The organism is Leucobacter chromiireducens subsp. solipictus (assembly GCF_016758195.1).
GTDB lineage: Bacteria > Actinomycetota > Actinomycetes > Actinomycetales > Microbacteriaceae > Leucobacter > Leucobacter solipictus.
Map to the genome: position 1 here is coordinate 161,423 of NZ_QYAC01000001.1, position 228,343 is coordinate 389,765.

The 228,343-nt window shown below is 69.9% G+C and carries 207 protein-coding genes and 5 tRNA genes (1 of these 212 only partly in view); 80 read left to right on the plus strand and 132 right to left on the minus strand.

Annotated elements, in window-relative coordinates; genetic code table 11:
• Positions 1-783: 783 nt before the first annotated feature.
• The 3 genes from D3230_RS00735 to D3230_RS00745 form a co-directional block, all read right to left on the minus strand.
• On the minus strand, positions 784-4,575 hold the full coding sequence (locus tag D3230_RS00735; protein ID WP_202343102.1) for an AAA family ATPase: 3,792 nt from the start codon (positions 4,573-4,575) through the stop codon (positions 784-786).
• A 140-nt stretch (positions 4,576-4,715) separates the two neighbouring features.
• Positions 4,716-5,276 carry an OsmC family protein gene (locus tag D3230_RS00740; RefSeq protein ID WP_202343103.1) on the minus strand — a complete coding sequence of 187 codons (561 nt, stop codon included), beginning with the start codon at positions 5,274-5,276 and terminating at the stop codon, positions 4,716-4,718.
• Positions 5,277-5,416: 140 nt separating this feature from the next.
• Positions 5,417-5,803 (minus strand): DUF4260 family protein, encoded by a 387-nt coding sequence (locus D3230_RS00745; protein WP_202343104.1) that lies wholly within the window; start codon positions 5,801-5,803, stop codon positions 5,417-5,419.
• 120 nt (positions 5,804-5,923) lie between these two features.
• On the opposite strand from D3230_RS00745, the gene D3230_RS00750 reads away from it, so the two are divergent.
• On the plus strand, positions 5,924-6,685 hold the full coding sequence (locus D3230_RS00750) for an HAD family hydrolase (RefSeq protein ID WP_237466733.1): 762 nt from the start codon (positions 5,924-5,926) through the stop codon (positions 6,683-6,685).
• On the opposite strand, the gene D3230_RS00755 is transcribed toward D3230_RS00750, so the two are convergent.
• Positions 6,639-7,025, minus strand: a complete 387-nt coding sequence (locus D3230_RS00755) for a hypothetical protein (protein WP_202343106.1) — start codon at positions 7,023-7,025, stop codon at positions 6,639-6,641. The two genes, D3230_RS00750 and D3230_RS00755, sit on opposite strands and share 47 nt — an antisense overlap.
• A gap of 14 nt (positions 7,026-7,039) precedes the next feature.
• The gene (locus D3230_RS00760) at positions 7,040-7,498 is read right to left on the minus strand and encodes a MepB family protein (protein WP_202343107.1); all 459 of its coding nucleotides are present in this window, start codon (positions 7,496-7,498) and stop codon (positions 7,040-7,042) included.
• 91 nt (positions 7,499-7,589) lie between these two features.
• On the opposite strand from D3230_RS00760, the gene D3230_RS00765 reads away from it, so the two are divergent.
• Both D3230_RS00765 and D3230_RS00770 read left to right on the plus strand, forming a co-directional pair.
• On the plus strand, positions 7,590-8,318 hold the full coding sequence (locus D3230_RS00765; protein ID WP_337249025.1) for a DNA methyltransferase: 729 nt from the start codon (positions 7,590-7,592) through the stop codon (positions 8,316-8,318).
• Between the two features lie 133 nt (positions 8,319-8,451).
• Entirely contained in the window at positions 8,452-9,648 is a 1,197-nt protein-coding gene (locus tag D3230_RS00770; protein ID WP_337249026.1) for a calcium:cation antiporter, read from the plus strand.
• Here the strand turns inward: D3230_RS00770 and D3230_RS00775 are convergent.
• A complete protein-coding gene (locus D3230_RS00775; protein WP_202343108.1) occupies positions 9,645-10,289 on the minus strand; it encodes a TetR/AcrR family transcriptional regulator in 645 nt (214 codons plus the stop codon). The two genes, D3230_RS00770 and D3230_RS00775, sit on opposite strands and share 4 nt — an antisense overlap.
• A gap of 53 nt (positions 10,290-10,342) precedes the next feature.
• Between D3230_RS00775 and D3230_RS00780 the strand changes: the two genes are divergently transcribed.
• The gene (locus D3230_RS00780) at positions 10,343-11,086 is read left to right on the plus strand and encodes an MBL fold metallo-hydrolase (protein WP_202343109.1); all 744 of its coding nucleotides are present in this window, start codon (positions 10,343-10,345) and stop codon (positions 11,084-11,086) included.
• A gap of 9 nt (positions 11,087-11,095) precedes the next feature.
• Here D3230_RS00780 and D3230_RS00785 read toward each other — a convergent pair whose 3' ends face one another.
• The gene (locus D3230_RS00785) at positions 11,096-12,070 is read right to left on the minus strand and encodes a diaminopimelate dehydrogenase (protein WP_202343110.1); all 975 of its coding nucleotides are present in this window, start codon (positions 12,068-12,070) and stop codon (positions 11,096-11,098) included.
• A gap of 190 nt (positions 12,071-12,260) precedes the next feature.
• Positions 12,261-13,853, minus strand: coding sequence for an isocitrate lyase (locus D3230_RS00790; RefSeq protein ID WP_202343111.1), 1,593 nt, complete (start codon positions 13,851-13,853; stop codon positions 12,261-12,263).
• Positions 13,854-14,076: 223 nt separating this feature from the next.
• Between D3230_RS00790 and D3230_RS00795 the strand changes: the two genes are divergently transcribed.
• Genes D3230_RS00795 through D3230_RS00805 form a run of 3 tightly spaced genes read left to right on the plus strand, consistent with a single transcriptional unit; the run spans position 14,077 to position 15,763 of the window.
• Positions 14,077-14,610, plus strand: coding sequence for a hypothetical protein (locus tag D3230_RS00795; RefSeq protein ID WP_202343112.1), 534 nt, complete (start codon positions 14,077-14,079; stop codon positions 14,608-14,610).
• A 9-nt stretch (positions 14,611-14,619) separates the two neighbouring features.
• Positions 14,620-14,979 (plus strand): iron chaperone, encoded by a 360-nt coding sequence (locus D3230_RS00800; protein ID WP_202343113.1) that lies wholly within the window; start codon positions 14,620-14,622, stop codon positions 14,977-14,979.
• A 40-nt stretch (positions 14,980-15,019) separates the two neighbouring features.
• The gene (locus tag D3230_RS00805; protein WP_202343114.1) at positions 15,020-15,763 is read left to right on the plus strand and encodes an alpha/beta fold hydrolase; all 744 of its coding nucleotides are present in this window, start codon (positions 15,020-15,022) and stop codon (positions 15,761-15,763) included.
• 70 nt (positions 15,764-15,833) lie between these two features.
• Here D3230_RS00805 and D3230_RS00810 read toward each other — a convergent pair whose 3' ends face one another.
• On the minus strand, positions 15,834-16,217 hold the full coding sequence (locus D3230_RS00810) for an MmcQ/YjbR family DNA-binding protein (protein ID WP_202343620.1): 384 nt from the start codon (positions 16,215-16,217) through the stop codon (positions 15,834-15,836).
• 83 nt (positions 16,218-16,300) lie between these two features.
• Positions 16,301-16,624, minus strand: a complete 324-nt coding sequence (locus D3230_RS00815) for a putative quinol monooxygenase (protein ID WP_202343115.1) — start codon at positions 16,622-16,624, stop codon at positions 16,301-16,303.
• 82 nt (positions 16,625-16,706) lie between these two features.
• On the opposite strand from D3230_RS00815, the gene D3230_RS00820 reads away from it, so the two are divergent.
• From D3230_RS00820 to D3230_RS00830, 3 genes are all read left to right on the plus strand, one after another.
• Positions 16,707-16,952, plus strand: coding sequence for a hypothetical protein (locus D3230_RS00820; RefSeq protein WP_202343116.1), 246 nt, complete (start codon positions 16,707-16,709; stop codon positions 16,950-16,952).
• Positions 16,949-17,941, plus strand: a complete 993-nt coding sequence (locus D3230_RS00825; protein ID WP_202343117.1) for an SRPBCC family protein — start codon at positions 16,949-16,951, stop codon at positions 17,939-17,941. Before D3230_RS00820 ends, D3230_RS00825 begins: the two co-directional genes overlap by 4 nt.
• Before the next feature lie 93 nt (positions 17,942-18,034).
• Positions 18,035-18,358, plus strand: a complete 324-nt coding sequence (locus D3230_RS00830; protein ID WP_202343118.1) for a hypothetical protein — start codon at positions 18,035-18,037, stop codon at positions 18,356-18,358.
• Between the two features lie 255 nt (positions 18,359-18,613).
• On the opposite strand, the gene mutM is transcribed toward D3230_RS00830, so the two are convergent.
• The 10 genes from mutM to D3230_RS00880 all read right to left on the minus strand — a co-directional run bounded on the left by mutM (position 18,614) and on the right by D3230_RS00880 (position 28,110).
• Entirely contained in the window at positions 18,614-19,591 is a 978-nt protein-coding gene (gene mutM, locus D3230_RS00835; protein WP_202343119.1) for a bifunctional DNA-formamidopyrimidine glycosylase/DNA-(apurinic or apyrimidinic site) lyase, read from the minus strand.
• A 1-nt stretch (position 19,592) separates the two neighbouring features.
• On the minus strand, positions 19,593-20,336 hold the full coding sequence (rnc, locus tag D3230_RS00840; protein ID WP_202343120.1) for a ribonuclease III: 744 nt from the start codon (positions 20,334-20,336) through the stop codon (positions 19,593-19,595).
• 10 nt (positions 20,337-20,346) lie between these two features.
• Positions 20,347-20,550, minus strand: coding sequence for a 50S ribosomal protein L32 (gene rpmF, locus D3230_RS00845; protein WP_087016013.1), 204 nt, complete (start codon positions 20,548-20,550; stop codon positions 20,347-20,349).
• 13 nt (positions 20,551-20,563) lie between these two features.
• Complete coding sequence (locus D3230_RS00850; RefSeq protein WP_202343121.1) at positions 20,564-21,178, minus strand: YceD family protein; 615 nt, start codon at positions 21,176-21,178, stop codon at positions 20,564-20,566.
• On the minus strand, positions 21,178-21,672 hold the full coding sequence (gene coaD, locus D3230_RS00855) for a pantetheine-phosphate adenylyltransferase (protein ID WP_202343122.1): 495 nt from the start codon (positions 21,670-21,672) through the stop codon (positions 21,178-21,180). The genes D3230_RS00850 and coaD overlap by 1 nt, the downstream gene beginning before the upstream one ends.
• A gap of 24 nt (positions 21,673-21,696) precedes the next feature.
• Entirely contained in the window at positions 21,697-22,398 is a 702-nt protein-coding gene (locus D3230_RS00860; RefSeq protein ID WP_202343123.1) for a response regulator, read from the minus strand.
• Positions 22,391-23,791 (minus strand): histidine kinase, encoded by a 1,401-nt coding sequence (locus D3230_RS00865; protein WP_202343124.1) that lies wholly within the window; start codon positions 23,789-23,791, stop codon positions 22,391-22,393. Before D3230_RS00865 ends, D3230_RS00860 begins: the two co-directional genes overlap by 8 nt.
• Positions 23,792-23,899: 108 nt before the next feature.
• Positions 23,900-24,799: an ABC transporter permease gene (locus tag D3230_RS00870; RefSeq protein WP_202343125.1), complete on the minus strand. Its 900-nt coding sequence runs from the start codon at positions 24,797-24,799 to the stop codon at positions 23,900-23,902.
• 39 nt (positions 24,800-24,838) lie between these two features.
• Positions 24,839-25,750: an ABC transporter ATP-binding protein gene (locus tag D3230_RS00875; RefSeq protein WP_202343126.1), complete on the minus strand. Its 912-nt coding sequence runs from the start codon at positions 25,748-25,750 to the stop codon at positions 24,839-24,841.
• A 134-nt stretch (positions 25,751-25,884) separates the two neighbouring features.
• Complete coding sequence (locus D3230_RS00880) at positions 25,885-28,110, minus strand: ATP-dependent DNA helicase RecG (protein WP_202343127.1); 2,226 nt, start codon at positions 28,108-28,110, stop codon at positions 25,885-25,887.
• Between the two features lie 68 nt (positions 28,111-28,178).
• Between D3230_RS00880 and D3230_RS00885 the strand changes: the two genes are divergently transcribed.
• Genes D3230_RS00885 through D3230_RS00895 form a run of 3 tightly spaced genes read left to right on the plus strand, consistent with a single transcriptional unit; the run spans position 28,179 to position 30,478 of the window.
• Complete coding sequence (locus D3230_RS00885) at positions 28,179-28,811, plus strand: RsmD family RNA methyltransferase (protein WP_202343128.1); 633 nt, start codon at positions 28,179-28,181, stop codon at positions 28,809-28,811.
• A gap of 32 nt (positions 28,812-28,843) precedes the next feature.
• Positions 28,844-29,170, plus strand: a complete 327-nt coding sequence (locus D3230_RS00890) for a helix-turn-helix transcriptional regulator (protein ID WP_202343129.1) — start codon at positions 28,844-28,846, stop codon at positions 29,168-29,170.
• 3 nt (positions 29,171-29,173) lie between these two features.
• Positions 29,174-30,478, plus strand: coding sequence for a type II toxin-antitoxin system HipA family toxin (locus tag D3230_RS00895; RefSeq protein ID WP_202343130.1), 1,305 nt, complete (start codon positions 29,174-29,176; stop codon positions 30,476-30,478).
• Here D3230_RS00895 and D3230_RS00900 read toward each other — a convergent pair.
• The 10 genes from D3230_RS00900 to gabT form a co-directional block, all read right to left on the minus strand.
• A complete protein-coding gene (locus D3230_RS00900; protein WP_420029008.1) occupies positions 30,475-31,284 on the minus strand; it encodes a TSUP family transporter in 810 nt (269 codons plus the stop codon). The genes D3230_RS00895 and D3230_RS00900 overlap by 4 nt on opposite strands.
• A 33-nt stretch (positions 31,285-31,317) precedes the next feature.
• Positions 31,318-32,259, minus strand: coding sequence for an amino acid ABC transporter permease (locus D3230_RS00905; RefSeq protein ID WP_237466631.1), 942 nt, complete (start codon positions 32,257-32,259; stop codon positions 31,318-31,320).
• A complete protein-coding gene (locus D3230_RS00910) occupies positions 32,256-32,915 on the minus strand; it encodes an amino acid ABC transporter permease (protein ID WP_202343132.1) in 660 nt (219 codons plus the stop codon). The genes D3230_RS00905 and D3230_RS00910 overlap by 4 nt, the downstream gene beginning before the upstream one ends.
• A 72-nt stretch (positions 32,916-32,987) precedes the next feature.
• On the minus strand, positions 32,988-33,908 hold the full coding sequence (locus D3230_RS00915) for a glutamate ABC transporter substrate-binding protein (RefSeq protein WP_202343133.1): 921 nt from the start codon (positions 33,906-33,908) through the stop codon (positions 32,988-32,990).
• A gap of 94 nt (positions 33,909-34,002) precedes the next feature.
• The gene (locus D3230_RS00920) at positions 34,003-34,743 is read right to left on the minus strand and encodes an amino acid ABC transporter ATP-binding protein (protein WP_202343134.1); all 741 of its coding nucleotides are present in this window, start codon (positions 34,741-34,743) and stop codon (positions 34,003-34,005) included.
• A 295-nt stretch (positions 34,744-35,038) separates the two neighbouring features.
• Entirely contained in the window at positions 35,039-36,019 is a 981-nt protein-coding gene (locus D3230_RS00925; protein ID WP_237466634.1) for a TAXI family TRAP transporter solute-binding subunit, read from the minus strand.
• Positions 36,016-37,386 (minus strand): sensor histidine kinase, encoded by a 1,371-nt coding sequence (locus tag D3230_RS00930; protein WP_202343135.1) that lies wholly within the window; start codon positions 37,384-37,386, stop codon positions 36,016-36,018. Before D3230_RS00930 ends, D3230_RS00925 begins: the two co-directional genes overlap by 4 nt.
• A 1-nt stretch (position 37,387) precedes the next feature.
• Entirely contained in the window at positions 37,388-38,062 is a 675-nt protein-coding gene (locus tag D3230_RS00935) for a response regulator transcription factor (protein WP_202343136.1), read from the minus strand.
• A 180-nt stretch (positions 38,063-38,242) separates the two neighbouring features.
• Positions 38,243-39,712, minus strand: a complete 1,470-nt coding sequence (locus D3230_RS00940) for an NAD-dependent succinate-semialdehyde dehydrogenase (protein ID WP_202343137.1) — start codon at positions 39,710-39,712, stop codon at positions 38,243-38,245.
• Positions 39,713-39,739: 27 nt separating this feature from the next.
• Positions 39,740-41,080 carry a 4-aminobutyrate--2-oxoglutarate transaminase gene (gene gabT / locus D3230_RS00945; protein WP_202343138.1) on the minus strand — a complete coding sequence of 447 codons (1,341 nt, stop codon included), beginning with the start codon at positions 41,078-41,080 and terminating at the stop codon, positions 39,740-39,742.
• Between the two features lie 174 nt (positions 41,081-41,254).
• On the opposite strand from gabT, the gene D3230_RS00950 reads away from it, so the two are divergent.
• Positions 41,255-42,886 (plus strand): PucR family transcriptional regulator, encoded by a 1,632-nt coding sequence (locus D3230_RS00950; RefSeq protein ID WP_337249027.1) that lies wholly within the window; start codon positions 41,255-41,257, stop codon positions 42,884-42,886.
• A 40-nt stretch (positions 42,887-42,926) separates the two neighbouring features.
• Here the strand turns inward: D3230_RS00950 and D3230_RS00955 are convergent, their stop codons facing one another.
• Positions 42,927-43,559, minus strand: coding sequence for an SIMPL domain-containing protein (locus D3230_RS00955; RefSeq protein ID WP_202343140.1), 633 nt, complete (start codon positions 43,557-43,559; stop codon positions 42,927-42,929).
• 120 nt (positions 43,560-43,679) lie between these two features.
• Positions 43,680-44,684, minus strand: a complete 1,005-nt coding sequence (gene thiL / locus D3230_RS00960; protein ID WP_202343141.1) for a thiamine-phosphate kinase — start codon at positions 44,682-44,684, stop codon at positions 43,680-43,682.
• A gap of 31 nt (positions 44,685-44,715) precedes the next feature.
• Here thiL and D3230_RS00965 point away from each other — a divergent pair, with 31 nt between their 5' ends.
• Positions 44,716-45,225 carry a DUF3515 family protein gene (locus tag D3230_RS00965; protein WP_337249028.1) on the plus strand — a complete coding sequence of 170 codons (510 nt, stop codon included), beginning with the start codon at positions 44,716-44,718 and terminating at the stop codon, positions 45,223-45,225.
• Positions 45,226-45,302: 77 nt separating this feature from the next.
• Here the strand turns inward: D3230_RS00965 and D3230_RS00970 are convergent, their stop codons facing one another.
• The 4 genes from D3230_RS00970 to D3230_RS00985 all read right to left on the minus strand — a co-directional run bounded on the left by D3230_RS00970 (position 45,303) and on the right by D3230_RS00985 (position 48,867).
• Positions 45,303-46,046 (minus strand): amino acid ABC transporter ATP-binding protein, encoded by a 744-nt coding sequence (locus D3230_RS00970; RefSeq protein WP_202343142.1) that lies wholly within the window; start codon positions 46,044-46,046, stop codon positions 45,303-45,305.
• The gene (locus D3230_RS00975; RefSeq protein ID WP_202343143.1) at positions 46,043-47,137 is read right to left on the minus strand and encodes an ABC transporter permease subunit; all 1,095 of its coding nucleotides are present in this window, start codon (positions 47,135-47,137) and stop codon (positions 46,043-46,045) included. Before D3230_RS00975 ends, D3230_RS00970 begins: the two co-directional genes overlap by 4 nt.
• Positions 47,138-47,140: 3 nt before the next feature.
• Positions 47,141-48,016: an ABC transporter substrate-binding protein gene (locus tag D3230_RS00980; protein ID WP_202343144.1), complete on the minus strand. Its 876-nt coding sequence runs from the start codon at positions 48,014-48,016 to the stop codon at positions 47,141-47,143.
• 95 nt (positions 48,017-48,111) lie between these two features.
• Entirely contained in the window at positions 48,112-48,867 is a 756-nt protein-coding gene (locus D3230_RS00985) for a gamma-glutamyl-gamma-aminobutyrate hydrolase family protein (RefSeq protein ID WP_202343145.1), read from the minus strand.
• A gap of 59 nt (positions 48,868-48,926) precedes the next feature.
• Between D3230_RS00985 and D3230_RS00990 the strand changes: the two genes are divergently transcribed.
• Entirely contained in the window at positions 48,927-49,691 is a 765-nt protein-coding gene (locus tag D3230_RS00990; protein ID WP_202343146.1) for a FadR/GntR family transcriptional regulator, read from the plus strand.
• 33 nt (positions 49,692-49,724) lie between these two features.
• On the opposite strand, the gene D3230_RS00995 is transcribed toward D3230_RS00990, so the two are convergent.
• The 7 genes from D3230_RS00995 to D3230_RS01025 form a co-directional block, all read right to left on the minus strand.
• Positions 49,725-50,843, minus strand: a complete 1,119-nt coding sequence (locus tag D3230_RS00995; protein WP_202343624.1) for a D-alanine--D-alanine ligase — start codon at positions 50,841-50,843, stop codon at positions 49,725-49,727.
• A gap of 56 nt (positions 50,844-50,899) precedes the next feature.
• A complete protein-coding gene (locus D3230_RS01000; RefSeq protein WP_202343147.1) occupies positions 50,900-52,021 on the minus strand; it encodes an NAD(P)H-dependent glycerol-3-phosphate dehydrogenase in 1,122 nt (373 codons plus the stop codon).
• A complete protein-coding gene (locus D3230_RS01005; protein WP_202343148.1) occupies positions 52,018-52,794 on the minus strand; it encodes a lysophospholipid acyltransferase family protein in 777 nt (258 codons plus the stop codon). Before D3230_RS01005 ends, D3230_RS01000 begins: the two co-directional genes overlap by 4 nt.
• A gap of 83 nt (positions 52,795-52,877) precedes the next feature.
• Positions 52,878-54,185, minus strand: a complete 1,308-nt coding sequence (gene murA, locus D3230_RS01010; RefSeq protein ID WP_337249069.1) for a UDP-N-acetylglucosamine 1-carboxyvinyltransferase — start codon at positions 54,183-54,185, stop codon at positions 52,878-52,880.
• 157 nt (positions 54,186-54,342) lie between these two features.
• The gene (gene leuD / locus D3230_RS01015) at positions 54,343-54,948 is read right to left on the minus strand and encodes a 3-isopropylmalate dehydratase small subunit (RefSeq protein ID WP_202343149.1); all 606 of its coding nucleotides are present in this window, start codon (positions 54,946-54,948) and stop codon (positions 54,343-54,345) included.
• Positions 54,949-54,953: 5 nt separating this feature from the next.
• Positions 54,954-56,453, minus strand: a complete 1,500-nt coding sequence (gene leuC / locus D3230_RS01020) for a 3-isopropylmalate dehydratase large subunit (RefSeq protein WP_202343150.1) — start codon at positions 56,451-56,453, stop codon at positions 54,954-54,956.
• A gap of 264 nt (positions 56,454-56,717) precedes the next feature.
• Positions 56,718-57,752 (minus strand): TerC/Alx family metal homeostasis membrane protein, encoded by a 1,035-nt coding sequence (locus tag D3230_RS01025; RefSeq protein WP_202343151.1) that lies wholly within the window; start codon positions 57,750-57,752, stop codon positions 56,718-56,720.
• 247 nt (positions 57,753-57,999) lie between these two features.
• On the opposite strand from D3230_RS01025, the gene D3230_RS01030 reads away from it, so the two are divergent.
• Positions 58,000-58,833, plus strand: a complete 834-nt coding sequence (locus tag D3230_RS01030; RefSeq protein ID WP_337249029.1) for a TIGR00645 family protein — start codon at positions 58,000-58,002, stop codon at positions 58,831-58,833.
• 44 nt (positions 58,834-58,877) lie between these two features.
• A tRNA-Leu gene (locus D3230_RS01035) sits at positions 58,878-58,959 on the plus strand.
• A gap of 154 nt (positions 58,960-59,113) precedes the next feature.
• On the opposite strand, the gene D3230_RS01040 is transcribed toward D3230_RS01035, so the two are convergent.
• Positions 59,114-59,791: a DUF998 domain-containing protein gene (locus D3230_RS01040; RefSeq protein ID WP_202343152.1), complete on the minus strand. Its 678-nt coding sequence runs from the start codon at positions 59,789-59,791 to the stop codon at positions 59,114-59,116.
• Between the two features lie 103 nt (positions 59,792-59,894).
• On the opposite strand from D3230_RS01040, the gene D3230_RS01045 reads away from it, so the two are divergent.
• Positions 59,895-60,233, plus strand: coding sequence for a hypothetical protein (locus D3230_RS01045; protein ID WP_202343153.1), 339 nt, complete (start codon positions 59,895-59,897; stop codon positions 60,231-60,233).
• Between the two features lie 26 nt (positions 60,234-60,259).
• Entirely contained in the window at positions 60,260-60,631 is a 372-nt protein-coding gene (locus D3230_RS01050) for a hypothetical protein (protein WP_202343154.1), read from the plus strand.
• Between the two features lie 31 nt (positions 60,632-60,662).
• Here the strand turns inward: D3230_RS01050 and D3230_RS01055 are convergent, their stop codons facing one another.
• The gene (locus D3230_RS01055) at positions 60,663-61,310 is read right to left on the minus strand and encodes a mismatch-specific DNA-glycosylase (protein WP_202343627.1); all 648 of its coding nucleotides are present in this window, start codon (positions 61,308-61,310) and stop codon (positions 60,663-60,665) included.
• A 107-nt stretch (positions 61,311-61,417) separates the two neighbouring features.
• Between D3230_RS01055 and D3230_RS01060 the strand changes: the two genes are divergently transcribed.
• Positions 61,418-62,182 carry an alpha/beta fold hydrolase gene (locus tag D3230_RS01060; RefSeq protein WP_202343155.1) on the plus strand — a complete coding sequence of 255 codons (765 nt, stop codon included), beginning with the start codon at positions 61,418-61,420 and terminating at the stop codon, positions 62,180-62,182.
• Here the strand turns inward: D3230_RS01060 and D3230_RS01065 are convergent.
• Both D3230_RS01065 and D3230_RS15765 read right to left on the minus strand, forming a co-directional pair.
• Positions 62,152-62,877: a response regulator transcription factor gene (locus tag D3230_RS01065; protein ID WP_202343156.1), complete on the minus strand. Its 726-nt coding sequence runs from the start codon at positions 62,875-62,877 to the stop codon at positions 62,152-62,154. The two genes, D3230_RS01060 and D3230_RS01065, sit on opposite strands and share 31 nt — an antisense overlap.
• Positions 62,874-64,202 (minus strand): histidine kinase, encoded by a 1,329-nt coding sequence (locus D3230_RS15765; protein ID WP_202343157.1) that lies wholly within the window; start codon positions 64,200-64,202, stop codon positions 62,874-62,876. Before D3230_RS15765 ends, D3230_RS01065 begins: the two co-directional genes overlap by 4 nt.
• A gap of 200 nt (positions 64,203-64,402) precedes the next feature.
• On the opposite strand from D3230_RS15765, the gene D3230_RS01075 reads away from it, so the two are divergent.
• The 5 genes from D3230_RS01075 (at position 64,403) to D3230_RS01095 (ending at position 68,546) form a co-directional block, all read left to right on the plus strand.
• Positions 64,403-65,131: an ABC transporter ATP-binding protein gene (locus tag D3230_RS01075; RefSeq protein WP_337249030.1), complete on the plus strand. Its 729-nt coding sequence runs from the start codon at positions 64,403-64,405 to the stop codon at positions 65,129-65,131.
• Complete coding sequence (locus D3230_RS01080) at positions 65,128-66,465, plus strand: FtsX-like permease family protein (RefSeq protein WP_202343159.1); 1,338 nt, start codon at positions 65,128-65,130, stop codon at positions 66,463-66,465. Before D3230_RS01075 ends, D3230_RS01080 begins: the two co-directional genes overlap by 4 nt.
• Positions 66,466-66,573: 108 nt before the next feature.
• Positions 66,574-67,044: a nuclear transport factor 2 family protein gene (locus tag D3230_RS01085; RefSeq protein ID WP_202343160.1), complete on the plus strand. Its 471-nt coding sequence runs from the start codon at positions 66,574-66,576 to the stop codon at positions 67,042-67,044.
• A 57-nt stretch (positions 67,045-67,101) separates the two neighbouring features.
• The gene (locus tag D3230_RS01090) at positions 67,102-67,653 is read left to right on the plus strand and encodes an ArsR/SmtB family transcription factor (RefSeq protein ID WP_202343161.1); all 552 of its coding nucleotides are present in this window, start codon (positions 67,102-67,104) and stop codon (positions 67,651-67,653) included.
• Positions 67,650-68,546 (plus strand): M23 family metallopeptidase, encoded by an 897-nt coding sequence (locus D3230_RS01095; RefSeq protein WP_337249031.1) that lies wholly within the window; start codon positions 67,650-67,652, stop codon positions 68,544-68,546. The genes D3230_RS01090 and D3230_RS01095 overlap by 4 nt, the downstream gene beginning before the upstream one ends.
• 233 nt (positions 68,547-68,779) lie before the next feature.
• Here D3230_RS01095 and D3230_RS16280 read toward each other — a convergent pair whose 3' ends face one another.
• The 7 genes from D3230_RS16280 to D3230_RS01130 form a co-directional block, all read right to left on the minus strand.
• Positions 68,780-69,499 (minus strand): FCD domain-containing protein, encoded by a 720-nt coding sequence (locus D3230_RS16280; protein ID WP_202343162.1) that lies wholly within the window; start codon positions 69,497-69,499, stop codon positions 68,780-68,782.
• A 22-nt stretch (positions 69,500-69,521) separates the two neighbouring features.
• Positions 69,522-70,985: an aldehyde dehydrogenase family protein gene (locus D3230_RS01105; RefSeq protein ID WP_202343163.1), complete on the minus strand. Its 1,464-nt coding sequence runs from the start codon at positions 70,983-70,985 to the stop codon at positions 69,522-69,524.
• Between the two features lies 1 nt (position 70,986).
• The gene (locus D3230_RS01110; protein WP_202343164.1) at positions 70,987-72,354 is read right to left on the minus strand and encodes a glutamine synthetase family protein; all 1,368 of its coding nucleotides are present in this window, start codon (positions 72,352-72,354) and stop codon (positions 70,987-70,989) included.
• Complete coding sequence (locus D3230_RS01115; protein ID WP_337249032.1) at positions 72,351-73,136, minus strand: SDR family NAD(P)-dependent oxidoreductase; 786 nt, start codon at positions 73,134-73,136, stop codon at positions 72,351-72,353. Before D3230_RS01115 ends, D3230_RS01110 begins: the two co-directional genes overlap by 4 nt.
• An 8-nt stretch (positions 73,137-73,144) precedes the next feature.
• On the minus strand, positions 73,145-73,963 hold the full coding sequence (locus D3230_RS01120) for a gamma-glutamyl-gamma-aminobutyrate hydrolase family protein (RefSeq protein WP_337249033.1): 819 nt from the start codon (positions 73,961-73,963) through the stop codon (positions 73,145-73,147).
• Entirely contained in the window at positions 73,960-75,414 is a 1,455-nt protein-coding gene (locus D3230_RS01125; protein ID WP_202343165.1) for an APC family permease, read from the minus strand. Before D3230_RS01125 ends, D3230_RS01120 begins: the two co-directional genes overlap by 4 nt.
• 85 nt (positions 75,415-75,499) lie before the next feature.
• Positions 75,500-76,390: an EamA family transporter gene (locus D3230_RS01130; protein WP_337249034.1), complete on the minus strand. Its 891-nt coding sequence runs from the start codon at positions 76,388-76,390 to the stop codon at positions 75,500-75,502.
• Positions 76,391-76,470: 80 nt separating this feature from the next.
• On the opposite strand from D3230_RS01130, the gene D3230_RS01135 reads away from it, so the two are divergent.
• On the plus strand, positions 76,471-77,385 hold the full coding sequence (locus tag D3230_RS01135; protein ID WP_202343166.1) for a LysR family transcriptional regulator: 915 nt from the start codon (positions 76,471-76,473) through the stop codon (positions 77,383-77,385).
• Positions 77,386-77,504: 119 nt separating this feature from the next.
• The gene (locus tag D3230_RS01140) at positions 77,505-78,152 is read left to right on the plus strand and encodes a hypothetical protein (protein WP_202343167.1); all 648 of its coding nucleotides are present in this window, start codon (positions 77,505-77,507) and stop codon (positions 78,150-78,152) included.
• 31 nt (positions 78,153-78,183) lie between these two features.
• On the opposite strand, the gene D3230_RS01145 is transcribed toward D3230_RS01140, so the two are convergent.
• The 3 genes from D3230_RS01145 to D3230_RS01155 form a co-directional block, all read right to left on the minus strand.
• Positions 78,184-79,086 carry an endonuclease/exonuclease/phosphatase family protein gene (locus D3230_RS01145; protein WP_202343168.1) on the minus strand — a complete coding sequence of 301 codons (903 nt, stop codon included), beginning with the start codon at positions 79,084-79,086 and terminating at the stop codon, positions 78,184-78,186.
• Positions 79,087-79,223: 137 nt separating this feature from the next.
• Positions 79,224-80,180: a MerR family DNA-binding transcriptional regulator gene (locus D3230_RS01150; RefSeq protein ID WP_202343169.1), complete on the minus strand. Its 957-nt coding sequence runs from the start codon at positions 80,178-80,180 to the stop codon at positions 79,224-79,226.
• A gap of 46 nt (positions 80,181-80,226) precedes the next feature.
• Positions 80,227-81,456, minus strand: a complete 1,230-nt coding sequence (locus tag D3230_RS01155; protein WP_202343170.1) for an MFS transporter — start codon at positions 81,454-81,456, stop codon at positions 80,227-80,229.
• A 390-nt stretch (positions 81,457-81,846) separates the two neighbouring features.
• On the opposite strand from D3230_RS01155, the gene mgtE reads away from it, so the two are divergent.
• Positions 81,847-83,205 (plus strand): magnesium transporter, encoded by a 1,359-nt coding sequence (mgtE, locus tag D3230_RS01160; RefSeq protein ID WP_202343171.1) that lies wholly within the window; start codon positions 81,847-81,849, stop codon positions 83,203-83,205.
• Positions 83,206-83,788: 583 nt separating this feature from the next.
• Here the strand turns inward: mgtE and murD are convergent.
• From murD to rplS, 8 genes are all read right to left on the minus strand, one after another.
• Positions 83,789-85,123 carry a UDP-N-acetylmuramoyl-L-alanine--D-glutamate ligase gene (murD, locus tag D3230_RS01165; protein ID WP_202343172.1) on the minus strand — a complete coding sequence of 445 codons (1,335 nt, stop codon included), beginning with the start codon at positions 85,121-85,123 and terminating at the stop codon, positions 83,789-83,791.
• The gene (locus D3230_RS01170) at positions 85,113-86,477 is read right to left on the minus strand and encodes a MurL-like N-terminal domain-containing (protein WP_237466639.1); all 1,365 of its coding nucleotides are present in this window, start codon (positions 86,475-86,477) and stop codon (positions 85,113-85,115) included. Before D3230_RS01170 ends, murD begins: the two co-directional genes overlap by 11 nt.
• Before the next feature lie 59 nt (positions 86,478-86,536).
• Complete coding sequence (locus tag D3230_RS01175; RefSeq protein ID WP_202343174.1) at positions 86,537-89,530, minus strand: aminotransferase; 2,994 nt, start codon at positions 89,528-89,530, stop codon at positions 86,537-86,539.
• Positions 89,531-89,647: 117 nt separating this feature from the next.
• Positions 89,648-90,268, minus strand: coding sequence for a non-canonical purine NTP pyrophosphatase (locus D3230_RS01180; protein WP_202343175.1), 621 nt, complete (start codon positions 90,266-90,268; stop codon positions 89,648-89,650).
• Positions 90,265-91,011: a ribonuclease PH gene (rph, locus tag D3230_RS01185; RefSeq protein ID WP_202343176.1), complete on the minus strand. Its 747-nt coding sequence runs from the start codon at positions 91,009-91,011 to the stop codon at positions 90,265-90,267. Before rph ends, D3230_RS01180 begins: the two co-directional genes overlap by 4 nt.
• A gap of 193 nt (positions 91,012-91,204) precedes the next feature.
• A complete protein-coding gene (locus D3230_RS01190; RefSeq protein WP_202343177.1) occupies positions 91,205-91,861 on the minus strand; it encodes a ribonuclease HII in 657 nt (218 codons plus the stop codon).
• Positions 91,854-92,585: a signal peptidase I gene (lepB, locus tag D3230_RS01195; protein WP_202343178.1), complete on the minus strand. Its 732-nt coding sequence runs from the start codon at positions 92,583-92,585 to the stop codon at positions 91,854-91,856. Before lepB ends, D3230_RS01190 begins: the two co-directional genes overlap by 8 nt.
• Before the next feature lie 160 nt (positions 92,586-92,745).
• On the minus strand, positions 92,746-93,093 hold the full coding sequence (gene rplS / locus D3230_RS01200) for a 50S ribosomal protein L19 (RefSeq protein WP_087015500.1): 348 nt from the start codon (positions 93,091-93,093) through the stop codon (positions 92,746-92,748).
• A 221-nt stretch (positions 93,094-93,314) separates the two neighbouring features.
• On the opposite strand from rplS, the gene D3230_RS01205 reads away from it, so the two are divergent.
• Positions 93,315-93,587, plus strand: coding sequence for a hypothetical protein (locus D3230_RS01205; RefSeq protein ID WP_202343179.1), 273 nt, complete (start codon positions 93,315-93,317; stop codon positions 93,585-93,587).
• A gap of 297 nt (positions 93,588-93,884) precedes the next feature.
• Positions 93,885-95,999, plus strand: a complete 2,115-nt coding sequence (locus D3230_RS01210) for a RecQ family ATP-dependent DNA helicase (protein WP_202343180.1) — start codon at positions 93,885-93,887, stop codon at positions 95,997-95,999.
• Positions 96,000-96,094: 95 nt separating this feature from the next.
• On the opposite strand, the gene D3230_RS01215 is transcribed toward D3230_RS01210, so the two are convergent.
• From D3230_RS01215 to D3230_RS01225, 3 genes are all read right to left on the minus strand, one after another.
• The gene (locus D3230_RS01215) at positions 96,095-97,093 is read right to left on the minus strand and encodes a DNA-formamidopyrimidine glycosylase family protein (RefSeq protein ID WP_202343181.1); all 999 of its coding nucleotides are present in this window, start codon (positions 97,091-97,093) and stop codon (positions 96,095-96,097) included.
• Between the two features lie 2 nt (positions 97,094-97,095).
• Positions 97,096-97,590, minus strand: coding sequence for a ribose-5-phosphate isomerase (locus D3230_RS01220; RefSeq protein ID WP_202343182.1), 495 nt, complete (start codon positions 97,588-97,590; stop codon positions 97,096-97,098).
• A gap of 83 nt (positions 97,591-97,673) precedes the next feature.
• Complete coding sequence (locus D3230_RS01225; protein ID WP_202343183.1) at positions 97,674-98,294, minus strand: mycothiol-dependent nitroreductase Rv2466c family protein; 621 nt, start codon at positions 98,292-98,294, stop codon at positions 97,674-97,676.
• Between the two features lie 71 nt (positions 98,295-98,365).
• Between D3230_RS01225 and pepN the strand changes: the two genes are divergently transcribed.
• The 3 genes from pepN to D3230_RS01240 are packed head-to-tail and all read left to right on the plus strand — an operon-like array spanning position 98,366 to position 102,297.
• Positions 98,366-100,954, plus strand: a complete 2,589-nt coding sequence (pepN, locus tag D3230_RS01230) for an aminopeptidase N (protein ID WP_202343184.1) — start codon at positions 98,366-98,368, stop codon at positions 100,952-100,954.
• On the plus strand, positions 100,955-101,848 hold the full coding sequence (locus tag D3230_RS01235; protein WP_202343185.1) for a mechanosensitive ion channel family protein: 894 nt from the start codon (positions 100,955-100,957) through the stop codon (positions 101,846-101,848). It abuts the gene before it with no gap.
• A complete protein-coding gene (locus tag D3230_RS01240; RefSeq protein ID WP_202343186.1) occupies positions 101,845-102,297 on the plus strand; it encodes a globin in 453 nt (150 codons plus the stop codon). The genes D3230_RS01235 and D3230_RS01240 overlap by 4 nt, the downstream gene beginning before the upstream one ends.
• Here the strand turns inward: D3230_RS01240 and D3230_RS01245 are convergent.
• From D3230_RS01245 to D3230_RS01255, 3 genes are all read right to left on the minus strand, one after another.
• Positions 102,294-102,923, minus strand: a complete 630-nt coding sequence (locus tag D3230_RS01245) for a hypothetical protein (protein WP_202343187.1) — start codon at positions 102,921-102,923, stop codon at positions 102,294-102,296. The genes D3230_RS01240 and D3230_RS01245 overlap by 4 nt on opposite strands.
• A gap of 110 nt (positions 102,924-103,033) precedes the next feature.
• Positions 103,034-103,861 (minus strand): DUF2690 domain-containing protein, encoded by an 828-nt coding sequence (locus D3230_RS01250; protein WP_202343188.1) that lies wholly within the window; start codon positions 103,859-103,861, stop codon positions 103,034-103,036.
• Positions 103,862-104,187: 326 nt separating this feature from the next.
• Positions 104,188-104,511, minus strand: a complete 324-nt coding sequence (locus tag D3230_RS01255; protein ID WP_202343189.1) for an Imm1 family immunity protein — start codon at positions 104,509-104,511, stop codon at positions 104,188-104,190.
• A 41-nt stretch (positions 104,512-104,552) separates the two neighbouring features.
• Between D3230_RS01255 and D3230_RS01260 the strand changes: the two genes are divergently transcribed.
• The 3 genes from D3230_RS01260 (at position 104,553) to D3230_RS01270 (ending at position 106,271) form a co-directional block, all read left to right on the plus strand.
• A complete protein-coding gene (locus tag D3230_RS01260) occupies positions 104,553-105,134 on the plus strand; it encodes an HhH-GPD-type base excision DNA repair protein (protein WP_202343190.1) in 582 nt (193 codons plus the stop codon).
• Positions 105,135-105,223: 89 nt separating this feature from the next.
• A tRNA-Arg gene (locus D3230_RS01265) sits at positions 105,224-105,296 on the plus strand.
• Between the two features lie 18 nt (positions 105,297-105,314).
• On the plus strand, positions 105,315-106,271 hold the full coding sequence (locus tag D3230_RS01270; RefSeq protein ID WP_202343191.1) for a LysR family transcriptional regulator: 957 nt from the start codon (positions 105,315-105,317) through the stop codon (positions 106,269-106,271).
• Here the strand turns inward: D3230_RS01270 and D3230_RS01275 are convergent.
• From D3230_RS01275 to D3230_RS01285, 3 genes are all read right to left on the minus strand, one after another.
• Positions 106,225-107,487, minus strand: coding sequence for an MFS transporter (locus D3230_RS01275; RefSeq protein ID WP_202343192.1), 1,263 nt, complete (start codon positions 107,485-107,487; stop codon positions 106,225-106,227). The genes D3230_RS01270 and D3230_RS01275 overlap by 47 nt on opposite strands.
• 186 nt (positions 107,488-107,673) lie before the next feature.
• On the minus strand, positions 107,674-108,294 hold the full coding sequence (locus D3230_RS01280) for a DUF305 domain-containing protein (protein ID WP_202343193.1): 621 nt from the start codon (positions 108,292-108,294) through the stop codon (positions 107,674-107,676).
• A 101-nt stretch (positions 108,295-108,395) separates the two neighbouring features.
• Complete coding sequence (locus D3230_RS01285; protein WP_202343194.1) at positions 108,396-108,905, minus strand: hypothetical protein; 510 nt, start codon at positions 108,903-108,905, stop codon at positions 108,396-108,398.
• A 150-nt stretch (positions 108,906-109,055) separates the two neighbouring features.
• Between D3230_RS01285 and D3230_RS01290 the strand changes: the two genes are divergently transcribed.
• The gene (locus D3230_RS01290) at positions 109,056-109,760 is read left to right on the plus strand and encodes a TetR/AcrR family transcriptional regulator (protein ID WP_202343195.1); all 705 of its coding nucleotides are present in this window, start codon (positions 109,056-109,058) and stop codon (positions 109,758-109,760) included.
• Positions 109,761-109,842: 82 nt separating this feature from the next.
• On the plus strand, positions 109,843-111,498 hold the full coding sequence (locus tag D3230_RS01295; RefSeq protein ID WP_202343196.1) for a DHA2 family efflux MFS transporter permease subunit: 1,656 nt from the start codon (positions 109,843-109,845) through the stop codon (positions 111,496-111,498).
• Positions 111,499-111,519: 21 nt separating this feature from the next.
• Here the strand turns inward: D3230_RS01295 and pcaC are convergent, their stop codons facing one another.
• The 6 genes from pcaC to D3230_RS01325 form a co-directional block, all read right to left on the minus strand.
• Positions 111,520-111,933: a 4-carboxymuconolactone decarboxylase gene (pcaC, locus tag D3230_RS01300; RefSeq protein ID WP_202343197.1), complete on the minus strand. Its 414-nt coding sequence runs from the start codon at positions 111,931-111,933 to the stop codon at positions 111,520-111,522.
• Positions 111,930-112,709 carry an alpha/beta fold hydrolase gene (locus D3230_RS01305; RefSeq protein ID WP_202343198.1) on the minus strand — a complete coding sequence of 260 codons (780 nt, stop codon included), beginning with the start codon at positions 112,707-112,709 and terminating at the stop codon, positions 111,930-111,932. The genes pcaC and D3230_RS01305 overlap by 4 nt, the downstream gene beginning before the upstream one ends.
• On the minus strand, positions 112,706-114,130 hold the full coding sequence (locus D3230_RS01310; RefSeq protein WP_237466641.1) for a lyase family protein: 1,425 nt from the start codon (positions 114,128-114,130) through the stop codon (positions 112,706-112,708). The genes D3230_RS01305 and D3230_RS01310 overlap by 4 nt, the downstream gene beginning before the upstream one ends.
• Positions 114,120-114,704 (minus strand): protocatechuate 3,4-dioxygenase subunit alpha, encoded by a 585-nt coding sequence (pcaG, locus tag D3230_RS01315; protein WP_202343200.1) that lies wholly within the window; start codon positions 114,702-114,704, stop codon positions 114,120-114,122. Before pcaG ends, D3230_RS01310 begins: the two co-directional genes overlap by 11 nt.
• Positions 114,704-115,525, minus strand: coding sequence for a protocatechuate 3,4-dioxygenase subunit beta (pcaH, locus tag D3230_RS01320; protein WP_202343201.1), 822 nt, complete (start codon positions 115,523-115,525; stop codon positions 114,704-114,706). The genes pcaG and pcaH overlap by 1 nt, the downstream gene beginning before the upstream one ends.
• Before the next feature lie 101 nt (positions 115,526-115,626).
• A complete protein-coding gene (locus D3230_RS01325) occupies positions 115,627-116,397 on the minus strand; it encodes an IclR family transcriptional regulator (protein ID WP_202343202.1) in 771 nt (256 codons plus the stop codon).
• 54 nt (positions 116,398-116,451) lie between these two features.
• Between D3230_RS01325 and D3230_RS01330 the strand changes: the two genes are divergently transcribed.
• The 4 genes from D3230_RS01330 (at position 116,452) to D3230_RS01345 (ending at position 120,381) form a co-directional block, all read left to right on the plus strand.
• Complete coding sequence (locus D3230_RS01330) at positions 116,452-117,204, plus strand: IclR family transcriptional regulator (RefSeq protein ID WP_202343203.1); 753 nt, start codon at positions 116,452-116,454, stop codon at positions 117,202-117,204.
• A gap of 112 nt (positions 117,205-117,316) precedes the next feature.
• Positions 117,317-118,513, plus strand: a complete 1,197-nt coding sequence (locus D3230_RS01335; RefSeq protein WP_202343204.1) for a 4-hydroxybenzoate 3-monooxygenase — start codon at positions 117,317-117,319, stop codon at positions 118,511-118,513.
• A 9-nt stretch (positions 118,514-118,522) separates the two neighbouring features.
• The gene (locus tag D3230_RS01340) at positions 118,523-119,176 is read left to right on the plus strand and encodes a Pr6Pr family membrane protein (RefSeq protein WP_237466644.1); all 654 of its coding nucleotides are present in this window, start codon (positions 118,523-118,525) and stop codon (positions 119,174-119,176) included.
• Positions 119,173-120,381, plus strand: coding sequence for an MFS transporter (locus D3230_RS01345; RefSeq protein ID WP_202343205.1), 1,209 nt, complete (start codon positions 119,173-119,175; stop codon positions 120,379-120,381). Before D3230_RS01340 ends, D3230_RS01345 begins: the two co-directional genes overlap by 4 nt.
• Positions 120,382-120,387: 6 nt before the next feature.
• Here the strand turns inward: D3230_RS01345 and def are convergent, their stop codons facing one another.
• Positions 120,388-120,951, minus strand: a complete 564-nt coding sequence (gene def, locus D3230_RS01350) for a peptide deformylase (RefSeq protein ID WP_202343206.1) — start codon at positions 120,949-120,951, stop codon at positions 120,388-120,390.
• A gap of 108 nt (positions 120,952-121,059) precedes the next feature.
• Between def and orn the strand changes: the two genes are divergently transcribed.
• Positions 121,060-121,755, plus strand: a complete 696-nt coding sequence (orn, locus tag D3230_RS01355) for an oligoribonuclease (RefSeq protein ID WP_202343207.1) — start codon at positions 121,060-121,062, stop codon at positions 121,753-121,755.
• Between the two features lie 8 nt (positions 121,756-121,763).
• On the opposite strand, the gene D3230_RS01360 is transcribed toward orn, so the two are convergent.
• Positions 121,764-122,189: a DUF1801 domain-containing protein gene (locus D3230_RS01360; protein ID WP_202343208.1), complete on the minus strand. Its 426-nt coding sequence runs from the start codon at positions 122,187-122,189 to the stop codon at positions 121,764-121,766.
• A gap of 86 nt (positions 122,190-122,275) precedes the next feature.
• Positions 122,276-122,348: transfer RNA gene (locus tag D3230_RS01365), tRNA-His, on the minus strand.
• A gap of 186 nt (positions 122,349-122,534) precedes the next feature.
• Here D3230_RS01365 and D3230_RS01370 point away from each other — a divergent pair.
• The 3 genes from D3230_RS01370 to D3230_RS01380 are packed head-to-tail and all read left to right on the plus strand — an operon-like array spanning position 122,535 to position 123,765.
• Positions 122,535-122,882 carry a metallopeptidase family protein gene (locus D3230_RS01370; RefSeq protein WP_202343209.1) on the plus strand — a complete coding sequence of 116 codons (348 nt, stop codon included), beginning with the start codon at positions 122,535-122,537 and terminating at the stop codon, positions 122,880-122,882.
• Positions 122,883-122,887: 5 nt separating this feature from the next.
• Positions 122,888-123,175: an ATP-dependent Clp protease adapter ClpS gene (clpS, locus tag D3230_RS01375; protein WP_202343210.1), complete on the plus strand. Its 288-nt coding sequence runs from the start codon at positions 122,888-122,890 to the stop codon at positions 123,173-123,175.
• Positions 123,172-123,765 carry a DUF2017 family protein gene (locus tag D3230_RS01380; protein ID WP_202343211.1) on the plus strand — a complete coding sequence of 198 codons (594 nt, stop codon included), beginning with the start codon at positions 123,172-123,174 and terminating at the stop codon, positions 123,763-123,765. The genes clpS and D3230_RS01380 overlap by 4 nt, the downstream gene beginning before the upstream one ends.
• Here D3230_RS01380 and dinB read toward each other — a convergent pair.
• The gene (dinB, locus tag D3230_RS01385; protein ID WP_202343212.1) at positions 123,762-124,976 is read right to left on the minus strand and encodes a DNA polymerase IV; all 1,215 of its coding nucleotides are present in this window, start codon (positions 124,974-124,976) and stop codon (positions 123,762-123,764) included. The genes D3230_RS01380 and dinB overlap by 4 nt on opposite strands.
• A gap of 217 nt (positions 124,977-125,193) precedes the next feature.
• Between dinB and D3230_RS01390 the strand changes: the two genes are divergently transcribed.
• Positions 125,194-125,682: a hypothetical protein gene (locus D3230_RS01390; RefSeq protein WP_202343213.1), complete on the plus strand. Its 489-nt coding sequence runs from the start codon at positions 125,194-125,196 to the stop codon at positions 125,680-125,682.
• 82 nt (positions 125,683-125,764) lie between these two features.
• Here the strand turns inward: D3230_RS01390 and gatB are convergent, their stop codons facing one another.
• From gatB to D3230_RS01440, 10 genes are all read right to left on the minus strand, one after another.
• Positions 125,765-127,282, minus strand: coding sequence for an Asp-tRNA(Asn)/Glu-tRNA(Gln) amidotransferase subunit GatB (gatB, locus tag D3230_RS01395; protein WP_202343214.1), 1,518 nt, complete (start codon positions 127,280-127,282; stop codon positions 125,765-125,767).
• A complete protein-coding gene (gene gatA, locus D3230_RS01400; protein WP_202343215.1) occupies positions 127,282-128,817 on the minus strand; it encodes an Asp-tRNA(Asn)/Glu-tRNA(Gln) amidotransferase subunit GatA in 1,536 nt (511 codons plus the stop codon). The genes gatB and gatA overlap by 1 nt, the downstream gene beginning before the upstream one ends.
• Positions 128,817-129,152 (minus strand): Asp-tRNA(Asn)/Glu-tRNA(Gln) amidotransferase subunit GatC, encoded by a 336-nt coding sequence (gene gatC / locus D3230_RS01405; protein ID WP_202343216.1) that lies wholly within the window; start codon positions 129,150-129,152, stop codon positions 128,817-128,819. The genes gatA and gatC overlap by 1 nt, the downstream gene beginning before the upstream one ends.
• Before the next feature lie 74 nt (positions 129,153-129,226).
• Positions 129,227-130,183 carry a linear amide C-N hydrolase gene (locus D3230_RS01410; protein WP_202343217.1) on the minus strand — a complete coding sequence of 319 codons (957 nt, stop codon included), beginning with the start codon at positions 130,181-130,183 and terminating at the stop codon, positions 129,227-129,229.
• 18 nt (positions 130,184-130,201) lie between these two features.
• Positions 130,202-130,843: a DNA-3-methyladenine glycosylase I gene (locus D3230_RS01415; RefSeq protein WP_202343218.1), complete on the minus strand. Its 642-nt coding sequence runs from the start codon at positions 130,841-130,843 to the stop codon at positions 130,202-130,204.
• A gap of 137 nt (positions 130,844-130,980) precedes the next feature.
• Positions 130,981-133,344, minus strand: a complete 2,364-nt coding sequence (gene ligA, locus D3230_RS01420) for an NAD-dependent DNA ligase LigA (RefSeq protein ID WP_337249035.1) — start codon at positions 133,342-133,344, stop codon at positions 130,981-130,983.
• Between the two features lie 69 nt (positions 133,345-133,413).
• Positions 133,414-134,574, minus strand: a complete 1,161-nt coding sequence (gene mnmA / locus D3230_RS01425; RefSeq protein ID WP_337249036.1) for a tRNA 2-thiouridine(34) synthase MnmA — start codon at positions 134,572-134,574, stop codon at positions 133,414-133,416.
• Positions 134,575-134,583: 9 nt separating this feature from the next.
• Positions 134,584-135,729 (minus strand): cysteine desulfurase family protein, encoded by a 1,146-nt coding sequence (locus D3230_RS01430; protein WP_237466763.1) that lies wholly within the window; start codon positions 135,727-135,729, stop codon positions 134,584-134,586.
• Positions 135,730-135,784: 55 nt separating this feature from the next.
• Positions 135,785-136,750, minus strand: coding sequence for a tetratricopeptide repeat protein (locus D3230_RS01435; RefSeq protein WP_202343220.1), 966 nt, complete (start codon positions 136,748-136,750; stop codon positions 135,785-135,787).
• A gap of 2 nt (positions 136,751-136,752) precedes the next feature.
• Positions 136,753-138,684: a DUF8094 domain-containing protein gene (locus tag D3230_RS01440; RefSeq protein WP_202343221.1), complete on the minus strand. Its 1,932-nt coding sequence runs from the start codon at positions 138,682-138,684 to the stop codon at positions 136,753-136,755.
• A gap of 263 nt (positions 138,685-138,947) precedes the next feature.
• On the opposite strand from D3230_RS01440, the gene D3230_RS01445 reads away from it, so the two are divergent.
• Entirely contained in the window at positions 138,948-141,809 is a 2,862-nt protein-coding gene (locus D3230_RS01445; protein ID WP_202343222.1) for a hypothetical protein, read from the plus strand.
• A gap of 69 nt (positions 141,810-141,878) precedes the next feature.
• A complete protein-coding gene (locus D3230_RS01450) occupies positions 141,879-142,412 on the plus strand; it encodes a ribonuclease H family protein (RefSeq protein WP_202343223.1) in 534 nt (177 codons plus the stop codon).
• A 311-nt stretch (positions 142,413-142,723) separates the two neighbouring features.
• On the opposite strand, the gene D3230_RS01455 is transcribed toward D3230_RS01450, so the two are convergent.
• From D3230_RS01455 to rpsB, 7 genes are all read right to left on the minus strand, one after another.
• Positions 142,724-143,380 carry an aggregation-promoting factor C-terminal-like domain-containing protein gene (locus tag D3230_RS01455; RefSeq protein WP_337249038.1) on the minus strand — a complete coding sequence of 219 codons (657 nt, stop codon included), beginning with the start codon at positions 143,378-143,380 and terminating at the stop codon, positions 142,724-142,726.
• Positions 143,381-143,456: 76 nt separating this feature from the next.
• Positions 143,457-144,002, minus strand: coding sequence for a DivIVA domain-containing protein (locus D3230_RS01460; protein ID WP_337249039.1), 546 nt, complete (start codon positions 144,000-144,002; stop codon positions 143,457-143,459).
• Between the two features lie 50 nt (positions 144,003-144,052).
• Positions 144,053-144,970 carry a phosphatidate cytidylyltransferase gene (locus tag D3230_RS01465; protein WP_202343225.1) on the minus strand — a complete coding sequence of 306 codons (918 nt, stop codon included), beginning with the start codon at positions 144,968-144,970 and terminating at the stop codon, positions 144,053-144,055.
• Between the two features lie 5 nt (positions 144,971-144,975).
• Entirely contained in the window at positions 144,976-145,530 is a 555-nt protein-coding gene (gene frr / locus D3230_RS01470) for a ribosome recycling factor (protein ID WP_202343226.1), read from the minus strand.
• 36 nt (positions 145,531-145,566) lie between these two features.
• Complete coding sequence (gene pyrH, locus D3230_RS01475; protein WP_202343227.1) at positions 145,567-146,286, minus strand: UMP kinase; 720 nt, start codon at positions 146,284-146,286, stop codon at positions 145,567-145,569.
• Positions 146,287-146,409: 123 nt separating this feature from the next.
• Positions 146,410-147,240, minus strand: coding sequence for a translation elongation factor Ts (gene tsf, locus D3230_RS01480; RefSeq protein WP_202343228.1), 831 nt, complete (start codon positions 147,238-147,240; stop codon positions 146,410-146,412).
• 45 nt (positions 147,241-147,285) lie between these two features.
• Positions 147,286-148,140 (minus strand): 30S ribosomal protein S2, encoded by an 855-nt coding sequence (rpsB, locus tag D3230_RS01485; RefSeq protein WP_202343229.1) that lies wholly within the window; start codon positions 148,138-148,140, stop codon positions 147,286-147,288.
• A gap of 201 nt (positions 148,141-148,341) precedes the next feature.
• Here rpsB and D3230_RS01490 point away from each other — a divergent pair, with 201 nt between their 5' ends.
• Together D3230_RS01490 and D3230_RS01495 are read left to right on the plus strand one after the other, a co-directional pair.
• On the plus strand, positions 148,342-148,518 hold the full coding sequence (locus tag D3230_RS01490) for a hypothetical protein (protein WP_202343230.1): 177 nt from the start codon (positions 148,342-148,344) through the stop codon (positions 148,516-148,518).
• 41 nt (positions 148,519-148,559) lie between these two features.
• Positions 148,560-149,150 carry a M23 family metallopeptidase gene (locus tag D3230_RS01495; protein ID WP_202343231.1) on the plus strand — a complete coding sequence of 197 codons (591 nt, stop codon included), beginning with the start codon at positions 148,560-148,562 and terminating at the stop codon, positions 149,148-149,150.
• 13 nt (positions 149,151-149,163) lie between these two features.
• On the opposite strand, the gene D3230_RS01500 is transcribed toward D3230_RS01495, so the two are convergent.
• From D3230_RS01500 to D3230_RS01525, 6 genes are all read right to left on the minus strand, one after another.
• A complete protein-coding gene (locus tag D3230_RS01500; protein WP_202343232.1) occupies positions 149,164-150,225 on the minus strand; it encodes a tyrosine recombinase XerC in 1,062 nt (353 codons plus the stop codon).
• A 4-nt stretch (positions 150,226-150,229) separates the two neighbouring features.
• Positions 150,230-151,507, minus strand: a complete 1,278-nt coding sequence (gene dprA, locus D3230_RS01505) for a DNA-processing protein DprA (RefSeq protein ID WP_337249040.1) — start codon at positions 151,505-151,507, stop codon at positions 150,230-150,232.
• Positions 151,504-153,063: a YifB family Mg chelatase-like AAA ATPase gene (locus D3230_RS01510; RefSeq protein WP_202343233.1), complete on the minus strand. Its 1,560-nt coding sequence runs from the start codon at positions 153,061-153,063 to the stop codon at positions 151,504-151,506. Before D3230_RS01510 ends, dprA begins: the two co-directional genes overlap by 4 nt.
• On the minus strand, positions 153,060-153,476 hold the full coding sequence (locus D3230_RS01515; protein WP_202343234.1) for a YraN family protein: 417 nt from the start codon (positions 153,474-153,476) through the stop codon (positions 153,060-153,062). The genes D3230_RS01510 and D3230_RS01515 overlap by 4 nt, the downstream gene beginning before the upstream one ends.
• Positions 153,477-153,821: 345 nt before the next feature.
• Complete coding sequence (locus D3230_RS01520; protein WP_202343235.1) at positions 153,822-154,286, minus strand: DIP1984 family protein; 465 nt, start codon at positions 154,284-154,286, stop codon at positions 153,822-153,824.
• 26 nt (positions 154,287-154,312) lie between these two features.
• Positions 154,313-154,636: a DUF2469 domain-containing protein gene (locus D3230_RS01525; RefSeq protein WP_087011559.1), complete on the minus strand. Its 324-nt coding sequence runs from the start codon at positions 154,634-154,636 to the stop codon at positions 154,313-154,315.
• A 146-nt stretch (positions 154,637-154,782) separates the two neighbouring features.
• On the opposite strand from D3230_RS01525, the gene D3230_RS01530 reads away from it, so the two are divergent.
• The 4 genes from D3230_RS01530 to D3230_RS01545 are packed head-to-tail and all read left to right on the plus strand — an operon-like array spanning position 154,783 to position 161,993.
• Positions 154,783-155,502 carry a hypothetical protein gene (locus D3230_RS01530; protein WP_202343236.1) on the plus strand — a complete coding sequence of 240 codons (720 nt, stop codon included), beginning with the start codon at positions 154,783-154,785 and terminating at the stop codon, positions 155,500-155,502.
• Complete coding sequence (locus tag D3230_RS01535; protein WP_202343237.1) at positions 155,499-157,148, plus strand: DNA polymerase Y family protein; 1,650 nt, start codon at positions 155,499-155,501, stop codon at positions 157,146-157,148. The genes D3230_RS01530 and D3230_RS01535 overlap by 4 nt, the downstream gene beginning before the upstream one ends.
• A complete protein-coding gene (locus tag D3230_RS01540) occupies positions 157,148-160,636 on the plus strand; it encodes an error-prone DNA polymerase (RefSeq protein ID WP_202343238.1) in 3,489 nt (1,162 codons plus the stop codon). The genes D3230_RS01535 and D3230_RS01540 overlap by 1 nt, the downstream gene beginning before the upstream one ends.
• Positions 160,637-160,676: 40 nt before the next feature.
• Entirely contained in the window at positions 160,677-161,993 is a 1,317-nt protein-coding gene (locus tag D3230_RS01545) for a nicotinate phosphoribosyltransferase (RefSeq protein ID WP_202343239.1), read from the plus strand.
• A gap of 64 nt (positions 161,994-162,057) precedes the next feature.
• On the opposite strand, the gene D3230_RS01550 is transcribed toward D3230_RS01545, so the two are convergent.
• Genes D3230_RS01550 through D3230_RS01560 form a run of 3 tightly spaced genes read right to left on the minus strand, consistent with a single transcriptional unit; the run spans position 162,058 to position 165,025 of the window.
• On the minus strand, positions 162,058-162,342 hold the full coding sequence (locus D3230_RS01550; protein WP_202343240.1) for a DUF3039 domain-containing protein: 285 nt from the start codon (positions 162,340-162,342) through the stop codon (positions 162,058-162,060).
• Positions 162,343-162,377: 35 nt separating this feature from the next.
• A complete protein-coding gene (locus tag D3230_RS01555; protein ID WP_202343241.1) occupies positions 162,378-163,955 on the minus strand; it encodes a hypothetical protein in 1,578 nt (525 codons plus the stop codon).
• Entirely contained in the window at positions 163,925-165,025 is a 1,101-nt protein-coding gene (locus tag D3230_RS01560; protein WP_337249041.1) for an ABC transporter ATP-binding protein, read from the minus strand. Before D3230_RS01560 ends, D3230_RS01555 begins: the two co-directional genes overlap by 31 nt.
• A 213-nt stretch (positions 165,026-165,238) precedes the next feature.
• Between D3230_RS01560 and D3230_RS01565 the strand changes: the two genes are divergently transcribed.
• Both D3230_RS01565 and D3230_RS01570 read left to right on the plus strand, forming a co-directional pair.
• Positions 165,239-166,060, plus strand: coding sequence for an ABC transporter permease (locus tag D3230_RS01565; RefSeq protein WP_202343242.1), 822 nt, complete (start codon positions 165,239-165,241; stop codon positions 166,058-166,060).
• Between the two features lie 55 nt (positions 166,061-166,115).
• Positions 166,116-166,841, plus strand: a complete 726-nt coding sequence (locus D3230_RS01570; protein ID WP_337249070.1) for an ABC transporter ATP-binding protein — start codon at positions 166,116-166,118, stop codon at positions 166,839-166,841.
• Between the two features lie 36 nt (positions 166,842-166,877).
• Here the strand turns inward: D3230_RS01570 and D3230_RS01575 are convergent, their stop codons facing one another.
• Complete coding sequence (locus D3230_RS01575; RefSeq protein ID WP_202343244.1) at positions 166,878-168,101, minus strand: hypothetical protein; 1,224 nt, start codon at positions 168,099-168,101, stop codon at positions 166,878-166,880.
• Positions 168,102-168,161: 60 nt separating this feature from the next.
• Between D3230_RS01575 and D3230_RS01580 the strand changes: the two genes are divergently transcribed.
• Positions 168,162-169,205, plus strand: coding sequence for a glycosyltransferase (locus D3230_RS01580; RefSeq protein WP_202343245.1), 1,044 nt, complete (start codon positions 168,162-168,164; stop codon positions 169,203-169,205).
• 154 nt (positions 169,206-169,359) lie between these two features.
• Here D3230_RS01580 and D3230_RS01585 read toward each other — a convergent pair whose 3' ends face one another.
• Positions 169,360-169,839, minus strand: coding sequence for an Lrp/AsnC family transcriptional regulator (locus D3230_RS01585; protein WP_202343246.1), 480 nt, complete (start codon positions 169,837-169,839; stop codon positions 169,360-169,362).
• Between the two features lie 213 nt (positions 169,840-170,052).
• Here D3230_RS01585 and D3230_RS01590 point away from each other — a divergent pair, with 213 nt between their 5' ends.
• Complete coding sequence (locus tag D3230_RS01590) at positions 170,053-171,306, plus strand: MFS transporter (RefSeq protein ID WP_202343247.1); 1,254 nt, start codon at positions 170,053-170,055, stop codon at positions 171,304-171,306.
• A 10-nt stretch (positions 171,307-171,316) separates the two neighbouring features.
• Here the strand turns inward: D3230_RS01590 and D3230_RS01595 are convergent, their stop codons facing one another.
• Complete coding sequence (locus tag D3230_RS01595; protein ID WP_202343248.1) at positions 171,317-172,072, minus strand: FadR/GntR family transcriptional regulator; 756 nt, start codon at positions 172,070-172,072, stop codon at positions 171,317-171,319.
• A gap of 277 nt (positions 172,073-172,349) precedes the next feature.
• On the opposite strand from D3230_RS01595, the gene D3230_RS01600 reads away from it, so the two are divergent.
• The 6 genes from D3230_RS01600 to D3230_RS16285 all read left to right on the plus strand — a co-directional run bounded on the left by D3230_RS01600 (position 172,350) and on the right by D3230_RS16285 (position 181,352).
• A complete protein-coding gene (locus D3230_RS01600) occupies positions 172,350-173,873 on the plus strand; it encodes an ABC transporter substrate-binding protein (RefSeq protein ID WP_202343249.1) in 1,524 nt (507 codons plus the stop codon).
• An 83-nt stretch (positions 173,874-173,956) separates the two neighbouring features.
• Complete coding sequence (locus tag D3230_RS01605; protein WP_202343250.1) at positions 173,957-174,904, plus strand: ABC transporter permease; 948 nt, start codon at positions 173,957-173,959, stop codon at positions 174,902-174,904.
• Between the two features lie 2 nt (positions 174,905-174,906).
• Positions 174,907-175,812, plus strand: a complete 906-nt coding sequence (locus D3230_RS01610; RefSeq protein ID WP_202343251.1) for an ABC transporter permease — start codon at positions 174,907-174,909, stop codon at positions 175,810-175,812.
• Positions 175,809-177,611 carry an ABC transporter ATP-binding protein gene (locus D3230_RS01615; protein ID WP_202343252.1) on the plus strand — a complete coding sequence of 601 codons (1,803 nt, stop codon included), beginning with the start codon at positions 175,809-175,811 and terminating at the stop codon, positions 177,609-177,611. Before D3230_RS01610 ends, D3230_RS01615 begins: the two co-directional genes overlap by 4 nt.
• 63 nt (positions 177,612-177,674) lie before the next feature.
• On the plus strand, positions 177,675-179,111 hold the full coding sequence (locus D3230_RS01620; protein WP_202343253.1) for an amidase: 1,437 nt from the start codon (positions 177,675-177,677) through the stop codon (positions 179,109-179,111).
• A 150-nt stretch (positions 179,112-179,261) separates the two neighbouring features.
• Positions 179,262-181,352 carry a choice-of-anchor Q domain-containing protein gene (locus D3230_RS16285; RefSeq protein WP_202343254.1) on the plus strand — a complete coding sequence of 697 codons (2,091 nt, stop codon included), beginning with the start codon at positions 179,262-179,264 and terminating at the stop codon, positions 181,350-181,352.
• A gap of 66 nt (positions 181,353-181,418) precedes the next feature.
• Here D3230_RS16285 and D3230_RS01630 read toward each other — a convergent pair whose 3' ends face one another.
• Both D3230_RS01630 and D3230_RS01635 read right to left on the minus strand, forming a co-directional pair.
• Positions 181,419-182,222 (minus strand): SDR family NAD(P)-dependent oxidoreductase, encoded by an 804-nt coding sequence (locus tag D3230_RS01630; protein ID WP_202343255.1) that lies wholly within the window; start codon positions 182,220-182,222, stop codon positions 181,419-181,421.
• A gap of 42 nt (positions 182,223-182,264) precedes the next feature.
• Positions 182,265-183,818, minus strand: a complete 1,554-nt coding sequence (locus D3230_RS01635) for an aldehyde dehydrogenase family protein (RefSeq protein ID WP_202343256.1) — start codon at positions 183,816-183,818, stop codon at positions 182,265-182,267.
• Between the two features lie 184 nt (positions 183,819-184,002).
• Between D3230_RS01635 and D3230_RS01640 the strand changes: the two genes are divergently transcribed.
• Entirely contained in the window at positions 184,003-185,133 is a 1,131-nt protein-coding gene (locus D3230_RS01640; RefSeq protein WP_202343257.1) for a 3-isopropylmalate dehydrogenase, read from the plus strand.
• 85 nt (positions 185,134-185,218) lie between these two features.
• Here D3230_RS01640 and D3230_RS01645 read toward each other — a convergent pair whose 3' ends face one another.
• From D3230_RS01645 to D3230_RS01655, 3 genes are all read right to left on the minus strand, one after another.
• Positions 185,219-187,597, minus strand: a complete 2,379-nt coding sequence (locus D3230_RS01645; RefSeq protein ID WP_202343258.1) for a CDP-glycerol glycerophosphotransferase family protein — start codon at positions 187,595-187,597, stop codon at positions 185,219-185,221.
• A gap of 111 nt (positions 187,598-187,708) precedes the next feature.
• Positions 187,709-189,370, minus strand: coding sequence for a S1C family serine protease (locus tag D3230_RS01650; protein ID WP_202343259.1), 1,662 nt, complete (start codon positions 189,368-189,370; stop codon positions 187,709-187,711).
• A gap of 108 nt (positions 189,371-189,478) precedes the next feature.
• Positions 189,479-192,508 carry a hypothetical protein gene (locus D3230_RS01655; RefSeq protein WP_202343260.1) on the minus strand — a complete coding sequence of 1,010 codons (3,030 nt, stop codon included), beginning with the start codon at positions 192,506-192,508 and terminating at the stop codon, positions 189,479-189,481.
• Positions 192,509-192,882: 374 nt separating this feature from the next.
• On the opposite strand from D3230_RS01655, the gene D3230_RS01660 reads away from it, so the two are divergent.
• Positions 192,883-192,956 (plus strand) — tRNA-Met (locus D3230_RS01660).
• A 239-nt stretch (positions 192,957-193,195) separates the two neighbouring features.
• Positions 193,196-193,272: transfer RNA gene (locus D3230_RS01665), tRNA-Met, on the plus strand.
• Between the two features lie 79 nt (positions 193,273-193,351).
• Here D3230_RS01665 and D3230_RS01670 read toward each other — a convergent pair.
• The 5 genes from D3230_RS01670 to D3230_RS01690 form a co-directional block, all read right to left on the minus strand.
• Complete coding sequence (locus D3230_RS01670) at positions 193,352-194,410, minus strand: iron chelate uptake ABC transporter family permease subunit (RefSeq protein WP_202343261.1); 1,059 nt, start codon at positions 194,408-194,410, stop codon at positions 193,352-193,354.
• Positions 194,407-195,456 carry an iron chelate uptake ABC transporter family permease subunit gene (locus tag D3230_RS01675; RefSeq protein WP_202343262.1) on the minus strand — a complete coding sequence of 350 codons (1,050 nt, stop codon included), beginning with the start codon at positions 195,454-195,456 and terminating at the stop codon, positions 194,407-194,409. The genes D3230_RS01670 and D3230_RS01675 overlap by 4 nt, the downstream gene beginning before the upstream one ends.
• Positions 195,456-196,253 (minus strand): siderophore-interacting protein, encoded by a 798-nt coding sequence (locus D3230_RS01680; protein ID WP_202343263.1) that lies wholly within the window; start codon positions 196,251-196,253, stop codon positions 195,456-195,458. Before D3230_RS01680 ends, D3230_RS01675 begins: the two co-directional genes overlap by 1 nt.
• Before the next feature lie 4 nt (positions 196,254-196,257).
• Positions 196,258-197,241 carry an ABC transporter substrate-binding protein gene (locus tag D3230_RS01685; RefSeq protein WP_202343264.1) on the minus strand — a complete coding sequence of 328 codons (984 nt, stop codon included), beginning with the start codon at positions 197,239-197,241 and terminating at the stop codon, positions 196,258-196,260.
• Between the two features lie 76 nt (positions 197,242-197,317).
• Positions 197,318-198,142, minus strand: a complete 825-nt coding sequence (locus D3230_RS01690; RefSeq protein ID WP_202343265.1) for a helix-turn-helix domain-containing protein — start codon at positions 198,140-198,142, stop codon at positions 197,318-197,320.
• A 95-nt stretch (positions 198,143-198,237) separates the two neighbouring features.
• On the opposite strand from D3230_RS01690, the gene D3230_RS01695 reads away from it, so the two are divergent.
• On the plus strand, positions 198,238-199,365 hold the full coding sequence (locus D3230_RS01695; protein ID WP_202343266.1) for an AAA family ATPase: 1,128 nt from the start codon (positions 198,238-198,240) through the stop codon (positions 199,363-199,365).
• 164 nt (positions 199,366-199,529) lie between these two features.
• Here the strand turns inward: D3230_RS01695 and D3230_RS01700 are convergent, their stop codons facing one another.
• Positions 199,530-202,556 carry a UPF0182 family protein gene (locus tag D3230_RS01700; protein ID WP_202343267.1) on the minus strand — a complete coding sequence of 1,009 codons (3,027 nt, stop codon included), beginning with the start codon at positions 202,554-202,556 and terminating at the stop codon, positions 199,530-199,532.
• A gap of 93 nt (positions 202,557-202,649) precedes the next feature.
• Entirely contained in the window at positions 202,650-203,807 is a 1,158-nt protein-coding gene (locus tag D3230_RS16290; protein WP_337249043.1) for a YlbL family protein, read from the minus strand.
• A gap of 137 nt (positions 203,808-203,944) precedes the next feature.
• On the opposite strand from D3230_RS16290, the gene D3230_RS01710 reads away from it, so the two are divergent.
• Entirely contained in the window at positions 203,945-205,345 is a 1,401-nt protein-coding gene (locus tag D3230_RS01710) for a zinc-dependent metalloprotease (RefSeq protein WP_202343268.1), read from the plus strand.
• 115 nt (positions 205,346-205,460) lie between these two features.
• Complete coding sequence (locus tag D3230_RS01715; protein WP_202343269.1) at positions 205,461-206,291, plus strand: hypothetical protein; 831 nt, start codon at positions 205,461-205,463, stop codon at positions 206,289-206,291.
• Positions 206,292-206,333: 42 nt separating this feature from the next.
• Here the strand turns inward: D3230_RS01715 and D3230_RS01720 are convergent, their stop codons facing one another.
• Both D3230_RS01720 and nudC read right to left on the minus strand, forming a co-directional pair.
• A complete protein-coding gene (locus D3230_RS01720) occupies positions 206,334-208,013 on the minus strand; it encodes a UvrD-helicase domain-containing protein (protein WP_202343270.1) in 1,680 nt (559 codons plus the stop codon).
• Positions 208,003-208,968 (minus strand): NAD(+) diphosphatase, encoded by a 966-nt coding sequence (gene nudC, locus D3230_RS01725; RefSeq protein ID WP_202343271.1) that lies wholly within the window; start codon positions 208,966-208,968, stop codon positions 208,003-208,005. Before nudC ends, D3230_RS01720 begins: the two co-directional genes overlap by 11 nt.
• A 132-nt stretch (positions 208,969-209,100) precedes the next feature.
• On the opposite strand from nudC, the gene D3230_RS01730 reads away from it, so the two are divergent.
• Positions 209,101-210,504, plus strand: coding sequence for a phosphotransferase (locus D3230_RS01730; protein ID WP_202343272.1), 1,404 nt, complete (start codon positions 209,101-209,103; stop codon positions 210,502-210,504).
• A 192-nt stretch (positions 210,505-210,696) separates the two neighbouring features.
• Entirely contained in the window at positions 210,697-211,722 is a 1,026-nt protein-coding gene (locus tag D3230_RS01735) for an AraC-like ligand-binding domain-containing protein (RefSeq protein WP_202343273.1), read from the plus strand.
• On the opposite strand, the gene D3230_RS01740 is transcribed toward D3230_RS01735, so the two are convergent.
• Together D3230_RS01740 and D3230_RS01745 are read right to left on the minus strand one after the other, a co-directional pair.
• Positions 211,696-215,232 carry an ATP-dependent DNA helicase gene (locus D3230_RS01740; RefSeq protein ID WP_202343274.1) on the minus strand — a complete coding sequence of 1,179 codons (3,537 nt, stop codon included), beginning with the start codon at positions 215,230-215,232 and terminating at the stop codon, positions 211,696-211,698. The genes D3230_RS01735 and D3230_RS01740 overlap by 27 nt on opposite strands.
• Complete coding sequence (locus tag D3230_RS01745) at positions 215,229-218,540, minus strand: PD-(D/E)XK nuclease family protein (protein WP_202343275.1); 3,312 nt, start codon at positions 218,538-218,540, stop codon at positions 215,229-215,231. Before D3230_RS01745 ends, D3230_RS01740 begins: the two co-directional genes overlap by 4 nt.
• A 150-nt stretch (positions 218,541-218,690) precedes the next feature.
• Between D3230_RS01745 and D3230_RS01750 the strand changes: the two genes are divergently transcribed.
• Both D3230_RS01750 and D3230_RS01755 read left to right on the plus strand, forming a co-directional pair.
• Positions 218,691-221,327, plus strand: a complete 2,637-nt coding sequence (locus D3230_RS01750) for a penicillin acylase family protein (RefSeq protein WP_202343276.1) — start codon at positions 218,691-218,693, stop codon at positions 221,325-221,327.
• Positions 221,328-221,463: 136 nt separating this feature from the next.
• On the plus strand, positions 221,464-221,688 hold the full coding sequence (locus tag D3230_RS01755) for a DUF3107 family protein (protein ID WP_202343277.1): 225 nt from the start codon (positions 221,464-221,466) through the stop codon (positions 221,686-221,688).
• A 111-nt stretch (positions 221,689-221,799) separates the two neighbouring features.
• On the opposite strand, the gene D3230_RS01760 is transcribed toward D3230_RS01755, so the two are convergent.
• Positions 221,800-223,194, minus strand: a complete 1,395-nt coding sequence (locus D3230_RS01760) for a phosphopantothenoylcysteine decarboxylase domain-containing protein (protein ID WP_202343278.1) — start codon at positions 223,192-223,194, stop codon at positions 221,800-221,802.
• Positions 223,195-223,259: 65 nt separating this feature from the next.
• On the opposite strand from D3230_RS01760, the gene D3230_RS01765 reads away from it, so the two are divergent.
• The 3 genes from D3230_RS01765 to D3230_RS01775 all read left to right on the plus strand — a co-directional run bounded on the left by D3230_RS01765 (position 223,260) and on the right by D3230_RS01775 (position 225,078).
• The gene (locus tag D3230_RS01765) at positions 223,260-224,036 is read left to right on the plus strand and encodes an NRDE family protein (RefSeq protein WP_202343279.1); all 777 of its coding nucleotides are present in this window, start codon (positions 223,260-223,262) and stop codon (positions 224,034-224,036) included.
• Positions 224,037-224,117: 81 nt separating this feature from the next.
• The gene (locus D3230_RS01770) at positions 224,118-224,714 is read left to right on the plus strand and encodes a TetR/AcrR family transcriptional regulator (RefSeq protein WP_202343280.1); all 597 of its coding nucleotides are present in this window, start codon (positions 224,118-224,120) and stop codon (positions 224,712-224,714) included.
• 4 nt (positions 224,715-224,718) lie between these two features.
• Complete coding sequence (locus tag D3230_RS01775; RefSeq protein WP_202343281.1) at positions 224,719-225,078, plus strand: DoxX family protein; 360 nt, start codon at positions 224,719-224,721, stop codon at positions 225,076-225,078.
• A gap of 20 nt (positions 225,079-225,098) precedes the next feature.
• Here D3230_RS01775 and D3230_RS01780 read toward each other — a convergent pair whose 3' ends face one another.
• Together D3230_RS01780 and D3230_RS01785 are read right to left on the minus strand one after the other, a co-directional pair.
• The gene (locus tag D3230_RS01780) at positions 225,099-226,316 is read right to left on the minus strand and encodes a methyltransferase domain-containing protein (RefSeq protein WP_237466646.1); all 1,218 of its coding nucleotides are present in this window, start codon (positions 226,314-226,316) and stop codon (positions 225,099-225,101) included.
• A gap of 11 nt (positions 226,317-226,327) precedes the next feature.
• The gene (locus D3230_RS01785) at positions 226,328-227,047 is read right to left on the minus strand and encodes a ferritin-like fold-containing protein (RefSeq protein ID WP_202343283.1); all 720 of its coding nucleotides are present in this window, start codon (positions 227,045-227,047) and stop codon (positions 226,328-226,330) included.
• A gap of 233 nt (positions 227,048-227,280) precedes the next feature.
• On the opposite strand from D3230_RS01785, the gene D3230_RS01790 reads away from it, so the two are divergent.
• Positions 227,281-228,343 carry the 5' portion of a DEAD/DEAH box helicase gene (locus tag D3230_RS01790; protein WP_202343639.1) on the plus strand. It continues 500 nt past the right edge of the window, so only the first 1,063 of its 1,563 coding nucleotides appear in the window; the start codon lies at positions 227,281-227,283; the stop codon falls past the right edge of the window.

Sequence of the window (228,343 nt, forward strand, 5' to 3'; positions counted from 1 at the left end):
ATATCCACGAACACGTACAGTCCCACACAGGCACAACGCCGGTACCTTGCTGCACGGGATCAGCACTGCCGCACCCCTGGGTGCCGCGTCCCAGCACACCGCTGCGATATCGATCACACCATCGACGCCGCACACGGCGGCCCCACCCGGATCGATAACCTCGCACACCTCTGCCGCAACCATCACGTCATGAAACACCACACCGGGTGGACCCTCACCCAACACGACGCCGGGGATATGTCCTGGAAAGACCCGACCGGACGCACATACCAGGACCGGCCACCAAGCCGGGTCAGGTTCGTACCCGTCATCGAACCACCCAACGACGACACACGAAATCGAGCCGGGGGAACATCACCGGGTACCCCGCCACCCGACGGTCACGGGAACTCTGAAACGGTTGAGGACCGGGACGACCACCCGTTCTAACACGCAGCCGAGCTGATCCGCACCCGCGCTGGTAGGCACCCTCCGGCGGCCACCCGCACCGCAGGCACCCGATCCACACGTGTAGCTTTGCGACCGCCAGGTACACCACACCGGCTCGGACACCGACATCACACCGACATCACGCCGACACCGACGCCACACCGACACCGACACCTGCGCCGACGCCGACACCGACACCAACACCGACACCGACACCAACACCGACGCGCCTGCCTGCCTGCCTGCCTGCCCTACCTAACCGACAAGCCCGCCTGACGCCATCAATCAACGAGACCGGCCACTCGGAGCCGGTGCCTGTACCGCGCGCGCCCACAACGAGGATTTCGTGACCCCTTATGCGGAGGCCGCAACCGGGTCCTCGCGCTCGAGGCGCTGGCCAACCACGGCCGAGATCCCGTCTTGGCGCATGGACACCCCATACAGCGCGTCCGCGATCTCCATCGTGCGTTTCTGGTGGGTAATGATGATGAGCTGAGAGTTTTCGCGCAGTCGCTCAAACACCTGCAACAATCGCCCCAAGTTCGCGTCGTCGAGCGCCGCCTCGACCTCGTCCACAATGTAGAACGGGCTCGGGCGTGCCTGGAAAATCGCCATCAGCCAGGCGACCGCGGCGAGGGATCGCTCACCGCCCGAGAGGAGCGACATCCGCTCGACTTGCTTCCCCGCGGGCTTCACGACCATTTCGATGCCGGTGTTCAGCAGGTCGTCGGGGTTACTCAGCGCGATCTCCCCCGAGCCTCCGGGGAACAGGATGGGAAACACCTCGGCGAACGCGATCCGCGTGTCTTCGAACGCGGCCCCAAAGATGCCCTGCATCTTCTGGTCGAGTTCTTCAATGATCGAGAGCAGATCCGCACGGGTCTTGGTGAGATCCTGAAGTTGTTCCGAGAGGAACGCGTGCCGTTGCTCGAGCGCCGCAAACTCTTCGAGCGCAAGCGGGTTGATCCGCCCCAGCTCCGAGAGCCTCCGCTCGGCCCGAGCCAGCCGTTTCTCTTGCTCGGCGCGGACATACGGCACGGTGGGCAGATCCTGTGCGGCGGGCGTCGCCCGCTCCGCGCCCGAGTCGTCTCCTTCGGCAGTCTGATGCCCAGCGTCATCCTGCGCCGGAATCTCCTGTGTGTCCCCGCCCGTGGTGGCGTCGGGACCCACGAGCCCCAGCTCCGCAGCGAGCTCGGCCTCAAGCCGATTCGCGAACGGCGACGCTTCGGTCTCCGCCCCGACAGCCGCAGCGCCCTCGGACGCCCCGCTGCTGGCAGCCGCAGCGGCGCTCAGATCCGGAACCGGCTGATCCGGCCCATACTCCGCGATCAGCACGTCCTCGACCAGGCCGAGCTCATTCCCGGATCGCTCGAGTAGGGTCGACAGCTGCAGTTTCCGCTCATAACTCTTGAGTTCGGCCCCGTGCACGCGCTCGGTGAGCGCCTGCAGCTGCTGCCGCAGGGCTGACTCCTCCGAGCGAATCAGCGTCAGCTCTTGGCTGTGCCTCGCACGCTCCTGCTCGGCCTGCTGCTGCACGAGCCGCGCCTCCGCGAGGGATCGATCGCAGGCGTCCAGGATGGCGGGCAGCACCTCAGCCACCCGCTCCGCCTGCGCGACCTGCCGGGCCCGCAGCACCGCGCGTCGCGCGGCCTCATCCGCGGCCCGCTGCTCGGCGGCGAGTTGTTCTTCGAGCGCGTCTCGCTGGGCGGCCCCGGCGCGCGCACGCTCACGGGCGGTCTCCAGCGCGAGGCGAACCTCAAGCTCGGCCGCACGCGCGGCCTCGACCTCCGCGAAGGCCCGTTCTCGCTGGCTCGCATCCAGGATGGGACGGGGCTCGGATTCGGCCGCCGCAAGCGCGGAGGCCGCACGCTCCGCCTGCGCGGCGGTCTCGCGCGCCGACTCGGCGGCGACCGCGAGCCCCTGCGCGGCGCGTTCTGCTTCCGCGTCCGCCGCCTCGGCTCGGGTGACCAGGCGGTTGCGCTCTTTCGCGTGCTCCGCGAGGCGCGCATCGGCGGAGCGCAACTCCGCGAAGCTCTCCTGCGCGGCGTGCTTCGCGCTCGTGGCAGCTGCCCGCAGATCCGCGAGCTCCACCTCCACGTCCGCGATCGCCGCCACCACCTCAGCACGCCGGGTCGCGGCTTGATCCAGTTCCGCGGTGAGCTCGATGCGGCTCGGGGCCTGTTGCGATCCGCCGCTCAGGGTGTGCGCGGTCAGCACATCGCCGTCCGCAGTCACCACGGTGAAGCCTCCGCCGGGATAGTGCGTCGTGAGCGCCGCCGCGGCCGCGACCGCGGCAGCAATGTCCGGGGCGATAAAACTCCGCGCCAAGATCCCACGTACCCCGTCCGGGGCCGCGAGCAGAGCGTCTCCCGCGTGGGTGAGCCCGGCGATCTCCGGTGCCGGATCAGCCGCCGGAAGGGCCGGTTCACCAGATTCTGCCATGCACGTGCCGCCGAGCACGGTGCGGAGCCGCCCCAGGTCCCCGTCGCGTGCGGTGCGCACCGCCTCCGCTGCCTCAGCCGCCGACTCCACGATCAGCGCGTCCGCGTAGCTCCCGAGCGCAGCGCCGATCGCGGCTTCGAAGCCCTCGGCCACGCGGACGTGCTCGGCGACGCGACCCGCAACCCCTGCGACGCCCGCCTCCAGCACCGCGCCGGAGGCGTCGCGCTGGTCCAATGACCGGGTGAGTGCGCTGACCCGGGCATCCAGGCCGGCGCGTTCCTGCTCGAGTGCGTGCAGCCGCTCCCGCGCCGCGTCCCGCCGCTGTTCGGCCTCAGCTTGCGCGTCTTGCGCCGCCTGGTATGCATCATCGAGTCCGGCCTCGGGGACCTCGCTGCGATCGTCCTGGGCCTCAAAGGCGTCGAGCGCGTGCTCCGCCTCGGTCCGACGCGTCTCGGCCTGCTCAACAGCCAATTCCCGTCGCGCAATTTCCTGCCCGACGGCGGCGTGCTTCTGCGCGGCCGCCTCGCTGTGTCCGCGCAACTGTGACAGCCGGAGATCGTGCTGGGAGACGAGCGCGCTCTGCGCGGAGATCTCTTCGTCGATCGCGTCAAGCGCCTGCTGGGCGGCCCGCGTGGCGACGACGCTCCGTTCCCACGCCCCCTCAGCCGCGGGCACCGCCTCGGCAAGCCGCACGGCCTCCGCGGCTGCCTCATCGACCGCGGCTCGGCTCAGACGCGTGACGTGCTCGGGCGATTCGGCCTGGGTGGCGAGGAAGGTCAACCGCTGCTGGCTCTGCGCGTACAGGCCGCGGAACTTGGACTGCACGGATTCGAGACCCATGGTGACGCGACGGGCCGCGTCGAGCGCGTCGCTCTGCTGATCTTCCTCGAGCCGCTGGATCCGGAGCTGCTTCTGCTCCACCTGTTCCTGCAGCACGATGCGCTCCGAGTGTTGCTCGGCCTCGGTGCGGGAGAGCGCGTCAAGCTCGCTGCGCAGCCGGAACACGTCGTCGGCGAGGAGCCGGGCTTTCGCGTCCCGCACCTCGGCCGCGATCGTCTGGGCGGCCCGGGCGACCTCGGCCTGCCGCCCGAGCGGCTTCAGCTGACGCCGGATCTCCCCCGCCAGGTCGTTCAGCCGCGTGAGGTTCGTCTCCATCGCGTCGAGCTTGCGCAGCGTTCGTTCCTTGCGGCGACGATGCTTCAGGATCCCTGCGGCCTCCTCGATGAAGCCGCGCCGGTCCTCCGGGGTGGCGCGCAGCACGGCGTCGAGCTGCCCCTGCCCCACGATCACGTGCATCTCGCGGCCCAAGCCAGAGTCGCTGAGCAGTTCTTGCACGTCGAGCAGGCGGCACGAGTCGCCGTTGATCGCGTACTCGCTCGAACCGTTCCGGAACAGCGTGCGACTGATCGTCACCTCGGAGTACTCGATCGGCAACGCGCCGTCCGAGTTGTCGATGGTGAGCCGCACCTCGGCCCGGCCGAGTGGTCCCCGGGTGGCCGTGCCCGCGAAGATCACGTCCTCCATCTTCCCGCCACGCAGCGTTTTCGCGCCCTGCTCCCCCATGACCCACGCGAGCGCGTCCACCACGTTGGACTTGCCAGAGCCGTTCGGCCCCACAATGGCGGTCACGCTCGGCTCGAACTGGAAGGTCGTCGGCTGTGCGAACGACTTGAACCCCTTCAGGGTGAGGCTCTTCAGATGCACGCGGCCTCCTCCCGGGGTCTCGGTCGCTGGATCTTCCACCGACTTTACCGGGTGAGGGTCCCAGAACGCGGCAGCACTCCGGGATCGCGCGGTGGCCCAGAGCGCCGCAGCGCCCCGGGCCACCGCCTCCGGTCCCCGGCCTACGCCTTTGCGACCGTCACGCTCACCGGCGTCGGGTTGGCGAAGAGATCGAACACCGGGCAGTTGACATCCACGGCGTCGCGGAGGTGTTCGTACCGCTCCTGCGTTTCGGGTCCGGTGATCTCCACCTGCACGCGGATCGCGCTGAACCCCGGGCGTACCGCAGGATCCTTCCCCAGGAGGCGTGCGGCGTCGAGGTCGCCCTCGACGCTCACGTCGATGTCGTCAACCTGGATCCCCAACGCCTGCGCGTACAACCGGTACACCACGACCTGGCAGCCCGCCAGCGCCCCGAGCGCGTACTCCACCGGGCTCGGAGCGACGTCATCACCCGCGAGCGGCGCTGGCTCGTCGATCACGAACTCGTGCTTCCCCGAGCGCACCCGGGTTGCGACGGCTCCCTCTCCGGCCCCGGTCACGCGGTACGTGAGCTTCGAGGAGTTCCGATTCGCGTCGATGCGGTCGCTCCACGCGGAGCCCGCGGCGGCGAGGCGATCGGCGCGATCCTGCGCGGAAATCTCGGGAATGGACGTGGTACTGGGTGCGGTGAGTGTGCTCATGCAGGCCACAGTAGGCTCCGCCGTTCCACGGCGCATCCGGCGGCGTTATCTGACGTTATACGCCGTCACACGGCGACACACGGGGTCACCCGGCGTCATACGGTGCCGCACGGCCGGGCCCCGGTTTGGGGCGGGACGGCCTAGCGCACGGGAACGATATTGCCGTCAGCGTCGCGCAGGCCGAAGCCCAGGGCGCGGTCGGCTGCGATGTGCACAAACCAGGCGAGTCCCGCGAGCGCGATCCCCCAGAACCCCTCCGTGATCCCGCCGGTCACCAAGAGTACGATGAAGCCGACGAGGATGATCGCGGCCGGCACGGCCACGGCGTGCATGAGGTTGTAGAAGCCAACACGTTCGGGCTTCAGCCGCCCGCGCTCGGCAAAGGCACCGAGCAGGGCAATGTCGGGAAGCACCCCGAACACCACCACGACGAAGATGGCGGGCCACCCCCACCAGATGCACCACATCACCGCGACAGCGAGCCAGACCAGACCGCTCATGGCCCACATTGCACGAGAAAACACCATGTGCTCCATCGTATCGGCGCCGAGATGCGCTGCCTGCGGCGAGCGCAGCGGCTGGCCCGACGGCGAGCGCAGCGGCGAGCGCCCCGTGGCAGCGCGCACCCCGGGTAGCGTGGACGCGTGATGACCCACGTCTACTTCGATTTCTTCGGCACGCTCGTCGATTACGATCCGGACATTCACCCGGCCGACGCGAACGCCCCGCACGGAGCGACCACACGGCTCGGGTTGGAGCTGTCGCCGGATCAGGCGAGCGCGGCCTGGGAGACCGCGTGGTCGGAACTCGATGGACGCGCACAAGAATCGGGTCGCGAGTGCTCCATGTGGGAGATCGCTCGCCGCTTCTTCGAGCTGAGCGGGGTGCCGCAGGCCCCGCACGCCGCAGTCGATCGCCTCGTCGACGAGTATCTGGCCGCGTGGACCGCCAACATACAGCTCGCGTCAGATGTGCCGGCGTGCCTGCGCGAGCTCTCCGCGGCCGGGCTTCAGCTCAGCGTGGTGAGCAACACCCACCACCCGCGCCTGGTCCAGGAGCAGCTTGCCCGTTTCGGGATCGCCGGATCGTTCCGGAGGGTGCACACCTCGGTCGAAATCGGGTGGCGCAAGCCCCGACCCGAGCTGTTCGACACCGTGCTCGAGCGTGACGGAATCGTGGCGTCCCAGGCGGCGTTCGTTGGCGACACCTGGACGGCGGACGTTGCCGGGCCGCGTGCGGCGGGCATGCGCGCCTACTATGTGGGCGTCCCGGCCGCGGGTCGAGTGCCCGTCCCCATGCGGGAGCTTGCTGCCCGTATTCGCGCCGCGAACATGGAGCTCCCGGGAGACGGGCCCGCGCGGATCAGCTCACGGCGTCCGCACCCGTCCCGTCCTGATCCCGCGAGGTGATGCGCCGTCGGATCGCCCGAGCACCCAGCATGAACACCACGGTGACCCCGAGCCCCACGATGAGGGTGTCCACGAGGAACCACTGCCAGTGGAAGGTCGTCCGGATGGGTGCGTCCCAGGCGCGGGTGAAATTGAACGGCACCGTCTGGGGGTATTCCACATACGCGTAGCGCGAGAGATCCTGCGTCACCCAGGTGATCGGCCAGCCGTAGCTCGCCCGCGCCAGATCCGCGGGGGTGTGCGCCGTAAATCGATCCCCGAACAGGACGAAGCAGGTGACCAGTGCGGAGAGCGGGAGCAGGACGAACGCCAGGCGGGCGACGTCTCTGAGGTGCCTCACGCCGGGTGCCGGGGTCACCGCACGTCACTCAGGTCGAGGAACGCTGCCGCCTGGGCCGCGCGGGCGCGCTCGGCGGCCCGGTTCAGGCCGACGCTCCATCCCGGGTAGACCCGGAACCCGCGCTTGCCGGCGTGCGTCGCCGAGCGGGTGACGCCGAGCTCCACCAGGTGTGCGGTGGTGAACCGGAACACGCCGAAGTGGCGGCCGTCCACCATATACACGAGGAGCCCGGCGGTCGGATCCTCTGCGTCGAACGGCTCGGTCGTGCCGGCTGCGTTGCGTCGCCAGACGGCCACAAACGCGCCCGGCTTGGTGGGCGTGATCCGCGCGGTCCGGATCCGCCATCGCGCATCCCCGAGGCGCACCACGCCGGATTCGTAGTCGCTGTTCTGCTCCTCGGCTTCCGGAACGCCCGGCGGCCCGAGGGGGTCGCCGGGGAGCGCGGCGAATCGCTCGAACGCAGAGAAGTTCATTCGTGGTCCACTCGGTGCTGTCGGGGTGTGCGGGCGGGGCGGAAGTCCAGCGTACGGTCTCGCGGGCCAGCGCGCGAGATACACTGCGAGAGTGAGCAGTACGCTGGATCCGCACCCGCGCGTGGCCCCGGGTCACGTTTCTCCGCTCGATCCCCGGCTCGAGGCGACACACGCGCAGTTCCTCGCGGAGCGTCCAGTCGGGGCCGACGAGGACGTCCACATGCTCGCGAATCTTGTGGATCACGTCATTGAGCGCTGCACCGCACCCGGCGCGCTCGTGTGCGACCCGTTCGCTGGCTTCGGCACCACGCTCGCCCGCGCCGATGCGCTCGGGCGTCGCGGCATCGGCATCGAGTTATTGCCTGAGCGTGTCGCTTCCCTGCAGCAGCGCACGCTCCGCGCGCGGATCATCGAGGGGGACGCCCGCGAAATGCTTCGCCTCCTCGCCCCCGCGCTCGCGCAGGATCCGGCATCGCCCGCCGCGGATCTGATCCTCACCTCTCCGCCCTATATGACCGCGCAGGATCACGCGGCGGATCCGCTGACGGCGTACGAACTCGATACGGGTGACTACGCGCGCTACCTCTCCGAACTGGGGCTCGTCGCCGCGCAGTGCGCCCGCGTGGTGCGCCCGGGCGGCACCGTCGTGTGGAACGTCGCCGATATCCTGCATCGCGGCGAGCGCACGCCGCTCATCGCCGATTGTGCCCGGGTGCTGCGCGCGCACCTCACCGAGCTCGGGGTCACCGAGATCGTCTGGGACCGGTATCCCCACGACCTCGTTGCGGACGCCCTGCTCGTCTTCCGCCGGGCGGCGTGAATGCTCGGCGTGCGCAGGATGCGCTCGGGAACGATCGATAGGCTGGACAACGTGCAGCACGCAAGTGCGCCCGGACGGGACGGCCCGGACGTGTGAACGGCGCGGGGACGACCTCGCGGATGAGGATTTCCCCGTGACCACCGATACTTCCGTAAGATCCGTGAGTGTGCGCTCTATTTTCACCCCTGCGGCAATCGTCCGCCTGATCCTGGGCTGGGGCGCGTTCGCCGCGCTGATGCTCTCGGGATCACTGCTCGATCCACCGGTGCCGACCCCGCTCCTCGTGGCGGCGCTCGTGATCATCATCGCCGTCATCCTCGTGTGCGCCTTCGGCGTGGTGCACGAGGCCGAGCATCTCGCCCACCGGCTGGGAGACCCCTACGGCTCGCTGGTGCTCACCCTGTCGATCGTGTTGATCGAGGTGGTGCTCATCTCCGCGGTCATGCTCGGCCCCGGCAAACAAGAGACGATCGCCCGAGACTCGGTGATGGCCGTCTCCATGATCATCCTGAACGCCGTCGTGGGTCTCTCGCTCCTGCTGGGCGGCCTGAAACGCGGCGGGATGCGGCACAACAGCACCGGGACGTCCAGCTACCTGGCGTTGATTGTCGTCCTTTCCTCCCTCGCGTTCGCGCTTCCCGCGATGATCGGGGTGGGCGGCTCCTACACGCCCGCGCAGGTGATCCCCATCGTGGTGCTCACGCTCGCGCTCTACGCCTTTTTCCTGATCCGACAAATGGGGCCACAGGCGGCGGACTTCCGCGAGGTGGACCCGACGCTGCTCGGCGCGGAGGAGCCCCCGGCAGGTGACACCCCGTCGCTCGACGGCACCGCACCCGCTGCTCGTCCGGCGATCGGGCAGGTGCTCGCCGAGCACCGCAGCGAAATCCTGTGGCGTGTGCTGTTGCTTGTGGTCACCGTCCTCCCGATTGTGCTGCTCTCGCACGACATGGCCACGCTCCTCGATGACGGTCTGGGTCGCATGGGTGCCCCGGTTGCGCTCGCGGGGATCCTGATCGCGATGATCGTGTTCCTCCCCGAGTCCATCACCTCGGTCCGGGCGGCGCTGCGGGGCGAGGTGCAACGCGTCAGCAACCTCTGCCACGGCGCGCTCGTCTCCACGGTGGGCCTCACGATTCCGGCCGTGCTCATCATCGGCAGCCTCACCGGGCAGACCGTGGTGCTCGCGGAGACCCCCACGAATCTGCTCATGCTCGGGGTCACGCTGCTGCTCACGGTGACGACCTTCTCAGCAAAAAAGGTTACGGCGATGCACGGTGCCGCGCACCTGGTGGTCTTCGCGGTGTACGGGCTGACCGTGTTCGCCTAGGGACGCGACGCGGGGGTCCGGGCAGAGTCCGCTTGGCCGCGACCCCCGATCAGCGCCGTCATGCGGTCAACCCCATAGTTCCAGGCACGCTCAATATCTCCCTCGAGCTGGAAGCCACCACCGAGTTCCATCGTGACGAACCCGGTAGCCCATGCGGTGAGCGTCCGTGCGGCGTCGATCACCTCCACCTCCGGAAGCGTGCGCGCCACGAGGCGGAGCACGGCTGCGCTCGCCGCAACGGGGGCAGCGTGATCCGCCGCGGCGCTGGCGTCGGCCGCTGTTGCGGTGCCGGGGTCCGGCACTGTCACGGTGCCGGCGTCCGGCGCAGCGACTCCGCGTCCCGGGCTCATGATGAGCTGGAAAGCCTCGGGCCGCTCGTGCGCAAATGCCCGGAAGCGGTTCGCCAGGTCGGGGAGGTTCCGCGCGGTTTCGAGCCGCGCGCCGAGCTCGCGCAACTGCGCGTCCGACACGAGCTGAAGCAGCGCTTCACGCCCCGCGACGCGCTTATAGAGCGAGGGAGCGCGCACGCCGACCCCGGCCGCGACCGCTTGCATAGTGAGCCCCGCCGCCCCCGTGCGTTCGAGGAGTTCGCTCGCCACGCGCACGATCTCGGGGAGGGTGGTCTTATCCGGTGCAGCCATCCCCCCACTATAGCTATTGACGTTAGCCATGATGGCTAACTAGAGTAGCCATCATGGAACTCGCACCCGGCCTCCACCGCATCGGCTCCGATATCGTCGCCGCCTACCTGATCGTGACCCCCGAGGGCATCACCGTGATCGACGCGGGGTTGCCGGGGCACTCGCGTGACCTGCAGCGGGAACTCGCCACCCTACACCGCCCCATTGGCGACATCCGAGCCGTGCTCCTCACCCACGGCGACTCCGATCACCTGGGTTTCGCCGAGCGGCTGCGCCGCGATCACGGCGTCCCGACATTCATTCATCCGGGCGACGCTGAACGGGCGCGCGGCGGCCCGAAGCCGAAGAACGCGGCACAGGCCTCGCGCCTCGGGGCACTCCTCGGCTTCTTCGCCTACGCCCTCGGAAAAGGTGGGCTGCGCACCGCCTGGCTGCGTGAGACCCACCCCATCCACGACGGCGAAACCCTCGACCTTCCCGGCGCTCCACGGGTGATCACCATTCCCGGGCACTCACCCGGAAGCGTCGCGTTCCACTCGCCGCTTGTCGACGCGGTGTTCGTGGGCGATGGCCTGACCACACGCCACGTTCTCACGGGCCACGCTGGCCCGCAGCCGGCCCCCTTCACCGACGACCCCGCAGAGGCACTGCGCTCGCTGGAACGACTCGCCGCAACGCAGGCCCGGTGGGTGCTCCCGGGCCACGGGGCACCGTGGAACACGGGAGTCGCGCAGGCGCTCGCGGAGGTCGCCCGGTATGCCACCGCCGACGCCGCGACACCCGCTGCGCGAGAGTAGTCCGGGCTCTTAGAGCAGCTCGGCGCGCAGTTCGGCCGCCGATTTCGGGGAGAGCAGGCCCGGGGCGATATCGAAGGGCGTCTTCGCCCCGTGATCTCCGGCGGCGGCCAGGCGGGCAGCGGCGCGGGCGTATGCGACGAGGACGCTCGCGGTGAACTCCGGGTTCGAATCGAGCTGCAGGCGATATTCGATGGTCTGCGTCGTCCCCGGGGAGGACGCACCGCTTCGAATCACGAAGCCGCCGTGCGGCATGCCGGTGTGGTCCCGGGCCAGCTCCTCAGCAGTGATGAACGTCACCGTCGTGTCGTAGGGCGCGAAGTAGTCGGGCATGGTGACGATCGCCTCGCGGACCTGCTCGGCGTCAGCCCCATCCTCGAGCACCACGAAGCACTGGCGATCGTGCTTCTCGCGCGTCGTGAGTTCGGGCTGCTCCCCCGCGCGCACCCGCTCGATCGCGTGTTCCGCGGGGATCGTGTATTGCACGGCACCGGCAACTCCCGGGACGCGGCGCAGCGCATCCGAGTGCCCCTGACTCAGGCCCCGGCCCCAGAACGTGTACGTTTCGCCCTGCGCGAGGATCGCTTCGCCGTATAGGCGGTTGATCGAGAACAGCCCCGGGTCCCACCCAGTCGAGATCACCGCGGTCGTCCCCGCGGCCCGCGCCGCCGCGTCAACGGCGGCAAAGTGCTGCGGGATCTGACCGTGATTGTCGTAGCTGTCCACCACGGTGAACCGAGCGGCAAGCTCGGGCGTCTGCTCGGGCAGGTCGCTCTTCGATCCGCCACACAGCACCAGCACGTCAATATCGTCGCGACGGTCCGCGAGCGAATCCAGCGCGAACACCGCGGCACCACCCGTGGCGACCTGCGCCGGATCCCGGCGCGTGAACACCCCGACGAGCTCCATGTCAGGCTGCAGCCGGATCGCGGTCTCCACGCCCCGTCCGAGGTTGCCGTAGCCAACAATGCCAATACGGATGCTCATCACGTGCCTTTCTGCCCGGTGCGACGCGGCACTGGTCTGGTCGGAGCGCGATGTGGCCCCGCGCATTCATGATGGCGTGCACGCGGGTACAGGGTCAACTTGGCAGGCGATGCGCCGACGCGGCGGACACCCCAGGCACACCACAGGCGGGGCACGACCTCCGCCGTGCCCCGCCTGTGAGCGGGAACCCTTAGAACTGGTTCATCGTGTTGTCCTTGCCGCCGGCCTTGAGGGCCGCGTCCCCGGCGAAGTACTCCTTGTGGTTGTCGCCGATGTCGCTGCCGGCCATGTTCTGGTGCTTGACCGTCGCGATGCCCTGGCGGATCTCCTCGCGCTGCACGTCGCGGACGTAGGTGAGCATGCCCTCGTCACCGAAGTAGCCCTTGGCCAGGTTGTCCGTGGACAGCGCGGCCGTGTGGTAGGTCGGCAGGGTGATCAGGTGGTGGAAGATGCCCGCGCGAGCCGAGCCGTCCTTCTGGAAGGTGCGGATCTTCTCGTCGGCGAGCTGTGCGAGCTCGCTGCCGTCGTAATCGACGCTCATGAGCTTGTCGCGATCGTAGGCCGACAGATCCTTGCCCTCTTCGGCCATCTGATCGAAGGCCTGCTGGCGGAAGTTGAGGGTCCAGTTGAACGAGGGGCTGTTGTTGTAGACGAGCTTCGCGTTCGGGATGACCTCGCGGATCCGATCCACCATGCCGGCGATCTGCTCGACGTGCGGCTTCTCGGTCTCGATCCAGAGCAGGTCGGCGCCGCTCTGCAGCGACGTGATGCAGTCGAGCACGCAGCGATCCTCACCCGTGCCCTTGCGGAACTGGAACAGGTTCGAGGCGAGACGCTTCGGGCGGAGGAGCTTGCCGTCGCGCTTGATCACGACGTCGCCGTTGCCGAGCTCGGACTCCGAGATCTCTTCGACGTCGAGGAACGAGTTGTACTGGTCGCCGAGGTCGCCCGGGGTGTTCGTGACGGCGAGCTTCTGCGTCAGGCCGGCACCCAGCGAATCAGTGCGGGCAACGATCACGCCGTTGTCGATGCCGAGCTCGAGGAACGCGTAGCGCACGGCGTTGATCTTCGCGGTGAAGTCCTCGTGCGGGACGGTCACCTTGCCGTCCTGGTGGCCGCACTGCTTCTCGTCCGACACCTGGTTCTCGATCTGGATCGCGCAGGCGCCCGCCTCGATCATCTTCTTCGCGAGCAGGTACGTCGCCTCCGGGTTGCCGAAGCCGGCGTCGATGTCCGCGATGATCGGCACCACGTGGGTCTCGTAGTTGTCGATCTGCGACTGCAGGAACTCCACCGCCGTCTCGTCTCCGGCAACGCGGGCGTCATCGAGCTGCGTGAAGAGCAGGTCGAGCTCGCGGGCGTCGGCCTGACGGAGGAAGGTGTAGAGCTCCTCGATCAGCGCCGGCACCGAGGTCTTCTCGTGCATCGACTGATCCGGCAACGGGCCGAACTCGGAGCGGAGGGCGGCGACCATCCAGCCCGAGAGGTACAGGTAGCGCTTGTTCGTGGTCTTCAGGTGCTTCTTGATCGAGATCAGCTTCTGCTGGCCGATGAAGCCGTGCCAGACACCGAGCGACTGCGTGTAAACGGAGGAATCGGCGTCGTACTCGGCCATGTCGCGGCGCATGATGTCGGCGGTGTACTGCGCGATCTCGAGACCGGTCTTGAACCGATTCTGGGCGCGCATCCGAGCGACGTACTCCGGGTTGACCTGATCCCATGCGGAACCGTGCTCCGCCTTGAGTGCCTCCACGGCTTCGATGTCGTTCTGGAATGCGGTCATGGTGACTCCTTTGTGGTGATGGCCGGATCACGTTTCGGTGATCGATTCGGGCTACTTCTCACTCTGCACCCACCGCAACCGCCACACCCGCCAAATCACAGGGGAAAAACATGCGTATTTCTGCTCGTCGGAAAATCTGCAGGGCCGACGCGCCTTTCGGCGCCACTCGTGACCCCGCACGACACCCCGTAGCCTGGAGTTCCGCCCTCACGAGAGGAGAGCTATGACTCCCCCGGTTCCGGCCCCGCACCCACCCCGTGGGGCGAGCACCGATCCCGGCCGCTCCCGCGGCGAGTTCTCGGACATCGAGCGCGCGCACGGCGTCGCTCGCGTCGGCCCGCTCGTGGCCCTGGGGGTTGCGGCGGCGTTTGCGGGCGTCATCGTGTTCGCCACCGGAATCGTGGCGACCTGGCTGATCCCCCTCGCGCTGCTTGCGTTCGGCGCCTGGTGGGCCTGGGGTGCCACGATCTCGGTCACCGTGACCCCGGAACGGGCCCGATTCCGCGCTCCGCTCGTCTCCCGAACACTGCCACGCTCCGACGTGACCCGGGTCACGGTGGCCGCAGACGACGGCATGAACCCGAGCATCATCAACTGGCCCGCGGCACCCGTCACCGTGGCTGGGGACCGCATGCTCCGCTTCAGCATGGGCGGCACCGCCGTCGTGACAGTCTCGACGGCCACCGGATCCGGCGTCCAGTTCGTGGCCCGCGACCGGGACGCGGCGCAGCGCATCGCGGACGCGCTCCAGCAGTAGGCTCGGAGCATGACCGAGAAGCCGCAGACTATCGACGAGTACCTGTCGCGCCTCGATCCCGCACCCCGCGCAGCACTCGAGCGGATCCGGCAGCTCGTGACCGCGCTCGTGCCCGAGGCCACCGAGACCATCAGCTACGGCATGCCCACCCTGCTGGTCCAGGACCGCGCGCTGGTCTATTTCACCGCGTCGAAGAAGCATCTGAGTTTCTACCCGTCATCCTGGGCAATCGACGAACTGCGCGATCAGCTGACCGGCTACGCCACGACGGCACACGCCATCAAGTTCACCCTTGATACCCCGTTGCCGAGCGAGCTGATCGAGGCCCTGGTTCGGGTGCATGTGCGCGAAATCGAACGCGGGCGGTAAGAGCCCCACGCGCCCGCTCGCTCGTTGCTAGGCTGCGGGCATGAGTGCCCCCTCGCGCCCCGAGCCTCCCGCCCCCATGCTATTCCTCCACGGGGGCGGTGTCTCCGCGTGGATGTGGCAGCCCGTCCTCGATCTGCTCGACCCGTCCTGGGCGCCCGAGGTCCCGGATCTGCCGGGGCACGGTTCCCGCTGGCAGGAGGCGTATCGCAGCCACCGCGCGACGACCGTTGAGCTGGCGGAGTGGATCCAGCGCGCGCATCCCGAGGGCGTGCACGTCACCGGATTCTCCCTCGGCGCGCAGCTCGCGATCCTGCTCGCGAGCGAACACCCGGAGCTGGTGCGGAGCGCCACCGTGGTGAGCGCCGAGACCATCCCCGCGCCGGCTCCACGGCCGACCCTGGCCCTGCTCGCGGCATCTGCACCGCTCGCGCGCCGTCCCGGCTTCGCGCGCACTCAGGCCCGACAACTGGGGGTGCCGGCTGCCCTGACCGAGGCGTACGTCGCCGACAGCGCGCGGCTCTCGAAGGCGTCTCTGCTCAACAGCGTGGGCGAGAACATTCGATTCACGTTGCCCGCCGAATGGTCCGCGTATCCGGGCCCGGTCGCCGTGGTCGTCGGTTCCCGCGAGCGACGGCTGATGCGCAACTCTGCGGAGCTCACGCACCGCGCCCTCCCCGGGAGCGCGCTGCATACGATTCCCGGGGCTGGCCACGACGTCCCCCTCACGCAGCCCGAGGCGCTCGTGTCGATCCTGCACCAGACCCGCGCTCGCGCCACCAGCTGACCGGCCCGACCGTCAACCCTCGTGCACGGATCCTGGAGCATCATCTGGTCCCAGCGCCGAGCCGCTGCAGTCAGGCGGTTTGCCCAAAGGTGTCCGGGTTCACCGGGCGGAGCCGTTTCGGAAGCTGCTCGACAACGAGCAAATAGGACTCGGTGACCAGGTCGTCAACCATCTGAGCGTCAAGCTTTCCGCCCGGTCGCAGCGTGATCCAGTGCCGCTTATTCATGTGGTAGCCCGGCGTGATGTCGTCGTGCGCGTCTCGCAGCACCTGGCTATCCGCGGGCGCGGATTTCAGCGTGACGATCGGCACCCCGGCAACCTCGGACTGCAGCATGAAGACCTTGCCCTGCACCTTCCACACGTCCCAGGCTTCGCCAAACGGGTGGGTCAGTGCCGATCCGGGAAGCTCCTCGGTGCGCTCAGCTGCCCGACGCTGTAGCTCGTCTCCGTGCATCGATTCCACACTCTCGCTTTCGGCCCTTCCCCGGGGAAACTCCGTCGCCGCGGGAAGGCCCACGCCGACTGAGCAATCATGCCCTAGTTGATCGTCAATTCACCCATCTCGCCCCACGAATCGCCGTCGACCTTGCGAGAAACGATCTTCGGCGTGGCCACGAGGGCGGGACGCATCGATTCGAGCCCGGCCGTGAAGTGATCGCTATTGACGTGAGCGGCAGCGGCTTCGTCGTCACGGAACGCCTCGACCAGGACGAACTCACTGGGATCCTCGATGCTGCGTGACCAGTCGAACCACAGGTTGCCCGGCTCCTCACGAGTGCGCGAGGTGAATGGCCCCACAAGATTCATGAACTGCTCGGTGTATTCCGCTTTGGTCTTGAATTTCACGACGATGAAGTACATGCGTCAATTCTAGGCGCCGCCACTCCACCCCACTAAGCAACCCAGGTTGACATCAGTGTGATGTCAACGTAGCTTGCTCAGTATGGAATCTCCTCAGGTCGCGAGCATCGCCGCCGACACCAGCGACCCGCGCTCCGGCCTCAGAGCAGTCGCGTCCTTGCGCACCCTCACCGACCGCCTTGAACTCGCACAGGTGGAGGCCGCGCTTCGAGCTGGCATGCGGTGGCAGGAGATCGCGGACGCACTCGGCGTCTCTCGCCAAGCCGCACACAAGAAGTACGCGAAGAAGATCGATCCGACCATCCCCGTCCCCCGGAGAAACACGTGAGCACACTCTCCGAAGCCGCCCGCACCTCGCACGCACTCTCGCTCACCGCGATGGAAGAGGCCTCCCGCGTCGGACAGCGCCCCGCCGACATCGATCACCTGCTGATCGCCCTCGTACTCACCGAACAGATCCCCGGACAGGTACTGCGCAGCTTCAGCATGACGCTGGATTCCGTCCGGCAGGCGGTCGCGGAACAGCACCTCGACCAACTCGCGGCGCTGGGCATCCAGACGGCGGCACCCGAGACAGGCACGATCGTGTTTCACGAGACGGACGGCTACGAGTGGAGCGACCGCGCACTCGGAGTCCTCACACGCGCAAGCAAGCACGGGAAACGCGGCAATGCGGCAGCGGTGCTCCGCGAACTCGTCGGAGAACCAAGTGGCATGATCGAGGCCATCCTCGCACGGTGTGACACCACGCCTGCGGCCGTCACCGCAAGGCTGGATGAGGCCGAGCGCACTCCCACCCACACGCCACGGCGCACCGTCCGCGGTGATGCGCTTTCGGGCTCGTCCGAAGCGTTCGTCCCGGCTTCCCCCGAACAGGTCTGGGAACTGCTCGCCGATCCGTCGCGGATGCCAGAGTGGGAACCGAGCCTCGAACACGTGGGCGGTGCACCAGCGACCATGAACGTCGGCGAGATACGGACGGCGACCGCCCGCACCGCGCGAGCCGACGGGAAAGCGATTCGCGTGAAGCCCGACTTCATCACCCAGCACGTTGAACTGCTCGCCCGTGAAGAACCGCGACTCATCGAGTGGCGATTCACTTTCCCGGAGGCACCGCTCTCGAACGCACGCTGCATCAGGGTCGAGCTCGAACCCGCCGCCGGTGGCACGCACCTCCGCCTCGCGCTCGCGTGGGAACGGAACCCGAGTCGTGCCCGCCGGCCGATCCCTGGCGGCCTCATGCGCCCGCTCTATCGATTCGCGCTCTGGCTGCAGCTCTCACAGCTCGGAGGCGGCATCGCTCGCGCGTTCCGCTAACGCGGCCCCCGGCCGAACGCGCGTGCACACGACATTCGCCAGGAGGGGCCCGCTAGCATGAGGCCGTGAGCTCACCGCCCACAGCCTCACCGAGTGGAGCACACGGCGCACCTCGTCACCACGGACACGCCACGCCGCTTCGTGCAGATCTGGTCCAGCGAGGCCACCGGCGAGTGGATGGTCCGAGAGGGCACGCTCGGCCAGGCCGGACGCGTCCGAGAGACCGGCCTCGATCCCGCGACCGCGCCCTCATCGCGCACGCGATCGAGTGGATCGCGGCAACGCTCGATGAGCGTAGTCTCGACTACCTCGACGGCCACGACGGCCACGACCGCGGCAAGCGCGGCGGAGACGGCACGGTCGTCGTCAATATCTTCGCGCGAGTCTTGGACGGGGACCTCGGGGCGGAAACCGTGATGGCTGCGCTCGGGGCGGACCGCGCGGGCCCCACCCGCGCCTCAACCGGGTACCGCGAGGCGGACGCCGAGGCGTGGACGGTGCGATACGAACGTCGCGCCAGCACACTCCCCAGGCCCGTGGTACACCGGCGGTTGAGCCGCCGCATTTCCCCGCTTGGGCACGGGTCGCAGCGATCCTGCACGATCACACGCTCAGTACGGCACGCCCAGCTGGCAATTGAGCGCGCCGACACCCTCGGCGCGCCTCGCGATGTCACCGCCGCCGTTGGCACCGCGGGCAGTAGTGGCTCGACCGTCCACCGAACGGCACCCGTTTGATCGCGGTGGCGCAGCGCGGGCACGCCTCTCCCCCGCGGCCGTAGGCGTTGAGCGAGTGCGCGAAGTACCCGGCCTGCCCGTTCACGTTCACATACTGCTCGTCGAAGCTGGTGCCGCCCTCGGCGAGGGCCTGCGCAAACACGTCGCGCAGCGCGCCGAGGAGCTCACTGACCTTGCGCGCGCTGATCGCGCGCCCCGCAGTGTCGGGGTGGAGCCGCGCCCGCCACAGCGCCTCGTCCGCGTAGATGTTGCCCACGCCGCTCACGAGCGCCTGGTCGAGAATCAGCTTCTTGATCCCCGAGGCACGGGAGCGCACCCCCGCCAGGAACGCGGCATCGTCGAAGCGGGGGTCGAGCGGATCGCGCGCGATGCGGGCGGCCTGCAGCGGCAGGAGCGAGCCGTCGTCGCTCGTGGGGGCGAGCCGGTCGAGCGCGAGCGACCCGAACAGGCGCTGGTCCGCGAAGTCGACGCGCAGCTCGCCGTGCGTGGGGTGTTCCACCCAGAGCCGGATCCGCACGTGCCGATCGTCCTCCGCGGCGGTGTCGCGCAGCAGGAGCTGGCCGCTCATGCCGAGGTGCGCGAGCAGCGCCCACTCGGCCGCGACTCCCGGCGCTGGGGAATCCGCCGCCGTGGCAGAGGCGGCGCCCGCGACCGGGAGCCACATGAACTTGCCGCGCCGCTGGGGCGCGTCGAACACGAGCCCGGTGACACGCCGTTCGAAGTCGGCGGCGCGTTCAGCTGCGGCCTCGGCCGGCATCGTGACGCCGTGCCCGCCGAGTCCGTCATCGCCAGACAGCGGCAGGTGCCGCTTCAGCGCACGCGCGTCGCGCACCTCCGCGGCGAGCACGCGCGCGCCCGTGAGGGCGGGGGCCAGCCCCGCCCGTACCACCTCGACCTCGGGAAGCTCGGGCACGTCAGCGCGCGCGAGCCCGGAGCCGCGCGACCGCGTCGCGCGCCGCGGCGAGCTCCGCCGCCTTCTTGCTCGTTCCCTGGCCGCGCCCGGTGACGCCGTCGAGCCGCACGCGCGCGAGGTAGCGGCGATCGTGATCCGGCCCCTTCCCCTCGGTCTCGTAGGGCGGGTGCGGCTGACCCAGCTTCGCGGCCATCTGTTGCAGCGTGGTCTTCGGGTCGAGCTCGTCCGTGAGGCGGGTCGGGTCCACGAGCAGCCGGTCAACCAGGCCCAGCACGAACTGCTCCGCTTCGGCGGGCCCCGAGGAGAGATACACGGCACCGATGAGCGCCTCGACCGAGTCCGCGAGGATCGAGTCCTTCTCGCGCCCCCCGGTCAGCTCCTCGCCCTTGCCGAGCCGGAGCACCTCGCCGATCCGGAGCTCGCGCGCGACCTCCGCGAGCGCCACCGTCGACACGAGCGCCGCGCGCCGCTTCGCGAGATCACCCTCGCTCAGCTCCGGATAATCGCGGTACAGCTTGACGGTGACCGCCTGCCCGAGGATCGAGTCCCCGAGGAACTCGAGCCGCTCGTTGTGAGCGGCCCCGCCGTGCTCATACGCCCAGGAGCGATGCGTCAGGGCGAGCTCCACAAGCTCTGGCTCAACCGCGACACCGAGGGAAACGAGAAAGCCGTCGTGGCCGCCCTGAGGCGACCCCGACGGCTGGTCCCGGTCGGTGCGCGGGAGCGATGATTCGTTCCCGTTCACGCGAGCAGTCTTAGATGTCAGCGACCTTGCGGCCCTTGTACTCGAGGAACAGGGGCGTGCCCTGCGAGTCCTCGACCACGCGTGCGCGGTGGGGCAGGCTGTACACCGTCTTACCGTTTTCCTCGGTCTTGACGAGCGTAGGGACCGCAGCCTTCCACGCCGAACGACGGTGACGGGTGTTCGAGCGCGACATCTTCCGCTTGGGAACAGCCATGATGTTCTCTTTCCTACTTGCTTTCAGACCCGGGGGTGTCCCCCTGGCCAGGTTTTCCTTCAATCGGATCGGAATCCGTTGAAACGTTGGTGGTGTCAAAGCCAGCCAGCGCCGCCCAGCGCGGATCGAAATCCGCTTCGGGCACCGCTGCAGCCTCGGCCTCGCGCAGCTCACCGGACTCGGGATCGAGTCCCGGGCAGTCCGGGCGACACACAGGCTGGAACGGCAGTGCAAGCACTACCGCGTCTCGGAGCGGGGGTTCAAGATCCACGTGATCACCGTGAACCCCATACTCGTCGGCCTCCGTAGGAGTATACGCGAAAAGCTCCTGGAATTCGACTTCAAACGGCGTGGTGAAATCTTTCAGGCACCGGCCGCACTCGGCGTGCATCGTGGTGCGCGCCTCGGCGGACACCAGAATCCCCTCGTGGACGGACTCGAGCCGCACGTCGAGCTCCAGCTCCGTGCCCGCTGGGATCTCCGCGAGCGCCTCACCGAACTTCTCCGGCAGCACGATGGTGCGCGACCGCTCACGCATCTCGCCGGGCCTGTTGAAAATGTCCCGGATGTTCTCCTCGAACACACGCGAAGCTCCGCCACCGCGCGCGGTGGTCTGCTCCCCCGACATCAGGCGGGCCGCGTCTTGTCGAGGAACCGCGCGACGGCCGGCGGAACGTACGGGCTCACATCGCCCCCGAGGGAGGCGACCTGCCGCACGAGCGTGCTCGACACGTGCGCGTGCGCCGGATCCGGCAGCATAAACACCGTTTCGACGTTCGCGAGGCTGCGGTTCATCAGCACCATCGGGGTCTCGTAGGCCACGTCCAGCTGCGAACGGATCCCCTTCACCAGCACCGAGGCACCCACCTCTGTGCAGTAGTCCACGAGGAGCCCCACGGACCACGACGCCACGAGAATGTTGTCCGGGATCTCGGGATCCTCGGCGAGGGACTTCTGGATCAACCCGACGCGCTCGCTGAGCGGCAGCATCGCGTTCTTACCGGGGTTGTGCACCACAAGCACGTGGACCTCGTCGAACACGCTCGCCGCGCGCCGAATCACGTCCAGGTGCCCCAGGGTGACGGGATCGAAGGATCCCGGGACGACTGCGATCTTGCTCATACCTTCTACCCTAGCCGTATCGGCTTAGAGTCCGTGCTGTTTCGCGAAGATCACCGCGTGCACGCGATCGCGCAGCTGGAGTTTCGCGAGCACCCGCCCCACGTGGGTTTTCACGGTGGATTCGGAGAGGAACAATTCCCCGCTGATCTCCCCGTTGTTCTTCCCCTCGGCGATTAGGCGGAGCACGTCGAGCTCACGCTCGGTGAGTACCTCAAGCTCGGGTGCGGGGCCACTCGGCGGCACCTCCGCCGGAGCCGGGGCGCCGGCACCCGCGGCAGCCCCAATACGGAGCTGCTCCATGAGCCGCTTGGTGACGCTCGGGGCCATTGCCGCGTCGCCGGAGACGACTCGGCGAATGGCGTCGACGAGCTCGGTGGGCCGGGCATCCTTCAAGAGGAACCCACTCGCGCCCGCCTGGATCGCGCCCGTCGCATACTCGTCGAGGTCGAACGTCGTGAGCACGAGCACGCGGACCTCCGGGAAGCGCTCCACGACCGCCCGCGTCGCCTCGATCCCGTTCATGCCGGGCATCCGCACGTCCATGAGCACGATGTCGCACCCCGTCCCCGCGGTGGTGAGCCGTTCGAGCTGCGCGAGCGCCGCGGCGCCGTCGCTCGCCTCGGCCACCACCTCGATCCCGGGCTCTCCGAGGAGCACGAGCCGGAAGCCGGTGCGGATCAGTTCTTGGTCATCAACGAGCATCACTCGAATCGGGGTCTCAGGCATCTGCGTCACTTTCTTCCGCGGTGGTCGTGTCGGGCCGCTCGAGGGCGGGGGTGCGCGCGGCGGCGCTCACGGGCAGGATCGCCCAGAGTCGCCAGCCGCCGCCGGCGTGTTCGGGTACGGGGCCGGACTCGATCCGCCCGCCGAACACGCGAGCGCGCTCGCTGAGTCCAGCGAGACCACGCCCGGATCCCACGCCCGTCACCGGCTGCGGGGCCCCGGGGACGCGGCCGAAGTCGCGCACCTCAACGCTGGTGCGATCGGTGAGCCGCTGCACGATCACCTCGGCGCGCGCGCCGGTCCCCGCGTAGCGCAGCACGTTCGTCAGGGCCTCCTGCACCACCCGGTACACGGCGAGGTCCTGGCCACGGTCGCCGCTGGCGTCGCCGGACACCGCGAGGCTCACACGCAATCCCGCGTTCGTGAAGCTCTGGACCAACTCGGGCAGATCCTCGACGCCCGGCTGCGGCACGAATTCGGCCCCCTCGGTTTCGGAGTGCAGCGCCCCGAGCAGCCGCCGCATCTCGCCGAGCGCGGTGCGGCCGGTCTCCGCGCTCCGGTGCATCGCGTCTACCGCCGCGTCGGGCGCGGTCGCGGCGGCGCGCGCGGCTCCCTCCGACAGCGCGATCATCACGGAGACCGAGTGGGCGACGATGTCGTGCATCTCGCGCGCGATCCGGGACCGCTCCTCCACCACGGCGAGCTGCGCGAGCTGATGCCGCTCACGGGCCAGCTGGTGGGCGCGGTCGATCACCGCTTCGAGGTACCGACGCCGGTTCCCGAGGTTGATCCCGAGCATGAGGATCGCGAGCAACCAGAGTGCGCTCAGCAGGCTGATACCGATGAACTCCGTGGGTGAGCGAACCATCTCCGCGTCCGCCAGGAACGCGCCACCCGGCCCCATCTGCCCGGCGCGCAGCCCCGCGCGACGAACGTCGAGCCCGAACTGCACGAGGCTTCCGGCGAGGGCGATCCCGTAGCCGAGCCACCCCGCGGGGACGCTGCGATAGACGGGCACCGCATAAATGAGAAAGAGCACCGCGACGCTGTTCGCGAGCCCCTGCATCCCCTGTTCGCCGAACATCACGAGCACGACGACGATCAGACCGGCGAGCGGATACTTGCGCCGGAAGAACAGCGCCGTACCGACCACGGCCATGCGGAGCACCGTGAGTGGCCAGAAGGGCCAGTCCAGGTGCGGCGGGATCCCGATCCAGGTCTGCGAGCCCCCGGCGTCCCAGTCCGCGGCGCTCAGCAGGTCTAGGAGCACGCCGAACAGGCTGCCGATGACAAACCACACCACGATGAACACGTCGACCACGACCGGGTGCGCCGCGAGCGCACGCCGAATGACCCCGGGGGGTCGCGGCAGGCGGAGCTCGGCTTCGGTGATCACGTTCTCACCCTAACTTCTCGACGGTTCGTTTCCGGTCGCGGCGCGACACGGTGCGGGGCGGGGCGGCCTCGCATGGCCGCCCCGCCCCGCACCGGTGCTGCGAAACGCTTACCGCGCGTCGCGACGCTGGAAGAGGATCGCCGCCGGGATCAGCGCGACGGCCGCCCAGATCCCCATCGCGAGGAGCGCGGTCCAGTAGCCGGGGTTTGCGGGCATGTCCGTGAGCCCCATCGACAGGGTGCCCCCGAGCGGGGTCGGAAGGTACGCTGCGGCCACGCCGACCCATTTCCAGCCCGTCATCGAGATGACCTGGAAGACGATCTGCAGCACGAAGGTGATCCCGGCGACGACCGCGATCCCGCCCGCGGTGGAGCGCAGGATCGCGGCGACGCCGAAGGCGAACAGTGAGATCAGCACGAGGTAGGCGACCGTGCCGAGCACTCCGGACACGACCGGAACGGTGACGAGCACGCTCGCCGCTTCGGGAAGGGCCAGCAGTGCGATCCCCAAGCCGCCGAGCACCAGCACGGCCGCGGTGAGCCCCGCGGCCAACGCCAGCACCAGGGCCTTGGCCGCGAATACGCGCCCGCGACGCGGCACGGCGGTGAGCGTGGAGAGGATCATGCCGCTCGAGTACTCGTTCGAAATCGCGAACACGCCGAGCACCCCGAACACGAGCGCCAGGAACGGTGCGGACAGGGTGGAGGCGAAGAGCAGGTAACTCTGCAGCGCAGCGCTCCCTGAGCCGAACAGCGCGTCCGTGCCGCCCACCAGGAGCTGCCCGTTGGACTGCATCAGCACCACGAGCGTGCTCACGCCGAGCCCCATGAGCACGGTGATGAGCAGCGTGATTCGCGTGCTCAGCAGCGAGGTGAACTTGATCCGTTCGCTCCGCAGCACGCCGCCAAACGTCTGCGCGGGCGCGGACGGGGTTGCCACGCGCGGCCGCGCGGCGCTTGGGACGGGGGTCGGGGCCGAGCTGGCATCGATCAGGAGTGTAGAAGTCATGGTCGTGATCCCTTCGGGGGTCTGCAGATTCGGCCCGCGTTACGCGGCCGCGTACTCCAGCTCGGAGCGAGTGAGTTCAAGGTAGGCGTCCTCGAGGGTCGCCGCGATCGGGCTGAGCTCGTGGAGCACGAGCCCGTGCGCGGCCGCCGTCTCGCCGATCTGCGCCGCCGAGAGACCGGTCACCGTGAACCCGTTCTCCCCCGCCGGTTCGAGCCCCGCCGTGCTCTCGGGACCGGACATGAGCAGCGAGGCCAGGCGCGCAGCTTCCGGGCTGCGCACCGTGACGCGCGCCTCGCGGCCAGCGGAGACGAACTCCCCGATGGGAGCGTCCGCAACGACACGGCCGCGTCCCAGGACGATGACGTGGTCGGCGGTCTGCGCCATCTCGCTCATCAGGTGGCTGGACAGGAGCACCGTGCGCCCCTCGCTCGCCAGGTGGCGCACGAGTTGACGCACCCAGAGCACGCCGTCGGGGTCGAGCCCGTTGACGGGTTCGTCGAGGATCAGCACGCGCGGATCACCGAGCAGCGCCGCGGCGATGCCGAGCCGCTGCCCCATGCCCAGCGAGAAGCCGCCGACACGGCGCTGCGCGACGGAGGTCAGGCCGGTCTGTTCGAGCACCTCATCCACGCGACGCTCGGGGAGCCGGTGCGTCGCGGCGAGGGCCCGCAGGTGGCTGCGTGCGCTCCGCCCCGGGTGCACCCCCTTCGCGTCGAGCAGCGCACCCACCTCATGCATCGGCGCGGGAAGATCCGCGTAGCGGCTCCCGTGCACGGTCACCGTGCCGCTCGTCGGCCGGTCGAGCCCGACCATGAGCCGCATCGCGGTGGACTTGCCCGCGCCGTTCGGCCCCAGAAAGCCCGTGACCTTCCCGGGCGCGATCGTGAAACTCACATCGTCGACGGCGAGCTTGCTGCCGTAGCGCTTACTCAGGCCGCGTGCCTCGATCATGGTGTCTCCTTGGGTCATCTGTGCCGGAGTTCGGCGATAATTCCAAGGTAGGCGCGCGTCGGATCCCGCACATCGGCCAGAAGTGCCTGTGTGGGTGGTACCGCGGTATGACGTTGCGCCGGATCGGGTCTGCGCTACGACTTCGCGAGATTGTCGAGCTGACCGACGGTCCGCTCCCGTTCGAGCTGCGCGGCGAGCTCGGGGGCGAAGCCGAGGTTGGGGTCGCGATCGAGCAGTTCAGCCGCCAGGCGCCGCGTGTGCTCGATCAGCTCACCGTGTTCCGCCACGCGCAACAGGCGGAGCTTGGAGCGACCGCCCGACTGGAGGGTGCCCAGGATGTCGCCTTCGCGCCGGAGCTCCAGGTCGACCTCCGCGAGCGCAAAGCCGTCCGAGGTGGCCGCGACGGCCTCGATGCGCTCGCGGGCGACGGACCCCTGTTCCGCCAGGGTCATGAGCAGGCACAGTCCCGGGTGCTCGCCACGGCCGACGCGACCGCGGAGCTGGTGCAGCTGCGAGATGCCGAAGCGGTCCGCGTCGCGCACGATCATGATGGTCGCGTTGGGCACGTTGACGCCCACCTCGATGACGGTGGTGGCCACGAGCAGCCGGATCTCGCCGTCCGCGAATCCCCGCATGATACGGTCCTTCTCGGGGCCGGGCATGCCGCCGTGGAGCCCCGCCATCGGGATCCCCGCGAACTCGGGCCGCGCACGCAGTTCCGCGAGGGTGTCCTCGACGTTCGCGAGCGGACGCTGCGGCCCGGCTCCCGTGCCTGCGCCGGATCCTGCGCCGTTGCCGAGGGCTTCGGCGTCTGCATCGTCGTCGAGCGGCTCGCTTCCGGCCTCGATCTCGCCCGGGGCGATGGCCGGGCAGACGATGTACACCTGGCGGCCCGCGTGCAGATCCTCGACCGCACGGGTCCACACGCGCGCGGCGCGATTGGGCATCTCGCGCTCGGGCACGGTGTAGGTCTCGATTCCCTGGCGCCCGGGCGGGAGCTCTCGGATCGTGGTCACTTCGAGGTCGCCGAACGCCGTCAGCGCGACGGTGCGCGGGATGGGCGTCGCCGTCATGGCGAGCACGTGCGGTTGCGTGCCCTTGCGCCGGAGCGCTTCGCGTTGTTCCACGCCAAAACGATGCTGCTCGTCGACCACGATGAAGCCGAGGTCCGCAAAGGTGACGGTGTCGCTGAGCAACGCGTGCGTGCCCACCGCGATGCGGGACGCGCCCGCCGCGAGGGACAGCAGCGCGCGCTTGCGCTCCGCCGCAGGCATTTTGCCCGTCAGCAGCACCGGGTTGAGTTCGGCCGCGAGTTCGGGACCGAGGCTCTCCGTGATCGACCGGTAGTGCTGGGCCGCGAGCACCTCGGTGGGTGCCAGGAGGGCGCTCTGGCCGCCGCTGCCGGCGACCTGCAGCATGGCCCGCAACGCCACCAACGTCTTGCCGGAGCCCACTTCGCCCTGCAACAGTCGCTGCATGGGGTGCGCCTGTGCCAGATCCGCCGCGATATCCGCGCCCGCCATGCCTTGGTCCCCCGTCAATCGGAACGGGAGCGCCGCGTCGAACCGGGCCAGCTCGTCCCCGCCCGGCGGCCGGGGGGTGCTGGGGGCCTCGGTGGCGCGACGCCGACGGTCCAGGAGCGCGAGCTGCAGGTCAAACGATTCCCGAAAGAGGAGGCTGCGCCGCGCGTTGCGCCAGTCGCCGTCGCGCTGCGGCCGGTGCACGAGCTCGAGCGTCTCGGTGAGCCCCATGATGCCCTCGGCCGCGAGGATCTCCACGGGAAGCGGCTCCGGAACGGGCTCCAGCGCGTCAAGTGCGATCCCCACGGCCTTCGCGATGTTCCAGCTGGTCACTTGTGCGGTGGCCGGGTAGATGGGGACCGGTGTCTCCGACCACATCTTCGCTGCGGCCTCGTCGAGCTGCTCCCCGCCGGGGGCGTCGTGGGCATTCTCGAAGAGCTCATACTCGGGGTGCTGGAGCTGCAGCGTGCTCTGGTACGAGCTGACCTTGCCGGCGAAGATGCCCCGTCGGCCGGGTCGCAGCTCCTTCACGCGCCATTCCTGGTTGAAGAAGGTGAGCGAGAGGATCCCGGTACCGTCGGTGATCCGCACGACCAGGATGTTGCCGCGTCGGCGCTGCATCTGCCGCGATTGCGTGTCGAGGACCTGGGCTACCACGGTGATCTGCTCGCCGACCGGGAGGCCCGCCAGCGGCGTCAGCTCCCCCCGGTGGGAATACCGTCGCGGGATGTGTGCCAGGAGGTCACCGACCGTCAGCATGTCGAAGCTCTTGTCGAGCGCCTGGGCCGTGCGGGCACCGACGACGCCGGCGAGACCGGTGGCGAGGGTGACCGTGGACATGCATCCAGCGTATCGGCCACCTGTGACATTGACGATGCTGGTGCCCGCACGCACGCTACGCTCAAAGGGTGACCAGAGTAATTGCCGGAGCCGCGGGCTCACTCCGCCTCGACGTTCCGAAGTCGGGGACCCGTCCCACGAGCGACCGCGTGCGGGAGGCCATCTTCTCCGCGCTCGAGTCCTGGGGGCTCGTGTCCGGTGCGCGCGTCCTCGATCTCTACGCGGGATCCGGCGCACTGGGCCTCGAGGCCGCAAGCCGAGGTGCCGCAGCGGTGACACTCGTCGAGAAGCACCCGCAGGCCGCGCAGGTCGCGCAGCGCAACGCACGCACGGTGCTCGCCGCATTCCGCGGGGGCGACGCCCCCACCCTCGACGTGGTGCGGCAGTCCGTGCAGGGTTACCTCGATGCCGCCGGGGAGCGGAACGGCTCAGCGCTCTGGGACGTGGCGCTCATGGACCCGCCGTATGACCTGGGCGAGGCGGAACTCTCGGGGAACCTCACCGCGCTGATCCCGCTCCTCGCGGACGACGCGATCGTGCTCGTGGAACGCAGCACGCGGTCCCCTCAGCCGGCGTGGCCCGCGGGCCTCACGCTCGTGCGCGAAAAGCGCTACGGCGAGACCGTGCTGTGGTGGGCGGAGCCGACGGAGCCGACGGAGCCGACGACGTCGCCCGAATCGCCCGCCAATATTCCCGCATAGATTTCTGTGCAAATGGGGCGTATTCTTACAATATGCCTGAAAAATTAGTCACGCGACGCTGGACGACCGAGCGCTGGGAAGCCCATCTGGGCGCTCAGGTCCGCCGAGCGCGCGGTCAGGAGCAGTGGACCCAGGCCGAACTCGCCGCCCGCGCAAACGTGAACCGGAACTCCGTCAGCGCGCTGGAGCGCGGCGAGGGGTCCAGCCTCGCGACCCTGATCCGAGTGGTTCGCGCCCTCGGTCGCAGCGAGTGGCTCGACGAACTCGCGCCCGATCCGGGACCGAGCCCGATGGCGCTGCTGCGCGCACAGCAGCGCGGTGTGGCACCCGCCGCGGGTACGCACGGAACGGAGCAGTAGCCCATGGTCTTCACCCAGGTCGAGGTCCTCGAGGTTCGCGCGTGGGGCAGCACGGTCGGGGCGCTCTCGGGTGGCCGATCCGGCATCGCAAACTTCGAGTACGCCCCCGCGTGGCGCGGGATCGAGCTCTCTCCCCTGCAGATGCCCACTCGCCCGCGCGGCCGCATCTGGAACTTCCCGCGGCTTGCCCCCGACACGTTCCACGGCTTGCCACCCATGGTGGCCGATTCGGCACCGGATCGCTTCGGCAACTCCGTGATCGCCGCAGCGCTCGCGCGCGAGGGCCTGCGCCCGGGCGAGATCCGCCCGATCGACAGGCTCGCCTACGTCGGCGAGCGCGCGATGGGGGCCCTGACCTTTCACCCCGCGCAGTCCCCCGGATCCGCCGCGAGCTCGCTCGAACTCGCCCAGCTCGTGGAGGCCGCCCGCGCCGCCGTACATGGCTCCCTGCAGGAGAATGGACGCACCGACGCGGTCACCGAACTGTTGCAGGTCGGCAGCTCCGCCGGCGGTGCACGCGCCAAAGCGATCATCGCTTGGAACCCCGAGAGCGACGAGATTCGGGCGGGCGGCATCCCCGCCCCCGACGGCTTCGAGCAGTGGCTCCTCAAGTTTGACGGCGTCGGCCACGACGCTCAGCTCGGCGCGAGCGGCGAGTACGGTCGAACCGAATACGCGTACTCGCTCATGGCGCGCGCGGCCGGGATCGAGATGTCCGAGTGCCGGCTGCTCGAAGAGGGCGGCCGCGCCCACTTCATGACCCGCCGCTTCGACCGCCCGGGGAGCAGCGGCGAGCGGCTCCACATGCAATCGCTGTGCGCGCTCGCGGCCGCCGACTACAACGAGACGGGCACCCATGACTACGCCACGCTGTTCTTGGTGGCCGAAGAACTGGGGCTCGGGGCCGACGTGCTCGCGGAGCTGTTTCGCCGGGCCTGCTTCAACGTCATCGCCGCGAACAACGACGACCACACGAAGAACCACTCCTTCCTCATGGACCGGGCCGGGCGGTGGACGCTCTCCCCCGCCTACGACGTCACCTACGCGTACAGCCCCGACAGCGAATGGCTGCGCCAGCACCTGATGTCGGTGAACGGAAAGTTCCAGGACATCACCGCGGCGGATCTGCTCACACTCGCCGATCAGTTCGACGTGCCGGGGGCCCGCGACGCCATCGCCGCCACGGTCGATGCGGTGGCGCGCTGGCCCGAGTTCGCCGCAACCGCCGGGATCTCCGCGCCTCGCGTGGCCGAGGTGCAGCGCCGGCTCGACGCGGTGCGCGCGGAGCTCGGACTGCGGCGCGGCTAACGCGCGGCCTCAGCCCAAATATCGAAGCCAAGCTTGGCGATCAGCACGGCCACGACGATCAGGAACAGCACGCGTATGAAGCGGGTCCCCCGCGCGATCGCCATGCGGGATCCGAGCAGGGCACCCAGGAAGTTCGCGGCCCCCATCACCAGTCCGAACGGCCACAACACCGCTCCCAACGGAATGAAAAACAGGAGCGCACCCACATTCGTGGCACAGTTCACGATCTTCGCCTGCGCGCTGGCGTGCAGGAAGTCGTAGCCGAGAAACCCCACCAGCGAGATGATGAGAAACGTCCCGGTGCCGGGCCCGAGCAGGCCATCGTAGAAGCCGATCGAGACACCAATCGCGAGTCCCGTGAGAAGCTGCCGGGGCCCGCGATACTTGAGCCGCGTGACGGCACCCAGGGTCGGCTTCAGCAGCGTGATGAGCGCGACCACGAGCAGCGCGCCCACGATCACGGGTCTGAACACGGACGCCGGCAAGAATGCCGCAAACGAGGCACCCCCGAAGGCGCTCACCAGCGCGATGCCCGCCATCGGGAGCGCGGTGCGGAGCGACGGCCGCACGGTGAGGTAATAGCTCGCGCTGCTCGACGCCGTACCAAACACGGACGCGAGCTTATTCGTGGCGAGCGCCTGCAGCGGAGTGATCCCTGGCACGAGCAGGAGCGCGGGCAACTGCAGGAGCCCACCGCCCCCCACGACCGCGTCGATCCAGCCCGCGGCGAAGGCGGCGACGCAGAGCAGGGCGAGCGTCTCCCAGCCCAGCCCGTCCGGGAGCGCCGACGCCGTCGCCGCGATCACGGGCGGCCCGCTGTGGCCGCCCGTGATCCAGCGCTACCGATCCTCATTCCGGAACTGCGTGGAGATGATCTCGGTGGTGGTGCCCTCACGATGCAAGCGCGGATCATTCGGCTGCACCGGCACGGTCGCGGTGGCAGTGCCGGTCCCCCCGCGCCGGCCGCGCGTCCGCGGCGACTTATTCGTGCGCGCTTCGAGCCACTTCGCCACCCCCGAGAGGATGAGGCACATCGCGATGTAGATGCCACCGATCACAATCGCCGACGGCAACAGCGGGCGCCCGAACTGCACATTGCTCGAGAGCTGTTTTGCCAAGTACAGCAACTCGGGGTAGGTGATGATGAAGCCGAGCGCCGTATCCTTCATCGTGACCACCAACTGCGACACGATCACCGGCAACATGGCTCGCACCGCCTGCGGCAACAGGATGAGCCGCATCACGCCGCTCTTGCGGAGACCGATCGCGTTGCCCGCCTCCTTCTGGCCGCGCGGGAGCGACTCAATACCCGCGCGCAACGCTTCCGCGAGCACCGAGCCGTTGTAGATCACGAGCGCGATCACGACGGCCCAGTAGGGCTCCATCCGCACCCCCACCGACGGCAAGCCGTAGTACAGCAGCATCATCATGACCAGCACTGGAACCGCACGGAACACCTCGGTGACCGCGGCGACGGGCGCGCGCACCACCCGGTGATCCGACAGCCGGCCAATCGCCAGCACAAATCCGAGCACCATGCTGCCCACGGCCGCAGCGGCAAACGCGCTCAGCGTCTTTCCGAGCGCCTGCAGGATCTGCTCCCAGATGGTCGAGTAGGTGAAGATTCCCCATTTTGCGGCCGAGAACTGGCCCGTGAGCGAGAACCGATACACGAAGAAACCGACGATCGCGATCACCACCACGATCGTGACGATCGCGACCACGCGGTTGCGCAGGATCGCCCGTGGACCGGGCACGTCATACAGCACCGAGGTACTCATCGTGCGATCCTCCATCTCTTCTCAAGCCGGTTCTGAATAAAACTGAGCACAAACACCATGAGCACGAACACGAGCGCGACCCACAGGAGCACTTCCATGGGGTTGCCCGGCCGGCCGGCCGCGTCGTTGATCGTGGCGCGCATCGCAGCAAGCTCGGCGACGGAGAAGCCCGCGGCGATCGTGGTGTTCTTCAACAGGGCAATAAACACACTCATCATCGGGGGCACCACCGAACGGAATGCCTGCGGAAGGACGACCAGGGTCATGACCTTCCCAAACGGAAGTCCGATCGCACGCGCCGCTTCAGCCTGGCCCACCGGAACGGTGTTGATGCCCGCCCGCAGCACCTCGGCGACATAGGTCGCCGTGTAGATCCCGATCGCGAGCACCCCCAGAATCAGCGGCTCGACGCGGGTGTGAAACCCCAGCGCTGAATAGCCAAAGACAAAGAAGAAGAATACGAGCGTGAGCGGTGTGTTTCGAATGAGCGTCACGTACACCGTGCCGACGGCCCGGGCCACCGGCACCGGCGACACGCGCATCGCCCCGACGATCATGCCCAACACCAGCGCGAGGATGCCGCCCAGCACGAACACAAGCAGCGTGTTCCGAATGGCGGTGCCCCACAAATCGAGGTTTCCGAAGATGACGTCCATACGCCTTCCTCCTCAGACAGGAATCCCGGGGTGGGTCGCAACGCGTGCGCCCCACCCCGAGAGTCATTCGGATTAGTACGCGTCGACCTTGGGCTGGTCGACCGTGATCCCCGAATTTCCGAGGTTCTGGTCAAAGATTTCCTGCCACGTGTCGCCGCCGTCCGTGAACAGCGTGTTGATGTGCTCGCGCAGCACGTCATCGCCCTTCGGGAGGCCGACGCCGTAGTTCTCCTCGGTGAGCAGCGGACCGGTGGTGACCATCAGGTTGTCCGGATCCTGCGCCGCGTATCCGATCAGAATCGCCTGATCCGTGGTGACCGCATCGGCCTGACCGTTGATCAGCCCTTCCACGCACGCGGAATAGAGATCAAACTCCTGGGCTTTGATCTTCGGGAAATTCTCCTTGATGTTCTGGATCGGGGTCGACCCCGTTGCCGAGCACACGGTCTTCCCGTCGAGCTCTTCCAGCGACTGGTAGTCCGTGCCGCCGGACTTCACGAGGAGCCCCTGCCCGGTGACGAAGTACGGCCCCGCAAAGTCGATGTCCTGCTTCCGCTTGTCGTTGATCGAGTAGGTGCCGACGTAGTAATCGACGTCGCCGTTCTTGATCGCCTGCTCCCGGTTCGCGGACGCGATCGCCTTGAACTCGATGTTCTCCTCGTCGTAGCCGAGCGACGCGGCAATCCAGCGTGCCACGTCCACGTCAAACCCGCTCCGTTCCTTGGTGACGGTGTCCAGGTAGCCGAGGCCGGGCTGGTCTTCCTTCACCCCGATAACGACCTCGCCGCGATCGGCGATCTTCGCGAAGGTGGGGCTCCCCTCGAGGGTCACCCCTTCCGCGACCTCCCAGGGGGACGCGCTGGAACTGGTGCCGTCCGAGCCGGCATCGCCCCCGCCGCCTTCTCCTGCCGGGCTGCCACTGTTGCAGGCGGTGAGCGTGAGCGCCGCGGCGGCAAGGAAACCGACCGTGGTCAGTGCTTTGGTGAATCGCATGTGTGCGTTCCCTTCATGTAGTGCGAGCCCGCCCGTCCCTGGACAGATCTCGACATTGGTGAGTGAATCTCGTGGCGCAGCGCCGCTGACACCCTCAATTGGTGATGAGCTTGGAGAGGAAGTCTTGGGCGCGTGCTGTGCGCGGGTTCGTGAAGAATTCCTCGGGTGTGGCCTGCTCGACGATCTGGCCATCAGCCATGAACACCACGCGGTCCGCCGCGCGCCGCGCGAATCCCATCTCGTGCGTGACCACGATCATGGTCATCCCCTCCTTGGCGAGCCCGACCATGACGTCGAGGACCTCATTGATCATCTCGGGGTCGAGCGCACTCGTCGGCTCGTCGAAGAGCATGACCTTGGGGTGCATCGCGAGCGCACGCGCAATCGCCACGCGCTGCTGCTGGCCGCCCGAAAGCTGCGCCGGGAGCTTCCCTGCCTGCTTCTCGACACCGACCCGGGTGAGCAGTGCCATCGCTTCGCGCTCGGCGTCGGCCTTGCTGAGTCCGCGGACCTTGATCGGCCCCAGGGTGACGTTTTCGAGAATGGTGAGGTGAGCGAAGAGGTTGAACGACTGAAACACCATCCCGACCTCGGCACGCAGATCGGCCAGCCCCTTCCCCTCGGCCGGCAGCTCTTTCCCGTCGATCCGGATCGAGCCGCTCGTGATCGTCTCGAGTCGATTGATGGTGCGGCACAGGGTCGACTTTCCAGAACCCGACGGCCCCAGGATCACCACGACCTCACCTGCGTCGACCGTGAGGTCGATGTCGGTCAGCGCCTGGAAATCGCCGTAGTGTTTCTGAACTTGTTCGACAACGACGAGCGGTTCGCTCATGCCTCATGCCTCTCGTTTGGGGCCCCCGCGCAGTTCGCGAGGCGGGACCTGGACTTCTCTCCGACGGCCCGGAGAAGAAGCACCCGAGGATGGCAGCATTTCCGACAGCTTCACCTTCGAACCGGTCTCTGCCCACGGTAGGAGAGGCGAGCCACGCACTCACCCACCTTGAGGGTTTCTTGAGCTTCGCGGAGGGCGCCTGGCCGCACACCAGCTGCACCACCGGCGGCTCCCCGCGGCGGCTCCCGGCGACGGCACCAGGCGACGGCTCCCGGCGACGGCTACCCGGCGATGGCTACCGGCGACGCTCGACGTAGTACCGTGCCGCCCCGGGGTGCAGGGCGACCGGGGAGGTGAAGATCGCCTGCCGTCGGTCCAGAAACTCGGCGGCCCGCACCTCCCCGGCAATCGCCGCGCGCGAGCGGAACAGCACGTCCAGGGCATCAGTGATCAGCGCCTCGGGTGCCGCGGCGGAGGTCACGAGATAGTTCGGCACCGTCATTGTGGTCACGTGCCGCGCCACGCCATAGGTGCCGGATGGGAAGTCTGCCACGCGGTAGACGCCAGCGTGGCCCTTGTTCACCCGCGCGATCGCGTCCGGGTCGATCGGCACCATCCGGATGGGCATGCCCGCGGCGAGCTGTTCGATCCCCGGAGTCGGGAGTGCCCCCACCCAAAAGAACGCGTCGATGGTGCCCTCACGCAGCGCGGCAATCGAGTCATCGACGCCGAGCTCGGCGTTCGCCACGTCATCGATCGAGATCCCCGTGGCGTCGAGGAGTCGCCCCGCGATGACCTGCACGCCCGAGTCTGCCGAGCCCAGGGACACCGGTCGCCCCGCGAGATCGGACAGCCCGGTGATCTGCGAGTCCTCCGGAACGACGACGTGCACGTATTCGTCGTACACGCGGGCCACGGCTCGGATCGGGAGCGGGCGGGCAAACGCGCCGGACCCCACCACGGCATCGGCCGCGGTGTCGCCCTGGGCGAATCCCAGAAACGCGTCGCCCCTGGCGACCCGGCGCAGGTTATCGACCGAACCCTGCGTTTCGGCGGATTCCACGGAGATCGGCAACTCCGCGGTCAGCGCCGCCGCGAGCTCCGTGCCGTAGCGGGCGTACACGCCCGCCGGATTCCCGCCGGCGATGACGTATCGATCGCGCTCACGGGCGTAGTCCGGCGCACAGGCGGTCATCGTCCCCGCTCCGATCCCCAGGAGGAGCACGGTACTGAGCAGACGCCACCACCGCCGCCGGGTCACCCCGCGCCGCATCATGTCAGTTCCCCGGTCGGGACGTGCAACGTGACACGAAGCCCCGCGTGCGGCGGCGAAGCAAGTCGCAGCTCACCGCCGAGCCCCGCAAGCAGGTCGGTGGCAATCGCGAGGCCCAGGCCGGATCCCGGAACGTTTTGGTCGCGGGGGCTGCGCCAGAATCGATCCGTCACCCGGTCCAGTTCCTCGGGAGCGAGTCCGGGCCCCTGATCCTGCACCGCAATGTGGCACTGCGTCCCGACACGCTCCACGGTGACGTTCACGGCGCTCCCGACCGGGGCAAACTTCACCGCGTTGTCGAGGACCGCGTCGAGGGCGCTCTCCACCGCCGTGCGGTCGGTGGCGCAGAGCGCGGCACCGCGGGTGTCGAGCGCAAACATCACCTGCTTTCTGGCAGCGGCGTCGCGCCAGGCGCGGACGCGGGCGGCGACCGTCTCGCCCAGATCAACGGGGGTAAAGGAACTCTCGCGGTGATGTTCCCGGGCGAGACGCAGCATCGTGTCCAGAATGCTTGCCATGCGCCGCGCCTCCGCACGCACCTCCTCAATCTCGTCGTCCCGTTCTGCGTCGAGTCCCACCGCCAAGGATTCGAGGCGGAGCATGAGCACTCCGAGCGGGTTGCGCAGTTCATGCGAGGCATTCAGCACGAACTCCTCCTGGCGGGACACCACGCCCTCGATTTCCTCCGCCATACGGTTGAACACCCGGATCATGCGGCCGGCCTCCGGCGGGCCCGTGTCGTCAGCGATCCGCGCGTCCATCTCGCCGTGCTCGATCGCGGCCATCGCCGCGTCCAGGCGCCGCATCGGTTGGAGCACCCACTCTGCCATGCGGAGTCCCACGAAGACGAGCACCAGAATCGCAAGTACGGACAGCACGACCAGGACGCTCCAGCGCAGCAGAATGTCTTCCCGGAGTGTCCCGAGACTGAGCGTGATCATCACCGCACCAATGACCTTGCCATCGTCAAAGACGGGTTCCACCACCGTGCTCTCGCGAAAGGTCCACGGGAGCGAGCCGGGGGCCAGATCGCTGCGTCGCCCCGACAGTGCGAGGTCGAGTTGGGCGCGTGCCCCTTCGGAGCGCACGCGCCCGTCACCGAAATCCCAGATGTTGCCCGTGCGATCCGCGACCGCAATATGCGCGCCGTAGAGATCCGCGTAGCGCCGCATTTCACTGTCGAGCGCCCTCGGGTTCTCTGCCCGCAGGGCCTGCCGCGCGGACGTCAGGAAGTAACTCAGATCTCCCTGCTGCTGGCTCACGAACTCCTGTTGCAGGCTGCGAGCCGCCGCCCACGCATACGCTCCGCCCAGTGCGAGAAGGATACACAGGAGCGGTGCAAGAAACACCGTGATGAGCCGGGAACGCATGCTACTCCGCCGTGGCGAACCGGTATCCCACTCCGCGCACGGTGGCGATCACCGAGTCCCGACCCAGCTTTCGTCGGAGCGAGCCCACGTGCACCTCGAGCGCGCGGCTGTACCCGCTCCACTCGCTCCCCCACACCTCACGGATCATCCGGTCCCGCGGCACCGCAACTCCGGGGTACCGCACGAGCATGGCGAGGATGTCGAACTCTTTGGGGGTGAGATCGATCGGGTCGCCCTCGATCGTGACGGTGCGCCGCAACGGATCAACGTGCAAGCCGCCCACGCTGACGCCCGGTTCGGCGCCCCAGTCTTCCGGAGCAGCGCGCACTCGTCGCGTGACCGCTTCGAGCCGAGCGAGCAGTTCCCGAACGTCGTAGGGCTTCACCAGGAAGTCGTCGGCACCCGCGTGCAGACCGCGAATACGCTCCTCGATCTGCCCGCGCGCGGTCGCAACGATGATCGGCACGCCGGACACCGCCCGGATCCTCCGGCACACCTCCGTGCCGTCAAGGTCCGGAAGCCCGAGATCCAACAGCACCGCTTCGGTCTCGGCATTCACCGCGTCGAGCGCCGATGCCCCGTCCGCGACGCAGTGCGTGGAGTACCCGGACTTCCTCAGAAACGCGCTGAGCGCCGCCGACATTCGCAGATCGTCCTCCACGATCAAGATGCGCATACCCCCACCACCTTTGGCTTGCCCACGCAGTTGTGCTCCACCTTAGTCGGCGCGGGCACGGACACCGAACCCGGACCGGTTCGGTCTCCTGCGAGCGGAACAGCACCGCATCTCGGGCGCGCAACGCCCGGAGGCCCCCGGGATCAACCGATCCCGGGGGCCTCCGTGGTGCTCAGCGCGTTAGCTGCGCGGCAGCAGGGTGTACTTCGACGAGAGGAACTCGTGAATGCCCTCGAAGCCGCCCTCGCGGCCGAGGCCGGACTGCTTGAGACCACCGAACGGTGCCGCGGCGTTCGAGACGAGGCCGGTGTTCAGGCCCATCATGCCGCTCTCGAGCTTCTCGATCATGCGGTGGCCACGGTGGATGTTCTCCGTGAACACGTAGCTGATCAGGCCGTACTCGGTGTTGTTCGCGATCTCGACCGCCTCGTCCTCGGTCGAGAAGCGGATCACGCCGAGGAGCGGTCCGAAGATCTCCTCGCGCATGATCGCCGACTGCGGCGTGAGGTGATCGACCACGGTGGGCTGGAAGAAGTTGCCCGGGCCGTCGATGGCTTCGCCACCGGTGACGACCGTTGCACCGGTGTCCACCGCGTCCTGCACGAGGCGGGCGGTGTTCGCCACGGCCTTGTCATCGACGAGCGCGCCGATGTCGTTGCCCTCTTCGGCACCGCGGCCGATCGAGAAGGCGGCGACCTTCTCGCTCACGCGGCGCACGAACTCGTCAGCGACCGACTCGTGCACGATAACGCGGTTCGCGGCGGTGCAGGCCTGGCCGATGTTGCGGAACTTCGCGAGCATCGCGCCCTCGACCGCACGGTCGAGATCCGCGTCCTCGAACACGATGAACGGCGCGTTGCCGCCGAGCTCCATCGAGGTGCGGAGCACGTTCTGCGCCGCGGCCTCGAGCAGCTTGACGCCCACCGGGGTGGAACCCGTGAAGCTGAGCTTGCGCAGGCGCGTGTCCGAGAGCAGGGCGCTCGACTGCGCGCTCGACTTGGACGTCGCGACGACGTTCACGACACCGGCGGGGAGGCCGGCCTCTTCGAGCAGCTGCGCGAAGAAGATCGTGGTGAGCGGCGTGAGCGCTGCCGGCTTGATGACCACGGTGCAGCCCGCGGCCAGCGCCGGAGCGATCTTCCGGGTGGCCATCGCGAGCGGGAAGTTCCACGGCGTGATGAAGTAGCAGGGGCCGACCGGGATCTGGGAGACGAGGATGTTCCCCGTGCCCTCGGGGTTCTGACGGTAGTCACCGGGGACGCGCACGGCCTCCTCGGAGAACCAGCGCAGGAACTCGCCACCGTAGTTGACCTCGCCCCGAGCCTCAGCGATGGGCTTGCCCATCTCCATGCTCATGAGGAGCGCGAATTCTTCCTTGCGCTCCATGAGGAGATCGTAGGTGCGGCGCAGGATGTTGGAGCGCTCGCGACTGGGGGTCGCGGCCCACTCGGCCTGCGCAGCAACCGCGGCGTCGAGCGCGCGCACGGCGTCCTCGACGGTCGCGTCGGCGATCGACTTGATGACCTCACCGGTGGCGGGATCGTGCACGTCGAGCGTGGCGCCCGAGGTGGACGGCTCCCAGGTGCCGCCGATGCCGAGGCCGGACTGGACGCGGTCGAGCAGGTCCTGCTCGTTGGGCTTCAAAGCCATAATTCAGTGTCCTTTCGAAAGGAGCGGTTAGGCGTTTGCCTTGAGCGCGTCTGCAACGATCTGCAGGCCCTCGCGGAGCAGCTCGTCGGAGATCGACAGCGGCGGGAGGAAGCGGACCACGTTGCCGTAGGTGCCGCAGGTGAGGAGGATGACGCCCTCGTTCGCCGCGTGCTTCGCGATCGCGCCGGTGAGCGCCGCGGCGGGGGTGGTGGTGCCCGACTCGACGAACTCGACCGCCATCATCGCGCCGCGGCCGCGGATGTCGCCGATGCGATCGTCCGTCTTCTGCAGCTCGGTGAAGAACTCGGTGATGATCGCGCCGATTTCGCGGGCGCGCTCGATGAGGTTTTCCTTCTGGTAGGTCTCGATCGTCGCGAGCGCCGCGGCGCAGGAGATCGGGCTGCCCGTGTAGGTGCCGCCCAGGCCGCCGGCGTGAGCGGAGTCCATGATCTCGGCGCGGCCGGTCACGGCCGACAGCGGGAGGCCGCCGGCGATGCCCTTTGCGGTGGTGACGAGGTCGGCGACGACGCCCTCGTGGTTCGCGGCGAACAGGTCACCGGTGCGCGCGAAGCCGGTCTGCACCTCGTCGAGGATGAAGACGACGTTGTTCGCGGTGGCCCAGGCCTGGATCGCGGGGAGGAAGCCCTCGGCCGGAGCGATGAAGCCGCCCTCACCCTGGATGGGCTCGATGATGATCGCGGCGAGGTTCGCGGCGCCGACCTGCTTCTCCATCTGCGTGATGGCGACCTCGGCAGCGGCTGCACCGGAGAGGCCGTCGCGGTAGGGGTAGGACGTGGGGACGCGGTAGACCTCGGGGGCGAACGGGCCGAAGCCGTCCTTGTACGGCATGTTCTTTGCCGTCATGCCCATGGTGAGGTTGGTGCGGCCGTGGTACGCGTGATCGAAGACGACGACGCCGTTCTTCTTGGTGTAGTGACGCGCGATCTTGATCGCGTTCTCGACCGCCTCGGCACCCGAGTTGAAGAGCGCCGAACGCTTCTCGTGGTCACCCGGGACGAGCTCGTTGAGCTTCTCCGCGACCTGGACGTACCCCTCGTAAGGGGTCACGGTGAAGCAGGTGTGCGTGAACTGCTGCACCTGTGCGGTCACAGCCTCGACGACTGCGGGGGCCGAGTTGCCGACACCGGTCACGGCGATGCCGGAGCCCAGGTCGATGAGCGAGTTGCCGTCAGCGTCCACCATCACGCCGCCGCCTGCAGCGACGATCGAGACGGGCAGCGCCACACCCACGCCAGCGGCAACCGCAGCGTTCTTGCGCGCGAGCAGTTCCTGCGACTTGGGGCCAGGAATGCTGGTGACAAGCTTGCGCTCCTGCGGAAGCGAGGGGCCGCCGATGACATCGACCATAAGGGTTCTCCTTGCGTGGGTTTCGCACGTGCGGCAGCACCGCACACGCGTCCGATTGATTCGGCTTCAGCATAACCCCGCTTGCACCCGGGCCACTGTGCCAGAATGGAGCTACCAACGAGAGACTTTCGCCACATTGGCATTGCTCGTGTCGACCACAGATTGAGAGCCCCCGTGACCCTCCCGATACCCGCAGACGCTGGGCTCGGAGCCGCGCCCGGACGCGGGCCGGGCGATCCGGCCGCAAGCTCGGGGACCCTCCCGACCATCGAGCTCGGAGAGCTCCTCCACCAGTACCAGCTGAGCCTCGTGCTCATCGCCGGGTCGACCGACTCCACGTCGAGCCGACCGGTGCAATGGGTGCACGTCAGCGAGCTCGAAGACCCCACCCCGTTCCTCCCGCCGCGCACGGTGCTCCTCACCACGGGCGCACGATTCGACGCGGTGCAGGATCAGGCCGAGGCCGACGCCTATGCGCAGCGCCTGCTCGACGCCGGGACCACCGCGCTCGGGGTCGCCGTCGGCCTCCACTGGGATCGCGTCCCCGCGTCCCTCGTCGCCGCGTGTGACCGGCTCGGCCTCCCCCTGTTCCGGGTGCCCTACGACACCGCGTTCATCGAGATCGTCCAGACCACCGCCCGGCTCCTCGACGCCCAGACGCGAGACCGCGACATCTGGGCGATCGACTCGCAGCGCGCCGTCACCACCGCGTCGCTCCACCGCGATGGGCTCGGTGCCGCAGTCCGGGAGGCCGCCGCCCGCCTCGACCGGTGGGTCGGGATCACCGACCGCTCGGGCCGGCTCGTCGAGTTCGCGGCCCAGGGAGGAAGCGTCGCACCGCCGCAGGAGTGGATCCGGCGCGAAACGCGCCGACTGGTGGAGCGCGGCCTCAGTTCCGGCCGGATCGGGGGCGAGACCGCCGCGGACGGCACGATCGCGCCCGGCATGCAAATGCAGACGCTCGGGCGGCAGGGCCAGATTCTCGGCGTCCTGGTCGTGGCCGACCGCGGCGTCCCCGACACCGCGGAACGCACCTTGCTCGGGCTGGTCGCGGCGCTCGCCACCGTACAGCTCGAGCACCGCGCGGGCATCGGTGCCGCGCAGGCCTCGCTGCGCGGGGCGATCCTCGAGCTGCTGGTCTCGGGACAGATTCCCCTCGCCGAACGGCTCGCGGACGGCACGCTCACTCGGATCCCCGCCGGCGCGATCGCGGTCGTGCGCTACCAGAGCCCCGCGGCACCCGATCCGAGCTTCACCGAGGATCTCCTCTCCCTCGACGCGGGAAGTCCGGGACTCATCGGGGCCAGTTTCGCGGGCGCACCGCTGATCGTCGCCGAGACCCGGCACCTCCCGGCGGTGCGCCGCCTCCTGGTCGCGCATCACCTGCCCGCCGGGATCTCCGAGCGCGGCACGCTCACCGGGCTCAGCGAACTCGTGGGGCAGGCCGATCGCGCCCTCGAACACGCGCTCGCGTCGGTCGCGGTGACCCCGGTTGACTATCGCCCCGAGCTGCACGGCGGGGTCCTTCGCCTGCTCGCGGGACAGCCGGAGGCGGCAAGTCGCGCGGCCGCGCTCCTCGGCCCGGTGCGTCACCACGACGAACGGCACGACGACCGCATCGAGGAGAGCCTCGCCACCTGGCTCGCCCACCACGGACAAACGAGCCCCGCGGCAAGCGAACTCGGCATCCACCGTCACACACTCAAGGCGCGCGTGCAGACCGCCGCGAGCCTGCTCCAGCTCGACCTCGACTCCCCCGATGCGCGCGCGGAGCTCTGGGCCGCGCTGACGCTCGCGCCGCGCTAGCCGAGGGCTCGCCCCGGCCGCGCGACGCGCGAGATTCCCGCTACTCCGCGGTGGCGAAGCGGGCGTCGATCTCCACGCGCACGCCGATGTCGTGCACGGTGACCTCCGGGGGCGCCCCCGCGTCGGCCATCATCGCGAAACGCGGGGCACCGATCGGCGCGACGCCGCGGCCCGCACTGGTGTCGCGGATCTCGCGCAGCGAGAGCGCGGGACCGCCCAGCGCGGCCGCATAGTCGGCGGCGGCGGCCTCGGCGTCCGCGACCGCCGCCGCCCGCAACTCCCGCAGCACCGCCTGACGCGCGGGATCGCTGAGTTTCCAGGACACGTTCGCGTCGGTGCCGGCCTCGGCGAACTCCGTGGTGAGCGCGCCGACCGCCTCGAGCGCGAGCAGCTCCACCCCCACGCTCACGTTGGCGCGGTGCTCAACGAGCTGTGCGCCGCCCTCGTCCCGCCACGAGTTCGTGTACGTCGTGACGGCCTCCGCCGTATAGCTCTCCGCGCTCCCGTCGGCGACCAGCTGCTGGGCGCGCTCCACGAGCTGCGCGTGGCGCGCGCCGGCCGCCGCGACCACCTCCGCCCGCTCGGGTCCCGCGTGCGACGAGCTCAGCTGCAGCGCGGCCCGGTCCGCCGGGAGCTGCCGCTCGGCCGCCCCGGTCACGATGATTTCGGTCATACACTCCCCCATCCGTCAGCCGCGGCCCCACGGCCACGCACCCCGAACACTACTCGCGCGCCCCGTGCGGGTCCAGAGCCGGGCTGGCTCGTTTCGCGCCTGTCGCGTCTGCCTCCGCCGCTACGCCCCGGGCCACCGCACGACGTAGGGGTCCCAGCCGGAGGGCGTGAGCGCTGCGCCATCGAGCGTGAGCGGGGCCTCGGCCGCCGCGGCGACGCGTCCGATGGGCAGGAAGCCGGCCGGCAGCGCGACATCTGCGGGGAACATGGCGAGCAGGCCGTGATCCTCGCCGCCGGTCAGCATCGCGGACACGGGGACCGCGACGCCACGTTGCGCCCCGAACCCGGCGGTCAGCAACGCCGCGTCCAGCTCGAGCGAAACACCGCTCGCACGCGCGAGCCGATCTGCATCGATCGAGAGCGAGTCGGACACGTCCATCATCGCCGTGGCGCCGGCGCGGGCCGCACCAACGCCGAGCCCGATGGGGGGCGTGGGCGCGAGCTGCGCGGCGAGGATCACCGGGTGCGCCTCCCGGAGACGCGGGAGAGGCCGCCCGTCCGCCGTGCCATCGGGATCCGCCGCCTCGGCGAAGAGCAGCGAGAGCCCCATGCCGGCAAGGCCGAGATCCCCCGCGTACGCCACCGTATCGCCCGGCAGCGCACCCGTGCGGGTCACCGGGGCCTGCCCGGCAAGCTGCCCGAGCGCGGTCACGGCCGCCGTGATGACGGGCGCGGTGCCGAGGTCCCCACCGACCACGCCGCAGCCGGGTGCCAGCTCGCGCGTTGCCACGTTCATGCCCCGGGCGATCTCCTCCAGTAACGCGACCGGGGTGTCGCGCGGCACCGCGAGCGCGAGCGTCAGCGCGGTCGGCTGCGCCCCCATGGCCGCGACGTCGGAGAGGTTCGTGGCCGCGAGCTTCCACCCCAGCTCGAAGCCCGAGTGCCAGGCGGCCCGGAAGTCCGGGCCCTCGATCATCGTGTCGGTTGTCACGACGAGGTCGCCGTCGACGCGGACGACCGCGCAGTCATCACCCGGTCCGATCACGGCCGCATCCGCCGCTTCGAGCCGCGCCAGCACCCGCTTCAACACGCCGCGCTCACCCAGTTCTCCGACGCTCAGCACCATCCTCCCAAACTACCCCAGCTAGGCTGAGGGGGTGAGTTCGCACGTGATGTCCCGCCGCCCCGCACGCACCGTTATCGCCGCATTCGCGGTCGCGGGAATCGCCGCAACGTTGACGGGCTGCGCCGGGCAGGTCCCCATGACCCCGGCCGACGACGCGAACAACCCCGCGTGTGCGGACGTGATCGTCCGGCTGCCGGACACCGTCGCCGAGCAGAAGAAGCGCTCGACCAACGCCCAGGGCACCGGTGCCTGGGGCGAGGACGCCGCCGTGCAGCTCGTCTGCGGGGTCGAGCCCACCGGTCCGACCACCGACGACTGCGTGAACGTGAACGGCGTCGACTGGGTGATCGACCGCTCACAGGCCCCGATCTACCGCTTCGAAGCGTACGGGCGCTCCCCCGGCCTCGCCGTGTTTGTCGACAGCGAGCAGGTGAGCGGCACCGAGGTGACCGTGGATCTTGGCGCGGTGGTGAAGGAGCTGCCGCAGACGCGGCAGTGCACGAGCCTCTCCGACACCCTGGACATCACCAAGCAGAAGTAGGCGGAACGCCGAAGGGCCGGGCACCGCGTGCAGATACGCGGTGCCCGGCCCTTCGCGCATGTCCGGTCGGAGAACGCTTACAGCCTGCCGGCCTCGATCACCTGTTTGAGGAACTCCCGTGTCCGAGCCTCCTTCGGGTCGCGGAAGATCTGCTCTGGTGGCCCCTGCTCCAGAATGTGCCCCTGCTCGAGGAACACCACCTGATCGGCGACCTCCGCCGCGAACGCCATCTCGTGCGTCGCAAGCAGCATCGTCATCCCGTCCCCGGCAAGCTCACGCACAATATTCAGCACCTCGGCCACGAGTTCGGGGTCGAGCGCAGACGTGATCTCGTCGAGGAGCAGCACTTCGGGGTCCATGGCGATCGCTCGGATGATGGCGATGCGCTGCTGCTGGCCGCCCGACAGCTGATCCGGGTAGTAGTTCGCGCGATGCGCCATGTTCACGCGCTCGAGAAGGGCCATCCCGCGTTCGCGGGCTTCGTCCGCGCCACGGCCCAGCAGCTTTCGCTGCCCGATCGTCAGGTTCTCTAGCACGGTCATGTGCGGGAACAGGTTGAACGACTGGAACACCATTCCGACGCGCCGCCGCAGCCGGTCCACGTTGACCCCGGCCCCGGAGACGACGTCGCCATCAATGCGAATCTCGCCGCCGTCAATCGTCTCCAGGGCGTTGATGCAGCGCAGCATCGTCGACTTGCCCGAACCGGAGGCACCAATGAGGCACACCACCTCGTGCGCGTCCACGGAGAAATCAATACTCTTCAGCACTTCCGTCGTCCCGTAAAACTTCTGGACGCGGTCGAGTTCGATGAAGCTCATGCGGTGCCTCCTCGGCGGGTTGCGGTGTCCCGGGCGAGCATCCAGTCGACCACGCGGGTCTGCGGGATCGTGATGAGCACGAAGAGAATCGCCACGACGGTGACCGAGGACAGGTTGAAGGCGCTGGAGGCGAAGAACTTCGCCTGGTTGAAGGCGTCCATGGTGCCGATGATATTCACGAGGGAAGTGTCCTTCTGCAGCGCGATGAAGGTCGTCAGCAGTGTGGGGATCACTGCACGAACCGCCTGCGGCAGGATCACGAAGCGAAGCGTCTGCGCGTAGGAGAAGCCCAGGGAGCGCGCTGCGGAGGACTGCGAGGGATGGATCTGCTCGATCCCCACACGGAACGTCTCCGCAACATAGGCGCTGTAGGTGAGCGTCAGCGCGACGACGGCGAACCACACGGGCGACAGGTCGCTCAGGAGCGGGATCCCTGCCAGCGGCAGGCCGAAGCCCACCAGGTACAGCACAATGATCGCGGGCACCGCGCGCATCACGTCAATGTAGGTCACGGCGAGCGCCCGGATGGGTCGCCCGGCCTTCCCCGGGAGCATGCGGCCAATCGCGAGAAGGAGCCCAAAGATGAGCACGAACACCTGCGCGACCACCGCGATGAAGATGTTGACCCCGAAGGCCCGCACCACATCCAGCGCGCTCTTCGTGATGAGCTCCCACCGGAAGAACGTGTGCGCGACGGCGGCATCGTTCATCACGATCAGTGTGAATACCGCAAGGATCAGGAGCAGCATGACGCTGATGCCCAGCGCAACGAAGGCGCGTTCCCGCGCCTGATCCGCGCTCGCGCGCGCGTCAAGAACTGACCCGTCGCGCTGCTGCCGCCGCGACCGCACCGCAGCGCCGAGGCCGCGGAGCGCGATGAACACGCATACGGCAGCAAACGCGAACCCGAGCACGCTGAACCACATGCCAAACGTCGCGCCGGGCACCACGGTGCCGGCCAAGGCCGCCACGATCAGAATCAGGAGCACGCTGACCCCGGTCGCGGTTGCAGCGACGCAGAGGACGCGCGGCGCCGGACTGAGCCGGGACTGATCCCGGCTCAGCGACGTATCAATTGCGGTGATCGCCACGCGCTACTTCACCGTCCAGAACGGCACCGCGTTGGGGTCGGTCCCGAAGAAGGGTTCGAGCCACTCCTGAGAGAGCCGCTCCGTGGTGCCGTCCGCAACGAGCGTCGCGACTGCCTCCGCGAGCGGCGCTGAGTTCGCCGAGCCCTTCGGGGTGACGGCGCCGTAGCCCTGGTCAAGCTTGATCTGTCCGACGACAACGAGAGCGCCGTTCGAGGCGTTTGTCGAGGTGAGCGCCAGGGTGGTATCAGTGACCACAGCATCAACCTGTCCCGCCTGGAGCGCCGTAAACATGTCGGCCTGGTTCTGGAAGAGCTGGGGCTGGACTCCGAGCTCGCCCTGGACGTAGTTGGCTCCCATGTTGCCCTGCAAGACGCCGATCCGCTGCGACGCGAGGTTCTCGGCCGTGACGTCCGCATCCGCCTTGGTCGCGATGCCGAGATTTGACTCGAAGTAGGGTTCGGTGAAGTCGAACACCTCCTTACGCTCGTCCGTGATCGTGGTCCCGGCGATCGCGATGTCGTAGTCCTTCGAGGCACCCGAGATGTACTGATCCCAGGCAAGGTTCTTGAGCTTCAGCGTGTCCGCGCCCGCCATGTTGGCGATCTCGGCAGCCATGCAATACTCGAAGCCGCTGGTGATCGACTCGGGGGTATCACCGTTCCACCAGCCCGGGTTGGGCAGCACGGTGGCGACCGTCAGCACGCCGGCTTCACGCTGCTCGAGCTCGATCGTGCCGGCGGTGCTCGTGACCTCGCACTCACCGAATGCGCCCGAGTCTCCGGACTCTGCGCTCGGCGCCGGCGTCGAACTTGTGCAGCCTGCCAGCAGCAGCGCGGCGGCGGCAGCGGCACCGAGGGCCGCGAGCGTCTTCTTCTCCATGATGTGTACTCCACTTCCTTGTGTGTGGCCGCAGCCATTGGGTGTTGCGGGATCGACCCCGCCCCCGGGCGTTCACCCGGGGAATCCTTCGTGGGCTAGCGCTCCGCGGTCAGCGGGCGGGCCGCCGATACCGCTTGCGCGAAGCCTGTGAAGAGCCGCCGCAACGCGATCGGGTCTCCGTGCGCTTCCTCGGGGTGCCACTGCACACCGATGGCCCAGCTCTCGGTGTGTTCGACGGCCTCGATGACGCCGTCCGTCGCGTGCGCCGCAGCTCGGAGCCCCGCACCGAGCACATCGACCGCCTGGTGGTGTCCCGTGCGCACGGTGAGCGCGTCGGCGGCGAGAATCTCGCGCAGCTCACTGCGGGACTCGATCACGACCTCGTGGTCGGTCCACGGGTTCCCGGTGATCTCGTGGTTGTGCAGGCCGGTGCCGAGATCCTGGATGAGGGTGCCCCCCAGGGCAACGTTGAGGATCTGGGATCCTCGGCAAATCCCGAACACGGGGATACGGCGAGTCACGGCCTCGCGCACCAGTTCGATCTCGAAGCGGTCGGCGGCGGGGTCGACGTAGTACAGGTTGTCGGCCGCGAGCTCCTGGTCGTAGCACGCGGGATCGATGTCCGCGCCGCCGAGCACGACGAGCCCCGCCGCCTGAACCATGAGCGCTGCGGGTCGTTCTCCCGGGGCCGAGGCGTCGACGATCAGGATGCTGCACCCCTGCTCACGCAGGACCTCTGCGGTACGCTCTGCCGCGGCACGCAGTTCTTCGCGAAACTCCTGGGGAGCTCCCGGTCCGCGATGCGAGTAGGACAGCACGATCGGTGCCGTTGCAGATACAGTATGAGACATCGTCGACTCTCTCGATGGGGCGGCCAGAACTCGTTTAATCTATAACCTCTAGAAGTTAGATGCAAATCATTCACATTCCCCCACTCCGCGATGGCGCGAAACGTGGGTCCGAAGAGGTCTTCAGCGCCCTCGTTCAGGCCATTGCCACCGGGCAGCTCCGCGCGGGAGACCGGCTCCCGCCGGAGGACCAACTCGCCGCCCAGTTCGATGTGGCCCCCATGACGCTCAGGCAGGCGCTCGCACAGCTCCGAAAGCTCGAGTTCGTCGAGACGCGCCGTGGCCGCACCGGGGGCAGCTACGTCCGCGATGACATTGCTGACCGCCTCGAACACGCCGCGCAGAACCAGGCCGTCACCGTCGAAGACTTGCGGGACCTCACCGACTGGCGACGAGCGATCTCGGGCGAGGCCTCGTTCCTCGCTGCGCTGCGCGCGACCTCGGCAGAACTCGCCCAGCTATCCACCTACTCGGACGAGTACCACCACGTGTACATCCGCCCCGCAGAACGTCGCCTCGCGGACGCGCGGTTCCACCTCTACATCGCCGAGCTGTCGCGCAGCAGCCACCTCATCGCCGCCGAACGCGAGATCCAGGAACACCTCACCCGCGTGCTGCGAGTCATCCCGCAAGCGGACAGCTCGTGCGAACACGATTTTGCCGGCCACCACGGGCTGGTCCGCGCAATCGAGGCGGGCGATCCCCACCGGGCGAGAAGCGAACTCCACGATCACATCGAGGCGACGTTCTCCTGGAGCATTCAGCAGCCCTCGGTCACGGGCGCACCCGTTCCCGCCGTCGACCCGCCGGGCCCCGGCATCGCATAACGACGCGACACACCGGGGCCGCGGCGCGCGCCGCTAGTACGCGGGGCGCTTCTCGATCGCGAGCTCGATGAGTTCCGTGATGAGGTCCGTGTAGCTCATCCCCGACGCTTCCCAGAGCCGCGGGTACATCGAAATGGGCGTGAATCCCGGCAGCGTGTTGATCTCGTTCAGCACGGGGCCGTCCGCGGTGAGGAAGAAGTCGATGCGGGAGTGGCCCGCGCACTGGGTGACCTCGAAGGCCCGCACGGCGGCGTCTCGAATCGCGGTGAACTCCGCGTCGGTGACGTCGGCGGGCAGCGCCAGGTCGACGCCGGAGGCGCCGAGATACTTGGCCTCGAAGTCGTAGAACTCGCGACCCGAGAACACGATCTCGCCGATCACCGAGCTCGTGCGGGTGGGCTGCTCGCCGCGCCCTTCAAGCACCGCGATCTCTACCTCACGCCCGGTGACCCCTGACTCGATGAGCACGGTGCGGTCCTCCGCGAACGCGGTTTCGAGCGCGGCGGGGATCTGCGCGGCCTCGGTCACGCGGCTGACCCCCACGCTCGATCCGGCTCGCGCGGGCTTCACGAACAGCGGGTACGTGAGTCCGGCGTCGATCCGCTCCGCGAGATACGGATCGGCGGCGAGCTGCTCCTGGGTGACCGTCCGCCACGGCGCGACCGCAATCCCCGCCTCCGCGAGCACGGTCTTCACCATGTGCTTGTCCATGCAGAGCGCTGAACCCAGGACCCCGCTGCCGACGTAGGGCATGTTCACGAGGTCGAGCATGCCCTGGACGGTGCCGTCCTCGCCGTAGGGCCCGTGCAGCATCGGGAGCACCGCGTCGACGTGGCCGAGGCTGCGGAGCGTTCCCGACTGCTCGATCACCGTGATCGTCTGGGTCTGCGTGGACGCGGGCCACAGCACGCGCGTGCCGTTGTCCCGGACCTCGGGCAGGGCCCCGGCCTCGAGCCGGTACTCGGCGAGGTCTTCCTCACGCATCAGCACGGTCGCGCCCTGCGGCGTCATGCCGACCAGGATGACGTTGAACAGGCTCCGGTCGATCGCGCGCAGCACACCGGCCGCGGTCACACAGCTGATGCCGTGTTCGCTGGAGCGGCCACCGAAGAGGATGACGACCGTGCGCGGCGCCGAGCCGGCACGCTGGATCGGGCCGGTGGCGACGGGGCCGATCGCCGCGGTCTGGGGGGTGGTCTCGTCCTGGCTCACGCCGAACTTCCCTTCAGTCGATCAAACAGTCGGCGCCAGCGACCGGGGGTGGGCGCGTCGAGCGGTTGCTCAGGACGGGGGACGTCGTCCTCCGTGGCGAGATGGGGGCCGAGGTGCGCGGGGGCCATCGTGCCGCTGAGCACCATCTGCACCTGTTCCACGATGGGCATCACGATGCCGCGCTCGCGGGCCAGTTCCAGCACGGGCGGCACCGAGGTGATGCCCTCGGCGACCTGCTGCATCTGTTCGCGGGTCTCCTCCTGCGAGTAGCCCTGGCCGATCAGCCGACCCGCGGTGTTGTTGCGCGACAGGGGCGACTGGCAGGTCGCGATGAGGTCGCCCAGTCCGGCCAGTCCCGACAGCGTCGCCGCGTCGGCCCCCGAAGCGACCGAGAACTCGGTCATTTCCGCGAGGCCGCGCGTGATGATCGCCGCCTTGGTGTTTTCGCCGTAGCCCACCCCGTCGACAATGCCGATCGCGAGTGCGATCAGGTTTTTCAGCACACCGCCAAGCTCGGTGCCGATGACGTCGGTGCTGACGTAGGTGCGAAAGTACGGGGCGGAGGCTGCCGTGGCGATGTCTTGGGCCACCGCGAAGTCCGCGCACGACGCGACGGCACCGGTGGGCTGTTCCTTCGCGATCTCGAGGGCGATATTCGGGCCCGAGATCGCCCCGATCCGCTCAGGCGGGAGATCGAGCGTGTCCGCGATCACCTCGGACATCCGCATGGTCGTGGTGCGCTCCACGCCCTTCACGAGGCTGACCAGCACGCTGCGGGGATCCAGGTACGGCTCGATGTCGAGCAGGTTCTGCCGAAGCGTCTGGCTGGGCACCGCGAGGAACACGAGCCGAGCGCCGCGCAGCGCGGTCGCAAGATCGCTCGTCGCCTTCAGGCCCTTCGGCAGGTTGATCCCGGGAAGGTACTGCGTGTTGCGCCGCGCCACCTGGATCTCGTGCGCCTGCTCCGGGCGCCGGGCCCAGATCGTCACGTCACACCCGGCGTCGGTCAGGATCTTGGCGAAGGTGGTACCCCAGCTGCCCGCCCCGACCACCGTGACCTTGCGACCGCGGTTCCGGGAGCCGTTCCCGCGGACCACGGGAATGGAGTTCGTACTCAAAAGCGTCCCGTCTCACTCTGCTGGTGCTTGCTCGGATCCCAGCGCTCGGCCGGGGCCTGCTCGCCGCGGAGCTCCGCGAGGAGCGCGGTGATCGCGTCCATCAGCTCCGTCGTCGCGGCCATCACGGTGCGCTGGTCAATATGCTTGCCCTGGTACTTGCTCAGGTCAAGTGGCTCCCCCACCGACACATGAATCGTCTTGCGCGGGAACGGGTGGATGCGCTTGCCGTAGCGGGGCATCAGTTCCTGGGTACCCCAGTGAGCGACCGGGATCACCGGGATCCCGGACTCGAGAGCGAGGCGGATCGCCCCCGTCTTTCCGCGCATCGGCCACAACTCGGGATCCCTCGTGAGGGTGCCCTCGGGGTACACGATCACGCCGGCATCGTTCGCGATGACCTCCGCGGCCGCCCCGATCGGGTTCCCGGTGTCGGCACCGGGGCGTGCGGTGCCCACACGATCCACCGGGATCTGGCCGGAGGCGCGCAAGAGCGCCCCAAACACGGGCACCTTGAACAGGCTCGCCTTCGCCATGAACCGGGGCAGCCGCCCCAGATGCCACACCGCGGCACCGACCGCGATCGGGTCGATCTCGCTGTAGTGATTCGGGGCCAGGATAAACGGTCCCGTCTGGGGCAGCTTCGATTTCGGGGTGAAGCGGTACCGCACCATCAGTGACCACAGCGGGAGGATCAGTCCCGCGAGGATCCAGAACACCGACGGCCGCCGTTTCTCCGCGGAGGAACGGACCCGGAGCTTCACCGTGTCAATCATGCTTCACATTATCCCGGACGCACGGGCGCGACACGGAATGCCGACCCGAAACGCCGCAGATCATGCGCCGGATTCGCGCTGGCCTAGCTCTCGTAGACGAAGTCGGCACCGAGCAGGCGCAGCTTCTCGATGAAGTTCTCGTAGCCGCGCGAGATGATGCCGAGGTTCGACACCCGTGACTGCCCGTCGGCCGTCAGCGCCGCGATCAGGTGGCTGAAGCCGCCCCGCAGATCCGGCACCTCGATGTCGGCGCCCGTCAGCGGAGTCGGGCCTGTGATCACCGCGGCCTGCTCGAACTCGCGGCGCTTCACGCGGCGGCTCTCGTCCGCCAGGCCGTTCTTATGCACGACGATGTTCGCGCCCATCTGGTTGAGGGCGTCCGTGAAGCCGAAGCGGTTTTCGTACACGGTCTCGTGGATCGTGGACACGCCCTGCGCCTGGGTCAGGGCCACGACGAGCGGCTGCTGCCAGTCCGTCATGAACCCGGGGTGCACATCGGTCTCGATGGTGACGGGCTTCAGCTCGCCGCCGGGGTGGAAGAAGCGGATGCCGTCATCGAGGATGTCGAAGTCGCCGCCGACCTTGCGGAACACGTTCAGGAAGGTCATCATTTCTTCCTGCTCGATGCCGCCCACGAACACGTCTCCCTTGGTCGCGAGCGCGGCCGCGGCCCAGCTCGCGGCCTCGTTGCGGTCCGCGATGGCGCGGTGGTTGTAGCCGCGGAGCTCCTGCACGCCCTCGATGAAGATGACCCGGTTGGGCTCCATCGAGATGATGGCACCCATCTTCTGCAGGATGCAGATGAGGTCCATGATCTCGGGCTCGATCGCCGCGTTGCGCAGCTCGGTCTGCCCCTCGGCAAGGACCGCCGTGAGCAGCACCTGCTCGGTGGCCCCCACGGACGGGTACGGCAGCTCAATGTTCGCGCCCTTGAGGCCGTTCGGTGCGGTCAGGCTGATGCCGCTCGGCAGCTTCTCAATGACGGCGCCGAACTCGCGCAGCGCATCCAGGTGGAAGTCGATCGGACGATCGCCGATCCGGCAGCCGCCCAGATCGGGGATGAACGCCTCGCCGAGGCGGTGCAGCAGCGGGCCGCAGAACAGGATCGGGATACGCGAGGAACCCGCGTGCGCGTCGATGTCGGCCTTATGCGCCATCTCCACGTTCGAGGGATCCAGGCGCCACTCGCCCGGCTCGTCGCCGCGCGTGATGAGGACCCCGTGCAGCGCGAGCAGGCCCGCAACGACCCGAACATCCGAGATGTTCGGGACGTTGCGGAGCACGCTCTGCGACTTGCCGAGCAGCGCCGCGACCATCGCCTTGGTGGCGAGGTTCTTTGCGCCGCGCACCTCGATGCGGCCCTGCAGCGGACGCCCGCCGTTGATGATGATCTCGTCGGAGGTGAGGCCGACGCGAGCGCCCGCCTTTTGAGCGTCACGCTTCCGCCCCTCCGCGGCTTCCTCTTCAGGGCTGCGCTTCAGCGCGCCCTCGGGAAGCTCCGCGTCTACGGGGGTGTTCACTGCTTCGGTCACTCGGTGTCTCCGAACTCTATGCGGTCTGGGCCAGCGGCGTCGTGGTCGGCATCCACGCCGGACGGCGGGATTCGAACGCGGCGATCGCGTCCTCATTGCGGAGCGTCAACGAAATGTCGTCGAGCCCTTCCATGAGGCGCCAGCGGGTGTAGTCATCAATGTCAAAGGGGACGGTGAGGTCGCCGACCGTCACCGTGCGAGCTTCCAGGCTCACCGTGAGCTGGACGCCGGGCTCGGCGTCCATCGCGGCCCACAGGCGCTCGACGTCGCTCTCCGTCACCTGGGCGGCGAGCAGACCCTGCTTGCCGGAGTTGCCTCGGAAAATATCGGCGAAGCGCGGCGAGATCACGACCCTGAAGCCGTAGTCGCGAAGCGCCCACACGGCGTGCTCACGCGAGGAGCCCGTACCGAAGTCGGGCCCCGCAACCAGGATCGAGGCGTTCGCGTACGTGGGCTGGTTGAGGATGAATTCCTCGTCCTGCCGCCAGTGGTAGAACAGTGCGTCGTCGAAGCCGGTCTTCGTGACCCGCTTCAGGAACACGGCGGGGATGATCTGATCCGTGTCGACGTTCGAGCGCTTCAGCGGCGCGGCGACACCCGTGATGGTGGTGAACTTCTCCATGGTGTTTAGGCCTCCACCTTCTCGTTGGCGTCGTGCGTGATCCCGTTCTGGGCATCGGTCTGCAGATCCCACGGGCTGGACAGCGTGCCCCGGATCGCGGTTGCGGCAGCGACGAGCGGCGACACGAGGTGCGTGCGCCCGCCCTTGCCCTGGCGGCCCTCGAAGTTGCGGTTCGAGGTGGAGGCGCAGCGCTCCCCCGGCTCGAGCTGGTCCGGGTTCATGCCGAGGCACATCGAGCAGCCGGCGAACCGCCACTCACCACCGAAGTCCGTGACAATCTTGTCGATCCCCTCGGCCTCGGCTTCGAGGCGCACCCGGGCGGAACCGGGCACCACCATGAGGCGAACGCCGTCCGCCTTGCGCTTGCCCTTGATCATGTCGGCGAAGGTGCGCAGATCGTCCAAGCGGCTGTTGGTGCAGGATCCCATGAACACCGCGTCCACGGGGATTTCCTTCATCGGCGTACCCGCGGTGAGATCCATGTACTCCAGCGCGCGCTCGGCGGCGGCGCGCTCGTTCGGGTCGGCAATCTGCGCCGGATCCGGCACATTCTCACTCAGCAGGACGCCCTGACCGGGGTTCGTGCCCCAGGTCACGAACGGCTCAAGCTCGTTCGCGTCAATGAACACCTCGGCGTCGAACACGGCACCCTCATCGGTGGGCAGGGTCTTCCAGTACTCCACCGCGGCGTCCCAGTCGGCGCCCTGCGGGGCGTGTTCGCGGCCCTTGACGTAGTCGAAGGTGGTCTGATCCGGCGCGACCATGCCGGCGCGTGCGCCCGCCTCGATCGACATGTTGCAGATCGTCATGCGGCCGTCCATGGACAGCGAGCGGATCGCCGAGCCGCGGTACTCGAGCACGTAGCCCTGCCCGCCGCCCGTGCCGATCTTCGCGATGACCGCGAGAATGATGTCCTTCGCGGTCACGCCGGGGCGCAGCTCGCCCTCGACGGTGATCGCCATCGTCTTGAACGGCTTCAGCGGGAGCGTCTGCGTCGCCATGACGTGCTCGACCTCGCTCGTGCCGATGCCGAACGCGAGCGCGCCGAATGCGCCGTGCGTCGAGGTGTGGCTGTCGCCGCAGACCACGGTGATGCCGGGCATCGTGAGGCCCAGCTGCGGGCCCATCACGTGGACGATGCCCTGCTCCTTGTCGCCCAGCGGGTGAGCGCGAACCCCGAAGTCCTTGACGTTGTCGCGCAGCGTCTCGATCTGCAGCCGGCTCGTCGGATCCTCGATCTGCCGGGTGATGTTCAGCGTGGGCGTGTTGTGATCCTCGGTCGCGATCATCAGGTCGACGCGGCGCAGCGGCCGGTCAGCAGCGCGCAGGCCGTCGAACGCCTGCGGGCTCGTCACCTCGTGGATCAGGTGGAGGTCAATGTAGATGAGATCCGGCTCGCCGTTCTCACCCTTGACGACGACGTGGTCGTCCCACAGCTTCTCAGCAAGGGTGCGCGGCTGCTTCGCCGCACTCGTGTCGGTCCCCGACGCGTTCTGATTGCTCATCTTTGCTTCTCTTCTCGGTCTCACTGCTCTACAAGCACTGCGCGGCCAGAATTATTCCGGCGAGTGTGCGCGGTGATCGGCCATGCGGAAACTCCGCGACGGGTGGCCGAGTGGCTAGATCCCGTCGCGGCTGGGAAGAAGGAGCCGCCGCAAACGCATGGAGCAAGTCTACCATTCGGGCGGCTGAACGAACCGCACCCCCGCCGCGTGGCTGCGGCGGGGGTGCGGGATCCGACGCCTCGCGGGCGCTCGGCCGGGCGGCAACTAGTGCTTCGGCTGCCCGTGTTCGTCGATCTCAGCGGCACCGAGGTGCAGCTTCTCGCCGCTGGCCTTGGCCTGGCGATTCGCGGCGATGAGGCTGGCGATCGTCGCAACGGCCATCGCCACCACGATGAAGCCGAGCGACATCCCCGTGCTGATCTCGGGGACCGGGACGTGCTCGCCGCCGTTAATGAACGGCAGCTCGTTCTCGTGCAGCGCGTGCAGAATCAGCTTCACACCGATAAACGCGAGAATCGCGGCGATGCCGTACTTCAGGTACGGCAGGCGCTCCAGCAGGCCACCCAGGAGGAAGTACAGCTGGCGCAGCCCCATGAGCGCAAACACGTTCGCGGTGAACACGATGAACGGGCTCTGCGTAATCCCGAAGATCGCCGGGATCGAGTCGAGCGCGAAGAGCAGGTCCGTCGCGCCGAGCGAGATCAACACGAGCAGGTACGGCGTGAACATGCGCTTGCCGTCGACCGTGGTGCGCAGCTTGCCGCCGTCGTACTCGTCGCTAAACGGCATGACCTTCTTGACCTGGCGGATCAGCCAGCTGTCGCCCTGGTCGCCGTGGCCGCCCGGCTTCACCTGCTGCCAGGCCGTCCAGATGAGCCACGCACCAAAGATGAAGAACACGGCGATGAAGCGCTCGATGATCGCCGCCCCGACGAGGATGAAGATCCCGCGGAAGATCAACGCAAGCACGATGCCGATCATCAGCGCGCGCTGCTGGTAGGCCGTCGGCACCTTAAACGCGGCGAGGATCAGCACGAACACAAAGAGGTTATCGATCGAGAGGCTGTACTCGGTCAACCAGCCCGCCACGAACTCCGTGGCGTGTTGCGCGTCGCCGAGCAGGTAGATCGCGCCCGCAAACACGAGGGCGAGGAACACGTAGAAGGCGACCCACAGGCTCGCCTCGCGCATCGAGGGGACGTGGGGGCGACGGATGATGAGGAGCAGGTCGACGATCAGGATCGCGACCAGCACGATCATTGATCCGACCTCGAACCAGAACGGCAAAACGGTGGTCACAGTTGAGAACTTCTCCTTCGGTGAGCGCAGGGTGCGCAAAAGACCGAAAGTCTCTCCCCGAACCATCCCGTGACGGAATACTTCGCACTCGAACCGGCCACGCGATCAGCGCGCAGCGTATTGACGGCTCGAGCGAGGCGGGATACTCCCCTTCGCAAGGTGTAACTATACCGGTTTCCAGCGACACGTCGCTCAGCTTGGGATAGCATGTGACTCTGATTTTCCGAAGACCCCGGGGAGACCACACGTGAACGATCGATCGATGCCGCCGATTCAACGCAGCACCGACCGCGGGCCTGGCGCCGCATCGCGGACGCTGGCCGCATTCATCTTTGCCAGCCGCTGGCTGCAGGCTCCCCTCTACCTGGGCCTCATCATCGCCCAGGGCGTCTACGTGGTGCTGTTCTTCGTGGAGCTCTGGCACCTGATCGAGAACGTGATCATCAGCGGGAAGATCACCGAGACCGATGTGATGCTCAGCGTGCTCGCGCTCATCGACATCGTGATGATCGCGAACCTCCTGATCATGGTCATCATCGGCGGCTACGAAACCTTCGTATCGAAGATCCGCGTCGAGGGCCACCACGACGAGCCCGAGTGGCTCTCGCACGTCAACACCAACCTGCTCAAGGTGAAGCTCGCGGTCTCGATCATCTCGATCTCCTCGATCCACCTCCTCAAGACGTTCATCGAGGTCGGCCGCATGGAGGACGGCCTCGTCGTGGACGCGAAGGGCAAGGTGATCTACTCCTCCGAGGGCGTGATGTGGGAGGTCGCCATCCACCTCGCATTCATCATCTCCGCGCTCGCACTCGCCTGGATCGACCGCATGTCACAGCACCACCCGGCCGTGCAGCGCGACGAGGTCACCGCAGGCGCGATCGAGGCGCAGCTGACGGCACCGGTGCACGCATCGACGCAGGATCCGACTCCTGCGGCCCCGGCCGCGCACGCTGCGCCCGGCACCGCTCCAGCTGCCGGCCCCGGTGCCGCCTCCGGTGCCGCGGAGTCCGGGTTCGTGACGGTCCGGATTCCCGCCGGCGCGACACTCCCCGACGGCGCCGAGATCGTGGAGCGGTAGACTCCCGCTAGGCTAGACCGGTGCCGCAGCTGTGCGGCACCCACGCGCGAGTGGCGGAATTGGCAGACGCGCTGGATTTAGGTTCCAGTGTCTTCGGACGTGAGGGTTCAAGTCCCTTCTTGCGCACGAAACCCCGGGTGCGGGCGGCGGCGGCGACCCGCTGCGGCCCGTTCCCGGTCGTCGCCTCAGCGGCCGGTGCGAGCCGCGGATCTCACCCGACGCAGGCCACCGCTGCTCGAGCCGCGACTGCTCGGGCCGCCGCTGCTCAGTCCGAGACTGCTCAGGACGCGCCCGCCGCGGCGTCGCGGCGGGCGCGCACCGCCAGCACGAGCACCCAGCCGAGGGCCGGCCAGATCACCAGGCGCTCCACGATGCCGCCGAAACCGTAGACCCAGTCGGTGGTGCTGAAGATGATCCCCAGGATGAGCGTGATGCCCCCGAGGGCCGCACCGATCCTGCGAATGGCACCGTCGAATTGCCCCGCGCCGATGAGGATCGCGAGCGGCCCGCCGAAGAACAGCGGCATCGATACGATCTGGTGGAGCACCGGAGACGTGTCCAGGGACACACACCCCGTCGCGATGCTGCCCACGCCGGCCCCCAGCCAGAGGAGTCCGGGGAGTCGCTCGAATCCGCGCGATCCGCGGAGCACCAGCGCGAGCAGGATCAGGCAGACGCCCGAGAAGATCATCGCCCCGTTCATGAGGTCGGCGAGCGGGGAACACGCCTCGACACCCTTGCGCGGATCAAACTCCGTGGTGCACCCTCCGACCCCGAGTTCGCTGATGGTATTCGTCACCCAGTCGTATCCGGGCCGGAACGCGAACGAGGTGACAATCTCGGCGACGATGGTCGCGAGCTGCAGCACCGCGAGCGGCACGGCGAGGTGCTGCACCCGCCACCGCTCGGACTCCCCGGCGGACGGTTCGATGGTCGGCGACGTCGGAGCGGTAGGCACGAAGCATTCCCCCGGGTAGAGCTGATTTTCGGACGCCTCAGCCTATACCCGGCCGCCGCCGCGGTGCCGCGCACGCGCCCCGGTCCCGCGGTAGGCTGCCTCCATGGCCGCAGACCCCGTCGCTCCCCCGCACTCCGGTCGCACACGCGGGTTCCCGCTCCTCGTCTGGGGTGTTGCGTTGAACACGCTGGCACTCGCCGGGTGGACCCTGGGCGGCGTGGCAGCCCCCGCCTCCGCCCTGCAGACGGTCTCGTTTGTGGCGGCGACGATCTGTCAGGCCGCAGCGATCGCCTGCCTCGGTGCCGCGACGGTCGTCGGCATCATCGGCCTCTCACGACGCGTGCGCCCCGTGGTGTGGCCGATCCTGAGCGTGCTTGCCTTCCCCATCGCCGTCGTGATCCTGATCCCGATGGTGGCGGTGGTGTGGGCGCTGTTCGCCTGAGCGTCCCGGTCGCGTACGCTGGAGGGATGCCCTCACGCTATGAAGCCGCGATCCGCCTCGATATCCCCATCGACATGGCGAAACGCCACGGTCTTCCCTCCCAGCTGAGCGAGGCCGACATCGTGGAGCTCGACACGAATCCGCCCGCCTGGCTTGCCCAGTCGCGGGCGAACCGCACCGGCAAGCGTGCCGTGTGGGCGACCCTGCGGTGCGCGCTGTGCGGGATCGAGGAGCGCACCCGACCGAAGAAGTGGTGGCCGGAGTTCACGGTGCTCGCCTGCGATGCGCACGAGGCCAGCGAGCTGCCGCCCGCCGCGACCGGCTTGGAGCGCAGCTTCTGCTACGGCGTCGGCAGCCGCTACTTCGCCGCCGTCGACACCGCCCCCGCCGAAAACTAGGCGCCGCGCCTTCTCTCCCGACCGCCCCGAGCTAGGTGCCCTGGGCCATGACCGCGCGCCACTTCTCGGCGAGCGAGTCAATCGTTTCGTGAGCGTTCAGCCCGCTCGGTTGCGGCACGACCCAGAGCGGAATCCCGCCCGGCCACCCGGAAATCGTCGTCGTGTCCTGCTCCCCCAGTACCGCCTTCGGAGCGGAGAAGGCCAGCCGGTAGGCCGTGATCCCCGCGATGGCCACCCGTTCTGGCCGCACCCGCGCCACCAGGCGAACGAGTCGCGCTGCGCCCTCCCGCAGCTCCGCTCGGTCCAACTCGTCCGCACGAACCGTCGCCCGGCCCACGAGGTTCGTGATGCCGATTCCGCGCTCGTGAAGGTGCGCCTCATCGGCGGGGGCGAGTCCGCGGGAGGCGTCGATCTGCCAGTCGGTCAGTCCGGCTCGGACGAGCGCGGGCCAGAAGCGATTGCCGGGGCGGGCAAAGGGGGCGTTCACGGCCGCGGTCCAGATCCCTGGGTTGACGCCGACGATGAGCAGCCGGAGCCGCGGTGCATCCGCGCCGGGGAGCACGTCGTCGAGGGCGTCGGCGGGCACCCCTGCGAACCGCGCGAGGTCCTCGCGCGTCGGTTTCCGCCCGCCCAGCGGCGACGGCCGTCGGGCACCGTCGTGCTGCGGCGCCTCGGTCATCTCGGGCTGCGCGCCCGCGGTCCCCTCCTCATGCGTCCCCACGGTTTCCATGCTAGCCCGGCGTATCGATTCTCGGGCAACCGCCCATTCCCAGTACGGTATGACGCATGGAGCCTGTGGAGTTCACGTACGAGCGCGGCGAGGCGACGATGGTCTGCAATGACTTCTCGGGGCCGGAGCTGCGCACCTTTGTCCTCATTCACGGCATCGGGATGGGGCGGATCGTGTTCACGGAGGTCGCCCAGGTGCTGCGGGGGCACGGTCGCGTGTTGGTGCCGGATCTTCCCGGCTTCGGCGGGTCCCCCGAGCCCGGCACCGCCGCGACCATCGAGGAGACGGCCGAACTCATCGCCCACTTCATCGAGGATCGGGCAGCAGCCCCCGTCACGCTGGTCGGGCACTCGATGGGCACGCAGGTCGTCGCGGAGCTGGCGGCACGGTATCCGCGCTTGATCGACACGCTGGCGCTCATCGCCCCCACCATCAACCGCCACGAGCGGTCCGCGGCGCAGCAAGCCGCGCGGATGGTGCAGGATCTGTCGGGCGAATCTCCGAAGGTGCTGTTCGCGGGGCTCCGCGAGTACGTGCAGACGAGCCCGATCTGGTTTGCCAACAAGCTGCGGCTCATGCTTGATCATCACCTCGAGGAGGTGTGCCCGCGCGTGCAGACGCCCACCCTGGTGCTCCGCGGCGAGACCGACCGCGTGTGCCCCCGAAACTGGGTGCAGGAGGTGACGGCGGCGCTTCCGGACGCGGAGATGCGCGAGATTCCGGCCCGCGGCCACGAGGCGATCATCAAGAGCCCGGAGCCCGTGGCGTCGATGGTGCTCACCCATGTCGCTCAGCGCGGGCTCTCTCCGAATCCGAGCTGATATCCGAGGATCACCGCGTGCACGCGGTCGCGGAGATCGAGCTTTGCAAAGATCGCGTTGATGTGGGATTTCACGGTCGCCGGGGCGAGGAAGAGCTCGGTGCTGATCTCCGCGTTCGAGAGCCCACGCACCACGGCGAGAAAGACGTCGCGCTCGCGCGGGCTGAGCGCCGCGAGCCCAGCTTCGCCCGGTGCCCCGGTGCCGTGACCCGCGACTCGACCGGTACCCGCGGCCGCACCTGCGCCCGCGCCCGCACCGCCGACGGTGTGCGCGATCAGCCCGGCGGCGAGATCCGGCGCGGCGATGGCGGTTCCCGCCGCGACCGTGCGCACGGCGTGAACGAGCGCCGCGGGGGTGCTGCTCTTGAGGAGGAACGCGCTCGCCCCGGCCCGGAGGCTCTCGAACGCGTACGCGTCGAGCGCGAAGGTGGTCAGCACGATCACGCGCGTGTCGGGGTGGCGTTCGATGAGGTGGCGTGTGGCAGTGATCCCGTCCATGCCGGGCATGCGCACGTCCATGAGCACCACATCGGGCGGGTCCGCCGCCACGAGCGCCAGCGCGTCGGCACCGGATCCGGCTTCCCCGATCACCTCGATCCCGTCGTCGGAGTCCAGGATCAGGGCGTTGCCCGCCCTGACGAGCGCCTGATCGTCCACGACGACCACGCGGATCTTCTCCGAGACCGTGTCCGTCATGCGCGGTCTCCGTCGCGCGGCAGCACGACGCGCACGCGCCAGCCGCGGCTGGGCGACGCGGCCGTGCGCGGGATCGGGCCGGCGGCAAGCGACCCCCCGAACGCCGCGGCGCGCTCACGCATCGCCGCGAGCCCGTAACCCGCACCCTGGCGTGAGTTCAGGTCCCGAGCCGAGCCGTGGCCCTCCGCCTCGCTCCCCCGCCCGTTATCGGTCACGGTCACGATCACCTCCTCGGCCGCGTGCATCACCCGCACCTCCACGAGCGTTGCTCCGCGGGCGTAGCGCAGCGCGTTTGTCAGCGACTCCTGCACGATCCGGAACACCGTGGTGCGAAGTGCCGGATCGTTCGGCATCGTGTCGGACGCCGTCGCCTCGGACGCCGGTGCCCCGGCCGCCACAGCTTCCGCCGTCTCCTCGGCCAGGCGCACGGGAAGGCCCGCGGCGCGAAAGCCCTCGACGAGTTCGCCGAGATCGGGCACGTTGTGCCCGGACGCCTCAAGCTGCCCGTCCAGGCCGGCATCGGAGGTGCGGAGCACCCTCAGGATCCGCTGCATCTCCTGCAGGGTCTGCGCGCCGACGGCACCGAGCTGATCGAGCGCCTGCCGCGCTCGCTCGGGGTGTTTCTCCCATCCCGCGGAGGCCCCGCCGGCGAGCGCCACCATCACGGTCACAGAGTGGGCGACGACGTCGTGCATCTCCGCGGTGATGCGGGAGCGTTCGGCCGCTGCCGCACGGTCCTCCCGCGCGGCGACGAGCACGGCAAGCGCCTCGCGGCGCGCGCGGCTCGCGCGCACGGCCACCCCGATCGCGATCGCCGCGAGCACGGTTGGCTGCAGGGGCAGGATCGGCCAGCGATCGCGGAGGCCCAGCAGCGTCATGATCCCCGTCGCCGCCAGCACCACGGCCTCACTCGCGAAGAAACCGAGCACCGCGGTGCGGAGGCGACGTTGCGTGGCGAGCGCGTAGAGGCCGAAGCAGCGCTCCCACAGCGCGGGTGCCGCCGCGATCGCGGCGACCGGGTTGATCGATCCGAGGAAGACGATGATGAGGAGCACCGTCATGGGGTGCGAGCGGCGCCACCACAGGGCGACACCCACGCCCACCGCGCACACGACGCCCGCCCAGGCGTGCGGGAGCGTGTTCACGGTCAGGGCGATCACCGTGGGCACGGTGCACGCGACGATCACGAAGACGTCGGCGATGCGTGGCCGATCAGCGAACCACTGCTGCCAGGCGGCTCGGGGCAGCACCGGTTCGAACTCCCGCGGTGCGCCGGGGTTCGGCGTATCGGGCCCCGCCTGCTGTTCCGTTTGCGCCGCTGTCACCGTTTCATTGTGTCACTGGGCACTCGGGCCGACCACCACCCACGGGTGGATCGTGCCGAGAGCCCACCACGAGTTCCACCCGTGGGTGGTGGCCGTGGCCGTACCCGTCTTCGTAGCCTGGGCGGACCAGCCCCGATCCCCAGAGAAGCGGAGTCGACATGCACGCTCCCCCGAACCCAGCCCCTCCGTCCCCGTCGGCCGTGCCATCGCACACGGGCGACGTCTCGCGTGTCCCCTGGCTCCTCCGAGCCGAAGGCATCGCGAAATCATACGGGCCGACGGTCGCCCTCGCGCCGGCCGACTTCACCGTGGCACCGGGCGAATCCGTGGCGATCATGGGACCGAGCGGATCGGGGAAGTCGACGCTCCTGCTCGTGCTCTCCGGCATTCTCACCGCCGACACGGGGTCGGTGATCCTGCGCCGCTCAGACGATGCCGGCTTCGACGATCTTGCGGGCCAGAGCGACGCCCAGCGCTCCGCGATCCGGCTGCACCGCTTCGGCTTCGTGTTCCAGCAGGGCATGCTCATTCCCGAGCTCACCGCCACGGAGAACGTGATGGTGCCGCTGCTGCTCGCCGGCGTGCAGCGCCGGCTCGCTCAGCCGCGCGCGGAACGCGAACTGGACCAGCTCGGGCTCAGCGAACTGGGTGAGCGGCGCATCGGTCAGCTGTCCGGCGGACAGGCGCAGCGCGTCGCGGTGGCCCGCGCGCTCGTCACCGGACCCAGCATCGTGTTCGCTGATGAACCCACCGGTGCGCTGGACTCGCACACCGCGGAGGAGGTGCTCGACACACTGCTGGGCACGGCGTGGGGCACGGGGCCGGAGCCGCGCCGCGCCGTGGTTCTCGTCACCCACTCGGCGGAGATCGCGGCGCGCTGCGACCGGATCGTGCGCGTGCGGGACGGCCGGATTGAGGATCCGGCATGACCGCCGTGTGGCTGCTGATCCGGCCGAGCCGCGGATCCGGAGCGGCGTTCGCGCTGCAGCTGATCGCCGCAACGCTGACCACCGTGCTCACCTGTACGGTGGCGATGCTGGCCCGCGCCCTGTGGCGGGTGCCCTCCGCCGAGATCGCGTACCAGGTACTCGCCGTGGCCATCGTCTTGGTCCTGTTCGTTCCGCTACTCACGCTGGGCTCTGCGACGGCGCGGCTCGCGGCGCGCAGCCGCGATGAGCGCCTCGCGACGCTCCGCCTGCTCGGTGCCACCGCAGCGCGCGTGCGCCGGATCGCGGTCGCCGAGGTCACGGTCACCGCCGCGCTCGGCGTCTGCGCCGGAACCGCGCTCTCGGCCCTGGTGCCGTGGGCGCTCGCCCCGATGCCACTGCGGGGCGCACCGCTCACGGCTGAAGGGCTGTGGCTGCCCTGGTGGGTGTGGACCGCGCTCCCACCGCTCCTCGTGGCGGTGGCCGGGAGCAGCGCGTTCCTCGGACTGCGGCGGGTCATCCTTTCCCCGTTGGGCGTGCGCACGCGACCTGCGGCCCCGCGGCTCAGCTGGGCGCGAGTTGCCGTGGCGGGGGCGGTGGTGGCCGCCGCCGCGCTGGTCCTGCAGCTCATGTCGCCCGGGTGGGGGCTGCTCGTGATCGTCGGGGCGCTCGGTGCCGTCGTGCTCGCGGTCATGGCGGTGTTCGCGGCGGTCGGGCCGTTCGTGGTCTCGCTGCGGGCCGGCCGGCTGGCCCGCAGCGCCACCGCGGCCCCGCAGCTCATCGCAGCGCGCGGAGTGCAGGACGATCCCCGCAGCGCCTGGCGCGCCGTCTCGGCGCTCGCGCTCGCCACGTTCATCGCGATCCCGGCGGGGTCGCTCCTCGGCTACCTCGACACGATCGTCCGGAGTCAGAGCCGCGAGATCATGACCCCGGATCAGCTGCTCCTATTCGCGGATGCCCGCACCTTCCTCCTCGCCCTTGTCGCGCTCGCGTTTCTCGTGGTCGCCTGCCAGGTCGCGCTGACCCAGGCCGCGGAGGTGTTCGAGCGGCGCGAACTCACCCGGGCACTCGACCGCATCGGCATGCCCCGTCGGGCGCTCGAGAGCGCACGGACGCTGCGCGTCATGATCCCCGCCCGTCTCGCGGTCATCGGCTCGGCGCTCACGGCGGTCGTGCTCGCGTTCCCCCTGGTCGGGATCGCCCTCGCCGTGGCCCCGTGGTTCCTGATCGCCACCGCGGGCGTGCTCGCGCTGGGGCTGCTCCTGGTCCGTGCGGGGGTGGGCGTCACGTCACCGCTGCTGCGGCGCGAACTGGCGGCACCCCAGCGCGGGGAGTGAAGGGTCGGACTCGGACGAAGGTGATGCATCAGGCTTGGCAGCGGCCCGCCCGTCGTGCACACTGGGGTGAGACGGAGCGGGCTGGGGGTGTTCCCATGAGAGGCCTGCATGATCCACGCCCTGGTACGCCGCAAGATTCGCGCCGTGTTCGCCTGCCTGAGCGCCGGCGACGCCGAGCCGCTGCTCACGAGCCTCGCTCCCCGCTTCATGTCTCACTTCCACGGCGACCACGCGCTCGGCGGCGTGCGCACGACACACCACACGATGCGGGCCTGGTGGCAGCGGCTCTTCCGGCTGCTCCCCGGCGCACGTTTTGCCGTCGAGGACATCCTGGTGAACGGTCCCCCCTGGCACATGCGGGTGGCCCTGACGGCCCGGGTCGTGGGGATCCTCCCCGACGGGCAGCGCTACGAAAATCGACTGATGCAGCATATGCACCTGCACTGGGGTCGCATCACCCGGGCCGAAACCCTGGAGGATCTGCAGCACCTGCAGCGTGCCCTGGACGACGTTGCGGCGGCGGGAAACGCTGAGGCACGGGCCGCCCCGCTCGAGGACGTCGCGGCGGAGGCCGCCTGACTTTGTCACCTCGTAACCTCGTTGCGTCGTAAGTACGTTGTAACGTACTATTGCGCCATGTCTCCGAATACCGCGGCCCTGCAAGCCCAGCTCGACGCGCTCACGCGCCGAGTCGACGAACTCGAATCGCGCGCCGGATCCGGCACCGAGTTCCGCGCCGAGAGCGCTGCCCACAGCCCGGCGCTCGACCCCGAGGCTTTCTGGGCACTCGAGGGTGTCCAGGCCCGGCGCGCCGATCACCCCAGCACCGCCGAGGGCATGGTGATGCTCGTCGGCTCGCTCACCCTCCCGGAGGGCTCACCCGTCGCGTGGCAGGAGGGCGCGGGCACCGCCGGCCTCCTCGAATCGGACTGGTCGGAGCGCGCCGCAGCGTTCGCCGCGCTCGGTCACCCCGTTCGTCTCGAACTTCTGCGCCATATCCTGGCCGGTATCCACACCACCGCGGAGCTCGCCGATATCGACGGCCTCGGGACCACCGGACAACTCCACCACCACCTGCGCCAACTCGTCGCCGCCGGCTGGGTACGCCAGAGCGGGCGCGGCAGCTACGAGGTGCCCGCCGCCCGGATCGTGCCGCTCCTTGCCGGGGTGCTCGGAGCCGAGCGGTGAGCGCGGACGCGCCCCGGCGGCGAGCGCTGCGTGCGGGTGTGCTCGCCGCGTATCGCGTGCGGAGTTTCGGGTATGCGCTCGTCATTGTGCCACTCGTTGCGATCGCCGTGACGAGCCTGTTTCCGTGGGGGGATGACTGGCAGGCCGCACGCCGCGCGATGGGCTGGGCCGCCATCGGGCTCGGGGCAGTCACGGTGAGCATCGGCGTCGTCGGGGCCAGGATCCTGCCCACCCGCGAGCCGGTCACCGTCACCTCGCCGGTCCAGGGCCGCTGGCTCGCGCTCAACAGTCCGGCATCACAGGTTCCCAGCCACGGCGTTCGCGCCTACGGGCAGTCCCATGCCATCGACCTGGTGGCGGAACCTGCGGATCGACACCGTCCGGCGTTCGGCGACGGCCCCCTCATGCGGGCGGCTTCGGCGTACCCGGCGCTCGGGGAACCGGTGACCGCCATGATGAGCGGGAGGGTTGTGCGCGCGAGCGGGTGGCGGCGAGATCACCGCGCGCGCTCCCACGCGGTGAGCCTCGGGTATCTCATGGCCGAGGGGGCGGTTCGGGAACTTGGCGGGCCGGGCTTCGTCGTCGGCAATCACGTCACGATCCGCGGCGACGACGGCACCTTCGCGCTCGTCGCGCACCTGCAGCGCGGCTCGCTCCGGGTCCGCGTGGGCGACACCGTCACGGCCGGGCAGCAGATTGCGGCGTGCGGCAACTCGGGCAACAGCAGCGAGCCACACGTGCACGCGCAGCTCATGGACCGGGCCTCGCTGTGGACAGCGCAGGGCATCCCGATGGCGTTTGTGGGAATCACCCTCGGTGAGGATCCGGCCCCCGTGACCGGGCTCCCCGAGAACGAGCAGCACATGGTCGCGTCGGGCGGGTGCGACGGCTAGGTGCCCCCGTCACGCCCGGGCGGCGAGATCTTGCACCCGCCGGAGAAACCGTTCGCGGCGCTGCGGCGTATCGCGCCGCCACACGGGCGCGCAGATCGCGGTTCACACCGGTGCTCCGCACCGATGGGTGAGTTTCTGGGGCTTGACGTGCGCGAAGCCCCCGAAACTCACCCATCGGCGCCATGCTGCCGCGGCAGGGTCAGCCCGCGGGCGGGCTCAGCCCGCGGGCGGGCTCAGCCCGCGGGCGGGCCCTCGATCAAGCGCTCGAACTCCCCCGCGGTGGTCGCGAGGTGATCCCGCATCTCGCGATCCGCGGCGGCCCCGTCCCCGGCGGCGATCGCGGCTCGCAGGGCGCGGTGCGCGTCAAGGCTTGAGGATTTCACGAAGTGGACGGCGAGCACGTCCACTGGCTCGAACATCCGCACGCGGGCGTCCTCCACCGCGCGCACGAGGAGCGCGTTCCCGGACCCCTCGGCGATCGCCAGGTGAAAGTCCGTGTCCGCGCGCCGCGATTCCGCGAGCGTGGTGGCATGCTCCATGTCCACGATCGCCGCGTCCAGGCGCTCCACCAATTCCGCGGTGCGGGCCTCCGCGGCAAGCCGAGCCGCGGCGGCCTCGACGATGCCGCGAAACTGCACCAGCTCGAGGATCTCCCCGCGCTTTCCCTGCAGTGCCCGCAGGCGCGCGGCGGGATCCTCATCCGAGGGGCGCACGAACGCACCCCCGGAAGACCCGCGCTGGATGCTGATCTCCCCCGCCCCCTCGAGCACGCGCAGCGCCTGCCGCAGCGTTTCCCGGGCCACGCCGAGCTGTTCCGCGAGGCGACGTTCGGCGGGCAGCTTGTCACCCGGCGCGAGCCGCCCGAGCGCGATCTCGCGCCGCACGTGATCAACGATCGCCTGATACCCGGCGACCGCGCCGCGACCACTCTCCGAGAGCGGGGGGATATTCACCTGGGACCTCCTGGCCGTGAGATCAAAGGGGCAGTCCGGGGCGGTCTGCACCGACCACGCGCGCGCCCGTGAAGAACTCTAGCAGCCGCGCATCGCCGTGGCCGCCGAGCCCGGAGGCCCCGAAGAACGACTGCTCGGAGCCCGGCGCCATGTCGAGCACGCTCGTCCCGTTGAGCTTCACCTCGCCCGCCGGGAGCTGGACGGCAAGCGCGCGGCCGGCCTCCTCGTCGCGGGTGAACACATACGCGGCGAGGCCCACGTGCCCGCGCGACGCCGCAGCGAGCGCGGCAGCGTCGAACGCGTCGTTCGTCTCGGGGATCGCGTGCACGACCAGGATCGGGCCGAACACCTCAGCCTCGGGCTCCGCACCGTTCCCGTCGAGAATCGTCGGGGGCACAAAGCATCCCGCCTCGGGTACCGCGGCCTCGGCGACGATCCGTGCGCCCGCGGCCACGAGCTCGTCGCGCTGCGCGAGCAGTTCCTCGCGCCGTTCGGGGAACGCGACGGGACCGATCTGCGTCGCCGGGTCCAGGCTCGACCCCACCACCCAGCGCTCAGACTCGGCCGCGAGCGCCGCGAGCAGCTCGCCGTGCACGCTCGCCGCCGCGTAGACGCGGCGCGGTGCCTCGCACCACTGGCCGGAGAGTTTCCAGGCCCCGGCGATGAGCGCCTGTGCCGTGGCGGGGATGTCGGCGTCGGCGCGCACGATCGCCGGGTTGTTGGCCCCGAGTTCGAGCTGCACCCGGGCGAACCGGGCTGCGCTGCGCACCGCGATGTCGCGGCCCACCGGCGTGGAGCCCGTCATCGAGATCGCGGCGATGCGCGGCTCCTCGGACAGTGCTTTCCCGAGCACCGCGCCGCCGCGCACCAGCGACCAGGTGCCCGCGGGGAAGCCCGCCGCAGCGGCGGCCTCCGCGATGAGCTCCGCGCTGTGCGGCGCGGCCGAGGACGGCTTAACCACCACCGGGGCACCGGCGGCGAGCGCGTAGGCCATCTTCTTCACCACCATCGCGCTCGGTGCGTTCCACGGGGTGATGAGCGCGGCGGGTCCCCAGGGGATCCGGTGCACCCGCACGTCCGCGTGGTCGGCGTCGAGCGGCCCCGCCGCCGCCGCGGTGCGCGCGTGGACGATCGCATCGCGCACCGTGTCGCCGTTGCCGCCGCCAAACAGCTGCGTAACGCTGATCGGCACCCCGGAGTCGAGCGCGTCGAGGCGCGCGATCTCCGCGCCGCGCTCGTCGAGCCCGGCCGCGAAGGCTTCCAGGATCCGACAACGCTCCGCAAGGCCCAAGCCATGCCACCGCGCGTCGGCGTGCGCGGCGTCAGCCTCCGCGATCGCGCGCTCCAGCTGCGCCTCCGAGGTTTCGCGGGCGAGCGGCAGCGCCGCCCCGGTGTTGGGGTCGACCGGGCGGATCCGCTCGGGCCCCTCGGATTCTTCGGCTCGACCCGCAATCCAGGTGCGAAGGAGTGGAACGGTGGTGGTCATCTCAGATCCTGTCGAAGTAGCGGCGAAGGTCCCAGTCGCTCACGGCGGAGAGGAACGTCTCCCACTCGTGCTCGCCCAGGACGGCGTGATGGTGGTGCACCTCATCCCCGACCAGCGTCGGCGCGAAGGCGCTGTCCCGGAACGCCGCGACCGCGGCCCCGAGGTTGGCGGGGAGCCGCTCCGCGGCCGTCGGCTCGCGCGTGGGATCGTGCGGGGCGCGGAGTTCGAGCTCGCGTTCGATCCCGTCCCGGGCCGCCCCCAGGAGACCGAGCAGCGCGAGGTAGGGGTTCGCATCAGCCCCGGGCGTGCGGAACTCGAAGCGGAGCTGCTCCGGCGCGAAGCCGAGCACCCGGACCGTTGCGGTCCGGTCCGCCAGCGCCCAGGAGTTCCCGAGCCCCGCGACCCCGTCGCCGCGGTGCCGGCGATACGCGTTGATCGTCGGCGCGAACCAGAGCGTGAGCCCGGGCGCGTGTTGCAGCGTCCCCTCCACGGCGGAGCGCATGAGCGCGCTCATCTGGTGGGGCGCGGCGTCGTCCCAGAAGCTGAACGCCCCGTCGGTGCTGCGCAGCGACAGGTGAATGTGGCAGCTCGACCCCGGCTGCCCGTTGTGCGGTGCCGGCATGAAGGTGACCGACATCCCCGCACGCGCGGCCGAGTCGCGCACGGCGAGCTTGTACAGCGCGTGCTGATCCGCCATCGCGAGGGGTTCCCCGTAGCGGAACGTCATCTCCCACTGCCCGTGACCGTGCTCGGACTGCGCCGCCTCGACGCCGATCCCGGAGGCCTCGAGATCGGCGCGCAGCTGCTGGAAGAAGGGCTCGTAGGTGTTGCCCTCCTGGATCCCGAAATCGCACGCATACGCGGTCGTCGGCTCGAGGCCCCGGAAGTCGTTGCGGCGCAGCTCGCGCGGATCGTTCAGGTAGAGGTAAAACTCGAGCTCGGTCCCGGCCGCCGGTGCGAGCCCGGCGTCCGCGTAGCGCGCGAGCTCGCGGCGCAGCTGCACGCGCGGCGACACGTCGAGGGGCGTGTCGGTGCCCGGAACGTAGGGATCCGCCATGCAGATCGCAACGTCCGCGAGCCACGCGGCGCGGCGCAGCGTCGACAGGTCGGGGCGGAGCGTCGCGTCGGGGATCCCGTTGTGCAGCGTGCACAGCGGGAAGGCACCCGCCTCGATGAGTTCCAGGCCCTGCTCGATGTCCCAGGCCCACACGCAGGTGCAGATGTCCACGCCGTTCGCGATGATGCTCGGGAACTGGGCGGTGGGAACGCGGCGACCCATGAGCCGGCCCTGCAAGTCTGGCGTCGCGATGATGACGGTGCGGATCCCGAGGTCCGCGAGTTCCTCGGGCTGCAGCAGCCAGTCGTTCATCGGGTCAGCCATCCGCCGTCAACGGGCAGCTGGATGCCGTCGATCCACTCCGCCTCGCTCGAGAGCAGCCAGGACACGGCGCGCGCGATGTCGTCGGGCGTGCCGATCCGCTGCACGAGCAGACGCTGGTTCATGAACTCCTGCGCCTCGGGGCTCGTGACCCCCTCGAGGTCGAAGAAGTCGGTGGCGATCGGGCCGGGGGCCACGCAGTTCACGCGAATGTTGTCGGGCGCGAGCTCCACGGCGAGCGCCTTCGTAAGCATCGGCACCCCGCCCTTCGAGGCGTTGTAGTGCGGCTGCGCCGTGGTCCCACTCGTCACGACCACGGAGGCCTCCACCGTGGAGAGGTTCACGATCGCCCCGCCGCCGGCCTTCGCGATCTCGAGCGACACCTCCTGGGCGACGAGCCACTGGCCCTTGAGGTTGACGTCGAGCACCAGGTCCCAGGCGTCTTCGGTGAGGGTGCGGAGCGAGTGGTCGGTCACGAGGCCGGCGTTGTTGACGAGCAGGTGGATCGCGCCGAAAGCCTCCACGCCAGCGGCGACCGCCGCCTGGATCTGCGCGCGATCGCGGACGTCGACGACCGCGGCGATGGCGCGGCCCCCCGCCGCGGTGATGAGCTCGACGGTTTCTGCGGCCGCTGCGGCGTTGACATCGGTGATGATCATGGCGGCGCCCTCAGCGGCGAGCCGGATCGCGGTCTGCCGGCCGATGCCGGATCCGGCACCGGTGATGAATGCGGTCTTGTCGAGGTGGCGCGGCGTTGCGGTGTGCTGAATCACGGGGTTCCTTAGTGCTGGAGTGCGGGTTGGGCGGATGGCTGGGGCACGGCGGGGCTGTGCTCCTGAGAAGGGCTGTGCCCCAGAGAAGGGCTGTGGATCGGGTGACCGGCCGCGAACGCGCGGCTCGCGGCCGTGAGCCAGGCGAAGACGGGATCGGCATCGAACACCTCAGGATGCCACTGGGTCGCGACCACGGGGGCATCCGTAAACTCCAGGCCCTCGATGACGCCGTCGGGCGCCACCGCCGTGACCCGGATGCCCCGCCCGACCGTGTCGACGGCCTGGTGGTGGAAGGTGTTGACGCCCGGCTGCTCGCCGTAGAGTTCACGGAACAGGCTGCCCGGTTCCGTGCGGACCGTGTGGGCACGCTCGCGCCGGGGTCGATCACCCGGGACGTGACTGATCGGGCCGTCGTCGGGAAGGTGCTGGATCAGCGTGCCGCCGCGCAGCACGTTCAGCAGTTGGGCGCCCCGGCACACGCCGAGCACGGGGATCCCTCGCGCGATCGCTGCTGCCGCGAGGGCGAGCTCGAAGGTGTCACGCTCGGCAGAGGACGGCCCGGTGCGGGGGCCGGGTGTCTGGCCGTAGCGGGCCGGCGTGACGTCCTCCCCGCCCGCGAGCAGGAGACCGTCGAGGCGCTCGACGAGGGCGACCGGATCCGCGTCCAGCGGGAGGTGGACGGGAAGCCCACCGGTCGCGCTGACGTTGATCGCATACTCGCTCAGGTACAGATCGGCGGGGGCGTCGACAAAGCCGGCGGGGGCACCCATCTGGGCACCGGACAGGCGTCGTCCGCTCAGGCCAATCAGTGGCATCTGGGGGTTCACTCGGAGATTCCTCTTTCAGCGGGAAGGGGGCGGGTCAGGGAGAGCAGCCAGGCAATGAGGGGTGCGGCGGCGATGATCACGAGCAGCGTAATGGAGACCGGACCCCAGGTGGGGGTCCCGTCGGGGCGGGCGTCACCGACGAGCAGGGGGAAGTTTGCGACGATCAACACCGCCCCGATCAGGAGGCCGAGCGCCCCGAGGCCGGGGGCGATCAGGCGCTGCCACAGCGTCGTCCGCCCGGGGGCGCGGCGGAAGGCGACGATCACGGAGACGCAGGTGATCGCCATCAGGATCGCGATTGCCACGCTCCCGATCCCGGCACCCCAGGAGAACATCATGTCCGCGGTAATTCCGACCCCGTTGGCGAGCAGGATGAGGATCGCGGCGGTGGCGACCTGCACGAGCGCGGAGCGGTGCGGTGAACCGTGCACCGGGTGGACCGCGCCGAGCCCGCGCGGCGCGAGACCCCGGTGCGCCATCGAGTGCTGGTAGCGCGAGATCACGTTGTGGAGCGAGAGCACGGCGGCGAACATACTCCCGAGGAACAGGACCGCCACGACGATCTCACCCAGCGGCCCGAGGTACCGCGCGGTGAGCGTGGTGAGGAGCCCCGACGGGTCCGCGCCGGCCTCGGCAACGATGGCGCTCGGGCCGGCGGCCATGATGAGTACCCAGGTCCCGAAGGCATAGAACAGGCCGACCAGGATCGCGGAACCGTAGGTGGCCCGCGGGATCGTGCGGTCGGGATCCCGCGCCTCGGAGCGGTACACCACCGTGGATTCGAATCCGATGAACCCGGCGAGTGCGAACATGAGCCCGAGCGCCGGCGAGCCGGAGAGGATGTGGCTGAGCAGGAACGGGCTGCCGTCGAGCCCCTCCGCCCCGCCGCTGGCGATCACGACGACGCCGAGCACGAGCACGATCCCGATCTCCGCGGCGAGCACCACGAAGAGCACCTTCGAGCTGAGCTCGATGTGCCGGTACCCCAGGATGCCCACGAGCGCGATGCTCGCGATCGTGAACAGTGTCCAGTGCAGCTCCGGTCCGCCGAGCGCGGCGATGCTGCTCGAGAGCGTGGCCCCCAGATACGAAAAGACGGCGGCCTGCACCCCGCTGTAGCACACGAGCGCGAGCCCCGCAGCGGCCGCCCCGGCGCGCGGGCCGAGGCCCACGGCAACGTAGCTGGAGAATGTGCCCGTGCCGGGCACATGACGGTTGAGCGCCATGAGCCCCACCGAGAACAGCAGCAGGATCGCCGCGGCGACGATGAACATGATCGGAAATCCGATGCCGTTGCCGAGCAGGATACCGACGGGCACGAGGCCGCCAACCACGGTGAGGGGTGCGGCGGCGGCGATCACCATGAAGGTGATGGAGACGGGGCCCAGACGCCCCCGCAGGGCGGTGTCACCGGCCTGCGGGGTGCTGGGGTGTGGTGCGGTGGTCGTCATTGACTGCTCCAAGTGGTGGGGGCGCGGATTCGCCTTGGCCTAATATATATACCAATAGTCCATTCGCGCTAGTCCGCGGCCACAATCACCCCCGTTTCCCCGGCGTCAGCTGCCCCGCGACCATCGCGACGAGGGCCAGCGCGAAGCCCGCGAGCTGGATCGGTGCGAGCGTCTCCCCCACCACGAACGCCCCGAGTGCCGCGGCGACGAGCGGCGAGAGCAGGCCGAGGAGCGCCGTGGCGGTGACGGGCAGGCGCCGGATTCCCGAGAACCAGATCGAGTAGGTCAGGAGCCCGCCGACGAGGGCGAGCCAGAGGTACCCGGCGACGGCCGGGCCATCGATGGCCGTCGGCACGCCCTCCAGCGCGAGCGTGGGAACGAGGAGCACGATCCCGCCGGCCGCAAGCTGCCACCCGGCCAGCGACATGGCACCCACCCCTTGCGGGCGCCCCCAACGCTTCGTCAGGACCACCCCGAGCGCCATCGACACCGCCCCGACGAGCCCCGCGGCGACCCCGACCGCGTCGAGCCCGGCACCCGGCCCGAGCACGACCATCGCGATTCCGACGACACCGACCAGGCCCCAGGCGAGCCGCCAGCCGGACAACCGCTCACCGAGGAGGACAATGACGAGGAAGGTCACGATGATGGGCTGCAGGGCGGCGAGCGTGGCCGCGACCCCTCCGGGCAGCCGCTCGGCGCTGATGAACAAGAGCGGGAAGAACGCCCCGATGTTCAGCGTGCCGAGCACCGCGCTCTTCCACCACCACGCACCGCGCGGCAGGCGTCGGGTGAGCGCGATCGCCAGGAGCCCGGCGGGCAGCGCGCGCATGAGCGCGGCGAACAACGGGTGTCCCGGCGGCAAGAGCTCGGTCGTGACGACATAGGTGGTACCCCAGACCGCGGGGGCCAGTGCGGTGAGCAGGGTGATCCCCACGCGATTCGTGGGCGAGAAAGATGCAGAGGTGATGTTCACGGTTCTATCGTGCGGCTCATCGCATTCATGAGTCCAACACATGCTTGTCATGCCATCTATCTCAGTGCACGATAGATGGCATGGAACTGCAGCAGCTGCGCTACGCCGTCGCCCTCGCCGAGGAGCTGAACTTCACCCGGGCCGCGGCCCGATGTCACGTGGTCCAGTCCGCGCTCAGCCATCAGATCAAGGCCCTCGAGGGCGAGCTGGGGGTGGCGCTCTTCGCCCGCACCAGCCGCCGCGTGGAACTCACCGCGGCGGGGGCGGCGTTCCTGCCCGGGGCGCGGGCCAGCATTGACGCGGCGGAGCGCGCCGCGAGCGATGCCGCCGCCGCGGTCGGCCGCGTGACCGGCACGCTCACCGTGGGCGTGATCCCCACCGTCTCCGCCATCGATGTGCCTGCCGCGCTCCGCGCGTTCCGGACGGCACACCCCGAGGTGCGGCTCGCCGTCCGGGGCGGCGGCAGCGCCCAGTTCGAGGCGGCGATCGCCGCCGGCCGGCTCGATGTCGCGTTCCTCGGCCTCCCGCCCGGCCGCGAACCCCGCGGGGTAGCCTGGCGGCACCTGGCCACGGACACGCTCGTCGCGGTGCTGCCCCGCGAGCACGGCCTGGCCGGGCGGCAGGAGCTGGCCCTGCGCGAGCTCGCCGACGACACCTTCGCCGATTTCCCCGCAGGCACCCCCGCCCGCGCGCAGAGCGATCTCGCGTTCACCGCCGCGGGGATCCCGCGCGACGTCGCCTTTGAGGCCACCGAGGCCGTCCTCACACTCGATCTCGTGCGCCACGGGCTCGCGGTCACGCTGCTCCCCTCCCGCGCACTCCCGGCCGATCCCGCCCTCGTCGCGGTTCCGCTCCGGGATGGGCCCACACGCGACGAGTACCTCGCCTGGAGCACCCTCAACCCCAGCCCCGCCGCCCGCGCGTTCCTCGCCGCCCTCGACCGCCCCGCCCCGCCTGCCACGCCTGTCACGCCTGTCACGCCCAACGTTGGGTGAGTGCGGGGCGGGCGCGGGCACTCAGGGGGTGAGCCGTGATTTCGGTGAGGCGCACTCACGAACGGCGATCCTGACACTCAGTCCTACGGTGCAGCGAGAACTTGGTCCAGACTGAAAAAATGACGTCTCGACGGCAGGATGCCACCCGGGATTCCCCGGAGCACCTCGGCAATGCCGCCCGAGCCATCGCATTCTTCCCGCTCCTCATGAGCGTCTACGCAGTGTTCTACGCGGCGTGGTGGCCGTTCGCTTGGGGGTTCTGGGGTGCGGGAGCGTTTCTGGTCGCGGCGCTCCTCGCCCTTGCCTTCGCCGTCCGCGGAATCGCACAGATGCAGCACTCCGCCCGCTTCGCACCACCGACGGACGGGCCCTCTGACCCGGAAAATCAGCGGCGCACCACCGCGATAACCCGGATCAACTCGATCGCGCACCCGGTGTGGATCCTGGGCAGTATCGTGCTCCTCGCCCTCGGTCGGGGCCGGTGGGTGCTGCCCCTCATGGTGGTGGTGATCGGCCTGCATTTTATTCCGATGGCCCGCATCATGGATCGCCGGATCGACTACGTGCTCGGGCCGGGCTCGGCGCTGTTCGGGGTCGCGGCGGCGCTGCTCGCGCAGGATCCGACGGTGCCCTGGCTCACCGTGTTCGGGGTCGCCGGGGTTGGCGGAGCGCTCGCCACGCTCACCTACGCGTGGGCGCTCGCCCGCGACTACCGGCGGCTCAGTGTCCGAGCCGGGCTCCCATTTCCCGACGCGGCTGAGACGTGAGGGACAGACCTGCGCGATCCGGCAACACCGGCTACGGGGTGACCCCGAGTTCCGCGGAGACCGCGAGATGATCGCTCGTTCCGAGCGGCTGGGTTGTCATGGCGCGCGGGTCGAAGCCGCGCAGCAGCACGTGATCGAGCCGCACCACGGGGAATTTCGCGGGCCAGCTAAAGCCGAAGCCCCCCGCGGTCTGGCGCGGCTCCTGCAGCACTTCCAGTAGCGGGGCGAACGCCCGATCGTCGGGCCCCGCATTGAAGTCGCCGAGCGCGATGATCCGCGGGCTCGCGTCCGCGCGCACCAGCTCCGCCAGCTCGGCGAGCATCTGGTCACGCGCGTCGTGCCCCTGCAGGCGCGCGGAGGCGGCGTGCACCACGTACACGGAGGTGTCCCCGCCGGGGGTGGCCACCACCGCGCGGAGCGCCCGCGGCCACCCCAACCCCAGATCGAGCGGTTCGGTGTCCCGGATCGGGTACCGGCTCCACAGCCCGACCGTGCTGGCGTTCGCGGTGTACGGGTAGGCGTCCTGCAGGGCTCGCCCCAGCTCGGCGCGCGAGTCGGCGTCGATTTCCTGGAAGGCGAGCAGATCGGGCTGCTCCGCGAGCGCGCCCCGGGCGCTCGCAAGCGGATCCCCCGCCCCGCCCTGCAGGTTCTGACTCAGCACGGTCACCGTCCCGGCGGACGCCCCCGCCGTTGCGGGTTCGAGCGGGAGCACCCGGGGCACGAACACCCAGGACCACACCGCGACCGCGGCGAGACTCACGAGGATCCCCAGCCAGGCCCGGCGCGCGAGCGCGGCGATCAGGAGCAGGGCGACGGGGACACCCAACCACGGCAGCATCGCCTCAAACGGCAGGGCGAGACCCCACACGTCCGGAAATCGCTCCGGCGCGAGCATCGCCGCGATGCTGACCGCGGCGAGCGCCGCGATCAGCACGCCAACCCGCCTCCGTCTGCCTGTCCTGTGACCCATGCCTGTCCCTCCGCCAGCGAAGCCACCGATCGTAGCAACCGGCGCACTCGGCTTCCTGACTCCGGGCTGTGCCGGAGCTGGCAGGGTGCCGGGCTATCCGGTCACTGCGGGTGCGCACGAAGCCAGGCGAGCACCTGATTCGCGTGCGTGTTCGGCGGAAAGATCGGGTAGAACACGTGCTCGATGCGGCCCTCGGAGACAATCAGCGTGAGTCGCGAGTACAGGCGCGCGTGTCCGGGCGCGGCGAATGTGGGGAGCGCGAGCGCATCGCCGAGCGCGAAGTCCGGGTCGGAGAGCATCGTGAACGGGAGCCGCAGCCGCGCCGTCACCTCCGCCTGATATCCGGTGTCCTGGCTCGACAGCCCGTAGACGCGGGCCGCGCCCGCCTCCGCGAGCTCGGTGAAGTGGTCCCGGAAGCTGCAGGCCTGGGTGGAGCAGCCGCGCGCCCCCGGAATCCCGTCCCACCCCTCGGGGAGGTCGACGCCGGGGCGCCCCGTGAGCGGATACAGGTAGATGACGGTGCGGCCGGGCCCGAGCCCGGCGAGCGAAACGCGTGATCCGGAGCTCTCGCCCAGGCTCAGATCCGGCAGCGACATGCCGGGCAGGTGCGCCGCGGCCCCATCGTCCTCGGGGACGGGGAGCCCGTCCGGGAGCCGTGTGAAATCGTGCGGGGGTGCCGCGGCCTGGGCCGCGGCGTCCGGGATCTGCCGGTCCGCCGCCGCCTCGAGTCGGGCGTGCAGACTGGTGCGGCGCGCACCCAGCTCCGCGATCATGCCGTCGAGCTCCGCGATCGCGTCGCGGTACACGGCGAGCGAGCTCACGCACTCGTCACTGTGCTCGTGGCCGGCATGCAGGCACTCGAGGAACGGGGCGGATCGTCCGGGCGGGATCCCGAGCCGCTGCAGCGCGCGGATCTCCTGGACCGCCCGCACGGCGGTCTCGTCGTAGAAGCGATACCCGTTCGGGTCGCGCTCGGGGGCGATCAGCCCGATCTGCTCGTAGTAGCGGATGGCCTTGATCGTGGTGCCGGCCTGCGCCGCAAGCGTTCCGATTCGCATGGTGTTCCTCCTGGGCCCACGCTAGACCCTCCCCTTGGGGGCAGGGTCAACTCGGGATCACGCCACCGCCCGCGGGGCCCCGCTCCGTCCTCGTCACGATCGGGAGCAGCGCGAGCAGGACCGCGGCCGCGACCAGCGACACCCGGAACCCGCCGTTGGCACCGAAGGCGTCAATCAGCGGCCCCGCAACCGCGGGCCCAATGGCGACCCCGAAGGCGAGTCCGGCGGTCGACCAGGTGAGGGCTTCCGTCAGCGACGGCGCCGGCACCGCCTCCTCAATGAGCTTGGTGGCGAGGATCATGGTCGGCGCGAAAAACGCACCGGCGATGAACACGGTGACGGACAGCTCCACGACCGTCGAGATCCAGATCAGCGGCAGCGTGGTGAGCGCCGTCCCGACGATCCCGACCCGGAGCAGCACGCGGGTGGGGCGGCGAAGGGTCACCGTCCCGAAGACGATGCCGGAGAGCGCGGAGCCGAGCGCGTACACCGCGAGCACCACGCTGGCCGAGGCCGGAATACCCTGCCGCTCCGCAAACGCCACACTCGCCACGTCCACGGTGCCGAGGATCGCACCCATCGTGAGGAGCGTCACCACCATCCCCCACACGGCGGGAACGCGGAGCACACTGAGCGGCCCGGTCGCGACGCCCTGCCTGCCCGGCCGGGGTTCGCTGCCGCGCTGACTCAGCAGCCAGCCGGCGCCGAGAAGCAGCAGGATCCCGCCCACGAGAGGTCCGGCTTCGGGGAACACGGCCACGCTCAGGCCGATCGAGATCGGGGGCCCGAGCACGAAGCTCAGGTCGTCGAGCACGGTCTCCCACGCGAACGCGGTGTGCAACTCCGGGGCATGCGCGCCCTCCTGCTCCCGCGCTCGCTCGAGGATCCCCACCCAGCGCACGCGGACTAACGCCGGCATGCTCGGAAGCAGCCCAGCGAAGGCCGCCGCAACAAAGATCACGGGGACGGGCCCGTCCAGCCGGAAGGTGAGGAGGAGCACGGCGAGCGCACCGAGGCTGACCGTTCCGGCAATCGGGACGACGCGGCGCTGCCCGAAGCGATCCACGAGGCGCGCGACCTGCGGTGTCGCAACCGCCGAGGAGATCGCAAACACCGCGGCGAGCGCACCCGCGTACCCGTAGCTGCCGCGCGCGGTCGCCACCATCGTGATGAGCCCGATCCCGATCATGGACAGCGGCATCCGGGCCAACAGCCCCGCGCTGGTCAGGGGGATCGTGCCGGGCAGGCGAAATAGTGCGCGGTAGCTCGAAGCCATAGTGACGCTCTCTGTTCTCACGGGTGGTACGAAGCGGAACACCCCGCGCGCTGCCGCGCGCACCCGCTGACAGCCTAGTCCTGCGGCGCAGAACTCCCCAGCCCACGCGTCTCGGCTTGGTGCCGGATCGGTTCCGCTGATAGGGTTCGTGCGGGCCACTCCGGCCCCGTGCCTGTGTTCCCGACCTTTGCGAGGTGATTCCGTGCCCAGTGACAGTTGCAGTCAGCAGCCGGATCCCGCGGAACCCCGCGCTGTGTCCCGCCCGGGAATGTACGTCTAACGAGCGTTTCTCGCGGTGTCCGGCTCCCTCCTGGGCGCGCAATCCGTCGTGCGTCCGGATTCTCTTCCGTGCGCCGCACGCGTGGCGCACCCGTGCAAGGAGCATGAGCCATGGCCCTCCCCCAGACGCAGACCACCGATGAGCTCGTCACCACGATCACGCAGATGATCGCGGCGCAGGATCTCACCTCCCTCACCCACGTCCTCTCGCCCGTCACCCCCACGGATCTCGTGCCCGTGTTCGAGCGGTTGAGCCGCAAACAGCGGGCCGTGATCTACCGGCTCCTCGCAAAGGATCGCGCCGCGGATGTGTTCGAGCTGCTCGATCCGCCGCTCCAGAGCGACCTGCTGCACGGGCTACAAGACGCCGAGGTGTCCCAGTTGTTCGCCGACCTCGACCACGACGATCGGCTGTGGCTCCTGGACGAGGTTCCCGCGGCGCTCGCCACCCGGCTGCTGCGCGGGCTCCCGGAGCAGGAGCGGGTCCTCACCTCAGCCCTCCTCGGCTACCCGCAGGGCAGCGCGGGGCGACGGATGTCGCTCGAGTACGTGTCCACCCGGGAGAGCTTCACGGTTGCAGAGACGATGGACCGGGTGCGGACCCGGCTCGACGATGCGGAGACGATCTACACGATCCCCGTGCTCGACGATTCCCGGCACGTGGTGGGCGTGGTCAGCCTGCGGGGCCTGCTCGGGGCCGCCGGCGAGACGCTCATCTCCGCCCTCATGAGTCCCGCGCACACCGCCGCAGCGGAAGATGACGCGGAGCTCGCGGCACGGCGTTGCGCGGATCTGCAGCTGCTCGCCATGCCGATCGTGGACCGGGAGCAGCGACTCCTGGGCATGCTCACCATCGACGACGCGATCCGGATCCTGGAGCACGAGGAGTCCGAGGACGCCGCGCGCCAGGGCGGCACCGAGCCGCTCCGCCGCCCCTACCTTTCGACGCCGGTCGGCTCGCTCGTCCGCTCGCGCGTGGTCTGGCTGCTGGTGCTCGCCGTCGGCGCGACCCTCACCGTACAGGTGCTCTCGGTGTTCGAAGCGACGATCGAGCAGGTCACCGTGCTCGCCCTGTTCGTGCCGCTCCTCATCGGCACGGGGGGCAACACCGGCAACCAGGCCGCCACGACGGTGACGCGCGCGCTCGCGCTCGGCGACGTGCAATCCCGTGACTTCATCCGGGTGCTGACGCGGGAGCTGCGCACGGGCGGCATGCTCGGGCTCCTGCTGGGCACGCTCGGCTTCGCCATCGCGGCGATCGCCTACACGCCGCAGATCGGCCTGGTCATCGGGCTGACCCTGCTCTGCGTCTGCACGCTTGCCGCGGCCGTGGGCGGCTGCATGCCGCTCCTCGCCCGCGCCGTGAAGGTAGACCCGGCGGTCTTCTCCAACCCGTTCATCTCCACCTTCGTGGACGCGTCCGGGCTGATCATCTACTTCCTGATCGCGCGGAGCGTGCTCGGGCTGTAGCCCGGGACCGTCTGCCCCAGGCGTGTCCCGGTTCCCTATGCTCAGCCGCTCAGCCGCTCAGCCGCTCGGCCGCGACAACCAAACCCGCGGAGATCCTGCGGCCACGTCCGGTTTGCCGCAGGGAATCTCCTCGGATTCCGTGAATCTCCACCTGATTGAGCGAGCTGCGACAGGCTGGAGCGCCGCGATCCCACAGTGATACTGGGACTGAGCGCCTCGACGAGCACCCAAGCGGTACCGCATCGGGCCGGTGCAGCTCGCGGAAGAACACGAATCGCGGGCACTACTGTGTGTGGACCCGGGTCGGATGCCTCCGGGACCCGAGCTTCCCGAAGAAGCATTGACTCGGCGGAATCTTCGGGTGGATCGTGCACAGCGCCTCGCCCCGTCCGAGCTCGGCGGCCGCCCGCTTCAGCGGTTCGACAGCGGCGCGTCCGAGCCCTGACCGGCGGTGCTGTCCATCGGCAAGCACGAGACTGACGTTGATGGCCCAGCTGCACCTCGGAACCCAAGCACTCGATGCGTTGGGCCCTTGGCGCTCCGCTGAGGAGCTACTCGTCTCGGATCGGCCGACGCCGCCGCGCTAGGCGCTCGCCTCGGCGGCGGCGCGGAACGCGGCGGCCCGGGCCTCGTAGTCCGCGAACTCGTCGAAACTGGGGGCCCCGGGCGATAGCAGGATCACGTCGCCCGGGCCCGTGAGCTCCCGCGCCCGCGCAAGCGCGTCGGCGAAGTGGGTGCCGGGGGCCTCGGCCGCGAAGTCCGGTCCGAGCTCCGCGCGCAGTCGGGCCCCGGCCGGGCCGACGGTGACGACGCGCGTGCCGCGCTCCGCTCCGGCGGCGCGCAGGTGCGCGAGCAGCGGGCCGAAGTCGAGCCCCCGGTCGGCACCGCCCGCAACGAGCACGACCCGGGAATCCGCGTACGTCTCGAGGGCCGCGACGACGGCTTCCGGGGCGGTGGCGAGGCTGTCGTCCACCCACACGCGGCCATCCGTCGTGGGGATCACCTCCAGCCGGTGGGCCAGCGGGGCGAATGCCCGGAGCGCGGCGAGCAGCCGCGGCCGGTCCGCCGGAGCAACGCTCCGGTGCACGCACACCGCGGTGAGGGCGAGCGCCGCGTTCATGAGGTTGTGCGCGCCGCGCAGCGTCGTCTCCGCGCTCGTGACCGTGCCCGCCTCGCCCCAGTGCAGCGCGTCATCGGTGACCGTGATGCCGAGCTCGGCCGGCGTCACGAGGCGAGTCGTTGCCGCCGCGCGGGCGCGGGCGCGCTCGGCGAGCTCCCCGGTGAGCGCGGGCAGCACCACGGTTTCGGCACCGTGGGCGATGAGGTTCAGCTTGTCTCCCACATACGCCTCGTAGCCGCCGTGCCACGGCAGATGCTCCGGGTAGAGCGACGTGAGCACCGCGGTGCGCGGCGAGGCGGTGAGCTCGGCGGCCTGGTAGCTCGACACCTCGGCGACGGCCACCTCGAGTCCGGGGGCCAGCTCGCGGGACACAGGTATCCCGACGTTACCGGCGAGGGTCGCAGTGACGTCGAGCGCGCCGAGGAAATGGGTGACGAGCGTGGACGTCGTGCTCTTCCCCTTGGTGCCGGTGACGGCGATCACCCGGTCGCCGTGCTCGGTGAGCCAGAGATCCATGAGCGAGGTGATGGGCACCCCGGCGTCGCGCAGCGCAGCGTACTCGGGCGAGGTGTGTGGGATCCCGGGCGACTTCACCACGACGTCGGCGTCGCGGAGCGCGGCGAACGCGCGATCGCCCGCGACCACGGGGCCCGGGGCGTCCACGGGAGCGGCGCCGTCGCCCGTGACGACGATCTCGATCGAGCCCGCCTCCCCCGCAAGCTCGGTGTAGGCGCGGGCGCCCTCGCGCCCCGCACCCCAAATGGCGAGCCGTTTGCCCGCCAGCTCACTAAATCGCACGAACAACGCCCTCCAGCTTCGGGGTGAGGAAGTGGGCCTCGTCACGCCACGCGAACACGGCCTCTCGCTCCGCCGCCGTGGCGTCGAGCGCCGCGATCTCCGGCTTCGCGAGGAAGGGGTGTCCCTGCCAGTCGTCGTGATCGCGCAGCAGGCTCAACGCCACGCGGCACTCGTCGGGCTCCCCCACGCACTCGAACGGCTTGACGAGGCCGTCGGTCCCGAACAGCTCGAGGAAGCCCTGGTACTGGGCCTCGTCCGCGAACAGGTCGCGCCCCGAGAAAATATCGAGCAGGGCCTGGCGCGTCAGGAACGGGGCGAGCATCAGGAAGATGAAGTGGCACTTGGGACACTCCCCGCACCAGCCGGCCGAACCGTCGGCGGCCATCCGGTAGGCGCGATTGCAGCTGGTGAACACCCCGTGGTACTGCGCATAGCTGGCGAAGCGACGGGCGATCCGGATCTCGTTGAGCGGGCGCAGCAGCGAGAGATACTGGGGCGCGCCGGCCGGCAGCGAGGCCCGAAGCAGCCCCTCGAACTCGGAGCCCTTGGACCACTGGTGATTGATCACGCGACCGGACCACGCGAAGTTCCCGTACGAGGAACCGGCCTCGTTGCTGAACACGACAGCGTCGTAGCCGAGCGCCAGCGCCGTCAGCGTCGCGATGAGCGAGTTGATGGCGGTGACGGGCACGTGGCCGTTCGGGGCCCCGGCGGCGTTCAGCGCCAGGAGCGCCGGATCGATCGCGCGGCGCACGCTCACGAGCGGCTGATCCGCGACCTCCGCGGTCCGCACCATCGGGGTCTTCGGGTTCACCGCGAACAGGCCGACCTCGTAGCCGGCGCCGGCGAGCGCCTCAATGGAGACGATGGAGTCCTTGCCACCGCCGACCGCAACGAGCGCGCGGCGCGGCTCCCCGGCCGGATCCGGCCGCGACCCCGACGGGGTGCCCGGGCCGCTCGGCTCGGGCCGCTCGGCGGCCACGATCTCGGTGTCGAAGACCTCGGGCAGCGAGTTCACGAACGCGAACTCGCCGAGGCCGTTGCGCAGCAGCTCGGTGATGAACGTGCGCTCGGTCGGGGTCAGCCCCGAGGGCACCACGTACCGCGTGGGCGCGAACGCCTTGAAGTAGCTCAGCGACACCGCGAGCGCGAGCAGCCGCAGCGTCGGCGCGACGAGCTCGGCCGCCGCGTCGTCGAGCGCGGCGGGCAGCTCGATGACCTCGGTGAACTCCGCGACGACCGTGTCACCGGCCAGCGCGGCGCTCGGCAGCTCGATCACGGCACCGCGTACGCGCGGCTCCTGGCATGCAAAGTGCGTTACGGCGTGAGTGGACTGAAACGGCGCGTCTCCCATAGCGGTCAAGCCTACACCGGGGACCCGAGCCGACACCGGCCCGGGTCCCCGGGTCCCGGTTACCAGCCCTCGCGCAGCACCCGGCCGAGCGCGGCAACCACGAAGTCGGCGCTCTCGGGAGTGAGGCACAGCGGCGGCTTCACCTTCAGCACATTCGAGCGTTCCGAAGTGGTGAGCACCACGACGCCGAGCTCGCGCAGCCGCTCACAGATCGCGGCGGCCTCCGCCGCGGCGGGCTCCATCGTCTCGCGATCCCGCACGAGCTCGACCCCCAGGTACAGGCCCGTGCCGTGCACGGGGCCGATGAGGTCGTGGGTCTCGGCGAGCTCGCGGAAGCCCGCGGCGAGTCGTGCGCCGACGACGCGCGCGTTCTCCTGCAACCCCTCGGCGGCCATCGCGTCGAGCACGGCGAGGCCCACCCGGCAGCTCAGCGGGTTCCCGCCCGCCGAGGAGAAGAACTGCCCCTGCGAGGCGAGGGCGTCGGCGATGCGCTTCGACGTGATGACCCCGCCGAGCGGGAAGCCGTTGCCCATCGGCTTCGCGATCGCGATGATGTCGGGGCGCACGCCCGACTGCTCGAAGCCCCAGAAGCTCGACCCCATGCGCCCGAAGCCGACCTGGACCTCGTCGGCGATACACAGGCCACCCGCCTCCCGGACCCGCTGGTATGCCTGCTGGAGGTAGCCTTCCGGCAGCATCACGCCGCCCGCGTTGCCGAGCACCGACTCACACACAAACCCGGCGACCTCGCGCCCCTCGGCCGACAGCCGGTCGAGGTCCGCGCCGAGATCGGCCGCGTACCGCGCGCCGGTGTCCGCTCCGCGGTAGGTGCCCCGGAAACGGTTCGGGACGTCCGCGACGTGCACCCAGTCCGGGCGGGTCTCCGCCGCGTACGGGTTGTCGTACGCGCTCGTGGTCACCGCGTCGGAGGCCATGGTCCAGCCGTGGTAGGCCTCGCGCAGGGACACGATGGTGCGCCGCCCGGTCGCCGCCTGCGCGAGGCGCAGCGCGAGATCCACCGCTTCCGAACCGCTGTTGACCAGCAGCACCGTGTCGAGCTCCGAGTCCGCCGGCAGGAGCGCGAGCAGGCGTTCGCTGTACTCGGCGAGCTCCCGGAACAGGAAGCGCGAGTTCGTGTTGAGGATCCGCGCCTGGCGCTGCATCGCGTCGGCAACGCCGGGGTGGCCGTGGCCGAGCCCGGTCACGTTGTTCACCACGTCGATGTAGGCGCGGCCCGTCGTGTCGATCAGGTGATGGCGCCACCCGCGTTCGATCTGCATGGGGCGCTCGTAGTAGCGTTCCTGGGCGCTCGCGAAGATCTGCTCGCGGCGCGCGAGCTCGTCCCCGGCCTCGTCGCGCTGCGCGAGCTCCGGGAGGCCCAGGAGCGCCGCCGGATCGTGGCTGAAGCGCGCCCAGGCGGGCACCCGCTCCGGGGTGACCAGCGCGGCACCCGCGCCCGGCTCGCCAGCATTCGGTTCGCCGGCACCCGCGCGCCGCAGGCCCACCACGAGCGGCCGGGGGGCCGTCGCCGCGGGGAGATCACCGATCCCGTCGCCGAGTGCGAGTTCGGTGCCGAGCTCGATCGCGGGATCGAGCCCCCGGACCTCCAGGGTCCAGCCGCCCGACGCTTCGATCCGGACGCGGTCGGGGCCCACGGCCACCACGCGGCCCGCGAGCGGGGTCACCACCGGGAGGATCCCACCCGCGGACAGCCAGGTCTCGGTGTCGACCGGCCAGGTTGCCGCGGCATCGACCGCGTCGATCTGCGTGCGGGTCAAGCGGTACACCCCGTAGGGGAACACCGCGGCACCGGCGTCGGCGGTCAGCGCCGCCGCCACAAGCTCGGCCTCGGCGGCATCCGCGAGCCACCTGCCAGCGTCGAGCGCCTCCGATTCGACGCCCGGATCCAGCACCCGGACCTCGCCCTCGAGCGTGGGCAGCAGTGCGCGGAGTGGCGGGGCCGCAGACCGTGCGACGCCCGTCCCCGGGGCCGCGAGCAGCCCGAGGCCGGTGCCCTCGGGCACACCCTGGAAGCCGAGCCGCGCGAGCACCTGCTCGGTGGCTTCCGCGAGCGGCACCGAGGTCGCCGCGTCAAAGATCGCCTGCTCGCCGGCAACGCGATCCCGCGCGTAGGCGTTGTCGCCGTCGATCTCGAGCTGCCGCCAGCCGCTTGCCACGAGGACCGCCGCCCGGAGCACGATCAGCGGCCACACGGCGCGCGCCTCGGCGGCGCTGAGCGGGGCGCCGCGGTGGAACGCGGCGATCAGATCGAGCAGCCGCAGCGGCCGCTCGGGGTCGTGGTGCAGCATCGAAGACGCGGTCACCGCGAGTTCGGCGACCCGCCAGCCGACCGCGAGATCCCCGAGGTCGAGCACCGTGTGCGGGTGCACGCGCCGGTCCTCGCCCATCAGGCCCGTCACGTTGTCGTCGGTGAGGTCACCGTGGATGACCTGGCGCGGGAGCGCCTCAGCCACCCCGTCGAGCGCCAGCTGCGCGTCACGCGCGGCGCGCAGGACCCGCTCGCGCAGCCCCGCGTCCGCGATGGCGGGCGCGAGCAGCTCGGTCTGCTCCGCGGCCACGTCCATGACCCACATGTGCGTGCGGTCGAGGCCCGGGTGGCTGAGCTCCGCGAGCGCGGACACCGACGCGGCCGCCAGGGTGCCGAACTCTTCGAGGACCACGGGCGCGAAATACCCGAGGTCCACCATCGGAACCCCGGGCGCGAAGGCGCTTCGGCGCACCGCAAAGCCACTCCAGCGTTGCGTTTGTGCACCATCAGTCCCGGGAAGGACCTCGGCGACGGGCACCCCGGCCGCCTGGTACGCCGCGAGCGCGGCGTGCTGACCGTCCCGCTCCCCGTCCGTGAACACGGGATTGTCGATCCGGAGCACGCTGCGCGTCCCGTCCGGCTCCGTCAGGAGGAAGTTGCGGTCCTGGTTACTGCCGAGCTCGGTGGCGTCCGCCGTCAGCCCGTAGCACTCGCGCGCGATGGTCACCGCGTCCTCCGGGGACACGTCGGGACGCACCAGTCCGCTCGTCTGCTCTTCCGTCATCGTGAGATCTCCATCTCTGGTGTCGAAGTGAGGTCGTGCGTGTGTTGGGTGCGCGCATCGCGTTCGCGGGGCACTCGGGCTCGGGCGCTGGGGCCACACAAGCCGGCGTTTGTGGGGCTACTCCGTTGCGGGGTAGCGGGCGTTGATCTCCGCAGCCAGCGCCGTGAAGGCGCGCGTGCGGTGCGACTCCCGATCCTTCTCCGCGGGGGTCAGCTCTGCCGCCGAGCGACAGCCACCTTCGGGCTGGAAGACCGGGTCGTAGCCGAAGCCGCCGTCGCCCGCCGGGGCCCGCAGCACACTCCCCTGCCAGACCCCCAGCTCGCACACCTCGGTCGCTTCCGTGCCCGGCACCTCGGGGACCACGAGCGCTGCCGCGCACACGAAGCCCGCGGCGCGGTGCTCGTCCGCGATGTCGCTGAGCTGCCACAGCAGCAACTCGACATTGGCAGTGTCGCTCCGTGCGGGGCCGCCCCAGCGGGCCGAGAAGATGCCCGGGCAGCCGCCCAGCACGTCCACGGCGATGCCGGAATCATCGGCGATCGCGGGCAGGCCAGTGTGGGCCGCCGCCGCGCGGGCCTTCAGCAGCGCGTTCTCCTCGAAGCTCGTGCCGGTCTCGACGGGCTCCGGGCCGTCATAGCCGACGAGTTCGACGCCGGGGATCAGCGGGCCGACGATCCGGCGCAGCTCCTCAAGCTTGTGCGCGTTGTGGGAGGCGAGGACGATCGTCTGGCGACTCATGCGGCACGCTCCTCGGCGAGCACCGCGCGCTGCAGCTCCGTGAGCTCCGCCGCGCTGCCGAGCGCCAGATCCAGCAGCTCGTTCAGCTCGTCGCGCGAGAACGGCACGCCCTCAGCGGTGCCCTGCACCTCGACGAACGCACCCGAACCGGTCACCACCACGTTCATGTCGGTCTCGGCGCGGGAATCCTCGACGTAGGCGAGATCGCTCATCGCGGTGTCGCCGACAATGCCGACCGAGACCGCCGCGACGCTGTCCGTCAACGGCTTCGCGTTGCGCGGCAGGTGGCCCTGCGCGCGTGCCCACTCGATCGCGTCCACGAGCGCGACATACGCGCCCGTGATCGACGCGGTGCGCGTGCCGCCGTCGGCCTGCAGCACGTCGCAGTCAATCACGATCGTGTTCTCCCCGAGCGCCTTCGTATCGATCACGGCCCGGAGGCTCCGCCCGATCAGGCGGGAGATCTCGTGGGTGCGGCCACCGATCTTCCCCTTCACGGACTCGCGCTGCATACGCTCGTTCGTGGAGCGCGGCAGCATCGAGTACTCGGCGGTCACCCAGCCGGTGCCCTTGCCGGAGAGCCAGCGCGGTACGCCGGGGGTAAAGGAGGCCGTGCAGAGCACCTTCGTGTTTCCGAAGGAGATGAGGGCGCTTCCCTCGGCCTGGGCACTCCAGCCGCGCTCGATGGTCACGGGGCGCATCTGCGCCGGGGTGCGTCCGTCGGTCCGCAGAGTGTCGGTCATGTGTGGGCCTTCCTGGTGGCGTACAGTGCATGCGACACCGGGCGGGACGGCTCACCGTGTGCCCTCAACGTGCGCTCTTCCAGCCTACCGGAGGCCCCGGACAGCGGCCTCGGGCTGGCGAGCTCGTGCTCGCGGGGTCGGACTCGCGGGCTCGGGTTCGCGGGGTCGGGCTCACGGGCTCGGGCGGCCGTCTTTAGCGGGCGACCTTGATCCAGCTCGCGCGGTGCAGTTCCGTGAGGCCGGCGGCCGCGATCCCCGCGTAGTGCGCCTTCGCGCCGTAGCCCTTGTTCGAGGCCCAGGCGTAGTCCGGGTGCGCCTCGTGCGCCTCGCGCATCAGGAGGTCCCGCTCGACCTTCGCGCGCACCGACGCCGCGGCGACGCTCGCGCACGCCCGATCCGCGCCCACGCGGGTGCGGACATTGAGCGGGTTCCGCAGCACCGGCGACAGCCAGTCGTGGGCGCCGTCGAGAATGATCACGGCGCGATCCACCGGCACGCCCGCCTCGTGCAGCGCGAGCAGCGCGCGTCGAGCCGCGGCCCCGAGCATCGCGGTGATGCCCTGCGCGTCGATCTCCTCGGCGCTCGCAAAGCCGACCGCGCCATCCCCCCAGTCGCGCACGAGCGGATAGATCGTCTCACGCTTCTTCTCGCTCAGCAGCTTGGAGTCGCGCAGACCCGCGGGGAACTCCTTGGTTCCCGCCCGGACGGCGTGCGCGCCCACGGCCACGGGGCCCGCGATCGCGCCCCGCCCCACCTCGTCCAGGCCGATTACGAGCTCGGTCCCGGCATCAAACAGCGCCGTCTCGACGTCGAGGGTCGGCTCCTTTGAGACGGTTTCCGCGTTAGGCACCGCTCGACTGCTTCTCGCGCGCCTGCTCCACGCCGGTGAAGGTCCCCTCGGGGGTGCCCAGCCAGGTAAAACGGTTGAGCGGCCAGTTCAGCACAAACGCGCGGCCCACGATCTCCTCTTCCGGCACGAAACCCTTGCCCGGTTGATCCTGGTTGTAGCGAGAATCCTTGCTTTGGTAGCGATTGTCGCCCATCACCCACACCGCGTTCTCCGGAACGGTGACGTCGAAGTCGATTTTCGAGGCGCGGCTCTCCCCCGGCGGGATCACGATGTACGGCTCGTCGAGCGGGACCCCGTTCACCATCACGCGCCCCTCAGCGTCGCAGCACTGCACGCGGTCGCCCCCCACGCCGATCACGCGCTTCACGACGTATTCGTCGCTCGTGTCGGCCGCGAGTCCCACCGCCTGCAACACTTTCTCGAACCCGCTCGGCTCGCTCTCCGCACGCGGGTAGAGCCAGCCCCCCGGATCCTTGAACACGACCACGTCGCCGCGCTGCACGTCGACGAGATCCGGCACCAGCTGGTTGACCAGAATCCGGTCGTTCACCTGCAGGGTCTGCTCCATCGACACCGACGGAATATAGAAACTGCGCACCAGGAACGTCTTCAGCAGGAAGGAGACGAGGAAGGCGACGATCAAGATCACGAGGAGATCGCGCACGAACCCCAGGAACCCACCCCGCCGGCTCCGCTCTCCCGCGGTGGACACAGCCTCGCTCATGCGCGCTCCTTCAGGTGTGGGGCCGGGACGCACAGTGGGCGGCGGCCCCGAAAACTCGGGGTCAGACACTTCAGGCTCCCATACCCTGTCGGGTGGGAGCCTGAAAGCGTCACGGGCGTGTCACGCGGTGTCCGCGATCGCGCCCACAGAAAGGCGTGACTTAGGCGTCGCGCTTCTCCTTGATCTTGGCCTTCTTGCCGGTGAGGCCACGGAGGTAGTACAGCTTCGCGCGGCGCACGTCACCGCGGGTGACGACCTCGATCTTGTCGATCGCGGGCGAGTGCACGGGGAACTTACGCTCCACACCCACCTGGAAGCTGATCTTGCGGACCGTGAAGGTCTCGCGGACGCCCTCGCCGTGGCGGGAGATCACAACGCCCTGGAACACCTGAACACGCGAGCGGTTGCCCTCGACGATGTTGACGTGCACCTTGACGGTGTCGCCGGCGCGGAACTCGGGAATGTCGCTCTTGAGCGACGCGGCATCGACGTGGTCGAGCTTCTGCATGATGTTCTCTCTCTGCGCCCGCCGCAAGTCGGGACACGGATGTCAAAAAGTAAAGAGGTACAGGCTCACGGTGTGTGCGGACCCTCGCGGCAGTGCCGCACCGTGGCACAAGGATCAATTATGACACATCTTGCACGGGGTGCGCACTCGCTTGCGGCTCGGTGTGGCGCGATGTGGCGCGATGCTGGACCGGCGGGCGGCACCACTCTACACTCGGGATCATGAACGGCATGCTGGGCACCACGGGCGCGGAACAGCCACCGCGCGGCCGAGCGATGGAAACCGACGTCGCTGAAAGCTTCGATCTGCACGACCTGCATCCGGTCGACGCCCCGGGAATGACCGCACGCGACAAACGCGCGGCCTGGGCTATCGGCACCTCCGGGGCGGTCGCGTGGCTCGCGCTCGGGGCCGGCGTCGCGGCGCTCGCGCTCTATGCGTTCGCGACGGCCCCGATCGTGGCGTGGTGGGCGATGCTCTCGGCCTTCGGATAACGCGGACGGCACCCCGCCGGGCCTCGCCCTGCCCCTGATCCGCCTCCCGCGCGCCCCGATCCTGGCCCGCGCACGCTCCTGGCCCGCCCAACCGAGGCAAATTATCTAGACCGAGTCACATTCGCGCGTATTTGGCTCGGTCTAGATAATTTGCGTCGGTTTCGGTGAGGTTGGGAGTGATTCGGTGCGGTTGGGAGTGATTGGGTGAGGTGGGGAGCGGTTCGGCGCGGCTCCCGGCTCCGCCCGGACTGACTCGTGCCAGCCCCGGTGTCAGTGGGAGCTGGCATCATCGTGGGTATGGCACATCCCGAGCACCCGACCCACGCGCAGGCCCTGGCCGTTCTGCGGGAGCTCACCGGTGCCCCGGCGGCCGAGTTCCATGACGGCCAGTTCGCGGCGATCAGCGCACTCGTCGACGAGGGGCGGCGCGCACTCGTGGTGCAGCGCACCGGCTGGGGCAAGTCCGCGGTCTACTTCGTCGCCACCGCGCTGTTGCGGGCGCGCGGAGCGGGGCCCACGCTGCTCGTCTCCCCCCTGCTCGCGCTCATGCGGGATCAGGTGTCCGCCGCCGAACGCGCCGGAGTGCGCGCCGCCGCCATCAACTCGGCCACCGCCGAAGAGTGGGATGACATCGAGGGGCGGCTGGCCCGCGACGAGATCGACGTGCTCCTCGTCTCGCCCGAACGCCTCAACAATCCCCGGTTTCGGGAGCAGCAGTTGCCGGGCATCCTGGCACGAATGGGGCTGCTCGTGATCGACGAGGCGCACTGCATCTCCGACTGGGGGCACGACTTCCGCCCGGACTATCGGCGCATTGCCGCGCTGCTCGCCAGCCTGGAGCGGGATGTTCCGGTGCTCGCCACCACCGCCACGGCAAACGCCCGCGTCGTGGCGGACGTCGTCGAACAACTCGGCGAGAACGTGCTGACGCTGCGCGGCTCGCTCGCGCGAGATTCGCTGCGTCTGGGCAGCCTCACACTCCCGACGGCGCAGGCCCGCCTCGGGTGGCTCGTGTCCCATCTGCGGGATCTCACCGGGAGCGGGATCGTGTACACGCTCACCGTGTCCGCGGCGGAGGACACGGCGCTGCTCTTACGCGACGCCGGAATCAACGCCGTGGCGTACACGGGGCGCACCGATCCGGAAGAGCGCGAACGGCTCGAGAGCGCGCTGAAAAACAATGAGGTGAAGGCGCTCATCGCCACGAGCGCCCTCGGCATGGGCTTCGACAAGCCCGACCTCGGATTCGTGGTCCATCTCGGCGCCCCGTCCTCGCCCGTCGCGTACTACCAGCAGGTGGGCCGCGCGGGCCGCGGTACCGCGCACGCCGATGTGCTCCTCCTCCCCGGACCCGAGGACGCCGCGATCTGGCGCTACTTTGCGACGGCCTCGATGCCGGATCCGGAGCGAGCGGAGGCCGTGATCGCGGCCCTGGGTGCCCCGGACGGGCCACCGCTGTCGACTCCAGCGTTGGAAGCGCGCGTCGACCTCCGGCGCACGCAACTCGAGCTGCTCCTCAAAGTGCTCGACGTGGACGGCGCGGTGCGCCGGGTCGCCGGAGGCTGGGTCGCCACCGGTGCCCCCTGGCAGTATGACGCGGAACGCTATGCCCGCATCGCCGCGGCCCGTGAGGCCGAGCAGGCCGCAATGATCACTTACGAGCGCGGGGCGAGCTGCCGCATGGAACTGCTGCAACGCGAACTCGACGACCCGAGCGCCGCCCCCTGCGGGCGCTGCGACGTGTGCGCCGGAGCCTGGTATCCGAGCAAGGTATCGAACGCCGCCGCAGCGCAGGCGAGCAGCCGGATCGCACACACCGGGGTGCCAATCGAGCCGCGTGGGCAGTGGCCCACCGGTGCGGATCGCCGCGGCGTGCCCGTGAAGGGGCGCATCGCCGTGACCGAGCGCCCGGAACCCGGGCGGGTGATCGCCCGCCTCACCGACCTCGGCTGGGGCGGGCCGCTGCGCGAATTGCTCGCCACGGGCGCGCCGGATCAGGAACTCCCCGCCGCCCTCGTGCCCGCGGTGCTCGACACGCTCAAGGACTGGCCGTGGGACGACCGGCCCGTGGGCGTAATCGCCATGCCGTCGCTCACCCGGCCCCGCCTCGTGCAGAGCACCGCCGCGATGATCGCGGAGCGCGGCAGGCTCCCGCTCCTCGGCAGCCTGGGCGCCGATCCGACGCGTCCCGCCACCGGCCACGGCGGGAACAGCGCGTTCCGGCTTGCCTCGGTATGGGACCGCTTCACGCTCTCCCCCGAGCTCGCCGCCACCGTCGCCGAGGCTCCCGGGCCGCTGTTGCTCGTCGACGACCTCGTCGACAGTCGGTGGTCGCTCACCGTCGCGGCGCGCGCACTGCGCCTGGCCGGAGCACCCGCGGTGCTGCCCTTCGCGCTCGCGTCGGTGGGATAACTCCCCCGGTCACCGTTCGGCGAGCGCCGGCACCGCGAGCGCAGGTGCCGCGAGCGCCGGCACCGCAAGCTCGGGTGCCGCGAACTCAGCTCAGCTCAGCGCTGGCAACTCGGGCACCAGTACAGCTTGCGTGCGCCGAACTCCTCGAGCACGATGTTCGTGCCGCAGTTCTTGCACGGCGTTCCCTCAAGCTTGTACACCCAGTGCCGCTCGTCGCGTTCCACGAGCGCGCGCTGGTACGCCTCGCCCTCGAGCCCGTCGATCGTGATCATCTGCCCGACCGTGATCCCGGTCTCGAGCAACGCGGCCCAGTCGTCCCACAGCGCCTCAAGCACGGCGCGATCGAGCGTGTTCGCGGGGGTGTGCGGGTTGAGCCCGGCCCGGAACAGCATCTCGGCGCGGTAGACATTGCCGATCCCGGCAACGACCGACTGATCCATGAGGACCAGTCCGATCGGGGTCTTCTTCTTTCCCGCGCGTTCCACGAAGCGCGCCCGCTCCGCGGGAGTATCGGCGTTTGCGGGATCCGGCCCGAGGCGATGCACCACGGCGTCGACCTCCGCGGGGGTGAGCACCTCGCAGGCGGTGGGGCCGCGGAGATCCGCGCACACGGCGTCGTTCAGCAACCGCACGCGCACCTGCCCAACCGGCTCGGGCGGGAAACTCCCCTCGATCTCCCCGGCTTTGTCGGCCTCGGCCATGCGCACCCGAGCGCGACGCGGTGCGCCGATCGAGGTCACCGAGTCCTCGCCGTCCTGATCGACAGCGCCGCCCGGCCCCAAATTTTCCCCGGTCTGCCCCAGTTTGGAGTGCCCCGGCGTCTGCCCGTGGATCTGGATGGAGGGATCGATCCGCACGTCGCCCGCGAAGTCCCAGGCACCGTAGATGCCGAGGTGCACCCGCAGCCACTGATCCCCCGCGAACTCAAGAAACATCTGTTTCCCGACGGCCCGCGCGTCCGTCATCTCGCGGCCGCTCAACAGCGCAGCGCCCTGCGCGAAGCGCCCCTGCGGACTCGTGACCTCGGGCGAGGTGCCGACGAAGTTGACCCGGAACTGCCGCGCGATGCGGTGAACGGAATGCCCCTCAGGCACGGCTAGCTCAGCTGGTCCACGTGCTTGCCGGCGATCGCCCCCGTCTGCTCGTACTCGCCGAGCTGGGCGATGCGGCGCACGTGGCGCTCGTCACCCGGGAACGGGGTCTGCACGAACAGCTCGATGAAGCGGATCGCGTCCTCGACAGGGTGCTGGCGCGCACCGATGGAGATCACGTTCGCGTTGTTGTGCTCGCGGGCGAGTGTCGCGGTCGACTCGTTCCACACGAGCGCCGCGCGAATCCCCGCCACCTTGTTCGCGGCGATCTGCTCACCGTTGCCGGATCCGCCGAACACCACGCCCAGCGCCTCGATCCCGGCCCGCTCGTCCCGGGCCACCCCGAGCGCCGCGTTAATGCAGAAGGACGGGTAGTCGTCGAGGGCGTCGTATTCGGCGGGACCGTGGTCGATCACCTCGTGTCCGAGAGAGCTCAAGTGCTGCTGCAGCTGCTGGCTGAATTCGAGTCCGGCGTGGTCGGTGGCAACGTGGATGCGCATGGTCTCAATTCTATCCATGCGCGCCACCTGACCGCCCCCTCACGGGTTCCCGCCGATCCGCCCTCCCGCGGCGAGTTCCGCGATCAGAACTGCGGCCCGGCCGACCGGCCCCGCTTCAGCTCATAGAACCCGGGCACGCTTGCCGCGGCGACGATCCCGTCCCACAGCCGCAGCGCGGTCTCCCCCATCGGGGCGGGCGTGACCACGGGCCCGAAGAACGCCACCCCGTTCACCGAGATGATCGGCACCCCGACGTCGGGCCCCGCGATCGCCATCGCGTGATCGGTGTTCGCCCGGAGCTGCACGTCAACCGACTCATCGTTCGCGGCGTCTGCGAGCCCGGCGTCGAGGCCGAGTTCCGCGAGCGATTCCGCGATGATCGCGTCGGTGTCGGAGCGGCCACCCGGGTGGATCCGAGTGCCGAACGCCGTGTACAGCTCTCCGACAACCGACTCACCCGAGACACGGCGTGCCGCCTCGGCGACACGCCCCATCCGCAGGCCCTCCAGCTGCGCGGCGGAGTGGGAGTTTGGCGGCTGCTTCTCGTTCAGGATCGCGAGGCTGATCGGGTGCCAAGAGATCTCGAAGCCGCGCAGCTGCGCAACCTCGCTGGCCCAGCGGCTGGTCATCCAGCACCAGGGGCAGATGGGGTCGAACCAGAACTCGACCTCGGGTTTTTCGGGAATCGACTGCGCTGCGCTCATATCACCAGCCTACCCGCGGAGGACGGGCGTAGGCTGGTGATATTCGACCCATCTTCTCGACAGGAGCTGCAGTGCCAGGAACCAACCTCACCCGCGTTGAAGCCCAGGAACGCGCCCGCATCGTTGCCACCCAGCGATACGAGGTCGCGTTGGATCTCACCGTCGGCGCCGACACCTTCGCGTCCGACACGACCATCCACTTCGCCGGCCAGGAGGGTGCCGCGACGTTCATCGATCTCATCGCGGACTCCGTTGAGCGCATCGAGCTGAACGGCACGGAGATCGATCCGGCAACCGCGTTCGCGGACTCGCGCGTGCAGCTGACGAATCTCGCCGCGCAGAACAGCGTCCGGATCGTCTCGACGCAGCGCTACATGAACACGGGCGAGGGCCTGCACCGCTTCGTCGACCCCGCCGACGGCGAGGTCTACCTCTACTCCCAGTTCGAGGTGCCCGATTCGCGGCGCATGTTCCCCGTGTTCGAGCAGCCGGATCTGAAGGCCACGTTCGCGTTCACGATCACCGCGCCGGCGCGCTGGAAGGTGGTCAGCAACCAGCCGACCCCCGAGCCCACCCCCGCGGGCACCAAGGCCGCGGCGCAGGGCGCGGACTGGGCGGAGCAGGAGATCGCGACCTGGGCGTTTGAACCGACGCCCGTCATGTCGAGCTACATCACCGCACTCATCGCCGGCCCCTACACCGAGGTCCGTTCGGAGCTGACCAGCCGCGACGGCCGCACGATCCCGCTCGGGGTGTTCTGCCGGGAGTCGCTTGCCGAGTACCTCGACGCGGACTACATCTTCGACAAGACGCGCGAGGGCTTCGGTTTCTTCGAGGAACAATTCGACTACCCGTACCCGTTCGACAAGTACGACCAGCTGTTTGTCCCCGAGTACAACATGGGCGCGATGGAGAACATCGGCGCGGTGACGTTCACCGAGGCGTACGTGTTCCGCAGCCAGGTCACCGACGCGATGCGCGAACGGCGGGTCGTCACGATCCTCCACGAGCTCGCCCACATGTGGTTCGGCGATCTCGTCACCATGCGGTGGTGGAACGACCTGTGGCTCAACGAGTCCTTCGCCGAGTACATGTCCACCCTCGGCGTCGCCGAGGCGACCGAGTGGACCGAGTGCTGGACCACGTTCGCGGCGTCGGAAAAGTCCTGGGCCTACCGCCAGGATCAGCTCCCCTCCACGCACCCGATCGTCGCCGAGATCACCGATCTCGAAGACGTGCTCGTGAACTTCGACGGCATCACCTACGCGAAGGGTGCCTCGGTGCTGAAGCAGCTCGTCGCCTGGGTGGGGCGTGAGCCGTTCATGCGCGGCGTGCACGACTACTTCGTGAAGCACCACCACGCGAACACGGAGCTTCCGGATCTCCTCGCGGAGCTCGAGGCCCAGAGTGGCCGCGACCTCAGCGAGTGGTCGCGGCTGTGGCTCGAAACCGCCGGGGTCAACACGCTTCGCCCCGTCTTCGAGCTCGACGCCGACGGCCTCTACACGAGCTTCGCGATCGAGCAGACCGCGATCGAGGCGTACCCGACGATTCGGCCCCACCGCATCGCGGTTGGCCTGTACGGCGCTTCGGACGACGGCCCGGTGCGCCGGATCCGCCGTCTGGAGCTCGACATCGCCGGCACCCGCACAGAGGTGCCCGAGCTCGTCGGCGTCGCACAGCCGGAGTTGCTGCTCCTGAACGACGACGACCTCACCTACGCGAAGATCCGGTTGGACGAGCGCTCGCTGGAGACGGCGGCGGCCCAGCTGGGTGCCGTCGAGGATTCGCTGGCCCGCGCGCTCCTCTGGGGCACCCTGTGGGATGCGACCCGCGACGCGGAGTTCCCGGCCTCGCGCTTCGTCGAGATCGTGCTCGCGCACATCAGCGAGGAGGACGCCTCCACGACGCTGCGCACCGTGCTCGGCCAGCTGCTCCTCGCAGCCGCGAGCTACGTCGCTCCCGAGCGGCGCGCGGCGACGCTGGAGCGCGTCGGGGATGCGCTGTGGCGGCTCGCGGTCGACGCGGAGCCCGGCAGCGACCGCCAGTTCCAGTTCGTGAAGTCCTTCGGCCAGCTCGCGGCCACCGACGAGCAGCTCGACACCGTGCAGGGACTGTTCGACGGTTCGCTCCCGATGGACGGGCTGAACATTGACACCGACCTCGGCTGGGAGCTGCTGATCGCGCTCGCGGCCGGTGGCCGTGCCACGGCCGCGCAGATCGAGGCGCGACTCGCGGAGGATCGCACGGCGAACGGGAACCAGTCGGCGGCGCACGCCCGCGCGGCGCTCCCCACCGCCGCAGACAAGGCGGCGGCGTGGGCCTCGGTGTTCGATGACGCGAACCAGCCCAACGCGATCGTGCGCGCCACCGGCCTGGGCTTCACCCGCGCCAACGACCTCGCGCTCATCGAGCCGTACGTGGAGCGCTTCTTCGCGGCGGTGACCCCCGTCTGGGAGTCGCGCAGCTACGCGATCGCCGAGGAGCTCATCGAGGGCTTCTTCCCCGCGCCGCTTGCCGACCGCGCGCTCGCGGACGCGACCCGGGCGTGGCTGGACGCGAACGCATCGGCTCCCGCGGCGCTGCGCCGCATGATCGTCGAGCACCTCGCCGGCGTCGAGCGCGCGCTGCGCGCCCAGCAGGCGGATCAGGCGGCCTAAATGCAGGAGATCGGCGCGGCACTCAGCAGCTTTTATCGGGACTACCACACGGTGCTCAACATCGTGTTGATCGTGGTCCTCGCGATCGTGGCGAACTGGCTGCTGCGCCGACTCCTCGTCCGCACCGTCACCCAGGTGGTGCGCGGGGTGAAGAAGGTCCAGGACGTCGACACCACCTCGGAGATGTACGCCGCCCCGTATGTGAACGCTCGGGCGGTGCAGCGCACCCGCACGCTCGGGACCGTGGGGCGGCACATCATCTCCTGGGTGGTGGTCATCACCGCGATGATCCTGATCCTCGCGCAGCTGGGCGTTGACCTCGGCGCGGTGCTCACCTCCGCGGGTATCGTCGCCGCCGGGCTCGCGTTCGGGGCGCAGAACATTGTGAAGGACATCCTGAACGGCATCTTCATGGTGTTCGAGGATCAGCTGGGCGTGGGCGACGTGGTCACCATCGAGGCCGTCACCGGCACCGTGGAGGACGTCGGGATCCGGATCACCCAGGTTCGCGCGCTCGACGGAACCCTGTGGCATATCCGCAACGGCGAGATCCTGACGCTCGGCAACTCCTCGCAGGGCTGGGGCCAGGCGCTCATCGACATCACGGTGAACGCCGATCAGGATCTCACGCACGTGTCCGAGGTCACCGTCAAGGCCGCCCGCGAGCTCCTCACCTCTCCGAGGTACGCGCGCAAGGTCACCGGCGAGCCCCAGATCCTCGGCCTCGAAAGCGTGTTCGGCGACCGCGCCACCCTGCGCCTCGCCGTGCGCACCCGGCCCGAAGCCCAGTGGGAGGTGCAGCGCGGCATTCGAGCCGAGATCCTGCGCGCCTTCCGTGACGAGGGCATCGTCCTCTCCGACGAACGCCCCAACCTGCCAGGAGGCACCGCATGAGCGAGCTCACGCCCGAATCCACCCCACCCGCCCCGCGACTCACCCTCCGCTCCGGCGAATCCGGCGACGCGGTCACCGACACGGTCTGGGCGCAGGTGGGCGGCACCGACACCTTTGAGCGGATCGTGCGCGCGTTCTACCGCGGGGTGCGCGAGGACGAGATCCTCGCGCCGATGTACCCGGAGGACGACTGGGAGGGCGCGATCTGGCGCTTCCGCTCGTTCCTCGAGCAGTATTGGGGCGGCCCGACCACGTATTCTGAGCAGCGGGGGCACCCGCGGCTGCGGATGCGGCACACCCCCTTCCCCATCACCCCCGCGGCGAAGGAGCGCTGGCTGCACCACATGCACGCCGCGCTCGACGAAGTGGCGTTGCCACCGATGCACGACGTCGCATTCCGCGACTACGTGGAGCGCGCGGCCCTCGCGATGGTGAATCGCTTCGACTAGGCCTCGGGATCGAGGGTGGGCGGCGGTGCGGGATCATTCGCGGTGACGCACGTGCCGCCCGACGCGGGGTCCGTGTTGAGGATGCTCTCGGAGGCGGCCACGATTCCGCTTGCCACGTCGAACCGCTGTACCTCGGTCGCACAGGCGTCGGGGCTGGCCGCGGCGTAGAACCAGGCCTCCCCGTCGCCGGCGCGCGGATAGCCGTGCTCTTTCACCCAGACCTCGGTGCCGCGCACCGCGTCCACCCCGATCACGCGGCTGTCCCGGGGCACGTTGGTGTTGAGTTCCCCGTCGAGGAGCACGGCGACAACGCCCTGTTCCGAACGCCCCGCCAGTTCCGCCGTGTGCTCCGCCCCGCGCAGGATCCGGGTCCGAGTGAGTTCGCGGGCCTCACCATCGGCGCTCACCCCGAGCACGAAGGTCACGAACTCGTCCTCGGTATATCCCCGGTAGTGCATGGTGTGCGTGGTCTGCACGAGCCCCACGACGACGGGCGTCTCGCCGTCCATCGTGGTGGTCCACTCCTCCGCGGTGATCGCGTAGTTGTCCCGATCCGGCAGGAACTGGCCGCTTCCCAGCACCGTGTCTGCGCTCACCGTGACCGCACTGCCACCGGGAAGCTGCACGGTGCTCGCCTGCGCCGCAGCGCTCCCGGACGCGCTGGCACACCCCACGAGGGAGAGAGCCAGCGCCAGAGCACCGGCCGCGGCACACCTCACGCCGATCCCGCGCCGACTCATATGCACATCTCCGGGCCCAGGTTCTCCGTCTTGCCGTCGACGGTGATCGTCGCCTGGCCGCAGACTCGTGCGGCGGTATCTGGTTCGATCAGCATGGGCGTGTAGAGGGACTGCAGCCCGATGTCGGTGCGCGACTGTGCGCGGTCGCTCTGCGGGTCATCGAGCGGCCAGACGCGCATGCTCATCGTGTTGCCCTCGGTCTGATTGTCGTAGCGAGTCACGCGCCCCCACACGGCCATGCAGTCGTTGGAATACATCAGTTGCACGTGGACCTTGTTGTCGAGTCGCGCCTCGGATGCCGCGATCACTGCGTCGTCCCGGCACGCCGTGAGCATCGGATCGATCCCGTTCGCGGCCTCGCTGAGGTGCCGCCCGCTCCCCGGCTCGGCCGGTGCGGCCGAGTTCACTGAGCCGACGATGAGCCCGCTCGAGAGCGCCGCGGCCGCCGCCGCCCCGGCCGCGATCAGGACGGTCTGAGCCAGGGAGAAGCGGCGCGCTCCCCCGGCCTGTTCCGCGCCGGCGTCACCGGTGCCCACGAGCCCCGCGTGCTTCGGGTCGAGCGCGTTGCGCCGCGCGCGCCACTCCTTGAGATCGCCGCCGAGATCGTCCACCAGCTTCAGCACCGTATTCTCCGTGGGCAGTACACGCCCCGTGAGCGCGACCGAGATCACGCTCTTCGAGATCCCCGTGCGATCGCTCATCGCCGCGAGCGTGGGATTGCCCGCTGCGGTCCGCAGATCTCGGAGCGCTTCCGCGAACGCGGCGATCGAGTCCGCCTCCGCATCGGGACTCCTCCCCGGTTCGGGTACCGAAGTGTCCTGCATGTGTTCCTCCACCGACCTCTGTTCCAAAGTTCCGGAGCATCCGTGTTTGGAGTTCCGGAATTCGCGATACGCGCCTCACTCAGACAATAGATGGTTCCTGAGACACTCAGCGGTCCCCTCCTGCCGGATCCCACGCAGAACCTTGAATTCTCACAGCTTTCGACGGGTTCCGATATTTCGTTCGGAGCTCCGAACCGCCGAGTGTGCGGACCGTTCGGGCCGTGAGGACGCGCGGCTGCGGTGCCGGGCCGAGCACGCGGTGGCCGGTCGGGGCACCCGGTGACTGGTCAGGGACCCGGTGGCTCGTCAGGCCACGCGGTGGCCGGTCAGCGCTCCCAGCGCGCGGACGGGAGGTCGTCCGCGCGCGGCGCGTGCGCGAGCTCTCGGATCGCGGCGTCCACCGCGTCGCGACCGAGCACATACCGGGCGGGATAGTCCACCGCCTGCCCGCCGACGGTCAGATCGACGGTGCCCTCATCGCGACCGTCGGAAAACGCGAGCGCGTTGACACTGTGCGTTCCCGCGGTGGCCGTGAGGACGAACCACTCAGGCCCACCGCCGATCATGACGTCCCAGGGCCCGATCCGGTCCGCGGTGAGCGTCACGTGGAGCCCGTCGAGCGCGTCGATGTGGTCAGAAAAGTCGGCCATACCCTGATGATATTCGCCGGAGGTGCTGGCACACTAGACACATGTCAGCCCTGAACCTCGTCAATGACCCGGACGCCGACCGACTCCTCAGCGAGCACCCGTTCGCGCTCCTCGTCGGCATGCTGCTCGATCAGCAGGTCGCGATGGAGCTCGCGTTCAGCGGCCCGCTCAAGATTCAGGAGCGGCTCGGGACCGTGGACGCATCGGCACTCGCAGGAGCTGATCCCGACGACGTGATCGCCGCATTTACGCAGACGCCGGCCGTGCACCGCTACCCCGGATCCATGGCAACGCGCACCCAGGCGCTGGCGCAGGCCGTGGACACCGAGTGGGGCGGCGACGCCTCGCGAATCTGGACCGACGGCGATCCGGACGGTGCGACCGTGCTGAAGCGTTTGCAGGCACTCCCCGGCTTCGGCCCCCAGAAAGCGAAGATCTTCCTCGCCCTCCTGGGCAAACAGCTCGGCTTCTCCGGCGCGGGCTGGCGCGAGGCCGCGGCGCCCTACGGCGAGGCCGGCAGCTTCCGCAGCGTCGCCGACATCACGTCGCCCGAGACGCTCCTCAAGGTGCGCGAAACGAAACGCGTCGCGAAGGCCGCGGCCAAAGCGGCGAAGACGACGTAGCCGCCGGCGTGCACGATCTGGCACTCCGCACACTCCCGGCGTGGCGCACAGAGGAATCCACTGCGCGCCCGGTGTACGCTCGTATGGTCGCCTCCGTAGCTCAGTGGATAGAGCAACAGCCTTCTAATCTGTCGGTCGCTGGTTCGAGTCCAGCCGGGGGCACTCAGGAGAGGGGATGACGTGCACGGACCCGCAGTCCTCCGCGATCTCCCGCTCCGCGAGCTTGAGTGCTTTGGCGAGCTGAGCCAGACACTCCACTTCGGTCGGACGGCCGAGAACCTTGGCGTGTCACCGGGACGCGTGTCCCAGATGATTGCCCGGCTGGAATCGCGCGTCGGCGGGCGCTTGTTCGTGCGCACCAGTCGCCGGGTGGCCCTGAGCGAACTCGGGACGGCCCTGGCGGCCGACGCGGTGCCCGCACTCGCCCAGTTGCGCGCGGCCTTCGACGCGGCCCAGGCGGCCGCACTGACCCCCGCACGACCGCTCCGAATCGGATTCCAGTGCGCGGTGACCGAGCCCGTGGCTCGCGCGGTCGCGGCGCTGCCGCCGGGGATGACGGAGCTGATCGAACTCCCCTGGGCCGAGCCGTTCCGCCGGATATCACGCGCCGAGCTCGACGTCGCCCTCGTGCTCGCGCCCAGCCACGAACCCGGGCTCCGGACCCTGCTCGAGTTCTCCCGTCACCCCCAGTTCGTGGCGCTCGCGCACACGCATCCGCTGGCTGGGCGCTCGCGCATCGCCCCCGCCGAACTCAGCGGGATCCCGCTCGTGGGTCCGGCGCATTCCGCACCCGGCTACTGGCGTGAGGCGAATGCGCCGTCCCGGCTCAGCGACGGGACCGAACTGCACTACGTGGCCGCGGCCCGCACGCTCCCCGAAGCGCTGTCCCTCGTGATCACGCGAGGCACCGGGACCCTCATCTGCGAGGCCAGCGCCGCGTACATGCCCCGACCGGACGTCGCCTACGTGCCGCTTGACGGCGTGCCCGACTCCACGCTGCTCGCGGTGACCCGCGACGCAGGGACGCCCCACCCGCTGCTCTCGGAGTTTGTCGCGGCGCTCCGCGCGAGTGAGGCTCCGATCGCGGCCGCTACGCCTCGTCCGGACGCGAGCTTGCGCGCGCCCGCCGGCGCGTAGCGCGAGCCGCAGCCGCTGGGTGGCCGGAGCGCGCCGCGCGAGGCACCGGGCGCGTTGCTCCGGCGAGCCCCCACGCGGCGACAGCGAGCAGCCCCGCCAGCAGCATCGCGGCCCGCGGTCCGGAAACGTTCACGGCGATCCCTCCGATTGCGGACCCCACGGCGATACTCGCGTTAAACACCCCGGCCCAGATCGCCGCGGAGGCCTCCACTCGCCCCGGATCCGCCGCAGCCGTCCAGCTCTGGGTCGACACCGAAACGCCCCCGTAACCGAGCCCCCACACGACGACGAGCGCGAACACGAGGCCGGAAACTGGCTCGGAGATCGCCGCGATCCCCCAGGTCGCCGCGGCCACCGCCCCCACGGCGAGGAGCACGGCGAACCGGGGAGACCGCCCGGCGACCGCGCCAAGCACGAAGTTCCCCGCGACGCCGGCGATCCCGTAGACGAGGAGCACCCCGGCAACGGCGCTCGCCGCGATTCCAAATGCAGATTCGAGGACGGGACGCACATAGGTGTAGCCGGAGAAGTGCGCGAGCACCACGAGGCCGGTGATCGCGAGCCCCCAGGCCACCCCGGGGGTTCGCAGGACCCCGAATACCGTTCCCAGGCGCACGGATTCGGCGGCCGGCAGGGGTGGCAGCAGCGCCCGCAAGAGCACGCTGGAGACGATCCCCAACGCCGCGAGCCCCCAGAACGCGGCGCGCCACCCCGCGAACTCCGCCACCGCCGTGCCGAGCGGCACGCCGAGTACCGACGCGATCGCCACCCCTGAGAAGACGAGCGTCGTGGCACGCCCGACACGGGCACCGGAGACAAGGCGCGGCCCCAGCCCCGCGGCAAGCCCCCACACCATCCCCATCGCGATGCCCAGCAGCACGCGGGCCCCCGCGAGCGTGGCGAAGTTCGGCGCGCACGCCGTGAGCGCGTTCGCGGCCGCCAAGGCAACCATGAACCCGACCAGGATCGCGCGCCGATCCACCCGCCGCGCGAGGATCGGTGCGAGCGTCGAGACCACGGCGGCGATGAGCCCGGTGACCGTGAGCGACATTCCTGCGAGACCGTGGGAGATCTGCAGCGATGCAGCGAGCGGGCTCAGCACTCCGACGGGCATCATCTCCGAGGTCACCACGAGAAACGTGGCCCCGGTCACCGCCCATACGGGCAGGAATGAACTCCGCGTGTGCGCGGCGGTTGTGGGAACGTCAACATGCATACCCTTACTGTCGCGCGACCGCGGGATCCGGAACAATGACGATTTCGTGAAGCGGTCGTGAGCGTCGCTCAGGGATCCGCCGGGCGGTGAAGCTTGGCACGCGGCCGGCTCGATCGCCCCTCGCACACCGCGGGGTGGCCGGGTTGCACCCGGCCACCCCGCGGCGGCACGCCGGAGCGTGCCCGGTTACAGCGAGGCGAGGATCTCGCGCATCTCGGCGATCTCGGCGCTCTGGCCGTCAATCACCTGCTGCGCCAGCTCGCGGACCTCCGCGTGCTGGCCCTGAGCGAGCTCGCTCTCGGCCATATCGATCGCGCCCTCGTGATGCACGATCATGCCCTCGAGGAACAGCCGGGAGGCCTCGACCCCGGATGCCGCCTCAAGCGCCGCCATGTCCTCCTCGCCCATCATCCCGTCGTCGCCCATGCTGTGGCCGCCCATGTCTTCCGGGGCGTCGACGCCCCACTCGGTGAGCCAGCCGCGCATCTGCGCGATCTCGGGGCCCTGCGCGTCCTTCACCTGCTGGGCGAGCTCGGTCACCCGCGGGTCGATGCCGTCCTTTGCGAGGATCATGTCGGACATTTCGATGGCCTGTTCGTGATGCGGGATCATCATCGTCGTGAACATCTCGTCGCCCGCGTTTGCGGTGGTGGTGCCCGATCCCTGCTCGCTCGGGGTGCCGCTGGAGGCCGACGGGGCGGGTGCCACGTCTGATCCAGCGGTCGAGCCGGAGGCGCAGCCGGCGAGCAGCAGCACTCCCGCGACGGCGGTCGAGAGCAGCAGGGAGGTGGTCAGTCGGTGAGTCATTTCTGTGTCCATTCGTGGGTCTCTGAGTCAATGGCCCCGGGCAGGCCTCGGCGCACCGCCCACCCCGGGATGACGGAGGTGATGCAGGCGGGGCCCGCGACTCAGGTGCGACTGATGGACAGGACGATGAGTGACGGCTGCGGCGGCGGACGTACGCCCGCACAACGCACGCCGGCGGCCCGGCGCGCGACCCGCTCGGTCCAGCGGCGCAGGGGCGCGGGACCGACCATTACCGCCACGAGGACGAGCGAGAGCAGGAGCGCAAGCACGCACAGGAGATCCTGCATCCCGTGGTCGGACGGTTCCTGGCCGAGCCCGTCCGGTGCGTGCGCCGAGGGGGCGGCCGCCTGCATCACCGGTGCTGCCGGAGCGGAACCGTCGTGCGACGCACTCGCCAGCGCTGCCGACGCTGCGCCGGCCCGTGACTCGGCCGGCGCGGCACCACCGTGCGCGGCGCTCGCCGACGCGGCACCGAGCGCGGCACTCGCGGGGCTGTGGCCGGTGGAGAGCGTGTGCATCCCGAGGATCCCGGCGATGAGCAGCACCGCGAGCAGACCGGTGAGGAGCACGCCGCGCAGCCCGCCCGTGATCCCGCGCTGCATCAGTGCCATGTCCCTCCATCCCCTGAGTCTGCGGCTCACCCTATTGCGGCGGGCTGGGAATCCGTGGCGAGCCGCGGGACGGCACGGCGGACCCCAGCCGCGCGACCACACCCAGCCCAGACTTTGCACTCTGCAATGAATAGTGCATAATTGCATTCTATGAGCGAAAGTGCAGAATCGTCCGGCCGTGCGGCGAAGATGCGGCGTACCCGGATCGCGATCACGGAGCACGCCCGCAAGCTGACCGCCGAGCATGGCCTCGGCGGTTTCACGGTCGAGACGCTCTGCGAGCAGGTCGGGATCTCGCGCCGCACGTTCTTCAACTACTTCCCATCGAAAACCGAAGCCGTCATCGGCACGCCGAGCGACCCGCTCGAGAGCGACGCCGTGCAGCGCTTCGTCGCCGCGGGCACCCGGAACGGCCAGATCAGCCCCACGCTGCTCGACGAAATGGTCGAGGTAGCGATCGAGATGATGGACGAGGTCTTCGACGTCGCGGGCACCATCACGCACGTGAACCAGATCATCGCCCGGGAACCCGCCTTCATGGAGAAGTTCCTGAGCGACTCCGAGGAGATCCATCGGCAGTTCGCTGCGTTGATCGCCGAGCGCGAAGGGCTCGCCCCGGACGATCCGCGCGTCGGACTCGCGATCCAGGTGCTTGGCGCGATGCTCCACTCGACGGCGCACGCATTCTTCGACGCACGGAGCACCGGCAGCATCGGCCCCCGACTGCGCGACACGCTCGCCCGCACGCGTGAGCTCTTCACCGGAACCGACCCAGCTGATCCGACTGAATCTGCTGAACCGACTGAACCGACTGAACCGACTGACCCGACTGACCCGGTCACGTCGGCCCGCTAACCTCCCCCTTCCGTTCCCAGCGTCTCCGGTCCGCCCCTCGGCGCACCGGCGGCGCGCCGACCCCGAAAGCAGTCCACACCGCATGAACACCGTCGCCCCCGCGGGCGCACCCGCCGCCCCGCTGCTCCTCACGCAGCGCCGGATCTGGATCATCTTCTCCGCGCTCATCGCCGGAATGATGCTCTCGAGCCTCGACCAGACCATCGTCTCGACCGCCATGCCCACGATCGTGGGCCAGCTCGGCGGCGTCGAGCACCAGGCCTGGATCACCACCGCGTACCTCCTCGCGACGACGATCGTGATGCCGATCTACGGCAAATTCGGCGACGTGCTCGGCCGTCGCACCCTGTTCCTGATCGCGATCGCGCTCTTCACCATCGCCTCCGTGGGTGCCGCGCTCGCCCCCGATTTCACCTGGTTCGTGGCATTCCGCGCCATGCAGGGCCTCGGCGGTGGCGGGCTCATGATCCTCTCGCAGGCGATCATCGCCGACATCGTGCCGGCCTCCGAGCGCGGCAAGTACATGGGGCCTCTGGGCGCGATCTTCGGCCTCTCCGCCGTCGCCGGACCGCTCCTCGGTGGTTTCTTCGTCGATCACATGACCTGGCAGTGGGCGTTCTACATCAACATCCCCGTCGGGATCGCGGCGTTCGCGATCGCCTGGTTTGCCCTGACGCTGCCGAGCAAGAAGGCGGAGAAGAAGATCGACATCCTCGGGGTCGTGACCCTCTCGATCGCGACGACCTGCCTGATCTTCTTCACCGACTTCGGCGGTAGCAAGGACCACGGCTGGGGTGCCCTGGAGACGTGGCTGTGGGGTGGCGGGCTGATCCTCGCCGCACTCGCGTTCATCCTCGTCGAGGCGCGCGCGGAGGATCCGATCATCCCGCTCAGCCTCTTCAAGAACCCGATCTTCATCAACGCGACCGCCATTGGCTTCACCCTCGGCCTCGGCATGTTCTCGGCCATCGCCTTCGTTCCGACGTTCCTGCAGATGTCTTCCGGGGCGTCCGCCGCGGCCTCCGGACTCCTGATGCTCCCGATGATGGCCGGCATGATGGGCACTTCGATCTGGTCGGGGATCATGATCACCAAGCGCCAGAAGTACAAGGCCTACCCGATCGTCGGCACGCTCGTCACGGCCGCCGCGATGACGGCGATGACGACACTCACCGCGGCCACCCCGATCTGGCTGATCTGCGTGTACCTGTTCGTGTTCGGTGCGGGCCTCGGCCTCATCATGCAGGTTGTGGTCCTCGTGGTGCAGAACGCCGTGGACCCCGGCATGGTGGGCACCGCGACCAGCACGAACAACTACTTCCGGGAGGTCGGCGCATCCCTCGGCGTGGCGATCTTCGGCGCGATGTTCACGAATCGCCTCAGCGAGAGCCTCAGCGACGTGTTCGCCGGCGCGGGGGTACCCAACGCCCAGGACGCGGTCGCCACGATCGACCCGCAGAAGCTTTCCGAGATGCCCGATGCGATCCGTGACGGCGTCGTGAACGCCTACGCGGACTCGCTCGCGCCCGTGTTCTGGTACCTCATCCCCTTCATCCTGATCGCGTTTGTGCTCGCGCTCTTCCTGAAGCAGATCCCGCTCTCGGACGAGTCCGGGATGGTGGCGCGCGGCGAGGCGATCGGCGGTGCTGAGGCGGAGGCGCTCGAGTCCGCCGAACGCGCGACGCGCACCGGGACCCGCGAGGCCCCCACGGGGCCGGTGGACGTCACCCGCGGATAGCACGAGGGCTCGGGGAGGCGCTCAGGCCTCTCCGAGCTCTTCGAGCACGCGCCGTGCGAGCTGGAACGCCGTGTTCGCGGCCGGCACCCCGCAGTACAGCCCGGCCTGCAGAATCACCTCCTTGATTTCCGCGACCGTGAGCCCGTTTCGGCGCGCAGCACGCACGTGCATCTCGAACTCGTCGTGGTGCCCCAGCGCGATCATCGCCGTCAACACGGCCACGGAGCGCGACTTCCGGTCGAGCCCCGGCCGCGACCAGATGTCGCCCCAGGCGGTGCGGGTGATGAAGTCCTGAAAGTCGGCGGTGAAATCGGTGATGGCGGCGTTCGCCCGATCCACGTGCGCGTCAGAGAGCACCTCGCGGCGCACCCGCATCCCCCGTTCGACGCGCTCCGCGTCGCTGAGCCCCGATGGCCCCCGCCCGACCCCGGTCATCGCCCCGCCTCCGCGAAAAAGTCCTGCAGCGCCGCCGTCACGGCCGCGGCCTGCTCGGCCGGCGGCTGGTGCGCGGCACCCGCGATCATCACCTTGCGGCCGCGCGGCACCCCGGCAACGATCTCGTCCTGACGCGGCTCCGGGGCGACGGTGTCGAACTCGCCGCCCATCGCGAGGATCGGAACGCTGATCTCGCCGAGCCGCGAGCGGAGGTCGTAGCCACCCAGCGCCTCCGCGCAACGGGCATACCCCTCGTCGGAGACCGCCTGGAGCTCGCGCAGGATCCGCCCCGTGAGCTCGGGCTCGTTCGCAATCGAATCCGGCGCGAACCACGCTTTCGCGGACGCCGCCACGAGCGCCGAGGTCGACTGTTCTCGGACCAGCGCGGCGCGGGCGTTCCAGTGCTCCGCGGTGCCGAGCGACGCGGCAGAGGCCACGCTCGCGACCCCCGCGAACAGCGCGGGGTGCCGGAGCGCGAGCGTGAGTCCGAGCGCGCCACCGATCGAAACGCCCGCGTACCGCACCCCGCCGCGATCAGACTCCTGGATGGCGACCGCGACCGCGTCGGCGAGTTCCTCGAGTGTGAAGGGGTCGGCAGGGACGGGTGCGCGACCGTGGCCCGGCAGCACGAGCAGGGCGACCCGGGCGTCGCGGGACAGCACGGGGGCCACCCGCTCCCAAATCAATGGGCCGGTCCCGAGCGAGTGCGCGAGCACCACGAGCGGGGCGTCGGCGGGGCCGGTGGGCGTGGTCAACGCGATCTGCGGCAGGGTCATGTGGTCTCCTGGGAGGGGTGAGAAATACCTTCGGTGAGTTGGGCGGCCAGGCCGAGATACTGCGCCGGATCGAGCAGCGCCGCCACGTCGATCCCGGCTTCGGCGAGCCCGGGCTCGACGCGGAGCAGGCTGGCGAGGTCGTTCCCGGGCCCGCCGTGCCCCCGCTGCCCCGCGGCGCGAACGATCTCGCGCACGCGCTCAGCCCCGAGCACGGGACCGAGCACAATTGCGAGCCGCTCGGCGACGATCAGCCCGTCCGTGAGCGCGAGATTGCGGGACACGGCCCCGGTATCCACCCGCAGCCCGGACACGAGCCGCAGCGCCTGCGCCGCCGCCCCGCGGGTGAGCCGCAGGAGTTCGCGCAGCGTCGGCCACTCGGCGTGCCAGGCCCCGTCGGGGCGCTCGTCCCCGGCCAGCGCTGACGCGAGGTGCAGCGTGGCCGCGAGCTGCGGGGCGCGCAGCGCCGCGGAACGGACCAGCACCGCCCCCGCGGGGTTCCGCTTTTGCGGCATGGCGGAGGACCCCCCGGCGGCGCCCTCCGCGAGCTCCCCGATCTCGGTGCGGCTCAGCGTCGCGACGTCGCTCGCGAGCACGCCGAGCGCGTCGACGACCTGGGTGAGCGCGTCGGCCAGCTCGGTGACGGGCCAGCGGACCGTGTGCCAGGGCGCGTCGGGGGCCGCGAGCGTGAGCTCCGCCGCGTACGCTGCGACGAGCGCGCTGACGGTGCCCGGCACCGCCGATCCGGCACCGCGGGCGATCTCCGCGAACGACGCGAGCGTGCCTCCGGCCCCGCCCAGCTGGGCGGGCAACTCCGGCAACAGCGCGTCGAGCCGATCGGCCGCGCGCCGGATCCCGCGCAGCCAGCCGCTCGCCCGCAACCCCATCGTGGTGGGGACGGCGTGCTGCGTGAGGGTGCGCGCGGCGGCAACGGTGCCCCGATGCTCGCGCACGAAGTCGGTGAGGGCGCGCTCCGTGTTCCGCACATCGGCGAGGATCAGGGCACCGGATTGCCGGGCCACCAGCATGAGCGCCGAGTCGAGGATGTCCTGGCTCGTGGCCCCGCGGTGCACCCAGGTGCGGCACTCAGGCGACACGCGCTCGGTGAGCACCGCCACCAGCGGGATGACCGGATTGCCACCGTTCGCCGACCCGGCAACAACGTCCACAAGCGGCGGATCCGGCACCGTACACGGCTCCCCGGGACCGGCCCAGCCGAACCGCTCCGAGACCTCCGTGACCGCGGCGCGCGGCGCGACTCCGACGCCGCCCCAGGCGCGCACCAGCGCCGTCTCCGCGGCGACCAGCGCACCGAATACCGCCGCGTCAGCCAGCTCAGCGCCGACGCCGGCGCTGACGGGCGACAGCAGCCCGGCGTCGAATGCGGGCGCGTCGGTCGACGGGCGCGGAAGGTCAGTAGGCAAGGAACACGGTCTCCCGCTCGCCCTGCAGACGGATGTCATGGCGCAGGTGCCCGTCGGGCGTGCGGGTCGCAACGAGCGTCGCGCGATCCGCTTCGGACAGCGCGGAGAGCAACGGGTCGGCGGCGAGCGCGGCGGTGTGCTCCGGCAGGTAGATGCGGGTGTGCAGCTTATCGGGGAGGCCGCGAGCGTAGACGATCGTCGCAAAGAATGGCGCCTCCCCCGAGACGGAGCCCGGGTTGCGCGTCCAAAACTCAAAGTGGCCCTCGTCGCTCGTGAACGCGCGCCCGAATCCGGTGAAGCTGTGATCGTCGCGGCGGAAGGTCCCGCGAGCGCGCGGCACCGTGCCGTCGGTGTCGGCCGCGAAGATCTCGACGATGGAATCGGGGATCGGATGGCCATGCCCGTCAACCACCGTGCCGCTGAGCAGGATCGCACCTGGCGAGTGCGGGAAGGCGATCTCGTGTTTCTTGGGGAATGTGGTGCCGTAGGCGAAGAAGGGGCCCACCGTTTGCCCCGGGGTGGCCTCGTGGGTGCGCTCGGGAACCGGCGCGGTGCGGGATGCTGCGGGGGTCATCAGTGATCGCCTTCCTCGGGTTCGAACCAGGTCGCGTCGGGGCCGTCGAGCACGATGTCGAATCGGTACCCCATGGAGAATTCCGGAACGGTGAGTTCGTGGTCGTAGCTGCTGATCAGACGGTCTCGATCCTTCTGATCCCGGATCGTATGGTAAATCGGGTCCAGGGGGAAGAGCGGGTCCCCCGGGAAGTACATCTGCGTCACGATGCGCTGCGTGAAGGACCGCCCGAACACGGAGAAGTGAATATGCGCGGGGCGCCAGGCGTTCACGTGGTTCTTCCAGGGGTAGGGTCCCGGTTTGATCGTGGTGAACGTGTATTCTCCGCGGTCGTTCGTGATGGCGCGGCCCGCCCCTGTGAAGTTCGGGTCGAGCGGCGCGGGGTGCTGGTCGCGCTGGTGAATGTAGCGGCCGGCGGAGTTGGCCTGCCAGATCTCGATGAGCTGGTTGGCCTGCGGCCGCCCCCACGAATCGAGCAGCCGACCGGTCACGGTGATTCGTTCCCCGAGCGGTTCTCCGGAGTGCTGCAGGGTGAGGTCGGATTCGATGGCGGCCACGTCGCGCTGGCCGTAGGCCGGCGACCACAGCTCGATCGTCTCCGGGTTGACGAGCTGCAGATTCTTCGTGGGGTGGCGCAGCAGGCTTGAGCGGTACGGGGGGAAGTCCATGATCGTGCGCGGCAGGGATTCCCCTGCGGCGACACGGCGCGCCTGCTCCGCGTGCAGCGCCTCGATTTCGGCGGTGATCTCCGCCTGGGATGCTTGATCCGGTGCCGCGAGCAGCGTCTCGGGTGCGGCGGCCGGGGTCGGCGCGTCAGCCATGCGGGGTCTCCTTCGACGTGATCCTGAGGGACTCCCAGCGTCCCACCGGGCGGGCGCGATCCCGGCGGCGACTCCCACTCACTGGGAGTCTGGTCCGCGGCTCAGCCCGCGCGGAGATCCTGGAGCAGTTCGCGCGCGGTCTGCTGCACGATGGCGGCGAGCCGCCGCTCATCCGCGCGCTCGAGCGTCACGACGAGGCCGAGCGCGATCGGCGGCAGCCCGGCCACCGGCGGCAACGCGACCGCGACCGAGATGTTCCCGAGGGTCATCTCCTCCTGCGTCAGCGCATAGCCGCGCTCGCGGGTGCGCGTGAGTTCCCGGCGCAGCGGCCCCTCCGCGGTGATCGAGAACCGGGTCTCGCGCTCGCGCGGCACCGCGAAGTACCGCACCAGCCACGGCTCCTCCTGCGCGGCGAGGAGCGCGCGCCCCACCCCGGTGGTGTGCAGCGGCCCGCGGCCCCCGGCCCGGCTCACCGTCGGGATCGACATCCGTCCGGTCACCCGCCCCACGTAGATCGCGCTCGCCGCCGCCGGGTCGTCGCCGTCGAGCACGGCGAGATGGACGTTCTCCCCCGTGGCTTCGTAGAGCCGCACCATGTGCGGGATTGCGCGCTCGCGGAGTCGGAGCGAAAGCGGGGAGAGCTCCCCCAGCTCCCACAATCGTGCCCCCACCGCGTAGCGCTGCCCGGGCAGCCGCACGAGCATCCCGCGCTGCACCAGCGCGGCGAGCAGCCGGTGCAGCGTGGAGGAGGCGAGCCCCGTGTGCGCGGCGAGTTCTCCCGCGCCGAGCTCCGGGTCGTCCTCGGTGAAGCAGGACAGCACGGCGAGCGCGCGGTCGAGGATGCCCTCGCCGGGCGACGTTCCAGCGGTCATGGCTGCGTCCTCCTCGGTACTGCGATCGAGAATACCCCGTGGCATGCTGGGCGCATGGCGAATTCACCGAGCGGCGACAGTGTCGTGGAGCGCGTCGTCCGCGTGCTCGAGACGTTCACCCCGGATCGCACCGTGCAGCGTGTCAGCGAGATCGGCCGTCACGCCGCGCTCCCGTCCTCGACGGCGCATCGCCTGGTCGATGAGCTGGTCGCCGCCGGCCTCCTGGAACGCGATGAAGAGCAGCGGGTGCGGCTGGGGTTGCGGCTGTGGGAGCTGGCCCTTCGCGGCTCCACCGTGCTCCGACTGCGGCAGGCCGCACTGCCCGCGATGGAACGGGTGCAGGCCATCGTGCGGCAGCACACGCAGCTCGCCGTGCTCGAACACGACGAGACACTGTTCATCGAGCGGCTCTCGCACCCGGAGGCCGGCGCAAACATCGCCCGCGTCGCCGGGCGGCTCCCCCTCCACGCGTCCTCCGCGGGTCTCACGCTGCTGGCCTTCGCCGCACCGGAGGTGCGAGATCGGGTGCTCGCGGCACCGCTGCCCCGGCTCGGCCCGAGGACCCCCACGGAGCCCGAACAGCTGCGACGCACGCTGGCGGAGATTCGGCGTACCGGGCACGTCGTGGCTCCGGGCTCCGTCGAGGGGGTCTCCACCGGGGTCGCCGTCCCCGTGCGCGACGCGGGCACGGTCGTTGCCGCGGTGTCCGTCATACTTCCTCGGGGCGCCGACCCCGGGCCCGCACGTGCTGCGCTCCAGGCCGCAGCCGGGGAGATCGAGGCGGAGCTTCGCCAGACGCGAGCATGAGCCCGCGGGAGGGCGAGCCTTCCCGTTGAATGGGATTTCGGGGCGGTAGTTCTCGGGCCCCGGGCACACTAGCCAGCACAGCCGTGGCCCGAATCACAGGAGACTCCCACCCATGACCGTAGAACGCACCCGCGTCGCCATTGTCGGCGCCGGCCCCGCAGGACTGTTCCTCTCGCACCTGCTCGCCGAGATCGGGATCGACTCCGTCGTACTTGACCAGCGCAGCCGCAGCGAGATCGAATCGACGATCCGGGCGGGAATTCTGGAGCAGGGCACCGTCGAGCTTCTCGACCGGATCCCGGGGAGCCGCGCGCGCACGGTCGGGCACCGCCACGACGGCATCCAGCTCCGCTTCGCGGGCGAGGGGCACCGGATCGATTTTCCCGGATCGGTGGGCCGCAGCGTCTGGCTCTACCCCCAGCACGAGGTGTTGCAGGACCTGATCGCGGCGAGACTCGCGGCGGGCCAGGACCTCCGCTTCGGTGCGACCGTGACCGCCGTCACGGGGGTAGACAGCGAGACGCCGCGGGTCACGGGCACGACCGCGGACGGAACCCCCTTCGAACTCCTCGCCGACTTCGTGGTCGGTGCCGACGGGTCCCGCAGCGTGGTGCGCCCGGTGGTCACGGGATCGTCGACGGGGGGATATTTCCGGGAGTACCCGTTCGCCTGGTTCGGGATCCTGTGCGAAGCCCCGCCGAGCGCAGACGAGTTGATCTACAGCAACGCTCCCGAGGGGTTCGCGCTCATCAGCCAACGCTCCGAGACCGTGCAGCGCATGTACTTCCAGTGTGACCCCCACATCGACGCCGACGCGCTGAGTGAGGCCCAGCTCTGGGACACGCTCCAGGCCTGCGTCCCGGGGACGACGCTCACGGAGGGGCCCATCTTCCAGCGCGACGTGCTGCGGTTCCGCAGCTTCGTGGCCCACGAGCTCCGCCGTGGCCGTGCCGCCCTCGTCGGCGACGCCGCACACACCGTCCCTCCGACCGGAGCGAAGGGCATGAACCTCGCCATCGCCGACGTGGTGCTGCTCGCGCGGGCGCTCGAGGAGTGGCTCGGCCACGGTCGCACCGAGCTGATCGACGCCTACCCCGAGACCGCGTCGCGCCGAATCTGGAAGGCGCAGCACTTCTCCTGGTGGATGACCAGCATGCTCCACGCCGCGCCGGATGCGAGCGAGTTCGACCGGCTGCGGCAGCTCGGCGAGCTGCGGTCGGTCGTCGAGTCCGAAGCGGGTCGCACGTACCTCGCAGAGGCCTACACCGGGTGGCCGCTCGAAACCGGCCTCACAGCTCCCGTGGGCTAACCTGCCCGGATGAGCCTTCGCCCCGGTGCCGCCGCGCCCTCCACTCCGCCCGCGGCGCGCTGGGTGGGAGCGCTCAGGGTCGCCAGCGCGGCACTGGTGCTCGCAACGCTCGGGATCGTGTACGGCCTCAACGCGGCAGGCGGGGACCCGCGGGTCGCGCACACCTTCGGCTACTTCACCAACCTCACGAACCTGCTCGCGAGCCTGGTGATGCTCGCCGCCGGCCTCGCCACGCTCCGCGGTCGCCCGAGCGGAACGCCACTGACGACCGCCCGCGCGGCCGCCGCGAGCTGCCTCATCATCGTGGGACTCGTCTACAACCTCATCGTCCCGGGCACCGGCACCGCCCCGCCGTGGGCGAGCGTGATCCTGCACGCGGCGTTCCCCATGCTCGTGCTGCTCGATTGGCTGCTCGTCGCCGACCGGCCGCGGCTGCCCTGGCGCACGCTGTGGTGGGTGCTCCCGTACCCCCTGGCCTGGCTTGCCGTGACGCTCCTTCGCGGCGCCACCGAGGGCTGGGTGCCGTACGGCTTCCTCGTGCCGAGCCGCGGCGCTCCGGCGATCGCATGGACCTCGGCAGGGCTCGTCGCCGCGCTCCTCGCTGCCGCGGCGCTCGTCTGGGCGGGGCAGCGCATCCCCCACCGGGCTAGACTCGTCGGGTGACTGACTCCGCACGCCTCAAGCTCCCCTTCGAGGTGTGGGCCCTCGTTGCCGGCGGGTTCACCGTGGCCCTCGGCTACGGCGTCGTCGCCCCCGCGATCCCGCAGTTCGCCCTCGAATTCGGCGTCTCCGCCTTCGCGGCGTCCGCGATCGTCAGCGCCTTTGCGCTGATGCGACTCGTGGGCGCCCCGCTGGCCGGGTGGGCGGTCGGCAAACTCGGAGAACGCCGCACCTACACGATCGGCATTCTGATCGTGGCGGGATCAACGGGGGCCACCGCGCTCGCGGCCAACTACCCGCAGTTCCTGATCCTCCGCGGCGTCGGGGGCATCGGCTCCGCCATGTTCTCCGTCGCGGCGACCGCGCTCATCATCAAGGTCAGTCCCCCGCTCGCTCGCGGGCGAGTCGCGAGCCTGAACGCGGCCGGCTTCCTGCTCGGCGGGCTGCTCGGCCCGGTGTTTGGCGGTGTCGTTGCTGGCTTCGGCCTGCGCGCCCCCTTCGTGTTCTACTTCTTCACGCTGCTCGTCGCCGCCACCGTCGTCGCGATCGCGCTGCGCCAGTCACGGGCGGCCGGGCACCCCATCGGAGACGACGCACTCGCGCCCAGCATGTCGCTCAGCCACGCGCTGCGCATCCCCCAGTACCGGGCGCTCTTGACGTCAGTGTTCGCCTTCGGCTGGGCCTCGTTCGGCGTGCGGGTGTCATTGATCCCCATCTTTATCGCGGTGGCGTTCCAGGGCAATGCGGCGGTCGCGGCGTGGATTCTCGCGGCCTACGCCGCGGGCAACGCCGTCCTCATCTTCCCCTCCGGCCGCTGGAGCGACACACTCGGGCGCAAGCCCATGCTCATCATCGGGATGACGACCCTGACCGCGAGCTACCTCGTGTTTCCCGCCTCACCGAACCTCTGGTTGGCGGCCGTCGTCATGTTCATCGCGGGCGCCGGATCGGCGCTCGTGAACCCGGGACAGCAGGCCGTCCTCGCGGACGTCCTCGGTCAGCGCCGCGGCGGCAACGTCGTATCCACCTACTCGATGACCAGTGATTTGGGCGGGGTGCTCGGACCGCTGTTCGCCGGAGCGATCGTCGATTTCGCCGGATTCGGGTGGGCGTTTGGCCTCACCGGCGCGCTCCTCGGCGTTGCCGGGATTGCCTGGCTCGTGGTCCCGGATTCACGCCGCCTGGGCACCACGGAATCCGTCGACTAACGGGGGCTACCCCTCGAGGTCGTCCACGCCCGGCATCCAGCTCAGCCCGGGTTTCCCCCACCCGTTCTTGCGCTGCGCCTTCTGCGCGCCACGACTTTCCGGGTGGATCAGGCGGTCCACGTAGAGCAACCCGCTCAGGTGGTCGAACTCGTGCTGCAGGATCCGCGCGAACCACCCGCTGGCCTGGATCTCGAACGGCGTCCCCTCAATGTCCTGCGCCCGCAGCAGGGCGCGCGGGGAGCGGCGCAGCGCGAAGCGCTCGCCGGGGAAGGACAGGCAGCCCTCCACCTCGTCATCCCCGGGCAAGCCGGGCTCGGGCGGCGAGATCCACAGCTCCGGGTTGATGGCGACGCCCTGCGCCGGAGCCTCGTCCTGATCGTCGTACATCCACACGAAGACGCGCTTCCCCACGCCGACCTGCGGGGCCGCGAGCCCCACGCCCGGGGCCGCAACCGTGGTCTCGAACATATCGTCGACCAGGGTACGCAGCGCCGCATCGAACTCGGTCACCGGCTCGGCCGGGCGGTGCAGGACGGGGTCGCCAGAAATCACGATGGGAAGCACAGACATGGTCTTCATTCTAGAGCGTGCCCCGGATCCGGTCCGCAGCGCCCGATAGACTAGGGCGGTTGCCGGGCGGCCCCGCCCGCCACGCCCCGCAGTGAGAGGACCGCCGCAATGTCGTCAACCCCCGCAACGCAGATCGTGTGGATCGATTGTGAAATGACGGGTCTCGATGTGGACCGCGACGGGCTCTGCGAGATCGCGGTGATCGTCACGGATTTCGATCTCACGCCCCTCGACCCCGGCTTCGAGATCGTCATCAACCCGGGCCCCGAGGCGCTCGCGAACATGAACGACTTCGTGCGGAACATGCACACCACGTCGGGGCTCCTCCCCAGCATCGAGCAGGGTGCCACGCTCGAAGAGGCGGAGGCGCAGGTGATCGACTACCTCGCACGCCTGGTTCCCGGCCCCCGCCGGCCGCTCGTGGCGGGCAACACGATCGGCATGGATCGCCGGTTCATCGCCAAGTACCTGCCGAATCTCGAGGAGCGACTGCACTACCGCAGCATCGACGTCTCCACGATCAAGGAGCTGAGCCGGCGCTGGTACACAGCCGCCTACTCGGCCTCCCCCGAGAAGCACGGAGGTCACCGCGCCCTCGCGGACATCGCCGAGTCGATCCAGGAACTCGCCTATTTCCGCGACGCGGTCATGGTCGCGCAGCCCGGCCCAGACAAGGCCGAGGCGAAGGGGTTCGCTGAGTGCGCAACCGAGCGGTTCGCGCCGCTCGTTTCCGGCGTGAACGCAGCCGACTCGGACACCGCCGGCGCGACCGATGCCTCCGAGGAGGCCACCGCGGCCGAGTAAGTCCCCGGCTACGCCGCTGGGTCGTCGGCGCGACCCCACGCGATCGCAATGAGCCGACGCAGCACACCCAGATCGATATCGTCGAGGGTGCGCACGTACACGCACCCCGCCCCCTCGGTGTAGCGGCCCAGCTCGGGCAGCAGTGCCGCTCCCTCCGGAAGGTCTTTCAGGCCATACAGCGAGAGCTGCGCCTTGCGCGGCGAAAACCCGGTCTTCATCCACTCGCCGCGTGTGCGCGGGTTCGCCGGCGACACATAATGGTATCTGCCGTAGCCCACGATAGACGGCCCCCACATCACGGGCGCCTCGCCGGTCACCTCGTGGAAGATCTCGGCGAGGGCGAGTCCATCCGCGCGACGGCGGGCCGGGGTCGCCGCGTCGAGGAACGCGTGCACGTCGGCGTCGGTGGGCTGGGTCTTCGGTGCGCTGGCCATGCGCCCATTCTGCCCCAGCTCGGGCCGCCGCGGCAGCGCCTCCTCGAAAAACAGAAATCCCCCGCCGAAGCGGGGGATTTCATCCGGGTGGCTAACGGGACTTGAACCCGCGACCACCGGCACCACAAGCCGGTGCTCTACCAACTGAGCTATAGCCACCATGCGACCTGCATCCGCCGGGGCGAACGAGGCAACTCTACGATCATAACCCATGCCGGCTCCCGTCCGCGAACCGGCGCGTCACCCCGGGTGTGCCGCGGCGGCGGCACACCCATTCTCCGCGGGATCGGCACGTCCACCCAACACACTCCCCCGCTCGCCCCCGCTTCTGTGTAGGGTGAAAGTATGCTCGTCATGCCGCACGAAGAGTTCGAGGCCCTCGTCGCCGATGGCCTCGATTCGCTGCACGACGACATGCTCGCGCAGCTCGACAATGTCATCTTCCTCGTCGAGGATCGCCCCGAGGACGGCAGCGACATTCTGGGCGTCTACGAGGGCTTCTCGCTCGCCGAGCGGAACGTGTACGGCTACGGCGAGGAGCCGGATCGGATCATCCTGTTTCGGGAGAACCTCCTGGGCCACTGCGCGGATCACGAGGAGCTGGTGCACGAGATCCGCGTGACCCTGGTGCACGAGATCGCGCACTTCTACGGGCTCACCGAGGAACGCATCCACGAACTCGGGTGGGGGTAGCCGTGATGACCGAGACGCAGGCCGGCCGCGCGGAGGACGTCAGAGTGTCACCTGACCATGGGTGGCAGACCGTCGTGTGGGACGACCCGGTCAACCTCATGTCGTACGTGTCGTACGTCTTCCACACCTATTTCGGATTCGACCAGGGGCGCGCGGAGGAACTGATGCTCCAGGTGCACCATCAGGGTCGCGCGGTGGTTGCGGAGGGCGGCCGTGAGGCCATGGAAATGCATGTCGAAGCCATGCACGGCTACGGCCTGTGGGCAACCGTCCGAGAAGCGGGGGCATCATGAGACTCCAACCCCGCGTCGACGGGCTCCGAATCCTCTTCGAGGCCGACGAGGCGGCGATGCTCGATCAACTCATCACGCAGCTCGTGGAGCTGCTCCAGAGCCACAGCGGCACCGCGCTCGACCCGGACCCCCTGTTTGCGAGCCTCGAGGTCGGGGGCTCCGAGGAGCTGCCACACGATCCCGCGCTGGCCCGCCTGTTCCCGGACGCCTATGAGGCGAGCGACGAGTCGTCGTCGTTCCGGCGCGTCACCGAGCAGGGGCTCCTGAACCGGAAGCTGCACGACGCCACCCAGGTGACGACCGCGCTCGGAGTGGGCGACGGAAGTGCCGCAGCGGAGACGATTTCGGTCGATATCTCGCGGACCACGCTGCCGGCGTGGGTGCGCACCATCACCGCGCTCAGGCTCGCGATCGCCGCCCGCATCGGCCTCGACGAGCCCGAGGACCGGCTCCGGCTTCTTGCGGAAGAGGACACCCGCGGCACCGTGCTCGTGTTCGACTGGCTAGCGGCGATCCTCGAGTCGGTGCTCACCATTATGACGGCCCCCGCGTCGGATGACGCTGCCGACGAAGATCCCGACGCTTCCTAGGCGGGATCCTGGAGGGAGCGCGGGTCCACCACGTCCTCTCGCGCGGTCAACAGGCTCGCAGACGTGATCCCCGCCGCGCCGAAGCGTCCCCGGAGTTCGTCGACGGTCTGATCGACCGCGCGCCAGTCATCGTCATCGCTCCACAGCGCTGCCGGATCGCTGCCCGCGGGGGCGAGCTGCTCCGCTCGCACCCCGATGAGGCGTACCGGGCGGGTGCTCCCGAGCGCGGTGAAGAGTTCGCGCGCGGTCTGATAGATCCGCTGCGTGGAGTTCGTTGACTCCGTGAGGGTGCGGGATCGTGTCACGGTTTCGAAACTCTCCCACCGCACCTTGATCGCGACCGTCCGCGCCTCGAGCTGAGCCGCGCGCAGGCGCTCCCCCGTTCGGGTTGCGAGCCGCAGCAGTTCGCGCTCCAGGAATGCGGGATCGTTCACGTCTCGCGCAAAGGTTTCCTCGTGGCCGATACTTTTCTCGGTGCGCGTCGTTTCGACCGCGCGCGCGTCGCGGCCGTGGGCCAGCTCGTGCAGGCGCCGCGCGCTCGCGGTGCCCACGATCCGGGTCAGAGATGACAGCGGTTCGCGGGCCAGATCCGCGACGGTGTGGATGGCGCGCGATTTCAGGCTCCGCGCCGTGGCCGCCCCCACACCCCACATTGCCTCGACGGGGAGCCCGTGGAGGAACTCGATCGTCCGCTCCGGGGGGATCTCGAGCACTCCGTCGGGCTTCGCGCGCTGCGAGGCGAGCTTCGCCACGAACTTCGTAGCGGCGAGCCCGACCGACGCGGGTAACCCGGTCCGCTCGCGAATGCGCTCACGGATCGCACGTGCGATCTCGGCCGGGCTCCCGAAAAGTTTCAGCGAGCCGGAGACGTCAAGGAATGCTTCGTCGATGCTGAGCGGTTCCACGAGCGGTGTGAACTCTTGGAACACCGCCATCACCTCGCGTGAGGCCCGACGGTACTTTTCGAAGGTGGGCGGAATCAGCACGAGTTCCGGGCACAACTGCTTGGCGCGGCCGACCGGCATCGCGGAGCGCACGCCATAGCGACGTGCCTCGTAGCTGGCGCTCGAGACCACGGAACGTGCGGTGTCGTGTGCGGCGGCCACCGGCCGCCCCACCAGTTCGGGCCGATCCAGCAGCTCCACCGAGACGAAAAAGGAGTCCATGTCGACGTGCAGCATTGAGGCCACGGACCGCTGAGACTCCACCATCCCACTATTGCACCACACACCACTGACGTTTTCGTGCGCGGTGCACGGGGGCGGTCTGGTGACACTCAACGCCCGAGCCGGTGCAGCACGTCGTCCACAGCTCTGGTTGAGCATCCCCGAGTGCGAAGTTACTCACATCTGGCGAGCTGGCCCTCGGATGAGCCTCGTCCCCTGTCAAGATCGGCCGCACACATACATACTCGGGAGCGTGATGCAATTGACTGAAGCACAGACCTGGGCGGCTCTCGGCATGCTGACCGCCACGGTGCTCGGCATGTTGACCTTTTCCACCCGGACGATGACCCGCACCATGACGTTCCTCGTGGACGGGATCCGCGGCGCACTGGACGGACTCCGGGGCGAAATGGACGGACTCCGGGGCGTCGTGGAGGGCCTGGGACAGCGCATCGATCGCATCGGGGAGGAGTTCAGACGCGAGAATGACGAATTCCGAAGCGAGATCAGACGCGAGAATGACGGACTCCGAAGCGAGATCAGACGAGAGCTGGATGGAGTCCGTGAGGAGATCACCGCGCTGCGCGAGGCCGACTCCCTCACGCGAACAAGAATCACTGAGCTGCATGACGCGACGGTCCAGCTCCGGGGCGACGTGAACACCCTCACGCATCGCGTCACGTTCCTGGAGCAGAGCATGACCGAGGGCTTCGCGAGCGTCGAACGGCGTTTCGCACAGATCGGCGGGTGATTGAGGCAGCGCGACGCAGCAGGCACCGCACGTGCCTCACGTGCGGTGCCTGCTGCGTGCGTTCACGCGCCGTGGGTCGGGACTACGCGCCCGCACGCTCCAGCACGAGCTCGCGCACGCGCGCGGCGTCGGCCTGGCCGCGCATCGCTTTCATCACGGAGCCGATGATGGCGCCGGCGGCCTGCACCTTGCCGTCGCGGATCTTCGCGAGGACGTCGGGCTGTTCGGCAAGCGCCGCGTCGACGGCAGCGATGAGCGCCCCGTCATCGGACACGATGGCGAGACCCCGGGCCGCGACGATCTCCGCGGCGGTGCCCTCGCCGTCGATGATCCCCTGGATCACCTGGCGGGCGAGCTTGTCGTTCAGCGTCCCCTCGTCGACCAGGGCCACCACGGAGGCGATCTGCTCCGGGGTGATGAGCTCGGTCGGGACCGCGCTGCGCTCGTTCGCGATGCGGGCAATCTCGCCGGTCCACCACTTGCGTGCGGCCTGCGCGGGCACGCCCGCGGCGACGGTCGCTTCGATCGCGCCCACGAGTCCGGCGTTCACCACGTCCTGGAACTCCAGGGTCGAGAACTGCCATTCGGCGATCAGGCGACGGCGGCGCAGCGTCGGGTGCTCGGGCAGCTGGGCCCGCAGTTCCTCGACGAGCTCGCGCGACGGCGTGAGCGGCGCGAGATCGGGCTCCGGGAAGTACCGGTAGTCGTCCGCGTCGCTCTTCGGACGGCCGGGAGAGGTCTCCCCCGTGTCCTCGTGCCAGTGCCGCGTCTCCTGCGTGATCGAGCCGCCGTCGGCGAGGATCCGCGCCTGGCGCTGGATCTCGAAGCGTACGGCCCGCTCGATCGAGCGCAGCGAGTTCACGTTCTTCGTCTCGGTGCGCGTGCCGAGCACGCTCATTCCGGCATCCTCGTTGCCGCGCGGACGCAGCGACACGTTCGCGTCGCAGCGCAGGTTTCCGCGCTCCATCCGCGCGTCCGAAATGCCGAGCGCCGTGACGAGCTCCCGGATGGTGGCGACGTAGGCCGATGCGATCTCGGGGGTGTCCGCTTCGCCGCCGAAGATCGGGCGCGTGACGATCTCGACGAGCGGCACGCCGGCGCGGTTGTAGTCGACGAGCGAGTACTCGGCACCCTGGATCCGGCCGGTCGAACCGCCCATGTGGTTCAGCTTGCCGGCGTCTTCTTCCATATGGGCGCGCTCGATCGGCACGTGCACCACCCGGCCGGAGGCGAGTTCGATCTCCACGGATCCGTCGTGCGCGATCGGATCGTCGAGCTGCGAGATCTGGTAGTTCTTCGCCATGTCCGGGTAGAAGTAGTTCTTCCGGGCGAATCCTGACACCTCCGCGATCTCACAGCCGAGGGCGAGGCCCAGGCTGATCGAGTAGCGGACCGCCTGCTCGTTGACCACCGGCAGTGCGCCGGGCAGGCCGAGGCAGACCGGGGTGAGATTGGTGTTCGGTTCCGCGCCGAAGGTGTTCGGGGCGGCGGAGAACATCTTGGTCGCCGTGTTGAGCTCGACGTGCACCTCGAGCCCGATCACGGGCTCGAAACGCTCGAGCGCCTCGGCGTAGTCCATCAGCTTGGTCTTCGGTGCCATTACGCGCCCGCCTTCCCGGTCAGTGCCCCGACAAGGGACGGGGCCTGCGCCCAGAACGGAGCCGCATCGCGGTCGGCGATGAGCTGCTCGATTGCCGCGCCCGCGCGGTACAGGCGGGCGTCCTCGAACGCGGGGGCCATCAGCTGCAGGCCGACCGGCAGGCCGTCCTCGCTCGCGGTGCCAATCGGCAGGCTCAGCCCGGGAATGCCCGCGAGGTTGGCGGGGATCGTGGTGGCATCGTTCAGGTAGTCCTGCATCGGATCGCCGCCGTGCGTGCCGAGCGTCCACGCCGTCGTCGGTGCGGTCGGTGATGCGATCACGTCGACCTGTGCAAACGCCGCGGCGAAGTCGCGCTGGATCAGCGTGCGCACCTGCTGGGCGCTGCGGTAGTAGGCATCGTACGAGCCCGCGGAGAGCGCGTAGGTGCCCAGGATGATCCGGCGCTTGACCTCGGCCCCGAAGCCGGCCGCGCGCGTCTCGCTCATGACGCCCTCGACCGTGCCGCCGCCCTCGGGCGTGACGCGGAGGCCGAAGCGCACCGAATCGTACTTGGCGAGGTTGCTGGAGGCTTCTGCGGGGAGAATCAGGTAGTACGCGGACACCGCGTACTCAAAGTGCGGCGCGTCGATCTCAACGATCTCCGCCCCCTGGGCCTCGAGCAGTGCCAGCGCCTCGTCGAAGCGTGCCTTGACTCCCGGCTGCACGCCGTCGATCATGAGCTGCTTGACCACGCCGACGCGGAGCCCACGCAGGCTCGCCGGGTCCGCGCCGCTCCGTGCCGCCGCGGCCATGGAGGGCCAGGCGAAGTCGAGCGAGGTCGAGTCGTGCCAGTCGTGTCCGGCGACCACATCGTGGAGGAGAGCCGTGTCAAGCACGGTGCGCGCGCACGGGCCGATCTGGTCGAGCGAGGACGCAAGCGCGATCGCGCCGTAGCGGCTCACGCCGCCATAGGTGGGCTTCGCACCCACCGTCCCGGTGAGCGCGGCAGGCTGACGGATCGAGCCGCCCGTGTCCGAGCCGAGCGCGAGCGGCGCTTCGAACGCCCCGACCGCGACCGCAGAGCCGCCCCCGGAGCCACCCGGCACCCGGGTCGGGTCCCAGTGATTGTGGGTGGGGCCGTAGGCGGAGTTCTCGGTGGCCGAGCCCATCGCGAACTCGTCCATATTGGTCTTGCCGATGTTCACGAGGCCGGCGGCGCGGGCCTTCGCGACGGCGGTCGCATCAAACGGTGAGCGGTAGCCCTCGAGAATCTTCGAGCCCGAGGTCGACGGCATGTCGGTGGTGACCAGCACGTCCTTGATCGCGAGCGGTACGCCGGCGAGCTCGCCGAGCTGCTCTCCTGCGCTGCGGCGCTCGTCGATCGCTCGGGCCGCTGCGAGCGAACCCTCCGCGTCGGTGGCCAGGAACGCGTGCAGCTCCCCATCGACCGCGGCGATCCGATCGAGGTGAGCCTGCGTGGCCTCGACCGAGGACACCTCGCCCGCGGCGAGCTTCGCCGCGAGCTCGGCGGCGGTCAGCTGAATCAGCTCGCTCATTACTGTTCCTCTCCCAGGATCGATGAGACGCGGAACATGTGATCCGTCGTTTCCGGCGCGTTCGCGAGCGCCTGCTCGCGGGTGAGCACATCGGTGATCTCGTCGGCTCGCGTCACGTTGTTCAGCGGGATCGGGTGACTCGTCGCGGGCACGTCCGCGCGTACGACCTCGCTCACCTTCGCGACGTTGGTCAGGATCGAGCCAAGCTCGGTCGTGAACAGGTCTACTTCGGTGTCGGTCAGCGCGATTCGGGCGAGGCCCGCGAGATGCTGCACGGTCTCGGCCGTGATCTCACCGCTCGGGGCGGTGTGATCGGCCGCAGAGGTTTCAGGCATGCTGCTCCATCATGGCTTCGGGGTGGTTCTCAGACCTCACCATCTTAGCGAGCGGCCACCGAGAACCCGGCCCCCTAGACCGGGAGGAACGCGGCGTTGACCTCCCCGGTCACGCTCGTGGTCGCCTCCGGATCAAAGCGGCGCTCGGGGCCCGGCTCCAAATCGAGCGCGGAGAGCTCCACCCAGACCACGTGCGGGCTGCGGGCTGACTCGAAGAAGTAGCGCCGGTCGCTCAGATCGGCGACCGTGCGCCAGCGCGTGGTCGAGACGTTTGGGCGCACCGGATCGGCGGTCCCAAACGGGGCGGACGCGTTGCGAATCACGCTGAACGCGAAGGCCGCCGCCTCGCGGGCGCTCGTCGTGTGCGGCAGCCGCGCCGAGTAGAACGCGGCGCGGGCGAAGCGATCCGGCGAATCGGTGCCGCCCGGGAGCGGGGCCTCGCCGCCGAGCCCGGCATAGCGGCGCTCAAGTTCCAGCTGCTCGTCGTAGGCGGGCGAATTCGCCATCACCGTGAACTCGGCACCGTGATGCACGATCATCTCCCCGGCGATGAACTCGATGATCGCGGAATCGCCGCTGGGGTCGGCGAGGGCAAGGTGACCGGTCCCCGGCTTGCCGCCGATCGAGAGCGGGATGATCTGCACGCGGCTGTCGGTCAGCCAGGCCACGGCGCTGGCCACGTTTGCGAAGCGGTCAAGCAGGCACTGAATCGCCTGGGCGAGGTTCAGGCCGGGGCGGCTCTCGTCGCGCACCCCGTAGTCGGACTCGGCGAGGTAGAGCCCGCTCACCTGCAGCCCGGTCTCGTTCATCCCATCGACGGCGATCTCTCCGTACATGAGTGAGACGATGCTGCCGTACTCCGCCGTCCAGGTGAAGGAGCCGGGAGCCCCCGGGGCGCTCTCACGCTCCGCCCCGCGCGGCCGCGCCGCGAGCACGGTTCGGGTTTCCTCGAACCAATCCATGCTGCGCCCAACCAGCACGTTCCCTGCGCCGGGACTCCCGGCCGAAGACCACACAAATCGCGTACACATGCTTTCACCATAGCGTGCTCAGGCGCTGAACGGGGCGGGCATTTCGGTGCGGCTGCCGTCGCGGTTCCAGAGCCCCGAGCACCCCCGCCGGTGGCTTCCGACCAGGTGCACGTCGGCGATCCCCAGGGCCGTCATCAGCGCATAGACGGTGGTCGGTCCGACAAATCGGAACCCCCGTCGCTTCAGATCCCGCGCGAGCGCGTGGGACTCCGGCGACGTGGCGGGCACGTCCGCGTCGGTCAGCGGCGCGGGGGATCGTTCCGGCATGTACGACCACACCAGCTCCGGCAGCGTGGGCCCGCCCTCGTCCGCAAGCCTGAGCGTCGCTTGCGCGTTCGTGATCGTCGCCTGCACCTTCAAGCGGTTCCGAATGATCTCGGGGTCTGCGAGCAGTCGCGCCACATCGGAAGCGTCGTACCGCGCAATCCGGGCCGGATCGAAGCCGTCAAAGGCCGCACGGAATCCTTCCCGCTTGCGCAGCACCGTCAGCCAGGACAGTCCCGACTGAAACGCCTCAAGCGTGAGCCGCTCGAACACCCCGGTCTCGTCCGTGACCGGCATTCCCCACTCCTCGTCGTAGTACCCGGTGAGGAGCGGATCTTGCGCCGCCCAGGCGGCTCGGTGCAGTGGGGACGGCGGCGGCGTATCCACAAGCGTCATGCGTGTTCCCTTCGGTTCGCCCCGGTGGGTGGTGGTAGATCGGCGGTTCCAGAGTAGTCAGCTCCGCCAGCCTCGCGGGGTGCCCCTGGTGATCTGTGGACAACTCCCGCGAAGCTCCGTCTCTCCCAGCGTGTGCGCTACTCCCCGAGGGCGAGCGCCGCCGGGCCCTCGGTCACGAGAATCGCGAACTGGGCGGCATCGAGCACCGGAATTCCCAGCTCCTCCGCCTTTGCAAGTTTCGAGCCGGCACCGGGGCCCGCGGCCACGAAATCGGTCTTCTTCGAGACACTCGAGGCCGCCTTCCCGCCGGCCTGCAGGATCGCCTCCTTCGCGCCGTCGCGGGTGAACCCGTCGAGCGCGCCCGTCGCGACGATCGTGAGTCCCGTGAGCACGCCCCCCGCCGCCTCCGCAGCGCCCGGACCGGGATGCCCCGGGGTGGCCCACTGCACGCCTGCCGCGGTCCAGCGCGTCACGATGTCCTGGTGCCAGTCCACCGCGAACCAGTCCGCCAGCGACTCCGCGATCGTCGCGCCCACGCCATCGACCTGCGCCAGCTCCTCCGGGCTCGCCGCGCGGATCGCGTCGAGCGACCCAAACCAGTCCGCGAGCGCGCGGGCCGCGACGGGGCCGACGTGCCGAATGTTCAGCGACACGAGGAGACGCCACAGCGGCTTGGTGCGGGCGCGTTCCAGCTCCGCGAGGAACGTTTCCGCGTCCTTCGACGGGGTGACCACGCGATGGTTTTTCGTGAGCCCGCGCTGCCGCCGTTCGCCGGCCGTCAGCCCCTCGGCCTCCGGCGGGTACTCCCACGTGACCCGCTGGAACGGCGCACGTCGCACCAGCTCGCCCGTGTCCGGGTCGGTTTTCTGCTCGCCGGTCTCCGCGTCGCGCACGATCACCTCGATGGGCACGATCTGCTCGAGCGTGAGATCGAAGAGGCCGGCCTCGGTGCGCAGCGGCGGGGTCTCGGGGACCTCCGGCTGGGTCAGCGCGGCCGCCGTGATCTCCCCGAGCACTTCGATGTCGAGCGCGCCGCGGGAGCCAATGTGCTCCACCCGGCCGCGCACCTGTGCGGGGCAGTTTTCGGCGTTCGGGCAGCGCAGATCGATGTCGCCCTCTTTCATCGCGCGCAGGGCCGTGCCGCATTCGGGGCACGCCTCGGGCATGCGCCACTCCGTCTCGCTCCCATCCCGGAGCTCCAGCACCGCGCCGAGCACCTCGGGGATCACGTCGCCGGCCTTGCGCAGCACGACGGTGTCCCCGATGAGCACACCCTTCGCCGCGACAACCTGCTGGTTGTGGAGCGTCGCCTGACGCACCGTGGAGCCGGCGACCTTCACGGGCGCCATGACCGCGTACGGGGTCGCGCGGCCGGTACGCCCCACGCCGACGCGAATATCGAGCAGGCGGGTGTGCACCTCCTCCGGCGGGTACTTAAACGCGATCGCCCAGCGCGGCGCGCGACTGGTCTCCCCGAGCTCGGCGTGCAGCGCCAGCTCGTCAACCTTCACGACGATGCCGTCGATCTCGTGCTCCACATCGTGGCGATGCGCCCCGCGATCCTCGATGAACGCCACGACCTCCTCGACGGTGTCGAAGATGCGCGAGTGCGGGGAAACCGGGAGCCCCCACTCCCCCAGGAAGCGATAGGCGTCCGACTGGTTCTCGAAGCTCGGGTGATCCCAGGCACCGATGCCGTGCACGTAGAGCGACAGCCGGGCCAGGCGCTCGCGCATCAGCGCGAGATCGGCCGGGGTCTTGTTGTCGGCCCGCTGCCGGAGGCTGCCCGCGGCCGTGTTGCGGGCGTTCGCGAACTCCGGGTACCGCACGGGGATCTGATCCTCCGTCTTACCTTTGGCGCGCTGATCCGCCGCGAACTCGGCCTGCAGCTCGTGCTGCCGCTCGTTCAGCCAGGCGAAGTCCGCGCCGCGGAGGAAGACCTCCCCACGGGCCTCGAAAAACTCCGGGATCCCCTCGCCCACCAGGCGGCGCGGGATCGCGGGGATGAGGTCCACGTTCTCCGTGATGTTCTCCCCGACCCGCCCGTCACCCCGCGTCGTCGCCGTTTCGAGCACGCCGTTCCGGTACGCCAAGCTGATCGCGAGACCGTCAATCTTCAGCTCCGACAGCCACCGCACGGGCCGCCCCGCGGCCCCGCGCGTCTTCTCCGCCCACTCGCGGAACTCGTCAAGCGAGAACACGTTGTCGAGGCTGAGCAGCCGCTCCGCATGCTCGTGCTCCGGGAAGCCCGCGGAAACCACCGCGGCCCCGACCTCGCGCGTCGGGCTGTCCTGCCCCGCGAGTTCGGGGAACGCGCGCTCGATCGCCTCGAGCCGGTGGAACAGCACGTCGTACTCGGCGTCTGAGACGAGGCTGGCCCCCTCGGAGTAGTACGCGCGGCGCAGCCGCTCGATCTCGACGGTCAGGCGTGTCGCCTCGTCCCGTGCCGACGCGAAGTCGGCGGGCAGTTCGGCGGAGTCTGGAGCAGGATTGGGAGTCACCCTCACATTGTACGAGCGGCCTCAGACAGGAGCGGGCGAACGCTCCGTGCGCTCCGTGCGCGCCGTGCGCTACGCGGGGGCCGGAGCGTCGGCGAGCGCGCGATCGATCGTGAACTGCCCCAGCACGCGGGTGCCCATGTACAGCACCGCGGTCTGTCCGGGCGCCACACCGAACAACGGCTCGGCGTGTTCCAGGTCGATATCGACAACGATCTCGTGCGTGGCGTCGGCGCGATGCTGTTCGGTCCGCTCTTCCTCACGGATCGGAACCAGACGCGCGGTCGCGGGGACCGGCTCGGCGTGGGCGCGGATCTGCACGTCGCAGCGGAACGTCTCGCTCGGATCGAAGCCCGGCTCCCCCGCCCAACTAAACCGTCCGCCCGCGATCCGGGAAATCGCGAGGCGATCCTTCGGCCCCACCACCACCTGATTGGACACTGGCCGGATCGAGAGCACGTAGCGCGGCTTGCCGTCCTCGGCAGGACGACCCAGCTGCAAACCGCGACGCTGCCCGACGGTGTAGCCGTGCGCGCCGTCGTGGGTCCCCACGACGGCCCCGGCCTCATCGAGAATCTCCCCGGGCTCGCGCGACACGTGATCCGAGAGCCAGCCGCGCGTGTCGCCGTCGGGGATGAAGCAAATATCGTGGCTATCCGGCTTCTGCGCCACCTGGATCCCGCGCTCCGCGGCCTCCGCGCGCACGAGCTCTTTGGAGGGCGTGTCGCCGAGCGGGAAGTAGCAGTGGGCGAGCTGGCGTTCCGTGAGGACGCCGAGCACATACGACTGATCCTTCGACCAGGCGCTCGCCCGGTGCAGCTGGCGCCCCTGGGGACCGTCGAGGATCGTCGCGTAGTGGCCCGTGGCGACGGCGTCGAAGCCGAGGGCGATCGCTTTGTCGAGCAACGCCGCGAACTTGATCTTTTCGTTGCAGCGCATGCAGGGATTCGGGGTGCGTCCGGCCGCGTATTCGGAGATGAAGTCGTCGACGACGTCCTCCCGGAACCGTTCGCTCAGATCCCACACGTAGTACGGAATGCCGAGCAGATTCGCGGCACGCCGGGCGTCCATCGCGTCTTCGATCGTGCAGCATCCGCGCGAGCCCGTCCGGATCGTTCCCGGCATCCGACTCAGTGCGAGGTGCACGCCCACTACTTCGTGCCCGGCCTCGACCGCGCGCGCAGCAGCAACCGCGGAGTCGACACCCCCACTCATTGCCGCCAGAACTTTCACCCGAATAGTCTAGGCCAGTCCGGCTGAACGCGCCCGCGCAATCGCGTCCGGCAGCGCGGCAAGCAGGCGCTCGATCTCCTCGGCGCGGGTGTCCGCGCTCAACGTGAATCGGAGCGCCCCCGCAGCGTCGTCCTCGGGAAGCCCCATGGCGCGCAGCACATGGGAGGTCTCCGCGACACCGGCCTGGCAGGCCGAGCCCACGGAGACCGAGACACCGGCCGCGTCCAGGAGGAAGACCAGGGAGTCACCCTGGCAGCCGGGGAACGTGAAGTGCGCATTCCCGGGCGCGCGCTCGGGCCCGGGTGCCGGGCCGCGCAGCACGGCCTCCGGATCGATCGATCGAATCCCCGCGATCAGTGTGTCGCGGAGTGTCGTCACTGCGGCGGTGTGCGCGGTCGTCGGGTGCCGATCCGACCCCACGGCGCGCCGCATCGCGGCGGCGAAGGCCACCGCCCCCGCGACGTCTTGGGTGCCGGATCGGCCACGCTGTTGCGTGCCGCCGTGCAGGATCGGGTCGACGGTGGTCCGCCGGCCGAGCACGAGGGCCCCGACCCCGACGGGGCCACCGATCTTGTGCGCGGAGACGCTCAGCACCGCGGCGCCGGAGCGGGCGAAATCAACCGGAACCTGTCCGAGCGCGGCGACCGCGTCCACGTGACTCGGAATCCCGGCGTCCGCCGCGATCCCGCACAGCTCCGCGACGGGCTGGATCGTCCCCACCTCGTTGTTCACCCACAGGAATGAGAGCAGCGCGACCTGATCCGGTCCGGCCGCCGCGATCGCGCTGCGGAGCGTGTCGGGGGTGAGCCGGCCCGCGCCGTCGATGGGCAGCCACACGAGCCGCGCCCCTTGCGTGTCCCGCAGCCATTCCGCCGCCTCGACCGTGGCGTGATGCTCACCCTCGGCGACGAGGATCACGGGCCCGGCACCGGCGCGGCGACGGGCCCAGTACAGCCCTTTGATCCCGAGATTCACCGACTCGGTGCCGCCCGCGGTGAGGATCAGCTCCGCGTGATCGCAGCCGAGGGCGGCCGCGATCTCGGCCCGGGCCTCCTCGAGCGTTTCGCTGGCGCGCTGCCCGTGCCCGTGCGTCGAGGCGGGGTTTCCGACGACCTGCAGGGCCTCGAGGTACGCGGCGGCGACCTCCGCAGACATGGGCGAGGTCGCCGCGTGATCCAGATAGGCGCGGGGTTCGGTCACGGGATCCCGCCTAGTAGAGCAGGTTCGCGAGCCGTCCGCGAGCCGCGATGACCCGGGGATCGGCGACGCCAACGACCTCGAACAGCTCGAGCAGGCGCTCGCGGATCGCCGGCCGCGCCTCGGCATCGCTCGCCGCAAAGAGGTCGAGGACCCGCAGGAACGCGTCCTCGATGTGGCCACCCGAGAGGTCCAGGTCCGCGACCGCGAGCTGTTCGGCGACCCCGGTGGGGGCGGCCGCAGCCGCGGCGCGGATCTCCTCCGCACCACGTCCCGCGAGGCGCTGCAGGAGCCGCATCTGCACGAGTGCCGCGCGAGCAGCCGCATCCGCGGGGGCTTTGGCGAGCACGGCTTCCCACTCGCGCACCGCGCCATCGAAGTCACCGCGTTCCGCGGCCTCGACCGCCGCGACGTGCGCGGCCGGGATTTCGGGTTCGGCGGGAGCTTCGGGGGCGTCATCAGGCCCGGCATCCGGTGCGGCGACCTGCCCCGTGACCCCGTGCTGCTCCGCGAGCTGGAGCAGCTGAGCGAACACCTCGCGGATTTGCGCCTCGGGCTGCGCACCCTGGAAGAGCGGTACCGGGCGCCCCGCCACCAGCGCGACGACCGTCGGGATGGCTTGGGCCTGGAAGGCCTGCACGAGGCCCGGGTTCGCGTCGGCGTCGACGCGAGCGAGCAGCACCCGGCCGCCGAACTCGCGGGTCACCCGCGCGAGGACAGGGCTCAGTTCCCGTGACGGCTCGCTCCACTCGGCGTGGAGATCGACCACCACCGGGACCACCGTGGACAGCTGGGCCGCCTGTTCGAAGCTCGCATCGGTGACGTCCATCACGAGTGACGGCACGTCCACGACGCGGCTCTCCCCCGGACCACCCGCGGGTGCCCCCGCAGGGGTGCCCGCGGGGGCCTGGGCTTTCGCGGCAAGGTGGCTGAGATCCACGCCGCCGCCGGGAATTCGTTCGGGCATCTGCTGGGCCATCGTTAGTTCCTCACTCCTACGAGCTCGCTCGTCACACCGAGGAGCTCAATCTTCGCGTCTTCGGACTTGCTCGGCACGAAGAACAGCATCTGATGTGCCACCTCCTGCACCAGGCGCTCCTGCTCCCCCGTCAGGCCGGACAGCGCGGTCACGGAGTCCTTCGCCTGCGGCTTGTACCGACCGCCGTCCGCGTCCACAATCTGTTCCTCGATCACGGTCGTCGCCACGAGGGCACCGCCGGCACCCGTGGAGAGCGCGACCGGCTTGGCATCGCCCTGGCGCGCGGTCACCGAGTACTTCATCGTCTGCCCCTTGGCATCCGATTCCGCCTGAGACTGCGCGGTGCGCGCCTTGCCATAGTTCTCGAGCAGTGTGTCGGTGCCCAGGTCGAACAGCTGCGCCGGTTCCGCGTCCGCACCGTCCTGTAGCAGCGTCGCGTACGCGGCACCCACCTGCGCGGGCGGCAGCGCGAGCGTTTCGATGTCGTTCGACAGGAGCGCCGTGCCGTCCTCAGCGGGCGCGGCCTGCGGCATCGAGATTCCGCCGCGCAGCGCAACCACGCGCGACACGAGGTAGTTCTCGTGCGGGGACTGCTGCGTCATCAGGAGGGCCAGGGAGGGTGAGGCGATCTCGACCGCTTCCTCTCCCTCGGCGGGCACCGCCGTCGCGCCCGAGGTCGAAGCTACCGTGATGAACAAGGTGCGCGGCCAGCCTTCCGTGCTCTGCACCAGCTCGTAGTCGAGCTCCTCGTCGGTGATCCGTGGCGGGATCACCGGGTACTCCGGAACCGCTGCCCGGATCGTGTAGTTCGCCGTCCGCTGCGCGAGCGCGTCGCCCGTGAACCGGTCCGCGAGGGCCGTGGCGTCAAGCGAGTCATCGCCGGACATCGCCGTCTCCGAGACGTCCGCAATGATCCGCTTCAGCTGCCCATCAGTCACCGGCACCGGCGCGATGGCCGACGGGCTGGTCGTTGGGGCCTCCTCCGTCACCTCCGGCGCGGCGGCCTGCGGCCAGTAGCTCGGGGAGCACCCGGTGAGGCCGAGCGCGACCGTCAGGCCGACGGCCGGGAACGCCGCGCGCCGGATCCAGCGCGGCGGGCGGGTCGATGATGCCCGCAGCTCGGCCCGACCGGGCTGCGCCGAAGACTCGCTGGGCTCAGCGGCGGGCGGGGCCGTCCGGGTACGACGTGAGCGGCCGCCACCCAGCGCGTTACGGATGCCCTGCAGCGGGCCGCGGCGTCCGCGCCGGGGCCCCAGGCCGCGCCGGTCGTGATCGACGGCGAGAAGGTAGAGCACGCCTCCGATGAGCGCCAATGCGCCACCGCCCACGAGCAGCGGGCCCGCCCACGGGGTGTTGCGATCCTGCGCCCACACGAGGGAGATCTGTTCCGGTGCCGGCTGCATCCCGTCCGAGGCAATCAACACTGACTGCTCCTCGGTCAGCGCCACGGGGACCCGCAGGGTCTCGGGCTCGACTCCGCTCCCCGATTCGTCGATGGCGCGTTCCTCGAGCCAGAGGTCGCTGCCGCGCGGATCAATTCCGGATTCGGCGAGTTCGGCGTTCGCGGGATCGGCGGGGTCTGCGGGTGCCTCCTCGCTCCCCTCTGTGGTGACCGCGGCGACGGGAACGCTCTGGAGCGCCTTCGCGGCGCTGTCGACGTCGAGCCGCGTGTGTGCGAACGGTGCGACCCACGCGTCCACGTCGCGCGTGGCACCCGTCGCGACGAATGCCTGCTGCCCCTGCACGACCACATTTGCCTGCCCGGGCACCTTCGCGAATTCGGCCCCGTTCACGACGGCGAAGCCGGCCTCCGAGGTGGTTTCGACGGGGTAACTGATCTCCGCGGGCCCGGCCAGGAATGTACGCTGGCCAATCCCCAAGATCAACAGCACGCCGGACAGTACAAGCGTCGCAATCGCAAGCACGTATCGCACGTGAGCTCCTCACATTGGTTCTTCCATAACCGGGTGCGCATCAGGTACTCAATTCTCCGTGCGCAAACGGGTGTTCAGCGTTCAACGCTACCGGAGCTTTCCGAATGTGACATGCGTACAGCCCCGGATTCCGTTCATCCCCTGCAGATTTGCCCCACAGCGGGTCGGGTTGTGAACTATCATGGACCCCTACATGCCCGGGCCGCTACTCCTTGCTGCGTCGCGCCCGCGGGAGGTCCCCGTTTTGAGATTCCGGAGCGCACGTGTCCGAAGCAGTTCAGCCATTCACCCCTGCCTTCCGCGGCTATAACCGCGAGGAAGTCGACGAACGCGTCACGGCGCTCACGAGCCACATCAGTTCCCTGCAGTCGCACATCGAGTCGCTGCAGGTTGCGCATCAGGAAGCCACGGGGATCGGCCAGGAACAGCGTCAGCTGATCGCGGAACTGCAGGAACAAGTGGCCGAGCTGGGTGCCAGCGGGTATTCGGGACTCGGACTCCGGGTCGAGAAGAGCTTGCAGGTTGCGGAGGATCACGCACAGCGCCTCATGGCCCAGGCGGATCTCGACGCGGAGAAGCTGCGGCGTTCCTCTGAGGCGGAGAGCGCGCGCGTATTGAGCGCCGCGCAGGCCCGTGCCGACGAGCTGCTCCGCTCGGCGACCGAACAGGCCGAGGTGCTCGTCTCCGGTGCCCGCACCGATACGGCGCAGCAGGACGCGGTGGCGAATGCGGAGCGCGAGCGGCTGTGGGAAGAAGCGCGTCGTGCCGCCGAGCTGACGCGCAGCTCATCCGAGCGCGAGGCGCACACGCAGCTGGAGGGGGCGAAGCGCACGGCACAGGCAACCCTCGCTGCCGCACAGGCTGAGGCCGATCGGCTGACGGCCGAGGCCCGCGCCGCCGCCGAAGAACTGCGCGCGGTCACCGAACAGCAATCCGTTGCTCTTGCGCGTCAGCAGGAGGAGAGCGAGCGTGAGGCCGAGCTTGAGCGCGCGCGGCTCGTTCGCGAAGGCGAGCGCGCCCGCGCCGAGTTCGAGGCCAAGCGCCAGCGCGAGGAAGCGGAGCTGGAGGAGCGCTTCACGGAACGTTCGCGCACGCTCGAAGCGGAGATCGACGCGCAGCGCCGCGCCCTCACGACGGAAATGGAGACCCTGCGCGGACGCATCGCACAGGAGCGCGCCGACCACGACGAAGCGCTCAGCACCGAGCGCGCCCAGCACGACCGCCGCATCGCCTTCGAACAGCAGACGCATCTGGACCGCAGCGCACAGGAGCGCACGGAACACGAGGCCGCGATCGCGCGCGAGCTCGAGGCGCACCGTGCGGAGCTCGCGACGCTGAGCGATCAGGCCAGCCGGGAGCAGGAACTCCTCACCGCGCGCGCCAGCCAGCAACGGGCCGACGATCGCGCTCAGCTTGACGCCGAGCTGGCGGCGGCGCGGGAACAGCAGGACGCCCTCCTCAGCGGCGAGCTCGAGGCCCACCGGAACCGCATCGCGAGCGAGCGGGAGACCCACGAGGCAGACATCGCCCGTGAGCGCGGTGCCCACGACGACGCGGTGCGGGCCGAAACCCTGGCGCACGAGGTCCGGCTGCGCGACGAGCAGGAGGCACACGCGGCACGCCTGGCCACCGAGCTCGCCACCCACCAGGATGCGCTGACGCGCGAGCGCGCCGCACACGAGGATCGCATCGCGGCCGAGAGCGAGGCGCACGAGCAGCGCCTCGCCGCCGAGCGGGCGGAGCACGACACCGCGCTCACCACGGAGCGGGCCGAGCACGACGCCGCGCTCGCCACGGAGCGGGCCGCACACGACACTGCACTCGCCACCGAGCGGGCCGAGCACGACGCCGCGCTCGCTACGGAGCGCGCCGCGCACGACACGAACCTCACGAACGAGTCCGAGGCCCACGTTCAGCGCATCCAGACCGAACGGGCGGCACACGAAAGCCGAATCGGCCAGGAACTTGCCACCCATCAGGACCGGCTGATCGCTGAGTGGGACACCCACCGTGCCCAGATCGACGCGGAGCGGACCGCGCACGAGACCGAGCTCGCCACGGAAGCCGAGCAGGCCGCCACCCAGCGAGAACGGGATCTCACCGAACACCAGGCCGGCCTCGCGAACGCGGCGACCGTACAGGACGAGCGGCTCGCCGCGCAGCTCGCCGCGCACCAGCAGCAGCTGGCGGACGAGCAGGCCGCGGAAGCCGAGCGCGCGCGCATCGCCCGCGAGGAGGCCGCCGAGGCGCTCGGGCTCGAGCGAGAGGAGCTGGAGCTGCGAATGGAGCGCGAACGCGCGGCTCTCACCGCCGACCTTGCCCGCGAACGCGACGAGCACGATCGTGAACTCGCGGCCGCGCGTGAGCAGCACGCGGAAGACCTCCGCACCGAACGCGCAGCACAGGAGGCGGCCATCGCGCGCGAGGTCGCGGCACTCCGCACGAGCGTCACCGAGGAAACCGATCTGCTCCGGGCCGACACGGTCGCCGAGCTCGCCGACTACCGCGCTGCGGAAGAGGCACGACTGAGCGCGCAGCGCACCGAGATCGAGGATCGGGTCCGGAGTCTGCAGGAACAGATCGAGACCGATACCCGCACCTTCACCGTCGCGGCATCCGAGCAGCGGGAGGCGCTCGAACAGGACCTCGCGACGCGCCAGCGCGAGGCCGCGGAGGCAACGCAGCGCGAGATCGCGGCGGCGACGGCAGAACTCACCGAGCTCCAGACTCAGCTTGCGGCGGCCCGTACCGAGCACGAGACGCTGACCCGTGACGCTGCTCAGGACGCGCGAAACATGCGCGCGGCCGCCGAACGCCAGGCCGCGGAGATCATCGTCGAGGCTGAGCAGCGCGCGCAGACGACGTTCGCGTCCGCTGAGGAGCGCGCGGCGAAGGTCCTCGCCGCCGCGGAGGATCGGATGACGCAGCTGAAGGTGGAGCGCGGCGCCGTCGCCCGCTACTTCGAGAGCCTCGGCGAAGTCATCACGAACGCGCAGAAGATGAGCACCGTCGCCGGCCGCCTGGTCGAGGCACCCGTTGCCGAGGACATGCTTGCGCAGGAATCGGCGCAGGAATCGGCGCCGGAGGCTGCGTCGGGGTCGGAACCCCCGTCCCAGAACTCCTGAGGATGAGTGGGGGCGCGCCCGAACGGCCGCCCCGCTCCCCCGGGCACGCGACACTGGCAGGATGGAAGCATGACGATTACGGCCGCCGCAGACGGATCAGCGCTCGGAAACCCAGGCCCCGCCGGTTGGGCCTGGGTCATCGACGATGCGCAGTGGCGTGCCGGTGGCTGGCCCCGTGCCACCAACAATCAGGGTGAGCTCATGGCTGTGCTGGATCTGCTGCTCGCGACGGCCCACCGCGCCGAGGAGCCGCTGCACGTGCTCTGCGACAGCCAGTACGTCATCAACTCCGTCACGAAGTGGATGCCGGGCTGGAAGCGGAAAGGCTGGCGCAAGGCCGATGGAAAGCCGGTGTTGAACCGGGATCTGCTCGAGCGGCTCGACGCCGCGCTGCAGGGGCGCGCCGTGACCTTCGAGTGGGTGAAGGGACATGCGGGACACCCGCTGAACGAGGTCGCGGACGATCGGGCTCGTGCGGCGGCAACCGCGTTCCAGGCCGGTCGTGAACCGAACGCGGGCCCCGGCATCGCCGGTGCCGAACGCTCCCCCGCCGTCGACGTCGCCGGACCGACGACACCGACCCCGCCGCCCACCCTGTTCTAGCGCGCGGACGCGCCGCGTTAGCTCAGGCGCCAGCAGTGCGCGTGGTAGTGCCGCCGATCACGCACCGCGGCACTGTCCCCGAAGAGGTGCTCGGCCGACCAGGCCACCACGTGCGCCTGTCCCGCGGGGATCTCCTGCCCGCAGTCGGGACAGCGATAGGCTTTCTCCGCGCGATGCGCGGGGATCTCTCGGACGAACCAGTCCCGTCCACGACGGGTCTGCTGCTGGGCACCGCCGTGGGCCAGGCGCGTGACATCGCGCACCTCATCTGACGGGCGGCGTCGGTGTTTCCGGGGCATGGCTTCCCCGGATCACCACCAGTGGTTGGCAGTCCAGAAGGCGTACGCCGCCGCCCAGCTGCCGTAACGATCGACCGCGTAGCCGCTCGCCCACCGCAGGTTATCCACGGGGTCGTACCCGTTCCCGGGAACCTTGCTGCACGGGTATGCCTGAATGAGCCCGCACGCACCCGAGCTCGCGTTCGTTGCGTTCGGATTCCAGGTGGACTCCTTGGAGGCGATGTAGTCCACGTAGCCCCAGTCGGCCTCCGGGATCCCGGCAGCGGCCATCCACTCCGCCGGCGAGCCCCCGCCGGAGTACTTCGGGGGTGCGCCCAGTGCGGCGGCAGCGGAACCGCCGGCGGCCTGGGCTGCCTTCGCGGCCTCTTCGGCAGCCTTTGCCGCCTTGGCGGCTTCCTCGGCTTCCTTCTTCTTCCGCTCTTCCTCGGGATCCGGCATCTGGATCGCCGGCACGTCCGCGTAGACGAGGTCGGCTTCGGCCGTTACGTTCGGGGTGAACTCCTGATGGATGCGCTCCTGAAACGCGAGAGCCTCCGCATCCGCCTGTGCGCTGGGCAAAGCGAACGGTGCGATGACGGCCGCACCGAGAAAGCCCGCGACAGCGAGCCCGGCGACGGGTGCGCGAAAGCGCGACCAGCGGGAGACGGAGTTACCATTCAGAGATGCCACAATGTAACGATCTTATCTCAGGGGAGCGATTTCGACAATGCGCCACCGAGCCGGGCCCGAAACCCGGCGCGGCGCACTAGCGGGTCGCGAGAATAAGTTCGACCACCCCGTCCAGGAGTGCGTCCACCTGGTCCTCGTCGTAGCCGCGCCACTGCGAATGGAACACGACATCGCGGACCTCCGCGGGTTTCAGTCCGAGTTCGCGCCGCTCAAACATCTCCGAGACGCGATCCAGGAACGCGTCAACCTGGGAACGCCGGTACCCGGTCGCGAAGATCCCCCGCCGCCGGAACCGGCGCCCGCGCGGGCGCTGAATTCGGCCGCGGACGTCCGAGAGGAGCGCGCGGGTCTCGTCCCACCAGGCGTCTTCACCGGCCGCGCGCACCTTGGCGCGGCGCTCGCGCTCGAAGAACACCTCTTCCAGGCGATCCAGCGCAGCATCCACGTAGCGGGTGGCGTAGCCGCCCCGCTTCATCGGGAAGGCGGTATGCCGCACCTCCTCGGCGGTCAGGCCGGGCCCATCGCCCTCGTAGGAGCGGCGGGCACGACCCAGAAACTCATCAACCTGCTCGGGCGCGTAGCCCGCCTGAGATCCGGGCGCGAGGGGAAAGGAAACGTGCACGGCACTATTCTGCCCGTGCCGCTGTCGGGGTTCCTGAGAACGGGCGCCCATCAGACGACGCCCAGAACGAGTGCGACGCCGTAGACACCGACTGCGGAAGGAAGCACCGAGTCGAGACGATCGAGGAACCCGCCGTGGCCGGGAATCCAACTGCTCATGTCTTTCACTCCCAGATTGCGTTTGATCAGGGACTCCGTGAGATCGCCGCCCGTCGCGGTCAGGAGCACGACCACCCCGAGGATGATCCCCACCCACCAGGGCTGCTGCAGCGCGAAGATCGACGCGAGCACGCCGACCGCCATCGCGACGATCGCCGCCCCGATAAATCCTTCCCAGGTCTTATTCGGGCTAATCCGGGGGGTCATCTTGTGCCGGCCGAGCGTGACCCCAGCCGCGTAGGCGCCCACGTCGACCGAGACGACGATGAGCACGAGCGAGAATACCCACCACTCACCTCGATCGGCGGCGACGAGGAGCACCGTGAACGACGCGAGAAACGCGACGTAGACGAGGGTGAACAGCCCCGAGAAAACGTCCCGGATCAGGGTCCGGGGCGGCGTCTCCCACGCGGGGAGCAGGCCCTCAAGCAGCCGCCACACGGTCAGCAGGGCCGAGCCGGCGAAGAGGCCGAGGAGCATGCCCTCCGCCCCCCACAGGTAGGCACCCACGACAACGGTGAGGCCGCCGAGCACCACGCCGATCCGCGGGACACGGCGGCCGGCGACGCGGAACGCCGAGGCCAGCTCCACGAGCGCGACCCCCACCAGCGCCGCGACAAGCACCACGAAGAGTTCCTTCACCAGCAGGAGGCTGACGAGGAACACCCCGCCGAACACCAGCCCGGAGAGGATCGCGAAGAAGAGGTTCCGCCCCGCGCGGGCTTCGATCCGCGCATTGGTCGCCTCAAGCTGCGCGCGCGTCGATTCCAGCGCGCTTCGCAGTTCTTCGCGCTTCTCCGAGCCGGTCATGCCGCTTAGACCTCCAGCAGCTCAGCTTCTTTGCGCTTGAGCGCCTCATCGATCTGCTCGATGAACTGCTTCGTCACGGCCTCGAGCTCCTTCTCGGCGCGGGCGACCTCGTCCTCGCCGATCTCGCTCTTCAGCGCTTCAAGATCGTCCTTGCCCTGGCGGCGGACGTTGCGGATCGCGACGCGCGCATCCTCAGCCCGGCCCTTGACGATCTTGACGAACTCCTTGCGGCGCTCCTCGGTCAGATCGGGCAGCGTGACACGAATGACGGTGCCGTCGTTCGAGGGGTTCGCCCCCAGGTTCGGCATGTCGCGGATCGCCTGCTCGATGTCCTTCATCGCACCCTTGTCGTAGGGCGTGATCAGGAGGCTCCGCGCGTCCTGGTTCTGGACCGAGGCGAGCTGCGGCAGCGGCGTCGGCGTGCCGTAGTAGTCGACCTGCAGATTCTGCAGCAGTGCGGGGTTTGCGCGGCCGGTTCGCACCGAAGCGAAGCCGTCCTTCGCGGATTCAACCGCGCCGTTCATCCGGTCCTTGATGTCTACGAAGACCTCTTCGATCACGGTGTTCTCCTTAAGTGTTGCCGAGCTGCTTCAAGCTTAGCGGTGTACCAGGGTTCCGAGCTTCTCGCCACGGATCGCCGCGGTCACGTTTCCAGCCGGCTCCATACCAAACACGCGCATCGGCATGCCGTTGTCCATGCACAGGCTGAACGCCGTGGAGTCGACGACCTTGAGCCCCTGCACGAGCGCCTCGTTGTAGCTGATGTCGTGGATCAGCGTGGCGTTCGGATCCTTCGCGGGATCGGCGGTGTACACGCCATCGACCCCGTTCTTCGCGACGAGCACCTCGTCGGCGTGAATCTCCAGGGCGCGCTGCGCCGAAACGGTGTCCGTCGAGAAGTAGGGCAGCCCCGCCCCCGCGCCGAAGATCACGACGCGGCCCTTCTCCAGGTGCCGCACCGCGCGCAAGGGGATGTAGGTCTCCGCGACCTGGGTCATCGTGATCGCGGACTGCACGCGACTCGAAACGCCGGCCTGCTCCAGGAAGTCCTGCAGTGCGAGCGCGTTCATCACGGTGCCCAGCATGCCCATGTAGTCGGCACGCGCGCGATCCATGCCGCGCTGCGACAGTTCGGCGCCGCGGAAGAAGTTTCCGCCGCCGACGACGACCGCGACCTCCGCGTGCTCCATTGCCGCGGCGATCTCACGTGCGATCTGGCTGACCACGTCCGGGTTGACACCCAGCGTGCCCCCACCGAACGCTTCACCGGAGAGCTTCAGCAGAACTCGACGCTTACGGGATGCGGTCTCGGTCATGTGGGGGTCTCCTTTGTGGGGCGCAGTGGGGGAAAGTGTGTGGGAAAACCTCAGTTGAGGTCAGTGTAGTGCGGGCATAGCACGGGACCCGGACCAATATGGCCCGGGTCCCGTGAACACCAGTTAGGCGCCGACCTTGCTGCGTGCGAAGCCGGTGACCGTGATCCCGGCCGCGGCGGCGACCTTCTGGACCTCGCGCTTCTCATCGTCAAGCGCGTGCACCTGCTCGCCGAGCACGACCTGCTTGAAGAACGCGTTCAGACGCCCCTCAACGATCTTCGGGAGTGCTGCCTCGGGCTTGCCCTCGTTCTTCGAGATCTCGGTGACGATCTCGCGCTCCTTCTCGACGTCAGCCGCGGGAACCTCGTCGCGCGTGACGTAGAGCGGATCAGCGAACGAGATGTGACGCGCGATGCTGAGTGCAGCCTCTGCGCCGTCGCCCTCGTAGCCCACGACCACGCCGATCTGCGGGGGCAGATCCTTCGAGGTCTGGTGCAGGTAGACCGAGGTGCCCGGCGCCTCAACGCGGGAGACCTTGCGGAGCTCGATGCGCTCGCCAATGATCGCCGACTCGTCGGTGATCACGTCGGCAACGGTCTTGCCCTCGAGGGGCGCCGCGAGGGCTTCCTCGACGGTGCCCGCCGAAGCGGCGACGACGGCGTCGATGACGCGGTCGGCCAGCGCGATGAACTTCTCGTTCTTCGCAACGAAGTCCGTCTCGCAGACGATCTCGATCATCGTGGCAGCGCCGTCGCTCTGACGTGCCGCAACGAGGCCCTCGCTCGCCTCGCGGTCGCCGCGCTTGGCGACACCCTTGAGGCCCTTGAGACGCAGGATCTCAATCGCCTTCTCGATATCGCCCTCAGCCTCGACGAGCGCGTTCTTGCTGTCGAGCATGCCGGCGCCGAGACGCTCGCGCAGCTCCTTCACAGCGGCCATGCTTACTGCAGCCATGTGTGACTCCTTCTGAGTGGTTCAGTGAACGGTGGGGAAACCGAATTACTCGGCTGCCGGTGCCTCTGCGGCGGCTTCCTCGGCAGCGGGTGCCTCGGTTGCCTCAGCGGCGGGTGCCTCGGTCGCTTCAGCGGCGGGCGCGTCTGCGTTGAGCAGCTCAACTTCCCACTCAGCGAGGGGCTCAGCAGCAGCTTCGCCGGCCTCGGGCTTCTGGTGACGCTCCATGAGGCCCTCGGCAACCGCGTCAGCGATCACGCGGGTGAGGAGTGCGACGGAACGGATCGCGTCGTCGTTACCCGGGATCGGGTAGGTGACCTCGTCGGGATCGCAGTTCGTGTCGAGGATCGCAATGACGGGGATTCCCAGCTTGCGCGCCTCGTCGATCGCGAGGTGCTCCTTCTTGGTGTCGACGACCCAGAGCGCCGACGGCGTCTTGCCCATGTTGCGGATGCCGCCGAGCGACTTCTGCAGCTTGTCGAGCTCGCGCTTCTTGAGGAGGAGCTCCTTCTTGGTGAAGCCGCTCGTGGTGCCCTCGAAGTCGAGCTGCTCGAGCTCCTTCATGCGCTCGAGGCGACCGGTAACGGTCTGGAAGTTGGTGAGCAGGCCACCGAGCCAGCGCTGGTTCACGTAGGGCTGGTTGACGCGCGTTGCCTGCTCGGCAACGGCTTCCTGGGCCTGCTTCTTGGTGCCGACGAAGAGCACGTTGCCGCCGCGGGCGACGGTCTGCTTCACGAAGTCGTAGGCGGCATCGATGTAGCTCAGCGACTGCTGCAGATCGATGATGTAGATGCCCGAGCGCTCGGTGAAGATGAAGCGCTTCATCTTCGGGTTCCAGCGGCGGGTCTGGTGTCCGAAGTGGACGCCGCTGTCGAGCAGCTGGCGCATGGTAACGACGGCCATTGCCGTTCTCCTGTTCTGCGCACCCGTGTGGGCACGCGCTTGCGGTTATGTTGGTCACGAGTGTGACCAGATCCTGGTGCCCTCAGGCCTCGCCGCTTCGTTCGAGTGAACGGAAGACCGATGGCGGTGCGCTGATGAGCGGGCACGCGAAGTCACCTCTGTCGAGGTGCATCCAGCAGTCTAGCATCCGCGCGGTGCCTCGTGCGTGCACGGCGCACCCTGGTGGTCGTGCTGCGTGTCGTGCTGCTCCGGTTCGTGCTGCTCCGGGGCGTGCTGCTCCGGGGCGTGCTGCGCCGGGGCGTGCTGCTCCGGGGCGGGAGCGTCGCTCACAGTGTCGCGCTGCGCCGCCGCACCGGCAGCTTCTCCACATCCGGCTAGTTTCTCCCCGCGACGCCCGGCGTGTCCAAGAGGCTAGGGACATGACTCCCCCACCACGCACCCCGCCCGACCCTGCACCGGCAGCATCGCCGCCGGCTCTCCGCGCGTCCCGTGCGTCCCGCGCACCGCCGCGTGTTGCTCGTGTCCTCGCGCACGCACTCCTCGTCTCGGTCGTCGCGCTCGCCCCGGCACGTGCAGTCGCCCCGGCGGTCGGAGGTCCGGGCGGCGCGGCACCGTGGCTTCCGCCGTTCGGAACACCGCTCCTCGTGTCCGGGCCGTATCGCCCGCCGCCCACGCCCTACACCGCGGGACACCGCGGCGTCGGCGTCCCCGCGGGCCCGGGCGCGATCGTCGCCGCCCCCGCGGACGGGACCGTCGAGTTCGTGGGCGCGGTGGTGGATCGGGGTACCCTCACGGTCCGTGTCGATGCCGACACGGTGTATTCCTGGGAGCCAATCGAGAGCGCACTCAGCGTGGGCGATCGCGTCGTTGCCGGCGCCCCGCTCGGCACGGCCGCGAGCGGCGGGCACTGCGCGGCCGAGTGCGTCCACCTCGGGGTGCGTGAGCAGGGCGAGTACGTCTCCCCGCTGCGGTATCTGCTGGGCCGGCCGGTGTTGCTGCCCTGGGAGTAACCGTGTTCGTTCCCTATGCGCGGGGGTGCGCCTGCCGGTAGCGTTCGGCGAGCCGCTCGGTAGAGACGTGCGTGTACACCTGCGTGCTTGCGAGGCTAGAGTGGCCGAGCATCTCCTGCACCACCCGGAGGTCGGCACCCCCGTTGAGCAGGTGGGTGGCCGCGGTGTGGCGCAGAGTGTGCGGGCCGCTCGGCCCGCTCCCCGGCTCATCGGCGAGCTCCCGGGATACCAGCCGGTACACCGCGCTCGGAGTCAGCGGGCCGCCGTGATTGTTCAGAAAGAGCGGGCTGTCTCGGGGTGCGCGGGCTTCGGATTCTGCCGCGCGCGCCGCCAGTACGGGACGCGCGTGGGCGAGGTAGTTCTCGAGCGCGCGGGCCGCGGGGGCACCGAATGGCACGATGCGCTCCTTGTTGCCCTTGCCCAGCACGCGGACGGTGCGTTCGCGGCGGTCGAGCCCGTCGGCGGTGAGCCCGCACAGCTCGGAGACGCGGAGCGCCGTCGCGTACAGCAGTTCGAGGACGGCGGAGTCGCGCCCGGCTTCGGCGACGCCTGACGCGGCCGCGATGTCGGGTGCCGCGGGACCGCCGGGCTTGCCCTGGCTCGCGGGGGCGCCCGGGGCATCCGCGCTCGCAGGGGCACCGGGGGCATCCGCGCTCGCGGGGGCATCCGGCCCCGCAGGCACCCCCGCGGCACGGCGGGCAACCCGTTCCAGGATTCGGTTGATCTGCTCGTCGCCGAGCACCCGCGGGAGCGCGCGCGGGGCTTTGGGGGTGCGCAGTCGCGAGGCGGGGTTTCCGGGGACGAGCCGGGTGCGTTCGAGCCAGCTGCCGAAGGATTTCAGGGTGGCAACGTTGCGGGCGAGCGTGCTCGCGGCGAGGCCACGCTGCTGTCGATCCCACAACCACGCACGCATGAGCTCAAGTTCGCAGTCGGCAAGCTGAGCACTGCCCATGCGTTCTGCGAACTCGGCGAAGTCTCGCAGGTCGCGCTCGTAGGCGCGCACGGTGTGTTCCGAGTAGCCATACTCGGCGCGCACGGCCGCGAGAAATCCCGCGGTGGCCGTTTCGAGATGCATACTCCTATTGTCGCCGTTGCAGGGCCCACCGTGTCTCTCCCGTTCCCGGCGTTTCGTGGCGGGTGACCTGGCCGAGGAGCGTCAATTCGGCGAGCGCGCCCCGGGCCTCGGCGACCCCGACACCCGCGTGCTGTGCCACGTCCTCGGCCGTCCGTCCGCCCCGGAGCGGCAGCGCATCGACGACACGGCGATGCAGCGCGGTCGGCCGGTCGGGCTCACCAGCCCCGCCTTCTTCGGCCAGCGCAGCCATCGCGTCGCCCGGCAGGGACAGCAGCTCACGAAGATCGTCTTCCCCGGTTACCAGCGCTGCTCCGTAGTCGCGGATCAACCGATGACACCCGGCGGAGGCGGCGCTCGTCACGGGACCGGGCACCGCTCCGAGGGGCCGCCCGAGTGTCGCGGCGTGGCCCGCGGTATTGAGCGAGCCCGAGCGCAGTCCGGCCTCGGTGACGAGCGTGGCGTGCGCGAGCGCGGCGATCAGCCGGTTGCGCTGCAGAAAGCGCCACCGAGTGGGTGCCGCGCCCGGCATCATCTCGGAGCACACGACCCCGGTCTCGCCGATGCGTGCCAGGAGCGACTCGTGCTGGCGCGGATACGCGCGGTCCGCGCCGCCGGCAAGCACCGCGATCGTGGGGCGCGCGGCGGCGAGCGCGGCGCGGTGGGCGACGGCGTCAATACCGTAGGCCGCGCCGGACACGACCGTCGCCCCGAGCGCCCCGGCGGCGTCCGCGAGTTCGGCGGTGACGTGGGCCCCGTAGCCGGTGCAGGCGCGGGCCCCGACGATCGCGAGCTGCGGGTCCGTGAGCCTCGCGGAGGCACCGCGCACCCACAGCACCAGTGGGGCGTGCGCACCCAGATCCCCGAGGGCTGCGGGCCAGGTCGCCGCGGCCGGCGTCAGCAGGCGGAGGCCCGCCGCGAGCCCGCGGTCGAGGTCCTCGCAAAGTTCCGGCATGCTGAGCCGAGGTCGCCAGCGTGCCAGCCCCGCCGAGACCAGCGGGGCGGTGAGCTCCGCCCCCGCGGCGCGGGCTTCGGCCGCGATGCGGTGAGCACTGCGGCCCGCGGTCACCAGATCGAGCGCGGCGTTTGCGCCCAAGTGCGCGACGAGGGTTCCAGCAACCGCGTCGCCGGGCTCGACGAGGCGCGCCCAGACCACGCGCGCGGCGATCTCGACCGTGGATGCCATCCCCTGTCCGACGCCCCCGGCCGGGTCCGCAGCGAGCAGGGTGTCCAGGCGACCGCGGAGGGCGGAGTCGTCGGTGACGCTCGCGAGCCGCCCGTTCACGGCGTCCCACCATTCCGCAGGAGAAGCGCGTGGGCGAGGTCCGCGCGCTCGGGGACCTCGTGCCCGGCGAGATCGGCGATACTCCAGGCGACGCGCAGCACCCGATCATAACCGCGCAGCGTGAGCGCGCCGCGGGCCAGCGCCCGATCGAGTACGGCGGTGTGTCCACGCGGGGGCCGCTGTTCCGGGGCGCGGAGCCAGTGGCCCGGGACCTCCGCGTTCACGCGCCACGGGGTCGCCGCAAGCCGAGTCGCCGCGCGCTGCCGTGCCGCGATCACCCGGGTGCGCAGCGCGGCGCTCGTGGGGACATCCTGATCCGGATCGGCGCGGAGCACCTGCGAGACTCTGCGGAGCGTCAGTCTCACGTCGATACGGTCCGCGAGCGGCCCCGAGATTCGCTGCTGGTATCGGACCCGAGCGCTCGGGGCGCAGCGGCACTCCTCCCCCGCTGCACCGGAGTCTGCGTTGCCGCAGGGGCACGGGTTCGCGGCGAGCACCAGTTGCACGCGAGCCGGAAAGGTGGCGTGTAGCTGGGACCGGTGAATCTCAACGTTCCCCGACTCGAGTGGCTGTCGTAATGCGTCAAGGGTGGCCCTGGGAAACTCGGGTGCCTCGTCGAGAAACAGTACGCCGTGGTGGGCGCGCGTAACGGCTCCGGGGCGCACCACGCTGCCGGTGCCGCCGCCAATGATCGCCACGGTCGTCGCGGTGTGATGCGGGCTTTCGAATGGTGGTCGCCGGATCAGCCGCGTCACCGCACTGCCGCCGAGCGACGCGATGCTCGTCGCCTCGAGCGCTTCGGCGTCGTTCAACTCAGGCAGGATCGTGGGGAGTCGCGTGGCAAGCAGCGTCTTTCCCGCGCCCGGGGGCCCCAGCAAGGACAGGTGGTGGCGCCCGGCAGCCACCACCGCCAACGCTTCAACGGCTTCGGGCTGACCCATCACCTCTGAGAGGTCTGGTTCGGATCCTGCCGGCGGTTCCGGCGGCGTGACCAGCCCGGGCAGCGACACGGCTGCGCTCGGCCCGTGACGGTACCAGGAAACCGCGTCCGCGAGGTTCGCCACGGCAACGATCTCAATGCCGGGCACCAGCCGCGCCTCGCGTGCGCACTCCGCCGGCACCATCGCCCGCACGAAGCCCAGTTGCCGGGCGGCGACCACGGAGGAGAGGAGCCCCGCGGGTCGCCGCAGCTCCCCGCCGAGGGCAAGTTCTCCCAGGTGCGCGGTGTCCAGGAGCTGTTCCGCGGGCAGTTGCCGCGAGGCGGCCAGCGCGGCGAGCGCGATCGCCAGGTCGAATCCCGCACCGTGTTTGGGGAGCGCGGCCGGGCTGAGGTTCACGGTCGGAAAGCGTTTCGAGAGCGGGAGTCCTGCCTGGGCGGTCGCGCTGCGCACGCGTAGTTTCGCCTCCGCGAGCGCCGTGTCAGGCAGCCCGATGATCGTCATCCCGGGAAGCTGCTGTGACACCGCGGCCTCCACGGTGACGGCCGTGCCCTGCAAGCCGGTAAGCGCGATCGCCGAGGCTCGACACACCGCATCGGTACTCGGGGCGGCGCTCACGAGATCCCTCGCAGGTGGTCGATCTGCGGGGCCCTTCCTGGCCTGAGCACGATGCCCACGGCGTCGATCCGGAGATGCTCGCTCCGCACGCGTTGGGCGCGGAGCCACTCGAAGAGCAGCCGCCGCAGCCGTGCGGCCTTCCGCGCGGTGATCGCGGTGAGTGGATCGCCGAATCCCGTGCCGCTGCGGGTTTTCACCTCGACCGCGATGACGGTGCTCCCCTCGCGGGCGAGCAGGTCGATCTCGCCGTAGCGGCTGTGCCAGTTCCGATCGAGAATCGCGAACCCCTGGTGTGCAAGGTACTCAGCCGCGAGGGCTTCGCCGCGCGCCGCGAGCGTGAGCGGTCGTGCAACGTGATTGGGAGAAGCCAGTGCCGCGGGGAGCGGCGGGGAATGATCGGGTGTGTGGGTCATAGGACACCTCCTGCCGACCATCCTGGGACGGCGGCGGGTATCTCGCAGTGGCTACGGCGAGATCTGTGGATAAGCACACCAGAGGCGCGCACCAGCCCATGGCTGTGAGCGAAGCTTGCGCTGATCCCACGCCCCGAAGCGAACGCTGAGGTCCCCGTACCCGCCCTCGACGACTGGTCAGCACGTGGTAATCATGCATCCGGTGTGCGCGGTGACCTGTGCCAGGTACGGGGCTGAAGTGTGATGACCGTTCGGTCAAGACGCTGCCCACCGCGTCGAATGTCTGGCCGGTTTCACCGCCGGCCACGGCGTGTGCTCGCCCCACGTCGTCTACCGACTCAGCGTTCAGTTCTGGGGGATGTCTACCTCCCAATTCATGCGCTGGATCAGGCCGTCGATCTCGCGGAGGCGGACGGCGACCGCGTCGGCCTGCGCGCGAAGTTCGGGGACCGCGAGCGCCGAGAGCTGCCGCAGCTCACTGCGCAGTTGTCGCGGTACGCGGGCACCCCCGGCGGCGTCGGCAGCCTGTGTGAGGAGACTGTGTTCCGCCCGGAGCGTCTCACGCGCGGCGAGGATCTCCGTGAGCGTGCGCCCGTCGGCGGCGAGCGCGGTGGCGTTCGCGAGGTTGATCTGCGCGATCAGACGCTCAAGCTCACGCAGCACCGCGACGCACTCGTCGAGCAAGGTCTGCGCGTGCTCCGCTGGTTCCTCGCCCTCCTGGTAGCTCGCGTTCATGAGGACGCGAGCACGCAGAGTATCGGCGCGTTTCTGCAGGTCAGAACGCTCAAGCAACGCTTCGGCGAGTTTCATGCGCCCATCCTGCCACACCGGCGCCGCTATTCGTCGAGTGCGAGCTCCTGCGGCAGGGAGAACTCCCGCGCGGACAGTTCTTCGACGTTCACGTCCTTGAACGTGAGCACGCGCACCGACTTCACAAAGCGGTCGGCACGGTACACGTCCCACACCCACACGTCACTCATGGTCAGCTCGAAGTAGAAATCGCTGCCGGCGTCGCGCCGCTGCAGATCGACCTCGTTCGCCAGGTAGAACCGGCGCTCCGTCTCTACGACATAGCGGAACTGACTCGCGATGTCGCGGTACTCACGGAACAGCGACAGCTCCGCGTCGCGTTCATAATCATCCAGCTCGTCCTCGTTCATCTCCCCCATCCTATGCCGTCTCGGCGCGGTGGGTCAGACCCGCCGGTGTTCCCGCCGCGGACCCCCGCACCACCCCCGCGGTGGACCCGCAACACACCGGTGAAATCGAGATTGACTTATTCGAACATATGTTCGAATATGGCTCCATGAATTCTTCCGCGACGGTCCGTTCGCTGCAGCAGCGCATCACCCAGATGCAGCCGCTGCGGCTCGACGACCGCGCGCTCCCCACGGCTCCGGAGCTCCGCCCACTGCTGCCCGGCGGGGCGCTCCGGAAGGGGGCCAGCTACACCGTGCAAGGCTCGCAACAGCTCGCCCTCGCGCTCCTCACCGCCGCGTCCGCCGCGGGTGCCTGGTGCGGCGTGATCGGCGTTCCGGATTTCGGGGCCGAAGCCGCAGCCGCGCTGGGCATTGCGCTGGATCGCTGTGTTCTTATTCCCGATCCCGGTGCCGAGGCCATCGGGCTCACCGGGGCGCTCAGCGAGGTCCTCACCGTGGTGCTCCTCCGGCTCCCCACCCGACCGCGGTCCGGCGACACCGAGCGAATCGCCGCGCGGCTGCGAGAGCACGGGTCTGCGCTGGTGGTCACGGGCGACTGGCCCCACCCGGAGAGTGCTCTCCGCGTCACCGGGTCACGTTGGTCCGGTCTCGGGCACGGGCACGGCGCGCTCTCGGGGCGGGAGCTGTCGGTGCAGTCCCACGATCGGCGCGGGATCACCGAGCACCGTGTCCACTTCGCAGACGGCGCGCTCGTCGCCCCGCGACCGGAGGCTCTGGCAGCGGAGGCCCTGGCTCCGGAGGCCCTGGCACCGGAGACGCTCGCGCCCGCGACACGTGCGCAGCCGCTCACCCTGGTGGGGTCATGAGCACCGCAGAACGCGCGCTGGTCGTGTGGATCCCCGACTGGCCCATCCACGCATACCTGCAGGACCAGCCGGACGCCGAAGCCGAAGCCGAAGCCGAAGCCGAAGCCGAAGATCCTGGCACGGAGCGCCCCCTGAGCACCCCCGCGATCGCACTGATCGCGGGGCACCGCGTGGTCGCCTGCTCGGCGGCGGCCCGCGCGGAGGGGGTCCGGATCGGGCTGCGCGAGCGCGAGGCGCAGATGCGCTGCCCAGAACTCATCATTCGTCCCCACGACCCGGAGGTGGACGAGCGCCGCTTCGCACCGATCATCGCGGCAATCGAGCAGCTGATCCCCGGGGTCGAGTCGCGTCGCCCCGGGGTGTGCGCGATGCGGGCGCGCGGCCCGGCACGCTTCTACGGCGGCGAAGAACCCGCGGCCGTCGCGCTGCTCGAGCTGGCGCGCACGCTCGAGCTGCCCGAGCTGCGGGTCGGCATCGCGGATGGGCTGTTCGCCGCAGAGCAGGCGGCACGCACCACAGGATCCGCCCCCGCAGCCCACTCCCCCCGCCCCGGAGTGCAGATCGTAGCCCCGGGCGGCTCCGCCGCATTCCTCAGCCCGCTCCCCGTCGGGCGCGCCGCCGCCAGCGACTTCGCGGAGGTGCTGCAGGGGCTCGGGATCCGCACCCTCGGCGCGCTCGCCGCGCTTCCGGAGAGCGCCGTCCGGGAACGCTTCGGCGCGACCGGCGTCGCCACCCACCGGCGCGCCACAGCCGCGGGCCCGGTCCACGGCGTCGAGCTGCGCCCGCGCGACCCGGTGCGTGAGTTTGCCGTCGAGCTCGCGTTCGAACCACCCCTCGACTCCGCGGATCAGCTCGCATTCGCCTGCGTCACCCTCGCGGAGCGCTTCATCGCGGGGCTCGCGGAGGAACGCCTCGTCTGCACGGCGCTCCGCATCGAACTCACCGACGACATCGGCGTACGCCACGAACGGGAGTGGGCGCATCCGCACCGCTTCACCGCGAGCGACACCGTCGGCCGGATCCGGTGGCAAGCGTCGGCGCTTCCGCAGACGGGCGAGCGCGGCGGGGCCGGGATCACCCTGATCCGGATCACCCCCACGCACACCGACCGCGCCGCCGCCCACGAACCGGGGTTGTGGAGCACCGAACCCGAGGAACGCGTGCATCACCATCTGAGCCGCGCCCAGACCCGCCTCGGGCACGCCGCGGTGGGCACCATGCAGCTCACCGGGGGCCGCCGCCTGGCCGATCGTCAGCGCCTCGTGCCGTGGGGCACCACCCGGATCCGCAGCCGCGCCCGCTCGCCCCGGGCCTCCGCCGCAGGCCCCTGGCCCGGCGCACTCACGGGTGCCATCCCCAGCCGCGTGTTCCCCGAGCCGTTCCCCGCGGAGTTGCGCGATGCGAGCGGCACCCCCGTCAGCGTCGACACGGAGGACCTCCTCACCGCACCCCCCGCACAGCTTCAGGTCGCCCAGACCCGGTTTCCCCAGCCGGTGCAGGACTGGTCGCACCCCTGGCCGCTCCGGGAACGCTGGTGGGAGGGCGCACCCGAGCGGATCCGGCTCCAGCTGCAACTCGCGGGCGGTGATGCCTGGCTACTCTCCTACGAGCGCGGTGCGTGGTTCGCGGAGGGGCGGTACGACTGATGGGCTGGAACAACCCACCGCTCCCCTGGCGCGAAATGGAGCGCCGCCTCTCCGGTCGCCCCGCACCGCAGGATCCGCGGTCGGATCCCGCTACCGCGCCCGCGCCGCCTGTGGCACCAACCGCACCGGCCACCCCTCACGCGGCGGACGCCACCCCCACCGTGCCGTATGCGGAACTCCACGCCCACTCCCACTTCAGCTTCCTCGACGGTTCGGCCACCCCGGAGGAGCTCGTCGCGGAGGCGACACGACTTCAGCTGAGCGGCCTCGCCCTCACCGACCACGACGGCTTCTACGGCGCGGCGGTGTTCGCCGAAGCGGCAGAGGCCGCGGTCCGAGCCGCGGCGGAACACCCGGCCGAGGCCTCCACACCGCTGCTCACCGTGTACGGGGCGGAGCTCTCGCTCGGGCTCGACGTGCCGCAGCTCGGGGCCGCTGATCCCACCGGCACCCACCTACTGGTGCTCGCCCGCGGCGCGGAGGGGTACCACCGGCTCGCCGGCGCGATCACCGAGGGGCAGCTCACGGGCGGCGAGAAGGGCCGGCCCAGCTACGAACTCGACATGCTCGGGGAACTCGGCCGCGACCACTGGACGATCCTCACCGGCTGCCGCAAGGGGGCGGTGCGGCAAGCCCTCGATGCGGCCCCCACCCGGGCAGCGGGTGAGGATCACGCGCGCGCGGAGCTGCGCCGCCTCACCGAACGCTTCGGCGCGGAGAACGTGTACGTGGAACTCACCCAGCACGGTCACCCGGGCGATGACCTGCGGAACGCGCAGCTCGCCCGGCTCGCGGCGGAGTGTGGGCTCCCTACGCTCGTCACCGGGAACGTGCACTACGCCACCGCAGCGCAGGCGCCCCTCGCCGAGGCGATGGCGGCGGTGCGCGCCCGGCGCAGCCTCGACGAGCTCGACCCCTACCTCCCCGCGACCGGGGCCGCGCGCCTGCGCTCCGGAGCGGCGCAGCTGCGACGCTTCGCCGCGTACCCCGACGCGGTGGCCCGCACCGTCCCCCTTGCGCGGGAGCTCGCGTTCCCCCTGCGCTCGGCCCGCCCCAAGCTCCCGCGGTTTCCCGTACCGGAGGGGCACACCCCGATGAGTTGGCTGCGGGAACTCGCGTGGGCGGGCACGGAGCGGCGCTACGGCACCCTCACCGAGGCGATCCGGACCCGCATCGCGCGCGAACTCGAGGTCATCGAGGAGAAAGATTTCCCCGGCTACTTCCTCATTGTGTACGGCATCGTGCAGGAGGCCAGGCGGCGCGGGATCCTGTGCCAGGGTCGCGGCTCGGCGGCCAACTCGGCGATCTGCTACGTGCTGGAGATTACCGCGGTGGACTCGATCCGCTACGACCTCCCCTTCGAGCGGTTCCTCTCGAGCATGCGCGACGAGGAGCCCGACATCGACGTGGACTTCGACTCGGAGCGTCGCGAGGAGATCATCCAGTACGTCTACGAAACCTACGGTCGGCGCAACGCGGCGCAGGTCGCGAACATCATCAGTTACCGTCCCAAGGCCGCGATCCGGGATGCGGCCAAGGCGCTCGGCTATAGCGCCGGGCAACAGCGCGCCTGGACCGCAGCGATGGAGCGGTGGCGCGCCATCGACGAGGACCCGTCGAGCCCGATCCCGCTCCCCGTGCAGCGCCTCGCGCAGCAGTTCCTCGGCGCGCCCCGCCACCTTGGCATCCACTCGGGCGGGATGGTCCTCACCGAGCGCCCCGTCGGCGAGGTCTGCCCGATCGAGCACGCCCGCATGGACCGCCGCACCGTCCTCCAGTGGGACAAGGAGTCCTGCGAGAGCATGGGCCTCGTCAAGTTCGACATGCTCGGACTCGGCATGCTCAGCGCCCTCCAGAAAACGATGGACCTGATCGCGGACGCGACCGGGGAACGGTGGACCCTCGAAACCGTCCCGAAGGAGGAGCCCGGGGTCTACGACATGCTCTGCCGGGCCGACGCGATTGGGGTGTTCCAGCTGGAGAGCCGCGCACAGCTCAACACGCTTCCGCGACTCAAGCCCCGCAGCTTCTACGACCTGGTGATCGAGATCGCGCTGATCCGGCCCGGCCCGATTCAGGGCGGTGCCGTGCACCCCTATCTGCGGCGGCGCAACGGGGACGAGCCCGTCACCTACCCGCACCCCAAGCTGCAACCCGTGCTGGAACGGACGCTGGGGGTGCCGCTGTTCCAGGAGCAGCTCATGCAGATGGCGATGGCGGTCGGCGGCTGCTCCGCGGAGGACGCCGACCTGCTGCGCCGCGCGATGGGTTCCAAGCGCGGCGAGGAGCGCATCACCGCGCTCAAGGAGAAACTCTTCGCGGGCATGGCGGAAAACGGGATCACCGGAGAGGACGCCACACACCTGTACGCGCAGATCGAGGCCTTCGCAAGTTTTGGCTTCGCGGAGAGCCACTCGATCAGCTTCGCGTTGCTGGTCTACATCAGTTCCTGGTTCAAGCTGCACTACCCGGGCGCGTTCCTCGCGGGGTTACTCCGGTCCCAGCCGATGGGGTTCTACGCCCCGCGCACCCTCGTCGCCGATGCCCGCCGCCACGGTGTCGAGATACGCCCCGTGGACGTGCAGCGCTCGGGGGTCTTCGCGGGGCTCGAAGCGGTGGGCGTCGCCCCCACCCGCGCCGGGTCCGCGACCGGCCACCCCGAACACGCCGCGTGCACCGCCGACGATCCGGTCCGGTCGCTCGCCCCGCACGAGTCCACCGTTCGGGTGCCCCCGTTCGACCCGAGCCTGCCCGACACGAGCGGCGCGCACCGCCGCGACAGCGGCTTCGCGGTGCGGCTGGGACTCTCCGAGGTGCGCGGGATCGAGCCCGGCACCGCCGAGCGCATCGTCCGCGCCCGCGCCGACGGCCCGTTTCTGGACCTCGCGGACCTCGCGCGTCGCGCCGATCTCGACCGCAGCCGCCTCGAAGCGCTCGCCACGGCGGGTGCCTGCGAGAGCTTCGGGGTGGGACGCCGCGAAGCTCTCTGGGCCGCCGCGCCCGCCGCGGATAACCGCGAACGCTTCCTCCCCGGCGTCGCCGTCCACGTGCAGCCCCCGCTGCTCCCCGTGCTCAGCCGCTCCGAACAAACCGCGCTCGATCTGTGGAGCACGGGGATCGTCACGAACGATCACCCGCTCGCCCTGCTCCGCGACGAGCTCGACGGGCGCGGTGTGCTCCGTTCCGACCGCACCGGCCACGCAGCGCCCGGAACCGTGGTCACGGTTGCCGGGCTCGTCACCCACCGCCAACGGCCGAGCACGGCGGGCGGCATCACGTTCCTCACGCTGGAGGACGAGGCGGGCACCGTCAACATCGTCGCCTTCGCCCAGGTGTGGCAACGCAACCGGCTCGTCGCACGCGCCTCCCCCGCGCTCGTGGTGCGCGGCCTCCTCGAACGTTCGCCCGAGGGGGTGGTGAACGTCGTCGCGCACGCCTTCGAACCGCTCGCCGCGCCCGCCAGCGTGAGATCACGCGACTTCCACTAATCCCGCTCAGGAAGCAGATCCCGCATACTATGCTGGCGATGTGACCACCTCAACGGCATTGCTCACCGACCACTATGAACTCACGATGGTGGATGCCGCGCTGCACGCCGGCACCGCGCACCGCGCGAGCGTCTTCGAACTCTTTGCGCGTCGCCTCTCCGGGGCTCGCCGCTACGGCGTCGTCGCCGGCACCGGCCGCCTCCTCGAGGCGATCGAACGGTTCCGCTTCACCGACGCGGAGCTCGAGTTTCTCCGCGACAACCGGGTCGTCACCGATCGGACGCTCGACTGGCTCGCCGACTACCGCTTCAGCGGCAACATCTGGGGCTACCCGGAGGGCGAGGTGTTCTTCCCGGGTTCGCCGCTGATCACCGTGGAGGCCAGCTTCGCGGAGGGAGTGCTGCTTGAAACGCTGGCGCTCAGTATCCTCAACGCGGACTCCGCCGTCGCGACCGCCGCCTCCCGCATGGCGCACGCCGCAAACGGGAAACCGCTCGCCGAAATGGGGTCCCGCCGCACCGGCGAGCGCAGCGCCGTCGCGGCTGCCCGCGCCGCCTACATCGCGGGCTTCAGCGCCACCTCGAACCTTGAGGCCGGCCGCAGCTACGGGATCCCCACAATGGGCACCGCCGCGCACAGCTTCACCCTGCTGCACGACAGCGAGCGCCAAGCGTTCGAAGCGCAGGTGGCCGCCCTCGGCGCAGACACCACCCTGCTCGTGGACACCTACGACATCGAGCAGGGAGTACGCACCGCCGTCGAGGTAGCGGGCACCGAACTCGGTGCCGTCCGCATCGACTCCGGGGACCTCCCCGTCGTCGTGGCCCGCGTACGCCAGCTGCTCGACGAGCTCGGGGCCACGCGCACCCGCATCACCGTCACGAACGATCTCGACGAGTACACGGTCGCGGCGCTCGCGGCCTCCCCCGTCGACAGCTTCGGCGTCGGCACCTCCGTGGTCGTCGGCTCCGGCACCCCCACCATGGGCATGGTCTACAAACTCGTCGCTCACCAGGACGACGCCGGCAACTGGATTTCGGTGGCGAAGAAGTCCGCCGACAAAGCATCGGTCGGCGGCCGCAAGAGCGTCCGCCGCAGCTACACCCCGCGCGGGATCGCGAACGCCGAGCTGATTTTCCTGGGCGACGGTCCCGGCGGCGACGCCGAGGGCGGGGACGACACCGGCCGCGAGATCCTCGAACCGCTGGTCATCGCCGGCGAGGTGCAGCCCGGGCACACCGGCAGCGACGGGATCGCCGCCGCCCGCGAACGCCATCGTCAGCGTCTGAGCGAGCTGCCCCCGGTCGCGATGAGCCTCACCCGGGGCGATCCCGCCATCCCCACCGAGTACCGCTAACGCGACAACGCCGAAGGGGCGGGGCTTCGGCCCCGCCCCTTCGGCGTTGGTGTCGCGCTGTGCGCTACTTCTTCATGCGCTCGTAGACTTTCTTGCAGTCCGGGCACACGGGGAACTTCTCGGGATCCCGCGACGGCGTCCACTTCTTGCCGCAGAGCGCGCGGACCGGCTTCCCGGTCATCGCGGACTCCATGATCTTGTCCTTGGGCACGTAGTGCGAAAAACGCTCGTGGTCGCCGTCCTCGATCTGGGCGTCCTCGAGGAGTTTCTCGAGTTCCCGATCCAGCACGTCCGTGCCGCCCCCGGTCGTCCCGGAGCTGTGTGAGTCACCACGCGTAAAGATACCCATGAGGCAATTCTACCCCCGCGCTCCGAAAACCGCGCCTAGTCGTAGACCTGGGTGACGCCGATCAGCTCGGGGCCACTGCGGTCGAAGATCCTGCCGCCCACAAAAATCCCGAGCAGGAGCACGAGCAGGCCATAACCGGCACCGAAGAGCAGTGCCCACAGGTTCTCCCCGAGTTCGACGTCGACAATCGCCACCACGGAGACCCACACGGGCGGCACCGCGAGCCCGATCGCCGCGATCATCGAAAGCGTCTGCGCGAGGCCGGATCCCGAGCCGGACCACTGCGGCTGCACGAAGGGGCTGTCCCCCGGCCGCGTCGCGGGGTAGGGCATCAGCACCGAGAACACGCTCGACACCGCGTTCGAAACGAACAGGACGCCGAGGTTCATGCCGATCACCGCGGGCAACACCCGCCAGTCGCCCATGATCGTCACCGTCACGCTGGAGCCAATGAGCGCGAGCGGCACGCCGAGCAGCAGCACGGGTGCGAGCCGGCCCGCGCGATCCGCGGCGCCGCGAGTACCGCTCGCGACGTGCTCCCAGATCGCGGTCGAGTCCATCGCCACGTCGTTGTGCTGCGACCAGCCCAGCAGGAGCAGGATCACGGGCAGTGGGACGAGCGCGAGCGGCCCGAGCGGGGCCCCCGCGACCCAGAAGGCCACGAGCATGAAGATCGGGGCGATGGGGATCGCGAACAGTGCCACGCGATAGCGCGGGTCCCGCGACCAGTAGGTGAGCAGTCGCGCCGCAATCGCGGGTGCCGGGCGTGCGGGGAAGCGTTCGAACCACCCGAGGCCGCTCCGCGCCACGCCCGGATCCAGGGGGCGTGCCACGCGCCGCAGGGACGCACCCACGACGAGGCTCCACACGAGCAGCAGCAGCAAGATCGCCGCGCCCACGATTGCGAGCCGCAGCATGGCGGCGGCGGGGTCACCGTCCGGGCCGGCTCCGAGCGCGAGCGCCGCGAACGGCGCACCAAACGGGGTCCATCCGAGTACCTCGGAGAAGTCTGACACCGCGGCAAAACCGTCGGTTCCGGCCGCGGCGGCGATCGCGAACACCACGAGCGGCAACAGCGCGACGAGGAGCACCGCACCGATAGTGCGGACGAGCCCCTCGGCGCGATCGCCGACGAGGAGCTTGGCCAGCGCGGAGGTCACGCGCGCGCTGCACACCGCGAGGACCGCGGCGAGCACCAGCGCAGCGGGGGCGAGCCACACGGGGTCGCGCCACTCCGGGCGCAACACGCCGAGCGCGATCAGCCACACCGCGAGGAGGAAAAACGGCCAGCTGACGACCGTGGTGACGAGCAACGCGGTGCCGACCGACGCCGAGGATGCCGGCACCTGGCCGAACTGGCGCGGCTCTAAGTGCCCGCGGTGCGCAAAGAACGGGACCGCAAATATCGCGGCAAGAATGAGTGCGCCGAGACCGGTGTCCACGATCGCGCGCTCTGCCTGATTCGCAATCAGCATCTCGGGCAGCGCCGCGGCGAGCACGGCGACGGCGGCGAGGATCACGAACAGCAGCGCGGTGCGCAGCCCTCGTCCGAACGACCCCCGAAACGCGCCGCCGAGCAGCGCTACGCGGATTCGGAGGAGCCGTGCAACCATTCCAGGCCCTTCTGTGTATCGCTCAACCCGGTGAGCTGCGTGAACCGTTCCTCCAGGCTGAGCCCGTCGCGGACGGCGTCGACCGTGCCCTGCGCGATGACGCTGCCGTCCACGATGATGGAGACGTGGTCGCACACGCGCTGGATCAGGTCCAGGCTGTGGCTCGACATGACGACGCTGCCGCCCCCGGCCACGTACTTCTCCAGGATCTCGGTCACGTTTGCCGCGGACACCGGATCGATCGTCTCGAACGGCTCGTCGAGCACGAGGACCTCGGGGGCGTGAATCATGGCGCACGCGAGCGCGATCTTCTTCTGCATGCCCGCCGAGTAGTCAGACACGAGGCGCCCGAGCGCGGATTCGAGGCCGAAGGCCACCGCCAGCTCCGAGGAGCGCTGCGCCACCGCTGCCTCATCCACGCCGTGCAACACGCCGGAGTAGTACAGCAGCTGTGCGCCGGTGAGTCGATCAAACAGGCGCAGCCGATCCGGCAGCGAACCAATGAGGCGCTTCGCCGCGGGACCGTCGGTCCACACATCGACGCCGCTCACAGACACGCGCCCGGATGTGGGGCGCAGCAGGCCGCTGATCATCGAGAGGGTGGTTGTCTTTCCCGCACCATTCGGGCCGACGACGCCCGTGAAGGATCCCGCGTGGACCTCGATCGAGACCTCGTTCGCGGCGATCACGGAGCCGTAGGTCTTCGTGAGCATCTCGGTCCGGAGCACGATCGGGTTCTGCTGGGCGAGACGCCCACGCTCACGCGCGCGCACAACCGAGGGAACGGGGACCTGGATGCGACCGGTGCGCGGAGCCGCCGCGGGCTCGGGCGCGGCCGCCGGCTCGGGTGTCCGAGCGGGCGCGGGCGCGGCTGTCCGCGCGGGTTGGGGCGCCGACTCAGACGCCGCAGCCGGCACGGGCTCGGGCACCGGCTCAGACGCCGCGGCCGGCACGGGGGCGGCAGCCGGTGCTGCCTCAACCGTGCGCTCGGTCGCGGGAACCGGGGCGGCCACCGCAGTGTCCACATCGGCAGCCCCGTCGGGCCTCGCCTCGGATTCGGGTGTGGACACGGGGGCGTCAACGCGAGGCGTCACGGGCGGGACCGGTGCCCCGGCGGCGCGACTGGGTCGCACGCGGGAGGTCCCACTCGAGGCGGATCCGAGGTCGCCCTCGGAAACCGGGACGCTCGACGTCGAGCTCTCGTGTGGCTCGGAATCGGGCACGGCTGAGGGGGTTACGGGCGGCACACCGTCTAATTTATCAAATAGTTGCGCTCGGAGCGTATGCGCGCCGGGAATCGCAGAAACCGGCAGAATAGCGGTGTGACTTCCGCATCCAGATCGCAGCGCTCCAGCGCGTGGTCATCCCTGTGGCTCCTCACCCGTCGTGACCTGAAGGTGCGGTACTCCACCTCACTCTTGGGATACCTGTGGTCGATCCTCGACCCGCTCCTGATGAGCCTGATCTACTGGTTCGTCTTTACTCAGGTATTCACACGCTCGGTGGGCGAGTCTCCCTACATCGTGTTTCTGTTGACCGCCCTGCTGCCGTGGGTCTGGTTCACGGGGGCGGTCTCCGACTCGACGCGCGCGTTCCTCCGCGATGTGAAGCTCGTGCGATCCGTCGCGCTGCCGCACTGGATCTGGGTGGGCCGGATCGTCTGCTCAAAGGGCGTGGAGTTCCTCCTGAGCCTCCCCGTGCTCGTGGTCTTCGCGGTGTTTTCGGGGGCGACGGTCGGCTGGGGCCTCCTCCTGTTCCCGCTCGCGGTGGTGCTGCTCGCGGCGCTCATTCTCGGGATCGGCCTGATCGTGGCCCCGCTCGTCGTGTTCTTCCGCGATCTCGAGCGCGCGGTGAAGCTCATCATTCGCGTCGCGTTCTACGCCTCGCCCATCATCTACGGGGCCGCGGATCTGCCGGCGTTCGCGCAGCCGCTCGCGTGGCTCAATCCGCTGTCGGGAATCTTCGCGCTGTTCCGCGCCGGGTTCTTCCCGGATCAGTTGAATTGGACGCTCGTGGGGGCGTCCACGGTGATGACGCTCGTGCTCCTCGGGGTCGGCGTGCTCGTGTTCCGACGCACCATCGGTGGCGTCCTGAAGGAGTTGTGACGTGACAGAACCCACTGCATCCCCCGCCCCCGCAGCCGCCTCCCCCGAACCGCTCATCACGGCCTCGGGTCTCGGCGTCCGGTTCCGCCGCAATCGCGGCTCGCGGCGCAGCTTTAAGGACCTGTTCGCGAGCCGCGCGCGGCGCACGCGGCAGGGCGAGTTCTGGGCGCTGCGCGACGTGTCGTTCACCGTGGTCCCGGGCGAAGCCATCGGGGTCGTCGGCCGCAACGGGCAGGGAAAGTCGACGCTGCTGAAGCTCGTCGCCCGGGTCCTGTTCCCCGACGAGGGCCGCGTCACCGTGCACGGCGGCGTGGCCCCGCTCATCGAGATCACCGGCGGCTTCGTGGGCGATCTCACCGTGCGCGACAACGTGCAGCTCACGGGCGGTCTGCACGGCCTCAGCAAACAGGAGATCGCGGAGCGGTTCGACTCGATCATCGAGTTTGCGGGGGCCGAGGACGTCATCGACACCCCGTTCAAGCACCTGTCGAGTGGCATGAAGGTGCGCGTGGCCTTCTCGGTCGTTTCGCAGCTCGATGAGCCCGTGCTGCTGGTCGACGAGGTGCTCGCGGTGGGCGACAAAGCGTTCCGCGCGAAGTGCTATCGCCGAATCGAGGAGTTGCTCGCCGAGGGCAAGACGCTGTTTCTCGTGTCGCACAATGAGCGCGATCTGCGCCGCTTCTGCACGCGCGGGCTGTACCTGAACGGCGGCCGACTCGTGCTCGACGGACCCATCGACGAGGTGGTGGATCGCTACAACGCCGACCACCCTGCGGAGTAGCCGGGGCCGGGCAACGCCCTTCGCCGCGCGCAGTGACTAGCCGCGCGCCCGCCAGGTGTCGGCCCGAGCCAGCAGTTCCTCGATGGCGGCGTGGAAGCGGCGGGTGGGCGCACCGGGTGTCGTATCGCCGAAGTATCGCTGCGACCAGGTTCCGAGCCGTTCGCGTGCCGCGTCGTCCTGGATCACCCGGTCGGTGACGGCGACGGCGTCGTCGAGGTCACCGACGGAAAGCCACTCGCAGACGCTGAGGTAGCCCCCCTCGTCCACCGCGGCCTCGGGAGCCACGGGCCGGGTCACCATGAGGGGTTTCCCCGTCGCCAGCCGGTCGTAGACCATCGCGGAAATATCGCAGATCGCGAGGTCCGGGAGCGACAGCTGCCAGCCGAGCACGGGCGATTCGTCGTAGACGTGCTGCGCGCCCGGGTCGCGGCGGTTCGCCTCGGCGATCGCCGCAATGATTCGTTCGTTCGCGGCACCGAACTCGGCGTCGACGACTCCGCTGCGCGGGTGCGGCCGGTAGACGACGCGGTGACGTCCCGACGCAAGCAGGGCGGTAACGAGGCGCTCCCCGTGCGTGGCGACGGAGCCGTAGCTCGCGGCCGGACGGTCTCCCTCCCAGGTCGGCGCGTAGAACACCACGGTGCGCTCGTCGGGCGCAAAGGGCGGCTGCCCGCCCAGGTGATCGGCCTGCGGGCGACCGATGGCCATGGTCCGGGTGTCAACGTCGTAGTCCCACAGCGCGGCGCTCAGCCGCGCGCGCGCCGCGTCGCCGGCAACCAGGGCGTAATCGTACGCCTTGTGCTGGTTGCTGGTCATGTACATCTTGTCGCTCTCGCCGTGATTGACGAACACGTGCCAGCGCTGCCCGTACCGCATCATCTGGAAGTTGCGCGTGTTCTGGTTGACGTACAGGATCACGTCGAGCGGCTGCTCCTCGATCGTCCGCTCCAGGTCGGTCACCTTCTGCGCGAAGGCCACGTCGAGCCCGCTCTCGCGCATCAGCTGACGCGCTCCGGCCGCGTTGCGCGCCAGCACGAGCACCGGGTGCGTCTTCGAGAGCTCCTGGAGCGGGGCGTACCACCGCCGCATTTGGTAGATGTTGACGTCGCTGTCGGCGAAGTACACACCAACCCGGTAGCGCTGCTCGGGAAGCGGCCCGCGCTCCTGCAGCATGGCGCGGAGTTCGAAATACGCGCGACGCCCCTTGAGTACGCGCTTTGCCAGCTTGACCGCGCGTTTCGTATCCTTCGCCAGTTGCATCCCTCCAGGATAGCGCCGTGCACTCGGGAGTCGCCGCGACGCGTGTGGGAGGATCGTGGGGTGCAGCTGCCCCCACTCCCCGAACGTCCCGCCGTGAGCTTTGTCATGCCCGTGTTAAACGAGGAGGGCTTTCTGGAATCCGCGGTGCGCACGATCCTTGCCCAGGACTACGCGGGCGAGAAGGAGATCGTGCTGGCGCTCGGCCCGTCCACCGACGCGAGCGACGCGATTGCGGCGCGGCTCGCGGCGGAGGACCCCCGCGTACGCCTCGTCGCGAATCCCGAACGGGACATCCCCGCGGGATTGAACCACGCGATCGCCGCGAGCCGCCACCCGGTGATCATCCGGGTGGACGCGCACTCGGAGCTGACACCGGACTACACGAGGCTCGGGATCGCCGCGCTCGCGCGCACCGGCGCGGCGAACGTGGGCGGGATCATGCGGGCCGCCGGGCGCGGGAACGTCCAGCGCGCCATCGCGCGCGGCTATAACAGCCCCTACGGGCTCGGCGGCGGCGCGTACCACGGCGACGGCGTTCCCGGCGAGGCCGAGTCCGCCTACCTCGGCATCTTCCGGCGGGAGGCCATCGAGGCGGTGGGTGGCTACGATCCCACGATCTTGCGCGGTGAGGACTGGGAACTGAACCTCCGGATCCGGCGCGCGGGCTACACCGTCTGGTTCGAGCCGTCCCTCGGCGTGACCTACTGGCCGCGGGCGAGCCTCGGCGATCTGGCCCGGCAGTTTTTTGCGACCGGAACCTGGCGCGCGGTGCTGGTGCGCCGCTACGGTCGCGCGAATCCGTGGCGATTCTTCGCTCCGGGCGCACTGGTGCTGGGGCTCGCGGTGAGTGTGATCGCGCTCGCGCTGCTCGTCACCGGGGTGCTCCCCTGGGCCTCGGCGTGGCCGGTCCTACTCACCCCCGCGGCCCTCTACCTGCTCGGGATCCTGTTCGCGGTCGCGCGGATCCCGGAGCAGCACGGGATCGCCGACCGGCTCCTCACGGGCGCCACGCTCATCACCATGCACCTGAGTTGGGGCGCCGGGTTCCTCCGGGGCATCACGTTCGGTGGCGGGCGCGTCGTGGACCGTTCCCGCATCGGCTAGGCCCGTCCGCTGCAACACGCAACACGCAACACAGCGGAGATCCTGCGGCATTCCCCGGATTTCGCGAAAAATCTCCTCGATCTCCGTGGATCTCCGAGGTGTTGAGTGACGGGTGTGCGCGCGGAGTTCGGTCGCCGCTCGAGTCGAATCGGCGCTAGTGCCGGATCGGCCCGTCCCCCGTGCCGAGCAGGCCGGTCACGCGGTAGGGAATCACCTCGCGCAGGAACAGGCTCGTTGAGGTGCGGTTGATGCCGGGGCAGAGCCGGATCTCCTCGCTCACGCGATAGAGATCGTCGGGATCCTTCGCGACCACGCGCAGCAGCAGGTCCGTGCTGCCGGCCGGGGCGAAGCACTCGAGCACCTCGGGGATGTCCGCGAGGGCGGCGACGGCCTCAGAGATCAGATGCTGATCCAGTTCGACCTGCACGCTCGCCCCCACGGGCCGCCCCAGCGCGGCGGGCGATACTCGGGCGCTGTGGGCGCGCAGCGCCCCCGATGCGGCAAGCTTTTCGAGCCGTGCCTGCACCGTGCCCCGCGCGAGCCCCAGCCGTTGTGCGACCATCGCGGTCGGCATTCGCGCATCGTGGTCGAGCTCGCGGAGGATCCGCCGGTCGGTTGCGTCTAGATCGCTCATTTTGCACGCTTTCTGCTGGATCAACAACTCTCAAACCCATCATATTGCACAATTCAAATGAAACCTCTTGCACGGATCGCGCGATCCTGACTCAATGGTGTCTTGGGACGCGGTCAGTGCGTCCGTATACTCAGCAAGAACACCGTTGCCGCCACACCCGGCGGACGCGGACGGTTACGCCCCACAAGGGCACGCCCACCCAAGGAGAACGCCATGAGCGTCGCCCGTACCCACGTGCACCCCACCTTCACCGAGGTCGCCACCCCGACCCAGGTCCGCCCGAGAACACGCATCGCACTGACCGCCCTGACGCTCTTCACGCTGCTGGTCAGCGCGAATCTCGCCACTCCCCTGTTCCCGCTGCTGGAACTCCGGCTCCACATCTCTGCGCTCGGCACCACGCTCGCCTTCTCCAGCTATGTGTTGAGCCTCATCGTCGGGCTGATCGTGTTCCGCCGATTCGCCGATACCGTGAACCGGCGCACCGTGCTCGTCACCGCGCTCGCGGTCACCGCACTCGGCACGCTGGCCCTCGCATTCGCGCCGAGCCTCGGCTGGTTCTGCCTCGCCCGCGCCGCCCAGGGAGCCGCAATTGCCTGCGCCACCGGCACCGCCTCGGGAGCGCTGCGCGCGCTGCTCCCGGAACGGCCGGCGCTCGTCGGGCGACTGACGCTCCTCGCGAGCTCCGGCGGGGTGGCGGCCGGCCCCATCATCGGCGGTGCCCTCTCCCAGGGCGCGGCACCGCTCACCACCCCATTCGTGACCCTCGCGATCGCGCTCGCCACGCTGATCCCCGCGATCCTGCTCATCGCCCCGCACGAGCTCTGCCGCCCCACCCGGACCCCGGCCCCCATCGCGCTCGCCGACGCCCCGCCGCGCGTGCCGCGCCTGGATCGTCGCCGGGGCCGGCAGTCCCCCGCGGCCCTGCGCGCGTTCCGCGTCGCCGCGGCGACCGGCTTTCTGAGCTTCACCGTGTTCGGCTTCTGTCTCTCGCTCGCTCCGTCCTATTTCGCCGACCTCGTGGGCACCGACTCGCGCCCGCTGATCGGCCTCCTCGCCGCGCTCACCCTCGGGGCATCCGCCCTGACCCAGCTCCTGCCATTGCGCGGCGCCTGGCGGCTCCCCGTGGGACTCGGCACGCTCGCGCTCGCACTGCTGGGCATCGCCGCCGCGGGCGCACTCGGCAGCCCGGCCGTGCTCGTGGTCGCGAGCCTCCTCGCCGGCGTGGGTCAGGGCACCGCGTTCCAGGCCGCGTTCACCGCAGCCACCGCCGCCGTCGACCCGGACCACCACGCGTCGACCGTCAGCGCAATCTACACGGTGACCTACCTCGGCAGCGCCCTGCCCGTGCTCGCGCTCGGGCTCCTCGCGGAGCGGCTCGGCCTCGCGAGCGCGGTCACCGTGTTCGCGCTCGCGACCGCACTCGCGTGCGCCGTGCTTGCGGTCGCCGCGCGTCGGCGAACCTGACGCCGCCCGGCTACTCCGCGAGCAGTTCGAGGGCCGCGCGTTCGGCGGGTGCGAGGAGCGGGCCAAAGCGGTCGGCGACCGCGCCGCGGGCAATCTTGCCCGCGGCCTGGGCGTCGCGCGCGGCGATCGCGTCGAACAGGCCGCGGTCGATCTGCGCGGAGGCGAGCTTGACGCGGTTGTCGTGATGCTCGCCCTCAGCGTCGCGCTGCATCATGCCGCGCAGCACCCCGGAGACGGCCTGCCCGCTCATCTCGAGAATCTGATTGCCGCTCGCGGCCCATACCGCCTCGTGGAACTCGAGGTCGGCGGAGGCGAAGTCCTCCGCGTTCGTGTCGGCGGCGGCCTGCATGCGCTCCACGGCGAGGCGCATGCGGTCGAGCTGCTCCGGGGTGTGACTGAGCGCGGCCAGCTTCGAGGCCGATCCTTCGAGGATCACGCGGTACTGCACGAGCTCGGAGACACTGAGCGCGTCGGTGCCGATCATGGTGCGGAAGGAGCGGCCGAGGGTCTTCGATGAGGGCGCGAGCACCTGCGGTCCGCCACGCGTTCCCGGCCGCGACTCGATCAGCCCCATCGATTGCAGCACCCGGAGCGCCTCGCGCACGGTAGGGCGGCTCACGCTGAACTGCACCATCAGGTCCCGTTCGCTCGCGAGCTGCGACCCCACGGGGATCTCGCCGGAGAGGATCGCCTCTTCGATCTGTTCAACGATGCGCTGATAGGTGTGTACGGGAACCGCGGGTGAGAAGCTGTGGGTGTTCGTCAACTGAGAGTCTTTCCTGCTGGAGCGGACACGGGGTGGGGAACGGCTCGTCTTCGCGCCATTCCCGGGCGGTGCCGGAATTGTCCCTCAGTCTAGTCCCCGCTCAGTGGCCTTACCATGTATCCTGGTTCGAACCCCGTGATCGCATGACATATCAAGGATGATTACCGTACCGGGTGTACCCACCCACCAGATCACGGAGACAGGCACACCCCGCTTGTTCCACTGTATGACCGAGCTGCGGCCCGAGCGCCAACGCCCTACCCTCGAACAGGAAGCAATGATGCGACGCAGGAACTCCCTGACCCTCACCGCGGCCCTCATCACCGCGGGCACGCTCGCCCTCGCGGGCTGCTCAGCGGGCTCCGCCGGCAGCAGCTCCGGCGGATCCGGCACCACGCCGACCACCGCAACCATCGCGCTCACCGGCGCGCCGGTCAACCTCGACTTCACGACCACGGCGGGCTCCGCGATCCCGCAGGCCATGATGTCGAACGTCTACGAGGGTCTCGTGCAGCTCGACCAGGCCGGCGAAATCCAGCCGCTGCTCGCGAAGTCCTGGACCGTCAGCGACGACCGCAAGACGTACACGTTCACGCTCGAGGAAGGCGTCACGTTCTCCAACGGCGACGCATTCACCGCGGATGACGTGAAGTTCAGCTTCGACCGGGTCAAGACCGACTGGGTCTCGAGCCTGAAGGCGAAGATGGACGTCGTCGCGAGCGTCGACGTGATCTCCGACACCGAGGTCGCCGTCACCCTCACGCAGCCCTCGAACGCGTGGCTGTTCAGCCTCGCCACGCCGGTGGGCGCGATCTTCTCCTCGGACGCCGTTGATGATCTCGCGAACTCCCCCGTCGGCACCGGCCCCTACGCGGTCGAGACCTTCACCGCGAACGAGAAGATCGTGCTCGACACCCGCGACGACTACTGGGGCGAGGCCCCCAGCGTCGAATCCGTCACGCTGAAGTACTTCGCGGACGCGACCGCCACGACCAACGCGCTCCGCACCGGCGATATCGACGCGATCGTCAACCTGCAGGCCCCCGAGCTCCTCGACACCTTCGAGGCCGACGACGCCTTCACCGTCACGACCGGCACCTCGAGCGGCGAGATCTCCCTCTCGCTGAACAACAAGGTCGCGCCGTTTGACGACGTACGGGTGCGCCAGGCGGTCCTCTACGCCCTGGACAAGCAGGCGATCCTCGACACCGCCTGGAACGGCTACGGCTCGCTCGTCGCGACCTACGCAACCCCCACCGACCCGTACTACGAGGATCTGAACGACCGCTACCCCTTCGATCCGGAGAAGGCCAAGGCCCTCCTGAAGGAGGCCGGGCAGGAGAACCTCAGCATCGAGTACACCGTGCCGACGCGCCCCTACGCGCAGGCCGTGTCCGAGATCGTCGTCTCGCAGCTCAAGGACGTCGGCATCACCGCGACGATCAAGAGCTCGGAGTTCCCCGCGGTCTGGCTCGACGACGTGTTCACGAACCACAACTACCAGATGACCACGGTGCTCGCGACCGAGGCGCGCGACCTCCTCACGGTGTTCAACGACCCGAACTACTACATCGGCTACGACAACGCGAAGATTGCCCCGATCGCGGCCGAGGCCGACGCTGCCGACGAGGCGGGCTACGTCTCGGGCATGAAGCAGGTCGCCGAGCAGATCGTCGACGACGCCGCCTCCGGCGTCCTCTTCCTGTTCCCGAACATCACGGTCGCGAAGGCCGAGCTGCAGGGGCTGCCCGAGAACGCCATCATCGAGGCGCTCGACCTGACCGAACTCAACTGGAAGTAACGGGCATCGCCCACTGATTGACGCGGGCGCGGACCGAGACGGTTCGCGCCCGCACACCCCCTCTCAACCCCCGAGGACCACGCATGGCCATACGGATTCTGATCAACCTCGCCCGCTTTGTGGTGACCTATCTGGTCGCGACGGTGGTCGTGTTCCTCTTTATGCGGCTCATTCCCGGCGATCCCGCCCAGATCGCCCTCGGCGTCAACGCCACCCCGGAGCTGCTCGAACAGACCCGAAAGGAGTTCGGCACGGATCAGCCCCTGATCGTGCAGTACTTCGACTGGGCCGGCGGGCTCCTGCGCGGCGACTTTGGCACGTCGTACGTGACCCGCACCGACATCAGCCCGCTCGTTGCAGACCGACTCCAGGTCAGCCTGATCCTCGTCATCGCCGCCATGGTCGTGGCGCTCGCGATCGCGATCCCCCTCGGCACCTGGGCCGCAGTGAAGCACCGCAATCTGTCCGGCGTCGTGATCGGTGCCGGATCGCAGCTCGGCGTCGCGGTGCCCGGCTTCCTGGCCGCGATCCTCCTGGTACTCATCTTCGCCGTCGGCCTCGGCTGGCTCCCCGCGAGCGGCTGGACCCCGCCGGGCGAGGACTTCGGCGACTTCGTGCGCCGGCTGATCCTGCCGGTGCTCGCGCTCGCCTCCGTGCAGGGCGCGATCCTGACCCGCTACGTGCGCTCGGCAGTGCTCGAGATCATGAGCGAGGACTACCTCCGCACCGCGCGCGCCAAGGGCCTCAGCAAGATGGGCGCGCTCGTCAAGCACGGGCTCCGCAACGCCGCGATCCCCGTCATCACCGTGACCGGGGTGCAGATCGCCGCGCTCATCATCGGGGCCGTGGTGATCGAGCGCGTGTTCGTGATTCCCGGCCTCGGGTCGATGCTGCTCGACGCCGTCGGCAACCGCGATCTTCTGACCGTACAGTCCGTCGTGATGGTGCTCGTCGCCATCACGCTGGTCCTCAACCTCCTCGTCGACGTGCTCTACACGATCGTCGACCCCCGGATGCGAAAGAGCGCGTAACCATGACCACGCAGAACGTTCCCACGCCCCCGGTGCAGGCCCCTCGCACCAGCGCGATCTCCGCGCCCCGCGCCCCGCGCAAGCGCAGCCGGCTCTCCCCCACGCTGATCATCGGCCTCGTGCTCGTCGGGATCGTCACCGTCGCCGCACTGGTGTCCTTCGTGTGGACCCCCTACGATCCGGTGCAGGCGATCGCCGCCGACCGGCTCCAGGGCCCGAGCGGCACCCACTGGTTCGGCACCGACCGCTACGGCCGCGACGTGTTCTCCGCGATGCTCTACGGCGCGCGGATCACCCTGTTCGTCGGCATCATCTCCGTCGGCATCGCGATCCTGATCGGCACCCCGCTCGGCATCATCGCCGGGATCCGTGGCGGCTGGATCGAAGAGGTCATCATGCGCACCTCCGATATCGCGCTCGCGTTCCCCGCCCTGCTGCTCGCCATCATGTTCAGCGCCGTCTTCGGCGCATCAACGCTGACGGCGATGGTCGCCATCGGCATTGCGACGATTCCGGGCTTCGCCCGCGTGGCGCGATCCGGCACCCTGCAGGTGATGAGCACCGAGTACGTGCTCGCGGCTCGCGCCTCCAGCCAGTCCCGGTTCCGCATCGCGCTGCGGCACGTGCTTCCGAACATCATCGGGATCGTCGTGGTGCAGTGTTCCGTGTCGTTCGCCCTCGCGGTGCTCGCCGAGGCCGGCCTCAGCTTCCTCGGGCTCGGCACCCCGCCGCCCACCCCGTCGTGGGGTCGCATGCTGCAGGAATCGCAGCAGTTCCTGGGCACGCACCCGCTGCTCGCCATCATCCCCGGCATCGCGATCGCGATCGCTGTGATGGGCTTCAACCTGCTCGGCGACGGGCTCCGTGACCGATTCGACCCGAAGCTGAACGGGAGCCGCGACGCATGACCACGAACACTCACCCCGCCACCAGCGGCACGCCGCTGCTCGCCGTCGACGGGCTCACCGTCGCGACCCCGCACCGCACTCTCGTGCACGATTTCACGCTGCACATGGCGCACGGCGAGCGGATCGGCCTGATCGGCGAGTCCGGCTCGGGCAAATCCATGACCACGACCGCGCTCCTCGGGCTGCTCCCCGCCGGGGTGTCCGCGACGGGCTCCGTGCGGCTCGACACGGGCCGTGAGGGTGCCCCGAGCGGCAACCTGCTCGAGGCGTCGGAGTCGGAGCTCCTGCGGATCCGGGGGCGAGACGCCGCCATGGTGTTCCAGGAGCCCCTGACCGCGCTGAACCCGCTCATGCGCGTGGGTGCCCAGGTTGCCGAGATCATGCTCGTGCACAAACTCGCACCGTCGAAGGCCGAGGCGCATCGCCGAGCCGTCGAAATGCTCGACGCCGTGCACCTGCCGGATCCCGCGCAGGCCGCCCGCGCGTACCCGCACCAGCTCTCGGGCGGGCAGCGCCAGCGCGTCATGCTCGCCATGGCGCTCGCGAACGACCCCGCGCTGCTGCTCTGCGACGAGCCCACGACCGCGCTCGACGTCACCGTGCAGCGGCAGGTGCTCGACCTGATCCTCGAACTCGTGAAGGAGCGCAACACCGGTCTCCTGTTCATCACCCACGACCTCGCCGTGGTCGCAAACATGTGCACGCGCGTGCTGGTCATGAATCAGGGCGTCGTGGTCGAGGAGGGCACCACGGAAGCGGTCTTCACGCGGCCGCAGCACCCCTACACGCGGGGCCTGCTCGCCGCGAGCGACCTCGACGCGACCGACGCGGACGGGCGGCTCTTCACGGTGGCCAGCGCGAAGGAGTACCTGCCCCCGACGCGCGAGCAGCTCGCGGCCGAGGCCGTCAGGGAGACGGCCGCTCCGGTGCTGGATCCGGACGCAGCGCCGGATCAGAGCGCAACACCGGCCCCGAGCGCGGCGGCTCGCGACACCGTGATGCGCGTCACGGACCTGGTCCGCACGTACACCCGCAGCAAGACGAGCCTGTTCACGCCCGCGCCCGAGGTCCACGCGCTGAAGGGCATCTCCTTCGAGGTGCCGCGCGGCGGTCGCCTCGGCGTGGTCGGCGAGTCCGGCTCCGGCAAGTCGACGCTGCTCCGGATCCTGGCGGGCCTCGACCAGCCGACCTCGGGCAGCGCGGTCGTCGCCGGCAACGAGGTCGCGGGGGCGAAGGAACACCAGCTGCGGGAGCTGCGACAGCAGTTGCAGATCGTGTTCCAGGACCCGATGGGCTCGCTCGACCCGCGCATGACGGTGGAGCAGATCATCTCCGAGCCCTTGCTGGTGCGTGGCCGCTCCGAGACCGCGGCCGAGCGCTCGCGCATGGTCGCGGAGATGCTCGAAGCCGTCGGACTCCCCGCCTCGGCCGCGGAGCGCTACCCGCACCAGTTCTCGGGTGGACAGCGCCAGCGCATCTCGATCGCCCGCGCCCTGATCTGCCGCCCGCAGGTTGTCGTCGCCGACGAGCCGGTGAGCGCGCTCGACGTGTCCGTGCGCGCCCAGGTGCTGAACCTCCTCGCGGACCTGGTCGACGAGTACGGGCTCACCCTCGTCTTTGTTTCGCACGACCTGAACGTGGTGCGCCACCTGTGCGATTCCGTGATCGTGATGCAGGCCGGGGAGATCGTGGAGGCGGGTCCCACCGAAACCGTCTACCGTGCTCCCCAGCACCCGTACACGCAGCGCCTCATCGATTCCTCGCTCACCCTGCGTCAGGAACTGCAGCACGCGTTCTAGCGCCGGGGCCCGCGTTCCGCCGCCCTGTTTCCGCTCCATCTTGCTTCCCCGAAAGGACACCCCGTGACCGACCACGCTGCCCCCGCCTCCCCCGACACCGCCGCCGGTCGCCGCCTCGCCGATCTCTCGGCCGGTGAGCTGGCGACCGGGTATGCCGCGGGGACGTTCACGCCGAGCGCGGTCGCGGAGGACGTGATCGCTCGAGTGCAAGAGCGCGAGCCCGAGCTGAACGCGCTCTACCTCTTCGACCCGGAGCAGGTGCGCGCCGACGCGGCGGCGGCCACGGCGCGCTGGGCCGCCGGCTCCCCGCGCGGGCCCCTCGACGGCGTTCCCGTCACCGTGAAGGAGAACATCGCCCGCGCGGGACAGCCAAAGCCCTCGGGCACGGCGATCCCGAACCCGCCCGTGCCCGCGCAGAACGCGCCGACCACGGATCGGCTCATCGAGGCCGGCGCCGTGATCGTGGGCTCCACCACGATGCCCGACTGGGGCATGCTCTCCTCCGGAGTATCGAGCCTGCACGGGATCACGCGCGGCGGCCTGAACCCCGCGCACACCTCCGGCGGATCGAGCGCCGGGGCCGGGGCCGCCGCCGCCGCGGGCTACGGGCCGCTCCACGTCGGCACCGACATTGGCGGGTCGATCCGTTTGCCGGGCACGTGGCAGGGGCTGACCGCACTCAAGCCCAGCGAGGGACTCATTCCGCTCGACGTGCCGTACATGGGCCGCGCTGCGGGCCCCCTGACGCGCACCGCCGCGGACGCGATCCGGCTGATGGCCGTGATCGGCCAGCCGGATCCCCGGGACTATCTCACCCGCCCCTACGCGGGCCTCAAGTGGTCGACCGAGCCGCTTGCCCCGGCCGGTATGCGCGTCGCGCTCCAACTCGACGCCGGGTCCGGGCTTCCGGTCGAGCCCGAGACGCGCGCCGCGATCGAGCGGGCCGCTGAGCTGTTCGCCGCAGCCGGCGCCACCGTCGAGCCGCTCGCCCCGTTCATCGCGCCCGAGGTTCTTGACGGGATCGTCGGATTCTGGCGGAGCCGCTCCTACGCGGATTACCGCGCGCTCACGCCCACCGAGCAGGCGGCGGTACTGCCGTTTATCGTGGAGTGGTGCGTCGCCGGGCGGGATTTCACCGCCGCCGAGACCGTGCGCAACCGCAGCATGATGGACGAGATGGCGCGCCTCACTCGCGCGGCCACGCAGCCCTACGATCTCGTCCTCTCCCCGGTCACCCCCGTCGCGGCGTTCCCCGCGGAGGACCCGATGCCGATCACCGATCCGCTGCAAACCATGGGACATATCTCGTTCACCGTGCCCTACAACATGTCGGGCCAGCCTGCGCTGTCCGTCGGGGCTGGCATCCAGGACGACGGCCGCACGATCGGCCTGCAGATCGCGGGACCGATCGGGAGCGACGATCGCCTGCTGCGGGTGGCGGCGTGGTTCGAGACCGTGCGCGGGGCCGGGGCGGCAGTGGACTGGTCGCGACTGCCGTAGCCACCGGGGTTCGCGGGGTGAAATCGCGGGTGAAACCTGGGGCGAAACTCGCGTGAACGTTTCGCACACGCGTTTCACACACATGTCATGTCCGGGCGGCGAGGGTTAGGCTACCCCGGTTCCCTGTTTTCGGACCGCCTGGAGACCCCTGTGATTCCCCGCGACGTACCCGTTCATCCGCCCATTTCTCTGCGTACGGTCGCCGCGCTCGGCACTGCCGCGCTCACCCTCGTCGCCGGAACCGCGATCGCCAGCGGGCTCACCGCGACGCCGGCGGCTGCGGCACCGAGCAGCGACGCCGCGACACCGGACCTGCTCGTCACCTCGGCTGCGGACACCGGGGCGGGCACGCTCCGCGCCGCGCTTGAGCTCGCGAACACCACCCCCGGCGCGCAGACGATCGGCTTCGCGGCCGACGTCACCACGGTGACACTTGACAGCCCCCTCCTCAGCACCGATGCCGTGACGCTCGCGGGCACCGGCGTCACCGTGCTCGCCAGCCCGGAGTGGGCGGTCACCGCGCCCGAGCCCGGCGGACCGCGCTCGCCCGATGTGCTGCTGCACGCGCAGCGTTCCGCGCTCACGCTCCACGGGATGACGTTCGATGCGGCCCAGACTGCCGAGTCCGCGGTGTTCCTCGACGCCCCGGGCGGTGCGGACGCGGTGACCATCGCCGACAGTACGCTGCGCGACGCTACGGGAAGCGCGCTGGTCATCGCCGGCGCCCAGGCCCCCATCGCCGTGGACCGCAGCACACTCGTCCAGCAGGCCACGGCAAATCGCGCGACAGGGATCGTGGGGGCGGATAGTTCCGCCGCGGCGATCACGGTCACCGACACCACGGTCGCCGGCTTCGGAGCGAGTGCCGCGTCCTTCCAGGAGTGGAACCCCGTGCCCGGCACCGACGCCCAGATCCGCTTCGAGCGCAGCACGCTCTCCGACAACGGTCGCATCGACGATCCTGCCGCGGCCGCTGGCGGGATCGTCCTGGAACAGTCGCAAGACCTCCGCACGGGACCGCGCCTCCTCGTGCAGGATTCGATGCTGGCACGCAACGCCGGACACACCGCGGGCGGCATCGCGGTCAGCACCCCGCGCTGGGACGCTCCGGGGACCACGCACACCGTCGAAATCACCGGCTCCACCTTCCACGGCAATCTCGGCTATGACGCGGACGACCTCTCGGAGCTGCCCGAGGCGAGCTTCGCCGCTGCGCGCGCCGACGAGGGCCTCGCGAGCGCTTCGGAGGACATCCCAGCGTCGGACACGCCCGTCGTCTTCGACGTGTCCAACAGCACCTTCGTCGGCACCGAGGAGTTTCCCTCTCGGGTGCTCTCCCTGAATAACCCCGGGACACGCTCGACGTTCGACCAGGTCACCGTCCTGAACGGGTACGTGGCCGTCGGCTACTGGATTCAGTCCCCCGTGTTCGACATGCAGGACACCGTGATCGAGGCCGGCGACTGGGATCCCATCAACATCGCGCAGCCGGCCCGCTCAGTTCCCGTCGATTCGGCACCGGAGCGTTCCGTGCCCACGGATCCCTTGCCGACGGACTCCGTGCCAACGGCCGACGCACCCGCGCAGCCGCCGGTGGCGCGCTCACTGCGGAGCGCGTACGTGGATGCCGCCGGAACGGGGCAGCCGCAGATTCAGGGCAGCGACGACGTCGTGGTGCGCTCGGCTGAGGAACTGCGCCTGGGCACGCTGGCCGACAACGGTGGGCACACCCCGACCGTGCTCCCCGCGGACGAGAGCCCGCTCGTCGACGCGGGCGAGGCCGGCGCGGGGCAGGAGCCGGATCAGCGCGGCGTCTCCCGGCCGCAGGGTCCCCGCAGCGATATCGGTGCCGTCGAGGTAGCCGAGCCGCCCGTGACGGATCCGGGGACCGATCCGAGCACCGACCCAAGCACCGACCCGGCAACGGATCCCAGCACGGACCCGGCAACGGATCCCGCCACCGACCCGAGCACGGAGCCCGGCACGGATCCCACGTCCGACCCCACGACGGATCCGGCCACCGACCCCGCCACTGATCCGGCGAGCGACCCTTCCACGGACCCGGGAACTGAGCCGGGAACTGAGCCGGGAACGGAGCCGGCTGGGCCCGCGGAGCAGGGCGATGCGCTGGCGCGGACGGGCGCGTCGGGCGGCCTCATCGCGTGGGGCGTCGCCGCGGCGATCGCCGCCATCGCCGGGGGCGGGCTGCTGCTCGCTCGGACGCGCACGCGACGCGGCTGATCCCGCGCACACTGCGAACCCGCCCGAGTCGGCTGACTCGGGCGGGTTCGCAGTGTGTCGAGGCGTCTAGCTCGCGGGCGGGGTGAAACGCCCGTCGATCGCGGTCCAGCCGCCGTCGACGGTGAGTGTGGTCCCGGTCACGAAGGAGGCCGCGTCTGAGGCGAGGAATACGACGGCCCCTGCCAGCTCGTCGGGACGCGACCAGCGGCCAAGTGCGCTCTTCTCGGCGTAGGCGTCGTACCATTCCGGGTTCGCCTTGATCTGCGAGGTGAGCGGGGTTTCCACCACACCGGGGGCCACCACGTTCACCCGCACGCCCTGCGCACCGTACTCCGCCGCAGCGGTCTTGGCGAGCTGCACGAGCCCGGCCTTCGTCGCCGCGTAGACCCCCTGACCCGGTTCCACGACCTGCGCCCGGATCGAGGCGAAGCCAATGATCGACCCGCCCCCGTTCGCCGCGAATCGCTCGGCGAACTGGCGGATCAGCTGGAACGAGGCCCGCAGGTTGAGGTTCAGCACGCGATCGAACTCGTCCATCGTGTAGTCCGCCATGCGCTTGCGCACGTTCGTTGCCGCGGTGAACACGAGCGCCGCGGCGGTGCCGAAGCGCTCGGCGGCAGCAGCCACCTCGGCATCGTCGAGCACGTTCAGACGGTACGCCTCAGCGGAGCCACCCTGCTCCTGAATGACGGCGGCGGTTGCCTCCGCGGCGTCGAGCGCCCAATCGGCGACCACGACGTGCGCCCCCTGCGCGGCCAGCGCCTGCGCCGACTCGCGGCCGATGCCGGATCCGGCACCGATCACCACGACGGTGCGCGAATCAAGCCGGAACAACCGGCTGTAGTCGGGGGAAGCGGAGGGCTTGGTCATGCTGGGTCCTTTGCTGGTGCGGGTCAAAGACGGAGTGGGCGGTTAGCCGCGGGCGCGGGGCCGGATCATGGCCATGCGGGTGACGGTGAACTCTTCGATGGCGTAGCGCGGACCCTCGCGTCCGATGCCGGAATCCTTCACCCCGCCGTAGGGCATGATGTCGGAGCGGAAGCCGGGGATCTCGTTGACCACCACACCGCCGACGTCGAGCTGTTCGATGGCCGCAAACGCGCTCTCGAGCGAGGCCGTGTAGATCGCGGCCTGCAAGCCGTAGCGGGAGGCGTTGACGAGGGCGATGGCCTCCGGCATCGAGTCGACCGTGGTGAGGCAGATCACCGGGCCGAAGATCTCCTCGGCCCAGACCTCGGCATCTGCCGGAACCTGTCCGAGCACGGTCGGCTGCACCAGCGCGGGGTTCGTCGCCGCAGCGTCACTGACCGTGCTCCCGTCCTCTCCCGCGAGCACGGTGGCCCCCGCGACGACGGCCGCGGCGATCATGGCCCGGATCCGGTGTCCGGAGGCCGCGTTGATGACGGGGGCGACGGTCGTGTCCACGGCGCGCGGATCGCCGACGACGACCTCCCCCATGCGCGCGATCAGGCGCTCCGTGAACGTCTGCGCAATCGGCCGCTCGAGCACCACGCGCTGCACGGAGATGCACGCCTGCCCATTGGCGTAAAACCCGCCGCGCAGCACGGCGTCGACGGCCGCGTCGAGGTCGGCGTCGGCCGCGACGATAAACCCGGTGTTCGAGCCGAGCTCCAGCACCGTCTTGCGCGGTGCCGCCTGCTGGGCGATCAGGTGGCCGATCTTCGCCGAGCCCGTGAACGAGACGACCTGCGCGCGCGGATCCCGCACGAGCGTCTCCCCCACTTCGGGGGCACCGTTGACGAGCTGCACCGCGGCGGGCGTGATGCCGCGGGAGAGCAGTTCCTCGCGCACGATCGCGACGAGTTCCAGCGTGGCCAGCGGGGTGTTGGGCGCGGGCTTGATGATCACCGGGCACCCCGCGGCGATGGCCGGGGCGAGCTTGTGCGTGGCAAGCAGGAGGGGGTAGTTGAAGCCCGCGATGCCGATGACCACACCGGCGGGCTTCCGGCTGTAGTAGCCGATCATGCCCCGGCCCAGCTCCTGCAGGTCGAGCGGCACCGTCTCCCCGTGAACGTGCGAGACCTCCTCGGCGGTGGCTTGGAGGGTCACGATGGTCCGGTTCACCTCGGTCTGGCAGTCGACGCGGGGCTTGCCGGTTTCGAGGATGAGGAGCTCCACGAAACGCTCGGCATCCGCTCGCAGACGGTCGTGCACGGCGAGCAGGACGGCCTTGCGCTCGGCCGTGGTGAGCGCTGCGATCTCGGGCCGGGCCGCCGCGGCGGCGTCCAACGCGTCGCGCGACTCAGCCGCGGTGCTCACCGGAGCCGCGGCGACAACCGTGCCGTCGAAGGGAAACACCACGTCCTGTGAGTCCGGCACCGCGCGCCAGGTCGCGCCGATCGGGAGCTGCCCGGCCGGGGCGATCAGGGCGAGCGCCTCGCGCTGGCTCGCCGGGCTCTGCCGGGGGTCCAGCTGAGTGGTGTCGCGCTGCGTGTCGTCGCTCATGGTGGTGTCCTCGCGTGCGGGGCCGCGTCGCGGCACGGTGCCACGACGCAACGGATGACCGGTGAAGTGTGCGGCCTCCCGCGTCGCGCGAGTGGCCTTACCAGTTAATATAGTTGAACATCGCCTGTTCGCCAACGCAGCGCCGCCGCCATGGTCCGCGGCGCGACCGCCGGAAGGATCCCACATGACGAACCGCTATTCCCTCGCAGTGCTCCCCGGCGACGGCATTGGCCCGGAGGTCGTGGGCTGCGCCCTCGAGGTCCTCGATGCCGCCGAGGCACGCTTCGGGTTCACCACGGCGCGCACCCCGGTTGCGGCGGGTGCGCAGCACTACCTCGCCACCGGCGAGCTGTTCACCGAGGTCGAGCCCACGCTTCGCGAGCACGACGCGATCCTCTTCGGCTCCATGGGCGATCCCGCCGTCACCCCGGGGATCCTGGAGCGCGGCTTTATTCTCGAAATGCGGCAGCGCTTTCAGCAGGCGGCGAACGTGCGCCCCGTGCGCCTCTATCCCGGCGTCCCCACGCCGATCGCCGGGCTCACCCCCGAGCGCTGCGAGATGGTGATCGTCCGAGAGAACACCGAGGGTGCCTACGTCGGCCGCGGCTCCACCGTCCACGCGGGCACGGAGCACGCCGTCGCGATGCAGGAATCGCTGAACACCCGGGCCGGGATCGAGCGCGTCGTCGACTTCGCGTTCCGCCTGGCGCTCGGTCGCCGCAACAAGCTCACGCTCTGCCACAAGACGAACATTCTCGTCGCCGCCGGCCAGCTCTGGCAGGAGGTCGTCGCCGACCTCGCGCTCCGCTACCCCGAGGTGGAGACGGACTACGTGCACGTTGACGCGATGTGCTTCCACCTCCCCCTCACGCCCGAGCGCTTCGACGTCGTGGTGACGGACAACCTGTTCGGCGACATCATCACCGACCTCGGGGCCGTCATCCAGGGCGGGCTCGGCGTCGCGACCAGCGCGAACCTCAATCTCGACGGCACCGCGCCCTCGATGTTCGAGGCGATCCACGGCTCCGCCCCCGACATCGCGGGCACGGGCTGGGCCAACCCCTCGGGGGCGATCCTCTCCCTCGCGCTGCTCCTCGGCCACCTCGGAGAGGGAGATGCCGCACGCGCGGTCGAAGCGGCCACCGTGCAGGTGCTCGGCGAGCTGCCCGCGCTCGCCGGCGCCGAGATGGGCATGCGCACGGAGGAGGTGGGGGCCCGCATCGCCGCGCTGGTGCGCGACGGGGAGGCCGATCCGACGCTCGTCCCCGATTCGCTCCTCGGACAGCTCGCCACGCTCGCGCCGTCGCGGCGCTAGCGGGATTCGCCCGCCGGGCGCTCCGCTCGCGCCGTCGCGGTGCCACCGGGGTGCCCTCGCTGGGGTGCCGCGGGGTCCCTCCGCGCTACCGCCCGAGCGCCCCGCGCTCGACAAGCGCGGCCACCACGCGCTCCGCGGCGTGTCCGTCGTCGTGCGGCGCGAACCGGGCGCGCCATGCGGCCTCAGCATCGGGCCGAAGCCAGCTCGCCTCGGCACCCCGTTCCGCCCACTCCTGGGCGTGGGCCACAACCTCGTCCCGCGACGTCAGGAGCGGCCCGGGGGCGGTTGCGGCGAAATCGAACGTGAAGCCACGCTCGCGGTCCCGGTAGGACTCGAGATCCGGCACGAAGAACAGGAGCGGCACGCGCGCCACCGCGGCGTCGAACATGATCGAGGAGTAATCCGTGATCAGGAGGTCGGCGGCGAGGATGACGTCGTTGACGTCGGCGTGCGCGGAGGCGTCGATGACGCGCGCGCCGGTCGCGTCGCCCGGGGCCGCCCCGTAGCTCCCCAAGCCGTGGGTGCGGGTGTGGCCGCGTGCCACCACCACCCAGTCCTCCCCGAGCTCCGCCGCGAGCCGACGCACGTCGAGGTCGTCGACGACAGAGATTCCGCCATCGCGCCAGGTCGGCGCGTAGACGAGCACCCGGACGCCCGCGGGGATCCCGAGCGCGGCGCGCGCCGCACCCACGATGATCGGGTTGCGGTCGGCCCCGAGCACGGCGCGGGCCAACCGGTCCGCACGCGGATAGCCGGTTTCGAGGATCTCGCCCCGGTAGGCGTAGCTGCTCCGGAACTGCGCGGTGGAGTGCGGGTTCTGGGACAGCAGCAGGTTCCACCGGCGGCTCTCGCGCCGGATCGCGAGGCGGGTGCGCAGCCCGACATTCGGTCGGCCGAGCGCAAGGTGCTTGAGCATGGTGCCGTGCCAGGTTTGCAGCACAATCTGGCCGCGGCGACGGCGGAACCCGAAGCGCAGCCAATCGTTCACCACGAGGACGCGGGCGTACCGGCGGGCCGCGTGCCACGCGCGGCTCCCGACCACCACTGCGGTCGCGCCGTCCGGCACCGCCTGCGCCTCGCTCGTGACGCTCCAGTACCGAGCCGCATCCGGGAATCGCGCGGCGATCTCCGCGTCGATCGCGAGCGGATTGCAGCTCACCTGCCGCCCATAGAAGCTCTCGAAGAACACTCCGCCCGGGGTGACCAGGTCACGCGCCGGGAGCGCGAGCTCACGGGCCGCCGCGAGGACCCGCGCCGCGGCCCCACCCTCGGGGTAGGCGTGAAAACGGGCCGCGAGCGCGCGCGTTTCCGCCTCGGCCGCGCGCCGCGCGGGGGATCCCGGGCTGAGCTCGCCGAGGCGCTGCAGAGACGCCGCCCAGTTGCGCGCGACGCGGCCGCCGCTCGTCACCTCGAGCGGCTCGTACAGGCCGCGCGTTGCCGTGTAGTGGGCCAGGTCGGGCGCGAACCAGACGATCGGCCGCCCCAGCAGCGCGAAGTCGAGCGCCGTCGAGGAGTAATCGGTGATGACGACGTCAAACGCGCCGAGCGCCGGGGTGAGATCGCGCAGCCGGTCCGACCCGAGCAGATGCACCCGGTCGCTCCGGAGCGCCTCGTAGGCTCCCCGCCCCAGCGGGTGGGGCCGGATCACGAGGTGCGCGTCCAGGCGCTCAAGCGTCGCCGCGATCGCTGCGGCCTCGGCGGGCGTCGGCACGGCGGGGTCTTCCTCGCCATCGCGCCAGGTCGGAGCGTAGAGCACGAGCTGTGCGCCCGAGGCGATGGTTTCGGGTGCGTCGAGCAGTCGGATCACTTCGGCGCGCGTGGCCGCCGCGGCCGCCGGATCACTGGCCTGCCGCGCGAGCGCATCGTCGCGGGGGTCCCCGAGGACACGCACCTTGCCCGGATCCACGCGGAACGCGGAACGCAGCCGCTCGGCGGCGACCTCCGATCCCGCGACGTACATGTCGATTTCGCGAGAGCCCGCCAGGTACATGCGGCGCAGCAGCGCCCGTACCGGGGCGGGACCGCGCACCGCGGTGGTCACCGGCGAGTCGAGGTGCAGGCGCTTCAGCGGGGCCCCGTGCCACAACTGCACGATGCGCGCGCCCGTGATCCCGAAGCGATTCACGTCGCCGAGCCCGTGCGTCACGACGATCTGTCCGGCGCGCAGCGTGGCCCAGTACCCGGCCCAGCCGCGCCGGATCACGGGCGTCACCCCTTCGGCCCTGGCGATCTCCGCCTCCGCATCATCGGCGACGAGCCACACGATCTCGGCTGCTGGGTCGCTCGCCTGCAACGCTCGGGCCACCGCGAGCGCTCCTTCGCCGACGCCGATCCCGCTGCCGAATGCCCAGCGCCCCGCAATCCGGGGCACGAACCAGGACAGCACGATCGAGAGAAGGTACTGGGGCACGGCGAGCAACTTTGCAAGGTTGCCGCGCGCGAAGGTGAATCCTGCGGTACTCATCGCTCCCCACTGTAGAGGATCGAGCTGCGGAGGCCACGATGCACAACGGCCGGTGCCGGCGCCCCGTTCAGGGGCACCGGCACCGGCCGTGCGCGTGCGGAGGCTACGGTGTTACCACTCGAGATCGCCGAGCTTCACGTCAACCTGACCGGGCTTGCCACCGCGGGTGTAGTCGATCGTGACCTCGCTGCCACCAGCGTGCATGCGGATCAGCGCGGAGACCGAGGTCCCGTCGACCGCGGACACCCCGTCGACCGCGGTGATGACATCGCCGGCCTTCAGCCCAGCCTTCGCCGCGGCACCGTCGCGCACCACCTCGACCAGGAGGCCGCCCGCGTGGTTCGCGTCCTCGTCCGTGTCCTGGCTCGAGTTCGCGACCGAGGCACCGAGCAGGCCGTGTGAGGGCTGCTCCCCCGCGATAATCGCGTCGGCCACCCGCGAGGCAAGGTTCGCGGGGATTGCGAAGCCGAGACCGTTGCTGCCGGCGGTGCCGTTCGATGCCGAGGCCGAGGCGATCGCCACGTTGATGCCGATGAGCTCGCCGGAGCCGTTCAGGAGCGCCCCGCCGGAGTTCCCGGGGTTGATTGACGCGTCAGTCTGGATCACGGGGAGGGTGACCGATCCGCCGCCGCTTGACTGCTGCTGCGGCTGTTCCTGCTGCTGCCGACTGTCCGGGAGGCCGAAACGGAAGTCCCAGGGGAAGCCCGGGTTCTCTTCGCTGCCCCCGTTGTCGTCGGGCTGCTGGCTCGGATCCTGCGGGATCAGCGGGCTGCCCACCGAGATTCCTCGGTTGAGTGCGCTGACCACACCGCTCGTGACCGTGTTCGCGAGGTTCAACGGAGCACCGATCGCGACGGTCAGGTCCCCGACGTCGATCTTGTCGGAATCCGCCACCTTGATTGCGGGAAGCCCGTCTGCCTCGACCTTCACGACCGCGAGGTCCGCGTAGGGGTCGACCCCGACAAGGGTGCCGTCCAGGATGCGGCCGTCACTCAGCTTCACGCGGATGCCGGCGTTCTCGAGCGCGGCACCATCCAGCGTCACCACGTGCGCGTTCGTGACGATGTATCCGTCCTCGCTGTAGATGACGCCCGAACCGGAGCCGCTCGCGTTGCCGCTCTGGACTTCCAGCGTGACCACGCTGGGGGTCGCGACCGCGGCGACACCGGAGATCGCGGTCGCGTTCTCCGCGTTATTCAGGGTGATTGCCCCGCCGCCCTGGGACGCGGCCTGCGGGGCCACGTTCGATGCCACGACCGCGGCAACCCCGCCACCGACGACGCCGCCGAGCAAGGCACCAATCGCAAGACCCGCGAGGAGCGCGCCCGTGCGGGACTTTGGCTTCGCGGGGCCCGCGGGCTGCGCCGGCTCTGCGGGCACCTGCCCGGCCCCGTGCCCGACCCCAAACGCGGCACCGGCGGCGTGCGGACCGGCCGGCTGCAGCGGATCGGCCCCCAGGGCAACCGTCGGCTGCTCGGATGTTCCCTGGTGCGGTGTCACCGGATGCTGCGGTGCCGCGTACTGCGGTGCACCCTGATGCGGTGCGGCCTGGTGGGGCGCATATGCGCCGACCGACGGTGCGCCGTCGCCCGACACCGGGCTCCCCCCGGCCGCGGGATCGGTCGCCGGCTGCTGCGGCGATGGAACCTGCGGTGCGGGGTTCCCGGCGGGAACGGCCGACTCAGACGGTGCGGCGGTGGGGGCGTGCTCGGGGCGTGGCTGCTCCGGCGCATCACTGCGGTCGGTGTTGTGGCTCTCAGGCGTCGTGGTCATGTGAGCTCCCTTCTCATGTGACCAGCTTGGCCTGTCAAGCTATGAATTTCGTAGGTGCAGACTGCATAGGGGCTGCAGATTGCGCGGTTCCGCCCGACGGGCGCGCCCTCACCTTCGCCGATGCGCCAGCACCGCGATGCCGGCGGCGAGCGCGAGCAGCAGCAGTCCCACGCCGCCCCAGAACAGCAGGGTGGTTCCGGAGCCGCCGGTGCGAGCGAGCGGTGGCGTGTCTGGCGTGGGCGCGGCCACCACCTCGAACCGTTCGCTCGGGGCACCGCACTCCCCGACGCTGATCACGTGCTCCTGCCCAGCCTCGCGCATCACGAGGGTCTCCACGTAGCCGCCGGCTCCCAGGTGCTCCGGTGTGGTGGTCACGCGGCGTGACTCGACCCGTCCTGGGCCGTCCACGACCACGCCGTCGGGGTCCGAGAGTTCGGGGATGATCCGATCCGGCGAACACACGAGGGTGCCCTCGCTATCGGCCGCGTACGCCGTGAACCTGACGTGGTAGCTCAGCCCCGGACGCTCCGCGAAGCGCCCCTCCAGAATTGCGGTGTCATACATCTCCTCGCCGACGACCGCGGTGCCCGCGGATTCCGTGCGCACGTGCGGGGCTTGCACGGTCGTGGTTTCCTCGGGGGCGCCGCACACTCCGCGCACCAACTCCGTGGTCTCCCCGTCGGCGTGGAGCCGCAGCACCGCGACCCACCACACCGTGTCGCCAAATTCCGGCAGTGCGGTGAGTTCGGGAGATTCGAGCTCCCCGGCCGCGGTCACCGGTACCGGATCCGTCCGGAAGAGCGCGGTGTCTGCAGTGCACGTTGCGGCATCAGTCCCCGTGAGGCTGGCATCGCCGCGGTACCCCTCGAATACGAGGTCGTGTGTCGCCCCCGGCCGCTGCGTCAGCTCGCCCGCAATCTCGGCGACATCGCGCATGACTTCCCCGGTTGCCACGACCCCACTGGCACGTGTTGCCACGCTCGGTTCGGAGATCACCGTGCTCTCCTGAGTGGCTCCGCACTCGCCGCGCAGCGCCGGAGTGCGAGTATCGCCCTCGATCAGCCAGAGCGTTTCGACCCACCACACCGGACCGGCCCACCCCAGGGGCACCGGCACCGGCTCGGAGAAATACTCCCCGGGACCGGTCACCGGCGTGGGCCCCGTGTCGAACAGCTGGGTCTCAGGCGTGCAGACCGGGGTGTCCGAATCCGCGGATCCGCGATACCCCGCGAACGTCAGTTCCCAGCGCGCGTGCTCGGTGTCTGTCAGCGCCCCGCTGACGACCGCGGTGTCGGTGATCGTGTCGCCGACCACCGCGGCCTCTGGCGCGACCGTGGTCACTTCCGGACGTCCGATCTCCGTCGTTTCCGTGTCCAAGCCACACGAGCCGCGATGCAGCCGTTCGGATCCCGAACCGGTGTCCATGCTGAGCGTTTCCACCCACCACACCTTCGTCCCGTGTTCCCAGCGCGCGACAAATCCGGGTGCGACAACGTCGCCGGGCTCGCGCACCGGGATGCGTTCTGATCGATAGATCCGGTTGTCTGCCGTGCAGAGCGGTACACCCTCGGCAGATTCCTCCGCGCGATAGGCCTCAAAGCGGAGGCTGTACGCGGCGTTCGGCGCGAAGCGCCCCGTCACCGTCGCGGTGTCGGTGAGGAGCTCACCCACCATCGCCTGCGGCGTGGCCTGCGTCACCACCCCCGGCTGCTCGGTGACCGTCCGTTCATGGGGCACCCCGCAGCTCCCCTCGTGCACCGTACGGCCCTGCGAAACGATGCGCTCCACCCAGTGAATGGTGCCCGGTGACCGGACGCTCACTTCGGCGGTCTGGTACTCGCCGAGCGCGGTGATCGCGATCCCACCCTCACGGTAGACCGGCTGTGCGACGCACCGTTCCTCGGCGCTCATTCGTTCAAGTTCTGCGGCTGTCCAGCGGAGCGGAACGGGGTCATCGTCTCCCCTGGACCCATCCGGCGGCTCGGACCCCCGCGAGTTCGTCCCGGCGACGCCCTCGGGCCCGGCATCCGCGATCTGAGGCCCGGTATCCTCCGCGCTCGGGAGCGCCGCGGGGCCGGTGCGGTCGCCTCTGGGCGCAAACGTGAGCGATCCCGCTTCCGCAGGGTCGCGCGGTCGCGCGGGTTCCACCTCCGTCACCAGCGGCTCCCAGTTTTCCCCGTATTTCGGTGCCCCCACTTCGGGCATGAGGTACGCGGTAAAGTCGGCAACCGCCTCGGGCCAGAGCCGCGCACGCGTGTCGGGTGCCTCGCTCACGACGAGCGTGTCCCGCATGATACCGCCCACGTCCGCCGAGGGCTGTGCCTGCGTCTCGGCGTCGGGATCCGCGAAGGGCGGTGGCACACGCACCGCGACCGTCTCGAAGCGGCCACGCAACTCGGTGGACCGAGACGCACCGGTGGCCACCGCAAGACGCTGCCCGACGCCGCCGTTCGCCGTCGAGGTGTTGTAGATGTCGAGAACCGGGTCCCACCCGCGCTCCCCCGACGCCAGCCAGGATCCGTTAATGGTGAGTGTTCGGGCCCCCTCGGAGACATCGACATAGCGCGCCGACGCGCCAGATCCCGCAACCGAGAGTGAGGCGGCACCGTTGCGCACAAAGAGGCCACCAGAGACCGAGAGTTCCCCGGTCCCCGCGGGGTACGCCACGCGGTAGCGCCCCTCGCGGCCACCGGGATCCGGCGTCACGTCGAGTTGCCCGGTAACCGGTTTCGGTGCGCGCGGTGGGTTCGCGTGCTGCCGGGCATCCTGGACGAGCACATCGGACGCGGCGATCAGCGCCCGCCCCTGCGCGGACCCTTCCAGGATCGCGATCCGCGAGTTGAGGGCCGGATTTCCCGAAAGGAAGTTTGCCCGAAGCCGCCAGACCGAGAGTTGCACCGCCGCGGCACTCCACGCGTCCCGGTTCTGCCCGTGCCGGTCAATCAGGTAGTTCATCTGCCGCATCCCCGCTGGGTCGCCCCACGCCGGAAACATCCCCGTTCGACCCGGCAGGATCGAGACCCGGCCGGCCTCGGACATAAATCCGGACGGTTCGCCGAGTTGAATCTCGATGCAGTACGCCCGAGTACCGTTCGGCATGAGGTAATTCGAGAGGACGAGCCCGCCCGGAAACGTCATCGACTCTCCCCGGGGCACTGCCGTCGCGGGAGCTGCCTCGACGGAGACGAGACCGCCGACAAGTACGCTCGCGAGGAGCGAACCCGCTACCGCCCGTTCACGCCAGCCCGAACTGCCGCGCCAGCCTGACCTGCCGCGCCCGCGTGCGTGGTCACGCGCCGTGTTTCCGCTTCGCCGTCGAGTCCATCGCTGTACGCCAAGCATGGGGATCCTTTCGATGTGCCACCGTCGTTGGTGTGTGCGCCCCACCGGACGGGAGGGCGCGTGCATCGATGATCGGGGCGGCGTGACTGCCGTGCGACACGCCATCCACAGGCGCGGGCGGCCCCCGATTTGAGGCCGCCCACGACCGCGTGCTAGAGTATTACTCGTGCCGCGGGGTGGAGCAGTTCGGTAGCTCGCCGGGCTCATAACCCGGAGGTCGTAGGTTCAAATCCTGCCCCCGCAACGGAAATGCGACACACGAAATGCCCCTGATCTGGATTTTGTCCGAGATCAGGGGCATTTTGCTGTGCCCCAACCCCCGTTGACGCACCTCCTCGAATCGGGCGACGCACCACAGGCACCGCGTGCCTGTGAGCGACGGCCCCAACGACGTCTTCGCTCCGACGCCTCGCATCGCAACACGCCCCGCACGCACCTCGTTTCGCGCCCGGCCGCGCCCACCCCGTAGACTCATGATCACGCCGCGGGGTGGAGCAGTTCGGTAGCTCGCCGGGCTCATAACCCGGAGGTCGTAGGTTCAAATCCTGCCCCCGCAACCACGAGTCGCACTGCGGCACAACGGCCCCTGATCGAGAGATCAGGGGCCGTTGTTGTGTGTCGAGGGTGCGGTGCCCCAGCTCACCCGTTCTTGGTTTCGCGCACGAACAGCCAAATGAAGTACCCGCCGCCGATCGAGACGGTCATGATCCCCACGGGCAGCGGCGTCGGGGCGAACAGACGCTGTGCGGCGAAGTCCGCGACCACGAGCAGCAGCGCACCGAACACGGCGGAGGCACCGAGCGCAGGTCCGGCGGCGCGAGTGAGCCGCCGAGCAATCTGCGGTGCCACGAGCGCGACGAACGCGATGGGCCCGGCCGCGGCGGTCGCGAGCGCGGTGAGCGCTACGCCCAGCACCATGAGGAACAGTCGCGCGTGCTCAGCGGGAACCCCGGTTGCACGAGCGGCATCATCCCCGAGCTCCAATTGCCGGAGCACGGGGCCGCTCGCCACCGCGAGTGGGAGCAGGACCGCGGTGAGGAGCGCGACCGGCACCAGCTGCCCCCAGCTACTCCCGGCAAGCGTGCCCGCACCCCAGACCGCCGCTCGGAGCGCCACGTCAAGGTCCGCACGGATGATCACGAGCGTGTTGACGGACGCGAGTGTCGCAGACACACCGATCCCGACGATGATCAGCCGAAAGCCCTGCACGCCACGGCGATAGGCGAGGACGTACACGACCGCGGCCGTGGCGAGCCCTCCCCCCAGCGACCCCGCGGCCGTGAGCAAGTACCCGCCTCCGGTGAGGACGATCGTGAGGAGCGCGCCCGTATACGCCCCGGTTGAGAACCCGATTATGTCCGGAGAACCCAGCGGATTTCGGGTGAGCGACTGGAAAATCGCCCCGCTCACCGCGAGGCATGCCCCCACAAGCACGGCGAGGGCCACCCGCGGGAGCCGCCACTCCAGCACGACAAGCCGAGCCCTCGGGGTGCCGCCGCCGAAGAGCGCCTGCACCACGTCGCCCAGCGGGACGAATACGTCACCCCAGGCCAGCGCGACGAGCGAGGTGACGACCGTAGCGATGAGGGCGCTCCCGGTCACCAGTGCGGCACGGCGACTGAACCGGAGAGCCAGCGACGGGCGACGGATCGTGATTCCCGGTGCACGGAACACGACTGACCGCGGTGTCTCGCTCACAGTCCACTCACCTTCGTTCGGCGCGCAAGCGCCACGAGCACGGGGGCACCGATCAGGGCGGTAACAATCCCGAGCTGCAGTTCCTGCGGTGCGATGATCACGCGCCCAACCACGTCGGCCACGGTCACCAGCAACGGTGCCACCACCACCGTGAACCCGAGGATCCACCGCTGATCCGGACCCACGAACCAGCGACAGATATGGGGCACCATGAGCCCAACAAAGCCAATCGGACCCGCCGCCGCGGTGGCGGCACCGGCGAGCACCGTGACGGCCACGATCACGAGCACGCGCGTCCGGAAGATCCGCGCGCCCAAAGATCCGGCAAGCGCATCACCCAGAGCAACAATGTTGAGCGCGGGGGCGAGCGCAAGCGCAAGCACTGTTGCCGCGAGAATCCAGGGCGTCACGCCACCAACGATCTCCCACCCACGTCCCGAGAGCGTGCCCGCACCCCAGTCACGCATCTGGTCGAATGCTCTGGGGTGCAGCAGCGTGATGCCGGACGTGATTCCGCCGAGGAGCGCAGCGACGGCAACGCCAACGATGGTGAGCTGTACCGGGGAGACGCTCCCCCGCCCGACGCTGCCGAGCGCGTACACGATGACGGTCACCACCCCGGCTCCCAGGAACGCGAACCAGACGTACCCACTGACTGATGTGACACCCCAGAAGGCTACGGCGAGCGTGACCGCGAAGGCAGCGCCGGCGTTTACTCCCAGGATGCCCGGGTCGGCGAGTGGGTTCCGGGTAAACGCCTGAATCAGCGCGCCGGACACCCCCAACGCGATCCCCACGACGACGCCGAGGAACATGCGCGGCAGCCGGGTCTCGCGCACGATAAACGCATCGCTGTCGTCACGCCCACCCCACAGCGCGTCCGTGACCACCTCCGGCGGAATCGGCTTGGCCCCGAGCGCCACGCTCACCGCACATGCAAGCAGCAGGGCGACGAGCGCGGCAATCAGCCAGACGATGCGCCGTCTGCGGGTACGAGCGAGGAGTCGACGGGGCGGGGTGCCGGGGGCGGCACTCCGCGCAAGCATCAGCCGACGTCGGCAGACATATTGCCGGTACGGTCCTGCGTCCAGTAGCCAATGGCATGGTGCCGATCACGCGCAAGCCCGAGGCGGCTTCGCAGATCGCGCCGGATCGAGCGACTGGTCGCGGCCTCGCATGCCACCCAGGCATACCAGGGCACCCCGGGGTCCGTCACCCGCGCCACCTCCGCGGCAAGGGCGCTGGGGCGATACCCGTTGCCGGTGCCCACCTTCCAGATCAGCTCGACGTCGCCCCGCGTCTCGAACTCCTGAATATCGGCCTCGCTGGGCACCTCCGCGATGGCCAGCGCCCGCGCCCCCGCCGGCAATTGCTCGATGATCCGACCGAGCCCGGGTACTCCGGTCGCGTCCGCAACCAGGAGTTGGAAGTCGGCGTCCGCGGGGGCCGCGTAGTACGAGGACGGTTCGTCACGCGTTCCGGCACCAAAGATCCCGATCACGTGCCCGGGTTCGGCCCGCTCCGCCCACGCCGAGGCAAGCCCGCCGTCATGCACGACAAAGTCGATATCGAGGAACCGACCGCCCTCGTGAACGCTCCGGACCGTATAGTGCCGCCAGGGCGGTTCCTCCCCGGTCCAGCCGCGCCCGTACTCGGGGAGGTTGAACACTTCAATGGCAGCGCGGGTCTCCCCGGGTGCCGGCAACGCGATGTCCACCCGCTCGTCTCCGCGCCCGTGCACTGGCCAGCGCCAATCTCCGTCAGCCTCGAATCGGATCCGCAGCATGTTCGGGGTGACGCGCCGTGTGGCGACGACCCGGGCGGGCGCGCAAGGAATCGCCATCGGCTCAGCCCTCCGTAACCTGGTCGAGCACCGACGTGATGGCGTCGAGTGAGTCCAGCCCCCAGAGGAACGACGACGTGGCGGGGGCGTCGAAGCCGGAGAACACATTGCCGGTCCGCACCGCTGGGAGCGACTCCCAGACACGGTTCCCCGTGAGTCGCTGCAGCTGATCGGGTTCGAGCACCACAATAAACCCGGCGTTGTCGAGCTTCTCCAACTGCTCGTCCGAGATCCACGCCCACTCGTCGCTCGTCTTCGCCTCTCCGTCCGTCGGAGTGCGGAACGTGGCGTCGATGTCCACCCAACTCGGCGTTGGCCAGCCGCCCGGAGCGTAACTGGCCCAGGTCGCGTCGTTCGTATTCAGCGACACGATCGCGAGGGGCTGCGCGTCGAGGAGTTCCCGGTACTCCGCACTGATCTCGGCGGCACGTTCCTCGTACTGCCGCTGTTGCGTCTCGGCCTGCTCCCGCTCGTTCGCGGCATCGGCGATGCTGAGCGCGCGCTCGGACCACGATCCGGTGAGGTCGACATGGAACAGCGGGGCGATCGCGGCGAGGCGATCGAGCGTCTCCGGTTCGGGGAATGCGGCGTCCACGATGATCAGGTCAGGGTCGAGATCGAGCACCTTCTCGACGTTGATCTCGGCGTAGGTACTGACCTGCTCGACCCCCGCGAGGGCGTCAATGTAGCGTTCCGGACGGCTGCCCGGCTCTTCAATTCCCTGCATGACGCCCACCGGGGTGACACCCACGTCGACGAGCACACTCGACGAGAAGAAGTCGGTCGCGACAATGCGTTGCGGATCGACGGGGATTTCGGCCTCGCCGAGCGCGTCGGCCACGATCCGGGTCTCTCCGGGCTGCGGGCCGGCCGTCGAGGGTGCGCAGGCGGACAGCCCGGTTCCCACCAGCAGGACAGCGACAAGGGCCCCGGCGTAGCGAATCGCCCGGTGCCGGTGCGGCCGAAAAACAAGACGGGAGGACTGCACAGTACCCCTTTCGGGTTGATGAGATGTGGCTTAGGTGCGCCTTACTTTCATCAGATTAGCGGAGTCGTGTGCCGCATTATGTCCCACTCGTACTGCTTTTCGCCACGCGCTCGGGCGTCGATTCCCGCACCGGCCGTTCCGCGAAGTGAGCCGCAGGGGTGCTCCCCATGACCGCACGGAAGTGCTCGATGAACGTGCTCGGGTTGGCGTAGCCCACACGCCGAGCCGTCGCGGCGACCGTGTGCCCCGAGCCCAGCAGCACAATCGACGCGCGCACCCGCGCTCGGATCCGCCATTGCGTCAGGCTAAGGCCGGTCTCCGCGGCGAACGCCCGGGAGAGCTCTCGCGGGCTCGTCCCCGCACGCGCGGCCCACTCCGCGGTGGTGTCGGCGGCGGCCGGCGCCGCGACAATGCGCTCAGCGATACGCGACAACCGAGGACTCATCGGCATCCGCAGGTCGACGTGCGGCGCGGGGCTCGGCCTGAGGAGATCGAGCACCAGTTCCTGGAGCCGCAGCCGCGATTCGCGCGGCAACGGAGTGCTCGCGTTCAGGAGCAGGAGCTCTCGAATGGCGGGCAGAAGCTCGACCGCGGTCGGCACCGGAGGCAAGTGGGGCGCGGCACCCGGTGCCACGAATGTGGCCTGCAGGATCGTGTCCGCGGACACCTCGATCGTGTGCGGCACGCCGGCCGGCACCCATACCGCCCGCTGCTGCGGCACCGTCCACACCGCGTCGCCGGCGTGCACCCGCATCACACCGACCGTCGACCACACGAGTTCGTCCTGCCGATGCATCTCGGACGCCCAAGGCCGCATGGTGTGCGTCGTGTGGCTCACCGTGGTGAGCAAGAACCCCCGAATGCGACGCTGTGCGGCGGGGGTCACCGGGGCGGACATCATCAGACCAGCGTAGCGATCCGGGCGCGACCACGCGGGTCGCGGCGAGCACTCAATCCTGATTCGGCTCACGCACTCCCCGCACTACAGTGGGGTGCATGATCCGCACCCTCGCCATCGAGAACTACCGCTCGCTGCAGGAGGTCACGCTCGAGCTCGGCCAGCTCACCGTTGTGACCGGGGCGAACGGGAGCGGAAAGTCGAATGTGTATCGTGCGCTCCGCCTCCTCTCCGATATCGTGCGCGACGGGGCGCTCGGCTCGCTCGCCGCGGAGGGCGGGATGCACAGCGCGCTCTACGCGGGCAAGCGGGATGCGTCACGGCCTGTGGCGCTGCGACTCGGCTTCGCCACCGATGACTTCTCCTACGCGATCGATCTGGGACTGCCCCAGCTCCCGGCGTTCACTATCCCGGGAACGGCACGACTCCTCGACCCCGAGGTCAAGACCGAGGCCGTCTGGCACGGCCCGGTCCTGCGTCCCGCGGCACTCCTCGCCGAGCGGCGCTCGCTTGCGGTACGACTCCGCGATTCCGGCGGTGTACTCGCACTCAGCGATTGGCGGGTTCGGGAGGCCGAGTCCATGCTCGCGACGCTCTCCTCCCCCGCCGAGACCCCGGAGCTCTTCGCGCTGCGGGAGTCGGCGCGGCGGTGGCGCTTCATCGATCACCTCCGCACCGATGCGGACGCGCCGGCCCGGCGCGCGGGACCGGTGAGTTTCACTCCGGTGCTCGACCCCTCGGGGGCGAACTTCACCGGCGCAGTCGCCACCGTACTGGGCGTCGGCGACGGCGACCGCCTGCAGCGTGCGGTCGCCGACGCTTTCGCGGGGTCACAGGTCGTCCTCGATGGCGACCATCACGGTGTCGCACAGGTCTGCCTCACACAGCCTGGCCTCGAACGCCGTGTGAGCGCCGCGGAACTCTCCGATGGCACCCTCCGGTTTCTCCTGCTCGCGACCGCGCTCCTCAGCCCGCGCCCGCCCGAGCTCCTCGTCTTGAACGAGCCTGAGGGCAGCCTGCATCCCAGCTTGCTCCCCGCGCTCGCCACGCTCATCGCAGATGCCGCGCAGCACACGCAGGTGATCGTTGTGACCCACGCCGAACCCCTCGTTCGCGCGCTCGCGCCCGAGGCTCGGCTGATCGAGCTGGAGAAAACGGCCGGCGCCACCTCCGTGCGCGGCCAGCTCCGGTTCGAGGGTCCGCACTGGAGCTGGCCGAAGCGGTAACCAGACGCGCTCGACCCGTCGCACGCGCACCCGAAACGACCCTCAACGCACGAAACGACCCCGTCATCACAGGAAATCCTGCAATGACGGGGTCGTCCTGAGGGGAAGTGGTCAGCTCGTGCTGCGCGGGCACGGGCGGCGTTGCGCCGCCCGTGCCCGGCACCTTAACTCCCCTGCAGCGCGTTCTCGAGCGCGTCGCGCAGCTTCTCGTCGGCCTCACCGTAGGCCGTCCAGTCGCCCGCCTTCATGGCCGCGTCGCGGTCCTTGATGGCCTGCTGCATCTCCTGCAGCACGGCGTCCATCGAATCGCTCGATCCGCCGGAGCTGCCACCGCTCGTGCCCGTATCTTCATCGGAGGGCGGCGTCGCCCCATCCCCCGGCGTGACCGGCACCCCGCCATCCCCAGCGTTTGCGCCCGAGCTGCCCCCGAAGAGTTCGTCGAGTGCAGCGTCGAGGGTGTCCTCGAAGGCGATGTCGTCACCGAAGGAGACGAGCACCTTCTGCAGGATCGGGAAGCTCGTTCCCGAGGAGGCCTGGACATACACGGGCTGCACGTAGAGCAGACCGCCACCGACCGGGAGCGTCAGCAGGTTTCCGCTGATGACCTTACTCTCGCCCTGGCGCAGGATGTTCAGCAGGTTCGACACCTTCGAGTCGGTCGTGAAGCTGTTCTGCACCTGGCCGGGGCCGGGGATCGAGTTGCTCTTCGGCAGCGTCAGCAGTTTCAGCGTGCCGTAGTCCTCCGAGATCGTCCCGTCCTTCGATCCGGCGTTCGAGTTGGCGGCGAGGTATCCGGTGAGGATGTCTCGCTGTCCTTCCCCGCGCGCGTCCGGGATGTAGGTCGAGTAGATCGAGAAGTTCGGGTCGGCGTCAGCACCCGCGGCGAGCGTCAGGTAGTACGGCGGCTGGGCGAGCTTCTGGGCGTCCGCGGCGGCGCTTGCCACCGGGTCGTTCGGCGTGCGCCAGCGATCCTCTGCCGAGTAGAACGCGTCAGGATCGGTCACGTGGTATTCGCCGAGCACCGAACGCTGCACCTTAAACAGGTCGCTCGGGTAGCGCACGTGGCTCAGCAGGCCACCGCTCATCTCCGAGACCGGCTTCAGCGTGTCCGGGAAGATCTTGCCCCAGGACTGGAGCAGCGGGTCTTCGGTGTCCCACGCGTACAGCGATACCTTGCCGTCGTAGGCGTCGACGGTGGCCTTCACCGAGTTCCGGATGTAGTTGACGGGCTTCGGCATCGGGTCACGCGTCTTGTTCGCCGAATCGACCGTGAGCTCGTTCATGTCCTTGACCTCGGAGTACGGGTAGTCCGCCGAGGTGGTGTAGCCGTCGACGATCCACACGATACGGCCGTCCACCACGGAGGCGTACGGGGCCTTGTCGAGGGTCAGGTACGGCGCGACCTTCTGGACACGCTCGACGGGGTCGCGGTCATACAAGATCTGCGAACCATCGACCACGGCGCCCGAGAGCAGCACCTCCATGTCCTGGAACTTCAGGGCGTAGATCAGCTTCGTGAAGATGTTGTTGAGCTCCGGGCCACCGTCGCCCTTGAACGTCGTCATGTTCTGGCGCCCGGACTCCGTCTCCTCCTCGGCGCTCGGCGCTTCCTCGGCGGGCTCCTCAGCAGGCGCCTCGGCCTCGACCTCGGCCTCGACCTCGGGGTCGGCGGGCTGCGGGTCCTCGGCGGTGGCCTCGGCGCTACTCTCGCCGTCGGCCGGGAAGTCCAGCTCGATCGACTTCTTCCGCTCGCCGCCCACGATCGAGTACTCGGGCGAGTTCTGACCGAAGTAGACGCGGGGCTCGAACTCGCCGAGCTTGCCGCTCGTCGGGATGCCGTTCTCGAGGAACACGGGCTCGCCGCCGGGCGAGCGCTGGTTGCCGAAAGCGGCGACGAGACCGTAGCCGTGCGTGTACACGAGCGTCCGGTTGTACCAGCCGGTCTGATCCTCGATGTTGATGTCGCGCACCGCACTCACGGTGTCTTCGACCTGGCCGTCGATCTCGTAGCGGTCAACGCTCAGCGAGGTCGGGAACTGGTAGTACTGCCGGATCTGCTCGAGCTGCGAGAAGGTCGGCGATACGACCTCGGGGTCGATGATGCGGATGTTCGCGGTCGCCAGCGCGTCGTCGCGGAGCGCACCGGGCTCCGCGTCGGTCACGGCGTCGTAGCGCTCGACCTCGACGTCGTCCAAGCCGTAGGCCACCCGGGTCGCGTCGATGTTGCGCTGAATGTATTCGGACTCCAGGCTCTTCTCATCGGGGCGCACCTGGAACTGCTGGATCGCCCACGGGTAGCCGACGCCGAGCACGATGCTGGAGACGAGGAACAGCGCGGTGCCCACCACGGGAAGCCGCCACTTGCCGGTGAAGGCGGTGACGAGGAACAGGATTGCGACGATGATCGCGATGCCCGCGAGGATCTGCTTGCCCGGAATCACCGCGTGCACGTCCTGGAACATGGCACCGGTGCGGAGCCCCGCGCTGCTCGTGAGCGCGCGGTACTGGTCGAGCCAGAGGCTCACGGCCTGGAGCAGCAGGTACACCGTGGCGAGCACAGCGGCCTGGATCCGCGTCGCCTTCGAGACGCGCACGTCGCGACCCGAGAACGCGATCCCCCCGTACAGGTAGCTCGTGGCCACGCCGGCAATCAGCGAGATCAGGGCGACCGCGGACGCAAAACCGACGGCGCCCTGGAATACCGGGAGATCAAACAGGAAGAACGAGACGTCGAAGCCGAACTGCGGGTCCTTCTCTCCCGTTGGTGAGCTGTTCAGCCAGAGCAGGATGCTCTGCCACTGGGCCGCGGCGGTCACACCGGCGAACAGGCCGATCACCGCGGGCAGGCCCCACTTCACGAGGCGCCGCAGCGGCTCGAAAAGCTCCTGGTACCGGTCGAGCTGCGCGGTCAGCCGGGCATACACCGGGCGTTTCCGGTAGGCGATGTCGATCGCGAAGAACAGCGGGACCGCCATCCCGAGGAAACCGATGACAAACATCACCGCCGCCGCGATCCACTGGGTCGTCAATACCGGGAGATAGCCGGTCTGCCGATACCACAGCACCTCCGCCGTCACCGCAGCGACTGCGAGGAAGCCAAGGATCAGGATCACCACCAACACGATTGTGGCGGCGAGCGGGGACATGCGGCGCTGACGGGCGGCCTGAGCTTCTGCGTTCTGGTCGGTCACGTCTCTGAGTACTTTCCTGTCGGTGTGACACCGGCTGCTGCCGGGCGGGTTCCGCCTCTCAGCCTATCGGTCCGCGCTGACAATCCTCCGGGTTCACTGGGCGGGGCCGACCTCACACCGCTCGATTCCCTGGACAGGAGTTCCAGCGGCCGCCGCCTCGATCGCTGCCAGCGCCTCGTCCAGCGTTTCCACGGGCACGACCTCGATCCCCGACGGCTGCCGCTTCGGGAGATCCCCGCAGTTCGCCACGGGCATGAGGAACACGTCGCTGTCGGCGCGCGCCGCAGCCCACAGCTTCTGCTCGAGTCCCCCGATCGGGCCCACCACGCCGGCGTCCGTCACCGTGCCGGTCCCACTCACCGTCAGATCCCCCAGCATTGCTCCCGGGGTGAGCTGGTCGATGATCGCGAGCGCGAAGATCATGCCGGCGCTCGGCCCGCCGATCTCCGCGAGGGAGATATCGACCTCCATGGGCAGTTCGAAGCTCGTTGCGATCACCGCCCCGATCAGTGGATCGCCGCCCCCCTCCGGGATCTGCGGGGTCAGTGTGACCTCCCGCGCGTCGCCGTCGCGCTCAATGGCGAGCGCGAGCTCGCTGTCCGCACCGGCAGCGACAATCGCTGCGCGGAGATCGGCGAAATCAGTGATCGGCGTGTCACCGATCGCCGTGAGCACATCCCCGTCGCGCAGCACTCCCTCCGCCGGGCCGCCCTCGGAGACCGCCGCGACCGTCAGTTCGACGGGCACCTCATGCCCGAGTTCCCGAAACGCCGCCGCCGCGGCCTGCGCCTGCGAGGACTGCATCTGGACGGTGCCCTGCGCTTCGCGATCCTCCAGCGTGCTGCCCTCAGGGAAGAACATGGAGCGCGGCTGAATTCGCTGCGTGGGATCGATGACCGCCGGAACGAGCGACAGCCAGGACACCGGATGCTCCGGACTGCCCACCAGCGACACCGTCAGCAGGTTGAGCTCCCCTGTCGTCGGGTAGGTCTCCGTTCCCGGCAGGGAGATCACGGGCTGGGTCTCCCCCTCGATCTGCACCTCACCGAGCGTGTTCACGACCGGACCCGGCCGCTCGATGGTGTACGGCGACGGGATGACCGCGGCCAGGAGCAGCGCGCTGGCGAGCCCCGCCACCACGAGTGACCGGCGGGAACGACGGCGCTCCCGCCAGAGTGGGCCAAACACGCCAGAGCCCGCGAAGTCTCGCGGGGCCCGGCCTTGCTGGCCGCCCGATTCGTCGTCGCTCACTGCACTCCCCAGCGTCCCGTTCCCTGCGTCTGTTCGCACTCGGCGCAATGGAAATCGCCGGGCGCCCGTCAATCTAGCAGGCAGAACTGGGCACCGTGCCGTAGCGTGGAATCACGTCAATTACCGAGGGAGCAGCCATGAGCGCGAACGACCACGACGGCTCCGACGACCAGAGCCGGAACGATTTCGAGGAACTGCAGCGGATCCTCGGGGAGATGCTGTCCGGTGGTGGTGGCGGGGCGGCGCTCGATCCCGAGCAGTTTGCCAAGGCCGCGGGCATTCCCGTCGATCCGCAAACGCTCCAGGGCCTGTTCGCCACCCTGCAGGGTGCCATGCAGAACCCCTCGGAGCAGATCGACTGGTCGGCGACTCGGCGCACCGCAATCGAGGTTGCGAGCGGCAGCGGCCCCGCCGCGGATCCGGCACCCGCGATGCGCGCGTTCCCCGTTGCGACGCTCTGGCTCGACGAGGTCACCGAGCTCGGAGCGACTCCGGACGCGCCGCGCACGCTGAGCCGGATCGAGTGGGTGCAGCAGTCCGTCGACACCTGGGTGGGACTCGCAGAGCCCGTCGCCGAATCGATCACGGGCGCGCTCATGCACGCGCTCCAGACGCAAATGCCGGAGGAGCTGAGTTCCGCGCTGCAGGGGGCCGCGCCGATGCTGCGCAGCGTCGGCGGTGCACTGTTCGCGGTGCAACTGGGCACCATCGTCGGCAAGCTTTCCGGCGAGGTGGTCTCCGCGGGTGACGTGGGAATCCCGCTGTTGTCCGGCCCCGGCCGCGAGGGCGGGGCGCTCCTGCCGGGCGGCGTTGCCGCCTTCGCCGAGGGCCTCGACCAGGATCCCGAGGCGGTCACGCTGTACCTCGCCGTGCGGGAGCTCGCCCACGCTCGGCTGTTCCGTCACGCGAAGTGGCTGCGGCTTCACCTGCTCTCCGCGATTACGGACTACTCGCGGGGTATCCACATCAACACGGATCGCATCGAGGAGCTGGCGCACGACATCGACCCGGCGCACCCCGAGCAGATCCAGGAGCTCATCACGAGCGGCGCGCTGATCCCCCCGAAGACCGAGGCGCAGGAGGCCGCGCACGCGCGGCTCGAAACGATCCTTGCCCTCATCGAGGGGTGGGTGGATGTGGTCACCGCCGACGCGGCGAAGCGTATCCCGGGTGCCGAGGCGATCGCGGAAATGGTGCGTCGTCGCCGCGCGACGGGCGGTCCCGCCGAGCACGCGTTCGCCGCGCTGGCTGGCTTGGAACTGCGTCCCCGCCGGCTGCGGGAGGCCGCGGCGCTCTGGCGTCTCGTCGCGGAGCAGGGCGACGTCCCGATGCGCGATGGCCTGTGGGCGCACCCGGATCTACTGCCGTCTTCGGAAGAGCTGGACGATCCCTCGCTGTTGCTTGCCCGCCTCGGGCTCACCGAGGCGGCGCCGGATCCGGCCGCCGACGATTTCGACGCCGCCCTGGCCCAGCTCCTCGATGGTGAGCTGCCGCCGCACTCGGGCGGGGCCGACGGCACCACCCCGCCGAAGGAGTAAGTCCGGGCGCGCGCCTGTCGTGCACAGGGCCGCGTGGGGCCGGGAATCCCGGATGTACCGCTGAGTGCTGTGGACAGCGCGATTCCTTCGGCGCGGAGCATCCACACTGTGTGGCATGACTCTGCTCCGGATCCGCCGCGACCTCCCGCTCGGGTGGGAAGACCCCGACACGCTACGCCTCGGCTTCGAGCGCGCGGTCGCCCGGATTCGCGACCCCTCGCCCGGCCAGCAGCGGCTGCTGGGCCGGTTCCGCACCGGCGTGCGCTCCGAAGACCTTCCCGGGCAGACCCGCGCGGCCGGTGCCACGCCGCGCGAGGCACGCGCGCTCCTGGCCGCCATCGCCCCGGCGCTCGCGCCCGGCATCGACCCGGCACCGGGTCCGGCTGCGGTCCCCCGGCCCCGCGTATTCCTCAGCGATGACGCCCGCCCGGTGCCCGGGCTCGCACCGGCCCTCACGGCGGCGGGCACCTGCGTCGAGGCGGACAGCGTCGGGAGCTGTGACGTGGTGCTCCACGTCGAACGGTTCCTCGAACCCCTCGAACGTGCGCAGCGGTGGCTCCGCGCGGATCTGCCGCACCTCCTCCTGAGGTTCTCCGACACCAGGCTCTCCGTGGGCCCCCTGGTGATCCCGCCTGGACGGCCCTGTCACACGTGCGCGTCGCTCCAGGCGATCGAACGCGACCCCGGGCTTCCGGTCCTCGCCGCGCAACTCATCGGTGCACGCCCGGCGAGTGAGACCTCACTCGTGGGGGCCGTCGCGGGCGTCGCGGCAGCAACGGCGATCGAGGCCTGGCGCACGGCTGGCGTCTCAGAGCCTGCCACAGCACCGAGCGCGGATCTGGGCGAACGCCTCGTGTACCCGATTGCGCGGGGCCGGGTCGCCGGACCGCCGCGAAGCGTGCCCGTTTCCCCGCACCCGGAGTGCGCGTGCGGTGCCCTCGGATAGCCCGGTCCGGCGGGCCCGCGAGACCCTCATGCGGGGGCGTTTCTAGATCAGCCCAGCCTCCCCGACGAACCGTGAGGGGTGCCTGGCCGCGCGGCCCACGCCCCCCACCCCGGAGAGCCGCAGGGTGTCCCTGGCGCGGGTGAACGCCACGTAGGCGAGCCGTCGTTCCTCGTCAATACTCGCCTCGTCGACGGCGTGCACAATGGGGAACTGCCCCTCGCTCAGCCCCGCAACGTGCACGAGCGTCCATTCGAGGCCCTTCGCCGCGTGCACGGCGCTCAGCGTCACCGCGTCGAGGGTGGGCTCGTGTTGGGTGCGCTGACGCGCCAGCAGTTCCTCACTGAATTCGCGAATCCCGGCGCCGGGTGGCATCTCGTCCACGAGCGAGAGGAGCGCGCTGAGCGCCTCCCATTTCTCGCGCTCAGCGGGCCCTTCTGGAATCTTCGCCGTCCAGCCGCCCGCGCGAAGCGCATCGCTGACGATCTGGAACAGGGGACGATCATCCGCCACCTTCGCCTCGCCGCGGATCAGCATGACCGCCTGGCGCACATCGGCGCGCTCGAAGAATCTCTGCGCGCCGTGCACGCGCACACCGATACCGCGCTGCCGGAGCGCCTCCTCGAACCGCGCCGACTGCGCGTTGGTCCGGTACAACACGGCGATCTCGGAGGCGGGGGTCCCGGCGTGAATCGCCGCGGCGATCGATCCGGCCACCGCCGCCGCCTCATCGTGCTCGCTCGCAAACCACTCGAAGGTTGGCGCGGCGGGGGTGGGCGACTCGCGCATTGCCGAAAGGGTCAGGGCACCCGGCCGGTCGCGCATGAGCCGGTTCGCGAGCCGCACCACGGGCTCGACGGAACGATAGTTGCGTTCGAGTCGCACCTGGCGCGCGTTCGGGTGCTCCACGCCGAAGCGCAGCAAGTACGAGCTGGATGCGCCCGCGAAGGAATAGATGGTCTGGCTCGCGTCGCCCACCACACAGAGATCATCACGGTCCCCGAGCCACACGCGCAGCAGCGCGTGTTGCAGGGGCGACACGTCCTGGTACTCGTCCACGGTGAAGAACCGGTACCGCTCACGCACCTGCAGTGCGACGCGCGGCTCGCTCTCGAGCATGCCGGTCAACAGGACCAGCACGTCCTCAAAGTCGATCTGCCGCCGCTCCTCCAGCAGCGCGGCGTATCGGCCGTGCAGGTCGATCAGTTGTTCAGCGCTCAGCCCGGTCGGGATCGGGCGTTCCTCGACCCGCTCCGCATAGCGGTCGATGCTGAGCATCGAGGTTTTGCGCCACTCGATCTCGGCCGCCAGATCACGCAGCGCTTCGCCTCCCAGCCGCAGGCCCGCGGCCTCCACGGTCTGTGAGAGCGCCGCGACCTTGCCGGACAGGATCTGGGGCGCGGTGCCTCCGATCACATCGGGCCAGAAGTGTCCAAGCTGAGCGAGTGCGGCCCCGTGGAACGTCTGTGCGCGGACGCCGTCCGCGCCGAGCCCGCGAAGCCGGCCCTGCAGTTCCCCCGCAGCCTTCCGCGTAAACGTCACCGCGAGCACCCGCTCGGGGGCGTACACCCCGGAGCGCACGCCGTATGCGATGCGGTGCGTGATCGCCCGGGTCTTCCCCGTCCCCGCACCCGCCAGCACGGAGATCGGTCCCCGGAGGTGCTCCGCAATCTGACGCTGTTCGGGGTCGAGCCCCTCCAGCACCGCTTCCGCGTCAGTGGCCACCCGTGTCGCCCTCCGCCACCCACCGGTCGATCAGCCAGCGCGCGATCGACACGGGGCCGGGCAGCGTGATCCCGGGTTCCGGCGTGCGCAGCTGCTCGCGCGTGAACCATCGCAACTCAGAGATTTCCTCGGGGTCGGGGGTGAGATCCGCGGGATCCGACCCGGCCGCGAGCCGCGCTCGGAATCCGAGCATCAGCGAGCGCGGGAAGGGCCACGGCTGCGAGGTGACGTAGGTGATCTGCTCCAGCCGCACACCGGCCTCCTCGAACACCTCCCGCTCAACGGTCTGCTCGAGCGATTCCCCCGCCTCCACGAACCCCGCGAGCAGTGAGAAGCGTCCCGCCTCCCACAGCGCATTCGACCCGAGCAGCACGCGATCCTCGTGTTCGATCAGCACGATCACCGCCGGATCGGTGCGCGGGAACAGCTCGGCACCGCGCGCATCTCGCCGCGCCCAACCGCCCTGGATCACGTCGGTGGGCTGACCGTCGCGCGGTGAGAACCCCGCCGACTCGTGCCAGCGCAGGAGCGCGGAGCCGACGGCCAGCAGCTCCCGCTCGGTCTCCGGCAGCTGCTCGGCCGCCAAAAAGGGGTGGACCCACCGTTCCCCGTCCGGAGCGGGATCCACGGCGGCATGATCCGGCACGGGCTCGTCGATCGCGAACATCGGCGCCCCGGCCATCCGTCCGAGATACACCGCCCCGGGGGCGTGCGCGGTGCCGGGCGTTGGCGCCTCGCCCTCGGTCGGGTGCAGGGCCAGGCGTGCGAGGCCAGTCGTGTTCCCGGCGGAGGCCCCCTCCGGGGCACCGTCGATGATCGGAATCTCGACCCCGCGCATCCGGAGCACGCGCGCCGCGGGCTCGCGCCACGCCGCCGCGAGCAGCTCCGGCGTGGCCCGGGCGGCGGCGTCGCGATCCAGCGCGCCGCTCGCGAGCGGCGGTCGGTCCTCGTTCATGTGTGCTCCCTGTGTTGTCGTGTGTCGGTGCCCGCGGGGTGCACTCGCCGGGGGCCACTGCCGGCCGTGAGTGTGCACCGAGGTGCGCGTGGCGTGACCATCCGCGCGCCGCGCCTGCATACCCTGATGTACATGGCCAGCATCCCTTTCACTCTAGCCGCGCTCGCAACCTCGGCGGTGCCGGGCCTCGCAGTGTTCGGAGTGCGCGAACACGACGAGGATCCGAGCTACGCGGAGGCCGTCATCGTGACCGATGACGCAGAGCTGCTCGTTCGTGTGCCACGCACCCAGGCCGCCGAGGTGCAGCAGTCGGCGACAATCCTGGGACTCGCCGCCCTGACGGCAGGACCCCGCGGTCGGCTGCCGTTTGTGGTCCCCGAGACCCTGGGCATGACCCGGGCCGGCGAGACTCGCGCCGTGGTCTCCACACACGTCGACGGCGCGCAGTTCGTGGCCGACGATCTCAGCGACGACGCGATCCTGCTCCAGCCCCTGGCCGAGGCCATCGCGGCGATCCACGAGCTCCCCCTGAGCGTGGCGCACAACGGCGGCCTCCCCGTCTCCACCGCGCAAGATCTGCGCCTCGCCGCGACCCGCACCATTGACCGGGCCGAGGCAACGCGGCTGATCCCAGAGACCGTGCTGCAGCGCTGGCAGCGGACCGTCGAGGCGGCTGAACTCTGGGACTTCGCCCCCACCACCGTGCACGGCTCCATTGACGCGGACCGCTTCCGCCTCGACGGTGATCGCATCAGCGGAGTCATCGGCTGGTCTGAGCTTTCGGTCGGCGATCCCGCGGCGGACCTCGCCTGGCTTCTCGCCCCGGGCAGCGACGTGCTCGACGCGGTGCTGGCTCGGTACATCGGCCTGCGCAACGCCGGTTCGCTCCCGCACCTCCGCACTCGCGCCGCGCTCTACCACGAGCTCGAGGTTGCGAAGTGGCTCCTGCACGGCACCGAACTCCATGATCAGACCGTCATCGACGACGCCGTCGCCATGATGGACCGCATGGTCGGCGCGGGCGGGGTGCTCAGCATCGCCTACGCGTCGACACACGCACGCACTCCGCTCGGGGAGTCCGAGGTCGCCGCGCTCCTCGACGAAACTCCGGAGGTGTCCACCCACGTATCGGACACCGCAGCGGTGGAAGCCCTCGACGAGGATCGCATGTTTGGCGCCGAGACGGACTTCGTCGAGCGGCTCCCCGCCGCCGAGGAGCCCGACGCACACGCGGCGGCCGAGGCGGGCACGACCCCGAACACCGGCACGGTGCCCGAGCCGGTTACCGAGGAAGAGCTCGCGGAGTTTGCCGCGCTCGGTGCGGACACCGGAATCGTGCCCGATTTCGACTTCGTGGATCCCGCCGCAGCGCGGGGCGCGTCTCCCCGGTCTGAGCCGGTACCCAGCGACCCGGAACCCACGAACCCGGCGCAGTCGGCATCCCCCGCGGAGCCCCGCGCGTTCGCGGATGATGAAGACGAGCAGCTCACCCAGCCGTACACGGACGACGAGCTGCCGGGCGGCCGCAACCGCTAACTGGCCGACTGCCGCCCGAGTTGTGCGGGAGCGCTCCGGGCTTGACCATCGCGGCACACTCCGTGCCGCGCATCACAGGCCCGGGAAAAACGCCGCCGGATCGGCCTCCCGCTTGCTAGAGTCGCGAGCACGGTCCTCACGACCGGAGCTTCCCGCCCGTGCGGGGGTCTGCTGTGAAGGAGGTGCCTCGCCGTGGAGGTCAAGCCAGGCGCGTCAGCGATGGAGCGCGTTGCCACTCACGAGATCGAGCGTTTTTCGCGACTGGTGTCTGATCGCTTCGCTCCCCTGACCGTGGGATCGAACCGACCGCAGCGGTTCCACGGCGTGATTCGCGGCAGGCGCCTCGGCGACATCGAAGCGTTCGATGTCCGCGCGTTGCAGCACGAGGTGGAGCGCCCGCAGGCCCTCGCGAATCGCTCACCGCAACGCAACTTCATGCTCCACCTGCAGCTTGCCGGGGTGGGAGTGATCCGTCAGGACGGCCGGGAGGCCACCCTCCAGGCCGGTGATCTCGCGTTTTACGACAGCCACCGCGCGTATTCGCTGAGCCTGGACGATCAGTTCCGGAACGCCATTCTGGTGTTTCCTCAGCGCCTGCTGACGCTCCCCTCCGCGCAGTCCCGGGAGCTCGTGGCGACCCGGATCGCGGGCACCGGCCCGATTGCGGGGATGGTGCTGCCGTTTCTCACCCAGCTCGTCGGCGCGCTCGCGACGATCCCCGCGACGAGCGCGTTGCGGCTCGCCCACAACACCGTGGACCTCATTTCCACGCTGGTGCATGCGGAGCTGGGGCACGCAGCGCCAGAGCCGGCCGAGGCCAGCCGAGAGGAACATCTCGTTGGCCGGGCGGTCGGTTTCATCCACGATCACATCGCGGACCCCGAGCTCAGCCCGGATCAGGTGGCCGCCGCGCACTTCGTGGCTGTGCGCACACTGCACAAGTATTTCAGTGCTGAGTATGGGGTAGGCGTGGCCGAGTGGATCCGCGGGCGGCGCTTGGAGCTGTGCCGCCAGGAGCTCGCCAGCCCGTTGCAGGACCATCAGTCGGTCGCCACGATCGCCGCGCGTTTCGGGTTCACCCGGCCCCCACATTTCACCCGCCTCTTCAAGGCCACATTCGGCGAGACGCCGGGCGGGTACCGGCGCCGCGCACGGCTCGGCGGCGACGCCGCCTCGGCCCCGGTACCCCGGTCACTCTTCGGCGGCGCCGCCAGCTAATCGACCCGCGGCCGCCAGCCAGATCTCCTCGAGCTCCGCGAGGCTGCGCGGGCTCCCGCTCCGGAGTTCCATGCCGTCGGCGACGTAGAACAGCGAGACGTCGATGAGCTCGGGATCGCGTCCGGACCACAGCGCGTACGCATGGCGGTAGAGATCGAGCTGGAAGAACCGGGACTCGCGCTCCGCGTCGGTGCGCGGCGGGCGACCCGATTTCCAGTCCACGATCTCCACCCGGTCGGCACCGCCGCGATCGGCGGTCTGCCGATAGACCGCGTCGAGTTTGCAGACCAGCGTGCGCCCCGCGAACGGGAGCGACACTTCAAGCTCCACGGCGAGCGGTTCGAGCATCGCCCACCGGGAACGCTCGAATTGCTCGATCAGCGGCTGCAGCTCCGCTTCCACATCGTGCTGCGGCTCGGGGCTCTCGGAGGTGTCGCCGCCGTCCGATTCATGTGCGCTGAGCTCGCCGAAGCTCCCACGGGCGAAGGCCAGTTCATCGAGCCCCGCGAGGGGCAGTGCCTGCCCGACCGCGGTGGTCGCCCGGCGCTCGACCCATTCGTGGAATCGGTTCCCGACGCGGGTGCGCCGGTAGGGGCGCTGCGGGAGCGGTCGGAGACGAAGCCGTTCGGCCCGCACCGGATCCTCGACGAACTCGTGGAATGTGGAGGCCGTGATCCGCTCGGGAAGTCCCGCGTCCGGCGCGAGCGGTGCGGCCGGGGCATCTCCCACGGCAGAGCTCGCGGAGCTCGCTGCCCGTCGCTCGGCGAGAAGCAGTTCGACCGTCTCGTCGAGCGGTTCGTCGGAGGTGCTGCGCGCCTCTGGGTCCGCGGCGAGTTCGGTGCGGAGCGCCGCGGCTGCCGCGAGCACGGCCGGTTCTCGGCCGCCGAGCGGGTGCAGCGGCCACTGCGCGGTGATCTCGTCGAGCGCGCTCGGGTCGGCCTCGTGCGCGCTCTCCACTGGGAGCCCCTCGACGATGCCGGCCTCGGCGAGCTCCTGCAGGAACGCGGAGGGGACGCGCGCTCGCGTCTGCCCGCCCCAGAAGGACCCGCTGAGCAGGAGCCGATCGGCGGATCGGGTGATCGCCACGTAGGCGAGGCGGCGTTCCTCGTCCGCGTGCCGTTCCCGCAACTCGGTCTTGTACTCCGAGATCCGGTCGCGCAGTTCCTTCTGCGTTTCCGCGATGCGCCAGTTCAGCTGGGGTCGCGCCGCGACGTCTCCGCGGAGCTCGTCGGGCAGTTCCCCCGTGCGCAGCCACCCGGCACCGCTCCGGGCCGTGCCGGGGAACTCCCCCGCGACGAGCCGGGGCACGGCGACCAGATCCCATTCGAGCCCTTTGGAGCCGTGCGCGGTGATGAGGTGCACTGTCCCGGGCACGGGGGCGGCGACGTGCTCCGCGGACTCGTCGGACTCGGTGGCTCGCTCGATCCATTCCAACACGGACGCGAGGGTACCCCGGGCATCAACCGCGAGGTACGCATCGACGAGGTCGGTGAACAAGTCGATGTTGGCGTGTGCGGCCGAGGTCCCCGCGTGTTCGCGCGCCTCGTTCGCGTCGAGTTCGAGGTCGAGGCGCAGCGCCTGCACGGTCGCACCGATCAGTTCGCCGATATCGCCGCCCACGCCCTCTCGCAGGGCCGCGAGCATCCGCCCGGCCTCGCGCAGCCGCTCGCGCCCGGGCGCACTGATGCCGCGCAGCGCACCGTGATCGAGATCCCGCATGCCGGCGATCTGGTCGAGCGCGTCGAGCAGGGTGAAGCTCCGGTCCGGATCCGGCAGCACTTCGTCGTCGGCGCGGTCCTCGGGGCTCAGGGGCTGCTGGGTCACGTCCCGATCGCCGAACCAGCGTGCTGTGTCGCGGAGCCCGGCGAGATCGGCAACGCCGATTCGGAACCGGGGACCCGCGAGGATCCGGATGAGGTCACCCCCGGCGTCCGCGTACCACAGGCAGCGCAACACGCACACGATGTCGGTGACTTCCGGGGTGGAGAGCAGACCGCCGAGGCCGATGATGCGGTTCGGCACCCCCAGTTCGGTGAGGGCGGCGGAGAACGGGGCCATGTGCCGTCGGGTCCGGAAGATCACCGCGGCCGTCGGGAGCTCCCCGTGAGCGACACGGTGCGCCTCGCGCGCGTCGCGCATCCACTCGGCGACGGCGTGCCGCTCCTCGTGGATGGTCTCGGGGAATGCCCACTCGACCGACCCGGCCCCGGCACCGGGGCGCGGTGCCAGTCGTGGGACGTCGATCGCGGAGGCCGCGGCGAGGGGTGCCGCGATCGCGTTCGCCGCGTCGAGCACCAGCCCCGGGTTGCGCCAGCTCGTGGAGAGCGTGAGCGTACCGGACCCAGCGCGGTCGTCGGCCCCAGCGCGGTCGTCGACCCCACCCCGGCGTGGGGCGAAGTCCTGGTGGAAGGAGCGCAGGCCCTCCGCGGAGGCGCCGCGCCAACCGTAGATCGACTGGTGCGGATCACCAACCGCCATGACCGCTGCCCCCGCGAAGATGAGCGCAAGGAATCGGGTCTGCCCCACCGAGGTGTCCTGCACCTCGTCGAGAAGCACCGCGCGGTGCCGGCGGCGCAGCGTCGCGATCGCGTCGGGTGACGCCTCCAGCGCACGCGTTGCGAGCGCCAACTGGTCGGGGAACTCGATCAGCCCGCGCTCTTCTTTCTCGGCGGCATACTCGCGTGCGAGCCGACTGATCATGGGCGTCTCCGCGAGCGCGGCAACGGCGTCTCGAACCGGGGCGTAGTCCTTGCCACTCGGCGTGCCGCCAAGCTCCTTCTCGGAGTACGGCAGTTGCAGCACGCGCGCGAACTCCGCGACGATCTGCTCCACCCGGTCGAGCGAGGTGAGATTGTCCGCAACCGCGTGGTCGAGGTTCAGGATGTGCCGAATCAGCGCGGGCGTCTGGAGTTCGCTCGTACGGAGCTCAGGATCCGCACTGCGGATCACCACGTCCCGGGCCAGCCGCCAGGCCGTGGCCTCGTCGATCACGGCGGCACCCGGCGCGACTCCGGCCGCGATCCCGAACTCTTGCAGCACGCCCGCGGCGAAGGAGTTGTACGTGCTCACGTCCGGGATGTCGAGGCCGTCGCCGAGGAGTGCGGTCAGACGCTCCGATGCGGCCCACTCATCCTCGGTGAGCGCCCCGCGTTCGGCCGCGTCGCTCAGCCGCTCGACAAAGGTCGCGAGCCGCCCGGTGATCCGTTCCCGGAGCTCTCCTGCGGCCTTCCGTGTAAAGGTCAGGCCGAGCACCTGATCCGGCGCGACGAACTCGTTCGCGACAAGCCACACCACCCGGTTCGCCATGGTCTCGGTTTTCCCGCTGCCGGCGCCAGCGACGACCAGCGTGCTCCCGCCGAGCGGTTGCTCGATCACCGCGGCCTGCTCTGGGGTGGGGGTCAGCGGCGTCGCGGGCGGCACGGCGAGCAGCTCAGCGATGCGCACCGCGGAAAACAACGGAGCGGCACCGGCGGCATCGGTCGGCTGCGGTGCGGGTGTGAAGACACTCATCCGTGACTCACCGCCGGAATGATGTGGAGCCGGCAGTTCCCCGGTTGGTGCGGGTCCGAGCAGTGGTGCTCGACGCGGGCGGTGAAGTCGCCGCCCGCCATGACCCGCGCGATGTTGGCCACGCGTTCCTCCATCTCCTGGATCGCCGCAGCGTCGATGGGTTGCTGCACCCGCTCGACGAACTCGGCCGAGCCCGTCGCGTCGGGGTGTACGTACAGCAGCCGCGCGCCGCCGCTGCGCGTCTCGATCGTGTGCGCGGCCGTCGCGTCCGCGCGCTCTAGGGCCGCGGCACCGTCGCCACCGTTCGCGCCGTCCGCACCGTTCGTACCGTTCGTACCGTCCGCCCCGTTCGCGCCGTCTGCCGCGGCGAGGTCGAAGGCGCCGAGCACCACCCCGAGCTGGTAGGCCCGGAGCTGGGCATGCGTTTCCGCAGCGACCTTGCTCGGTGCGGAACGTCCGGTCTTCAGGTCGAGCACCGTGACCTCGGCGGTCCCGTCGGCGAGCTCGCGGCGCTCGAGCCGGTCGGCGATGCCCCGGAGCACCGCCCGGTCGATGGGCACCGCGAATCCGGCCTCTTTCCCAATGAGCTGTCGTTCGGAGGCAGCAAACTCCCGCAGGTAGGCGGCGAGGCCGCCCGTCATCTGCGTAGCGCGCTGCTCGGCGCGCACGGACTCCCACTCCGCGTCGAATTCGAGTTTGCGCCACTCCGTCATGACGGCGGCGAGCATCTCGTCGGCGTCGGGGCGCTGGGCGGTCTCGAAGGCATGGTGCACGAGCGTTCCGAGACTCGCTTGCACGCTGCCGACGCTGCCGCCCAGGCGCGCGATCACCCAGTCGAGCGGGCAGCTTTCTGCCTGGTCCAGCTGGGATGGGCTCACGGACACCGTGGCTTCCGGGTCCTCCTCGAGCGGCACGAGCGGGGCCGTGGTGCTCGGCGGGAGCACCCCGTACCACTCGTCCGGGTCCGCGCCTGCGGCGCCCGCACCCACGAGTTCGCGGAGCGCGCGGAGCGCCCCGCGGTCATCCGGGTCGGCGGCGAGTCGCCGTCGCATCGCCGCGGTGACCCCGCGCAGGGTGAGCCGCGAGCTCGGCAGCTCGTCGCGTCGATACTCCCGCCCGAGGCCGAAGAGTGAGCTCGGGTGCTGGTCTTCGTCGGCGACGGCGACCACGAGGAGCTCCCGGGATGCCCGCGCGCAGGCGTGCACGAGCAGCCGCAGTTCGTCGTGCATCGTGTCTTTTCGCGATGGGGCGACGGCTTCGCCGCCACGCAGCCACCGTTCGAGGGCGGCAGCCCCCAACAGGGAACCGCGGGCGCGCAGGTTGGGCCAGGAACCGTCCTGGAGCCCCACCACGGCCACGACCGCGAACTCGCGACCGAGCGCGCCCTGCGGGGTGGTCACCGTCACAGCGGCACGCTGGCTGCGCTGCGCGAGCGAGTCCTCCGGTACCGCGCTGCTCAGAAGGTCGGTGAGGAGCTCCGCGATGGGCTGCGCGCTGTCTTGCTCTTCGTGCCGCTGCAGCGCGAAGAAGAGCGCCACAACCGCATCGAGCGCGCGGTGCGCCTCATCGGAGCGTGCGCCCCGGCCATCGAGCGCATCATTCTGCCAACTCGCCGCGAGCTTGGTGCCCTCCCACAGCGCCCACAGCACCTCGCGCGGGGTGCCGCCGGCCTCGTGCACGCGTACGCCGGCCCCCGCAAGCATTCCCAGGCGGCGCACCGCCCGCCCGCCCGCGCTGTCCACAATCGGCAGCGGTCCCGGTTCCGCAAACGCCTCGGCGACCACCGCTTCGATGCTGCGCGCTTCCCGCCCCGCCGCGCGCGAGGCCCGTCGTTCCTGCAGCAACAGCGCTCCGCGCAACCGCCGCAGCGCAACCGGGTCGAGCCCACCGATCACACCGCCCGCGAGGGGCAGCAGCTCCGCGGGCGTGAGCGGCTGCAGGCCGAGGGCGTGCTGGAGCAGGCGGATCAGTTCGCGAACCACTTGGTGCTCACGGAGCACGATGCCGCCCGCCGCGATCCCGGTCGGAACCTGGTGCGCGGCGAGCACCCGGGCCACCCGAACGGCCTCGCCCCGGCTGCGGCACAGCACTGCCATGTCGTCCCAGGACACGGGCGCTGCCGCGCCGAGACCGAGCCTGCGGGCGCGCAGCCGGTGCGCGATCGCGCCGAGCTGCTCTGCCGAGGACCCGACGACCGCGAACTGCACCGGCGCTTCCGGATCCTCCGGCGCAGCTGCGCGCGGGAGCGCCGCGCGCTGCTCCCCGGCCCCAGCGGCCCCCACGCGGGCGGCGAGGCTCCGGATCGCGTCCCGCATCCCGGGACCGTGCCGGTGCGCCCGTTCCAAGACCACGAGCTGCGCCGGTTCGCGGGGGGTTCCCTGCGGCACGGGGGCGGATCGTCGCGCCAGCTCCTCGTCGAGCCGAGCCAACACCAGGGTGCGCTCACCGTGGAACGCACCGGTCGCCACGTCCGGGTCTCCGAACACCCAGATCCGGCTCCCGCTCTCCGCGCACGCGGCAAGCAGGGCGAGTTCGCCCTCGCCGAGCTCCTGCGCATCATCGACCAGGATCAGGCGCGGGATCGCAAGCCGAGCCGTTTCCCCCGCAGCGCCCACACGCCGCACCGCGGTTGCGGCCTCGCGCAGCAGACCGCTCGAACTCAACTCATCGGGACGCTCGTCGGCAAGCCGATCGGCCACCGCTTGGATCAGCCCGAAGCCGTCGCTCCATCGCGCGAGCAGTTCCGGATCCGGCACCCGCGCGTGCGCTTCCGTGGCGGCCTCTGCCGCGAGCGCGGCAGCTTCACTCCGGAGCGCCGCGGGAGCGATCCCGAAGTCGTCTGCCACGCGCCACAGCTCCCGCAGCTCGGCGCGGAACGCGGGGCTCTGCAGCACCTCGGGTGGGAGACCCGCGATGCCGGCCCCGCTCGCCGCGACGCCGGCGGTCACCACCTCCGCAATCGCCTCGTCTTGCACCGTACCCGTGAGCAGCCGCGGTGCGCCCGCGCCCTCCAGCGCGGCCGCGCGCGCCAGCACCGCAAACGCGAGCGACGCTGCCGTCCGCACCGGGGTCCCCCCAAACGCGCGCCCCACCCCACGCTCCACATCAGCCCGCAGCGCCGCGGCCACGAGCCGATTCGGGGCGAGCACCAGCACGTCATCCTCGCCCCACTCCGGCAGCGCAAGGGTCCGGGTGCACGCTTCCAACAGCACCGTCGTCTTCCCCGTCCCCGGGGCCCCGAGCACGCGCGCGTGACGTGTCGGATCCAGGGCAAGCGCCCGGAGCTGCGACGGGTCGAAGGAGATCATGCGGCAAGCCTATTGCGCACCTCCGACATTCGCCGTTCGCGGGACACCCGAGGGGCATGGCGCGCGGTGTCGGAGGTCCATGGCAGACTCTGGAGCACGCCCCGCGGCCCGCTCCACGCGCCGCGCACCCTCGACGAGGAGGATCTCGACATGACCGTGACCGAAACACTCGATGTGCCCCGGACCCCCGCTCAGCGACGCCGCACACTGGGCCGGATCATCGTCTGGATCCTCGCCGTGATCGTCGCGCTCGCGCTGCTGGCTGGCGGCCTGGGGATGTGGACGGTGACGCGGTCGTTTCCGCAGGCAAACGGCACGCTCGCCGTCGCCGGGCTTGAGGCGAAGGTCACCGTGCAGCGGGATTCCCGCGGCATCCCGACGATCACGGCGGAGTCACCTGACGACCTCTTCTTCGCGCAGGGACTTGTGCACGCGCAGGATCGATTCTGGGAGATGGACTTCCGGCGCCACCTCACAAGCGCCCGCCTGTCCGAACTGTTCGGCGAGTCCCAGCTCGGCACCGACACGTTTCTGCGTTCCCTCGGCTGGCACCGCACTGCCGAGGCGGAAGTCGCGGCGCTCCCCGCAGAGGTCCGGGCCTATTACGAGGCCTACGCCGCCGGCGTCAACGCCTACCTCGATACGCGTCAGGGTGCGGCGTTGTCCCTTGAGTACGCGGTGCTCGGGCTGCAGAATTCGGGCTACGAACCCGAGCCGTGGACGCCCGCCGACTCGGTCGCGTGGTTCAAGGCAATGGCCTGGGATCTGCGCACCAACATCGAAGATGAAACGGCGCGGGCGTTACTCGCCCAGGGGCTCGGGAACGAACAACTCGCGGAGCTCTACCCCGGCTACCCGTTCGCTGAGCATCCCGTGATCCTGGCGGAGGATCCGGCGGGCCGATCGGTCACGGCCGGCACGACTGCCGCACCCGCCCCCACCGCGACCGCCGGGGCCGCGGCGCTCCCGGGCCTCACGGAGCTCAGCGGACTCCTCACCGAGGTCGACGCGCTCGTGAGCGGTGCCGGCGAGGGGGTCGGATCCAATTCCTGGGTCGTCTCCGGTGAGCACACCGCCACCGGAAAGCCGCTGCTTGCGAACGACCCCCACCTCGGTGCCGAGCTGCCCTCCGTGTGGACCCAGATGCAGCTGAAATGCGCCACGATCAGCCCGGAGTGCCCCTTCGACGTGGCCGGCTTCAGCTTCTCGGGGCTCCCCGGCATCGTGATCGGCCACAACCAGCACATCGCGTGGGGCTTCACGAACCTCACCACCGACGTCGCCGACCTGTACGTCGAGCGTGTCACGGAGGACGGCTACTGGCAGGACGGCACGCTCCAGCCCTTTGAGACCCGCACGGAGACCATCGCGGTCGCGGGCGGCGACCCCGTCGACATCGAGGTCCGATCCACCGGACACGGGCCCATCGTGTCCGGCATCGAGCCGAGTTTCACCGAGATCGCGGAGGACCCCCGTGTCGGTGCGGCACCTGGCAGCTCGGACGCGCTCCCGGCGGCAGACGCTGCGCCGGACGATGGCCTGTTCCCGCCCGGCCAATTCGCCCTGAGCCTGCGCTGGACCGCGCTCGACGTCAGCCGCACCGCCGAGGCGATCTTCACGCTGAACCGGGCCGAGAATTTCGCCGACTTCCGGCTCGCTGCGTCCCAGTTCGATGTGCCCGCGCAGAACCTCATCTACGCGGATCCGGAGGGCAACATTGGCTACCAAGCCCCCGGAAAGCTCCCCATCCGAGGGGCCGGCGACGGCTGGCTGCCCCAGCCCGGGTGGGACAGCGCCTACGACTGGCAGGGCGTGGTGCCGTTCGAGGAACAACCGATGAGCTTGAACCCCGACTCCGGGATCATCGTCACCGCGAACAACGCGATCGTGACCGACGACTACCCCTATTTCCTGAGCCGGGATTGGGACTACGGATACCGCGCAGCACGCATCGTGGAGCTGCTCGACGAGCGGATCGCCGCCGGTCCGGTCACGGCAGCCGACATGGCCGAGATCCACATGGACAACCAGTTCCCCGGCGCGGCGGTGCTGCAACGCGCCGTCGCGGAGCTCGACGTCGAGGACGCGGACACGCGCGCGGCGCTCGATCTGCTCGCCGAGTGGGACGGGCAGAACGACGCCGACTCCGCGGCAGCGGCCTACGCGAACGTGCTGTGGCAGGCGATCACCGCGCAACTCGTTGACAACCGCGGCGTGGCGATCCCGCGCGACGATCAGTCCCGACTGGCACGGGTCTTCGAGCGCCTCCTTGACGAGCCGGATTCGCAGTGGTGGACCAGCAGCGTGCACGGCGATACTTCCACCCGCGACGAGTTCCTGGCCCGCGCGGCCACCCGCGCACGTGCGGACCTGCAGCAGCTCCAGGGCTCGGATCCGGCGCGGTGGAACTGGGGCGCGCTGCACGCGCTCCCGCTGACCCACGGCACCTTCGGCACGAGCGGGATCGCTCCGATCGAGGCACTGTTCAACCGCGGCCCGTACCCGGTTGGGGGCGGATCCGGCGTCGTGAACGCGACCGGATGGAGCCTGGACGAGGGCTACGCGACCAGCACGGTCCCGTCCATGCGCATGGTCATCGATGTCGCCGACTGGGACGCCTCCACCTGGCAGAACCTCACCGGTGCCAGCGGGCACGCGTTCCACCCGAACTACACCGACCAGACCGACGGCTGGGCGCAGGGCAAACAATACCCCTGGGGCTACTCCCCCGAGGCCGTGCGCGCCAGCACCCAGGACGAACTCACGCTCACTCCGACCGACCCGTAGCGCCGCCTCGGTGGCCCCGGCGCGCTGCGCTCAGGGCGAACGAGGCCACCGAAGCGGGCGCGCGGGCAGCTCCCCGCCCTAGACTCGAAGAAGTTCCAATCGTGTGGCCCCGAGCCACCGCACCTGAGGAGGCCCCGTGGAAGTACGCATCGGCATCAAGCAGACGGCACGCGAGCTCGCGTTCGAGTCGAGCGCAACCGCTGACGAGGTGCGCGGCCTGTTCGAGGCCGCCGCCGGCAAGGAGTCCGACCTGGTCTCCCTCGTCGACACGAAGGGCCGCCAGTACCTCGTGAGCGCGGCATCGGTCGCGTTCGTCGAGCTGGGCGGCGAGGCTGAACGCCGCGTCGGCTTCGTCAGCTAAGCGCGCACGCACCGCCCACCCGCGCTCCGCGGGCACCGGCACCCGACGCGGGGCCGCGGATCACTCGATCCGCGGCCCCGCTCGCGTACCCCGGCCCTGCGAGCGTCAGCCTCAGCGGGCTGCCGCGTCGAGTTCGTCGCGCACCGCGTCGAGCAGGCGATCCGCCACCTCGCGTTTCGTGCCCGACACCGAACTCACCACGGTGCCGTCCACGTCGAGCACGCGCACGGCGTTGTCGGCGGATTCGAAGCCCTCGCTCCAGCCGACCGCGTTCACGGCGAGCAGGTCGACGCCCTTGCGAGCGAGCTTGCGCCGGCCGCGCTCGAGCAACTCGTCCTCGCTCTCGACGGTCTCGGCGGCGAACCCCACAATGACCTGCCCCGGCCGGCGCTCGCGCACGAGCCCCACGAGGATGTCCGGGTTCTCGACGAGCGTCAGCGTGGGGGCGCTCCCGGGGGCGTCCTCCTTGCGGATCTTGTGATCGGCGACGTCCGCGACCCGGTAGTCCGCGACGGCCGCGGCCATGATCACGGCCTCCGCCCCGGCGGACGCGGCGTGTGCCGCCGATTCGAGCTCGGCGGTGGTTCCCACGGGCACCACGCGGACGGCGGCGCGGTTCGCGACCTCCGCAAGGACCGCGTCGTCGATGTTGGCGGCGAGGAGCACCACCTTCGCCCCGCGATCCGCCGCGGCGGCCGCGACGGCGACACCCTGCCGCCCGCTCGATCGATTACCGAGGTAGCGCACCGGGTCGATCGGCTCACGGGTGCCCCCAGCGGTCACGAGCACGCGCACGCCCTCGAGATCGCCGGGAGCTTCAGGCTCCGCGGCACGGGCCGCAGCGTCGGAGTCGCCGCCGTCCCGCTCAGCGCCGGGCGCCGGGAACGCGCTCGTGGGCACGCTCGCCACCACGGTGTCGTCGCTCACGGGTGCCGCATCCACGAGCAGCCCCGCCGCCTCCGCGGCGTCCTCGGCAACGCCCGCCGCGAGCACGGCCGTGATCCGGTCGAAGATTGCCGCGGGCTCGCTCATCCGCCCGGGACCGGTGTCGTTGCCGGTGAGCCGGCCGCTCTCGGGGCCGACGAAAACGACCCCGCGGGCACGCAGGATCGCCACGTTGTCCTGCGTGGAGGGGTGCTGCCACATCTCAGTGTGCATCGCGGGGGCCACGATCACGGGGGCTTTCGTCGCGAGCAGCGTCGTGCCGAGGAGATCATCGGCGAGGCCCGCGGTCATGCGCGCAAGCGTGTTGGCCGTGGCCGGCGCGACCACGACAAGGTCGGCGCGCTGCCCCAGTGCGACGTGCCGCACCTCGGGCACATCGTCGTGCACGGAGGTGGTCACCGGGTTGCGGCTGATCGCTTCCCAGGTGGGCTGCCCCACGAAGCGGAGCGCGTCCGCGGTCGGCACCACGTGCACCTCGTGGCCGGCCTCAACCAGCAGGCGGGCCAGAGCGACGGACTTATAGGCGGCGATCCCGCCGCTGACTCCCAGCACAATGTTCACGCCCCCATCCTCGCACCCCTGACCCGGTTTCCGGGGAATGACGCCGCCTGGCTACACTCGTGGCCATGTGCACCGTCGTGATCGAGGTACCCGAGACTCCGGCCGGATCCACCCGCGTGCTCGCCGTGCGCGACGAGGATCCTGCCCGCGCCTGGGATCCGCCGGGACCGTGGTGGCCCGAGACACACGCCGGGACGCTCGGCGTGCGGGATCGTCGCGCGGGCGGGGCCTGGCTTGCCGCTCGCGGGGTGGCCGGCCCGGTCGGCGGCGCACCGCACCCAGACCACGCATCAGGCCGGCTCGCCGTGATCCTGAACCGCGCCGCCGAGGTCGCCGAGCCCGCCGGTGGATTCGCCTCCCGCGGCGGGCTCGTGCTCGACGCGGTGGCAGGCACACCGCTCCCGGATCCCCCACGTACTGGGCCGTTCACTCTGGTGAGCGTCGCCGGTGGCGCGGCCGAGGTGGCGGCGTGGGACGGCACGATCCGCGACGGCCGCGCACTGCGTCGTGCGGCGCTGCCGCCGGGTATCCACATGGTCGCGCACCACGAGGTGAACGACCCCCGCTCGGAGCGGATCGCGCGGTGGCTCCCCGAGTTCCGGGCGCTCGCGGGTCTCCCCGAGCCGGAGTGGCGAGAGGCGTGGACGGGGTTGCTCGCGCGCACCGCGGCGCTCGATCCCACGGACGATCGCGCCATCGTGCGCGACAACCGTCCCCTCGGGTACCCCACCCAGTCGCTCCTCGTGTGCGTGGCCGAGGTATCGCCGACGGCGGTCACGCTCGATTGGGCGGGGTTCCCGGTGCCGGGGCACTACGGCACCCCGGAATTTCGCCGGGTCTGAGCGCGAGGGCTTGCCGATCCGGCACCGCCGGGCGTACAGTGAACACATTCACTGAACACGTTCAGTACGGAAGGGTGCCTCATGGCGACGACGCGCGCGCACCAGAAATCAGCGACCCACGCCCGCGTCCTCGACGCGGCCACGCAACTGTTCCAGACACGCGGTTTCGCCGCCACCACGGTGCGCGACATCGCGGAGGTCGCCGACGTCAGCCCGGGGACCGTCATCGCCGTGGGCGAGAAAAACGCGCTTCTGGTCGCGGTATTCGACGCGATCATCGCCGCGGAGCACGCCCGCCGCCCCGTCCCACCGCCGACGCCGGCGCGCGCGGCTCATGACCGCTGCGCCACCCGCCTCGCCGCCCTGGTCGAGCCGTTCGTCACGCTCTTCACCAGCCACCCCGAATTGGCGCGGCAGTACGCAGCGATCCTGGTGTCGGGCGCGCACGACTCACCGCTCTTCACCGACCTCGCGGACCGACTCGTCGCCGAGTTCAGCGCGGCGATCACCCTGCGCGGCTGCACCGCTGCGGCCGACGCGCCCGCCACCGCGGACGCGCTCTATCTCGCGTATGTCGGCACGCTGTTCACCGGAGCAGCGCACCCACGGGTCGATCGCGACGCCCTCATGCGCGGCCTCCACACCACATTCACGGCGATCTGCACGTGCTCGGAGTGACCCCATGACCCTCGTGCCCGATCTGTGGTGGCCCCCGACGATCCTCGCGCTCGTCCTCCTCGGCGATGCCGCCATGTCGCTACGGCCGCCGAAGTTCATCCGCGATTGCTTGCACGGGGTGGGATTCCCCCGCGAGTGGTGGTGGATCCTGATCGTCATCAAGCTCCTCGCCGTGAGCGGCCTCATCGCCGGCCTCTGGCTGCCCGGCATCGCCTTCGCCGCGAACACCGGGGTGATCGTCTACTTCGGCTGCGCCGCAGCTGCGCACCTGCGCGCCCGCTTCCTCGGGGCGTCCTTCTGGGTGAACTGCCTCGGGATGCTCGCCCTGTCGCTCGCGGTGTTTACGCTCTCGTTCGCACGCTGAGCGACGCATTCCCGAACGCGCTACCGCCGCTCGAGCAGCACCATCACCTCGAGGTGGGTCGTGTGCGGGAACATGTCGAACACGCGCGCCTCGCGCACCTCGAATCCCGGCATCGCCGCCAGATCGCGGGCGAGGCTCTCCGGGTTACAGCTCGAGTAGATCACCCGCTCCACCCCACAGCCGTCGAGCCAGGCCGCAAGCTCCGCACCGATCCCGCGCCGCGGCGGGTTCACGATGACGAGCTCGGGGACCTCCGCGGGGGTGGCCGCGAGCGCGAACGCGGTCGCGTCCTGCGCGACAAACCGCGCCGCGATGCCCGCCTCGCCCGCGCTGCGTTCCGCCGAGCGCACGGCCTCGGCGGACAATTCGACGCCGAGCACCCGACGCGCAGCGACGGGCCCGTTCGCCCGCTCGCTCCGGGGTGCGCACGCAAGCGCGAAGCCGCCGACACCGCAATAGAGATCCCAGATCGACGCCGGATCGACCTGCGCCACCCAGTCGGCGGCCTGAGCGTAGAGTTCTCGGGCGACCACCGTGTTCGTCTGGAAGAAGCTCTGCGGGCGCAGGTGCAGCGCGATGCCCGGGTCGGACGGACGCGGCTCGGCCGCACCAGCCCCGCTCGCGCGCGGCGCGTCCCCGCCGAGCTCCATCGTGAGCGACGAGCCGAGCAGCAGTTCCTCCCGCTCCCCCTCGAGCAGAGCGACGTGTTCGGGGAGCAGGTTCACGGAGATCACGGTCGCCTCCGGCACCGCGGCCCGGAGTTCCGGGAGCGCCCGGCGCAGCGTCGCGAGGGCGTGCTCGCTGCGCACCACACAGCGGAGCATCAGCGCGCCGGACGGGGCCGCGGTCACGAGCGCGTACTTCAGCTCGCCGCGCCGCTGGGGCACGTCATAGGGCGCGAGCTTGGTGTCGTTGAGAAACGCGGCGATGCGCGGGATCGCGGCGCGAATCGCGGGCTCCTGGATCAGGCAGTCGCGCAGGTCGACGCCGACGCCGCCGGGGCCGAGGATCCCCAGCGTGACCGCGCCCGCGGAACCGCCGACCACGAGCTTGGCCTTGTTGCGGAAGTCACGCTCGCCGCCGGACACGATGGGCAGCCAAGCGGTCTCGCGGACGCCCGGAAGCAGGGCGCGGCAGCGCGCGTCCTTCGCGGCGAGCTGCTCGGCGATCGGGGTCTCGATCAGCGCGCAGGAGCGGCAGCGCCCGGCCTCGAAGTAGTCGCAGCGCGGGGTGGTCATGGGGAGCACCATCAGGCGGTGAGGCCCAGCCCGTCCATGCGGCGGATGTGGTCGGCGATCAGCTCAGTGAACACGGGTTCCACCTCGCTCGCATCGAACTCCCGCCGCTCGCTCAACGCCAGCGCCTCGCGGGAGACGAGCAGGGTATCGCCCACGAGGCGGCGCCCCCACAGCGCGAGCCAGCTCGCGAGCCCCTCGTCCTCCGCCATCGCGGCCTCGAGCAGCGCCTTCAGCTCCGCCCGCCCCGCGTGATTGCTCAGGATCCGGATCGCCTCGGTACGGTAGCCGTCCCGAATGCCCTCCGCGAGATTCGCGAAGAAGTCGTCGAACAGCCCCCCGACGAGGTACAGCGAGAGCACGTGCTGGTGCCAGTCCGGCGTATCGATGCGCTCCACGTACTCGTCGATGACCGCCGAGAACGGTGCCATCAGCACGTGCGGCTCGTGTCCGCGGCTGCGAATCTCCGTGGTGAGGAGCTGGTGTTTGGAGAGCGTCTGGCCCGCGATCTCGGCGAGCACGTTCTTCGCTTCCAGGCTCGGTGCGCCGGATACGGCCCGCGTGGCCGCTTCGTACAGCTCCAGCTGCAGGTACGCGGTGAGCCCGAGAAACGGCAAGATGCCGGGGGCGAACTCGGCGATCTCGACGCGCTCGGTTGCTGCCGCGTCGCCTCGGGAGCGTAGCTTCCGTGCGGGGGCTGAGGCGCGGCGCAGGCCTCGGATCCACTCGAACATTCTGTAAGCTTATCGCCGCTCCGAGCCGGGTGCGGCATCCACACCGCGACAAAATACCTCCCCGCGCGCGCCGGAAAGCACCAGATCGCGGAATAGACTGGGCATTGTACGTATTCACCGCCGACGCCGCAGGAGCGCTCGGCCGCTGCGCCTTTGGACACCGCGCGCAGCACCGCACACTGTTAAGGGACGCACACGTGGCAACTTTTCTTGAACTCGGCGTCGACCAGGACATGGTCGACGCGCTCGCCGGAGCCGGCATCGTCGACGCCTTTCCGATCCAGGAACAGACGATCCCGCTCGCGCTGACCGGGCAGGACATCATCGGCCAGGCGAAGACCGGCACCGGCAAGACGTTCGGCTTTGGCCTCCCCCTGCTGCAGCGCGTTGGCGCGGAGCCGGAGGCCGGCGTTCAGGCGCTCGTCGTGGTGCCGACCCGCGAGCTCGCGGTGCAGGTCACGGAGGATCTGATCCTCGCCTCGCAGAATCGCGCCGCGACCGTCGTCTCAATTTACGGCGGCAAGGCATACGAGGGCCAGATTGAGCAGCTGAAGGCGGGCGCGCAGATCGTGGTCGGCACCCCCGGCCGCCTGCTGGACCTCGCGAACCAGCGGCTGCTGAACCTCTCGCAGGTCCGCGAGATGGTGCTCGACGAGGCGGACAAGATGCTGGATCTCGGCTTCCTCGCCGACATCGAGAAGCTGTTCTCGCTCACCCCGCAGATCCGTCACACCATGCTGTTCTCGGCCACGATGCCGGGCACCATCGTGACGCTCGCGCGGCGCTTCATGTCGAACCCGATCCACATCCGCGCGACGGACCCGGACGAGGGCCTCGCGCAGGCGAACATCGAGCACATCGTGTACCGCGCGCACTCGCTCGACAAGGACGAGGTGATCGGCCGGATCCTGCAGGCCGAGGGCCGCGGAAAGACCGTCATCTTCATGCGCACGAAGCGCGCGGCGGCGCGGCTGCAGGAGGAGCTCGTGGATCGCGGCTTCAACGCGGCGTCCGTGCACGGCGATCTCAACCAGGAGCAGCGCGAGCGCGCAATGGCCGCGTTCAAGGCGGGCAAGAAGGACATCCTCATCGCCACCGACGTCGCCGCCCGCGGCATCGACGTGGACGATGTGACCCACGTCATCAACCACACGGTTCCCGACGAGGAAAAGACGTACCTGCACCGCGTGGGCCGCACGGGCCGCGCGGGCCGCACCGGCATCGCCGTGACCTTCGTCGACTGGGACGATCTGCACAAGTGGGCGCTCATCAACAAGGCGCTCGAGTTCGGCGTGC

Excerpts from the sequence above, each read along its gene's own strand:
- D3230_RS00740 (WP_202343103.1), bottom strand. The coding sequence starts at position 5,276 with ATGAGCACACTCACCGCACCCAGTACCACGTCCATTCCCGAGATTTCC.
- D3230_RS00745 (WP_202343104.1), bottom strand. The coding sequence starts at position 5,803 with ATGGTGTTTTCTCGTGCAATGTGGGCCATGAGCGGTCTGGTCTGGCTC.
- D3230_RS00750 (WP_237466733.1), top strand. The coding sequence starts at position 5,924 with ATGACCCACGTCTACTTCGATTTCTTCGGCACGCTCGTCGATTACGAT.
- D3230_RS00760 (WP_202343107.1), bottom strand. The coding sequence starts at position 7,498 with ATGAACTTCTCTGCGTTCGAGCGATTCGCCGCGCTCCCCGGCGACCCC.
- D3230_RS00775 (WP_202343108.1), bottom strand. The coding sequence starts at position 10,289 with ATGGCTGCACCGGATAAGACCACCCTCCCCGAGATCGTGCGCGTGGCG.
- D3230_RS00780 (WP_202343109.1), top strand. The coding sequence starts at position 10,343 with ATGGAACTCGCACCCGGCCTCCACCGCATCGGCTCCGATATCGTCGCC.
- D3230_RS00785 (WP_202343110.1), bottom strand. The coding sequence starts at position 12,070 with ATGAGCATCCGTATTGGCATTGTTGGCTACGGCAACCTCGGACGGGGC.
- D3230_RS00790 (WP_202343111.1), bottom strand. The coding sequence starts at position 13,853 with ATGACCGCATTCCAGAACGACATCGAAGCCGTGGAGGCACTCAAGGCG.
- D3230_RS00795 (WP_202343112.1), top strand. The coding sequence starts at position 14,077 with ATGACTCCCCCGGTTCCGGCCCCGCACCCACCCCGTGGGGCGAGCACC.
- D3230_RS00800 (WP_202343113.1), top strand. The coding sequence starts at position 14,620 with ATGACCGAGAAGCCGCAGACTATCGACGAGTACCTGTCGCGCCTCGAT.
- D3230_RS00805 (WP_202343114.1), top strand. The coding sequence starts at position 15,020 with ATGAGTGCCCCCTCGCGCCCCGAGCCTCCCGCCCCCATGCTATTCCTC.
- D3230_RS00810 (WP_202343620.1), bottom strand. The coding sequence starts at position 16,217 with ATGCACGGAGACGAGCTACAGCGTCGGGCAGCTGAGCGCACCGAGGAG.
- D3230_RS00815 (WP_202343115.1), bottom strand. The coding sequence starts at position 16,624 with ATGTACTTCATCGTCGTGAAATTCAAGACCAAAGCGGAATACACCGAG.
- D3230_RS00820 (WP_202343116.1), top strand. The coding sequence starts at position 16,707 with ATGGAATCTCCTCAGGTCGCGAGCATCGCCGCCGACACCAGCGACCCG.
- rpmF (WP_087016013.1), bottom strand. The coding sequence starts at position 20,550 with ATGGCTGTTCCCAAGCGGAAGATGTCGCGCTCGAACACCCGTCACCGT.
- D3230_RS00850 (WP_202343121.1), bottom strand. The coding sequence starts at position 21,178 with ATGTCGGGGGAGCAGACCACCGCGCGCGGTGGCGGAGCTTCGCGTGTG.
- coaD (WP_202343122.1), bottom strand. The coding sequence starts at position 21,672 with ATGAGCAAGATCGCAGTCGTCCCGGGATCCTTCGATCCCGTCACCCTG.
- D3230_RS00860 (WP_202343123.1), bottom strand. The coding sequence starts at position 22,398 with ATGCCTGAGACCCCGATTCGAGTGATGCTCGTTGATGACCAAGAACTG.
- D3230_RS00870 (WP_202343125.1), bottom strand. The coding sequence starts at position 24,799 with ATGACTTCTACACTCCTGATCGATGCCAGCTCGGCCCCGACCCCCGTC.
- D3230_RS00875 (WP_202343126.1), bottom strand. The coding sequence starts at position 25,750 with ATGATCGAGGCACGCGGCCTGAGTAAGCGCTACGGCAGCAAGCTCGCC.
- D3230_RS00880 (WP_202343127.1), bottom strand. The coding sequence starts at position 28,110 with ATGTCCACGGTCACCCTCGCCACCGGTCTCGCCGGCGTCGTCGGTGCC.
- D3230_RS00890 (WP_202343129.1), top strand. The coding sequence starts at position 28,844 with ATGCCTGAAAAATTAGTCACGCGACGCTGGACGACCGAGCGCTGGGAA.
- D3230_RS00895 (WP_202343130.1), top strand. The coding sequence starts at position 29,174 with ATGGTCTTCACCCAGGTCGAGGTCCTCGAGGTTCGCGCGTGGGGCAGC.
- D3230_RS00905 (WP_237466631.1), bottom strand. The coding sequence starts at position 32,259 with ATGAGTACCTCGGTGCTGTATGACGTGCCCGGTCCACGGGCGATCCTG.
- D3230_RS00910 (WP_202343132.1), bottom strand. The coding sequence starts at position 32,915 with ATGGACGTCATCTTCGGAAACCTCGATTTGTGGGGCACCGCCATTCGG.
- D3230_RS00915 (WP_202343133.1), bottom strand. The coding sequence starts at position 33,908 with ATGCGATTCACCAAAGCACTGACCACGGTCGGTTTCCTTGCCGCCGCG.
- D3230_RS00920 (WP_202343134.1), bottom strand. The coding sequence starts at position 34,743 with ATGAGCGAACCGCTCGTCGTTGTCGAACAAGTTCAGAAACACTACGGC.
- D3230_RS00925 (WP_237466634.1), bottom strand. The coding sequence starts at position 36,019 with ATGATGCGGCGCGGGGTGACCCGGCGGCGGTGGTGGCGTCTGCTCAGT.
- D3230_RS00930 (WP_202343135.1), bottom strand. The coding sequence starts at position 37,386 with ATGCGTTCCCGGCTCATCACGGTGTTTCTTGCACCGCTCCTGTGTATC.
- D3230_RS00935 (WP_202343136.1), bottom strand. The coding sequence starts at position 38,062 with ATGCGCATCTTGATCGTGGAGGACGATCTGCGAATGTCGGCGGCGCTC.
- D3230_RS00940 (WP_202343137.1), bottom strand. The coding sequence starts at position 39,712 with ATGGCTTTGAAGCCCAACGAGCAGGACCTGCTCGACCGCGTCCAGTCC.
- gabT (WP_202343138.1), bottom strand. The coding sequence starts at position 41,080 with ATGGTCGATGTCATCGGCGGCCCCTCGCTTCCGCAGGAGCGCAAGCTT.
- D3230_RS00955 (WP_202343140.1), bottom strand. The coding sequence starts at position 43,559 with ATGACCGAAATCATCGTGACCGGGGCGGCCGAGCGGCAGCTCCCGGCG.
- thiL (WP_202343141.1), bottom strand. The coding sequence starts at position 44,684 with ATGGTGCTGAGCGTCGGAGAACTGGGTGAGCGCGGCGTGTTGAAGCGG.
- D3230_RS00970 (WP_202343142.1), bottom strand. The coding sequence starts at position 46,046 with ATGAGCTTCATCGAACTCGACCGCGTCCAGAAGTTTTACGGGACGACG.
- D3230_RS00980 (WP_202343144.1), bottom strand. The coding sequence starts at position 48,016 with ATGGAGAAGAAGACGCTCGCGGCCCTCGGTGCCGCTGCCGCCGCCGCG.
- D3230_RS00985 (WP_202343145.1), bottom strand. The coding sequence starts at position 48,867 with ATGTCTCATACTGTATCTGCAACGGCACCGATCGTGCTGTCCTACTCG.
- D3230_RS00990 (WP_202343146.1), top strand. The coding sequence starts at position 48,927 with ATGCAAATCATTCACATTCCCCCACTCCGCGATGGCGCGAAACGTGGG.
- D3230_RS01005 (WP_202343148.1), bottom strand. The coding sequence starts at position 52,794 with ATGATTGACACGGTGAAGCTCCGGGTCCGTTCCTCCGCGGAGAAACGG.
- leuD (WP_202343149.1), bottom strand. The coding sequence starts at position 54,948 with ATGGAGAAGTTCACCACCATCACGGGTGTCGCCGCGCCGCTGAAGCGC.
- leuC (WP_202343150.1), bottom strand. The coding sequence starts at position 56,453 with ATGAGCAATCAGAACGCGTCGGGGACCGACACGAGTGCGGCGAAGCAG.
- D3230_RS01045 (WP_202343153.1), top strand. The coding sequence starts at position 59,895 with ATGGCCGCAGACCCCGTCGCTCCCCCGCACTCCGGTCGCACACGCGGG.
- D3230_RS01050 (WP_202343154.1), top strand. The coding sequence starts at position 60,260 with ATGCCCTCACGCTATGAAGCCGCGATCCGCCTCGATATCCCCATCGAC.
- D3230_RS01055 (WP_202343627.1), bottom strand. The coding sequence starts at position 61,310 with ATGACCGAGGCGCCGCAGCACGACGGTGCCCGACGGCCGTCGCCGCTG.
- D3230_RS01060 (WP_202343155.1), top strand. The coding sequence starts at position 61,418 with ATGGAGCCTGTGGAGTTCACGTACGAGCGCGGCGAGGCGACGATGGTC.
- D3230_RS01065 (WP_202343156.1), bottom strand. The coding sequence starts at position 62,877 with ATGACGGACACGGTCTCGGAGAAGATCCGCGTGGTCGTCGTGGACGAT.
- D3230_RS01080 (WP_202343159.1), top strand. The coding sequence starts at position 65,128 with ATGACCGCCGTGTGGCTGCTGATCCGGCCGAGCCGCGGATCCGGAGCG.
- D3230_RS01085 (WP_202343160.1), top strand. The coding sequence starts at position 66,574 with ATGATCCACGCCCTGGTACGCCGCAAGATTCGCGCCGTGTTCGCCTGC.
- D3230_RS01090 (WP_202343161.1), top strand. The coding sequence starts at position 67,102 with ATGTCTCCGAATACCGCGGCCCTGCAAGCCCAGCTCGACGCGCTCACG.
- D3230_RS01105 (WP_202343163.1), bottom strand. The coding sequence starts at position 70,985 with ATGACCACCACCGTTCCACTCCTTCGCACCTGGATTGCGGGTCGAGCC.
- D3230_RS01110 (WP_202343164.1), bottom strand. The coding sequence starts at position 72,354 with ATGAACGACTGGCTGCTGCAGCCCGAGGAACTCGCGGACCTCGGGATC.
- D3230_RS01125 (WP_202343165.1), bottom strand. The coding sequence starts at position 75,414 with ATGACGACCACCGCACCACACCCCAGCACCCCGCAGGCCGGTGACACC.
- D3230_RS01135 (WP_202343166.1), top strand. The coding sequence starts at position 76,471 with ATGGAACTGCAGCAGCTGCGCTACGCCGTCGCCCTCGCCGAGGAGCTG.
- D3230_RS01140 (WP_202343167.1), top strand. The coding sequence starts at position 77,505 with ATGACGTCTCGACGGCAGGATGCCACCCGGGATTCCCCGGAGCACCTC.
- D3230_RS01150 (WP_202343169.1), bottom strand. The coding sequence starts at position 80,180 with ATGCGAATCGGAACGCTTGCGGCGCAGGCCGGCACCACGATCAAGGCC.
- D3230_RS01155 (WP_202343170.1), bottom strand. The coding sequence starts at position 81,456 with ATGGCTTCGAGCTACCGCGCACTATTTCGCCTGCCCGGCACGATCCCC.
- mgtE (WP_202343171.1), top strand. The coding sequence starts at position 81,847 with ATGGCCCTCCCCCAGACGCAGACCACCGATGAGCTCGTCACCACGATC.
- D3230_RS01170 (WP_237466639.1), bottom strand. The coding sequence starts at position 86,477 with ATGGGAGACGCGCCGTTTCAGTCCACTCACGCCGTAACGCACTTTGCA.
- D3230_RS01175 (WP_202343174.1), bottom strand. The coding sequence starts at position 89,530 with ATGACGGAAGAGCAGACGAGCGGACTGGTGCGTCCCGACGTGTCCCCG.
- D3230_RS01180 (WP_202343175.1), bottom strand. The coding sequence starts at position 90,268 with ATGAGTCGCCAGACGATCGTCCTCGCCTCCCACAACGCGCACAAGCTT.
- rph (WP_202343176.1), bottom strand. The coding sequence starts at position 91,011 with ATGACCGACACTCTGCGGACCGACGGACGCACCCCGGCGCAGATGCGC.
- lepB (WP_202343178.1), bottom strand. The coding sequence starts at position 92,585 with ATGAGCGAGGCTGTGTCCACCGCGGGAGAGCGGAGCCGGCGGGGTGGG.
- rplS (WP_087015500.1), bottom strand. The coding sequence starts at position 93,093 with ATGCAGAAGCTCGACCACGTCGATGCCGCGTCGCTCAAGAGCGACATT.
- D3230_RS01205 (WP_202343179.1), top strand. The coding sequence starts at position 93,315 with ATGAACGGCATGCTGGGCACCACGGGCGCGGAACAGCCACCGCGCGGC.
- D3230_RS01210 (WP_202343180.1), top strand. The coding sequence starts at position 93,885 with ATGGCACATCCCGAGCACCCGACCCACGCGCAGGCCCTGGCCGTTCTG.
- D3230_RS01220 (WP_202343182.1), bottom strand. The coding sequence starts at position 97,590 with ATGCGCATCCACGTTGCCACCGACCACGCCGGACTCGAATTCAGCCAG.
- D3230_RS01225 (WP_202343183.1), bottom strand. The coding sequence starts at position 98,294 with ATGAGCGCAGCGCAGTCGATTCCCGAAAAACCCGAGGTCGAGTTCTGG.
- D3230_RS01235 (WP_202343185.1), top strand. The coding sequence starts at position 100,955 with ATGCAGGAGATCGGCGCGGCACTCAGCAGCTTTTATCGGGACTACCAC.
- D3230_RS01240 (WP_202343186.1), top strand. The coding sequence starts at position 101,845 with ATGAGCGAGCTCACGCCCGAATCCACCCCACCCGCCCCGCGACTCACC.
- D3230_RS01250 (WP_202343188.1), bottom strand. The coding sequence starts at position 103,861 with ATGCAGGACACTTCGGTACCCGAACCGGGGAGGAGTCCCGATGCGGAG.
- D3230_RS01255 (WP_202343189.1), bottom strand. The coding sequence starts at position 104,511 with ATGGCCGACTTTTCTGACCACATCGACGCGCTCGACGGGCTCCACGTG.
- D3230_RS01260 (WP_202343190.1), top strand. The coding sequence starts at position 104,553 with ATGTCAGCCCTGAACCTCGTCAATGACCCGGACGCCGACCGACTCCTC.
- D3230_RS01275 (WP_202343192.1), bottom strand. The coding sequence starts at position 107,487 with ATGCATGTTGACGTTCCCACAACCGCCGCGCACACGCGGAGTTCATTC.
- D3230_RS01280 (WP_202343193.1), bottom strand. The coding sequence starts at position 108,294 with ATGACTCACCGACTGACCACCTCCCTGCTGCTCTCGACCGCCGTCGCG.
- D3230_RS01285 (WP_202343194.1), bottom strand. The coding sequence starts at position 108,905 with ATGGCACTGATGCAGCGCGGGATCACGGGCGGGCTGCGCGGCGTGCTC.
- D3230_RS01290 (WP_202343195.1), top strand. The coding sequence starts at position 109,056 with ATGAGCGAAAGTGCAGAATCGTCCGGCCGTGCGGCGAAGATGCGGCGT.
- D3230_RS01295 (WP_202343196.1), top strand. The coding sequence starts at position 109,843 with ATGAACACCGTCGCCCCCGCGGGCGCACCCGCCGCCCCGCTGCTCCTC.
- pcaC (WP_202343197.1), bottom strand. The coding sequence starts at position 111,933 with ATGACCGGGGTCGGGCGGGGGCCATCGGGGCTCAGCGACGCGGAGCGC.
- D3230_RS01305 (WP_202343198.1), bottom strand. The coding sequence starts at position 112,709 with ATGACCCTGCCGCAGATCGCGTTGACCACGCCCACCGGCCCCGCCGAC.
- pcaG (WP_202343200.1), bottom strand. The coding sequence starts at position 114,704 with ATGACCCCCGCAGCATCCCGCACCGCGCCGGTTCCCGAGCGCACCCAC.
- pcaH (WP_202343201.1), bottom strand. The coding sequence starts at position 115,525 with ATGGCTGACGCGCCGACCCCGGCCGCCGCACCCGAGACGCTGCTCGCG.
- D3230_RS01325 (WP_202343202.1), bottom strand. The coding sequence starts at position 116,397 with ATGACCGCTGGAACGTCGCCCGGCGAGGGCATCCTCGACCGCGCGCTC.
- D3230_RS01330 (WP_202343203.1), top strand. The coding sequence starts at position 116,452 with ATGGCGAATTCACCGAGCGGCGACAGTGTCGTGGAGCGCGTCGTCCGC.
- D3230_RS01335 (WP_202343204.1), top strand. The coding sequence starts at position 117,317 with ATGACCGTAGAACGCACCCGCGTCGCCATTGTCGGCGCCGGCCCCGCA.
- D3230_RS01340 (WP_237466644.1), top strand. The coding sequence starts at position 118,523 with ATGAGCCTTCGCCCCGGTGCCGCCGCGCCCTCCACTCCGCCCGCGGCG.
- def (WP_202343206.1), bottom strand. The coding sequence starts at position 120,951 with ATGTCTGTGCTTCCCATCGTGATTTCTGGCGACCCCGTCCTGCACCGC.
- orn (WP_202343207.1), top strand. The coding sequence starts at position 121,060 with ATGTCGTCAACCCCCGCAACGCAGATCGTGTGGATCGATTGTGAAATG.
- D3230_RS01360 (WP_202343208.1), bottom strand. The coding sequence starts at position 122,189 with ATGGCCAGCGCACCGAAGACCCAGCCCACCGACGCCGACGTGCACGCG.
- D3230_RS01370 (WP_202343209.1), top strand. The coding sequence starts at position 122,535 with ATGCTCGTCATGCCGCACGAAGAGTTCGAGGCCCTCGTCGCCGATGGC.
- clpS (WP_202343210.1), top strand. The coding sequence starts at position 122,888 with ATGACCGAGACGCAGGCCGGCCGCGCGGAGGACGTCAGAGTGTCACCT.
- D3230_RS01380 (WP_202343211.1), top strand. The coding sequence starts at position 123,172 with ATGAGACTCCAACCCCGCGTCGACGGGCTCCGAATCCTCTTCGAGGCC.
- dinB (WP_202343212.1), bottom strand. The coding sequence starts at position 124,976 with ATGGTGGAGTCTCAGCGGTCCGTGGCCTCAATGCTGCACGTCGACATG.
- gatB (WP_202343214.1), bottom strand. The coding sequence starts at position 127,282 with ATGGCACCGAAGACCAAGCTGATGGACTACGCCGAGGCGCTCGAGCGT.
- gatA (WP_202343215.1), bottom strand. The coding sequence starts at position 128,817 with ATGAGCGAGCTGATTCAGCTGACCGCCGCCGAGCTCGCGGCGAAGCTC.
- gatC (WP_202343216.1), bottom strand. The coding sequence starts at position 129,152 with ATGCCTGAAACCTCTGCGGCCGATCACACCGCCCCGAGCGGTGAGATC.
- D3230_RS01410 (WP_202343217.1), bottom strand. The coding sequence starts at position 130,183 with ATGTGTACGCGATTTGTGTGGTCTTCGGCCGGGAGTCCCGGCGCAGGG.
- D3230_RS01415 (WP_202343218.1), bottom strand. The coding sequence starts at position 130,843 with ATGACGCTTGTGGATACGCCGCCGCCGTCCCCACTGCACCGAGCCGCC.
- D3230_RS01430 (WP_237466763.1), bottom strand. The coding sequence starts at position 135,729 with ATGTCTGCGGAGGTCGCCGCCGCGTACCTCGAGGCCCTGCAGGTCGTC.
- D3230_RS01435 (WP_202343220.1), bottom strand. The coding sequence starts at position 136,750 with ATGGCCCAGCAGATGCCCGAACGAATTCCCGGCGGCGGCGTGGATCTC.
- D3230_RS01450 (WP_202343223.1), top strand. The coding sequence starts at position 141,879 with ATGACGATTACGGCCGCCGCAGACGGATCAGCGCTCGGAAACCCAGGC.
- D3230_RS01465 (WP_202343225.1), bottom strand. The coding sequence starts at position 144,970 with ATGACCGGCTCGGAGAAGCGCGAAGAACTGCGAAGCGCGCTGGAATCG.
- pyrH (WP_202343227.1), bottom strand. The coding sequence starts at position 146,286 with ATGACCGAGACCGCATCCCGTAAGCGTCGAGTTCTGCTGAAGCTCTCC.
- tsf (WP_202343228.1), bottom strand. The coding sequence starts at position 147,240 with ATGGCTGCAGTAAGCATGGCCGCTGTGAAGGAGCTGCGCGAGCGTCTC.
- rpsB (WP_202343229.1), bottom strand. The coding sequence starts at position 148,140 with ATGGCCGTCGTTACCATGCGCCAGCTGCTCGACAGCGGCGTCCACTTC.
- D3230_RS01495 (WP_202343231.1), top strand. The coding sequence starts at position 148,560 with ATGACTCCCCCACCACGCACCCCGCCCGACCCTGCACCGGCAGCATCG.
- D3230_RS01500 (WP_202343232.1), bottom strand. The coding sequence starts at position 150,225 with ATGCATCTCGAAACGGCCACCGCGGGATTTCTCGCGGCCGTGCGCGCC.
- D3230_RS01515 (WP_202343234.1), bottom strand. The coding sequence starts at position 153,476 with ATGACCCACACACCCGATCATTCCCCGCCGCTCCCCGCGGCACTGGCT.
- D3230_RS01520 (WP_202343235.1), bottom strand. The coding sequence starts at position 154,286 with ATGAAACTCGCCGAAGCGTTGCTTGAGCGTTCTGACCTGCAGAAACGC.
- D3230_RS01525 (WP_087011559.1), bottom strand. The coding sequence starts at position 154,636 with ATGAACGAGGACGAGCTGGATGATTATGAACGCGACGCGGAGCTGTCG.
- D3230_RS01530 (WP_202343236.1), top strand. The coding sequence starts at position 154,783 with ATGAATTCTTCCGCGACGGTCCGTTCGCTGCAGCAGCGCATCACCCAG.
- D3230_RS01535 (WP_202343237.1), top strand. The coding sequence starts at position 155,499 with ATGAGCACCGCAGAACGCGCGCTGGTCGTGTGGATCCCCGACTGGCCC.
- D3230_RS01540 (WP_202343238.1), top strand. The coding sequence starts at position 157,148 with ATGGGCTGGAACAACCCACCGCTCCCCTGGCGCGAAATGGAGCGCCGC.
- D3230_RS01550 (WP_202343240.1), bottom strand. The coding sequence starts at position 162,342 with ATGGGTATCTTTACGCGTGGTGACTCACACAGCTCCGGGACGACCGGG.
- D3230_RS01555 (WP_202343241.1), bottom strand. The coding sequence starts at position 163,955 with ATGGTTGCACGGCTCCTCCGAATCCGCGTAGCGCTGCTCGGCGGCGCG.
- D3230_RS01565 (WP_202343242.1), top strand. The coding sequence starts at position 165,239 with ATGCGCGCCGGGAATCGCAGAAACCGGCAGAATAGCGGTGTGACTTCC.
- D3230_RS01575 (WP_202343244.1), bottom strand. The coding sequence starts at position 168,101 with ATGCAACTGGCGAAGGATACGAAACGCGCGGTCAAGCTGGCAAAGCGC.
- D3230_RS01585 (WP_202343246.1), bottom strand. The coding sequence starts at position 169,839 with ATGAGCGATCTAGACGCAACCGACCGGCGGATCCTCCGCGAGCTCGAC.
- D3230_RS01590 (WP_202343247.1), top strand. The coding sequence starts at position 170,053 with ATGAGCGTCGCCCGTACCCACGTGCACCCCACCTTCACCGAGGTCGCC.
- D3230_RS01600 (WP_202343249.1), top strand. The coding sequence starts at position 172,350 with ATGATGCGACGCAGGAACTCCCTGACCCTCACCGCGGCCCTCATCACC.
- D3230_RS01605 (WP_202343250.1), top strand. The coding sequence starts at position 173,957 with ATGGCCATACGGATTCTGATCAACCTCGCCCGCTTTGTGGTGACCTAT.
- D3230_RS01610 (WP_202343251.1), top strand. The coding sequence starts at position 174,907 with ATGACCACGCAGAACGTTCCCACGCCCCCGGTGCAGGCCCCTCGCACC.
- D3230_RS01615 (WP_202343252.1), top strand. The coding sequence starts at position 175,809 with ATGACCACGAACACTCACCCCGCCACCAGCGGCACGCCGCTGCTCGCC.
- D3230_RS01630 (WP_202343255.1), bottom strand. The coding sequence starts at position 182,222 with ATGACCAAGCCCTCCGCTTCCCCCGACTACAGCCGGTTGTTCCGGCTT.
- D3230_RS01635 (WP_202343256.1), bottom strand. The coding sequence starts at position 183,818 with ATGAGCGACGACACGCAGCGCGACACCACTCAGCTGGACCCCCGGCAG.
- D3230_RS01640 (WP_202343257.1), top strand. The coding sequence starts at position 184,003 with ATGACGAACCGCTATTCCCTCGCAGTGCTCCCCGGCGACGGCATTGGC.
- D3230_RS01645 (WP_202343258.1), bottom strand. The coding sequence starts at position 187,597 with ATGAGTACCGCAGGATTCACCTTCGCGCGCGGCAACCTTGCAAAGTTG.
- D3230_RS01650 (WP_202343259.1), bottom strand. The coding sequence starts at position 189,370 with ATGACCACGACGCCTGAGAGCCACAACACCGACCGCAGTGATGCGCCG.
- D3230_RS01655 (WP_202343260.1), bottom strand. The coding sequence starts at position 192,508 with ATGACGTTTCCGGGCGGGCTCGTCCTCTCGAATTACCTCATGCCGAAC.
- D3230_RS01675 (WP_202343262.1), bottom strand. The coding sequence starts at position 195,456 with ATGCTTGCGCGGAGTGCCGCCCCCGGCACCCCGCCCCGTCGACTCCTC.
- D3230_RS01680 (WP_202343263.1), bottom strand. The coding sequence starts at position 196,253 with ATGGCGATTCCTTGCGCGCCCGCCCGGGTCGTCGCCACACGGCGCGTC.
- D3230_RS01690 (WP_202343265.1), bottom strand. The coding sequence starts at position 198,142 with ATGATGTCCGCCCCGGTGACCCCCGCCGCACAGCGTCGCATTCGGGGG.
- D3230_RS01695 (WP_202343266.1), top strand. The coding sequence starts at position 198,238 with ATGATCCGCACCCTCGCCATCGAGAACTACCGCTCGCTGCAGGAGGTC.
- D3230_RS01710 (WP_202343268.1), top strand. The coding sequence starts at position 203,945 with ATGAGCGCGAACGACCACGACGGCTCCGACGACCAGAGCCGGAACGAT.
- D3230_RS01715 (WP_202343269.1), top strand. The coding sequence starts at position 205,461 with ATGACTCTGCTCCGGATCCGCCGCGACCTCCCGCTCGGGTGGGAAGAC.
- nudC (WP_202343271.1), bottom strand. The coding sequence starts at position 208,968 with ATGAACGAGGACCGACCGCCGCTCGCGAGCGGCGCGCTGGATCGCGAC.
- D3230_RS01730 (WP_202343272.1), top strand. The coding sequence starts at position 209,101 with ATGGCCAGCATCCCTTTCACTCTAGCCGCGCTCGCAACCTCGGCGGTG.
- D3230_RS01740 (WP_202343274.1), bottom strand. The coding sequence starts at position 215,232 with ATGAGTGTCTTCACACCCGCACCGCAGCCGACCGATGCCGCCGGTGCC.
- D3230_RS01745 (WP_202343275.1), bottom strand. The coding sequence starts at position 218,540 with ATGATCTCCTTCGACCCGTCGCAGCTCCGGGCGCTTGCCCTGGATCCG.
- D3230_RS01750 (WP_202343276.1), top strand. The coding sequence starts at position 218,691 with ATGACCGTGACCGAAACACTCGATGTGCCCCGGACCCCCGCTCAGCGA.
- D3230_RS01765 (WP_202343279.1), top strand. The coding sequence starts at position 223,260 with ATGTGCACCGTCGTGATCGAGGTACCCGAGACTCCGGCCGGATCCACC.
- D3230_RS01770 (WP_202343280.1), top strand. The coding sequence starts at position 224,118 with ATGGCGACGACGCGCGCGCACCAGAAATCAGCGACCCACGCCCGCGTC.
- D3230_RS01775 (WP_202343281.1), top strand. The coding sequence starts at position 224,719 with ATGACCCTCGTGCCCGATCTGTGGTGGCCCCCGACGATCCTCGCGCTC.
- D3230_RS01780 (WP_237466646.1), bottom strand. The coding sequence starts at position 226,316 with ATGACCACCCCGCGCTGCGACTACTTCGAGGCCGGGCGCTGCCGCTCC.
- D3230_RS01785 (WP_202343283.1), bottom strand. The coding sequence starts at position 227,047 with ATGTTCGAGTGGATCCGAGGCCTGCGCCGCGCCTCAGCCCCCGCACGG.